The organism is Flavobacterium sp. CAN_S2 (genome assembly GCF_015752255.1).
Classification (GTDB): domain Bacteria; phylum Bacteroidota; class Bacteroidia; order Flavobacteriales; family Flavobacteriaceae; genus Flavobacterium.
In genome coordinates this window covers 1-230,686 of sequence record NZ_JADOVA010000004.1, presented here as the reverse complement: position 1 = coordinate 230,686, position 230,686 = coordinate 1, and the positions used below count along the sequence as shown (strand labels likewise).

The window sequence follows — 230,686 nt, the reverse complement described above, 5'->3', positions numbered from 1 at the left end:
TGGCAAATCAACTTTAATCAATGCGTTCTTAGGGGAACAACTCTTACCTCAAAAAGTCAAGCCGAGTTCCAATATACTTGTTGTATGCTGTTATGAAAAGATAAAAAAGGCAACTATATTTTTTGAGGAAGTATCGAAAAAGGCTCCTGAAGTCATTTTTACTAATATTTCGAAATCTATAGAAAAATATGGAGATGAACATTATAATCCTGGAAATACTTATCAAGTAAAAGAGATTCGTGTAGGAACGCCTACTTTTAAATTATCCAAATCTATTGCATTAGTTGATTCACCAGGACTTGACGCTTATGAAATGGAACTTCATGATAAAATCACCTTACAGTTAGCATTACCTACTTTAGATTTAGTATTATATCTTACGACCGTAAAAGCAAGCTCAGATAAGGAAAATCTATTTAGAATTGATGAAATTTCCACAGATGGCAAACCATTAATTGTAGTTCAAAACATGATTGATTCGATAGAGCCTAAAATAATTAAAGGAGGGATTGTTGCCAAAGACAAGGAGGAAATAAGAGAAGAGCACTATTTAAGATTGAAAAAATTATTAAATAATGGGTGTAATAGTTCAACTAATAATGCTAATATAATTCAAGTCTCAGCTTTGCAGGCATTAAATGATAAATATGAAGAATCCAATGTTGAACAATTATTTAATGTAATTACAGATGTTGAAATCAAGTTGAAAATAAGTCAAGAAAATGATAGAGCCAATCAATTGTCTAAAAAAGTAGATAGTTTAATTGGTAATCTCTCAAATGTTGTAAGCTATAATTTTTACAAAGAAGAAGAAAATGTTCAATATTTGAACAATGATTTTAAGACAGCCTTTAAATCAGATATTTTAGACGAAAAAGCTGTTATTGAAGATTTTGAAAATTACAAACGCTCTAAAATATCTGAAATAAATAGTACAAATTCCGAAACTGAAATTAAAGGATTAATAGATTTATTTTTAAAAGAGAAGGAAAAAAATGAGATTGATTTATCAAATTCAATTAAAAAAACTCAAGATGATATTATAACTTTTGGAAAAAAATTAAATTTTACCACTCAAGATTTAAGGATTGCAATTAATAATTCTCCAAGTAAATCGAAAATCGATATCAGAACAACACTTGAACATAAAACTAATAAAAAGACTGTAAGTAAAGAAGGAATATCTGGTTCTTTTGGTCGTTTTTTTGGTGATATAATTGGTAATAAAGATTGGGGATATGAAATTATTGAAGAGAGGGTGAGTTATGCAGTAATTGATAAAAAGACTTTAATTTTTCATATGAACACTATTTTTGAAAATTGGAAAAAATGGTATACTGATACATTCAATAAATATAAAGAACAAAGAATAAAAGGAATTGAAAAGATAAACGATGGTATAAATCTTAAAAGGAATTCAATAAATGATAAGAAAAGAAATATTATTTTAAGTGATGATAAAAATGAATTGATATCAAAATTAAAAGAAATTGCCTTTCAATTAAAAAGGAAAATCTCAGTTAGTAATCATAAGTTTAGCATTGATAAAAGCGAATACAATACAAGCAAAGAAGAAGACGAAGAATGTATTATTGATCAGTCTAAAATGGTAATAGATCTATTTAGGCTGAGTCATATCAACAGTTATTATCCTTTATATGCCATCAGGGACTTCTGCCTTGAAAAAGTAAATTCAAGATCAATATTTATTTGGGGTTGGGATAATAATGATTTAATTTCATTTACTAATTTATTTTTTCAATCGCCAGAGCCAATTTTGAATAGCAACTTTTCTGTCAAACTTAATACAGATGCCGGTGAAATATCCTTGATCAACGAAAATAACTTTAAGAAAGACCAGCATATGTTCTTCTTTAAGAAATTAAGTGAGATAGATTCTACAATCTTTGTTAATGTTGATCTTTCACAATTAGGTTTCTTGGAAAAGAAATACAAAGAATCAATTATTAACGCAATTCCTAAAAAGACTGTAATATGGGTAGTTCAAGGCTTAGAAATACTGTTAAAGAATGATTCATTAATTGAAGCAGTAGTTAATTTTAGTAACTACCTGGATAAGATTAATGCAATGGACAGATTATTTATAGTTTCATCAAAAGATCCATACTATTCTCTTCTTGTTCATGAATTAATTAATATAGATGATTTAAATAATTTTTTAATTAGCGATGAAAGAGCGATTATTAATAAAGTGGGGAAAAATAGGGAGGAAGAAGTAAGCAGATATATAAAACAATATTTATTTGAAAAAAGAAATTAATATGCAAGAATATGTAAAAATTAAAACAGACAGCCAAACCTCAGAATTATTGAAACAAGTTAGAGGCGCAATTGAGTCAGCAATTGAGTCAGCAATTGTTGAAAGTATGAACGATAACCAAATTAATGAAAATCTGAAAACCTTAATTAACAATCATAATGAATTTCCAAATTTTGATAAATTATTAAATGAACAATTAGTAAAAATCAATACAAAGGTCGAAAATGTAGCGGAGCACAATTTGTCTCAGATAACTTCAAAAAACGAATTAAATAGAAACATTATAATAGACAAAATTGTTACACTATTTGATAAAATTCTTACGCAAGATAAAACTTTATCTAACATTCATTTATTGCAAAAAGAAATTGAAGAAAATTCAAAACCAATAGAAGAGATTAAAAAACTTACTATTTCAAATTATGATAGTGTTTCAAAAAAATTAGATGAAATTAAAATGGTAAACAGTGGAACTTCCCAGTCATTAAATAAAGTATCAAATTTAAATGAACAGATTGCTTTTGATAATGCTGAAATAAAAAATTCTATTAATCTAATTTTAAGTAAACAAGATTCTATAATAGAAAGAATAAATACTATTGAGACGATTCAAAATAAACCTTGGTATAAAAAAATAATAAAATAAAGATTTATCATATGATAGAGTTAATTAATGATAGTAATTTCGTTAGGATAGTTAAACGCTATAATTCTACAAATACTGAAGATTTGGAATTAAAAATAGCCTCATGGGATAAAGTATTAAAAACAGATGTTTTTACCATACCAATCTTAGGAGTCCAAGGTGCAGGAAAGAGTTCTTTATTAAATGCCTTATTAATGGATGATATAGTGCTTCCTGTTGACAGTGACGAGACTACTTGTATCCCTACTGAAATTATTTATTCAAAAGAGAATAATAAAGAAGTTGAAGTTCATTTTTTAGATGGTCGTATTGAAAAAACTTCATGTGACGAGCATGGTTTAAAAAAATATGTTCATCAAGAGGACAACCCGGATAATAAAAAAGGAGTAAAATGCATTAAAGTATACAGAAACAGTCCTTTACTTAATAATGGAGTAACTTTTGTAGATTTACCTGGCGTTGGTAGTTTGTCAGAAAGTAATGTTAAAACTACTATGGATTATATTAAAAAGGCTACAGGAGCTATTTTTTTGTTAAGAACAACACCTCCAATAACAAATAGTGAATCTGTTTTTATAAAAATAGCTTGGCCATTATTAGGTAAAGTTTTCTTCGTACAGAACCAATGGAATGATGAGACACTTGAAGAGGTTAAAGATGGTAAGGATCATAGCATGTTAGTCCTTGAAAAGATTGCTAATGAATCTAAACTACATAAATCTGATATTGATATTGACGTAGTAAATATATATCAATCTTTAACATCTAAAGTAACTGAAAACACTATTGGTTTGGAAAAATCAGGTTTAATTGATTTGGAAAACAAAATTATTAAGTTTATAAAATCATGGAAAGACGATGTGTATATTTCAGTTAAGAATAATATTATAATATTAGTAGGAGATACGGAAAACGCATTGATTCAAGAGAGAGAATCGGTGACTTTAGATAAAGAAATTTTAAAAAAAGAGTACGCAGATAATAGGGCAGAATTTGAAAAAGAATTTAGTAATTCAAAAGAAAAATACTCTGAAATTAAAATTAAAATAGAAGAAAGAAAAGAGACACTCTCATTAGGAATTAAAGAAACAGTTAGAGTGTCCAAAGAAAGTTTTAGAAATTTAATTAGAACAAACTTAGATAAAGGAATTACAGATGGACCTAAACTAGATAAAGTTTATAATGATCTAAAAAGTGAACAAGTAAATATTGTATTTGAAACTATAGAGCCATTATTTGAAGATTTTATTGTAGAGATGCAAAGATATTTAGAGGAAATTCCTGGTTTTTCAAAAAAGACCAGAATAAATAATTATGAATCGATAGGAATAAAGGAAAAGACTAAATGGGAATCATTACTAAGTAAAATAAGCAGTGCTGGTGGAGGGATTGGTGGTGCCATGGGAGGTTATGCGGCTGCTGTTGCAATTGGTGTTAAGCTTGGAGCTACAGTAGGTGCTGCGGGTGGTCCCGTTGGGATTGCTATAGGAATTGTTGCAGGAGCCGTTGGAGGATTTTTAGGTTCGTATATCTCTAGTAAGATAGGAAAGGAAGGAGAAAAAGCAGTGATTAAAAGTAGATCTGAAGATGCTAGAAAAATAATTTTCCCTTTAATAGATAAATGGAGTTTAGAAATTGAAAAGAATATTCAGGCGCAATTTTCTCAAATGACGTCAGAGTTGTTTAAAAATATTGATAGTTTTTATGAAAAAGCAGCAATTGATTTTAAACTTAATGAACAAAAATTAGTTGAAAACTTAGATAAAAATAATGAACAAAAAGAACTACTCATCTATGACTTAAATAATGATTTATCTGAGATTAATAGATTTTATAAAATATTAAACTAATGGTTAAAAACAGCATAATTAATCTTTCCAAACAAGCAGGTGAAATTATAAAAGAATCAGGTTACGAGTCAATAAATGCCTCTCATAAATTATTACACGCTCGATTAGAAAATCCACAAAGTTACACAGCAATAGTCGGTGAAACCTCAAGCGGAAAGTCTACTATTATTAACGGTTTGTTTTCAAAAAAAATACTTCCATCTAGTGCAAAACCTACAACTGGGACTGTAACGCAACTAATTATAAATAATTCTAAAATCAAGCAAGAATTTATTGCTATTAATAGAGATGCTTCTATAGAAATAATTGATCAAAATGTCTTTAATCATTTAGTTGAAAAACCAGATGAAAATCTCTTAAGGTTAAAAACTATTTTACCCCATCCTTCTCAAAAATATGATGGACTAAATATATTTGACACGCCTGGTTATAATTCATTAATAGCTGAGCATGAAGAAGTATTGAGAGATTTTATTCCGGATTGTGATATAATAATCCATGTTGTTGGATATCGCGTAGGGTTCGGAGAGCAGGATCAATTACTTTTATCCTCTGTTTACGAGCATATCAAAAATTTAGAGTTAGATATCCCAGTAATTTTAGTTATTAACAGATGTCCAAGTGATATTACATTATCAAGTAAAAGAATTGTTGAAATTTATAATCATGCCAAAGACACCATTCATAAAGATTTTGAAATAATTTTAGTGTCAAGTATTATCCAAGACGATCTTGAGAATCCGAAAGATGTTTTGCCAGAGGCTAAAGAATTGTGGAATTCATTATTTGATATAGTTAATAGTAATAATAGAAAAGAGCAATTAGAAGAAATTGGCCGAGTAAAACTTTTAAGTCTTTTAAATGAACTAAGCCTTAATCTGGAAGAAAAACTTGCATTAAGTGAATTGAGTAATGCTGATCTTGAATTTCTAAAAAAGCAATTAGAAGAGTTTATTAAAACAAAAGAAAAATTATTTTCAATCTTAGATAAATATACCAATCGTTGGAAAAGAACCCTACCTGTACAATTAAACAAAAGAATATCTGAATTAATACTTTCCACAACAAAAATAATTAAAAATGATAATAAGTGGTTAGATTCAAATACTTGTATTTCCTATTTAGGAACTCATCAACTCCCTTTTAATAGTAGAAAAATAATTAAGGAAGATATTAATGACTATTTCAAAATTGAATTGGAGGGAATGAATAAAGAAATGGAAGATATTTCAAATCAAGCAATTCAAAAGTTGACTAGTAGTATAGATTATAATCCATCAAAAACCTATGCTGATGTCCTTAAAGTATTAGTTAATAAAATTGGCTTACGATTATTAGGAGATACAAGCAAAGTTTTATTAAAAGGATTAGGTGGAGTAGGAGGTGTTGCATCTGGTACAGGAAATCTTGTAAAAATGCTAGTTTCAAGATCTGGAAAACTTTTTGGTAAAACTTTTAGTAGAGAGGTGTACAATACTATTGGGCGTACTTTTACAAAAAAAATGATAGGACGATTAAATGTCGCTTTTGCAGTAATTTTAGAGGCTGGTATTTATATTCATGAATCTAAAACTTGGCAAAAAAAATTAATTAAGCAAATAGAAACATCTTTAAATGAGTTTAAAGAAGAAGTCACAGGTGAAATTACGGAAAATACAATTGAAAGTATTAAACAAAGTAATATAGATACTATAAATGATATATACTCCAATTTAGAAATAGAAACAAATAAAGAAATTTCTATATTGCTAAATGATAAGGAAAAAAATCAACTAAAAAATCAACTAAAGAAAATTAATAAAATAAAAAAAGAGTTATCAATATGAGTGATTTTAAAACAACAGAAACAAAACGAGTAATAAATGATGCCGGCGAAATTATTTATGTCCCTATTCCAAATAACGAAAGCCAAATTAATCCCAAAAAGGACATCAATGATGATGCAAAATTATCGGGTGTTAATAAAACAGAAGTATATAGCCAAGCTCTTACCGAAGGAGCTAAGGTTGTTAATAAAATTTTGGATATTGTAAAAATAAGAGAACAAACAGATGCTTCGTTAAAAACTATGGACAAACAGATTGAGTTGGTAGAAAGAACGACTGAGTCTGAAATAAAAAAAATGCTTGCGGAAACAGATAGCTGGGAAAAGCGCTTTTCAATGGTATCCAAGCTTTTACAGGATATGACTATAACAGTTACAACTAATAAAGATCTTCACCCAGATGTAGCTAAAGCGTTAGTAAATGCAGTAAAAGAAGCTATGATTAATATGTCTAAAAGAGAATAGTAATGGCTCTTTCTTCCGATGATTATTTAGATATTGTAAATGCGGTAATTGATTGTATCCATTTAAAAGAACAACAAGAATCTATAAGATTAATTAAAGAAAAATTGGATCAATTAAATAGAGCTATATTTGAAAGTCAAGTAAAAGAACAGAAAGCCCTAGCATTAATAATTGCTAGATTAAAATTTTTAGAAAAAAGATTACGAAATAAAGCAACTATAGTTGACCCAATTTTAAAAGAAACATGGGAGCTGCTTGCATCGAATGTAGGCAATCAATTATTCGAAATTATTAAGCAAAAAAGGAATCATGCCAGATTGCTATAAATGACACTATACTATAATGTGTAAGATAAAAGGATTCAACTTAATTTCAGGTTGGATCCTTTTTAATTAAAAATAATTTTCAATTGCCTTCCTCAATTCTTCTTTCATTTCTTCCGCAAGCCATTTTGGTTCTAGAACCTTAACCAAACTCCCGTATTTCAATACCTGTTGTCTGAATTCAAAATTGGGGTGTATTCGTAATTCAATGTCAAAAGTTTTTCCGTTAACTGGATTAATTTCCTTTTGAGAACGGTGTAATGGTAGCGAAACTAGATACGGTTTTTGGGAAACATGAAATGACAGTTTTATGGTTTCTATTTTGTGATCTACATAGTTTAAACCAATTACGTTGCTGAATTTTTCCTTGGCTTCCTCTGTTTTGGCTTTGAACTTTTTAGAGCCCACTTTGATATTTTCTATTCTATCTATTCCAAAAGTTCTATAGCCTTTTTCGGTTTCGCCTGTAACATACCAGCGATTTTGGTATTGTTTCAGGAAGTATGGATTTACAGTATAAATGCTTTCTTTTAAGTGATAAAAACTGTTATGGTTGAAGGTTATAGGAGCTTGTTGTTGGATGGCATTTAAAACGATTTTAAAATTAGGAATGGTTTCGATTGCCGCTTTGTTTTCAAATTCTACAAAAGACAAGGCATTGTTTTTTTCTTTTAAGTTGGTCGAAAAAAGTTCTGCCGTAGCCAATATTTCCAATAGACTAAGGAATGATTCGGGGTTCGTACTTTTTTCTTCATCAAAAAAATAACCATCATTGTTGTAGTCAAACACAATTTCAATCCCGAAATCTCTTGCTAATGTTTCTTTAAGTCTGTAAAAAGTCCGTTCATTAAACCCTTTGTCATTGTCTTCAAAATAATTTAATATATCTTGTTTGGTTTTGTTTGGATTACGCTTTAAATAAGCCAATAACAGGCTTATTCTTCGCAATTGGGTAAGATTTAAATTCTGATTTTCTGACATAATAATTTCTTTACATTACAAACGTACTGTTTTATACTGCCAAATAATGTCAGTAGCTTTATTTATGAAATAATTATAGGGCTGACATCAATTGACAGTCTGCTGACCTAGTATTGCAGTATTAATTTTATAAACAACTCAGTATGAAAAATCTATTCAAAAAACAAAAAACAGAGCTAGACTTTAGCAATTTAGGTGCGATTTTAAGCACAAGTGTCGCTACAGGAGTAGCTATTGCCAAATATTCAGGTAAAAACCCTAAAACTGCCGGTATTATTAGTGCAGGGTTATCATTATTGGTTACTGGTTTAATTACCGCTATGGATGATGACATCCCCAGTCAAAATTCCAACAAAAACTAAAAGCTGATAATAATATCCAATTTACTATTTTTTAACTAGACGAAAGTCACAACAAATTCACAATTATGTTATTTCAAGTATTACTAAATATTATCGTAGCAATTATTAAGTTTGCGATGTGGGTTTTGGTTGCATTGGTTGCAATACCTTTTGGAATCTATATGTTTTTACTTAAATATTTTCCGGTATTTACCCATGACGCTAGTTTTTGGTTTTGGTCTGTTTTTTCCATATTATCAATAATAGGTTTCGTTTTGTTGTGGAGACCTATTATGTGGGTAGTTGGTGGTATTCAACTGCTAGGAGCAGGTCAATAATTAATGCAAATGTTAAGATTCGAAGTTAATTTTTAGGTTTGCTGAGAAAGTCTTATTAGTCAAATTCAGAAATTCTTAATATTAAATACAACAGTAGGATTAATATCAGCATTGTAGATAACAATTTTATCTATGATGCTGATTACTAAAATGTGAATCATCGTCGATGGTTAACAGGACTTCACTATTCTATTTGAAAACTATTTTGGTAAATCAGCAGTGTTTCTTTTTTTCTGAATTGTAGTTTTTGATTGGAGTAGGTGGGTGGTTGCAATAGAAGTTTATCATTAAATTGCAGCAAATTGAACTGTAAATCTTCCAAATTGAAGGATTCTATATTTAGTTCGTAGCTGCCCACAAAACCTATTGCTTGCTGTTCCACATAAATGCCGGGACTATATTCTTTATTAATCTTGATTTTATTCTTGTTGTAAATGGGGAAAAGCAACAAATCGTGATCTATATCGGCGATTTGTAGTTTTTTGATTTTCTTGGCGTTGTACCAAATCTCGATTTGGTTTTTTGGCGAGTCCAACAAACCAGACCATTTTTTGCCCGGCAGATGCTCTGTCGAAGCAATAGCAGGTATTTTAAGGTAATAATAGAAGAATGGGTCCAATAAGGCTTTTTCTAACGGGAGTTTCATTCTGGCGGCCACTTTCATACACTCCTTGAGGTCATCATCATTGCATTCGAATTTTTTTAGGGTCCAACTTTCGCCGTGAAAATTGATTTTTAGTTTTTGCATTGAAACTATGGTTTGAAAAAGTTGCAAGTTTATTGGTTATTAAGTCATTAGTATTTGACATTCTTCAATAACAGAGCTCCTCAAAAAAGTATTGAGTTTGCTTTTCAAAAATAGGTACTGGAATTTGGTGTGCCAATTCATTTATTATTTGAATTGTACACTCTTTTAACTCGCTAAAATTTTGTGACAGAAAAACCAAATTGTCTTTGGCTTTAATCACATCATCCTGACCGCCCAAAACTATTCGCATCAGGGGTGATCGTTTTTTTGGTAAATCTGAAGGAATGTTTTGTACGACATTATTTCTGTAGGGTAGGGCAGGATTGTACAATAATGCACAAACACCAAAGCTATTTGCCAAATAAAAACCTGCAAAACCGCCCATACTACTACCGACAATCACATTGATTTCCTGATTCTTAAATTCATTATATAAATTTTGGATTGTATCGGGGTTGGAATTATAATCCAAATCCGGGGCGATTACAGTACCGTATTTTTCGAGAATTACTCTTTTTGCGGGACTTAATTTGCTTTCGAGTCCGTGGAGGAATAGGATGTTCATGGTTTGTTGTTTTAAATAATCGCTGTAAGGCTTATAAATTAGTTTTTTGTCAAATGACCTCCGATATAATATTTTACTTAACTGTTTTATTAATTGATCGAAAGGTTTATAAAGTCACTTTTAGTTTTTTTTAAAAAACTCTAAAATTCTACATCGTAAATATTTACTCTAATATATTCTAATAGGTCTTTTCTATAATCATCTTTTGTAATTTCCAAATCTTTCGAAAAAGTACAAGAATAAAAATATAAAAGTTCTAAAACATCATCTTTTGTGGTGGCAAGAATATCTAGATATTTTATGTATCGCCAAAAACAAAAATAGTCTTCATCATAGTGTTCGTCTGTTTCGCCCAAAATTCGTTTTTGAAAAGGGAATCCCTCCACTTCATATCCTTTGCCTTCACAATAGTCAATTATCATTGATCGCACTGCACTTTCATATATCTCGGCAGTTGTAAAATCCTCGATATTTCCCGGAACTAGTTTCCACTGCGGATATTGTTTTTCAATTTCTAATTTAATTTCGTCGATTTCCATATTTTATTCTATTTTCCAATTTACATCACCTAAATTCAATGTTCCGTTCATTTCTATTTCAAGCCAATCTCCAATTTCACAACAACATAATTTAATACTACATCCTGAAAGGCTATCTAATTTTCCATTTATTTCCGCACCTCTACTTTGGTGTGCTTTCATTTTGTCGAGTTGTTCGTCCGAGAGTTCTATTATAATTCGTTTCATTTTAGATTATTTTTACTATTATAGTCAAAAGTAAGTTTCTATAACGTCAAAGTGTGACGTATTAAAAAAAAATAGACTGGTTAAAGAAGAATTATTTGATGCATTTAAGAGTGGTTCTTATTTTTATGAATTGTTTGCTGAAATTTAGAAAGAACTTAGTGCTGCGTTACTTTTTAAATTTCAAAAGAAATCGTAGTGTTTTTGGCAGAGCGATGACAAGCTTGTCGACTTTTTATTTGTATTTAAAGGAAGCTTTAATATTAGAAAATCATCGTTATTGCCTAAATATCCCAAAGTCGTTTGGAAAACCCTGAAAAGAGCATATACTATTATTTTAAAGAGTTGATTACAGGTGCACTTTCAAATACATGAGATTTTTTGAAAACTCTACCGATTCTTAGCAAACGAATTGAAAAAACAGCATGGATGTTAAAATGGGTATTTCGCTTTGTTTTTGAGTTGATGGAAACGAAGTGAGGCCACTTCGGAAAGCCGTATGATATAAATATCGCAATTATAATAACAAAAGTGGATACCAATTATAGCGTAAAAACTTTTTGTGATCCTATTATTGACACTAAAGTTTTTTGTAATTTTATAAAAAAAAATATCAAGATGATATATGATGCCACAATGCTTTCGTTAATTATTGATGCACCGGTTGCTAGTTTGCCATGTGAAGTTCCGGAGGAACAATTATTTTCTCGCTTTCAATTTAAAATTATTGAATTGTTGCAGAACGATAGCGAAGCGATTAACTATTTTGGTTTAGTTCCAGACAATGGTGCTGACGGTATTGATGAACTGCTTTTTGATGGTGTTTTATTCCGTTTTGATGTTCCCCAAACTTTTTTGGGAATTGATTTGGATGCGGAACCGCATTTAGTGCGAAAAGCATTTTTGAATGTTGTAGAGAAACATACACCTTCTGGGAATTCTGTTCTTGAAGAGCGTGGCGAAACCAAAGTAGAAACTACAGTCGTTTTTGAATATTATCATTTATAGTTTAACAGCAATCAAATCGGCAGAGTAGGGAAATGCAAAGTGTTCTATTGGCTCATTATTCAACCATTTAGATTCCTCTTCCCGTTTTAAAACTACCGGCATTCTTTTTTTATGATTGTGTATTTCCGCCAAAAGTGGATTGGCGTCGGTTGTGAGTATGGTGTAAGTGTTTTTGATTTCTCCGGTTTCTTTATCGACCCAATGGGAATATAAACCTGCAAAAGCAAAGAGTTCTTCGTTGGGTAAACACAATTCGTACTTTTGTTTTTCTTTCCCTTTTGGATCCAACCATTGCCATTCGTAATAGCCGTTGGCAATCACCAAGCATCTTTTATCAACTGAATTTTTGAAGGACGGTTTTTGGTGAACTGTTTCTATTTTAGCGTTTAGCGTGTATTTTTTAATTTCCTCGTCCATAGCCCATGGTGGAATTAAACCCCAATTGTAATGGGTGATGACGTGTGGTTTTTCATCAATAATTACAGGAGTTTTAGGATATGCAAAACCATTGATATTAGCACTTGGCTTGAATTCCATTGGATTGTCAATAGTTGCATTGAACCTGCTTTGTACTTCTAATGCTAATTTGGTTTGTTTGGTGTGAAAAACACATACTATTTTCTATGTTTATTAATTTTCGAGCTCTTTTAAAATTGCATTCACATCCTCTTCAGTATTGGTTAATTTTAATTTGCAAAATTTAATTAGTGCTGTTGCTCTTTTTACTTTTGCGGAGAGTTCATCAACAGAGATTTCTCCTTGCTCTATTTCGGAAACAATTTCTTGTAATTCCTCAAAAGCATTCGTATAATTCAAATCTTCTTCCATTTTATTTGTTAATTTTTGTAATTGTACTGTCTATTGTACCGCTAAATAGCATTGTATTTATTGCTGCACCTTCTTCCAATTGGGAAACATCTTTGACAGCTTTTCCATTTAAATATGTGATGCTAAAACCTCTTTTTAAAACATTTATAGGATCCATAATTTGGATATTTTTTTCAATGTTTTCCAATGCAAGTTCGGAATTTTTGAGATATAGTATCGGTTGTATTTCTAATTTTTCTTTCAATTGAATTACAGCTACTTTTAATTGATTCAGATTGAATTTAGTGGCAATGCGTGTTTTGGCTTGTAATACGTTTAATTTTCCGTAGCTGTTTTTTATTATAAATTGTGATTGCTGCTGAATGGCATAGCTGGCATTTTTAATTCGATTTTCATTGTTGTTGAGAATAGAAACCGTTATAGAGCGAAACAATTTAAGTTCGGATTCTAGTTTTGTATTTTCCTCGCTTAGCAATCGCCTGGATTTGTCGGCTATTTTTTCTTTGGCTTTTTGAATAGGAACCGAAAAATTATGGAATTTTTGAATGAGGAACTCGGCAAGTTTTGTTGGTGTTATGGCATTGGTATGTGCAATCATTTCGCATACCGTTTCATTTGTGACATGGCCGATGCCCGTGATAATAGGAATAGGAAATAGGGTGATTGCTTTGGCCAATTCATAATTGTTATAACAGGACAAGCCCACATCACCGCCACCACCCCTGATAATGGCGACTGCATCAAAATGATGGATTACTTTTCTAATTCTTTCTAATTGTGCAATGATGCCGGAAACTGCTTTGTCTCCTTGTAGAACTGATGGAAATAAGAGATAAAAGAATTTATAATTCCACGAATTTTTATCAATTACATCTAAAAAATCACCAAATCCTTTGCTGGTTTCTACAGAAATGATCGCAATTCGTTGGGGTAAAGAGGAGAGCTCTAACTTTTTGTTTTTATCGTAAATACCATCAAGCTGTAGCTCTTTGATCGTTTCGCGCTTTTCATTTTCTAAATCTCCTAACGTGAATTGGGGATCAATATCTATTATTTGAAGTGAAAGGCCAAAAGCTGGATCGAAGGCTATTTTAGCAAGGAATAAAATTTTAATTCCATCTTTGAGTGGTTCTTTTAGTATTCGGAGAAAATTGCGATTAATATTCTGGTAATCGTCGCGCCATATGGTAGATTTAATTTGCGCGATTATTTTGCCATTTCTTTTTTCTACTAATTCCGGAAAGCAATGACCTGATTGACTGTAATGATTTAGTTTGTTCATTTCAGCTTTAATCCAAAACGCACTTTTATACCTTTCTTCCAGCGTTTTTTTGATACTGTTCGTTACCTCCAGCAGCGAAAAAATAGTCTTATCATTGATTTTTTCAGGCATACTATTTTTAGATTTACTTATAAGAGGGATTATTTTTATACTTGACCTCAAAGATAAAGCAGTTTTATCATTGTTTTATTGGTTGTTGAATATTAGTTAGGTCTGTAAGGTAAAAAATAGATTAGAGAAGTTAGAAATGGACTAAAAATCGTCATTATATAATTGATTACAATGGATACAGGTTTTGATTCGGAGCCAATGTTATGTGTCTTTGGTACAATTGCGGAAATTGGAACTGAGTACTCTAAGCCGGAATGAGCGAAGTCTTGAAAAAGAGCGTATTTCAAGCGAAAAAATAGCAGTTTCGGAAAACCGCTGGTAGTATCTGACGTTATTTCTGATTTAGTAGTCATACAATTAATTCATCATTGTCCACAATACTCCAAGAATGCGGATGTCTATTATTGTCAGGTTTTCTAAAACCTTTATTTTGTGTAGTTATCAATTTAGCTTTTTCATTTCCAAGTCTGTTTAGTTCATTAATCATTGCAGAACATTCCGATGCGTTCATATTTGTAAAATCAGCATTTCGTTCTTTTAACCACCAATCAAAATCAGGTTCTGTGTAAATTCTCAAAGGCATATTTGTCAACTTTTTAATAGCGTTTTGAGTAGTGTCTGAAAATGAATAAGGGGAAAGCTTGTAATATGTGGCAAGATTTGTGGTCGGATTTCCCCCTGTTTCTTTTTCAAGTCTTTCTATCATATAAATGTTCTCTGGATTGGCTTCGTTTTCTTTTGAAAGTCTAATATCTCTTTTTGCGGAATTATAAAATCTTTCAAAGTCAAGTGGTGGATCAATAGCAAAAACCGCTGTTGGTTTTATTGTTGGATTTTCAGCATATTTTATAGCACAGCTGCCACCAATTGAAAACCCGCCCACATAAAATTTTAGGTCAGTTAATTTGTGTTTAGAAGTTATATCTTTTAAAATTCTCTTTATAGTTTGTTGACTTAAACTGTCTACACCAAATGATAAAACTCCATCTTGAAAAGTTGGAATAATAGTCAATATTCCATTTTTAGCTATTTTATTTGGTAAGTCGGTCTGTTGTAAAACATTTTCTGCTGTCTCTCCGAAACCTGGAATTAAAAACAAATATCCTTTCCAAGGAAGTTTTGAAGGGTAAATTATTGTATAACAATTTTTTGTTGTGTCTGTTTTGTCAAGGAAAACTTTCTCTATTTTGATCTTAGATTGTGCATGGCTACTAATTGTAGAAAAAGCAAAAACTGAAAGTATAATTAAAAGTTTTGTCATTTGATCTTTTTCTTTAGATGTTGTTCTACGCTTGCTGTAAATTAGTTTAAAGGTGAAACAAACCTTTTTCTAAACAGCCAAAATTGTTAGCTTGAAGATCGGTTGATTCACTTTTGTATATCTCAAATATATACAACTTTATTACAGTAGCATAATTGTATGGAGATAATATCATTCCTTTTTATTGTGAAGTAAAGGGTAATTTTTCCTTTTTAGTCTGCATTTTATTATGATTGGAATTATGTTCAGGAGGGGTACTGTTTTATTGAATGGAGTTTCATTTTCTATAAGCAATCAATGAAATGAGGTTAATTCTTGTTTTGCTAATTGGAATTAACTCAAAATGTAATTTCACGCAATCAGATTTGAAATTGTCTGCACATTTCTTTATTCCGTCATTCGAGTATGTAGGATTCTATGCCAACTTTGTAAGTGATGTTGGCCGTACTATATCCTATAATTCTTTTCTAGTTAATTTGATGGTTTCCATAAAAACATACCTCGTAAAAATTACAATTAAAGATACAATATGTTGAGTAAAAATACAGTGCAAGTTTCGTTTCCGGAATGTCAACAAATTTTTTTCCAGTACCACCACTTCTCGTAAATACTTAGATGCAGTTGCGATAAACTATCATTCCTCCTGGTGCTGTTTAAAAAGAACTTTAAAGGGATATTTCTCAGCATAAGCAAGAATTAAATCCACACTGTATTGGTTGCATTTGTAGGGTGTGACGTGATCTTTTATCTCATAGGGATCTGTAAAACCAATATCCGAAGCAATATATCCCATCCCATAAAAGTGACCGTTTTCAACCCAAATACAACTGCGTTCTTCAGCAGATCTTCCTTTGTCTATAATGGCAAAGCTGGGTCTGTTTTTTACTAAAAAATCAATAGCGTTTTCGACTTGTTCGTTGTGTAGTTCCACTTCAGGTAAATCGCTCCGGTCTGGTTTAGGGATAAATTCTCCGTGGTCGTCCATGCCGTAATTGCAGAATCGATTATCAATACCAAATTGTTCGGATAAGCTGCGCAATACATTGATGCCTTTGTATAAACTATTGAAAGTTTCTATGCTCGCCTGAAATTTGCCCAGCTTTCCAATGGCCAAATATCGGTAACCGCTGCGGGCTTCATACTCATACAGTCCATATTTGGGGTCAAAACGTTTGAGTGCTCTGTTGTAGGTTGGCCATAGTTTCTTGATTTCAGTACACTCCAGTAACAGTGCCATTAATTCGGTAGCACAGACTTCAAAGGAAATGCCGTATATGTCCCGCAAGAAATTTTGTCTTTGCGAATTTACATTATGGCCGGTAAAATGAGAAGCGACCCGTTTTTTTAAGTTGATTGCCTTTCCTACGTAAATGACTTTTCTTGTCTGATCGTAAAAATAATACACACCTGTTTTATCCGGTAATTGCTCAAAGTCAGCAGGCGGTAGGTTGGGAGGCAAGCGTTGGTCTTGAGAAGTTTTTTTTATCATTTTTTCGATTACACCTTCAACGTCCCACTCCAGCAAACGGGAAAATAGTATGGCAGTGGCATCCGCATCACCACCAGCACGATGTTGGTTTATCAAAGGAATGTCTAGCGAATGGCAAAGTCTGCCTAAGCTGTATGAAGCCAGTCCCGACTTAATCTTTCTGGCTGCTCGAACGGTGCATAATTTTGGTGCAGTCCATTTGAATCCGCTAGCTTCGAGTTGGTGCCGAACAAACGAATAATCAAAGTTCACATTATGGGCAACAAAAATACGTCCGCTAAGCATCTCTAAAACTTTTTCAGAAATGGCATCAAAAATGGGGGCGTCCCGTACCATTGCATTGTTAATTCCGGTAAGCGAAAAAATGGCAAGTGGTATTTCCTTTTCTGGGTTGACAAGCGTTTCCCAACGGTCGATTATACTAGTTCCGTTATGGATAATTATGGCAATTTCTGTAATGCGGCTGCCACTGGCATTGCCGCCTGTGGTTTCTATATCTACTATTGCGTATTCCTGTTTTTTCATCTAATATTTAACGTGAATGATATTGATAATCTTGTGTAAAAGTTCAGATTGCTTAGTCTCCAACCGTCAAATGGTCAAACTGACTCTTTTTTTGCACCTACTTCCATTTTATGCCTCGGCAGGTTAATTTCATGTTCCTGAGGATATGGTGCCCGTTGGGTCATGCTGACATCTTCCCGAATTTGTTCGTGCACTTTATATTGCCTATCAGAAGTGTTTGAATATCTTGGATCTGGGATGAAGGGCATTTTTGCCATTTTGGAAATAGTAATAGTAGGAAAGTGGTAGTCCACTTCTACAGTTCCTAAGAGCAGATAACAGCCACCGCCTTGGAACGGATATTTTTCCAAACTTTTAGTAAAATGTGCTGTATCGAAATATTCCCCTTCGATGTCGACCCATGTTCCAAAATACATGGCACCCATTTTGGTGGGCACGTGCTTTCTGGAGATAAGATAGGCCAACATCTTCACCGTTTTTTTATGGTGCTTTAATAAATCTTTCGCCATTACGTCCCCCCGATATTTGGTCTGCAACAAATCGAATGGAGTACAGGAAACTGGAAAACTCAGCAGTTCGATTTCATCAAAAGCATCTTCAAAAGGAGAGCGTTCAAGTATGGGCAGTTCATAGTCTTTGATAGGTTCCTGCAGCAGCATTAGATTTCTGTTTTCGGGTTTGAAGTTGACCAGAATAAGTCTGGCAATCACCAGCAATTGATTTTTTGTTTTTCCCGTAAAGCGGAACGCTCCGATAAAAATCAAAATCTGTATGCCTTCGATACCTATTGGAATGCGGTTGATGAAATCTTCCAAAGAAATGAATTCGCCCCGTTCCTCACGTTGTTTAACTATAAAATACGCTAATCTACTTTCCAAACCTTCCAGATGCATAAAACCCAAATAGACATCGGTACCATATACCGTAGTTTCATAGTCACTCTTGTTTACACATGGATTCTGAATGGTAGCCCCCGACATTTTAGCTTCATGAACATAGACTTCGGTGCGGTAAAAACCACCTTGGTTGTTGATTACTGCTACCATGAATTCAATAGGGTAGTGGACCTTAAGATAAAGACTTTGGTAACTCTCGACAGCGTAAGAAGCGGAGTGCGCCTTACAAAAGGAATAGCCAGCAAAAGATTCAATTTGTCGGTATATTTCTTCACTTAACTTAAGCGGATGTCCTTTTTGGGCACAGCAGGCAAAGTAATTGTCTTTTACTTTTTGCAATGCTGATTTGGAGCGTCCTTTCCCGCTCATGGCCCGACGCAGAATATCGCCATCGGCTGCGGGAAGTCCTGCATAATGTAAAGCAATCTTAATTACATCTTCCTGATAGACCATAACCCCATACGTTTCTCCAAGTTGTTCCTTAAAAACGTCATGAAAATATTCGAAACGATCCGGATGGTTGTGCCTGAAAATGTATTCTTTCATCATACCCGATTGGGCGACACCCGGACGGATAATGGAGGAGGCCGCTACTAGAGTTTTGTAATTATCACATTTCAGTCGGCGCAATAAGCCACGCATGGCGGGGCTTTCGATATAAAAGCATCCAATGGTTTTTCCGTGGCTTAGAAAATGATTCGCCTTCGCCTCATTTTTTGATATGGCAGTATCTCGGATATCGACTTTAATCCCCTGATTTTTCTCGATTAATTTTACACTGTCATCGATATGACCAATCCCACGCTGGCTCAGAATATCGAACTTTTCAAAACCAATATCCTCTGCAATGTGCATGTCGAATAGCACTATTGGAAATCCTTTCGGAGGCATTTCCAGAGGCGTGTAATTGGTAATGGGTTCTTCTGAGATTAATATACCGCAGGAATGCATACTGCGTTGGTTGGGGTATTTTTCGAGTAACATGCCGTATTCCTGCACTAGCTTTACGATTTGATTTTTATCATGTAATGCCATTGGGTTTTTCGCCAAAGCATCTAATTCCTCTTTTGGCAATCCAAAAACCTTACCCACTTCCCGAAATATGGAGCGGTACTTAAATTCCACATTAGTTCCACAGAAAGCAACATGATCTGCACCATAAGTGTCAAAAATATATCGGAGAATGGTATCGCGTTCTTTCCAAGACCAGTCAATATCAAAATCGGGGGGACTCTTGCGGTTCACATTCAGGAAGCGTTCAAAATACAAATCGAGTTCAATAGGGCAGATGTCGGTGATACCAAGACAATAACTCACGATACTGTTGGCACCGCTACCCCGACCGATATGCAAAAAGCCCTGACTCATGCTGTATTGGATGATGTCCCAAGTGATGAGGAAATAGCCGCTGAATTCCAATTGGTCAATCACCTTTAATTCCTTTTCGACTCTTGCTAAAGCTTGCGGATTATCGGCACCGTATTTTTTTAATACTCCTTCATGAGCCAACTTGGTCAAAAGCTGCATATCGCTTTCCCTGCTTCCAGAATAATATTTTTTGTTTTTGGGCGTTTTGAAGTCAAATTCAAAATGACATTGATCCATCACTTTCTGCGTGTTTGTAATAATTTGCGGATACTCTTCAAATTTCGAAAGCAATTCCTCCAAAGGAATCATTACTTCAGATGTTTTGCAATAATCGGCTTCAGTCAATTTGGACAAAATCACATTGGTATCAATAGCTCGAAGAATTTTATGCAGGTTAAATTCTCTTTTAGTTCGAAAGGTAACAGATTGTAAAATCACCATTTTGCTAAGCCAAGAATTCCATTCTTGAAGAAATAATTTGGGAAGCTGATCGGGAGTAATACCTATAAATTCATGGTCTTTTAATTCCGCTGGCTTATTTTCGAAAGGATAAATAATACAGACGTTATTAAATGAAGGAGCTGCCAAAGGCAAGGAAGTACCTTCAAAATTATGTTGGGTCAGAAAGCGGTTCATTTCGGCGAGCCCATTGGCATTTTTAGCCAAACCGATATATCGCATTTGATGGTTGGAGCGAAATTCAATACCCACGAGCGGTTTTATACCAACCTCATGACAGGCTTTTGTAAAATCATAAATACCGGTAACCGTGTTAATGTCCGTTAATGCCATTGTTTTTACCCCACAAACAACAGCCTGCTGGATAAGATCCAACAGCGGAATGGTGCCGTAGCGAAGGGAATGAAAAGAATGACAGTTGAGGTACATGGGATTATAATTTACGTTTTAAAATTTCCGATTTGTTGTTGGGTTTAAAGGTGGCCCCGGCACATCGCATTACCGCATCAAATCCATAGCGTGTTTTCATTTTATCCATCGCTTGGTATAGTGACAGCATTTCTTCGGTATCTTCAAATAAGTTGATCTGATAGGTTCCACGAACCAACCCACTGAAACGAATTCCGATTAAACGAAGTCGCATGCGACGCTGGTAGACTTTATCAAATAAATCGGTAACTGTTTTGGTTAGCGTATGATCGGCTGAGGTATAGGCTACTTTGCATTGTTTGGTTTCGGTGTCGAAATTGGAGTATCTAATTTTGATCACCACAGTGGAAGTCAGCCATTCTTCGGAGCGCAATTGAAAAGCCAATTTCTCCACCATTCCGATCAGTATTGATTTTAATTTTGGAATATCAATGGTATCCTGACTAAAAGTATGTTCCGTTGAAATGGATTTTCGTTCCGTGTAGGGTTCCACCGGATTGTTATCAATACCATTGGCTTTCTTCCAAATGTCGATGCCATTCTTGCCAATCATCCGTTGTAATACTTCAGCAGGCATTTCAGAGAGGGTCTGAATGGTACGTATTCCAATTCGGGATAACAACTGAAACGTCACTTCGCCCACCATAGGAATTTTTTGAATTGAAAGCGGATTTAAGAAAGACCGCACCCTATTTTCGGGTATTTCTAAGTTACCTTTTGGTTTGGCTTCGCCAGTACCAATTTTGGAAACCGTTTTGTTAATTGATAATGCAAAACTTATTGGTAATCCTGTTTCTTTAGTAACGGATTGTGCCAGTTCGTTGGTCCATTTGTAACCCCCATAAAATTTATCCATTCCGGTAATATCGAGATAAAATTCATCGATACTGGCTTTTTCTACAATTGGTGCTTTTTCTTGAATCACTTCGGTTACGTCATGCGATAATTTGGAATACAATTCCATATCGCCCTTCATCACTTTTGCCTGAGGGCAGAGGCGGAGTGCCATTTTAATAGGCATTGCGGAACGCACTCCGAAAGTTCGGGCTTCATAGGAACAAGAAGCGACAACACCACGATCTCCACCACCAATAATCAAAGGGATTCCCTCCAGTTTTGAATTTCCCAGTCTTTCACAGGAAACAAAAAATGTATCTAAATCCATGTGTACAATTGCTCTTTCCATCTTCTTTTCTTTTTTATACGGTACAAAATTAGTACAGATACTAACAAATTTGATTATATTTGTTGTTACAAATTATAACAAAACACCTATGTCTTTATTTTCCGACAACATCAGGAACCTTAGGGTACAACATAAAATTTCGCAAGAAAAGCTGGCGGAATCCTTAGGGATAACCAGGGGCAGGTACGTCAAATATGAAGACGGAACCTCGGAAGCCCCGTATGAAATATTGAAGAAAATAGCGCATTACTATCACATCAGTATAGACCTGTTGCTATCTGTGGATGTTCGAAAAATTCCGGTAGATGATTTGTTACAATTGGAAAATAACAGATTGGTGTTACCAATTACTGTAGATAATAAGGGAGAAAATTTTATAGAAGTTGTCACACAGAAAGTAAAAGCCGGGTATTTGAATGGGTATGCCGATCCGGAATATATAGAAAATCTGCAGCAAATTTCTTTGCCTTTTTTGGGATCTGGAAAGCATAGGGGTTTTCCGGTGGAAGGTGATTCGATGCCACCACATGAAAATGGATCCATCATTGTTGGACGGTATATTGAAAAGTTAGGAGATGTCAAGGATGGCAAGACCTACATACTGATCACCAAGAATGAAGGTATGGTGTACAAGCGATTGAATAAAAACAAAATGAATGCACTCGTTGTAGCGTCAGACAACAGTTTTTATCCTCCTTATGAAGTCAAGGTTTCCGCTATACTTGAAATTTGGGAATACGTATGTAACATTGGACTCACCGACGAAAAACAGCAAGTAACGGAAACAGCAAGTGTAAAAGACATGTTTTTAGAGTTAAAAAGAGATATTAATGATTTGAAAATTAAGCTTTAAATTTAGGTTATTGTTAGAAAGGACTACCGAAGTCAGGAAGCTTAAGAGAGAGCAATTTAAAGCTGAAGAATAGTCATGGAAGTAAAATTACAGTGTTGGAGTTTTATGCAGGCTTCGTAGTTTCATTTTACAAAATTTGAGAAGGTTGAAATTGGTTGTTAGGAAATGTGAAGAAATAGTTATTAACGTGGGATTTATGAGACGTTAGTTTTTACAACATGTAATGGACACGGAATTCAATTCCGCGCGAATGTCTTTTTAAATTTTTAATTTCAATGCATTATATTTTTTATCCTCAAATCTTTGTTCTTTAATCACGAACTACACGAAAGGATTCGTGCAGCAGCGGGGTACATTTGGATTTTAAGCAGCGGGTTAATTCGCTCGAGCTATTAAAAGTTTACAACCAAAAATCCATCAATTCTTATCTATTTCCTCTTTTACTAGATGAAAAAATGACCACAAAAAAAATTAAAAACCGAAGTCATAAATTACTTGGGCAAATAAATCCATTAAATAATTCAATTTAAAATGTCAAGTTTTTTGAGCAAATAACTTGACATCAACATCAATTAATAATTTCTTTCTTTCAAAAATTGCACTCAAATAATATCAATTAGTACTTAAGTCAATTCCCTTAATAACAGATATTTAAGTTATATCAATTAATTTATAACTTGTACCTCTTCCTGCACCTTCTTGCACTAAAATACCTTTAGTTATTAAATCTTGTAAATCCCTTAGCGCAGTATCAGTAGAAATGCCAGTTATCTTTGCGTATTTAGAAACGGTTAGTTTTCCAAAAAAAGTATCTAGCAACATTTGAGTAACCTTCTGTTGGCGATTATTAAAATCAATAGAATGATTAATTTCCCAAAATTGAGCACGTTTTAAAGTCATGGCAATAGTTTGGTCTGTCTGCTTCATAGAACGCAACAAACAGTTCAAAAACCATTCTAACCAATCAGTTATATCCAGATCTCCTTTTTGCGTTTTTTCTAATATGCTGTAATATGTTTTACGTTCAATTTGAATTTGTGCTGACATGGAGTAAAATCGCTTTTTACTATGATCGGCTCGTGCTAACTGCATATCCGTAATTGCTCTAGTAATACGACCGTTTCCGTCGTCAAAAGGATGTATGGTAACAAACCATAAATGAGCAAAAGCCGCTTTCAATACAGGATCAAATGATTGTTCATCATTAAACCAATTAAAAAAGACATCCATTTCATGGGGTACTTTATCTGCTACAGGTGCTTCAAAATGAACTATTTCTCTCCCCATTGCACCCGATGTTACTTGCATCACACCATCTCGCCAGTCCGCAGTTTTAATTTTATACATTCCGCTTCTACCTGTTGGAAAAAGGGCTGCATGCCATCCAAATAAACGCTCCTCGTCGAGCGGTTCTTCATAACGTTGTGTAGCATCTAGCAACATTTCGACAACACCATCTACATTACGATCAGCAGGAACAGCAGCAGCAATCTCGATACCTAGTCGTTTTGCTATTGAAGATCGTACTTGATCATGATTTAGTTGCTCCCCTTCAATCTCGCTTGATTTAATTACATCAAGAGTCAGTGTTTGCAGGACCGTTTCTTCTTGTAGACGAAAGCCAAGCCCTTGCATAACACCCAGTATAATTCCCTGCTGATGCCTTACTTTCCCAAGTAGTGGCGTAATGATAGCTGCATCCCAGGTAAAATTTGGCCACTCTTTCTTTTGATAAATATACATAGTACCGCATTTTTGCGGTAAATATAGCGTTTAATTACCGTATGAAAGTAATTTTGCGGTGTAAATAATTTTAATACGTAGCAAAAATGCGGTGAATAAGTTGATTATTCACCGCATACAATTCAGAGGCTACAGTAAGTTTGGAACTAAATTACGCCGTTTTCGGATTTGGCCACTCTTTCAAATACAAAAACCTAGTTACAATTAAGGCAATTGCCCAAATCAGTTGTTATAGGTGCTGGTGGCTAGATTTATAGTTCTTTTAATGCGTCAATTATTTCTTGTGTAGAATGAATTGAAGTGTTTAAGGCCATTTTATCTGCCAAAGTTGGACTAAATTTCAATACTTCGTCTTTTGAAATTTTATGCCAAATAGGTAAAATAACTTTATGTCCATTCATTTCTCTGGCAACCATTCCGTTTAATTCATATTCTGTCCAATTCTATTTTACAAAAGAAGGTGAAATAATAACTATTCCAAATCTTGAATTTATAAGACCCGAATCAATCTTCTTTCTTAAACTATCTCCAATTTTTAATTCAAATTCATCGTACCAAACTTCAAATCCATTTTCTTTTAGTGAATCAGCTAAACTCCTTACAATATCATCTTTGTCTTCGGAAGCGTGTGAAATAAAAAAATCATATTTTTTATCTTCTATTATTTCTATGTTTTCTGAAATTTGCTTTGACGAAAAGTTCTGATTAATTAAAGTATCTAACTGTATTTTTTGTTCATCGATTTTTCTTTGCAAACTTTTTTGAAAATCTTCTTGTTGTTTATTTTGTTTTTTTAATTCAGTTTCATCTGATCTTCTTAACTCTTGCTTTTTCTTTCCTAGCTCGACAGATTTATCTGCAATCTTTTTTTGATGCTCTGCAATTTTCTTTTTACAGTTGTAAATATCATTCTGATAGACTTGTATTTGTCTTTGTTTACTTTGCAGAGAAGAAATAGATGTACTTTTATTAATGGACTTATTTACGGAATCAATTTGTTTATTTTTATCATTTTCCTTTTTACTTTCGTCAGCAATTTTTTTATGAAGATCTGCAATTTCTTTCTCGATTCTATTTATTTGATTCTGATAGTAACTTGAATTCATAGTTTCCGTTTTTTTATTGCTTGCCATATACGTTCTGATACTACCTTTAGATTTGCCAAATCTTTCAAATACAAAGCAATTTTTCCATTAAGCCAAATCCCTAAATTACTTGTAGCGTATGTAATAGCCACTGATTTTATTTATTATCTTTTTCTAAAGTCTTTTATTAAAATATTTCTCAATTTTAAAATTTTATTAGTTTGATTTAGAATTGATAATTATTCTTTTAATTTTTGTATTTTTTTTAAAGTCAGAAATTATTGCTTTCTGCCCAAGAGTACCAAGTTTTTCATATCCGCCAACAGCATCATCTACATCTAAAATGAATCTAATATCGGGGTACGAACTAATTTTTACTTGAACGGCATTTCTGTCTTCTTCTAGCCAACCAATTTCTATTTCTAAATTACCCAATATTTCATCTACTTTTTCTAAGGTTACACCAACTCCAATTCCTTCTTTAGTACTAAATTTGTCTGATAAAATTATTAAATAACTTATTTTGTCTCCCCAATACCAAGCACTCAGATTACTAGAAGAAATATAAAAGACATCTTTCCTATTTATGTATTTATTACGCTCATTTTCGTCATCAAATGATTCACTTCTTTTAAAAAGCAATGCGCCTATAGTTATCTCTGGGTTTTCTACAAATCCATCTTCATCAATAACTAAATTCTTCCCTAAATCAAAACCTCCGTCACAAGCAGCGTCAACGCAAGTACCGTATCCTTGAATAAATTGGAATTCATATTCATATTTTGCAATTTTCTTCCAAGGATTTCCAATTTTAAAAAAACCAACGGAGTTGTTTGTTATCAAGGATTTAGCTTCTATATTTTTATCATTAATACTTTTATCATTTAAAACGTTTGGTTCACTTATCGATGACTTAACTTCATTATTAATGTTGTCATTTGTTGTTTCTTCAATTATTCTTGTGTTCGTTGTATTATTTTTTTGGTTTAAATTATAAGCAGTGGATAGTACAGCAAATAAAATTAAAATCAAAAAAAAGATTAGAACTTTATATGTACTAGATGACTCTTTGTTTTTTATGAGATTTTCTGTTTCACTTATTTTTTCTTCTTTTTGTCTTATTATTTCCTCTCTTTTTAAGAAATCTTCTTCTTGCTTTCTAAACTCATCCTCTTTTTTTCTAAGGTTTTCGTCATATTCTCTATTATTTATAGTAGTATCGTTGATATAATCATAATGTTTTCTTTTTGAGATATCAGAAAGAATTTCATACGCTTCTTGAATTTCTTTAAATTTTTCTTCGAAGAATTTATCACCGTTATTTAAATCGGGGTGAAATTTTTTACTTAGTTTCCTATAAGCAATTTTGATATTTTCTAAAGTAGCATTTTTTGCAACCCCTAGTATTTTATAATAATCTTTAAACACCATCTTTACTTTTAATTCGTTAAAAAGCTGTTTTCATACTACAACTTTAAGTTTTTTTTGTCTTAAAAATCACGTTAGATTCTTAATTCCGCTATACCATCGGCTATAACTTACCGATTGATCTGACAATATTAGACTTATTCATTCTAAGCCATCATCCCCTTCACAAAAACCTCCACAAACTCTTTCATTTTAGCGATTATACGATCGCCAATGGTTCTGGCTTGCAGGATGCTAGGTCTGTTGTCTAAGCATTGAAAGACTTCATCTTTTATGGGTTCTCGACCACTGTAGATGTAAGCATCTATTAAGGATTTAAATTGTGCTTTATCCAAATGTTCTTCCTCGCAGAGTTTGCCTAATGCCAAGACCTTTTGATCTTGCCAGTATTTTTCAAATTCATCTTCAATAGAATCACCGTCTTTGATGTTGGGCATGTTCTCATCAATAAATTTTTGGATTAAATCTCGTTTGCTTCGTAGCTGAATGTCGCCACCCAATAAATCAATGATGGCTTTCTTTTGGGCTGCAGCAACGGTTGGTGTTTTTTCGCCTTTTAGTTGCGCTAACAATTTTAGGATGTACGCCACGTTGATTTGGTCGGTATGAATTAATTCTAATTCAAAATCAATGTCATCCAGAATTGATGTTTTTTGCTTTTCAGTATCCTGCTTCACCTTTTGGTAGATGTCTAAATACTTGGCTTTGTAGTCCTCGTATTCTTGCTCATTAATTCCTAAATCCTCCCAATCAAAATCAGTGTAGGATTGTAATACATTCATGGCTCGCATCAATTTTCTGAACGCTTGCACAAACTGCGCATCTTCTTCTTCGTTTTTTAAATCGTTTACACTTTGATATGTGGGTGTAATTTCTCTTAGAAGTTTTAAGGCTTCATCAAATTTTTCAGCAATAGCCTCATAATCTGGCATGGTCACTACTTCCACAGCCTCTTTATTCGAAAACAAAGTTATGGCATCGTCAGTCGCTTTTTTAAGGTTTCTAAAAGCCAAAATATTTCCTTGTGATTTCTGCTCTCCTAATATCCTATTGGTTCTAGAATAGGCCTGAATCAAACCGTGTTGCTTCAAGTTTTTATCTACATAAATTGTATTTACTTTTTTAGCATCAAAACCCGTAAGCATCATATTCACGACAATCACGATATCCAATCGGTCTTTCTCATGATTGAAATTTTCTTTTTCTCGATCTTTTAATCGTTGGCTAATATTTTTGAAGTAATTCTCAAACTGTTGACTGTCCTTAGTCGAAAAACTAGTATTGTACATTTTGTTGTAATCACCAATGTATTTTTCTAGCTTGTCACGGGTGTGTTTGGATTGATAGGTCGTTGGCTTTTCCGCTAAAACATCAAAGTCAACCTCATCACTTGGTAAATAATCTTGTGCTTCTTCTGAATCTTCATTGGTACCATATGTAAAAATAGTAGCAATACGTAAGTCGTGTGCTCCAGCATCTTTCTTTTGTTGAAAAAGGTCGTAATACTGAATCACATTATCAATACTACTTACTGCTAAAAGTGCCGAATAATCTTTATTGAACGTCTTTTGATCGTGATGCGCAATGATGTAATCTACAATTTTATTGATTCTCTTTTCAGAATCTAGTACTTCTTGCTTGTCAATGTCCTCTACTTCTATGTCAATAAAAGCATTGCTCTTGTTCTTGTATTTCCCAACATATTCAATCCCAAAACGCAAAACGTTTTGATCCCGAATCGCATCTGTAATGACGTATTTGTGTAAGCAATTGCCAAACAAATCTTTTGTGGTACGTTTTCCTAAATCATTCTTAGATGCATTTTCGGCAAAAATGGGTGTTCCTGTAAAACCGATTAACTGACTTTTCTCGAAGAATTTAGTAATTCGGTCGTGTGTTTCTCCAAATTGTGAACGATGACACTCATCAAATATAAAAACGATTTTCTTGTGTCGTAAAGCTTCTATTTTGCCCGAAAACCGTTCCGAAATGGCATTGTTTAATTTTTGAATGGTGGTCAAAACCAACTTTGTATTGTCAGTCAATTGTCTTACTAACGATTGGGTATTATTAGTAACATCAACACTGTCTTTTTTGAAAGCGTTGAACTCATTCATAGTTTGGTAATCCAAATCTTTTCTGTCCACTACAAAAACGACTTTGTAGACTTCGGGTAATTCCATCAAAATTTGGCTGGCCTTGAACGAAGTTAGGGTTTTACCCGATCCTGTGGTGTGCCAAATGTATGCGTTGTCATTTGAGTTTTTGACTTGGTGAATAATGGCTTCGGTAGCAAAAAATTGATACGGACGCAACACCATCATCACCTTATGGGTTTCGTTAATCACGATGTAATGTGCTATCATTTTACCCAATTGGTTTGGATTTAGTAAAGCAGCTGTAAACTCGGGTAATTCTGTGATGTTTTTATTATTGGCATCGGCCCAAAAGAAGGTTTGTTTGACCGATTGCAATTTATTGTTGGCCAAATATTTCGTATTGACACCATTGCTAATGACAAACAATTGCACGTATTGAAACAAACCGTGGTTGCTCCAAAACGAGTGCATTTGGTAGCGATTGATTTGATTAAAAGCTTCTTTGATTTCAATGCCCGAGCGCTTCAATTCTATTTGAATCAATGGCAAACCATTGATTAGAAGTGTGACATCAAAACGATTTTTGTAGCTACCTTCTAATGATATTTGATTGGTAACTTGATATAAATTCTTGCTGTTATCCTCTGCATTAAAAAACCGAACGTAAAACGAAGTGCCATCTTCTTTAGTTAATTGAAAGCGATCCCGAAGTGTTTTGGCTTTTTCAAAGACATTGCCTTTGGCCAAATGATTCAAAACGGCATCAAACTCTTTGACTGTAAAAGTGGTTTCATTAAAAACTTCCAACTGACTTTTAAGGTTGAAAACTAAGGCGTCTCCATCCTGAATTTTGACAGAGGCATAGTTCAAACCAATCAATTGCTTGATTAAGTTGTTCTCTAATGTGGCTTCGGATTGATGGCTCATGACTATTAAATTATTAATCCTTTTTTATTCGATTATATATCTGTTTATCATTGTAATCAAATATTTCTATTACTTTTTCTAAACTAGGGTGTTTTGATTTATTTTCTTCACAAAATTCCTCAACTTTTTCCCAAGAAAGAAAACTCATTTCAAAATCTATCTTATCATTAAATTTATTAATATCTTCTTGAAGTGTCGGAATAATACCAATATAGTAGGCTTCTTTACATTCAATTAAATTAAAAGCTTTCTCAACAATAGGATTGTTTCCTATTTTCCTATTTCTAAAAAAGGATTTGATTTCAAGCTTTTCACCTTTTTTATCTATTTTATCTTTTTCAATCTGTTTTTTTATTTCTGGCCAATTGTCAATTAGTTGTTTTTTAAAGTAAAGCTGATAGAATAAGTTGGATGAATAACCTTTATATTCTTTCTTTTGAAAGTACTTATCAAATTGAGTTTTTATAATCCAGTTACTACCCGATGTTTTTACTTTTCCTTCAATAAATAATACTATTTTGTCTTCTGCCTTTTCGATTTTTTCATCTTTGTAATGAATGATAATTACCAAATCTGCATCACCAAAATCTGAAAAGGATTGTTCTAAAAGTACAGTGTACCTATCCGGTTTTCCTAATTTAAAAGGTTCGTTTAATGTTATTTTATTGATAAATTCTCCCATTAACTCTTTATCCTCACCTATAGAGAATATCAAAGAATTGATTATACCACGTTCTGAATAGCCTAGAATTTTCATACTTTATCCTTTTATATACCGAAATTATTAATCCTCGTATTTAACCATCGCCTGACAATATATAAAATCAAAAGAGTCTCTTTTTGAAATTGAAACCCCACCTTGAAGTTCATATCCTTTTTCTAAATAATAGATGACACTTTTTTCAAAATCAGTGCGAAAAGTTTCAAAATCGAGATTTTGACTATTTTCTATAATTGTACTTTCTTTAATTTTGAGCCTCTGAATTTCAATTTTGGTCGAGGCAATTTTTTTAGCAATTTTGGCAATTTCATTCTCCTTATTTAGAATTTCTTTTTTAAGTTCTATTCTATAATATTCATCCTCCGTTTCATCAAAATAATCAAAATACCTTATATTTCTAATTGGATGCGAAGCATTAAATTTATTTTGATAAAATAAATCATCACTCTCAGATACTTTATAAGTTGAAAAATCTTCAACCATATTCAAAAGTTTATCAATGTATTTAATCACTTCCTGGGAAAGTATTTTTTTGTTCTCCTGAATTAATATTTCATTCTCAATATTTTTTATATTTAAGCTTATTTTAAGAGCTTCCCCTTTATTTGTTGGGGAATAATGTTGGTTATATTCATTTGGATCTTTTCTAACCTCTACAACAATATAATCTATAATTTTTCTCCTCATAATTACACAAATAGTTGTTGCAACAATCCTTTTTTAAATAATTGCGTTTTTACCAATTCCCCATTGACCTGTTCTATTTTAGCATCGATACCCGATAAAAAATTGGCGATTTTTTGTTGTTCTTGGATACATGGAAGTTTAACATTAATCTTATTTAAAGATTCTTGATTTATATTCGTATTTGCACTTGATGTAGCATATGATAGAATTTCATCTCTAAAACTTTGAGATGAAAAACAATATTTTTTAAATTCTTGAGCGAGAGATTTTCTATCGTCTCTGAAGCGAATTAAAAAACCACTGTAAACTGTATTTAATAAATCTTCTTGAACAATTACTGTTTCACCAACTCCAGAACGTTTAACAGAAGACCTTATAAAAAGCACATCCCCTTTTAAAACATTATATAATATTTTTTCTTTTTCGTTAGAATTAACAAGGTCAAATTCTTGATTATATATCTCTGATTTACCAAAAACATTCATAAGATTAACAAAAGGTGAACCAAATCCAAAATCCGTTTTATCTTTATTTAAACCATTTTTTAAAGTGCCTATATCTCCCAACTTTTTCTCCTCCCAATCTGCATAATCTTTTCCATTCTCATCTTTAAACCTTAATTTACCAAAGAACAATTGCTGCATGACGCCTTTTTTATATTGTTCTAATAATTCCTTTTTGCGGGACAATTGCTGTATTTTTTCATCGACCGCCCTTAAAAAAGAAGCTATTTTTTGTTGCTCGGGAAGTGTGGGAAAAGCAACATTGAAACCTTTTAAATCTTTTCCGTAAATAGCCGCTACACTTGTTGTTCCCGTAGCAAAACGTCGTAATTGATTTATTGAGTTTTTTGTATTGAAATAATAATTCATAAAAACATTTGATGTTTCTATTTCATTATTAAATTTCATTCTCATTAGGTTTGAATTATAAAGTGCGAAAGGCAATTCTTCTCTCCAAATCGAAACTTTTCCAACTAATTCTAAAGTATTTCTTGTATTGAATAATAAGTCTCCTTTTATTAAAACATCTTCTTTATTGTATTCAATATCCTCAGGTAAAAACTGGACTTTATTAATATTTATTTCACCTCTTCCTAAATTTCCCATTTTAATAACAGGGATTCCATTGTTAGATTCGGAATTTTCATAATTACCTCCTAGACGTCCTTCTTTTAATAAAGCAGAAAACTTTTTTACCATCCATTTATCATTAAACTCCTGAAAACGCAATTGTGGAATCAATATTTTTTTCTTTTCGCTGTGTAAAGTTGCTGTATTCATTAAAATGGGGTTTCAATTCCTAATTCAGAACAAAAACCTTCAATTGTTGTATCTGTTGTTTTAGTAAGAACAGCCAATTCTCGCAATTCATTGGTAATAGCAGTTAAATCAACAGCATCTTCTTCTTCAAACGTATCTACATAACGAGGAATATTTAAATTATAATCGTTGGTTTCTAATTCGCTTAATAAAGCAACGTGGCTGTATTTCCCTTCTGGTAAACGGTTTTCGTAGGTATTTATAATTTTATCAATATCGTTTTTGCGCAGCACGTTTTGGGTTTTTACTTTCTCGAAATGTTGGCTGGCATCTATAAACAAAATATTATCTGGGTTGTCGCGTTTTTTCTTTAAGACCAAGATACAGGTTGGGATGCTGGTTCCGTAAAAAATATTGGCGGGTAAACCAATTACGGCATCGAGGTAGTTTTTCTCTTGTATCAAATATTGGCGTATGTGTCCTTCGGCGCCACCACGAAACAAAACGCCGTGTGGCAAAACAATGGCCATGGTTCCGTTATCGTCAAGCTGGTGCACCATGTGTTGTACAAAAGCAAAATCAGCTTTAGAGCTTGGCGCGAGTTTTCCGTAAGCAGAGAAACGCTCATCGGTCATGTGCAGCGAACTCGCAGACCAATTGGCCGAGAATGGAGGATTGGCCACGATGGCTTCAAAACGCAAATCGTAATGTTGTGGGCGTTCTAGGGTATCTTCGTTTTTAATATCAAAACGTTTGTAGTGTACATCGTGCATGATCATGTTCATGCGGCACAAGTTGTAGGTGGTAGGATTCATTTCCTGTCCGTAAAAAGCACTAACATCTTTTACTTCTTTGGCTACACGCAACAGCAAGGAACCCGAACCACAAGTTGGGTCATAGACGCTCTTGAGTTTGTCTTTACCCACGGTTACTAATTGTGCCAAGATGCTACTGACTTGTTGTGGCGTGTAGAATTCGCCTGCTTTTTTGCCGGCACCACTGGCAAACTGACCAATTAAATATTCGTAGGCATCGCCTAGAACATCACTGTCGGTATTTTCTAAATCAAAGTCAATTTCGTCTAAGTGAATCAAGACTTTTACGATCAATTCGTTTTTATCGGCTTCGGACTTTCCTAGTTTGTGAGAAGTTAAATCGAGGTCAGAAAACAAGTTGCCAAAATCTTCTTCGCTTTCAGATCCCATCGTGCTTTGCTCAATGTGCGTGAGTACTTTGGCAAGGTCGCCTAGGATGAAATTGTTTTTTCCGCCTGCGTTGCCTCTGCGCGCTAGTTCTGAAAACAAATCAGCCGGCTCCAAGAAAAAGCCTAATTTGTCAATGGCCAATTGTTTTATTTCTTGCATCAAGAGTGCTTCGTCAGGATGTCCTATTACTTCTTGAAAAGTCAAACCGTCGGGTTGCAATATGGTGTTGGCGTACAAATCCATTTTAGTACTTAGGTACTTGTAGAAAATGAAACCTAATATGTAATCTCTAAAATCATCGGCATCCATTTTCCCACGTAGGGTATTTGCAATGTTCCAGAGTTGTTGTTCTAATTTTTGTTTTTGTTCAGCTGCCATTAAGCGATTATTGTTTTGAATGATTTGCAATTTCCGCTAAAGTATTGAATAATTCATTAAGGCAAAAGAGGAAACCCCTAAAGTGATTTTTAAATTACAATAATTCCATACCGTTTGTTTTATTTTAATTGTATTTGTGTAAATAAACGAAGTATTATAGAATTTTACCATACCCACTTTTAGTGATATTTAAGTTGCCTGTCTCCTTTATTTTACTTTTTAACAGGAGCAACCTAACTATTTATTGACTCTTGCAGCTTCTTTTTATTGGAGATGCTGCATGTGCCTTATTTTTTAATTTGGTGTAAAGGGTAGTCCGCTGCATTTTTTGACCGCTAGATATTTCTAGCCTTAATTTTGTTGAAATAAGAACTCGTGTGTATCGATAACGGCAGCTCTTCCCATCTGCACTAAATTACGAGTTTTTTTTAAAAATATTCCGAGTGTTTTTTCATTATAAATCAATTTCATTTCCGAAGAATAATCGGTTACCAAATACATATCACCCTCTAATTTAAAAAAAGGAATCTCAGATTTACCTTTAGCTTTTATTCCTTTATTAACTACAACGCCGTTAGCTAACGCATCCTTTAGTACTGCATCACTTTTTTCTTTTGAAGCTACTTTAGCATAGGCTACCATCATATTCATCCATTCGCTATTGTCAATCAAGTACCATTCTACCTTATTAAAGTCAATACCTTGATCGCTGATCCAACCGTAGCTGGTAAAAGCAAGTAATACCAGCTTTTTACCATCCAGTTTTGGATTGTCGGATGGACTAAATTCTTGTATTTTAAAAGAAATAACAGAGGTAGCTGACATATCTTTTGTTTTTTTTCCATTAAAATCAAGTGTTTTTAATGAAAAACTATTTAATTCCGGATGATTCGCTAAAACATATTGGGTAGCAGTCAATTCGGCTCTTTCTTTCATATCCTCTACGGCAGCAATTCCTGCTCCTATGGCTAACAGACCACCGGCCACCGCAGCTGCTGCTCCACCATTATTTTGTGCTTGTGCTTGTTTTGGTATTAATGATAGGATAATAATTAAAGCAATAGTAAATTTTTTCATTTGTTAGTGAGGTTTAGATTAAAAATATCCCGTCAAATCTATAGTATAAAATTTCGGTTATCTTACGGTTTCCCACATTTTGAGAAAATAATTATTTAATTCATCACCATTTAGACTGCTTAGAAACAATTGGAAATCGTACAATTTAATCACCCCGTCCTTGTTATCCGGTACTTGTTCCAACTGCGCAAAATTGATGTTTTGGTACAGCGATTTTTCTCCTACAATGTCTTGCATGATAATGAAAATTGCTTGTTGCAACGTCTTGGTATCACAATACAAATTGTCGTTTTTTTTAAATACTACTATGCCGAACTTATGTGATACTTCATGATACTCCAACGGTAAAAAAGTGAGTTCGTAGGCTTTTAGTCTCATCTCATGGAAGAAGCTAATAAAAGAATTGAATAGGTGTTTAACAGTGTTTTTGAAACCACTATAAAAAATATTATTTTCATTGGAAGTAGACAATCTCACTTCTTCAATACCAAATAGGCCAGACTCGGATCATTTAAAAGACGCTCAATTTCAGATTGCATAATCTCTTGAATATCCTGCTTAATTTGTAAATAATTTCGTTGCACTATAGTGTTGTCAATCTTCCTAATAATGGCAATATCTGTATAATTTTCTTCTTCCTTTTTTAGCCGTTCATGGTCGTTGACAATTTCACAATGAAACGTTTTTAGATCAATTTTGCAGTTAGGATCATCGGCAACCATGCCAACAAATTCACCGGAACTTAAAGAGGAAATTTTAGAAGGAGGGACGGCTGACTCTAATTGTTTAGAACGGCTGATGGAAGTGTCGCCGCTATTTATAGATAGCGATTCTCTGTCCTGCATAATTTTTCCAAAACGCTCTGACAATTGCTTGGCGGTGTCACCAGTAACTTGACCGCTCACAATATTTCCGGTGATGTTCATAATCACATCTGCCTGTTCGCGACCATAATCTTTACGCAACTGACTGAAGTCCTGAATCCCCAAACAAGTGGCTACTTTATTGCTTCGTGCAGTGGCAATTAGGCTATCCATATTGTTGAGATAGATGGTCGGGAATTCATCGAAGATCAGGCTACTTTTGAGTTTACCTTTTTGATTCACCAATTTTACCAAGCGTGAGACATACAAGGACAATACTGCACCATAAATTTGTATTTTCTGAGGGTTATTACCCATGCAGACAATCTTTGGTTCAGCCGGATTATTAATATCTAATGTAAAGTCATTTCCCGATAGTACATAATACAACTGGGGAGAAGAAAGTCTGGCCATTGCAATTTTGGCGGAAGCAATTTGTCCCTCCAATTGTTCCATGGCATCGTTTAGATAGGCAGTGATAAAGGGATTGATAAGTACCTCAATTTCTTTCTCCGTCCGCAATATCGTAAACAGGCTGTCATAGTCGAGCTGCATGAGCTCAATAACATGGGGCAGTGTACAGAATTGACCCTCCTTGTACTTCCTTAAATACCAGATGATCGCAGTCAGAAAATTGATCGGTGATTCGACAAAAAAATCACCCTGTCTTTTGATCCATTCCTTGTTTAAACCCAATAATATAGTTCGCGCTGATTCTGCTGCATCAGTGATGTCGGTCATAGCGGAAGGCTCCAATGGATTGCATCGGTGTGTGCGTGTCAGGTCATCAAAATTAATAACATAAAACTGTGGTGGAATAGGATAGAGGTGGTTGTATTTCAGCCAGGTATTATACGTGATTTTTGAAAGGTCGTCAAATTTAAAATCATAAATAAACATCGTGAATCCTTTGCGAATGTGCTGGGTAATCACATGCCGAATAACAAAATAGGATTTACCTGATCCTGGAGTTCCCAAAACCATCAACGCACGAAAGGGATTGATGATGTTAATCCAGCTGTTTCGGACTTTATCTTTCAAATGATACCGCGCCGGAAGATTGATGGAATATTCATTTTCCAGCAATCGTTCTTCCTGCGGAAAGGTTTCATTTTCTTTATTGAAAATATCGTTGCTATTCAACCGGTTTTTTATAATCCGTGAGAGTAAGGTACCTCCCGAAAGCATTACTAAAAATCCGATAGTCGTACTACCGATATAAACAATTGATTTTGCAGTATTATCTGTTTTTACCAATAGCGACAGGTAGCTCATAAAGTAAATTAATGCACCTGTTATGATATAGGCAATAGCTGTTTTATGATTTAGTTTTTCGTCTTTGCGGCCCTTTGCTCCAAGTAAGGAAATCAACAATAATCCCAAAGTAAAAATCTTGGATTTATGAAAATAATAAAACAATCCCGTACGCTTTATGTTACCTAAAATAGAATCACTAAAGGCACTAACAAAGCCCCACTCTTTGAAGGCGCTATAACAGTAATAATAAAAATGGAGGAGTAAAAGTACAATACTTATGAGTCGGGTCATATCGAGAATTTTTCGTAATGCCTGTTCGTTTTCGCCTGTTTGCATAGCCATAATGGTTTCGTTTATTGATTATCAGATTGTCCTTTTCGTTTCTTTTTTTTCTTCTTGCCTTTTAGTTGATTGGGCAAGTAGGAGGAATCGTGTTCCGACTGTGTAAGTGCGTTAACAAATTTTGACATCACGTTACCATCATCACCCGTTATACTTTTTTTAGAATCTTGATCAACAGAAATATGCCCAACTTCTTTAGAGTCTGATTTCAAGGAATTTTCATCGGATTTTTTAACGGTGGAAACAGTTGTATTTTGATTAACAAATTCATTCAAATTGCAACGCTCCTGAATGGCTTTTGCACTGTATAATTTCCCCAAAGCACTTCCATTAAAAACAGATTGAGTTTGGTGATCCACATACGTAATACCGTAAATTAAACCTTCTTTATTTTGCCGAATAACCATTTTGATTCCAGACGCTTCTACAATTTTTGCCAATTCCTGAATTGAAATTTTTTTGTTCTTCAATAATGCAATATCAACAGTATTTTTTATTCTTGATTTATGGGGTGCTCTCCCTTTTTCATTTTCAATAAAGCGATCTTCTAAAAATTTAAGTGTTGGTTTGCTGTAAAAGTCACTCGCTTTAATTGGGACGCCAACCTTATTACCACCTTGATCTAGTATGCGATACACTAACCCTTTGTTTTGAAAAATCCTTGAATTTTCGCTTCCCCTGTCCGCTGCAACGTTATACTGTTTCAAAACGGCATTTAATTCTGGCAGGCTGGTGTATTTATAATTCTGAATCACTTTATCCAAGACGTTGGTTATGGCCCGTTTGGATTCAGTACATCCGTATTCCACTTTGTTGGTATCAACAGGTTTTATTCCTAATTCTTTTTCTCGTTTATGCTTCTCCGCTGGAACCAATCCATACGCTGTTTCAATTTCTTTTCGTGCTTTTTCAGATTGATTCCGACCAATATTCTGCATGTCAATTCTACTACCGTCCTCCCTGACTTTTAGGGAAATGATATGAATGTGAGGGTGTCCCGCATCATGGTGCTGATACACCAGATAGGGTTGTTCTCTAAAACCAATTTTCGCCATATAAGTATCCGCTATTTCCATTAGTTTCTCTTTTGGAATTCCTTTTTCAGTCCCATCAAAATTGAGCGAAATATGTACGCTGTTCCGTTTCACATTTTCATTTAAATCCGCTTGTTTCACGAACCGGTTTAGTTTGATTGTAAAGACCATTTTTTCAATATCGACTGGATAATTTCCAGCGCCAATACATTCTGCTACACCCTGCTGAACTTTATTTTCATTGTAGTTCAAAATGCGATTTATGGAATGACCAGTTTTGATTATTGCAACCATGATTCTGCAAATTTTTGAATGTGTTTTTTGATTTCATCCACCTTATTAAAAAGAATCTTTTTTTCCAATTCGTAGCTAATGAGCCAGTGCTTAAAATCTATAATCTGATGTAACGTATGAAGTTTTTTTACAGCCTGATTAAAGTTGTTTCCTATAGCATTAAGTTCTCCTCTTAAACGAATCATTTCCGCCATAAAATCGTCTAAGGATTGATTTCGATAGGTATTGACGATAGGTTTGTGTAAAAGATTTTTTCTTGCGTAATCGCTTATTTTTCGACAGGTTGATTTATTAAACTCCTTCATTATCTTTTGATATTCATCAGGGGTTAACCGCAGATGAAGCCACTTTGTTCGGTTCTTTTGCTCTTCCATCATCTATCATTTTTGTGTTTCAAACTCTTTTAATCTTTAAGTGTCACTGCCCACGAGTCCCGAGTGAATAGGCAGCAAGATATCGGTTGTGATACAACCGGACATCTTGCCGATTGCAGGAACGTGGCAATCTTTCGGAGACTTTAATGTCTATTAGAATTTTAAATAGTTCTAAAATGCTCAAAAAGCTGATTTCTTATTTACAGCAACTTTTTAAAATCAGAGATAGTAAAAACAGTATTTCGGAGCGTGTAAAAGCCTACTGCTATAATTTTTGAAATGTTACAGTTTTTGCAAAGTCTATGTATTGTCTTTATTTATAATACTCAAGGAAAAGGCACGCTAAGCAAAATTTTGAACTTTTGGACCTCCGAAATCCAAATCGGTTTTATTCAAAATTTTTGATTTAGAAAGTGCTTTTTCAAAGCAATATTTCGACTTAAAAGAGACAAAGTCCTGACTATTTTTAGGAAGGTTTTTGGCTCTTGTCTTAAAGAAAAAACAGCATCTGGTACCATAAATTTTAAGTTGAAAATTTGAATCAGATACGAAGTTAAGTAAGCGGTAGCAATCTTACCTATCATATGTATATTTCGCCTATCAAAGTTAATACGTCCCTTTATACCTTTGTAACAGTAAATTATTAATTAAAATGTGAAAATTATGCTGACAACAAATGATGTGGCTAAAGTGTTTGATACGATATTGAGCACGCCTGGGATGAATGAGATGGTGAAAATTGACTTGAAAATTTCACGAAAAAATGTACTGTTGTTGCATCATGTTATTGAGCGGGGAATGACAGTGGAAAATGATGTTTCAGGAGTATTAGGTAGCCTGTCGAAAGAAGGGTTATCAGAGCTTAAGAATGTAGCTGAAGAGTGTCTTCAAAAAGCTGGAATTGTAGAATTGAATCAAAAGCTTACTACTTTAAGTGCAGCTTGTAAATAGCATAAGCGGCTCAAAGTAAAATGAAGTGCTTACCAAACAAAATAGTGGTAAGCACTTTTTTTTATTGTTCTTCTAAAAGGATAAAATGGCTTATTTCTGAAAACTATTGGCTTGTTTCAGACACGCTATCTTTAAAATAACGTACCTAAATTTGTTTTGGATGTAGCTAATGTAACGGATTTAATTAAAATAGCAGTATACTAAAAAACTATAGAATTATGAAACAACTAAACAAAATCAAGCGTGTTGCCGTTGAATTAATTTGTCTTTTATACGTTCTGTTATTTATATACGCAGCGGTCAGTAAATTACTTGATTTTGAAAATTTTCAAGTTCAATTGGGACAGTCTCCGTTATTAAGTGCTTTTGCTTGGTGGGTATCTGGATTAGTTCCGATAATGGAACTTGGAATAGTGGTAGTACTGGCAATTCCAAAGTGGCGTATTTTAGGTCTTTTTGCCTCGCTAAGTTTAATGACCTTGTTTACAAGCTATATTTTTATTGTGCTGAATTTTAGTGCTTTTGTTCCTTGTTCTTGCGGCGGTATATTGGAAAAAATGAGTTGGAATACCCATCTTGTCTTTAACGTTGCATTTGTTGGATTAGCTGTTGTAGCTTTGGTTTGGCAAAATCAAATAATTATTGAAAATACACGATTTAAAATAATACAGCCTCTTGTTAAAAGTATTTCTATCGCGATAGTATCGAGTGTAGGTATTATGACTATTCTTTTTTTGTCCTCAGAGGATTTAATGCAACGAAAAAATCCTTTCGTTAGGCGGTATATCCGACGCTCTATTGAGCTGGTTCATTCGGTAGATTTAAAATTTAATTCCTACTATTTTTCAGGGTACAACCAAGGCACTATGTATCTTGGTAATTATACAGACCCACTTCGCATACTATCAATAGATTCTAGTTTTAAAGCAGTAAAAGGAATTGAAATTGATTTTAAAAATAGGAATCTTCCTTTTCGCTCGGTAAAAGTTTTAGTCAGAGGTAACTACTTTTTTCTAATAGATGGAAGTGTGCCCAGAATTTTTAAGGGCAGCATTGAAGATTGGAAAATTACAGAGGAGTTAAAAGGAGTTCCTAATTTTACACTAGCAGAACCTATCGATAGTACTAGAATAGTTTTTCGAAATAATACGGGGTTAGGAGCCGCCCATATTCTTGGTATTTTTAACTCGAATCAATCTTCTAAAGTTGAGTATTTGCCTACTCTATTGCAAAAACAAATAGATGGTATTTTTGATACCGATGGGATGTTGCTTTTTAATGCTGAATTAGGTCGAATAGTTTATGTTTATTTCTATCGTAATGAAATTATTTTAGCGGATAAAAATGGAACCTTACAACAAAGGCAACATACGATTGACACCATATCAAATGCTAAGATTAAAGTAGCTTATCTGAAAGAAGGTTCGCAACGAAAAATGTCTGCCCCACCCGCTATCGTAAATGCAAACACTGCTACAAAAAGTAACCTTTTATTTGTTGAATCGAAGGTTCCCGGATTATATGAGGATGATGCCATGTGGAAACAAGCCGCTATTATTGACGTCTACAATCTAAAAAAGAACACCTATGTTTTAAGCTTTCCAATTTTTGGTGTCAAGGAGAATAAATTACAATCTCTATTTGTTACGAAAACCCATTTGTATGTGATTCTTGGTACCAATTTAAAAATTTACGAATTGAAAGACATTCTTAGAAAAGAAATGATAAATGGAATGTGAACACATTCTCATTTATAAAAAAATACCGGCCAGTATCAGGAAAAAAGATCGAAAACCTGTAGAAAAAAGTAGATCAATTTTAAGTTTAATTTTAATACTTTTTATTATGAAAACGACATTTTTTAAAACGATCGTGCCTTTTGCAGCAGTTGCAATTCTAGGCATTTCAGGAGCCTTTTTGACCACGTCGATGCAAAGTGGTTCTAATTTAGCTACTCCGAAACAAGGGTACATGGATGGGCCAGAAGGGCCTTGTAGTGTCGAGGTAAATTGTGATACCAATCCTGGTCTAATTTGCGAGGTAAACGGTGTTCAGGCTTTCGGAAAAGATAATAATTGTAGTGAGATTCTATATCGTCCTTCAAACTAATTATCAGCCGAGCAAAAAGAGCAGTGCAGTTCCGATAAGGAACTGCACTGTTTTTTTATAAAATAATTACTTTACGCCTTCTTTAATCCAGGATTTATCTTTTCTCTCCTTGAGGTAATAATCAAACCATTCCTCTATTTTGTGGCTGAGATCTTTCTGGTTATTAGGTTTTAATATGACGTGCTTTTCATCGGGGTACAGTAGCATAATATTCTTTTTCCCCAGTCTGCGCAGGGCTAAATGAAATGCCACACTTTGATGCCAGTCCACATGTTGGTCTTCTTTTCCTGTCCATAATAATAATGGAGTTTCAATAGAACTCGCATTCGCAACTGGTGAATTTCTTGTGTACATTGAAGGGTCTTCGAAAGGAGTTTTTCCTAACCGCCATTGCTCACTTTGAAAACGATACATGTCAGGTCTTCCTGTATCCCAGCCAACAGTCAAATAGAAACTAGTTAAATCCGTTGCCGTAGCTCCAGCAACTGCAGTTGCAAATATATTGGTTTGAGTAATAATAAAGGCACTTTCATAACCCCCAAAAGAGTGTCCAATTAGTCCAATTTTTTTTGGGTCCACTAAACCGAGTTTGATTATTTCTTTGGTTGCAGATACCGTACAATCTACAGCATTGAATCCTACTTTTCCTTGCTCATGTACAATATCAGGACAAAGCACAAAATAGTCTTTTGACGTAAAAACAGTTCGGTTATATCCGGCTTGCATCAATAGGCTAGGATTGTGGTAAAAGTGAATTTTATCGGATTGCTTCTCATAGACATTAACAATCATTGGATATTTTTTTTGGGGATCATAATTAGCCGGATAATATAAAACTGCTTTTAGTTCCTGTCCATTGGAATTGCGAAAGGAAATTAGCTTTGAGGTTCCCCAGTGGTATTTTGACTGTTGCGGATTACTTTCGAAAAAAGGTTTTGGTATTTCGGTTTTTTTTTGAAACATCAAGCGAGGCGAGAGGTCTGATTGCTGTTCCTGATAGACATATACCTGCTGATCCTTGATATAGTGCATTTGATCAATGTAGCTGTCTTTATAAACAATTGGCTTTTCTCCAAAATTACTGTTCCACTTGAAGTAGCCTGTTTTTTGATCAGCACCTGCCGCACTTAAAATTAGCTCATGGTCGAGATCGATAGTTTTACTTTTATTTCCGTCAAAATTAGATTTAAAAAGATCATTATCGGCGAGTGACGCAATTCTGAAGGTTATTTGCTTTTCCCTCCCATGTGTAAGCCTCTTACTAGCGGTGCCATCGGATTTTATGGACCATAAATCATATTGATCGTAAACAATTAAGTTTTCATCATTTTTACTCCATCCCACAGTTCCATACGCAGCGGTTCCGTCAAGGATATGAATTTTTCCAGAAAAGGACGTATTGCTGTTTTTAGTTACGTTTTGATGTGTTCTTTTTGCAATATCATACACCCACCAATGAGCGTCCTTAAAATAGGCAATGTATTTTCCAGAAGGTGAGGGTAAAAGATATTTACTGAAGGATTTGTGTTTTTGAAGTAGAATTTCTGTTTCTCCGGTTTTTAAGTTCATGATATAAAAATCCCTTGGGCCTTCGTATTCAAATTGAGGCTCATATTCTTTTGGGTTGGATAGAATGGCAAAATCCTGATTACCTGACAGCATCACTTTTGGTAATGCAGGAGACGAAATTGATTTTATACGTTTAAGATGTGGATACCATAACGCTAATGTAACCTTTGCGTTTGGTTGGCTTTTTATTTTCTCAAAAGGATAAATCCATTTAGCATTGCCATTCCAAACTTCGACATTATCAGCCGTTTTTTTTTGTTCTTGTTCCGATTGGGGACAGAGCCCAAAAAAGACACTTAGTCCATCAGAGGATATTGTTAAAGGGTACACCATTTTTCTATCCAAGATTTTATCCGTTGGAAAATCCTTCTGAGTTGTAGGATTCAATTCCTGTAAAGCATTATATTTTACATTATAGAAATACAGTTTAGTATCATCAGAATCTGAAAGATTAAAGGTATAAAAGGCGATTGATTTGCCGAGTTCATGCCAGGTAAAATAACGGAAATGATTCGAACTGTTTTCGACAATCCAGTTTATTGCATTGCGGTTTCCCAAGTGGAGTAAACCAATGGAGTGCTTTAAATTTTTCATTTTCGTAAAAACGAGTTCCTTTTTACTAGGATCCATCTTAAAATTTTGAACATCATTAATAGTGTCAGTTGCGTCGGTCTTCAGATTTATAATTTTCAGTACCTGTTCTTCTTTACTGAGTAGGACAATCTGGTTCGTTTCTATAGAATAATCGTAGTGGCTTACTGGAGGATAAATCCGCTGTTTTCCAGTGACTAAATTTAAAATTCGTAAAGCTCCTTTGTCATCCATACAAACAAAATGATTTGTTCCGGCGAAAAGCGAATTTTTTCCAGATGGGAAATCGAATTTTTTACTCGTTTCTGTATTGCTCACAAACAAAGTATCAGCACCTTTTTCATAGCGCATGCTATAACTGGACCATTTTCCATTTGATGCTACCTTATCAAGATTTAATTTTCCCCATAAATGATAGTCAGATTCCATGAGCTGTTTTTTTTGCACCACCTGCCCCCAAATAGGACAGGTTGAAAATGCAAAAATCAATACTAAAAGTAAAATGAGTTTTAAATTCAGCTGGAAGTGTTTTCCTATTTTGAGTTTCTCTCGAACGGAAATAGTTTGGATTATCATACTATAAATTTTAATAGCCATTATTTTGAGGACGTAGGTTAGGATTTACACTCAGTTCATTTTGAGGCAACGGAAATAAAACATCGGTTGAATTCCAACCAGCTTTGGTAGCAGACAACACGGAATCAATTTTTCCAAAGCGTTTCAAATCAAAAAATCGATGTCCATATTCGGTAAATAATTCCCATCTTCTTTCCTGCAGTACTGCATTTAAAATTTCTGGTTGTGTAACAGCAGTTGTTTCATTTAATCCTGCACGTTTTCTAATCTTGTTAAGATCTTCTTTTGCCCCAATCAAATCGCCCTGTTGTGCTCTTGCTTCCGCTCGGATCAAATATTGCTCGGATAAACGAAACACAATCGAATATTCTACGGAAGCGGCCGTTGGATTAAATGCTTTGTATTTATATGGATGATGCCATATATCGCTGCCTTTTGATACAGCTTTAGTCCAGTTACTCTTTCTTAAGTCAGAACTAGTGAACGAGTTTATCAGGTTATCAGATAACGCCACCATCGTCGGAGGACCCGAAAGGAAGATAAATGAGGCAGCTTCATCGGTATTTTTACCAGCTGTGGCAGGTTGCAGTTGCCAAATGGCTTCTTTTGAATTTTTAAGGAAAACAGTACTGATCGCATTTTCAAGAAAATAGAAATTTGTGGCATTTAAAACTGCAGACGAGGCATTGGCAGCTTCCGCCCAGGCTCCATCGTAAAGATATACCCTTGCTAAAAGTGATTTAGCTACAAATTGATTTGGACGAATCCTCTCAGGACCGTCATATTGTTGTGACAATAGATTTATTGCTGTATCTAAGTCTGAAATTACCTGTGTATAAACTTCATTTACAGTATTTTTTTTAACTGTAGTATTACTTTGATAATCTGTAGTTAGGATATAAGGAATTTCACCATAAAGATTTGTGAGATAAAAATGCAGCAGCGCCCTGATAAAGAGCGCCTCCCCCGTAAGCTGCTCTTTTTGTTTTACAGATAGTTTAGCACTCTTCTGAACACCCTCCATTACAGCATTGGCAGCGAAAATTTGATTATAAGAACTATTCCAATAGCTAGAAATTGAAGTGTTAGCCGGTAGGAGCGTATTGAAGTAAAATGGCAGAGCAGGTCCCCCCGGAGCAGAGTAGCAAGTAAATTCATCAGTATAATTTGCTAATTGATAGGAAAGACCTGCTGAAGTGCCAGTCAATAGACCTTGGTCTCTAATCTTTGAATAAACATCAGTTAAGGCACCTTCGGCCGTGGCATATTCATCGAATACTGTAACGGTCGTCAGTTGTGATTTTGGCAGTTCCACTTCCACAAATGAATCACATGACGTTATACAAAGTAATACTAACGCTTCTGGAAATACCAACCAGTTGCGATGTTTAAAAGTCGGTGTTAGTTTTATTGTTTTCATAGTTGTACAGTTAGAAAGTGAGTTGAATTCCTGCAGTTATAATTTTTAAAGGAGGTAGAAAGCCAGCAGTTATAAATTCAGGATCTCCATCTTTATAGCTACTCAAAGTCAGCAGGTTTTGACCCTGAAAAATGATTTGACATTTTGTATTTTGGATAACGAGGGGCAAATCATAAGATAATGCAATGTTTTTCAGCCGTATAAAAGAGGCATCAGTTAGTATACCAGTACTTTGATTGTATAGCGAACTCGCAGTCACTGCTGCACTATTTGCTCCAGTTGTATAGATTTGTTCAGTGGCATCGTCTCCCAGTTGTTGCCAACTGTCAGCCATTCGGGCAGGCTGATTGGTCATTTGTCCTGCAAATCCGATGGTGTAATTGCGTTTTTCCTGTTTTACAAATTGAAAAAGAAAGTCCAATTTCCAGTTTTTGTAACGCAACTGGTTTTGGATTCCTCCAAAATACTGAGGATTTAGATCTACAGCAGTTTGTTTATCGTTCGGAAAGGTGATAGCACCATCGCTATTAATGTCTTTAAATTGATAAACTCCTTTTTGTGGGTCGATACCAGTGTATTCGTAAAGTAATTCAATGTTCAAAGGTTGACCAATACGATACTTTTGACTGTTAGTGGATGTTTCTAAACCGGGGTATCGTAAGAGTTTATTCTGAGCAAATGTAAGATTCAAATTGGTTGTCCAATTAAAATTTTTAGTATTAAAATTAACCGTCCGTAAGGTAAATTCCCAGCCTGAATTTTCTACGGTAGCGTCTAGATTGGCCTGTAGGGTCTGGAATCCTGTTGTACCAGGCAAAGGTATACCTACAAGTTGATTGGAAGATCGATTTTGGTACCAGGCCGCTGTTAGAAATAGTCGATCATTGAAAAATCCCGCCTCTATAGCAGCTTCCAATTTTTTGTTAATCTCCCATCCAAAGTTGGGATTAAAGAGTCTTGAAGGTTGCAATCCTACATTGGAATCATAAAGAATACCTGTGGAAGTATAAGTGTTTAAGAACTGGTAATCCCCAATTTGATCGTTTCCTGTAGTACCGTAACTGGCCCGAAGCTTTCCAAAGCTAAGCCAGCTGTTTTCTTTTAGAAAATTTTCTTTAGAAAATAGCCAAGCCATACCAATGGCACCAAAAGTAGCAAACTGTTTGCCAGGGCCAAAACGACTGGAACCATCGCGTCTTCCTGTAAAATTGAAAAGATAACGTTCCTTCCAATTGTAATTTATTCTTCCAAAAAAAGCTTGGTATTTGTATTGTGTATCGTCACTAAAAAGAACACGAGCAGTTGTTGCTGAGGCTAAATCATAAAGGAGACTGTTCGATGTGAAACCACTACCAAATTGGTAAAGACGGGTTGTGTTTTGATTTTGGAAGGTTCCTCCTAAAAGCACTCCAATTTTACTTGTGCCTAATTCCTTTTCCCAATTTAGTTGAGGTTCTATAATCCAAGACTGTCGATTGGTAGTGTTGAAGTAGATACTTGAATTGCTGCTTGTCAAATTAAAGGATGGATTGTAAATAGTGGAGGGTGAGGTTCGGGTTTCGGTATGTCTTAAATCTGTAAACCCAAAATTGCTTTTTAAAATAATATTTGGAAAAAGTTCATACGATACTACCGCATTCGATACCAAGTCATTCGTTTTGGATTTAAATTTAGCGACCATAAAGCGCAAAGGATTTTGCCAAGTGCCATTTTCCCAATTGAGTTTGCCGTCTTCATTATAAAGTGCTGGTGCATTTGGGGCTAGAGAACGAGAGCTTGCGGTCAGGTCGAAAGCCGGCTGGTCATTATTCTGGAGATTATATCCCGTCGAAAAAGTGAATTTGAATTTATTATCCTCAGAGCTATGGTTCATATTAAATTGAGCACCACCTTTTTTATAGATAAAATCGCTCGGGAACACAGTAGTTTCTGTATGATAGGTACTGCTCAGTAAAAACTGCGTTTTATTAGAGCCTCCAGAAAGCACACCTTGCACATCGTTAAATTGTGCTGTACCTCCAATAAATTCTTTTTGCCAGTCGGTATAACGGTTTTGATCCCATGTACCGTTTACATCGTAGGCAGATTGAGGATAGGTCGTGATACGGTCGTTACTGAAAGCCTGACGGCGCATAGCTAAATACTGCTCGGTATTCATTAGTTTCATGAATTTAGTTACCGTTCCAACGCCGGTTGTCGATTTAACGTTGACGGTCGTTTTTCCCGACTTTCCTCTTTTAGTGGTAATGAGCACCACACCATTCGCACCCTTGGAACCATAAATGGCAGTAGCATCCGCATCTTTTAGCACCTCAATGCTTTCAATAGTTGCAGGATTAATACTGTTTAAAGGACTGGTAACCGATGGAAATGTGGAAGCCGTTTGATTGTAACCAATAGGGTCAGTGGCGTAAGGAACACCATCAATAATATATAAGGGCGCATTTCCATCGGTTCGAATACTGTTTTGCCCTCGTATTTTAATATCAAATCCACCACCTGGTACGCCAGTGGTTTGTATTATACTCACTCCAGCCATACGACCTTGCATGGCGGCTAGCACATTAGTGACCGGTTGGGTTTCGATGGCTGCGGCGGTTATTCGGGCAATGCTTCCCGTGCGTTCACTTTCTTTAACGGAATAGTAACCGGCATTAATTTTGACTTCCTGCAACGCAGTGGCATCCTCTTGCATCTGAATATCTAAAAGGGAGCGACCATTAATGGGTATTGTAATGGTTTTAAAGCCGATGAACGTAAAAACAACAATATCGTTGGGCGATGCTGTCAGGGTATATTTTCCATTCACGTCAGAGATAGCTCCAGATGTAGCTTTTCCTTTTATGGAAATGGTAACGCCGGGTAATGGGCTTGTGCCATCAGTAATGGTACCGCTTATTTGAATTTCTTGAAGTGGAGACTGCATTTGCCGTAGTCTTTTGTTGGCTAGAGCAGGGGTGTAGGATAGTGAGAACCCAAAAAGAATCAGGTACCAAAAAGCCGAACCGCCCTTGTAAAATGAAATATTTTTCATAATATTGGTATAGTTAAATGAAACGTTAGTTTTGTTAGCGATGGTCCTCTATACTAGTTTGCTGACGGGTTAGAGGGCCTTTTTTGTGATTTTGAGGTGAGAAGTAAACGGGGCGTTAACTAGTCTCACTTTTTGTTATTTTTTTTCTATCATAGGCATCCTTTTAATTAAATTGTTATATTTCTCAGTATGTTTTTTATTCAAAAACTATAATCTAACAGGCATTAAGTTCGCATAAAACCGTCGCAACCAGAAAGCCAAAAGAATATAAGTGTTATAAATGCAACTATTAATACAGCTATTATTAATCTGTAGTATTTCATTGTATTAATTTTTTGGATGTTAAAAAACCAATCCTATAGCAACTGCTATTGTCTGAAATTGTGTTATGGAAAATAAGGATTTATTTTCATGAACAGCTGTAAAACCTTTGTAGGAAGAAATAGTTTTTATGATAATGATTTTTAGATGAAACGTTATATTTGTGAAATTGAGTCCTCAATTCAACAAAAAGAAGAATAATAAGGCTTTTTTTTCTTGTTTTTTATTTTGTCATAAGCAACGAATTTTAAGGTTAAAAAATAACCTGCACCTTTATTATAACTAACTCAAATTAAATTATGTCCATTTATATTCAAAAGGGTTTTTCGGTGCAGGTGTTTAATAAGGAATCAATTATACAATCATAAGCATACATTGTTTAGAGTTAATGAAATAATATTAAAAAATGCGAGACTCGAAAATGAAGATATATCGCTAAGAATGAAGTTGAGTAATGCCAAAATAGTGGCAAAAAAAATGGCATGGAACTCAGCTTATCGTATCAGAGGTACTGGTATACCGGGGAACAATAAGTGAGCCCACGCCATGGGACGTGAGCATCATACTTATCTTCTCGTTCCTATAAATTACCAGTTTTCTGATACGAGATTCTAAGCGAATGCTTCAAATATTGTAAATGAAGAAACGCAAATGTATATATAATTAAAGCAAATATAATAATAAAAAAGTTATCGTGGGTATTTAAACCCACATTATTTTTTTTAAAAGTGATGAACTTGCTTCATTCAATTAATAATGATGGGCAATACACAGAGGAAAAATGATTTTCAAGTACTTTTTGGGAAACAACTTGAAAAACAACGCACAATAAGAAACCTTAGCTATCGGCAATTAGCTCAAAGATGTGATTTGGACTATAGCGATATAAGTAAAATGGAAAAAGGAGAAAGAAATATTAAGTTATCTTCTATTTTACAATTATCTAAAGGACTTAATATCCATCCTAAAGAATTATTTGAATTTGAGTTTTTATTAGAAGAAGAATAATTCGATTATATCTAAGATTAGTTTAAAAATTGAAGAATTCCAATTTGTTTTTTGGTCAAATATAAAAAACCTCAGATTTAACACTAAACATCATTTGAGTAAGTTTTAAAATGTAGTTCAGTTCTCATGTTTACCAAATTATTTAAAAATGGAAAAAAGAGTTGATAGTTTAGTTTTCAGGAGAATGTCTCATGCAGATTTTAGGCACATTAATAAAGTTGGAGGAGAAGAAGAAGGAGGAGGAGGACAATCTTACATTGATTTTCCGGTAAGAGATATTGAACTACAAGTTTGGTATGATTTTTTAGGTCCGAATTCAGGAATAGGAGCTGGGGATAGACCTCAATGGGATTTTAAAATAAATAGTTTCGGCATTAATCAAGTCAATGATTTAAGAATCTATCAAAGAAGGGAAGCTTCTGTTAGTATTGCTTCTCAAAAGATACATAGTAGATTAGCTAACAGGGTTCCTGCATGGCATCCAACGAATGGATTCCCTGAAGATTATGACCATGTTCAACAAAATCTTGTATTATATATTGCTAAGACGATACATCGAGAATATTGGGCGGGATGGTTCCTTGAAGACCAAATTCCAGCTAATTGGCTTGGAAATTCACAGTTAAAAAGAATGTTCACTGAGGAATCGGCAGGCTATATTAAATTTATAAACAAGATGTTTGTAGAAACTACTAAAAACGATTGGCCGTTTTATTTTAATGCGGAATCGATTGTTAGCGATATTCCAACAGCTGAAGATATTGAAGATGAATTAGTTTTAGAAGATACATCACCAAGACTTCAAGAATTGATATCTAGTGGACAAGAAATTCAGCTTGTCACTAGATTTATTCAAATTAGAAAAAGAAACAATGCACTTGTTAAAAATCTGAAAAGATTATATGGAGGACAATGTCAAATCACAGGGGAAGAATTTACTTTTCTTAAAACAAATGGAGAATTGTATTCGGAAGTACATCATTTAATAGCACTTGGGAATAGCGGTTCAGATTCATATGCTAATACTATCGTTGTCAGTCCGATGGTTCATCGAATGTTGCATTTTGCAAAGGTTTCAGAAATTGATTTGAGTAAAATAGTTGATAATAAGCTTAAAATACAAATAAATGATAAGGACTATGAAATAAAATGGCATCATCATCACTTAGATGTAGTTAAAGATGTATTGGATAGTTAATGCTTTTCTATATGAATTAGATACTCATGTAACGTTGGCTTTTTAGTGCTATCGTTACTCTTGAATCGTTTATATTCAATATTTTTTCTATTAACTTTTCCAAATTGAGAAAGGAAAGTTGTTAATTCACTTATAGGTATCAGTCCATCCTCACTATAACTAATTAGGATATGTCTACAGTTTACTCCTTGTATAATCTTTGTGAATGAATCTCTGATTTTTACTTTGGAACAAAAATTCGAGTACTGGTCTCTCCAAGGTCTTAACCCGCTCTCTCCAATAGCCTCAGGAAAATCTTCTCTTGCAATAGTTTCTAAAATATGGTAATTTGCGGCATATTGTCTTTTGATATAGGGTGGATCAATGTAGCAAACATCTCCAGATAAACTTGAGGCTAATTCTTCTGCATAACCCAAAGAAATAGTATGTCCTTCAATTGAACCGATTGTGGAAAACTTACTTGGTTTTAAAACTAAATGACTTTCCGCTCTTTTTACAAATTTTGAGAGGTAATGACCATAAGTTCCTGCAATATTAGCCACATCATTTGTTGCCATTATAAGATCATGAATTAATAACGAGTGTTCGTCAGCTGTAATGATATTATTGTTCTTTAAAACTTTTATTTCGTTCCTAATTGAATCGATTTTTGAAGCATTTTCAGAAGTAAAATATTTTCTTGGTTTACTCGTATTGGATGTACTGCCTTCTGGAGAAAACTCGTTAAAAAAATATCCTTTCGTTGGTTTTAATTTATTTAAATAATCTAAAACTAACTCATAATTGTTAATAGAAATATCTTTCTTAATCTCTGAGATATTGTTTACTCCATTAAATTTAGGAGCGCAATTCATTAACAAATGGAACTTTAAATGATGGTAGGAATATGTCATTACATCAAGAGCCGAAACACTAAATCCATTTTCACGTAAAGCGAGTGAAAACAATCCTGTCCCAGCCATTAAGTCAATTATATGTTTTGCATTCTTGTCAATTTCTAAAATTTCAGAAATGATGATCTCTGATAGTTTATCTTTAGAACCTATATATCTATATCCCATTTATGTTAAATATTTCTTTCACGTCGCAATTTAAAAGACGTTTGATAGGTATCAATTGTTGACAATTATTCAATGTTTCAAAAATTATATGATAGTCTGATTCGTTAAGACTAAACAAATCGGCAACTATTCTCTCAATAAACAAATCGGTCTTTTTCGATAAGTTTTTTTCAGAGGAATGATTAACTTCATTGAAAATTAAATTTGTTACTTTTTTTACTGCTTTTTGAATTTTTATATCATCAAAATCCAATATCGGAAATGGCAAATTCATCAGAGCATTTTGTGTCATATATGGATGAGTTCTCCATTCATTCTCTCCGTATTTTTTTATTAAATAATAAGTCATTGCCCTTGAATTTAAAAATGACAAAACGAATTCTAAAGTCAAAACATTTTCAAACTCTTTTTTCAATTTTAGGATATAAACAACTTGATTAGTTACAGAATCCTCATAATCAATACTTGCTGTTATTCCAATTCCCGTTTTTCTGACAAGTATTTTAGTTTTTTGATATGAACTTAAATTTTTATAATTTATACCCTTTTTGGATAAATCAATATAAGATTTTGACTTACTTGTATATCTAAATAAATCCTCACCAACTTTTAATTTAATACTATTTGGGGTTGAAAATGGGTTTATTATTTTTTCAGATTTAGTTTCATTCAAATCTAATACGTTCTTGCAATTATTACATTTTGGATTTTTAGATCTTGGAAATGGCATCCAATAAGCACAATAATTGCATTGACACACGATTCCTTTTTTTGAAAGTTCTGCTCCTCTTTTACTAACTACAAAATTGTTAAGAAGTCTACTATTACTTTTAAGTTTAGAAACTAAGTCTTGTTCTTCGAACTTTAAGTCAATGTCAAACAAATAATTTTTGTTTTCAAGAAATCTTTTCTGTAATACCTTGTGAGATATTTCGTCTTCAACTTCTTCTAGTGTAGTTTCATTTGAAATAACCATTTTCTTGTAATCAGATGTCAAACGAAAACAATCTACTAAATGATCTTTTTTAGGAGTTCTATTTTCCCCAATTAATACAACACAGGCCCTATTTATTTCTGGAAAAATTTTCTCTCCTAATCTCGCTATTAAATGGATGGTGGTTTTCTTTGAAACTAATTCTCTAAATTTTGTCTGTTCTTGACTAAATACAGAATCAGGCAAAATCAATCCATATATTCCCTGTTTACTTAAATTTCTCAAAATTGTCTCAAAGAATAAATCAAAAATATCAAATTGTCCTTTTGATAAGGTAAAGTTTGAATTTAGGTCCATTAATTTGTATCCATTTATATCAGACCCCCACGGTGGATTACTTAGTGCTATATTATAACCTGATTGGCAGTTTGTTTCTTCTTTTAATTTTTCCCAACCCTTTTCTGATCTTGTAAAATCAAATGGAAATAAAGCATCAGTATTTATAAAATGAGATTTAATTTTTAATTTTAATCGTTCTAATTTTAATTTAGAATTAGATATTGCATTAGAGTCTTTGTCAATACCAACAATTTTTGGCAAAGAAACTTCACTATTATTAAGCTCTAAAATAAAATTTCTTATCAATTCACTATCTCCACATGCAGGGTCAATTAAACTTGAAATTTTACGATTAGTTCCCCAATATTTAATAACCTTTTTTGATAGATATTCTGCAAGAAATGAGGGCGTGTAAAAAATACCCTCATTTTTTCTTTTATCTATGCTATAATTTTCAATGGTTACCATTTATTTTAGGAGGTGTTTTTTAAAAATTTGTTTTTATTAATTTACAAAAATACAGTTTTAAAATCATTTATAAAGCCGTCAAAAGTTAAGAATAATTTGTGAAATAGTCAGAATTCCGAAAACATTATGCACTACTATAGTAATCAGTAATTTAGGTAAACTCGAAACGATGGATTTAAAATGCATGACTCATATGATTATCAAGATTTAAATATCAACTACCTCTATGTTAACTATTCCCCTTGTAAAGGTATTTTCGTTTATTAAATATTCAAGAGTACGCTTAAAATTTCTAATTTCCCTTTCTTCCAAAATTAGTTCCTTTACGTTTTTTCCAATGTGCTGCTTTTTCGAATAAAGCTCTATTGCTTTATTTAGTGCATTCAAAGTAAAAGGAATATCAACTAGATGTAATTCACCATTAACTGCTTTGGAAACATCAACTGAAAAATCATAATCCCGAATGTCTTTGCGTGCAACGTTTAACTTCCCCCAACCACCATTTAACCTTTTCGCCTTGACCTTAGAAAACATATCATCGCTTAAATCATTTGGTATTAATACCGTGAATTTTAAATCCTGAATTTGGAATTTTTCATTCCCTACTAAAGTAAATTTTCTTTTTTTAGCTTTATCTTCAAGTAAACGTTCAACCGTTCTAACAACAAAATTGCTAAAGTAACCATATGCCAGTGCAGTAGAAGGCAAAAGTCCTAAATCGAAAGTTTTCTCTTTATTTTCAATATGTTTCTTAATTTCTTCTATACGATCTGTAATTACCTTATCAAGAGCATGATCTCCTATATTAGGTATAAATGGAAGAGTTATTCCAGATAAATCAGAAGGAATTTTGATATTCTCTTCCAAAATGTAAAAAACTCTCGTGTGTCCAAGTCCCCCGGTGAACAATCCGAATTCAAACAGAACATTATCACGTCCCGTTTTTTGTTTTTTGCTTCTAGATACTGTTACGTCATCAGCGGTGGCAATTAATATTGCATAATCATAAAAAGCAATTTGACCTGTTAAATTTTCAAAATTGCTTTTCCCAATTTCGAAAGCTCTAGTCCAAAGCATACAATCAGCAAACCCTTCTAATTGTTTAACTATCTCCTCTGCTATATTTTTCCCCTCACTAGAAGAGCCTACAAATATATTTGGTGTAAAATCCATCTTAAATTTTTTTATGTTCAACGTAAGGGTGAAGCCATCGCCCTTTTATCATGTACAATTCATAAAATAAAAACCATTCGTGCGTCCATGGTATTATTGTGTCATAGATATGGGACTTACTATCATAAATAAAATCTTTAGGATAATATAGGCATAGACAGCCCTCTTCATACATATGAATGTCATCATCATAATCGATTGACGGATTTATAGGAAAAACTTTAGGAGAAGATCCAGGATCCCATTCAACTCGATAATGAAATATTGGCGAGTATTCCGAAGGTTGAACATAACCGAAACACATTAATTTTCCTTTCTCAACTTGAAATTTTAAAAATGGAAAATGCTTTTTTAATAACTTTTTTTCCAGAATAATTGCCAAATGTTTTTTTATCCCACGAAGGGGTATATAGGTTCTAATCGCCATAATTTCGGTGAGGTTTATGGGGCACTCCATTGGTTGTATTTATTTTACCAGCTTCATCTAAGTAGGCGGAATTGCTTAAAATCCGGTTTGCTGAAAACAATAGTGCTTTCTCTTTTGCATCAACATCTTCATCTATTCCAAGAGGAAAGCGCTCACCTAAAAATTTTCTCCAAATCTTAGATGATTTTAATTGATTATTTTCGTCTAAAGCTTCCTTTGCATCATCAACAAATTTATCCAACTCCTTTTTAAATTTATTCTTTTGATCTTGGTTAAGCTTTGATACAAGATCATCAAATGGCTCAACAGGAGAATTACAAACCACACCCCAAAAAAGCTTAGACTGAATATTTTTTAAAGTTTCATACAAGCTCTCATCATCCCGGTCTAATTTCTCTGAAAAATTATTTGCTGCCCAGACAGCAAAAGCAATTCCGCTTGGCATTTTAAAGTTGCATTTAGAAGCCCAAACTTTTAGATATTTAATAACTCGCACTAGTTGTCCATTTGAATCTTTATGACTTACTAACCATTTAATCATATGCCATGGATCATCCTTTATCCACCCATCTCCTTTTACGGCCATATAGGCATAATCTTCTCCTTTCACCTCATAATATGCTGGAAAATCAATATTGTATGCTGCTTTATAGAAAACCCTAATACACTTTTTTCTATTTTCTGCACCGTCAGCAGTATGATCCTTTACCGCATCGTAAATGTATTTTTGGACAGTTTCTCCTGTAACATTTGGTTTTTCTGGTAAAAACACTCCACGATCTGCATCATAAGTTCCGTCCTCCTTTATGATTATGGTTTTCATATCTTTTGCACCAGACCCTTGAGTGTAATAGGATACATTTTGATTGAGTTTGTCCTTTAATTTAGCAGTAATTTTCTTCTCAAGGGCTTCTCGGGAACTCTTCATTTTCTGCATTTCTGTAGTAGAAGGTGTAATGACTTTGTTAAAATCTAAAAAAAGTTTGCTGCAATTTGCCATAGCTTTCATTATAATGAGTTAATAATGAGGCAAAGAAAAATCATTCATCGCGAAGTGGATTTTCGCGATGAATGATTTTCATTTATTTTAGCATTATTTATATAGTTTTGATACTTCCTCAATCCTTGTTTTCAAATCGTTAACAATTTCGGACGGAGAAATTACTTGGACATTTGCACCAAAACCAAGTATCTTTTCATAGAATTCATAAGAAGGTTTGACATCAACTGAAATTCTCAATTCTTCATCATTGTCCTTTAGTATCTTTTGAGTTGGATGTATAGGAAGGGCCTTTATATATTTTCCTTGAAAAGCAGTAAATGAAAGGACTGTATTTATAGGAGCATCATCAGTTACTGTAATTCCAAATGAATATTTAAAGTAATCCTCAAAATCAAAATCATCTGGAAGAAATTTATCATCCAAAATTTTTAGTTCACTAACCCTATCTAAAGCGTATGTAATAACGCGGCCTTTGCGATTTTTCCCTAAGATGTACCATAAATGCCTGTCTTCCTTTAATAAGTAGGGCTGTAATTTTACTTCTTTAACCTTTTCATCATCAAACTTTTGATACTTGAATTCTATAATAGACTTAATATTAATTGCTTCAATTATGTTTGGGATCATGTGGCCGCCAGTTACTAATGGTGTTCTCTCGGTTTGCACAATAGATCTTGCTTTTTCAGCACTAGAAGAACCTTTGCTACTGGCAAGAACAGCTAATATTTTTTCAACGGCATTAGAAAAGTCCTTAAACACTTCATAGTCTTTATACTGTTTTATTGTATTAACATAGAATTGCAACGCATTTATATCTGCATCTTTTAAACCAAATGCTTTTATAGTATAGTCCGGATTAGAATAATAATAAGCTTTTTTTGATGTGTCTTTTTCGATCGGAGCATTATATCCTAAAGCGATACTATTCCTCATGTCATTAATGTCATTGTTAATTGTTTTCGTCGACACCTTAATTTCTAACTCATATGAAATTGCTTTCTGAATTTCAGAAGTTTTCACTCGATCACCCTTGGATAAGAGTGTGTCTATGACTTGGTACCTTCCAAGTTGTTGTTTTGTAATAGCCATAGTTCTACTTAATTTGTTCTCTAAAATGTTCAAATAACATAACCATCGCAAGAGTATCTAGCTCACAGTATTTTAAAAGCGCAACACTTAATTCGTTTAATTCTGCGTCACTTATATCAACATATTGCATTTTTCCATAAGCTGTTAGTGCAGCACCACCATCAGCTAATTCATCCATTCCTGAAACCAATTCATCAAGTTCTTCTTGAGTCCATTCCTCAAATAACTTTGGTAATTTTTTATATGGGTTTTCAAAAAGAGTGCCATCGTTGGTAAGCCAAACATGAGTATCTGGCAAATTTTGACTACTTAAAGCTATATCTTTTAAGGGTTTGGAATATTTAGTTTGTAAGTATTCACATGAATTAAGTATAGCAGGTAGAACATATTTAAGTGAGTTAGAACCTTTAGTTAATGGATTGTAATAGTACTTTTTAAGGACATCCCATAAATCCACCATATCTCTTTCCCCAGCCCATTTTTCAGTACTATCAACTTTAGAATGTGATATACTTTTTATGAAGGATATTAGCTCTGGTGCATCAGGTTCACTTGAGCTGTTTAACTGATTGCAGATAACATTGACTATAGTGTTTTCATGATTAGAATATCTGAAAATAGTACCATTATCATTTCCGAGAGCTACCCTCAAAGATCGTATAAAATCAAAATTTGGAAAAGTTCCTTTTGTATTATTGAGATATTGTTGGGAGTGCTCAATACTACCATCTTCATAATAAGTATGCACCGAGAATTGAAAAGCGATTTGTTCATATGGTCTTCTACCAACTGTAAATGGTAAAGGCACAGCACTGGTTTCAAAATCAATAAAATGCAATGGGTAATTCCAACCTGCAATTTCGTCTCTAAGTCCTTCAACATCAACATAAATGGATTTGTCTGAATCTACCTCCTTCTTTATCTGAATCCATTGTCGCTCACTCATAGACAAGTTGCCGGCTTCTGATTTCAAACCTATATTATCCTTAGTTAGCTCGTCCATAAAATAGACACCTCTATCAAATAATTCAGCTCCTTTTCTGAATGACCACACATCAAATATCTTGGGCTTACTAAATTCTGGCTCATCCCATTTATGCTGCCTTTGAAAGCACTCCTTAAAACCGGATTTTAAATTTTTATCATCTCCACTTGTTACAAATTCACATGATTTACAGTTAAAGGAAGTCGGCCAATTGGCATAGGTATTATTCAAATAATTCTCTCTTAGAAGACGAACTGCATTAGTGAAATTCAATTCAGGCGAATAGACTAAATCATCATTGATTATTCGAGATACAATTGATGAAACATCTTTACTTCCCAGTACACTATCACCTGCATCTGCGAGAGAATCAATCATTTTCACTACACCGGTTCTATTACCTGCTTTTTTACTTACCCTAAAAAACTGGTTAAGGCCTTCCACTGTAGCTTTTTTAGATTTATCAGCCATCATAATTAATGAATATACACTCCACTCAGGAAAACACAATTGGATTACATATTTTTGAAACGCAATATCAAATAAGTATGGTTTCCATCCAGCTATTATTCCGCCTTGCTTGCCAACAAAAAGATAATCATCAATAGGGTCAAATGATTTCGATTTAACTTCAATAAGCTTAATCTGAGTACCTTTTTTTAAAAGTATATCGGTTCTTATAAACAATCCATTATGCAAAAATGCGGCTTCATAGATAATCACATTTTCTTGTTGCAATAATTCTTGAGTCTGTGTCCATAATGATTGATAATCTCCATCTTTTCCTTCAATCAAAATACCTCCAGGATAGTGCATCCTGGCATACTCCTCAATTTGAAATCCTCCTTCAGCCAAAGCAAGGAGAAATGGGTCTTCTTGTTTTTTATTTACATATTCTTTTTTACCTGTGTAGAACAGTTTATTTGGACATTCCAAACCCAATTTAAATCTTGACTTACTTAATACTCTCATAATTAGTTGATATAATTAATAATTGCTAGTTCCTCAACTTTGATTAAAGAGGCTAGATATTCAAATTTTAATTTTCATCAATGTCTTAAAGTGGTATTTGTGACAAGATGTAATAAAAGTAACACATTTAATAGCCACATTATTTAATAATTCGACAAACTATTAAAATAAATCGTTTAAGCGTAAATTATTTAACACATTGGCGCGAAATTGTAACGCGAAGAAATTTTGAAGAAAAGAATCCTGACCGCGCAGACTTATCACCACAATCGTTCGCGCAGTTATTTACATGTGTACTCAAATCAAAACAAGTCTAATTAAATGCTTATTAATACGAGTCATTTCGTGTTTACAATATATTATAGAATTAGAGTTTAAATAAAATTTTAATGCTTTCTACGAACTATTTTTTATTGCTTAAAATCCAATCGCTTTTTTATAGAAATAGTAATATTGTAATCTAAATCGCCTATATTTACCTTGTAATTAAACACAAAACGCATCAAACGGAGGTTTTTAGAGGAATTGACGTTGTAGGCAATGCTAACGCAGACCGTTCAAAATAAATTTTTTATACTAATCAAAAATGAAAACCAACTTTTTTTCCAACTTATATCTTTGGTTATTAGTAATAACTTTACCATTAACTGTATTTTCGCAATCGACTGATTTTAATATTCAAGATCTAAAGTTTGAAAGCCAGGGAATCATTCTTGCAGGCTCAATTTTAATGCCTAAAAATCCAATTGCTGCTGCTGTAATTGTTCATGGGTCAGATCCTGTAAAAAGAGAAATGGAGTTCGCTAAACGTCTAGCTCAGGATGGTATTGCTGTTTTAACTTATGACAAACGTGGAGTTGGAGAATCTGCTGGTGTATACGCAGGGCCATCGGTTGGTACGAATAATATTGACACTGGTAATCTTAATTTATTATCAGATGATGCAAGCGCAGCAGTACATACATTTCGAACCTATTTAACAGATAAAAAAACACCAATTGGATTAGTTGGCTTCAGTCAAGCAGGATGGATAATTCCAATTGCTGCAAGCAAAAATCCGCAAATAGAATTTATGGTTTTATTTAGTTGCCCTACCATTACTACCTTAGAACAGCTTCGATTTCAATTTTATACTAATGGGAATACTACTTTTTGGGAAAATCATTCAGAATCAGATGCTCGTGAGCATATAAAAAATGACCCGGATAGGTATCAATTTACAGCTACTGACCCTAAAATTTCCTTGAATACTCTTTTGATTCCTGGACTTTGGCTTTTTGGTGAGAAAGACATCCAAATTCCGGTAAAGTTGTGCATCGAGCAATTAAATACATTGAAAGCGCTAGGCAATCCTTTCGACTATACATTGTTTTCTAAATTAGGACACAATACATCTTCTGACAATGATAGAGAACCTGTGGACATTTCAATACAATGGATAAAACAGAAAGCTTTGAGCATTAAGAAGTTTAAAAAATAAAAATAAAGCAGTGTTTACAAAATGAGTTTTGGGGCAGTCGGGTAGAAGCACTAAATTTAACGGCAGTTTTTCAATTAAACTTTAATAGTAATATCAACTTTCTTAGTGCTCTATTGTATTGCGAAGCGCCTTAAACTTTTTGTTCAATCGGAGCGTTTTTAACTCACTTAATTACAAAAAATGGCCTTTTACATTTGGATAGCTATTGGTATAAGGTACTTGTCTAACTGTAATCGGAAGCATTCGAAAGAGTTTGAATTATAGTTCAAAGTACATACCTTTACTATGTAGTTACTAAAATAAAGTTCGTTCAAGGCTTTTATCCTGATGATTGGAGTGAAATTAAGCTAGAAGTAGAATGCCCTTCAAAAAAAAATAAAAAATGGAAAAATACATACGTCAATTAATTACAATACAATTTGAAGACAAAAAAGAAAATTTTAGTGGTTTTCTAATTGATTGGACGGAAGATTGGATTTTATTGAAAAATAATCCGGTCGATTTTATAATTGATGGCTACACGATCTTGAAAAATAAAAATGTGAAGGCCATTATTCAGGATAAAGATCATGAATTCACAGAAAGGGTAATTAAATTGAAAGGGTTAAAAACAAGTGCCGAAGAAATAATTCCGCTACAGGATTTGTCCTCCATCATCCACTTTTTAGCCAGTAAGTATACTATTTTTCAAATTGCGACTAAGTCTGACAAAGCGGTTTATTTAGGTAAACTCATAGAGCTAAATGAAGAAGAACTTGTCATCGATTTTTTAGGAACAGAAGGACAGTTTGACGGTGAAATGAGTTTCAAGCCCAAGAAAATTAGAGTGATTGAATTTGATACGGATTACATCAACTCTTTAAAACTAATTGTTGACGAGGACAAGAAAAAGTGAGTACTTGTGACTTACGTATTACTTTCATTAGACTTTAGGAAAAAAAATAGTTCAGGGGAGTTATCCAGCTGCGAAGTAAATTGGGGAGGCGACCTTTTTTTGATTATAGCAGAGACGTAAAGTACATACCTCATTTATCTAATTCTATTTTGTAGTCTCGAAAAATCTATAGTACCTCAGCAATTAAATCTGACGAGTAGGATATAGCAAAAAAAGGAGGCCTTTTAAAGGGCCTCCGATTGTAGATTTTGATTCACCATTTATCAAATCATGCCGTTAAGTATGAAATGACTATTTGAATAAGCTTCTCTTCTCAGATGGTTTTACTCAAGTGATCAATCAAAACCACACTCAAAGATACAACTAATGAAACAATAATCAATTGATAATAAGTATTTTAACTTTTATTTAGACTATTGTTTATGGATGGGTAGAGACTTTAAATTTTTGACTTTAGCTGTTGGATTGGTTATGAGTTTCCTATTTGAAAATTGATCGTAGCAAGGTGGTTAGTTAAAGTAGCGGCTAATAAAAATGCCCTCCAGAAAATCCGGAGGGCTAATCATTAAATAAGAGTTTATTTTTTTGATTCTTCTATAGAAACTTTTCTAAACTCTTTTAAAAGTTTTTCCAGCTCCAAAGTCGATTTACGAGCTCTCGCTCCAGCAGCTTTTACACCTTTTTCAGTCAGTAATTCAGATTCTGTTTTGAATGTTTCGAATTCAGAATTGATTTTTGCAACTAAATCTTTCATAATAGTATCGTATTAAATTAGGGCGTAAAAATAAAATTTTGGTTTTTATACCGGCATGTTTTCATGTTAAACTTACTGATTTATAATCGAAATTTTTCGCTAAGGGCAAAAAACACATTTTATACTTGATGCTTAATAAATTACGTATTGCCTTCCTTTAGCTGTTCAATAAAAAAGGACGTAGGCATACCTGTTTTTGTCAAGAAAGCATTTGCGAATCGTTGGGTACTACTAAATCCTGCTTCTTCAGCCAATGCTTTATTGGTATAATTTCGTGTTTTTTTGTCCTCTTGTAGCAAAGTTATCAAATAATCAATTTTAAGAGCATTGATATACTTCACAAATCCTTTTTCCTTATAATGTGCGATAATTTTGGACAGGTATTTATTGTTAGAATTGAAGGCAGCTGCTAATTTTACCAGTGTTATATCTTTTTCTAAGAACTTCTTATCGCGTTCGAATTTATCCAATTGTTTCAAAACATTGTTCACGGTATCCACATTGATATCTAGTATTTCAGATTTGTCATTTTTAAGTTTTGTTTTGTTTCTGTTTTCATCCTTAATTTGAACCATCAACTCATTAAATTTTTGCTTGTATACCGCACGATTCTTAAAATGCCGGTACGTCATGAATAGTAACCCTGCAAAAAATACTACAATGACGCTGATAAAAATAGTGTCGTTATACTTTTGACTGAGTAGTTCTGCCTTCATTTTGTCTTTTTCTGTAACTATAACTTTCGTGTCATATTCCTTATGCACTTTGCCTATTAAATACTTGTTGGTTTCTTTTAAGGTTTTAACCGCTGCGAGTAATTGGTCAATGTAAAACAATTGCGCTTTCAGATTATCCTTTGTTTTGTAATAGGCAATCAATAATTGATACACTTCCAGTAGGTCTGGTCTAATATATCCTTTATCCTGAAAAGTTCTGTGAACCTTTTGGAAATAGGATATTGCCTTATCTGATTTTTCTAGTTCCCAAAAGCTCTTTCCAATGTAAAAATTTCCTACTGCCACATTTGCATAATCTTTCTTCTGGCTTATTTCTTCAAGCGAGGTTTGAATTTTTTTGATTGCTACATCATAATTTTTCTTGCAATATTCATTTATTCCCTCTGAATGAATGAAATAGGGAGTCATTTCGGGTGTTTTTAATCTTTTGCTTTCAGAAATACCAATTTTATTGGTTTCTGTGCATAAGCCATAATTTCCTATTTTATTGTAACAAAGGCCTAAAGAATGTAGTGAATTTAAGTAAGGCCTTGGGTTTTCATTTTTATAATACGCCACACATTCTTTTAACAAAGAAATTGCTTCATCGTAAAATCCTAAGTAATATTTGACTTGACCCATATTGTACTTCACTTTGTGAATCAGGTAGTCATCATTAGTTTTAGTGATATAATTGTTGGCAATGATGTAATTATCCAGTGCATTACTTAGTTTTTTCTGGCTGTAAAATACAATACCTTTTGAAAGGTAAGCTGATCCAATAAGGGCTGGATCTTTCCTTTTTTTTGCAGCATAAATCATACTATCTGCATATTGTAGCCTAATATTATTTGGAGATTGATGCAGTGCATTCTGGAACCCATTTACCAATTCTTTCCAGTTTTCCTCGTTCTTCGCTTTCTTTATGTAAATATTTATATAAAAAAATGCTTTAGCAGTATCTTTTGTTAGCGAGTAGCTCCTATCTTCAAAGTAAACATAGCTTTTGTTTTGAAGCGAATCTGGTATTTTGAATACCTTTTTTTGACTAGTAACGCAATGTGCTGTAAGTAGCAATATCAGTAATACATAATTTTGTTTCATAGTACGTAGTAGGTTAGGGATAAATTACTGTGTTCTATAATGAATATAATAGGTGTGATGATAAATAGTACAAATCAGTACTTATTATCGGGTGTTTCAAAAATAAGATAAACAATTGTTAAATAGGTGTTTATTTGATAAAAATATGGTGTGGATTTCCATGAAATCAATACGCTAATTCGTGGAAACCCATAGAGATTGTGTTGCAGGGGAGTTGATGAGCGAATAGATTTGCTTCGAATTCAAAAGCAAAAAGTTTAGCAAAGTGCTAAATAAAAGTTCTGCTTACCCGGGTGAAATGAACTGAGAAGAAATTCTCGGTCCCATTTTAAAAACATTAATCATGAAAAATTATCTATTATGCGCTATTTTATCATTCGCTGCTATTTCCTGTTCCACTGAAGCTGAAGTTGATCCTTCTGTAACTTCCGATTCTAATCCAAGTATATTACACACCAAGTCACAGATTCCGCACAATAATGCGAATCCTTTCGAGGGAAGAGGTAAGGAGTATTTTGATTTGCTTACTATTTATTTGGACGCTAACAAAGTTCCAAATTCAGCTAGTGAAATGACAGAGCAAATAAAGTTTATGTTCCAAAATTACGATACTAGACTGTATACGAGTCGAAGTACAGCATCATTAACCTCTAAACAGGTTACGATGGTGCTTAGTGAACCCGAAAAACAATTAATAGCTATTCTTGAAAATGGCTCTTTAAGTTCGGAGGCCAAAGAGGAGTTGATCAATTTTGTACAAGCTTTACTAATGCAACAAGATAGTGAATATGTGGAGCAGTACAACTATATTGTTTCCTATGAAACTAAGATTTTAGAAAATAAAACTTTGAGTGCGGTTGAAAAAGAAAGTATTCTTTCTGTAGCATCGGTTTCTAGGTATGCACTTTATGCCAATTCTAAACATAGAGATAGAGATTGGGAGATTTCTGTAGCCAATCGTAAAGCGCAACCAGCATTCAATTCGTATCAAGCTACTATTATTTCTGTTATCCTATTATCAAAAAAGCTTTTATAAAACTGTAATTCGATTGCAAACAATCCATTTACGAGAATGAAATTAAAAATCATTTTTTACTACACATTGGTTCTTTTAAACCTTGTTAGCCTCTATTTCATCATCGCTCTTTTTAGCTATGATGAAATGGTAGGTTATCTTATAGGTGGCGTTAAACATGTTGATAGTCCAAGGAAATTGGCCTATTTATTTTTTATAACATCACTGTCCAATCTCTATTTTGTGGTTTTAGGTTTACTGGAATATTTTTTCAATAATCAAAAATAATGCACCTCGACTATACCTATCGAACATGTAAACTGTCACCAGCATGATAAATGAATTAATAAATAGTGAATTAAATGAAAGTCCTTACCATGGACTGCAATTCTGCATCATCAAAAAGTATGTGTTAAAAACGGATTCCCAGGAGTCTTTTATTGTCAATAATTTTTGCATTTTACTTATAAAATCTGGTGCTTTTAAAATTCAGTTAAAAGATACCGTTCATGATTTATCAGCCCAAGATCTAATTGTGATTCCAAAAAATACGTTTTTAACTTTATTGGATGCAGAAGACAAACTGAAGTTATATCTAATAGCATTTACCGCTGAATTTGCCACTCAGAATTGTTTCAAGAAAGAGTTAGTTAATGCGTTTTATTTTTATATCGCAAGGCCTTCCCTGAAAATTACATTGGATCAAAAAGATTTTTTAGTTCTATCACTCATATACAAACTTATTTATTTTATAAGGAAAGAGGGTAAACTTGACGGCATAGAAGCGGAATTGCAACGCATTAGTTTTAATTTACTGTTGTACGAATTGCGATCAATTCATGCTAAATATACTTCACAAGCCGCCTTGAATTTCAACAGAAAAGAAAGGATATTGATACAATTTTTTACCATATTATCCATTCACTGTAAAAAGCAGCATAGCGTTAAATTTTATGCCGGTTCGTTGTTTATTACTGCTGGATACTTGAGTAAAATTGTAAAACAGATCACCGGAAAACCGGTTAAAATTTTAATAGCAGAATCTATTATTGCAGAGGCGAAAAATTTACTGGAAGATTCCCAGTTATCAGTAGCCGATATAGCTGAAGAGCTTTCTTTTAGTAATTCTTCCACCTTTTGTGTTTTTTTTAAAAGACATACATCCATTGCACCATCTAGATATCGCACAAATGCTATCGAAAGGTTGAAGAACCAGTAGTTTTCGTTGCATTTAATTGTAAATTAAAACAATAGCATAATGATAAAAACCCACCCATTAGAATGGTTAGATTCTTTGATTTTGCAAACCTTTGACCCAAAGAATACAACTAGCAGTTCAATATCAGAAAGTACTTTGTCGTTAACGTCCGAAAATATTGCCAAAGAATCTCAAAAGATTCAGTTCCAACTCAAGAATGAAGTGTTTTCCTTAAGGAAGAAAAGGCAAATTCGACTTTTAATTCGAAAATATCATTCTACACTTATCTTTTTGCTGGATAATGTTATTGAAAATCGAAAAAATACAATTTTTAATGCTCCAAATTTATCAACTAGCATCGACACTATAATCAGTGCTTTAGAGGAACTACTATCTTTTATAGAAATCCGTTTTGCTACTTATCTGAGTTTGGACGAACGCGTACCGATCACTTATCTTATTGTTTCCAGAAATGAATTGCATTTAAAACTGGAGAAGCTTCAAAGAAAAAAATGGCAGAATGAAATTCATCAAAATATCATGGAGTCTGTCATCTCCGTTCTTTACCAACTAATCCAATCTAACAGAAGTTATAAAATTACATACAGACAGATTCTCTATCAAAAAGAACTCTTTAAAAGTATCGATGATTTCGATGAATCTGAAAAAAGTGTAGACATTTATACCTCTTTGGATGAATTGCTTATTCGTTTGAATTTTAATGCTCAAGTTTACATCACTTGTTTGATTAATAGAATTGTCAGCAATTTAGATATGCAAACTACTTTAACTGATAGGATGAGTAAGCTACTTTTTATTTTTAAGGAATTTCGTCAGTTATATTCTAACGAGAGCATTATGTTTGAGCCCAGCCAGCAAAATATTAAAAGTGTTTTACATAATTGGTTCAAGCATGAAGTAGCCTATTTAGAGAGAGAAATCGAATTAAACGCAAGTTCGAGAATTGGTGTGCAAACCAAGCACATTGATGCAACGGTAGCTTTAGATAATAAAATTGAGTGCATATTATCGACCGATCAAATGGGATTAATTCTGAGAGCTACCGATGAATCCCGGATTTTGAAAGCCAGATCGATGAGCCAAATATTTAAAACCATCGTACCATATCTTTCTACCCCTTTTAAAAAGGATTTATCCTATCAATCCGTTAGAAGCAAGTCTTATAATGCAGAAGAAAGAGACAAAGAGATTGCTATTCAGACTTTAGAAAAAATCATAAAAAAGATAAAGTCGTATTAGCTATACTACTAGTAAATCCTAGACCACACAAGACTTAATATTATTGCTAACTACTTTAATTAAAGGGTACAGAAGGGTACAGATTAAAGTTGTACTTGTAGTATTGACTTTCAAATTGTTCCTTTGAAATATAAAATAAATCATTGCCTAGGGTTAATGTTTTTATTACTATCAAGGAAGTTAAACATTTAATAAAGAACGTATGTTAACAAACATTTCATGGGTCAATTATTTACTTGTAATTGTCCTGCTTACAGCAAGCTGGTACTTATTTGTAGGCTTTCGATTTTATTTTACAGAACTGAAAGATCTAATAACGGGGAAAAAAAAGTTTTCAATTCGAAGTTTTCCTCAAGTTCAATCAAAGGTAGGTTATCTGGAATCTCCGAATGGTATTCCTTCAGCAATCAATGAAACTCAGACCGACCAAACATTTCAAGATGTAGAGGATTTGGTAGAAAAATTGAAAAATCTTGTTGCAGATGCATTGCAAAGAAAACTCCCCAAAAAGGAATTTATGTATTATCTGAGTTTGGTTCTCCATGAATTTCCGACTGTAAAGAACTCGCCCTTTCGATCTTCAATCTGCGAATTAGTAGCGTCTGAATGTGATAAACTCGAGATGATTCATGTAACGCAACAGGAAGTGCATGTGTTATGGGATGCATAAATTAAAATTCTATTGCGGAGGAATTATCCCTGTTTGCTCTTATGCGGTATGGCTTAATGTGACAGGAAAAAGAGTGTAGTAACAGCGGTATTCCTCTGCTTTTTAGTACTTAAAACAAAACTTTAAAAATGATGTATTATGAAAAATCGCGGGAGGGAATTACAGAAGTTTACAGTAACAAAAATTCGATTTGTTTTAGCTGTGCTGCTATTATTTGTTGGCTATGTCACGGCTCATGCGCAAGACGGGGTTGCTGGAATTAACGAAGCCAATCAAAAGGTAAGAAGCTATTTTGATGCAGGTACAGAGCTTATGTATGCCGTAGGTGCAATACTGGGTTTGATTGGAGCTGTAAAGGTTTATCAAAAATGGAATGCTGGTGATCCTGATACCGGAAAAGTAGCGGCGGCTTGGTTTGGCAGTTGCGTTTTTTTAGTGGTGGTCGCTACGGTGATCAAATCTTTCTTTGGGGTTTAAATGTGTTACAGGTCACAGTTTTTAATATTTAAAGTAACAATAGTATCCATGGCAAATAGTGTATATCAAATCAATAAAGGTATTAATCAGAGTATTGAATTTAAAGGTCTTAAAGCACAATATATCTGGTATTTAGGTGGTGGCGTTATAGTTCTTCTATTCCTGTTTTCAGCACTGTATATCATTGGTTTGCCATCACTGGTTTGCGTTGGAGTGGTCGGTGGATCAGGAACTATTTTAGTTGTAAAAGTATATAAGATGAGTCGTAAATATGGGGAACATGGCATGATGAAAGCTTTAGCGAAAAGACAAGTTCCTGAAGCCATAAGAATTCACAGCCGTCAGATTTTCAAAATGGAAAAATAGCAATCTCCAAAAATTATAAACAGGTAAAAGCGATGAAGATGGAAAAGATGATAGATGATATTTTACCGATTATGGATGTGGAGCATGATTGTATTCTCTCGAAACAAGGTGATGTGACTGTAGTATTCAAGGCAGAATTGCCGGAAATATTTACGTTGTCAGACCAAGAGTATGAAGCATTCCACCAAGCCTGGCTCAAGGCTATAAAATTACTACCAAAGTTTAGCGTGTTTCACAAACAAGATTGGTTTATTGACAGCAAGTTTGAAGCGGATTTCAGAAATGAGGATACCAGTTTCCTAACCCGCAGCAGTGAACGGTTTTTTAACGAGTGTCCTTTTTTGGATCATTCCTGCTACATTTTATTAACCAAAAAACCAGGCGGCAGGAAAAAATCAAGTTCCTTGTTTTCCAATTTACTTCGAAGTTCAATAGTTCCAGAAGAAACATTACAAGCACAACTGCGTCAGGAATTTATAGACAGTACGGGTCAGTTCAGACGAATTTTGGAAGATAGCGGTTTTGTAAAATTAACGCGCTTAACAAATGATGAACTGAGAAGTCAAAGCCGAAAGATAGGAATTATAGAGCGTTACTGTTCCCTTTCTGAAAAGGAAGAATCTATTGTGTATCAAGATATTGGATTCAGTGATGGATTGCAGGTGGGCGATAAACACTGTCAAATTTACACGCTGGGCGATGCAGCGGATCTTCCCGCTCTTTGCGGTTCCAGAATAAATTTTGATCGATACTCCACTGATAAGACCAAATTCAGCATCGGATTCGCCTCTACGTTAGGACAATTGCTTTCCTGTAATCACATTTACAACCAATATATTTTCATAGAGGATGCCCAAAAAACACTGCAAAAGCTGGAGAGTAAAAGATTGCGCTTGCAGTCCTTATCGGCGTACAGCAGGGAAAATTTAATTGCCCGTGATGCTACCAATGATTTTCTAAATGAAGCAATTGGTCAGCAACGCTTGCCCGTTAAGGGTCACTTTAATGTTTTGGCATGGGCATCGGATAAAGAAGAGCTGAAGACTATAAAAAATAAGGTGTCATCAGCGTTGGCTCAAATGGACGCAGCCACAAAGCAGGAAACTGTTGGAGCCGCTCAAATATATTGGGCAGGAATTCCCGGTAATGCAGCTGATTTCCCTATGAATGACACTTTTGATACGTTTGCGGAACAGGCGGTGTGCTTCCTGAATATGGAAACCGGATACCGTTCCTCTCTTAGCCCTACTGGAATACGTTTGGGCGATCGTTTGACTGGGAAGCCAGTGCATGTTGACATCAGTGATGAACCCATACAAATGGGAATCTGTACCAATCGGAACAAGTTTATATTAGGTCCTTCAGGAAGTGGAAAATCATTTTTCACCAACCATATGGTGAGAAGCTATTACGAACAAGGAACCCATATTGTGATAGTGGATGTCGGGCACAGTTATAAGGGGTTGTGTGACATGGTGGGTGGGTATTATTTTACTTATGATGAAAAGAATCCAATCCGCTTTAATCCTTTTTACATCAGTGAAGGAGATACATTGGATACAGAGAAAAAGGAAAGTATTAAAACCTTATTGCTGGCCTTGTGGAAAAAAGACAACGAAACCTTCAATCGAAGTGAGTATGTAGCATTATCCAATGCGTTACAATTATACTATGAAAAATTGGAGGCAGATAAATCGCTGTTTCCTTGTTTTGATAGTTTTTACGAATTCTTAAAAACTGATTTTGTCCAGGTGCTTGAAGGCGATAAGGTAAAGGAAAAGGATTTTGATGTAACCAATTTTCTCTACGTTTTGCGCCCGTATTACAAAGGCGGAGAATTTGATTATTTGCTCAATGCTACTGAAAATTTGGAGCTCATGAAAGAGCGTTTTATTGTGTTCGAATTAGATAACATTAAGGATCATCCGATACTTTTCCCAGTGGTTACCATAATTATCATGGAGGTATTTATCAGTAAAATGCGCAAGCTTAAGGGCATTCGAAAAATGATATTAATCGAAGAAGCTTGGAAAGCTATTGCTAAGGAAGGTATGGCTGAATATATCAAGTATTTATTTAAGACTGTTAGAAAATTTTACGGAGAAGCTATAGTGGTCACACAGGAAGTAGAGGACATTATATCATCGCCAGTGGTCAAGCAGGCAATCATCAATAATAGCGATTGTAAAATATTGCTGGACCAAAGTAAATACCAGAATAAATTCGACCAAATTCAGGAATTGCTAGGTCTAACGGAAAAGGAAAAAGCATTGGTGCTATCGGTTAATAAATCAAATGATCCAGATAAAAAATACAAAGAAGTTTTTATTTCGTTGGGAGGCATGCTCTCTAAAGTCTATCGCACAGAAGTATCCCTTGAAGAGTATTTAGCGTATACAACTGAAGAAACAGAAAAAATGAAAGTACAGGCTTACGCCAAGAAATTCGATGGTGATATTAAAAAAGGGATTGCGGCACTTGCGAATGATTTGCGTCAAAAATAATGACAGTAAAAAAGAAGTTGCAGTTTTAAATACTTGATAAACAAAAAATTACTACTTATGAACGCAAAGAAAAACATGATGGTGGGTCTACTTTGTCTATTACTGCTCAGTATCCCTGCCAGACCAGCAACAACAGTGGTAGCCGTTCCTATAATTGGGTTAATAAAAGATGCCGTTGCTGCTGTCATAAAAGCAATTGATCTTCGCATCCAGCGCTTGCAAAATAAAACGATTTGGTTGCAGAATGCCCAAAAGAAATTGGAAAATGTCTTGTCCAAAGTGAAACTGGATGAGATATCCAACTGGACGCAAAAACAAAAAGAGTTGTATAAAGGATACTATGATGAACTCGCGAAGGTCAAATCCATTATAACTTATTATCAGCGAATAAGGGATATCACCCAAAAGCAAGTTCGGCTTGTTGCTGAATATGAAAGAGCTTGGAAACTGTTTCAGCGGGACGACCATTTTAAGGCCGATGAATTGGTATACATGCAAAAAGTATATTCAGGGATATTAAATGAAAGTATGAATAATATTGATCAGATATTTTCAGTCGTAGAATCCTTTACTATGCAAATGACTGATGCTAAACGGCTTGAAATTATCAATACTGCAGCCGATCTAATTGATGCTACTTATTATGATCTTTCTCGGTTTAACAGGCAAAACATACAATTGAGCCTTCAAAGAGCAAAATCAAATAACGATGTGAATGCCATAAAGAAATTCTACGGTATTCCCAATTAAAAAACTAAAGTCATGAAAAAGATAGCAGTTTTGATACTCCTTATAGGACTTTTCAATGTAAACATGCGCGCACAGGCAAAACAAAGAGAAGAACTCTTAAAGCAAATTGCAGCCTTTAAAGTGTATATCGGATATGCTCAAAAAGGATATTCCATCGCAAAGAAAGGGCTTAACGTGATAGGTGATTTTAAACGAGGGGAATTGGATCTTCATCTTGATTATTTCAACTCTCTGAACACTATTAATCCAAAGATAAAAAACTATTCCAGAGTTGCTCAGATCATTGCACTTCAAGTAAAGATTCTGAAGAGTTATAGTCGCACCATGCGCTATGTGAATCAAAACGATTTATTTCATGGTGACGAAGTGGCTTATGTTAAAAGGGTTTTGGATCGACTGCTTAAAGATTGTGATGGAACAGTAGATGAACTTACTGCAGTACTGACAAAAGGGAAGTTGGAGCTCAAAGATGATGAACGATTAGAAAGAATTGATGCACTCTATCAAAATATGCTGGAGAGTGAAAGTTTTTGTGATGATTTCAGCAATCAAACCAGAATGATGGGTTTCTCCAGGAGCGCTGAATCCAAAGATGTAAAAACCAGCCATGCGTTGCAGGGCTTAAAAGACCGTATACCATGAAACGACTACTGATTGTACTTATCATGCTGGTGGGACTATTGTTTCCCAGTCAAGCTGCTGCTCAATCTCAAGAAATGCAACAGCTAATTCTGAATATCGAAAAGCTAGCTCAATTCAAACAGATTCTGACTGATATGAAAAAAGGCTATCAAATTCTCAACGGAGGCTACAATGTTGTTAAAGATCTGTCCAAAGGAAATTTTAGTCTGCATGAAACATTTCTTGATGCGCTGATGCAGGTCAGTCCAACTGTTAGAAAGTATAAGCGAGTGGGTGAAATCATCCACTATCAAGTACTGTTAGTAAAAGAATACAAAGCTGCATTTAATCGATTCAGGAACAGTGGCAATTTCAATCCAGAGGAAATTGCTTATCTCGAAAAGGTCTATTCGAAGCTATTTAAAGAGAGCATAAGAAATCTGGATGAGTTGACCTCGGTCATTTCTGCCAATACCCTGCGAATGTCAGATGATGAAAGACTTGCCGCCATTGACAAGGTATACGCTGACATGCAGGACAAGCTCTCTTTTCTTCGGAATTTTAACAACAATACTTCCGTATTAGGCATTCAACGAACTAAAGAACGCAATGACATCAATGCAATGCGTAGCATCTACCAAGTAAATAATTAAATACAAATTGCTATGATGAAGAGGAGTAAGGCTATAGTATCTATTACCGCAGGGATGTTGTTGCCTGTAACTAGCCATGCCCAAGGAATGGCGAATGACATGAATAGCTTACATAGCGTACTGGACCAATTGTATGACGAAATGATGCCTCTGTGCAGCAACCTTATCGGAGTTGGGCAGGGAATCGCAGGATTTGGAGCCATATGGTACATCGCCTCTCGGGTTTGGAGGCATATTGCAAGTGCTGAACCCATCGATTTTTATCCGCTGTTCCGTCCATTTGTAATCGGATTCTGCATTATGATTTTTCCTTCGGTGCTGGATTTAATTAATGGAGTGATGAAACCCACGGTTACAGCAACCGCATCAATGGTGGAAGGCTCTAATAAGGCTATTGGACTGCTGCTTAGAAAAAAAGAAGAGGCGATCAAAGAAACGGATTCCTGGAAGATGTATGTGGGAGCAGATGGCAGTGGCGATCGAGACAAATGGTATAAATACACCCATGATGATGCCAATCCTTCTGAGGAAGGAATTATGGAAGGAATCGGAAATGATGTGAAATTTGCAATGTCTAAGGCCTCATTCAATTTTCGTAATTCAGTAAAAGAATGGATGAGTGAAGTATTGATGGTACTATTTGAAGCTGCTTCACTTTGCATTGATACCCTTAGGACCTTTCAGCTTGTCGTACTCTCTATTTTGGGACCGCTAGTTTTTGGTATATCGGTTTTTGATGGTTTTCAGCACACACTGACGGTCTGGCTCGCGCGGTATATAAATATCTATTTGTGGCTTCCCGTAGCGAATATTTTTGGCAGTATCATAGGAAAAATTCAAGAAAAGATGCTTCAACTGGACATCGCACAAGCGAGCGAATACGGAGATACCTTTTTTAGTAAAACAGATATGGCCTATTTGGTGTTTATGATTATTGGCATCATCGGGTATTTCACCGTTCCCTCCGTCGCTAATTATATAGTTCATGCAGGTGGTGCAGGGGCGTTGGGTCAAAAAGTGACCAGTATGTTCAACAACTCGGCAAATTCTGCGGTTAACAGCGCATCTTCAGGTGCGGGAATGGTGGTGGATGCTATGGGCAATGCTGCTGGACGAATGTCTCAAAGTCTATCTGGATCTAGTGGCTCCTCGCCGTATTTCAAAGATAAAGACAGTTATATGGGCGATAAATTAAAAGGCAATTCCTAACCTCTAAAAAACGGATTATGTTTAGCAAAATGAAAAATATTGATACCGCCTTTCGGCATGTTCGAAGCTTTACAATTGTGGTTGTTGTCGGAAGTATTATACTGAGCTGTTTTGCTATGTACAAAAGTTTTGCTTTGGTAGCGCAGATGCAGGATAAAGTTTACATACTGGCTAATGGTAAAGCATTAGAAGCGTTTGCTTCAGACAGAAAAGACAATATCCCGGTAGAGGCAAGAGACCACGTTATGACTTTTCATAAATTATTTTTCACTCTCGATCCCGATGATAAGGTTATAAAAACCAATATTACGAAGGCATTATACCTCGCAGATGACAGTGCAAAACGTATTTACGATGATTTAAAAGAGAATGGGTATTATTCCGGTATTATTTCCGGTAATATCAGTCAGACGCTAGAAGTGGATAGTGTAGCTATTGATATTAATAAATATCCATATCATTTCCGGTGCTATGCCACTCAGAATATCATCAGAACGACCAGTATTGCGCACCGTAGCCTTGTAACAGAGGGCAATCTTCGGAATGTTTCCCGAAGTGACAACAATCCGCATGGCTTTTTAGTCGAGCGATGGAATACAATTGAAAATCGAGATTTGAGCACCGAGAACCGTAAATAAATACACTACCGATATGCTATACAAATTTAAAAATGGCACCACGCAAGACCCTGCAGGAAAAGATCGAACTAAAATCAGACTATTGCAACAATTAGATGAAGCCAACCATCGGTTGCAATACAAATTTGCAGATTGGCTGGAGAGAAAGACGGCACATTGGTCCCGCAGAAGTTGGACAATAATTTTAATCTTTTTTACAATTGCAACCAGTAGTTATAGCATTTATGTGATGGTAGATAGCTTTTCTGAACCTGATGTCAGTTCTATACCGATTACACGAATTGTAAAGACTACAAATACTATACAAACCCATGAAAAAATGGATCAGTTAAAAGTACTAATTAGTAAAGGGGAAGATGAAAAAACGATCCGCTTTCGCCGGTATATGGACAGTTTAGGGCGCAGTCCGACAGGGAAAAAATAAAGGACAGCATCAATCAAAATCGTCCAGGACTACTAGACAGCTTGGACAAAGTAGACAAGTATTACCATTTACAAAATAAAAAATAATATCATGGAAGCAAAAATGAAATCACCAAAAATGTTAAGACAGCGCAAAATACTTTTAATCATGCCATTACTAGTACTGCCTTTTCTCACTATTATATTTTGGGTTTTGGGAGGCGGCAAAATGAATGCTGCGAACTCCTCACTCACCGAGAAAAAAGGGTTTAATAGCACGCTTCCGGATGCAAATTTGAAAGAAGGGCTGGATTTAGATAAAATGCATTATTACGATCAGGCAGCACTTGATTCCTCAAAGCTAGAAGAGCTTATTAGCAAAGATCCCAATTACCTCAGTAGAAATTTTCTTGAAGATTCCACAAAAACCGGTCGCACATCTCATTATCAAATACCTTCCGGAAATAGCTCACGAGCACTAAATGCTTTAATGTACCGAGACCCAAACGAAGCAAAAGTGCATGAAAAGTTGGAGGCACTTCAAAGAGTTATTAATACGCCAGTTGCTCCGACATCAAGGCGAAACGATCTCCATTATGCAGAAAGTAGCGAAAGCGCGCTGCATTCCGAAGACGTTAACAAGTTGGAAGAAATGATGCAGTCGATGAATACTCAAAATAATGAACCGGACCCTGAATTGAAACAACTTAGTAGCATGCTGGAAAGTATACTGGATATACAACATCCTGACAGAGTTCAGCAAAAATTAAGGAAGGTTTCTGAATCCCAAAGAGGACAAGTATTTTCAATTGCCAGCTCGGAAGGGGACACTAGTATTTCTTCGCTGCAAGTTACCCCACCTGGCAGTACCACATTTAATGGGAGGAATAAACAGAACGCATTTTATTCTTTGGATGAACCAGTAGTTGTGGAGACCCTTCAAAATGCAGTAGCAGCGGTAATTCATGAAACACAAACTATAGTAAATGGTTCCACAATAAAGTTAAGGCTGAGTACTGCTGTCTTTGTTAATGGAGTAGAAATTCCAAAGAATAATTTCCTGTTCGGAATAGCCTCTTTACAAGGAGAAAGGCTCATCATAAAAATTAATAGTATTCGGTATAAGAATGCTTTGTTTCCAGTTGAACTTACTGTCTACGATTTGGATGGACTTCACGGCATTTACATGCCTGGAGCTATCAATAGAGAATTAGCTAAAGCATCAGCAGACCGCTCTGTTCAGACTCTTGGTGTTCCATCTCTTGACGATTCATGGGGAGTACAAGCAGCTGGTGTTGGTATTGAGGCGGCGAAAACCCTATTCAGTAAAAAAGCCAAGCTTGTCAAAGTAGTAGTGAAGGCAGGCTATCAGGTTTTATTACGAGACGAAAAGCAAAAACAAAACGAATCTAATTAAAAACTAAAAATTAGTAATTATGAAAAAGATCAATGTAATGCTAATGGTGTGTTCAGTACTCATTACCATCGGTGCTTTTGCCCAGCAAAGCAGTAAAAACAGTCTATCGGAGATTACGCCCAATTCTCTGTCCATTGGGTATTCCAAAACGACCAATATTGTATTCCCTTACGCCATTAAAAGTGTCGATCGTGGTAGCGCGGATATTTTGGTTCAAAAAGCCAAAGGCCTTGAAAATATAATACAGATTAAGGCTGCTAAGATGGACTTTATCCCAACCAATCTAACGGTAGTGACAGCTGATGGCAAATTGTATTCTTTCCTTCTACGATATGATGAGCAAAATGCCAATTTAAATCTCTCTATGAATACGACTGAACCGTTCCAACAGAACGTTTTATTTTCTGTAGGGATTGGCAACGAAAAGGAATTAAAGCTTTATTCCAAGCTGGCCTTGTATGACAAAAGTAAGATTGAAGGTGGTAAAGAGAGCAGATATGGTTTGAAATTACACCTCAATGGAATTTTTATCCAAAATGATATAATGTATTACAGGATAGTAGTGGCGAACCACTCCAAAATAAAGTATGATGTTGACCAGTTTCGATTTTTTATTCGAGATAGTAAAAAAATAAAACGAACCTCCTCTCAGGAAATCGAAATTTCACCACTTTATATTCTTAACAACTATGAAACAATTGACGAAGAATCTGAAAATACATTTGTATTTGCGGTGCCAAAATTCACTATTCCGGAGAAGAAATATTTAGTGCTACAGCTGATGGAAAAGAATGGTGGCAGACATTTGGTAATTCAGGTAAAAAACAAAAAATTGGTACAGGTTTCTGTACTGCCTAAACTGTAACTAATTATTAATCATTTAAATTAAAAAGTCATGAACGATAAAAATTTTGAATACCTACGCGATCAGGTAAAGTACACCGGTTTCGGTGAAGGATTAGAAAGTGAGTTAAAGGAAAAAATGCAACAGCAAAAACCAAGCTTTACGTTGACACACAATTCTCAATATGGCAACGATAGTGCGACAGCAACATTGAATTTTAAGAAGTCGGATCAGAGTGATATGTATTTCTTTAACTCCTATAAAGTGGATTTGCAAAAAGAAAATTCTAAAGAAGCATTAGAACAGACTTTTTATATCAATAAGGGCAGCAATATTACCATGAAGGAAGCCTACAACCTCATGGAAGGAAGAGCAGTTAATAAAGATTTAACCAGTAAAGAAGGTCAGGTTTATAACACATGGGTACAAATGGATTTTAAGGAATCTGACAGTGCGGGCAATTTCAAACTGAATCAATATCATCAAAATTATGGGTATGATTTAGAGGCAGCGCTGTCCAAACATCCAATCAAGGAACTGGATACTGCTAAGTTTAAAGAAGATTTAACGGATTCCCTGAAAAAAGGAAACTTACAATCGGCCACTTTCTTGAAAGACGGTAAAGAAGTCAAGCATTATATTGAAGCTAATCCACAGTTTAAAACTATCAATGCCTACGATGGAAATCTTAAACGCATTGACAACCGCCAGACGAAAGAGGAAAAGCAATCAGAAGGACAAAATACCTCACAGAAGCAGGATAATAAAAAACAGAGTCAAAATACTAATGACGATGGACCTGCTGCTCCCCAGGAAGCCAAAAAGAGAAAAAGAAAACAGTCTAATTCAATGTAGATTTTGATGGAAGTACTAAAGCCCTTATCCGATTTCTTTAAAGCAATAGAGAATGATTACCGTATTAGCATTACGCATATTGGTATTTATGTCGCACTATTGCAGTTTAGAGCGGGTAAGGGTTTTGGTAATCCAATACAAGCGTACCGATATGAAATTATGGATTTAGCGAAGATTGCTTCACCAAAAACATATTATAAATGCATGCGGGAACTCAACGAGTATGGTTATATTATTTACAAGTCTACCCGCAAGCGAAATCAAGGGAGTACTATCTTTTTCGTCGATCAGTAACTTATATATCGTATTCCTTTATACTCTAAATAGTAGTATTATGAAACAGTTTACTTTTGAGGACTTGCCAAATATTATTGGAAAATTGTTTGTTAAGCTTGACAAGATAGAAAAGCTTCTCAAAGAAAGGAAAATACATGATTCAGATAAAAATGCAGAGCTGTTAACAATTGAAGGTGCTGCTGAACTGTTGAAATTATCCGTAGCCACTATTTATACTAAGGTTTGTAAAAATGAAATCCCTGTCAATAAGCAAGGTAAAAGACTTTATTTTTATAGATCGGAACTACTGGATTGGATTAAATCAGGAAGAATTAAAACTACCGTAGAAATTCAACAAGAAGTGGAATTGAAATTCAATTCCACTAAATATAAGTAACATCTTTTTTTCTAAACGCTAAGTCTTTTTAAACTTATCTTAGCAGTTGTTTCCCTCTTTTTTGAATCAATAACTTTCGCGTAAATTTGGGTTGTTTTAACATTTTTATGTCCTAGCATTTTTGAAATAGTATAAATATCTGTTCCGAATGATAACTGAAGGGTAGCATAAGTATGTCTAAAGCAATGAAAAGTTATGTGCTTCGTTATACCAGACCTTGCAATCCAAACTGGTAATATCCTGTCTACATCCCATTTCTTCAGACCTGCAAAAACTTTATCATTTTCATTTACTTTAGGTCTTAAAAGTTCAAAAGCTTCATGAGGTATCGGAAGTGTTTCCATTCCTCCAGTTTTCTTTTGCTTAAATCGGATATAGTAACCATCTTTTTCGATATAAACTATCTCTGACCACAAAAGTTTTGCAATATCGGAATAACGGACGCCTGTTAAAATTGAAAACATGGAAATCTGATATACGAGGTCATTAGAGCAAGGAGTATCAAATAGTTTTTTTGCCTCTTCAAGAGTAAGGAAATTACGGTGAGCTTCCTGTTCTTTAATAGAATCTATACCAGCATTAATATCAGTTTTTAGTTTGCCTTCTTTGTATGCTTTTTTCAATGTGGTTCTGAGTTTGTTTTGATATGATAAGCATGTGTTGCTAGATAACTTTTTCCCTGTATCTCTTAAACTTTTTGCATTTAGCAAGTATTCTTTGTAATCTTCCATTAAAGAAATAGAAATATCCTTAAAACAAATATCTTTTCCTTCCAAGAAAGACTCAAAATGTGTAATTGCAGATTTCCAAATACTTCGATTATTGCCGATTTTCTTTTGTGCCAGTTTATTGAAATATTCGAGAAATGACTCGCGACCAATAGCCTGAATATGTAATTGGTCTTTTTCAAATGAAGTATATATGTTTTTTTTACTTATCTCATTTTGTCGTTTCATCTGAATTAATTCTGCTATATGGCGGTTTTCAATATTTGAATTTTTTTGAAGTTGATTTTTTGGCTTTTTGAAAAGATATATTTTCAAAAACTCGCGTCTAGTATACCTGTTATTGTTATTCAAGATTGGAGGATAAAAATCCAAATAAAGGGATATTCTTTCGTTTGAAATATCTTTTTGCCTCAACGTTACATTACTCTTTTCCATGGCTTTTTGTATTAAATATTATATCTATATCATTCTTGGCTACATAATTATATTTGCCTACTGCATACTTTACTATACCTTGTCTTTGGATAAGCATGTACAAAGCACCAGAAGAAATTCCATATTTTTGCTGTATTTGCGTTATTGTATAGCAATTCTCCAAACCAGGAAATTCTTGAGTTGGGCGAAGAACAGATTGATCCAGCGGAAGCGAAAAAAATGAATCAACATCGCACCTTCTAATGACTGTTCTGGTACCAAATTTTGCTACATCTAGTTCTCCTCTAGAAATAATTCTGTAGAATGTTCTTCGACTAATTCCAAATAAAATGCTCGCTTGGCTTATGCTAAGGAAATCTTTAACTCGTACTATCTCAAGTTCAGGATTTTTGGCACTCTCGGTCTGCTTATTACTTTGTTTGATCTTCGACTGCCTTACGATCGATTTGTAACCTTTGCTATTGCAGCCTAATGAGCAGTAGCGCGTTCTTGTTGTACGTGCCGTAAATTCATTTTTGCAGAATTCACAGATGCGCGTAATCTTAATGTTTGTACTCATAGTAATGTGACTTTAGGTGTCCCACTGTGACTATGTGTGTCTCTGTGTGCCATAAATTGGCCAAAAAAAAATATTTTTTGTACCTCAGATTTTGAGGTACAAATAAGGTACAAATCTAATCAAAATAAAACATAATATCAAAAAGATAATATAAATAAAAACGAGTTAAAATATTGTTTATCAATACTTTAACTCGTTTGTTTATTGTTGTTTTGTGATGCTTTGTTCTACTACTTTCCGATGCAGAAAATAACTTTCCTTACTTTAATAGAGTTTTAAACTTCAGTGGTACAATTATGGTACAATTTAAAGCAAAATATCGCAAAATAAAACAAAGATATCCTTATCAAGATAACATAACTCATGGGAGTTGTTTATACAAAAATAGTTATAAACTTTGAATATTGATTATAACACTGACATAAAAAAAAACTAAGTGATGTATGATTAGAGTACTTATAGATGGAGGTTAAAAAGTAAAAGGTCAAAAATCTAAATATTAGATTTTTGACCTTTTTTCAATATCATTTTGGATTTCTAAATAAGTTTTTACCCGACCTGACTTAATCCATTTCATTAACTCATGTCTATAAAAATAAATACGTTTACCTTGTTTATTAACTGGGATTTCCCTTTTACATACTTTACTATAGATTGTTGATACCGATAGATCTAAAAGTTTTGATGCTTCTTGAATGTTTAGAACTTCTTCTTTATTTTCTTCTACATTAGAGATTCTTATAATAAGTTTTTCCAAATGCTCTAATTTATCATGAATTTTGTTCATCATTACGGGTATTTGGTCGAAAGTAAATGGCTTCATGGCGATCTGTTATTTAAATCTCATGTAAAAGTATTTAATACCAACATTGGAGATAATACATGTCCTTTAAAGGGGGAGTTTGGCTTTTAATTTCCAATGATTACTGGTTAAAGGACTATAAGAAATCTAATCCATTAAGGAGAAATGTTGGTTCGAACTGTTCGGTCAAGTAGCCCCGTCCAAACAAATGTCGAACTATTTTATTGAAGATTTGGAAAAATTAGAAAATATTTCCAAGTAAGTATTTCGAATTTAAGTTATAGATTCAATCCTTGATTCATGTTAATAATTAATTGTAAAATAGCTATACCAAATTAAAACTTCATTCGCTGTATTCTAACTGCATTCAAAATAGCTAATAAAGCCACACCAACATCGGCAAAAACAGCTTCCCACATGGTGGCTAAACCTCAGGCACCAAGAACCATTACAATTGCTTTTACTGTGAATGCCAACCCAATGTTTTGCCAAACGATTTGTTTTGTTTTTCTACCAATATTTATTGCTGTAAAAATTTTCGTGGGCTGGTCGTTTTGAATAACAATGTCGGCAGTTTCGATAGTGGCATCGCTTCCTAAATCTCCCTTGGCAATTCCTGCATCGACCAAAGCGATTACTTGTGCATCATATAGAATTGTAGTCGCGTTTTTCATATTAAAATTTAACTAGCACAACAGCTCAATTTGGCAACATCTTTTCCGAAAGTGATGGCTGCTAGTTTTATGCCTTCGCCTAATGTTAAATAAGGATAAAAACTTTCTGCCAATTCTTTTACGGTTATATTATACTTGATAGCCATACTCAATTGCTGAATGAGTTCGCCACCTTCGGGAGCAACAATTCTAGCACCAATCAATTTATCGGTTTCGGTATTTCGTATTAATTTGATAAATCCTCTTGTGTCATTGGCTGCAATAGCTCTTGGAACGTTATTTAATTCTAATTTGCTTACTTCAAAAGGAATGTTTTGGGCTTCTGCCTGTGCTTCGTCCAATCCTGCTCCTGCTACTTGTGGATCGGTAAAAACTACCCAAGGCAAGGAAGAATAATCGGCTTCATTATTGGCTCCCGTAAAAGCATTTTCTACGGCAATTTTACCTTCAAAGGCTGCCGTGTAAACAAATGCAGGCGTGTTGGTAACATCGCCTACTGCATAGATGTTAGGTAAATTGGTTTCCATTTTTTCGTTAACCAAAATGTGCCCTGTTTTAGCAAGTTCCAAACCAATATTTTGCAATCCTAATTTTTGCATATTGGGTGTTGTGCCAGATGCCACTACAACTTTTCCTTTTTCGATAATTTGTGTAAAAGAACCGTCAGGGCATTTGCAATGGATAATGGTTTCATTTCCTTTTTTATCAAATTTTACTGCTCTAAAATTTGGCAGGATTTCTATACCTTCGTTACGCATTTGTGTTTCCAAGGCTTCACTGATGTCGGGCGTTTGTGTTCTCAACACACGATCAGTAAACTCGATGATACGCACTTTTACGCCCAAACGATTGTAAGCCATAGCAATTTCTAAACCAATATAACCAGCCCCCATAATGGTCATGCTTTCGGGTTTTTCTTCTAAATCAAAAAGCGAAACGTTGGTAAGAAAACCTACTTCGTTTAGCCCTTCAATAATTGGAATATTGGTAGTTGCTCCTGTGGCAATGATAAATTTTAGAGCCGTATATTTTACTTTACCATCGACCACAATGGTTTTAGTATCTAAAAATTCTGCCCAACCCGTTAGCATTTTCAGGTTATGAAAATCACTTACCACGTCCATATATTTTTTCTTCTGGAGCGTGGCTACCAATTGTTTTTTGTCTTTAATTACTTGAGCAAAATCTATAGCAACACCTTTGGGTTTGATGCCCGAAAAATTGGAATGTGTTGCGTGATAAGCTGTTTCCGCTGCACGAATAAGGGTTTTAGAAGGGACACAACCTACGTTTACACAAGTTCCGCCAAAGTCTAAACCACCGTTTACCATTAAGGTCGATAATCCTAAACTTTCGGCCTTTATAGCTGCCGAAAATGCCGCCGAACCACCACCGATGATAATTAAATCGAAGTGGTTTGCGTTTGTATTACAACATTTAGTTTCAGCAGTATGAGCTACTTTATAATTTTTTGTGCTGTTAATAGTATTGATAATTTCTTCTTTACTAGTTTTAGAAGGGTCGAAAGAACATTCGCAACTGCCGTTTTGATAACTCACTTTTACTTCTGTTACTCCTTCATTTTTGGTAAGCATTTTTTCAATGCCTGTGGCACAATGGTCGCAGGTCATTCCTGCGATATCGAGTTTTATATTTTCTGTTTTCATTTTCTTATTTTAATTAAATGCTTAATAATAGAGTCAAAAAAATTATTTGCAACCGTTTAGACCACAAACGTGTCCAGTTTGTCAATGTGGAGGATTTACGGATGTTGGTACTTCTCCTGATACTTTGTAACCTGTGGTATTAATAGCTTTTATGATAGCCTCTTTGTTCGTTTTACTATTGTCAAATTTTACAACTGCGATTCCTTCGTTGCTATTAGCAGAAACGGTTACAATTCCCGGTAATTTGTTTATTTCATTTTTAACGTGATCTTCGCAACTGGCACAAGTCATTCCACTCACATTAAATTTTACTTCTTGTATATTATCAGAAGAAACAACAATTAGCTGTTTGTCCGCTTTTGGATAAAAAACTTGTCCATAGTATGGGAAAGCCATCATTAAAAAAGTAAACACCGTTACAATGCCTAAAAACTTTTTAGTTTTCACAAATGGTATTTTATCCTCTTCTTCACAAGTACATTGTATTTCTTCGGTCGTTCGTGGTTTTAGTTTTTGAGTCCAAGCAAAGCCCAATACCAAAACAGTTATTCCAATTAAGTAAGGGCGAAAAGGTTCTAACCACGAGAACGTTGATGCTACGCCAGAAGCTCCAGAAATAAAAGCTAAAACGGGCGTTATGCAACAAAGTGATGCTGTCACTGCTGATAAAATACTTGCTACAGCAAGTTTTCCTGATTTTGAATTTGTGTTCATATGAGTTCTAAATTTGAATTTTGACTAATAATGTATTTAAAAAAGGGACGAAGTATTTGTAATTGTTCTGATTTTAGAGAATAAAAAATAGTTTGGCCAGACCGTCTTGCTTCAATAACATTTCCGTCTTTCATTTTGCGTAGATGTTGTGAAACGGCAGGAATACTCATTTCTAAAATATCGGCAAGGTCGCAAGGACAAAGTTCATTTTCTTCTTCAAGAAGAAACATTATTTTTAGTCGTACTTCATTGCCAGCTAATGCTAATAAACCACTCAATTGTTCAAAAGCGTTGCTGTTATTTTCTAATTTGTTTTTACAGGTATTGATTTGATTTTTATCAGCCAAAACTCTTATACACGTTTGATTATTGTCCATTGTTGTAATTGTTTAAATTGAATACTAAACAAATGTAGTTAATTGTTTTATTATTTAAGCAAATGCTTAAATAATAAAAATAAGTTTAACATTTTACTTTGAAATGAATACTTCAATTTTTAAAGTAAATGATTTAGTATTGCTTTTCATTCAAACTGTACTCAAATTACCATCGGTAAATACTTTGACTTGAGTCATTATAAGCATTGACAAAGTGTTATTAGAGAGAGGTGACGGTAATGGCAGGATGGAAAGATCCTAAAACTCGTAATCGTTTTATGAAGTTAATCATTCCTACAGCATGATATATATTATTTATTTGTGGAAATAAAAAAATAAAAAATTCCAAGTTACATACTTAAATAAATCGTAAATTTATATTAAATCACTGAAGAATAGTGTTTTACATCTAATTCAAGTGTTTTTTAGTAAAAAGTATCGAGAATTTGTATTTCGTTGATGGTTTAATTTAAAAACTAAAACAGAACTATGAAAAAATCTAAACAATATGGTGAGTTCTTCAGTCACACTCTGTGTAAACTGCTCCGAACTGCCAAAATCGAGTTTGTAATCATTACCGCATTGATGTATGCACTGCTGATGCTTACTTCTTGCCGAAATTCCGAAAAAAACCAAGAACAAATTGAACAGAACCACCCTCAACAAAAGGGAGAAGAAAATGACAACTATGGACATAGTGGGCATTCACAACAAATGAATGAAACGCGCAAATGGTTAAAACAGGAATTGGGCGAAAAATATAATCAGTCCGTATCTCTCGGCACAGAGGAACAACTTGCACAAGGTAAAGAGATATTCACAAAATATTGTCTTACTTGTCATGGAAGTGGCGGTAAAGGCGATGGTCCTGGAGCAGCAACATTACAACCAAAGCCAGCCGATTTTACTGACCCTGAACATTCATCATTTTATTCAGATCAGGGGCGAATATACCTCATAAAAAAAGGAATGAAGGGAACTGCAATGGCAGCATGGGAAAACATTTTAAGCGAAGAAGAAATCCTTTCGGTTTATGTTTATGTAAATTCTCTGAAAAATTCAGGCGAAATGATGGAACACCAAGGGCAAAATCATTAGGAAAATGAATGAAAAAAACATAAATAATTCAAATGATAATAACCGATTCAGAAAAGCAATTACATACAAATATATTTCGCAATTAAGCAAAAAGTAATGGCAAAAATTCTAAAAACAGTATGGATATGCACTATAGTATTACTACTATGGAGCTTTTCAGCTAAGGCACAGCAAAGATACCGAACCCGGGAAGGAAGTATAGAGGTTATTGGCTCGTACAGAGATTCCATAATAATAGCCTATAGCAATCGTTTGTTTGTTTTAATCAATTATGAAACTGCTGTAATGGAACTAACGTTTAATCCAGCTATTTTACGTACTAAAACAGATTCATTGAATGTGAAGCTTATCAACTCAAACATGGGGCAGGTAGTCCTGAAAGGACAACTGAACATTCCTTACGTGGAGACATTACAACATCCAGATCACAAACTAAATTTTGAAGCTGAGTTGCATTTGAATGGAAAGGCGAAAAGAATATATATAAACGGATTGCTTATACACATTGCAAGTAACGAAACCATTTCCTGTTTACTTACACTCAACTTTAAATTGCGTTTAAGTGATTTTGGGATCGATTTGCCAGAAGGATGGAACAATGAAATAACGATACAAATTTTTCAGACTGTACTTAAGAAATCAAACTAATGAAATCCATTCAAATCAAATAACAATAGCTTCACTAAGAAAGTGTTGCATAAAAAAATAGAAACATGAAAACACATAGAAAATTATTTAACTATTTAATTGGTCTTCTTTTCCTCGCTATTGCCGGATGCGGGGTTTATACGAAAATCACTTCCGATTATGATCGCAGTGTTGATTTTACAAAATACAAAACGTTTGCGTGGCTACCGAATAAAGACACAGCTCAAGGCGAATACAATAATCAGATTATTCGCAACAATACACGCAACTATTTCACTCATTGCATGGGAGAGAGAGGATACAAAATAAGCATTGATACACCGGATGTTTTTTCTTGACTTAGTTATCACTGCCGTTAAAAAGGAGAAATCAGTCAGTACTCCTGGTTACACTTATCCTTCGGGTTGGTATTATCACAACCCCTATTACTATCATTATCCCAGCAATCACTATTACCTCCATCACTATAATTACAACTATACCACTTATGTAACCCAAAAGGTCGAATATACAGAAGGCGCAATCACGCTGAATATAATTGACAGGAAACTGAATAAACTTGTATGGACAGGAACTGCTAAAGGGGATTTATATGACCCATCTTATATTGGGGATAACTTACATCCTGCTGTGTATGACATTCTTGATAATTATCCCATAAAACCTATTAATGGACACAAGCGTCCGAAAAAAAATTAGATTCTCTATTGGTAATGAATTAAACAACAGACCAAGAAAAATTAATGAATATAAATCTTTTTCACAATATATTTTCAGTAACGAACTTACATTAGGTTCTTAAATCTAACAGTAAGTTCAATAATACCGTACTACAAAATGGAAATGTGTTTGTCCATTGTTAAGTTTTTTATTTACGAACAATTTCTACCGAACATTTTGCATGTAACGCAACTGAATGCGAAACAGAGCCTAAAACAAAACGCTCGATTGCTCCATATCCGTGTGAACCAACTATAATCAAATCGGCTTTAAATTTTTCGGCTTCGTTAAGTATTACACTTTTTGGTGAACCTGCAACTATTTTTGTGGTTACTAACAGATTTGGATTTTTATTTTCAAGAATTTCGGCTGCACTTTTTGCATTTTTTTCTGCATTTTTAAATGCGTTTTCATCAAATTTCGCATTGTATTCGTGAGAAACACCCATTGGTTCTAAAGTGTTTAAAATGGAGGTAATTTCATATGCGGCAAGAATGCACACTTCGGTTTTGGGCGGAAATGGCCTGTTGGCAATTTCATTAATTGCTGTTTTACTATATTTTGAACCATCGGTTGCTAGTAGAATTTTCATTCTTTTTTCTCCATTAAATTCATTCCGCATTTGGGACATTTTCCGGGTTTATCCGAAGTAACTTCTGGGTGCATGGGGCAGGTATACGTTTTTTGAGTTTCCATTTTTTTTATATTTTAATGTTGTTTGTATTTGTATTATTTGGACATATCCATATTTTTATCCATTCCAGTCATTTTGTGTGATTGCATTTTTTTATCATTCATCATATCCATCATTTTAGGATTATCCATCATCGATTTACACATTTCAGACATCATCGTAGTATCTGTTTTAGATGCTTCCATCATTTCGGTCATCATTCCTTTCATCATAGCTGGATTATCCTTCATCATTTTCATCATATTTTCGTGATTTGTCATCATCATTTTTCCTTTACTACTGTTCATCATTGCTTGCATCATATCTTTAGACATATCGCTATTGTTAGCAATAGTATCCATAATTGCCTTTTTTGTATCTGAATTTGAAAGAATTTGATTTACATCAGTTTTGGATTGGCACGATGTAAACAAACCAATCGATACAATAATTAATGTGATTTTTTGTAATGTTTTCATAGTTTATAATTTTGATTGTTTAAAATCTCTTAAATAATTCCTCTAAACGAAACTTTATTTAAGAGATTGAAATACTCACATTTTACTCATTTTACGGTGCTTAACTTACTCATATTACTGCACTCAACAGCACATTTTCGACAGGATTCCGCACAATTTTTGCAATGCTCCATGTGTGCATGTTTTTCACATTCTTCGGCGCAAGCTGTACAAATTTCGGCGCATAATTTGCAGATTTTTTCCGTAAACTCACTTCCGCTTGCCATAGCCTGCATTGCAAATAAACAAATAGCTGCACAATCATGATCTAGTTTTATGCAACGCGCTAACATTTTTACGTCTTGCTCATTCAAGCATTCACTTTCGCAATGCGAACATTCTACTGCACATTCTGAACATGCATCGATACAATCTTTAAATTTTTGATGACTCATCTTTTTTAAATTTAAATTGCGAATTAATTTTCGCAGTTTAAAGGTAGCTTTTTAACTTGAAAAAGTATTGTGAAATTCTAATAAAAATTATATAATTCACACATTATCAGGAATGTATATTGGTTTGTAAAAAATGTAATTGCAAAAAAAGGACGCTTGTCTTTTAGAACAAGCATCCTCCATACAAATTTGAAATTTGAGTTTCTTAATAATTAAAAGTAGCACCTAATCCCATTCCCATATCACTATCATAGTGTGTAGTGATTCCAAAGTTTCTTTTGACAATGTAGCGTAAACCTGCCATATATTCTTTGTCGGTATTCCACATTAAATTCATTCGTAGTCTTTTTGAAACTGGAATGTCTTTTCGTTCAAACTGTAAACGTACATTTCCGTCGGTAAAAACTTCGGCTTGAGCGACTATAAGCATTGGTAATGTGTAATTAACCCCTGCACTAAAAACAGCTCTGTTGTCTTTGGTATTGGTTTGCCCAAAAAGATTTCTTTCTTGATTGTCTATTCCCCCTTTTCTATATCTCCAATCAAAACCTATAAAAGGCATTAACCATTGCATTTTTCCAATGTATCTTCCAATATGAGTTTCGGTTTCATAACCGTGGTGTTCTTTGTAACCCAATCGCCATTCGGTGCCGATACTCCAACGTGTACTTTGATACATCGCTTCTCCATCGTTTCCGTTTGTAGCAAAATCATTTTCTGCCATAAAATGAAATGCTCTATCATCAGCAAACAATTTGCGTTGTGCCAATTTAGGGTTTGGGATTAATGGATTTGCAGGGGAGTTTTCATAACTAAAAACCCTGCCCATTCCGCTCATCATGTGATATAAAATATGACAATGAAAAAACCAATCACCGCTTTCGGTGGCTGCAAATTCGAGCGTATCGGTTTCCATTGGCATGATGTCAATGATGTTTTTCATTGGAGCGTAATCTTCTTGTCCGTTGATTACCCTAAAATCATGTCCGTGCAAGTGCATGGGATGGCGCATCATAGAATTGTTGTGAAGTATCATGCGTACGATTTCTCCTTTTTTAATTAATATTTTATCACTTTCTGAAACTACTTTGTTATCCAGACTCCAAACATAACGATTCATATTTCCGGTAAGTTCAAACTTTAATTCTTTTACTGGTGCATCTTTAGGAAGGGTTGTCTTGATTGGAGCTTTCAACATGGCATAGTTCAAGGTAACGATATCAGAAAGGGCATTGGAATCATATTGATGGTCCATACCTTCCATTTTATGGTCACCCATATTCATAGCATCTTTTTTCTCCTTGTCTGTATCCTTATCTTTCATTCCCTTTTTGTTCATGTCCATTCCATTCATTTTATCTCCTTCCATATCCATGCCTTGCATTTTATCGTCGCCTTTTCGCTTTAGTTCACCAGTTATTTCCGGATACATAACTACGTTCATATCCATTTGGTTAAGCGACATTTGCATTCCCATATCGTCTAAATCTCCGTTCATTTTCATCATGCCGTTCATCATCTTCATCCCTTCAAAATATTTTAACTTGGGTAGCGGAGCCGTTAATTGCTTGATACCATCACCTAAATATAAGGAAGCTGATTTTGTGCGATCTTCGGATGTAACTAAAAATTCATACGCAGTTTTATCAGCAGGAATGGTAACGATAACATCGTAGGTCTCAGAAACCGCAATGATTAATCGATCTACTTCAACGGGCTCTACATCGTTACCATCGCTTGCTACAACAGTCATTTTACCTCCTGCATAAGTAAGCCAAAAATAAGTGGAGGCTCCGCCGTTTGCAATTCGTAATCGGACTTTATCGCCTGCTTTAAAATGTGAAAGTTGGCTTTCACTTTTTCCGTTTATTAAGAATTTATCGTAGTACACATCGCTCACATCCATAGCGTTCATTCGCTTCCATTCGTTATTAAGTTTGGTTTTAAAATAGCCGCTTCTTATGGCTTCTGCATAACTTTGGGTTGTTCCTTTTTTAATAGCAAACCAATCCGAAGCATTATGCAACATTCGATGTACATTATTGGGATTCAGATCCGTCCACTCACTCAAAACTATGGGCACGGTGGGAATGTCAAGCTCTTCTCTTTTATTCATAGTAAAAGAACCGTACATTCCTATTTGTTCCTGCAATCCGGTATGGCTATGATACCAATGCGTACCGTGTTGAATAATTGGAAATTTATACAAATGGGTAGTATGTGGTTTGATTGGCATTTGTGTAAGGTTTGGCACACCATCTTCTTTGTTGGGTAAAAACAAACCGTGCCAATGCAACGATGTTTCTTCGTTCAGCTCATTGTGCACATAAATTTCTGCGGTGTCGCCTTCTGTAAACGTTAGTGGTGGCATTGGTATTTGTCCGTTTACGGCAATGGCTCTTTTAGGTTTACCCGTGAAATTTACAATGGTGTCCCGCACGTATAAATCGTATCGAACTGTCCTTGGCGGTGTGTTGTTTACAATTGTCTTTATGGAGCCTAAGTTTGCTTTTGGCATATCCATTTTGCCCATCTCATGATTTTTAGGAGCCTCATTATTATCCATTTTCATATTGTCCATGTTGTCCATGTTGTCTTTCTTTTCAGAACTCTTTTTCATGGGCATTTGCATTTCATCATGCTTCTTCACTACCGATTTCTTAACTGCTTTCGGTTTTTCCTTTACCAAAGTCATTCCGCATTTAGGGCATTTCCCTGGCTTGTCAGCGTGAATCTCGGGATGCATTGGGCAGGTGTATGTTACGGATGCCACCTTATTATTATCCGTTTTCATATTGTCCATGTCGTCCTTCTTTTTAGAAGTCTTTTTCATGGGCATTTGCATTTCATCATGCTTCTTCACCACAGTTTTTTTAACCGTTTTAGCTTTTTCCTTTATCAACGTCATTCCGCATTTAGGGCATTTCCCTGGCTTGTTAGCGTGAATTTCGGGATGCATTGGGCAGGTGTATGTTGTGGGCTGCACCTTTTGCGCCTTTTCTTTTTTTGACATATCCATACCTTTCATATCCTGTGCTTGGGCAAAGGAATTAATAGACATAATGAATATTAATACTATAATTTTTTTCATTTTTTTAGTTTAAAATTAATTTACTAATTCTTATGGAATTATTTGTCTAATTCTTTGAGCTTTGCTTTCATCTGGTCAATCTCTGCCTGTTGGCTGGTAATGATATTTTTAATTAATTCCTTTATTTCAGGGTCGGTAACCGATGACTCTTTACCCATTAATATTGCTGCAGCATGGTGTGGTATCATTGATTTTAAAAATTCTTTATCTCCAACCGCTGCCTGTTGCCTAATGGCTGCAAAAAATAGAATCAAAGCAATAAATCCAGTGACAACCAGTGAAATATTTAATTTCTTATTTCCGTACATGCTACCCATCACTAGAAGTTCAATTATGAGCATCGGCATGGTCATCAGTCCAGCCATGTAAAATTGGTTTATATTGGGTATTACATTGGCAAAAACATCTACCATTGCATACATTAGTATGTACATAGCTATAAATGATAACACTATCATAATCGCTAATTTCTTGTACATAGTCAAACTTAATTCTTTTGAATGCTCTTCTGTTGTGTGTTTCATTGCCATAATTTTTTGATTTAAAATTAATTTATTTTTTTAATAGTAACTCCAACTCTAAAATTTGTTTTTTAAGTGATTCAACACTTTTCATTTTTTTTAATTCTGCTATTGATAAAGCTTTTTTACCTGCTTCAATTGCACTTGGATAGTCTTTTAGTTCCGTTGCTATTTTTTGTCTCAAATTAGGATAGTAAAAATTTTGTGGATCTAATTTTTCGGCTTCAATAAGCCAAGCTATTGCTTGTTTGGAATCTCTGTTTGTACTGTAATAATAGTTTGCTGCTTGAAATAATAAATTAGCATCTTGAGTTTTTTCTTTAATGATGTTTTTATCTATTACTGCTAAAATATTTTCATCTGCTTTGCTTTTCAATGGAATTTTCACCATCGAATTTTCCCATATTATTTTTAGAAATCCCTCCCCTTTACTGTTAACATCATTTATTTCGATTGTAAATGTTTCATATAAATTGGGTATGCTTTCTACTGGAACTGTAAAACGAAAAACATCTTTTTTGGCATCGTATCCGGTTTCTCCATGTAATGTAGTATCTGTATTTACAATTATTGTCCACTCCTTTTTAGAAGGTATTGTGAATATTGAGTAACTACCCATTTTTAAAGTAGTATTTCCAAATACAATATCTTCGTTGGTAGTTATTGAAGTACAATCACTAGCGCCAGTTCGCCAGAGTTTTTCAAAAGGTACTAATTCACCAAATATTTTTCTGCCTCTTGCTAGTGGTCTGCTGTAAGAAACTTTGATTATTGTGCTACCCAATTCTTGTTCAAATGATGCAGATGGACTTGCAGAAGTTAGTTTTATTTGAACTTTTTCTTGTGCCGAAATTATTAAAGCTTGTAAAATAAAGAAGTGTATTAGAATTATTTTTTTCATGGTTTTTGATTTTAAATTGATTTTAAATTGATTTTAAATTGATTTTACTGTTTTTTATTATTTTAAATTATTTTTTTATTTTCCTCCAAATTTTTCTAATAGTAGGCGATGAGATATACCAAAGTAAAAAACCACTTAAAACGGTTATTAACCCTAATAATGAAAATAGTCGCAAAACAATATTATTCATATTGTCTCTACCCTCATAATCCATGGTATGGGTCATCCATAAAAAATCAAACCATCTCCAATCGCGGTGTCTAATCGTTTGAAAAGCTCCATAATTTGCTGAAATATAAGCCTTTAAATTATTTGGTTCTTGGTATGAAATAACATAGGCAGGTAGTAAATGCTCTCTATATTCATGGTGTTTCCCTACTTCTTTAATAAGTTGTATTTCTTTTACTTTTAAACCTGATACAATATTTTTATCCGCAGTTGCTAATGCTTCTTCTTTAGTGATTCCTTTTTTTAAGTCTCCTGTTTTGGCATTGTAAAGCATCTTGTCATTAACCCAATAAAAAGGTTGATTATTTATTACCCTTAATTCTATAGATTGAATTGCTATCGAAGGATGAAGTAGGGAAGGACTTATTAAACCTGAAAACGACTCGGCAACAATTCCTTTTTTATGAAATTGAATTCCATGAATATCATCAATATTAGACCAACTAAAATACAGACCGCTAATGGTCCACATTAAGAATTGAAGACCTAAAAATATTCCTAAATATCGGTGAGATTTTCTAATCCATTTTACTTTTTTTCCTTTAATCATTTACCTTTTAATTTTTTTTAAATTGTTAAATAAACTGAACCAACTTTGAAAATCGCATTAAAATTGCAATTATATAAAACAGAATATATTAGAATATTCATTGCCTAATTTTCTATTCCATTCCGCCAGTTTCGGACGAATAACTTATTCCATTCGGTTTTTTGCCTACTGCAATTGTATTAATTACTTTTTGAGTTGTCACATCTATTACTGAAACAGTATTGTCACCACTATTGGTAACATAAACTGTTTTTCCGTCTTTACTAACCACTACACCGTGTGCCTTATTACCTACGGTTATAGTTTTAATAACTTTGTTACTGGTTATGTCAATTACAAAAACTTTATTTGAAACAGGTCTACCCATTGTTTCCCCTTGATCGGCTACATATAACAATTTACTGTCGGGCGTGGCATATAATTGAATTGGACCTTGCGCATCATTTGGTAATTTTATTCTTGTTATTTGAGCATTTTTAATATCATAGTTTACTACTTCTTTAGTATCATACAAACTCGCAAAAATAAATTTTTCATCTTGTGTAGTTGCAACTTGCACAGCCACTCCTCCCAGTGGAATGTCTGTTATTGTGCCATCAGAAATAGTAATAATCGACATACTTTTTGCATCCATATTTGCAACATAAAGTTTTCCGTTTTGATGTCTAAAACCATGTGGTAAATATCCTTTTCCTAACTCAAATTTTTGAGTTATTTTATATGTTTTAGCATCGACTTGAAATATCTGATTTGTTTCATTTGCAGTTGCATAAGCATATTCAGATTTATTATCTAAAACTACATGAGCCAGATGCAAATCCTTACCAAGTTCAATACGTTTTTTTATTGAATTAGTGTTTGGATCGATTACTATCAATTGATTTGTTGCTGTACTATCCATAGGTATCGCCGTCACCCAAACGGATTTCCCATCAGGTGCAACTTGTACGTTATGAGCCATAAACATCATTCCTGAAGAGTCACTAATTGATATTTCTGTATTTTTTGTGCTGTCCTGAAGGTTTATAACAGAAATGCTACCTCCATCCTCATTGGCTACATATACTTTTGCTAATTGCATTGTTTTTTTAGGATTATTGCAGCTGCCAATTATTAAGCCAGCCACTACTAATACTACCATAATCTGAAATTTTTTGAGTACTACAAGATTTTTCATTTTTTTATTATTTAAGTTGATTTTGCTATTTTTTCCATAATGGAATAATCTGAACCAAATTTGCAAATCGCATCACATTGACTTCGCAATTCTGAAAATAGTATGTATTTGATATTCATTTTTGAATTTTTAACAACAGGTCTATTCAATTGTTGTATCACATCTTTTTCGCGACTGTTTGGAATGATGATATAAAATACCTCTTCGCCATTGGAAATACTAAAATACAAGTCGGATAAACGTAAAATACCTGAATAAATACTGGTGCTTTTTTCTACTTCAAATGCTCCAATGATTTTGTTTGTTCCTTTTTTAAACCAAAGTACATCAATGAGTTTAATCGTATTTTGGGTGTCCTTATCTGTTGGTAATTCAGGAAATTTACTAATTGATATAAACGAAAAACTTTGACCATTGAATGCTTTGCTTTTATCATTACTGGCCGGAGTAACATCGTAACCTAATGAACTGCCAATTTTTAACAAATGGTATTGCATTTCGTTATGAAGGTTTTCTGCTAATTTTTCTTCCTGAATTTCTTTTTGGCGTTTTAGTATATTCTTTTCGAACTTTGTGCGTTCGTCTTCGCTTAAATATTCATCGTTACCAATTAGCATTTTTTGTGTTCCAATCTCAAAACACAATCCGGCAATCGCTCCTAAATCGTTAGATAATTCTGCTTTGTGTTTGCTGTTAGTTTCAATTAATGTTTCTCGGATTTTTAAATATTCTGTCCAACTTCCTAACTTCTTTTTGTCTTTGAATAAAAAATTAAATCCGTTGAGAATTGCCGTATTGAATGGCGGAAACCAAGTGGGGTGCAAGAAATATAAAATACTGGCTACCGCCGGACCTAAACCTTTTATTTTTAACTCATCCAATTTAACAATCTCTTTTATAATCTGTTCTTCGGTTTTGGCATTGATGCAGTTTTCGAGAAATTGGCCGAAAGCAATTTTATTGTTTGGATTTTCGTAAATATCTGGAATTCTTAATTTTGGTTTCCAATAAAAAGGATGTGCCACACCTACAAAAATTTGTTTTTGTTCTGCAATACAACTCAACACAAATTCTAAACTACTCCCTTTAAAATCATTTGGAAAAGTCTTGTCTTTGATATCGTCAATGACTTGTAAAATTCCTCTACGAATGGTTCGAAATGCTTTTAGCCTTTGGTCGTTATCGACAAACCAAGTATTATAAACACTTTCGGCATCGGTTTTGTATTGTTGGACTATTTGAGTAAGGTTATTCATTTTAATTTACCATATAAATTTCTATTCACATGTTCTAAAGTTTCAAACGTCTTAATCTTAACGCATTTACAATTACGGATACTGAACTAAAACTCATTGCCAAAGCTGCTATCATAGGAGAAAGTAAAATCCCGAAAAATGGATATAAAACTCCGGCTGCAATTGGCACACCTAAAACATTGTAGAAAAAGGCAAAAAACAAATTTTGTTTAATGTTACTCATTACTGCGTGGCTCAATTTTTTGGCTTTCACAATACCTTGTAAATCGCCTTTTACTAAAGTTATTTTAGCACTTTCTATCGCCACGTCAGTTCCGGTACCCATGGCAATTCCGATGTCTGACTGTGCTAATGCAGGGGCATCGTTGATGCCGTCTCCTGCCATCGCGACAATTTTTCCGAGGGATTGGAGGCGCTTAATTTCATTTAGTTTGTCTTCGGGGAGGGCTCCTGCGATGAATGAACTAAGATCGAGTTCGGCAGCGACGGCTTTTGCGGTGTTTTCATTGTCGCCCGTTATCATTATTACTTCAACACCCTGACGCATCAGTTCTTTTATTGCTTCTTTGCTTGTTTCTTTTATCTTGTCTGTAATGGTTACAAAACCCAAAGCAACCCCATCGATGGAAATATAAGAAACTGTTTTTCCTAGTTTTTGTTCGGCTACAATTTTATTTTCCAATTCATCAGAAACTGTGGCGTTCACTTGTTCCATTAGTTTTTTATTTCCGAGGGCCACTTTTTTATTGGTTACCGTCCCAATAACTCCTTTTCCAGCAATGGCTTCAAAATCGTTGACTTCGATTAATGAAATATTTTTTGCTTTTGCAAAATTGACTACGGCTTGCGCCAATGGGTGTTCGCTGTATTGATTTAACGAAGCGATGTTTTGTAATAAAGAATTTTCGTCATTATTCATAGCGAATACTTTTTCAACAGAAGGCTTTCCTTCGGTAATGGTACCTGTTTTATCGGTTATCAGAACATTTACCTTGTTCATATTCTCTAAAGCTTCGGCGTTTTTTATCAAAACTCCAGATTGTGCGCCTTTACCTACGCCAACCATTACCGACATTGGTGTGGCTAATCCCAAAGCACAAGGACAGGCAATTATTAATACTGCAATGGCATTGATAAAACCATAGACTAGGGCAGGTTCCGGTCCAAATTTTGCCCAAACAAAAAAGGTTAAGACAGAAACTACAACTACAATCGGTACAAAATATTTTGCAATGCTATCCGCGAGTTTTTGAATGGGTGCTTTGGATCGGCTCGCATCATTTACCATCTTAACAATTTGCGAAAGCAAGGTTTCCGAACCAACTTTCTCGGCAATCATAACAAAGGATTTATTTCCGTTTATGGTTCCCGCTATAACTGAATCATCAATCTTTTTATCAACAGGAATAGGCTCTCCTGAAATCATAGATTCATCTATAGTACTTTCTCCATCAGTAATTTTTCCATCTACTGGAATTTTATCTCCCGGTTTTACTCGTAATAAATCTCCTTTTTTGATGTCGTGAATCGAGATTACTTTGTCCCCTCCTTCGATAACCAAAGTCGCTTCGGTGGGCGCTAATTTCAATAATTCTTTTATGGCACCGCTAGTTTGACTGTGTGCTCTTGCTTCTAATAATTGGCCTAACAAAACCAAGGTTAATATGACCGTTGTTGCTTCAAAATAAAGTAACACTGTGCCGCTTTCGGTTTTAAATTCATTTGGAAAAATATCAGGAAAAAACATGCCAACCAAACTAAACAAGAAAGCTACTCCAGTACCAATTCCTATCAGCGTAAACATGTTGAGATTCCAGGTAACAATTGACTTCCAAGCGCGAACAAAGAACATCCAACACGCATAAAAAACCACGGGAAGCGTCAAAATCAATTGTACCCAATTCCAGTATGCAATGCCCATTATCTTTTCTAACGGATTATTTGACATCATTTCTATAGTAGCTATTGCGAAAACAGGAATTGTAAAGGCTGTTGCTACTTTCATTTTCTTAAGCAAATCATTGTAAACCTTTTTGTCTTCACTATCTGTAGGTTCCATTGGTACTAAATCCATTCCGCAAATAGGGCAGGAGCCAGGTTCTTTTTTGATTACCTCCGGGTGCATCGGACAGGTGTATAATTTTTTAACCGCACTTAATTCATGAACTTTTTCTAAATTCATTCCGCATACTGGACAACTCCCGGGCTTATCGTAAACCTTGTCTCCTTCACAATGCATCGGACAATAGTATTTGCCTTGAGCATTACTTAGTGAAGGTATTGTATCCATGTTATCACTAGTTTTAGTACTGCAACACGATTTTGTTATTGGCTCATTGACAGTTTTGTGAGTTGTATCGTTAGCGCTACTCATTTCTATAGTGTACTTTCCAACGGTTGTTAATGCCTCTTGAAATTGATCCAGTGGAATGTGTTTTTCCATTGTTATAGTTGCAATTGGAGGATTCAAAGTAACCGTTGCTTGAATTCCATCGATGGCATTCAATGTTTTTTCCACTTTAGAACGACAGCTATCGCAAGTCATTCCGGTAATTTTATAGGTATGTATCATATGTTTTTTAAAATAAAATTTACTCTTTCATTTGGTGTTAATAATGGAACAAAAATGACTGGAAAACTTAATAAATTGTAAACCTCGAAAATTAATCTATGAATGGTTTTTTGTGCTTCTTCGTCTTCTGTTCTTGCATAGTCTTTTGTAAAAGGTAATCGGTCTAAAATAAAAATCTTTTTATAAGACACCCTCTTAATGGCATTAAGTAATTTTTCGTCATAATCAAGATTTAAAAACTGATAATAGGCCATCGCATCAGGAATAGCCCTGTCAAGAAAAACAGTTTCAATAGGTGATAATTCCGCTTCTTGTTCAATTTGCATATCTAGCACAGCTAATTGAAATTGTCTTTTATTTTCTCTTATTTCTTCTAGACTTTTACCTTCTTCCCTCATGCTATCAATGTAATGTCTGGCGTGTTCAATAGTTGTTTTGTAGCCCCTTTTCGATAATATATCAATTACTGTTGTTTTACCTGTACTAGGTCCACCTGTAATAACATACCAATTGGTATCTACTTTTTGATTGTCCATTTTCATCACTTTTAAAATTGCAAGTAGAACATAATTCATTCATACTAGTTTCAATTCGTTTTCTATTTATTATGGTTTTCAACCTTTGGCTATGATTTTTGCAAAGCACGCAGATCGCATATAATATTATTTTTGAACACGTGCCGTCTCAATAATACTATAGGTATGTGTCATTTCTTTCTAAACACTACATTTTCATTCCCTCCATGGGGTCGCTTCCTTTTCGGAATTTATATTCGCTATTTATGGCATACGCTCCAGTAATGACTACTTTTTTTGAAGAATCTATTTCTGATTTAATTTCAATCATCCCATTGGTTTCTGCTCCTGTTTCCACCATTAGGCTTTCAAATACTCCCGGTCTTTTTTCAATCCATATATAAGAAGCATTTTCTTCCCTGATAACAGCATCAGTAGGTACAAATATTCCTTTTATATTAGACTGCGTTAATCTTGCAATTGCCTGCATTCCGGGTTTTAAAAGTAAGTTCGGATTGGGTACTTCCATTCGAATTAAAAGCAGTCTGGTATCTGGATTTATTTCAGGATTGATAAAGGAGATTTTTGCAATTATAGTTTTATCAGGATAATCCGTAAATGAAACTTTGGCATTTTGTCCAAGGTGCATGCTTTTTGCATAATTTATATTCACCTGTGTTTCGAGCCAAAGACTATTTAAAACTGCCAATTTAATTATACCAGCACCCTCCATTGCATAACTACCTTCTGTTGCTATTATCTCCGAGATAGTTCCACTGCTATTACTATAGAAAATAGTGTACGGAGAAATTTCTTTACTCGATTTTATAGTTTCAATTTGGGCATTGGATAAACCAAAGAATAATAGTTTTTGTTTGGCAGCAATGAGCATCGTACGTGCATTTTTCCCAAAATCACCTGGCATGGTAAGTTGTTTGTATGCTGTGAAGTAATCTTGTTTGGCTATGGCAATATCTTCACTATACAATTGATATACTGGTTCGTTTTTAGCAACATAATCACCAACCGTTTTGAAGTATAACTTTTCAATTCGCCCCATTGCTCTAGCAGAAATGGTGTTAATTTTTTCTTGATTAATTGTTAAAACCCCTGTATAATTTTGCTCTAAACTACTTTGAGTTGTTGCAACAGTTTGCATGGTGATGTTCCCCAATTGTAGCTGCTGTTTACTCAAGCTTATCTCATTTGCAGCTGTGTCGTCACTTTTTATTGGAGTTAACTCCATATGACAAATGGGACATTTCCCAGGCTTATCTTCTTTTACTTGAGGATCCATAGAACAAGTGTAAAAAATAGTTTCTATATTTTTATGTTTGCTATGGTCTTCTTTGTTTTTAGTATTGCAAGCTATAAATACTGTAAGTAGTATTGATAGAATACCTATTATTTTTATCGTTTTCATAATTACTCGGTTTTAATAAAGCTTTCGCTATCAATTAAATATTGTGCATTTTTAGCAAGGGTATCTTTAACGGAAATTCCACTGATAATTTGAATAAAATCATCTATTTCAATCCCTGCTTTTATTGCAGTTGCTTTAAAGCCATTATTCTTTTTTATAAAAACTATTTTCTTGTTGCCAATACTCACTAATGCTTGTTTTTGCAACCAAACCCCTTGTATTGAATTTGTTTTCACAATTCCTTGCAATCGCAGACCTATGGGTAATTTCAGTTTATTATTGTTGTTTAGGTATACCCTAATTCTATTGGATTTATCTGCTGGATTAAATTGAGTTTCAATGAAATTTATTTGTGCATCCATGAATTCATTTTTGTCTAATTCTGTAGCAATTTTGATAGATTGATTGGTTTTGATTAGACTATTGTAACCTTGACTAACATTAAAGATGCCCCATACTTTATCTGTATTTACTAATTTAAAAACGACTTCTCCCTTTTTTATGTAGTTACCTTCCTTTATGTTTAATATTTCGGTATTGTTACTTGCACTTTGCATCGACGAATTGCTTGTGTTATCCATTTTTTCTGTTCCTTGAATAATTCCTGAAGCTGGACTGTAAATTGAAACTTGAGGATTTACTTTTTTGGAAGAAGACAATGAATTTATCTGATTTTTAGTCATTCCATAAAGCAATAATTTTTTCTTTGAGGCTTTAATAATTGATGTATTATCGGAATCATTGGAAACTAAATAAATAAAATTTTGCTGTTCTGTCAATAACTCAGGGCTGTATAAATCAAATAATTTCTGTCCTTTAGCTACTTTTTGGTACTTATAATTTACATACATTTTTTCTATTCTTCCACTTATTCGAGCAGCAATATTTACTGATGAATTTGGATCGTAAGCCACGATACCGGGCAAATTTATCTCACTGCTTAATGTAGTGTCTTTGGCTGTTGTAGTTTGATAATTCCCGACGATAAAATTATCAGTAGGTTTCAAAAGATTGTCAATAGAATTATCTTCCTCAGCTTGGCTTTCTGTTATTTTTTTTACTAAAGTCATTCCGCAAATAGGACAATTGCCAGGTTTGTCGCGAATAATTTGGGGATGCATAGAACAGGTGTATACTTCTTTTTGATGTGAATTCTCCGAGTGATTATCTGATTTTATAGCAAAGAAATAGACAGCAAGTCCTATACTAGAAATTATGATTAAAACCAAACTATATTTTAAATATCTATTCATAATTATTTGATTTCTAGTTGTTTTTCAATTTCTACTTGTGTACTTAAAATATTTTGCAATTTATCCAGAGCATCAATTTGTGCCATATTTAATGCTTCCCAAGCATCCAATACTACAAATAGATCTCCCGTATTATTCTGCCAAGCCAATATTGCAGTATCATAGTTTCGTTTTAAGGCAGGAATGATAATTTTTTCAGCAATATCATATTGTTTTTTTAGGTTTATCAATTCTGTATTCATACCCGAAATCATTCCTGCTGCTTCATTCAAAATCATTTGCTTTTGCCAGTTGAGACCTTCATTCTTGATTTTAAAACTGTTGATATTGGCTTTATTCATTTTTGTTGACCAAGGCATGGGAATAGTAATCATTCCCATTAAAGAGAATTGTTTTGGCTGTTCTCCAAAGGCAAACATATGGTCATATTTGACACCAAATTCTGGTAATAATTTTGCTTTTTCGGATTCAATTTTTAATTGATTTAATACCATTGTTTTTTCAATAGCTTTAACATCACTTCGGTTTTGGGAAAGTGAGGTTGTATCTGCTTTTATGGCATCAAAATCATTCAATTTATAGGTTTCATCTATTTCAAACAAAGTGTTTTTATCTCTAGCCATCAAGGTATTTAGCATAATTCGTTTTTGAGAGATGTCATTTTGCAACATTACAATCATACTTTGTAATGCACCGTATTGCGATTTTGCTTTGTAATAGGTTGGCAATTTATCCATATTATACTGATAGCGTATTTCCATACTTTTTATCATATAGTCTAAGAGCAATAAATTATCATCCGCAATTTTTATTTTTTTATTTAATACCAGCCATTGGTAATAATTCGTTTTTGCCAGTGCCTTTAATTGATTAATCGTATAACCTTTATTTTCTTTTTCAACAGATGACATTGCATTCATGTAATTGAAATCAGACTTAAGTTTTCTAGCATTCGGTATCATTTGTGTAACACCAACCATGTAAGATCCCATACCTGGTCCCATTTCATCGGCTTTCCATAATTTACTATTGTAAGGTGTCATAAAAAAACCCGTTTCCACTTGTGGTGCCATCCAACTTTTGGCGCCTTTTGCAGCAGCATCCATACTTTGAATATCAGCATCATACATTTTTAGTTGTGGATTATTTGTTTTGATATTCGTCAAAACAGCATCCAACGAAAGTGTTTGCGCCACCATATTAGCAGTACTTAAAATCAAACAGCTTATTGCGATATAATAGTTATTCTTTAACATCTATAAGTTCTATTTTGCCTTTTGTTTTTAATTCTCGAAGTTTCACCATCTCAAAAACTATAGGGGTTACTAATAATACATAAATTGTTGAGGTAATTGTACCCCCAATGAGCGGAACCGTAATTGGCAGCATCACATCGGCACCCGTTCCTGTTGCCCAAAGAATAGGGATTAATCCAAATAACGAAACGGAAACGGTCATCAATTTTGGTCTCAACCTTTTGGCAGAACCGTCAATAATGTACTGTTTCAAAATTGCTTCTGTAATTGTTGCTGCACTGTTCCCGTGTTTTTCTACCATTTTATTCATTGCTTCATTCAAATAAATAGTCATTAACATAGCGGTTTCGATTGCCATACCAAATAGAGCTATAAAACCAACTGCAACTGCAACGGATAAATTTATTCCATAAAAATAGACCATAAAAATCCCTCCAATCAAAGCAAACGGTACGGTTATCATTGTAATCAGTGCTTCTTTCATAGAATGATAGGTGAAGTACAGAATAAGGAAAATAATGATAACAACTATAGGTAAAATCATGCTTAATGTTTTATTGGCTCTGATTTGGTTTTCCCACTGTCCGCTCCACTCCACATAATAGCCTTTTGGCATTTTAGTGATCATTGCATTCAATTTTTCCTGCGCTTCTTTTACCGTACTTCCAAGATCCCGCTCTCGTACATTAAACAGCACACTGCCTCGAAGCATTGCATTTTCACTATTTATCATTGGAGGACCATCGCTTATTTTTACATCAGCAACGGCTTCTAATGGAATAGGACCAAACTCCATTGTTTGCACTTGGAGTTTTTTCAAGGCCTCAATACTATTTCTGTATTCTTGAGCATATCTTGCATTTACAGAAAATCGTTGTCTTCCTTCTATAGTTGTGGTGAGTTTCATTCCACCAATAGAAGCTTCCACCACATTGTTTATATCATCTATTGTAAGTCCGTATCTGCCTATGGCCTCTCTTTTTGCTTCGATATCGATGTACTTTCCGCCAGTAATCGGTTCCGCATATAAATCTTTTACGCCAGAAGTACCCTCGAGGGCTTTTTTTATTTTTTGAGATAAAACATTGATAGTGTCTAAACTTGCTCCGTAAATCTTTATTCCTACATCGGTTCTAATACCAGTAGAAAGCATGTTAATCCTATTAATGATGGGCTGTGTAAAACCATTCGTAACTCCTGGAATTTGAAGTTTATTATTTATTTCATTAACAATATCGGCTTTCGTTTTGTCTTCTCTCCATTCGTTTTGGGGTTTTAGTAAAACAATCGTTTCAATCATGCTTATTGGACTATTGTCGGTTGCTGTATTAGCACGTCCGGCTTTTCCTAAAACATGAGCCACTTCGGGTATCGATTTTATCAATTTGTCTTGCACTTGTAAAATTCTTTTCACCTCAGAATTGGATACGTCTGGCAATGTTACAGGCATAAAAAGTACGGAACCTTCGTCTAAAGGGGGCATAAATTCTGTGCCTAAACGGGTAAACATTAAAACACCAATCAGGAGCGCAATTATATTAATGCCTAATACTGTTTTCCTCCATTTTAAACAAAAAATTAAAATAGGAGTATAGATGCTTTCCAGTTTTTTGTTAATTGGATTTTTGTTTTCTGGACGAAGTTTGCCTTTGAGCAGAAAACTAATTAGAACAGGAGTAAGGGTAATGGCTAAAAAAGCATCTACTATAAGTATAAACGATTTTGTCCAAGCCAATGGGCTGAATAATTTACCTTCCATACCCGTGAGAAGAAATACAGGTAAAAAGGAAGCTATCACAATGAGTGTTGAATAAAAGACACCTGGACCAACTAATTTTGAAGACTTTTCTATAAGCTGTAACTTTTCTTCAGAAGATAAGGGGTCATGTTCTTTTTTGAATATATTTTTTATTTTATCTTTCATTTTATTTCTGAATTATTTTGATTACTCTCCATCTCTTCCTGTTTCTCCGAAATTGTCCTATACGCATTTTCCACCATTACAATTCCGTCATCGACGACAACACCTATAGCTAATGCAATTCCAGTTAATGACATAATATTAGATGATATCCCAAAGGCTTCAAGCAAAATAAAGCCAATAGCCACAGATATAGGTAATTGTATTAAGATAATTAAAGCACTTCGCCAATGAAAAAGAAAAAGTAGTATAACAATTGAAACAACAATCATTTCTTCTATTAAAGTACCTTTAACAGATGCGATTGCTTTTTCTATTAATTCACTTCGGTCATATGACGTTTTAAAAGTAACGCCTTCAGGCAATCCTTTTTCAACTTCTTTCATTTTTAATTTAACTGCCTTTATAACTTTATCTGCATTTTCACCATAACGCATGACTATAATTCCTCCTACAACTTCACCTGTTCCATTTTCGTCAAAAATTCCCAAACGTAAATCTCCACCCATTTGTATCGAACCAATGTCTTTTACCTTTACTGGAACTGAATTATAATTTTTAATGGCAATGTCTTCTACATCTTTTATGTTTTTTATGTACCCTAAACCTCTTACTATGTAAGACATATTACTCATCTCAAATTTTCGACCACCAACATCATTGTTATTTGCTTTGACTGCATTCATCACTTCCATCATACTCACATTGTAGTACTGCATTTTCAAGGGATCTAACACTAATTGGTACTGTTTTTCAAAACCCCCAAATGATGCTACTTCAGCCACGCCGGGAACCGTTTGTAATGCAAATTTCACGTACCAATCTTGTAAAGCTCTTTGTTCTCCCAAGTCCATACCGTTAGCCTTTAAATGATACCAAAAAACATGGCCAACTCCAGTACCATCTGGTCCTAATGTGGGCACTACATTTTGAGGCAATAATCGTTGGGCATAATTCAACCGTTCCAACACTCGAGTTCTTGCCCAATACACATCTACATTATCTTCAAAGATGATATATACGAAACTCATCCCAAACATAGATGCACCGCGGATATTTTTAACTTTTGGTATTCCTTGCAGGTTTGAAACCAAAGGGTACGTTATTTGAGCTTCTATAACCTGTGGACTTCTTCCCATCCATTCTGTAAATACAATAACTTGATTCTCGGACAAATCCGGAATGGCATCTATGGGGTTTTGTTGTACGCTATAAATACCCCAAGCTAATAAGCAGGCCGAAACGAGAAGGACAACAAATCTATTCTTTAACGAGAATGATATTAATTTTTCTACCATGACATTTAGTTTTCTAATGAAAGACTATCTTTTATTTTATTTATCCAATTGATTACTTCCTCTTTTTGAGCAGGTGTTACTATTGCATTTTTATGAAGTAACGTGTAAGACGCTAAGGGCATTTCATCAGACTTTATTTGTTTGATGATAGCTTCTAATTTGTTTTCTTGTTTTCGCTTGGAGTACTTTCCAAACTCATTAAAGTTCAAATCCTTCTTACCATCTTTAATGTGTTCCTCCATAAAAAACCGTGCTGGCTGAATGTAAGAATATAATGGATAATTAGTATTGTTACTGTGACAATCGTAGCAAGATGTCCGTAAAATAGTTTCAACATTTTTAGGAACATCGTACATTTTTGTGAAATTTGCAGTTAATTCCTGCTCATAACTTTCATTACGAGCAGGTTGATATAACTGCATCAACAAAAAAATAACAAACCCGATTATGAGTATTTTCTTGATGATTTTTTTCATTTTATAATTGTTTTTTCATAGAACCACAAGTAAGCATTTTCGAACCGTAGTAAGGATTTTTTATTTCTTTGCTTTCACTTATCCAAATAGCCCCTTTTCCTTCATTATACATAGGACAAAAATCTTGATATAGTTTTTGTTTTGCTCCAAATATTTTTATCAAATCATTCACATCTTTACTCAACATCGCAAAATGTTCTCTTTGGTGGTCAATTTTCCCACCATTATCACCAATGTGTTCTGCGTGTTCTTTAGCATCATCAGCAATATCAATATATTCTGTTTTCAATTTTGGATCTATTGCATTGGTATTGACTTTATTGAAAGTTGCATATAATGCTTTACCCGCATTGGCTGCTCCTTTTGTATCGTCTTTTGTGAGTGCGTTTTTGAGTTTTAAATAACCAGAGATTATTTCGCTTGTTGAAAATGTTGTTTGGGTAACCGATGTAGCTTCAGTATTAACTTCAACTGTTGTTGTATCATTATGACTATGACTACCATCAGTATGATCATGAGCTGCTTCATTTTGTACAACTGGTTCGGTTAATTCCATTCCACATTTTGAACATTTTTCACCTTTTTTTCCTGTAACCTCTGGGTGCATTGGACACGCGTATAATTGCGAGGTACTCTCTGTTGTTTCCGAATTAGTTGTTGCAGCTTCTTTATTTTTTTGATTACAAGAAACTAGTACAAATGCCATCGCTATGGCTGAAAGGATTAGATTTTTCATTTTATTATTTTTTTTAATTGATATTGTTGGTATTTGCAACATTTTTTGATGAATATTTTTTTGAAAACCCATTTTTATATAGAAATTAATTTTTTCATTTTATAGGGTCATTAAAATCATTGCATCCTTATTATTGGTATTATGTGCATTGAATTAAACTAAAAGGAAATTTAAAATTTATGCGACTGGATTATTTTTTCTTACCCTCCGTTTTAGCCATTTCCATTCCACATTTAGGACATTCCCCCGGTTTGTCAGAAGTTGAGCCATCCATTGGACAAACATATTTTGTTACAATTTTAGTTTTAGGTTGACTGCCTTTTGTAGCGTGAGTATCTATCTTTTCGGTAATTTTTACCATTCCAGTTCCACATTTAGAACATTTCCCTTCGGTATCAGAAGTTGAGCCGTCCATTGGACAAACATATTTTGTTACAATTTTAGTTTTAGGTTGACTGCCTTTTGTAGCGTGAGTATCTATCTTTTCGGTAATTTTTACCATCCTAGTTCCACATTTAGAACATTTCCCTTCGGTATCAGAAGTTGAGCCGTCCATTGGACAAACATATTTTGTTACAATTTTAGTTTTAGGTTGACTGCCTTTTGTAGCGTGAGTATCTATTTTTTCAGTGGTTTTTACCATTGTCATTCCACATTTGCTACATTTTCCTTCTATTAAACTCACTTCTTCTGGATGCATTGGGCAAGTATAAGTTGTTTTTTGAGCTTCCTTTTGCGAAGATTTTGTAGCTTCTTGAGCTGATGCTACTGTGCTAACTGCTAAGAATACGCTTAGTACGATAATTAGATTTTTCATTTTTTACAGTTTTAATTAATTGTTTATAATATTAACACTGATCAATTGCAAGCCATTTAAATTGTTTATCAAATTTACATTTGATATTTTAGAAATTAATAGTTTACATTTTTATTACAACCCCATTTGGTTTTTTACCAACATTGATTGTTTTAGTAACGGTATGATTGGTAACATTTACAACAGAAACTGTATTTGCTGTTTGGTTGGTTACATAGGCAGTGTTTCCGTCCATAGTGAAAGAAATTGCGTGAGCACCAGCACCCGTATTAAAAGCGCCACCGTGCATCCACATCATCATACCAGCATCCCAAGTCCAATAATGTACTTTTCCATTCATTGGATCTGAAACCCATAATTCGCTTTTTGTTCCGTTGTGTGAGGCAATTCCGGGCATAAATCCTAAAATAATAGTTTGGTCAACGGCATTTGTAGCTACATTTATAACAGAAATAGATTGTCCGTCTTCGTTATCAACATACATTTTACCATCTGTACCAGTCCAAGCTCCAACAGGATTGTTACCAACTGTAACCGTTGCAACTACTGATTTTGATGCTACATTGATTACTGAAACGTTATCATCATCGCCATTAGCAACATAGGCTTTTGTTCCGTCCGAAGAGAAAGTTAATTCTGCAGGCATCATACCTACAGTAATTGTACTTTTCAACGCATAAGTTGTAGCGTCATACACCAATACTTTTCCGTTCATATCCATTTGAGGCACCCAAATTTCTGCACCATTTGGAGAATAAATAGTATTGTGGTTCATTACAGGTAAACCCATTTTTTTAACAATTGAACCAGTTGTTGCATCAATAACAACAAGTTTACCCGACATAGTTCCTGTCACTGCGTGTCCTGCGCTTAAATCCATTCCCGGAACTCCAATTGCAAGATGATTTAAATGTGAAGAAATATGGTGTGGCCACATTATCATATCTGTACCGGTTCCCATCAATGGAATAGTTCCTGTAACTTCATTAGTTGATAATTTGATTACTGAAATTGTTGCATCTTCACCATTGACAACATACGCTGCTGGATAATTAACGTTTAATGCTGCATTTGTCATATCCATATTATCATCTTTATTACAAGATGATAAAAGTATTGCTCCAATTATTGATGCGGTAAAAGATATATTCTTCATTTTTTAAAGTTTTAATTTTATTATTTTATTGTTTCTACTGTTTTACCACAACTCAACATTTGTGATCCGTAGTAAGGATTTTTAACTGTATTTTCTTTACTTAACCAATTGGCATCTTGCATCGGGCAATATTGATAATAAACCGGTTCAGTAAATTTTGAAACTTTTATCAACTCATACGTATTTTTAGATAATGATTTGAAAAGTTCTCTTTGCTTTTTGATATCCTGTGTTTCAGAAATATTTTTTGCATCAACAGTTAAATCTTTATAAACTTTCATCCAAGTCATATGTACATCCATTTTCAATGTTTCCATTTTTACGACAGTGATTGCGGTTAAAAAATCTTTTGACTTTGCAGAAGCCGTTTTACTATCTGTTTTTACCAAGGCATCTTTCAATGAAAAATAATTATCGAAAACTGGTTTTAGTTGGTCTGTTCCTTGGTTTTCAGTCATTGTAGAATGGTCGTTCATTTCCATTTTAGTTTCTTCGGATTTTGTTTCCGTTTTTACTGCAACTTTTGCTTCACGATCGTATTGACAACATCCCGGAAGTTTTGAATATGCAGCATCTGGAGCAAGGAATTTTTCGCTATCATAACCCGCAAGTGCAATACGTTTTAAGATTTCATCCTGATTGGTTTTTTTAGCATCATAAGTAAGCGTAGCCATTTTGGTGTCTTTATTCCAATCAACATTGGCAATTTTCTTGAGACTTCCTGCTTTTTCTATGGTGGTTTCGCACATTCCACAATTCCCGAATATTTTTACGGTTTCAGTTTTAGCGTTTTTGATTTGCGCGCTGGCGAAAGTGAATGATAGCAATAGAGTTATTGCCATCACTATTTTTTTTAGTGATTTCATTGTAAAATAATTTTAAATTGAATTAGTTAAACAAGAACAAAATGACAGCACAACAAAGCCAGCCTTTTGAAAATGAAATTAACTGAGAAAGTAAATGATTTAAAGCAATAATTGCTTTTGATTTGACACAATTATGGCTATCAAATTTAAAATTTAGCCTATTTTTGGTATAAGCCATAAAGAATTGAAACCAGAAGAAATGGAGGTTTCGTAATTGTAAAAATTTTGTTTTTCTGAAAAGAAATTAAAAATATTTTTATTAAAGTTCAATTCATTAATAGAAACAGATGTGTTGCAAGAAGAAGCACAACCACATTTAGAATGGCTGCATTTTCCTCCACAACCTTTATGATTTTTATTCTTCGAATGATTATCACTTTCGCAACAATCTTTTTTATCTGTTTTAGAAGAGATTTCTTTTTTGCAAGATTGTTTTTCTGAATTGTTTCCACACGCAAAAGTTACCATTGGCATCAAGAAGAAGCCAAGTACAACGATTAATAAAATGTGAAACTTTTTCATTTGTATAGAAAATCTAATATTGAACAAAGTTAGAGAAATAATCTTAATTTTCAATAAAGACTTGTTAAAAAAATTTCATCACTACTATTTTGTTTTGATTTATATTCTCATTAAAAGTATTATTAGGGAAGCAAATAGATGAAGACTAAACTACTTTAATCTTTGTTATGAGTGTTAATCTCATCTATGTAAAATTTTAAATCATATAAATGGATTAATTCCTCATTATTATCTGGTATTTGAGCCAGTTGATATAAATTGTAGTTTTTCAGGAAAACTATTATATCGAAATTTTGAGTTTTCTCATCATAATCTAAAGTTAGAAATTTGAATTCACTAGCTTTTAATGTAATTTAATGGAAGACATATGACTATTCAAATCCATCGATAATTTTATCAATTCTTTCCGTTTGTTGAATAAAAGCGATGAATTTCCAGTTCTTCAGTTGGGATACGTTATCAATTAACTGATTTCATAATCAACAATTATATTTCTTTTAATTTGTAAAAATTACTAATCTACATGTTACAAGTGTTCAGTAAATTAAAAACAATCTTTTAGTCCTGAAAAAAAAAACTGATTATCAAATAATTAAATATTTTTATCTCGGTGAGATGTCACTAAGCATAATTGAAGAATCAATTATAATAGAATATTTATAAAAAAATTAACAACCGAGACAGCGAATTAAATAATATCTTTGCTGACTACATGGCAAAAAAATTCTATATACTATTACTTGTTACGCTTGGCTTCCTTATAGGACCAACGCTGGTTTCTGCACATGGTATAAAAGCAGAGATGGCATGTTGTAAAAAAGAGTCTGCTGCAAAAACATGTTGTAAAGAGAAAAATTCTAAAAAGAAAGAACACAGTTGCAATAATAGCTGTGTAGGTAATTCTTGTGGTTGCCCAACTGCTTACTGCGGTTATTCCTCGATACTTTCTTTCCAAACAGAAAATAATTCTCTTTTTAGTTTTTCAGAAAGGAAACAAAATTACTATTATTCAGAAATCTTTATTTCTTCAGATTTCCGTTCTATCTGGCTTCCACCTAAAATAAGCTAGATTCATTTCCTGACAGTTACAAATCTGTCTAATCCAAAGCCTGTTTTATGGCTTAAAAAATCATTAAATATTAATCCAATCAACGCTATTCATAGCTCTAAATACTATGGTTTCTGTCATGCTCTAGGATTAATTCATTCAAAATTATAAAAACAATGAACTCAATAAAAAAATTATTGATGGCAATGACTCTATTGCTATCAGTCACTTTCGCCAGCGCGCAAATAAAAAACAAAACAACTGAAACCGTAAAAATCAATGGTAATTGTGGCATGTGCAAAAAAACTATTGAAACGGCTGCAAACATTGATAAAGTTGCCAAAGTAAATTGGGACACGAACACCAAAACCGCTACAGTTACCTACGATACTAAGAAAACCAATCTTGATGCCATACTAAAACGTGTTGCAGATGCTGGATATGACAATGAAAAATTTAGTGCCCCAAATGCTGTTTACGATGAATTGCATGGATGTTGCCAATATGATAGAGAAGCAAGTCCTAAAAAAGCGGAGTAATCATAATCAATCATTTAAATTAAATTTCATGTTCAAAATAAAAAATATAATCACATTACTCTCCCTGATAGCAACTGTTTCTATAGCAAGTGCACAAATAAAAATAGGAGATTCTTTTCCAGATGTTCAGCTTCAAAACAATAAGAACGCTACAGTTAAACTAAATACTTTTAAAGGAAAAACAGTTTTGGTAGATTTTTGGGCATCATGGTGCGCACCTTGCCGAATGGCTAACAAAAAATTGGTAAAAATGTATGACCAATACAAAGGTCAGAATTTTGAAATTGTTGGAATTTCAATTGATATCGATAAATCAAAATGGTTAAAAGCCATTGAAAAAGACAAAATGAAACACCAGCAATTAATCGACCCGAAAGGTTTTGATGCCAAAACGGCTGTGGCTTTTGGAGTTGAAGCACTGCCTGAAACCTATCTTTTTGATGCATCAGGAAAACTGATTGCCATAAACCCAACCGAAGCACAAATAATTGCTCAAATCAAAAAAAACAAAAAATAAAATGAAAACATTACATATAAAATTCGTAGCCGCTACACTTTTAGTATTATTAACTGGTGTAAAATCATATTCTCAAATCACTAAAGCCGAAATAATGGCAACAGGATTAACTTGCTCTATGTGTTCTAATGCTATAAACAAACAGTTAAAATCCTTAACTCAAGTTGATAGTATTGGTACCGATTTAAACACCAATACCTTTACTGTTTACTTTAAGAAAAACAATACATTACAACCTAAAGTGTTGAAAAATGCGGTTGAGAAAGCTGGTTTTTTTGTAGGTTCTATGGTCTTGACCGCAAAGTTTGATACTCCAAAAATTGAAGATAATGCAACAGTAAAAATCGATGATGTTACGTATACTTTTATAGATACTAAAAACGCAGTAGCTGATACAGAAGCAAAATTCAGAGTTTTGGATAAAGGTTTTGTAACCCAAAAAGAGTATAAAAAACTAATTAAATCATATTCAAAATATCCTGGTTATGCCACGGAAAATGAAAATGATTATTATTTAAAAGCCTTATAAAAATGAAATATCTATCAATTGTTTTCTTATTACTTGTTTCATTCAAAATAGATGCACAGGAATTATTTGTAGTAACCGAACCCGCTAGTAATGTTCCGGCGGGTTCTATTGGGGTTCGGGTTGGTCAATCTCTTATGAAAAATCAACTGGAAAGTGGGTCTATGTATAATTTAACGCCCGAAGTTACTTGGGGAATAAATAAAAATATCATGGTTCGTACCTCAGCTTTTCTTAGTAACCAAGAAAATGGATTGGGACTTAAAGGTGGTGGTTTTTATGCTAAATATCGTTTCTTTTCTGTAGATGATTTACAAAGTCATTTTAGGATGGCTGCCTTTGGACGATACAGTTATAATAACTCTTTTATTAATCAGGAAGCTATAGACTTAATGGGAGGAAACTCTGGTTACGAAGCTGGTCTGGTAGCTACTCAGTTAATCCATAAAGTTGCCATAAGTTCTTCTGTAAGTTACGCGCGGGCACTTAATAACAGTGATTATAGCTTTCCGGATTTTTTGGGTAACAGCGCAGTAAATTATACGTTCTCAGTAGGGAAATTAATGTATCCAAAAAATTATACAAGTTTTAAACAAACCAACATCAATGCGATGCTGGAATTTACTGGACAAACGATAACCGAAAACGGAAAATCATATCTGGATGTAGTTCCTTCGATTCAGTTTATCATTAACAGTCAGGCGAGAATTGACCTTGCATACAAAAAAGAATTGTATAGCTCGATGCAACGTGCCACATCTGATGGTGTTTTCTTAAAACTGGAATATACTTTTTTTAATGTGACCAAATAAATTACTTCGCCAAGATTTTAATTTAAATCTAAAGTTCATAAAATAAGTGTTTCGATGGCAAAAGACCATCGAAACACTTCCTATGGCTTATCGGGAAATGACACGTGTAAAATCAAATTATCACCAGAACAAATCGTTCTGATTAAACTTATAAAATGAAGAAAATCTTTTATTTATTACTCTTGGGCTTTGTTTTTGTCAAAGTCCAGGCACAGATTATAAATCCTGTGAAATGGGAACCTAGAATCGAGAAGAAATCCACCTCAGAATATGTACTTACTTTTAATGGTAATATCGAAGCAGGTTGGCACGTATATTCTCAATTTACACCTGAAGATGGTCCTCTTCCTGCCGAATTCATTTTTCATGATAACAAAAGCAATTATGAATTTATTGGAAAAGCAACCGAAAGTGAAACCAAACGAGAGTTTAATGAAATCTTTGGTGTCGATGAAATCTTCTTTTCCGATAAAGTTACTTTTACCCAATTAATCAAACAGATTAATCCAGAAAAGGAAATTATACAAGTGGAGCTTTCTTACCAAGTTTGCAAGGAAAACTGTATTAGCGAAACAAAATACTTTGAGTTTGATCTTAAAACGCTTCAAGCAAAAGAAATCCAAGCTGCGGATATTGTAAATGAGAAAACTACCAAAACTGATGCGAATTCCACAATAGAAAAACAACCAGAATCGAAAGAATCTGATTCGAGTTTATATATGATTTTCTTTATCGCTTTCTTATCTGGTTTTGCAGCCTTGCTTACTCCTTGCGTATTTCCTATGATTCCCATGACCGTAAGTTTCTTTACAAAACAAAGTAAAACCAAAGCCAAAGGAATCAAAAATGCGATTATTTATGGTATTTCGATTATCGTGATTTATGTATTTTTGGGAACAGTAATTACCTTAATTTTTGGTGCCGATGCATTAAATGCATTATCTACCAATGTATGGTTTAATGTTATTTTCTTTGTATTATTAGTTGTATTTTCGTTATCATTTTTAGGTGCTTTCGAAATCATGTTACCTAATTCTTGGGCAAATAAGGTAGACCGTCAAGCGGATAAAGGTGGAATATTCGGAATTGTATTCATGGCATTAGCTCTTGCAATAGTTTCCTTTTCTTGTACCGGACCAATTATCGGAACATTATTAGTCGAAGCAGCTTCCAAAGGTGGTATAGCACCAATTGTGGGGATGTTAGGTTTTTCTTTTGCTTTAGCATTACCCTTTATGTTATTTGCCATGTTCCCAGGTTGGTTAAATACATTACCAAAATCTGGCGGATGGTTAAATACAGTAAAAGTATTTTTAGGTTTTATAGAATTAGCTTTAGCATTTAAATTCTTGTCTAATGCCGATTTAGTATTGCAATTGCACTGGTTTGAAAGAGAAATATTTTTATCCATTTGGATTGCTATATTTGGAACTTTGGCATTCTACTTATTTGGAAAAATAACCTTACCACATGACTCTCCTTCATCATCAATTTCGGTAGGACGTTTATCTGTTGGATTATTAATATTGGTATTTACAATATATCTTATTCCAGGTTTATGGGGTGCTCCATTAAAATTAATAAGTGGCTTTCCTCCACCTATGACCTATAGCGAATCTCCATACGGTGTAGGCGGCTCCAACAGAGAATCTACATCAGCAATAGCATTACCAGACGGAGCACATAAAGGACCACATGATATTATGGCTTTTACCGATTATGAAAAAGGATTGGCTTATGCCAAAAGTGTAAACAAACCTATTCTCTTGGATTTTACAGGATTTGCTTGTGTAAATTGCCGAAAAATGGAAGATTATGTTTGGTCGGATCCTCGCATTTTATCTATTTTAAATAATGAAGTAGTTCTTATTTCACTATATGTTGATGACAAAAGAGAATTGCCTATCGAGGAACAATATGTCTCTAAAGAAACTGGCAAAAAGATAAAATCAATAGGAAACAAATGGAGTGATTTCCAAATCACTCGTTATAAGGCAAACGCTCAGCCGTATTATATCATTTTGGATACAAAAGAGAAAAGTTTAAACCAACCAGTTGGATATATGCCAGACATTACTGAATATGAACAATGGCTGAAATATGGCATTAAACAGTTTCAAAAATAGAAAAAAGCTGTCTAAAATGATTTGGACAGCTTTTTTTATAACGCAATATTTTTAGGGTTAAAAATAATAACTTTTAAAATACTTTGATTTTATTGGGTAATGGTTCTAGTCTCTAATGAGAAAAAATCTTGTAGTGTAGATGGTTCTTGTTGTGCAGGAGGAAAAACACCTCCAAAAAAATCATAAATATTTTAAAGAGCGTCCCTATTAATGGACGCTTCTTATTAATATCAGATTTAAAACTTCATTCGCTGTATTCTAACTGCATTCAAAATTGCTAATAACGCTACACCCACATCGGCAAAGACAGCTTCCCACATGGTTGCTAAACCACCCGCACCTAGCACCAAAACAATCCCCTTTACCACAAAAGCCAAAGTAATGTTTTGCCACACTATTTTCTTCGTCTGTTTTCCTATGTTTATTGCTGTGAATATTTTATGCGGTTGATCGTTTTGAATAACAATGTCAGCAGTTTCAATTGTTGCATCACTTCCTAAACCGCCCATTGCAATGCCGGCATCGGCAAGGGCAACTACTGGCGCATCGTTTACACCATCGCCAACGAATGCAATTTTTAGGTTTTTTAATTTCAATTCCTCTACTTTTTCCACCTTGTTTTCCGGTAATAAATCGCCATAAGCCTGGTCAATGTTTAATTCTTTTGCTACTGCATCTACAACGGCTTGTTTATCACCTGAAAGCATTACAGTTTTCACGTTTATTTTATGTAAACTGTGAATCGCTTCTTTGGCATCTTCTTTGATTTCATCAGCAATTAAAAAATATCCTGCATATTTTTGATTGATTGCAATAACAATAATCGTGAAAGGTGTAGTATCGATTTCTGGATCATAAATGATATTGAATTTTTTCATCAGTTTTACATTCCCTGCCAAAATTTCTTTTCCATCTACTTTTCCTTTAAGACCATGACCTGCAATTTCTTCTACGTCGGTAACTGTTGCTTCTTTTTCTGAACCTTTTGCATATTCGATAATAGCAGTTCCAACAGGATGGGTCGATTTAGTTTCTAGTGCTGCTGTATATTTTATTAAGTCGGCTTCGGAAATATCCACAGCAACTACTTTTTGTACTTTGAAAACCCCTTTGGTCAGCGTTCCTGTTTTGTCCATCACCACTACTTCGATAGATGCCATTAAATCCAGAAAATTAGATCCTTTAAACAAAATCCCATTTTTGCTTGCAGCACCAATTCCTCCAAAATAACCTAACGGAATAGAAATCACCAATGCACACGGGCAGGAAATCACCAGAAAAATTAAGGCTCTATACAACCAATCACTGAAAACGTAGTTTTCCACAAATAGCATTGGAAGCAAACAAATCCCGATTGCTAGAAACACAACCACTGGTGTATAGATTTTGGCGAATTTTCTAATAAATAATTCAGTTGGTGCTTTTTTGGCAGTTGCCTCTTGCACCATTTCTAAGATTTTAGATAATTTACTATCGGTGTAGGCCGTCGTTACTTCGACTAGAACAACCGTATTGAGATTGATCATTCCGGCAAGAACGGTTTCATCTTTTTGTTTGGTATCTGGTTTACTTTCTCCTGTTAGTGCTGCGGTGTTGAACGAAGCGGTATCCGAAAGTAGCTTTCCGTCTAATGCTAGTTTTTCTCCTGGTTTTAACTGAATAATTTCTCCAATAATTATTTCAGATGCTTTTTTTATAGTCGCATTTTCTCCATTCATTACTGTTGCTTCATCAGGTCTTTGGTCTAATAATAATTTGATGTTAGTTTTTGCTCTTTGAACAGCCAAGGTTTGAAACACTTCACCAACGGCATAAAAAAGCATTACAGCAACACCTTCGGGATATTCACGAATTGCAAATGCACCAATGGTAGCAATGCTCATCAATAAAAATTCCGAGAACACTTCTCCTTTACGAATACTTTCGAATGCTTCTTTTAAAACAGGGAAGCCAACTGGAACATAAGCAACTACATACCAAATTAACCTGATCCAACCTGTAAACCAGATTTGCGTAAAGTAATTATCAAAAGCGATTGCTATGAGTAATAATGTAAAGCTTATTAGTGCCGGAAGAAACATTTTGAGCGTACTTTCATTTCCGCCTGAGTGGTCATGGTCGTGTCCATCATCGTCTGAATGTTCGGATTTGTAATCAACTGTACAACATCCTGATTGCTTATCGGTTTTGCTGTTTATTTTTTCTTCTAGTGTACAGCAAAGCTGCTTGCCGTTTGCATCGTATTTATGTTTGTGATTTGGATCTGTTTTTATCATAATTATTTAGAATTTAAATTTTAATATTCTCGACTATTTTTTAAGTTTATAAGATTAATATGTTATTTATATTAAAAAGCACTGGCTGTTTATTTAAATATTTTTTTTGATAAAATTATTTACCAGAATACGCTTTTTGCATTTTATTACGATTAATAATTAACCGCTGAGATTAGAAATCGTATTGATTGTAAGCGCCACAATAATTGTATTAAATACAAATGAAATTAGGCTATGCATTAAAACAAATCTCCTGATTGCCTGAGAAGATATTGTAATATCGGAAACCTGAAATGTCATTCCGATAACAAAAGAGAAATAAGCGAAATCAATATAATCTGGTTGAATTTTGCCTGGAAAATCAATACCACCAACGTTACTTCCAGTATTTAATTTATTATGATCATGGTATAGGTGCGCATAACGAATTGTGAACATTGTATGCAACAAAATCCATGAAAAAAAAATAGGGGATAACGAAACAATCATATGGACTATTTTATTAGCCGAGTATTCATTTTTTTGAGCCATTAAGACTAAGGTACCAAAAAGGCTAAAGCAAACGGCAATCAATATGATGACGAATATGGCTTTAAGACCGTCATCTTGCTTTTCTACGACTGAACATAAATCTTTAGAAGTTGTCGAAAAAAAGAATAGCCAGCTTAAAATAATCATTGAAAAACTAAAAGTATCCCAGCCAATTATTATTCTGCTAAATATTTCAATTTTAAAAAATGATAAAAATACAAATACGAGAATGGACACTACTAGACAAAATAGTAGTTTTTTTAGTCCACTTACTTTCGCAATAAATGATAATTCTTTTTGCTGTTTTTTCATGATTGTAATTTTACAATTAGTATCGGTATTAGTCTTGCTTTGGGTTTTTATCGTTCTGAATCCTGTTTTGCCAATTTCTGTAAAAACTGAAATGGTTAAGCGACAACATGAAGTACAGCATGGCCGTAGTCACTGCGGATATCACGTAAAATCCCAAAGCAGCGGCTACACCAATTGCAGAAACCGCCCATATATTCGCAGCAGTGGTGAGTCCGCTGGATTCGTTGCTTTGCTGTTTATTATAAATAATACCGGCACCCAGAAAACCTACCCCTGTGATTATATTAGCAATAATCCTTGATGAATCATCAGTTTCTGAAAAATGCATTCCGACAGCTGTAAACAGAGCGGCACCGGCACTTACTGCGCCAAAAGTACGTATCCCTGCATTTTTGTTCTCGCGTTCTCGCTGGTAACCGATTATGCAACCAAGTATTGCAGCCATAAGTATTTTGGCTACCATTATCAGTTCAAATTTTATATCTGCATCTATCATTTCATAAAGTATTACATTAAGTAAAAAGAGGTTGGCTTTTCTTGTATTGGTAAATTTGTATCGTTTATCATTTCTTTGAGATTAATCTCAATGGTTATAGCAAGGTTTGTCATTGGTGTATCTGATGGGGAATTTTCAAAAGGGTCTTGCAATATTATAGCTGTACGCTCTATAGTGATGAATATTAAGGGTATCAATGTAGTTAAAAAAATTTCTTCAATTATGTACTTATCATCTAATCCAAAAGGTAGTAACGTAGCAAATACGTAAATCAATAAATGGATTAACAAGCTGTAAGATTTTGGAAACACTGTGTTTTTAATACGTTCGCATTTTCCCATAGCATCGCACAAACGGCTTAAAGTACTGTCAATGTGAACTTGCTTAAATTCACTTATTTCAAGTTGAGACAATGCGACACTATGTTTGTTCAGAATTGCGTTTGGAACATTTTTGTCTGTAATGTTTTGCTCATTAATATATTGTTGCACTTTATTTGAAAAAGGCAATCCTCGTAGAGATTCACCCAAGGCGTAGCACCAAATTATTTGCCGATGTGCAAATACTTCAATTGTTTTATTATTGGAATTATTTTTTGGAACAAACTGTATTAATTGTCTTATCAATGTTCTAGAATCATTAACTATAGCACCCCAAACTATTCTTGCTTCCCACCACCTTTCATAAGCCTGAGCTGTTCTGAAAGCTAATAATACAGATAAGGCAGTTGCTATTATTGCTGTCATACTAGTCGGGATTGATATTTTAGACAGAAAAGAGTATTGATCTACAATGCCTACTACAACTGCATAGGTTACAATGGTGATAATATCATACTTAATTTCTCTAATGAAAGTAAAAATTGATATTTTTCTATTTAACAGCATATTTTTTTGATTATGAATTAGCCTTTATAATTGTTTCGATAGCTTAGGTGTTTCCTTTTATAAACTGCCTCCCAATAGTGTCTAACTTTTTTTGGGGGCAGTCTATTTGTAAGGTTTATTTATTTTGATCGTATTATAGTTTAAAATTCACTTTTTAATGATCGTGTGATCCGCCGCCTTTCATTGCAGAAAGCAGATAAAACGCCCCTTTTACAACAATTTTAGCATTGGCAGGAATTGCTTGAACAAATTTTATTTGAGTATAACCTAAATCAGTAGTTCCTGGTACCACTTCAATCGCTTTAAAGTGCATTTCGTTGTGCTCTTCTTCTTCTCCTTCTGCGTGTTCAGCGTGTGCCTCTCCTTCTTTGTGTTCGTGAGTTTCTTTTTTTGCTACTGGTTTTTTTTCTTCGTGGTGCTCCTCTTGGATATAAACAAAGTATTTATCCCCATTTCTCACAATGGCATCTTTTGGCAATGCAGGAACAGTTTCATTATTGAGGTTGATATTGGCAGAAACATACATACCGGAAATCAATCCTTTTGCATCAGCCGGATTTATTTTGGCGTGCACCGCTACAGTTTTACTTTCGTTAGAAAACGATTTATTAATACCAAATATTTTGCCTTTTATTGCCTTATTGGATTGATTGGTCAATACAAAATCGACTTGCTGACCTACTGAAATAGCACCTAAATCTTTCTCATACACATTCAAATCCAAGTGCATTTGGCTGTTATCAACCACTTCAAAAAGCGGAATTCCTGTTTCAGCAAAAGCTCCTTTAGCAATGCTAATTTTTCCGACATATCCACTAATTGGTGAAACTATAGGTATTAAAGCACTATTACTGCTTGTACTTACATTTAATGCTCGTAATTTGTTTTTTGCAGCTTGCGCTCTCGCCTTTTCTACAGCCAGTTTTGCTTTTACTTCCTGTAATGTTTTTCGCGGATTCACATTTTCGTCGGTCAATGTTTTTTGACGGTTGAATTCCAATTGCAAATACTCAATATTGGCTGTTGCCGAATTATAGTCTTCCTGCATTTCAACAACTTCCAGGTTTTGAATGGTTGCCAAGACTTTTCCTTTGTTTACAAAAGTGCCTTCCAATACAAAAATATCCTTAACAGTACCACCAATTAGCGTAGCCACTTTAGCGGAATTTTGCGGAGGAACTGTAGTGTATCCATTCGCTTTTATTACTGTATTAAGGTTACGATTCTCAATAGCACCAAATTCAACGCCAACCGTTTTAAATTGTGCAGCGGTTAGTGCCACTTCATTTTCAGATTTTTCTTCTTCGTGAGTTTCTTCGGCTTTCTTGTCGTTGCAAGATGTAAAAATTAATAGGCAAAAAGCAATTGGTAATAGAAAATATTTACTGCTCATTTTGTTTTTTATATTTTTCATTTTAATGATTATTAGTTGTTATAGATTGATGGGAATTGCAATTGAACAGCGCTTTGATTGTATGTATTCAAAGTTTCGGCATATTGTTTTTTGATGTCGATTGCTTGGTTCAGAAAACTGATGTACGTCCAGTAACTCATATCGCCATTGGCATAACTTTTTTGTGCCGTTGCAATAATTTGTTCCGCATATTGTAAACCTTCTTTTTGATAGTAGGATAATCCTTTTTGTTGCTTTTCAAATTCGTTTTGCAATTCCTGGATTTGTAGTTTCAGCGACAGCGTATTTTTCTCTAATTCCAGCTCAGATTGCGTAACACTTATCGCCGCTGCTTTAGCACGAGCTGTATTAACACCTCCAAACAGCGGAATTTGCAGCCCAGCAGTAAATCCTTGAAACAAAGATTTTGTATCAATGGTTTGTGCAAAATAACCTAATCCCAACTTTGGTGTTCGCATTGCTTTAAACGTATTGGCTTCTTTTTGATATACCGAAATTTGTTGTTGATAATAATCGGTTACTAAACTTTCTACTTTCGTTTTATTCGCATCAGTTAGAGTTGTAAACTGTGCTGGTGTATTACTATCTGGCACAATGTTCTCTTCGGTTTGAACAAAAAATTGTAATTGCTTTTGATAAATAGCCAAATCATATTCTAATTGTACTTTTTGGGTTTCAATTTCTTTAACCTTTGCTTTGGCACTAATTACTTCGATGTTGCCACTTTCGCCGGTACTGAAACGAAGTTCCGCATTTTTTAAGAATTTGGTATAGATGTCATTCAATTCGTTATTCAGTTTTTGAATGGAAACACCGTATAAATATTGATAATACGATAAGGTTACCGCTTTTTCGATTTCATATTCAGATAATGCTTTTCGTTTTTCGGCAAGTTTTACCAACTCTTCTTGAAGCTGTCGATTGGCTTTAGTGATTTTTCCTATCGGAAAATATTGCTGTACCGAAACATTGTGGTCATAATCTACACTATTAAATTGTCCGCCTTGGTACTGTACTTGCAATGGATCCACTTGAAAAGCCGTCTTTTTGAGGACGGTTTGTTTTTCAATTTCTTTATCGGCAATTTTCAAATTGATGTTATTTGATTTTGCCTTTTCGATGGCGCCTTCTAACGTAATTGTTTGACTATTTTGAGCAAAAGAGAAACTGCTTATCAATAAAATAATTACTGTTACAATGAGTTTTGACATATTTTTTCTTCTTTTAATTCCTTTTTCAGATAATAAATATAAAATCGGTAAAACGATAAGCGTTAGTAATGTTGCCGAAAATAATCCGCCAATAACTACGGTTGCTAATGGTTTTTGTACTTCGGCACCTCCGCTGGTTGATAATGCCATAGGTAAAAATCCTAGTGAGGCAACCGCAGCAGTCATTAAAACCGGTCGAAGTCTAACTTTAGTCCCTATCAAAACTCGCTGCAAAGGGTCTGTAATTCCTTCCGTTTTGAGTTGGTTGAAATAAGAAATCAATACAATTCCGTTTAACACTGCAATTCCAAACAAAGCAATAAAACCAATTCCTGCCGAAATACTAAAAGGCATTCCTCGTAACGATAAGGCAAAAACACCTCCAATAGCAGATAGCGGAATGGCTGTAAAAATTAGTCCTGCCTGTTTAACACTTTTGAATGTAAAAAACAATAACACCAATATTAAACCCAATGCAATTGGCAATGCTACTGATAATCGTTTATTTGCTTCGACTAAATTCTCAAATTGTCCACCATACGTAATATAATATCCCGAAGGAAGCTTGAAATCTTTATTCAGTTTTTGCTGAATTTCTTCTACTACACTTTTGATATCTCTCCCTCGAACATTTAAACCCACCGTAATTCGGCGTTTACCATCTTCACGGCTTACTTGAACCGGACCTTGCTCATAATTCACAGAAGCGACTTGAGAAAGAGGTACTTGGTTACCATTTGGTAAAGGAATAAATAAATTGCTCACATCAGTTATATCGCTTCGATTGGCTGCATCCATACGAACCACTATATCAAATCGTTTGCTTTCCTCGTAAATTTTACCGGCACTTTCTCCGGCAAAAGAGGAACGAATAATTTGGTTTATATCCGTTATATTCAAGCCATACAAAGCGATTTTATTGTAATCATATTTTACGGTTATTTGAGGTAAACCCGTTACTTTGTCAGCTTTTAAGTCTCCAATACCTTCAATGTTATTGACTTTAGCAATCAATTCTTTGGCTTTAGTATCTAAAATTTCTAAATCGTCTCCAAAAATTTTGATGGCAATATCACTTCGGCTTCCCGTCATTAATTCATTAAAACGCATTTGAATGGGTTGTGAAACTTCAATATTTGCACCAGGAATGGCTTCCATTTCCTCTTTCATTGCATTCGCCAAATCTTCCCAATTTTCATAATCACCAGTCCATTCACTTTTGTCTTTAAGCACAATAATCAAATCGGCACTTTCTATTGGCATCGGGTCAGTCGGGATTTCACCACTACCAATTTTTGAAACTATGGTTTTTATTTCCGGAAATTTTGCTTTTAGGATTTTTTCATATTCGGTAGTGGTTTTAACCATTTGCGAAAGCGAACTACCTGTCATAATGGTAGCATTAATAGCTAAATCACCTTCTTCGATTGTTGGTATAAATTCGCCTCCCATATTTTGGAAAACAATAATTGCAAAGACAAACATTCCTAAAGCAATTGCTAAAACTGCTTTCTTGAAACGCAAGGCGCTATCTAAAAATGGTGCATATATTTTTTCAAACCACGCCATCATTTTGTCACTAAAATTGGGTTTGTGTTCGGTGTTTTTTGATAAAAACATTGCACTCATCATAGGTACGTAAGTAAGTGAAAGTACAAATGCTCCAATAACTGCAAAACCTACGGTCATGGCCATGGGTCTAAACATTTTCCCTTCCGTTCCTACTAATGCCAGTATAGGAAGATAAACGATTAAAATTATGATTTCACCAAAAGCAGCACTGTTCCGGATTTTGGATGCTGATTGATATACTTCGCTATCCATTTCCGTTTGTGTTAAAGCCTTTTGCCTTTTTAGTTTTTGTAAATGGTGCATTGTGGCTTCGACTATAATTACCGCACCATCGACTATAATTCCAAAATCGATCGCTCCTAAACTCATTAAGTTTCCGCTTACGCCAAAAGCATTCATTAAAATTACTGCAAAAAGCATGGACAACGGAATCACGGAAGCGACAATTAATCCGGCCCGAAGATTTCCAAGAAATAATATCAGTACAAATATTACTATTAATGCACCTTCCAATAAGTTTTTGGTAACAGTTCCTATAGCACTATCTACTAATTTTCCTCTGTCTATAAAAGCTTCGGCAACCACTCCCTCTGGAAGGGTTTTGTTGATTTGCTCCATTTTTTCTTTCACTCTATCAACAACCGCACTAGAGTTTTCTCCTTTAAGCATTAGTACTAACCCGCAAACAATTTCGCCTTTTCCATCTTTAGTTGAAGCGCCATAGCGCAATGATATTCCTTCATTTACTGAAGCCACATCCCGAACCAAAACTGGTGATCCGTTTCTGTTTTTGACCACTATATTTTCTAAATCTTTGATTCCAGACGCCATACCAACACCACGAATGAAATAAGCATATTGGTCTTTCTCGATATAGGCACCACCAGTGTTTTGATTATTTTTTTCTAAAGCTTCAAAAATTTCAGTTATTGTTACTCCTAAACTATTTAAGGTATTAGGATTAACTGCAATTTCATATTGTTTTAGTTTTCCGCCCCAAGTGCTGACTTCGGCAACACCTTCTATACCTTGTAGTTGCGGAATAATAATCCAGTCCTGAATGGTTCGTAATTTGACTGCATCGTATTTATCTTCATAGCCCTTTTTGGCATATACATCATATTGGTATATTTCTCCTAGACCGGTAGATATTGGCGCTAATTCTGGTGAACCTGCATATTTTGGTATGTTTTCTTCGGCTTGTTTTATGCGTTGAAATATTTGTTCTCTCGCCCAATAAATATCTACATCGTCTTTAAATACAACAGTAACCACCGATAATCCAAATCGAGAAATACTTCGTAACTCTATGACTTTTGGAATGGTTTTTACAGCTTGTTCAAGCGGATAGGTAATTAATTGTTCTACTTCCTGACTGGCCAACGTAGGAGCAGTAGTAATGATCTGAACCTGATTATTAGTTACATCAGGTAATGCATCAAGCGGCAAATTTTTAATGGAATAACTTCCCCATGCTATAAGTACGAGGGTAAATAAAAGTATAATGAACTTGTTCTTTATACTAAACTGTATGATTTTGTCTAACATTGAAAATATTATAATGAATTAGAAATTAGCAAATAGAATATTTGCCATTATTTGTGATAAGATCACAACTTTCTAACCCGAATCCCAATAGCTATCGGGACGGGTATCATTATGCTATTTGAGGGGGTTGCCAAATACTTCCGAAGAAATTGGATGCAAAAATAGATTTATAGAATGGCTCTTTGGTTTTAATAACCGTAAAAATTAAAGGAAAATCGAATTTAATTGGAAAATGACTTAATATTTGCACTCCACAACAATTGCAAGCGCAGAAAGGAGAACACAAATCTTTTTCTTTATTGTGGGAATGGTTTTCTTTATAGGAGGAAAGTTCCTTTGATATATGTGCCAAACTATTTACTTCCAAATCAGCACAAGGCAAAAATGAAAGTGCTGTTAGATAAATTGATAGTATGAGGTTCATCCATTTCACTGATGCAAAAGTAGCAATAAAATTTTTATGATTTAAGGATTAATTAATTTTATTATCATATTTTTATTTAATACGAAATATTTATTTAGCTTTGCCTAAAAATAATTTTTTGCAAATGAAAAACATTTCTTTACTTTATAAAATTACTGCATTACTATTATTAATGGCTTTTACATCATGTGAACCCACTTTTACAGATATTCCAGCTGATGATGAAGTTTTAGACGGACCCATTGATGGTCTTTCCCATGAAGAGTCAGCTCGTTTCTTAAAAGGTGACGTTGCATTTAGTGAAGTTTTTACTCGCGAAACAGGACTTGGATCAACATTTGTTGCAACAAGTTGTATTAGTTGTCATGCAGGTGATGGTAAAGGACACCCCTCTACCACACTTACTCGGTTTGGACAAATTGATGAAACCGGAAATTTATTTCTAAATCAAGGAGGTCCACAATTACAAAACAGAGCTTTACCCGGATATTTACCCGAACAAATTCCATTTGGAGCTACTTTTTCTAAATTTACTCCGCCCGCTAATACAGGTCTTGGATTTTTGAATTTTGTAAAAGATGATGCTATCATTGCAATGTCTGACCCAAACGACAGCAATGGTGATGGGATTTCTGGTGTTCCAAACTGGATAGTAGCTCCATCCTTTATTATACCGAATACTGATGCAATTTCACAAAACGGAAAATATATAGGCCGTTTTGGCAAAAAAGCCGCGGCTTTTGATTTATTGCACCAAACCGTAAATGCTTACAACCAAGACATCGGAATTACCTCTATATTCAATCCTATTGACGTTTATACTAATCTGGAAATTGATCCTGAAATTGCGACAAGTACCGTAAACGACGTTGTTTTTTACTTGCAAACATTAAAAGCACCAATTCAACGCAATCAAGGTGATGCAGTTGTTAAACAAGGAGCAACCATTTTTAACCAAATTAATTGCGCAAGCTGTCATAAATCTGAATTGAAAACAGGTTATTCACCTATTAAGGCCCTTTCAAATAAAACATTCGCTCCTTACACCGATTTGTTATTACACGATATGGGAAGCGGTTTAGACGATGGTTATACTGAAGGAAGCGCAAAAACTTACGAATGGAGAACACCGCCACTATGGGGAATAGGGCTTTCTGAAGACGCACAAGGAGGGAACTATTTCTTAATGCACGATGGTAGAGCAAATAGTATTGAAAGTGCCATTTTAATGCATGGTGGCGAAGCAAACAACAGTAAAACAGGCTATCAAAATCTTTCACAATCAGACAGAGAGGCATTACTAAAATTTATAAAATCATTGTAATTATGAACAGAAAAGATTTTTTAAAAACATGTGGTTTTGGTTGTTTAGCAGGAATTTCAACTCTTACTTTATTACAAAGCTGCAGCACATCTAAAATTTTGGAAAAAGAGATAAAAGGTTCAGATATTCTAGTTCCATTGACTGATTTTGAAATCAAAAATAAGGGAATCATAGAATATAAAAAATACGTAATCATACAAAACGAAAAACTGACCCATCCTATTTGTGTTTATCGTTTTGACGCGAATAATTATAGCGCACTATTTATGCAATGCACTCATCAAGGAGCAGAACTGCAGGTTTTTGGAGATAAATTACAATGTCCGGCACATGGAAGTGAATTTAGCAACAAAGGAAGTTTAGAAAACGGCCCGGCTGATAGAAATTTGAGAAATTTTCCTATTATAATAGATAACGGTACCCTTAAAATATCATTAAAATGAGATTAAAATTACTCTGTATAGTATTTTTGTTTTCCATAAATTTCTATTCACAAATCGACCCTGTTTTACTAAAAAGGACGTCTAAAGACATTACAAAACAAGCTTTAAATATGGATGCGGTTTATAATCGTCCTTTTTTAAATATTGGAAAAACACCCATAGCCGTTGGAGGTTATCTGGAAGCCAATTGGCAACGCCTTTCCACCGATGGCTTTTCCGAAGGACATCAATTTCAAGCCAGACGATTAACCATTTTTATGTCATCGACAATCAGCAAACGTGTGAAATTTTTAAGCGAGATCGAATTTGAAGAAGGTGGAAAGGAAATCGCTATAGAATTCGCCTCTGTCGATGTTGAATTTAATCCCTTGGTTAATTTTAGAGGAGGAATAATCATGAATCCTATTGGGGCTTTCAATCAGAATCATGATGGTCCAAAATGGGAATTTACCGACAGACCCATTTCAGCAACACAAATGTTACCGAGTACTTTTAGTAATGCTGGAGCTGGTTTTTTTGGGAAAAAATACTCGAAGAATTGGATGATTGGCTATGAAGCTTATTTCTCAGGAAGTTTTGATAACTCGATAATTGAAAACACAGAGAACAAAACTTTTCTGCCAGCTGCCAAAAACAATCCGGAACGTTTTGAAGAAATAAATAGCGGATTACCCTTATTTACCGGTAAAATCGCTATTCGAAACAGTAAAATGGGTGAATTAGGACTCTCCTATATGGGGGGCGTTTACAATAAATTTCAAGATGAAGGAATAATTTTAGACAAAAAACGACGTGTCGATATTTATGCATTAGACTTTAACACAACGCTTCCTAAAATTAAAACGTTTATAACTTCAGAATTGGCATGGGTTAAAGTAGATGTTCCGGAAACGTATGGTCAACAATTTGGCAATAAGCAATTTGGAGGATTTATCGATATCGTTCAACCTTTACTTACAAAAAATGTTTTAGGTTGGGAAAATGCTGTGTTAAACTTAGCTTGTCGACTGGAATATGTTGATTGGAACGTTGGAACCTTTAACTCAACTGGTGGGAATATTGCAGAAGATATTTGGAGCATTATGCCTGCCATCAGTTTTCGCCCTACATCACAAACCGTTTTTAGGTTAAATTACCGTTTTCAAAAACAAACAGATATTTTAGGAAACCCACCGGCTACTACCGATGGATTTAGTGTTGGAGTTTCAACTTATTTTTAGGGATTTTTATAGGCTAATTCTATCTATCGACAATTATAAATCATATAAACCAGAGGCTATCCGAAAAGTAATTTTCGGATAGCCTCTGGTTGCTTAATTTTAGGATTAGTGCGTCCGAAACTTTATTGAAAATTCCAAACAAAGATTAAAAGTCGATTGCGTGCTTATCTGTCCTGTGCTAACCATCAAATAGGGGTTAGTTTGGCTTCATCATCTTTTGTTAATTTTGGATATTTTGGGAATACCCAGTGACTGCATTGTACGCGAGGAACACTGCCCCTTTGTAGTATTCATAAGTTGAGTGGGATCACTCATAGCATATCCAAAAGCACTATCTACCATATTTGTAAAACAAGTGGAAAGTTAATGTCCCCTCTTGTATAGTTTTTATTACCTGTTTATTAGGAACTAGCGCAGACAGTTTCAGTTTTTTCACTTCGTGGTCTGTTCTGTGAAATGTTCTATTAAGTTGGGTAATTTTAATAATTGTCCTTTTTCTGTGTTGACATACAGAAATATAAACAGGAATATTATTTCTAATTATGAACTTTTTTTATACCATTATTGATCTAATTATTCCAAAAAAGTTTATTTTTAACGCACAGTAAAAGAGGTAGAGGAGAGAGAAAATTCCATTCACGATGAGAAATAAAATCGATTTATTCAAAATATTTTTTAACCGCTAGACTGAATTGAGCTAAGGATATTTTGCTGTTTTACCATTCTTGCTCATTTTCATAAAAATTCACTTTTCATTTATAAGCTGAAATCTAACAACTTTTGTAATTTGTAGTATATTTACCTTTTTTAGGAAGTTTTGCAAATTAATATTTTAAAGCTTACAATATGTTTAGAGAGTTACACTTTTAGCATGAAATCAATTCCTCCGTTTTTGATAAGCTTTAATCCCGAATTAATAATTATTCAGTATCGCTATAAAACAGAAAAAGATGCCGAAGCATCTTTCAATTTTTTTTTTTTTTTGTTTACTCATCAACTCGGTATTTTTTAATATCAAATTCAAAATCAAACAACTCTTTAGGATGAACTTGTAAAGCTCTAGCAAACTTCATTAAAGTTTTTAGCGTTAAATTTCGTTTACCACTTTCATATTTACTAACCTCAGCGGAATCAATACCCGTTAAAAATTCAATGTCCTGTTGAGTTTGGTTATTCTTTAATCTTATGTCAGAAATTCTTCTTCCTATATATTTTTGTAAATCTGCATTTAATTCCATTTCAATATGTTTTCAAGCAATTTCCATTTTATTAGCAAAAATATTATTGGGATATATGCCAGTATTTAAAAAATATTTCTATATTTGTTTCCTATTCAGAAATGAATTGTATTTTTGCGATCCTTCAAATAAAATATTGAAGCATTCGCTTAGAATCTCGCGTTAGAAAACTGGTAATTTGATAGAAACGAGATAATAAGTAAGATGCTCACGTCCCATGGCGTGGGCTCACTTATTGTTTCCGGGTATACCAGTACCTCTAACGCAGTAAGATGAGTTCCATGCCATTTTTTATGCGCAAAAGTCACTCCCTTTTATTCTTAGCAAATCTTCTTTTTTATAGTATCGTAAATCAATCAATTAATTGAATTAGTTAGTTTGGAAACGCACTGCCTGAGTTGGGCTGCAACTGGCAACGGCAGTGTACTTTCCTAAAAAAAATAAATTCAAAAGCTTTTGCACCAAAAAAAAGAGTGCTCTCAAGATCTGTGGTAACAGCAATAGCGCAAATCGAAATAATAAATTGAAAAACAGCAAACAACAACGAAAAGATGAAATACTATAAAACTATAAAAGTTACTTTAATTCTAGCTTTCATTGCACTGATAATTTGTTGGCTTTATGGTTGCGATGCTTTTATATAAACAGCAATAACTAAAAAAAATAACTATTTATTTTAAGATGACACAGCTTGCTTAGATTTGACAACGCCTAATTAAATACAGATAACGCCTATGACTTAAAAAATAAAAATCTATGCCTTAGCACTTTCTTGGCTAATCACAAAAAAAAGGCCCTCTAACTCTTCTTGCCGGACGAATAGAGGACCAAAGCAAACTAAACCGAAGTCTCATTTAACCAATTCAAAAGTATGAAAAAAAAATCATTTTTGAAGTTTTGGACAACAACACAACTGTCCAAACTGTACTGCATCCTTTTCCTGTGCTTCATAACAGGATTAAATGCTCAAACACGATCTATAAAAGGTAAAATTACCGATGATACCGGCACAGTTCCCGGCGTAACCATTAAGGTTAACAATAAGCCAACAACAACATTTTCTGATGAAAATGGAAATTACACCATACTAGCTGCTGAGAATGATGTTTTGGTTTTTTCCTATCTAGGCTATAAAACGATGCAAATTGTAGTTGCAAATCAAGCAACTATCAATGTAATATTGACTGAAGATGCAACTACTTTAGAGGAAATCGTAATAAATGCCGGATATTATTCTATTAAAGAAAAAGAGCAAACCGGTAGCATTGCAAGAATGACTGCAAAAGATATCGACAAGCAACCTGTCACAAATGTACTAGCCGCAATGCAAGGAAGATTGGTAGGTGTCAATATCATTCAAGATGGAGGAACTCCCGGAGGTGGTTTCCAAATTAAAATTAGAGGTCGCAACAGCATTCGTCTTGATGGAAATGAACCATTATACATTATTGATGGAGTTCCCTATTCAAACGAGTCCATAGGAAGCACGAACACTTCAACGGCATTACCAAGCCAAGCCAGTCCGCTCAACAGTATTAACCCCAATGATATAGAAAGCATCGAAGTATTAAAAGATGCCGATGCAACGGCAATTTATGGCTCGAGAGGAGCAAACGGCGTAGTCTTAATTACTCGAAAAAAAGGAAAATCAGGCAAAACAAACATTTCAGTAACTGCCTCAACAGCCGTTGGTACAGCAACTAAATTTGTTGATCTGATGAATACGCAGCAGTATCTGTCGATGCGTAAACAAGCATTTATCAATGATGGAATTCCAATATCAGATACCGATTATGATGTAAATGGAACTTGGGATCAAACTCGATATACCAATTGGCAAAAGGAATTATTAGGCGGTTCAGCAACAATCAATGACTTTAGAACCAGTATCTCTGGAGGTAGTGAGACAACACAATTCTTGATTAGTGGGAACTACAGAACCGAGGGAACAGTCCTTCCGGGAGATTTCAGGTACATTAAAGGAGGGATTCTTAGTTCAATAAACCACACTTCTTTAGATAAGAAATTCAAAATCTCTTTTTCAGGAAATTACACGGCACAAGATAATCTACAAGCAGCGACAGATTTGACGTTAGCAGCGCGTTATTTGGCACCAAACGCTCCCGCGCTCTACGATTCAAATGGAAATCTGAACTGGGAAAATGATACCTTCGAAAATCCTTTGGCACCTCTAAAAAGCACCTACCGTGCGAACACCAATGACTTAGTAGCCAACAGCGTGTTGTCTTATGAACTACTTCCAGGTTTAGAAATAAAATCAAACTTTGGTTTTACCGATTTAAAAACCAAGGAAGTCCGAACGATACCATCCACCATTTACAATCCCGTTTACGAAGTTGGGAGTGACAATTCCTTAATGTACTTAAACCTTACCAGCAGACAATCATGGATTATAGAGCCACAACTAAGAGGTTTCAAAAAATTTGGAAACCACAAATTTGATGTACTACTGGGGATGACAAGCCAACAGCAACGTACAGAACGCCTATTTCAATCGGGTATTGGTTTTGCAAACAACAATCTGATTAACAACTTAGCTTCTGCAATTACAAAAAACACAACCAATAGCGATACCTTTTTATACCGTTACCAAGCTTTTTTTGGTCGCATCAATTACAGTTACAACGATAAATACTTTTTAAACTTTACAGGTCGTCGGGATGGCTCCAGCCGATTTGGACCAGGCAAACAATATGCTAATTTTGGTGCTATTGGTGCTGCATGGATTTTTAGCAAAGAAAAATTCAATCCAGAAAATAGTAAAATGAGTTTTGGAAAACTCCGTTTTAGCTATGGAACTACGGGTAATGATCAAATTGGAGATTATCAGTTTTATGATACCTACGGTACAACAGGTGCAAATTATCAAGGCATAATTGGGTTACAACCTACACGACTTTATAATGCCAACTTTGGATGGGAAACCAATCGTAAACTAGAATTAGCTTTAGAAACTGGTTTTTTTAAAGACAGAATTTTTAGCACGCTAGCGTTGTATAGGAATCGCTCGTCGGATCAATTGGTGGGTATTCCTATGCCAGCTACAACAGGTTTCTTGTCATTGAATGCGAATCTTGATGCTACCGTTGAAAATTCAGGCTTTGAATTTTCCGTAAGAACCCTAAATATTGATTCAAACTCTTTTAAATGGTCAACGAACTTCAATGTGGCCGTTGCAAAAAATAAACTACTTTCTTTCCCGAATCTTTCAGGTTCCACTTTTGCAAATCGGTATGTGATTGGACAATCAATTGATATTGTAAAATTATACCAAAGCAAAGGTGTTAATCCACAAACAGGATTATACGATTTTGAAGATTTAAATGGGGATGGAAGCATAACAGCAGGAGACAAGCAAATTATCAAGGACTTATCTCCTAAATATTTTGGAGGCATCCAAAACCAATTGGACTATAAAAATTGGCAATTGGATTTTTTATTGCAGTTCGTAAAAAGAGACAATTACGATTACATATCAAATGTTCCGGGAGGTGGTCAAGTAAACCAAAGTAACAATAGTGGTGATGCTTGGCAGCAAATTGGAGATCAAAGCAGTTCGCAACTGCACACTACAGGACTAAATGGTGCAGCGGTAAGCACCTATTATAGGTACATAGAAAGCGATGCTGTAATTACAGACGGCTCTTTTATCAGACTAAAAAATATTTCACTTTCCTATGATATTCCGTTACAAGCGACCACTAATGTAAAATGCAAACTTTTTATTCAAGGTCAAAACCTACTGACATTTACATCTTACAAAGCAGGTGATCCCGAGTTTAAGTTCTCAGGATTCCTCCCTCCGCTAAAAGTGATCAGTGGCGGAATGACATTAAACTTTTAATCCTCAAAAAAATAGTAATATGAAAAATTTACAATTTATAACGGTACAAACAAAGCCATTTCAGGTGTATCGCATTCTTTTGGTTTTGGCACTGATACTGTCTTCAAGTTCTTGTAGCGATTTTGTCGAGGTTCCATTACCTAATTCTCAGCTTACAGGAACTACAGTTTTTGAAAGTGAATTGACAGCAAATGCAGCAATGGCACAAATCTATGCACAACTTCGTGACGGCGGCATCCTATCTGGATTACCTACTGGTGCATCTGTTAGAATGGGATTGTACGCTGATGAATTACAAGATTATACCAACTCTACAATTGCCCTACCTATTTACAACAATGCGCTTACGGCTGACAATGCTACAGTGGCATCACTTTGGACTTCAAGCTATAGTCAAATATATAACGCAAATTCGGTTATTCACGGTGTTGAAAATTCGACTGGGTTACCTATTGCGGTTAAAAACAGAGTGTCGGGCGAAGCACTATTCGTTCGTGCTCTAGTGCATTTTTATCTGTTGCAAATTTATGGTAGCATCCCCTATATTACAGGAACCAATTATGAAATTAATAGAAAAGTTACTCGCAGTTCTGCTGATGAAGTATATACAGAAATCGCGAAGGATTTGGAAAGTGCCAGTACTAGATTGCCTGAAAACTATAGTTCTTCGGATCGTGCCAAACCCAATAAAATGGTGGCCAAAGCTATGTTGGCCAGAGTATATTTATACATGAATAAAAATACAGAAGCAGCAAATGAAGCAACTACTGTTATTAATAGTCCGCTTTATGCTTGGGAAACGGATTTAAACAAAATTTTTCTAAGAAATAGTAAAACTACTATTTGGCAATTAGCATCAGCAACAGCGGTACGAAATAGTAATGAAGGTACAACTTTTATTTTCGTATCTGGACCTCCACCAGTTTGTGCGCTTCGTGCCGATTTTATGAATGCATTTGAAACAGGCGACCAACGCAAAGTGAATTGGACAAAGTCAGTTACCACCGGACTAAATACTTGGAATCATCCCAATAAATACAAACTACGTACCGCAACAACAAGTTCGCAGGAATATTCTATTGTGTTGCGTTTAGCAGAACAATATTTAATTAGAGCCGAGGCAAGAGCAAAACTAGGCGATTTAGCGGGTGCAAAAGAAGATTTAAATAAGATAAGAACAACCGCAGGCTTACCAATAATTACCTCAACTATTGCAACTGAAATTTTAACTGAAATTCAAAAACAACGAAGATTTGAGTTTTTTACTGAACACGGCCATCGCTTTTTTGATTTAAAGCGCAGTGGAACAGCCGATGGAATACTATCTGTTTCAAAACCAGGCTGGAACAGTTCAGATGTTTTGTGGCCTATTCCAGAGCTAGAATTGAATGCAAATCCAAATTTACAACCACAAAATACAGGTTATTAAAGTTATGAAGCTATTAAAAAACCATAGTAATCACAATTTAGGTTATTCTTGTAAAAAAACAATTTTGAAATTTTGGATAGTAATATCCTGCTCTATTTACGGGCAGGATAATTCCAAAAGGAATATTGCTGAATCAGAGTATGAAAGGTGGGGCAAATTAGAAAACAGAGCTATTTCCCAAAAGGGAAACTGGATATCATTTGATATGCAGTACAGCAATGGTTCAGATACATTATTTGTAAAACATACGCAGAAAAATATTGGATTTAGTTTTCCACTAGGAACACAGGGCAAATTTGGCGGTGAAATTGCATTTGGTGCCTTTCAAGGAGATAAAGTAATAGTAACCAATTTAGAAAATAGTGAAAGTACTGTTATATCGAATAGTGCTGCTTTTGAATTTGCCAACAGCGGAAAAATTATTGTGAGCTATTCCAATGATGGGGAATTAATACTAAGGAATATCAAAAATGAAGAAATCATTCAACTTCCAAATGTAACGGAATACCAATTGGACCAGCCTAATAATATCCTGTTTTATCTCACTAGCCATGAAGGGAAAAGTAGTTTCGGAACAATAAATCTTGGGACAAACCAAAAAACAGAATATTACACAACGCAAAACAAATTATCTGGTCTAACATTAGCAGAATATGGCAAAGGTGTTTTTTGGCTGGAAGAGGGCATCAACGGGAAATACACAAAACTGAATTTCTACAAAACCCAAGATAAAAGTATTCAAACCTTTGAACCAAAATCATTCTTAAATTTTCCAGAAAAGCATGAAATTGTTACCACAAAATCTTTCAAAATTTCAAGTGATGGTAAAAGAGTGTTTTTTGGAATCGCGAAAGTCAAAGAAGAGGCAACACCAAAAAAAGACGATGTCGAGGTTTGGGATACAGAAGATTTATGGATTTATCCAAAAGCAAGCAGAGAAAATCTTGAGGGGTACGCCACTTTATCGGTTTGGTTTATTGAAGAAAAGCGGTGGAATACGATTACAAATAAAGAACTTCCTTTTGTACAGCTTAACGGCAGTAAATCAGTTGCATTAATTTACAATCCAACTGCATATGCACCTCATTTTAAGCGCTATGGAGAGGTTGACTATTTCTTGTACAATCTGGCTGATGGCACCAAAAAGTTATTTTTAGAAAAGCAACCTGGTGAAAATTACTTATTGTCTTTTTCTCCAAATGGAGCATACATATGCTATTTTAAAGATAAAAATTGGTGGCTGTACAATATAAAAACACAATCTACGGTGTCAATTGTTCCACCTGCAGGTTCCGAATGGGTTTCAAATGATTTAAAGTACATAACAAGACCACATGTTTTTGGAATGAAAGGATGGAGTGATAATGGAGAATACCTTTTGCTACAAGACGAATTCGACGTCTATCAATTTAACATCAAAACAAATAAACTAAAACGCATTACTAATGGACGAGAAAGCGGTACCTACTTCACTGTAGATGGTTCAAATATCAAGCAAATAGGAAATGACAATTACAATGGTTGGGCTCTTACTGAAATTAATTCAGCTAATAATTTAATCGTTTCATCAAGAAATGCGGCCACCAAGTCACAACAATTTAAATTAGTTTCTACATCCAACACTTTAATTCCAGTAGCAAATAATGCTACAAAATCAGATGAACTGCGTAGAGCCAATAATGAAGTCTATGTCTATCGAGAACAATCACATAATGAGTCTCCCAGAATTGTATCTTTTAAAAACGGTGTAAATAAGGTTCTGTTTGAAAGCAATAATCATGATAAAAACTTTAATCAAGGAAAGGTAGAACTAATTTCATTTTCGAATTCAAAAGGAGACAAACTGCAAGGATTATTATATTATCCGGTAAATTATGAAGTAGGCAAAAAATATCCGATGATAACCAATGTGTATTCGCAAATTACAAACTCATTGCACGAATATAGCATTCCGACTTTATACAACGATACCGGTTTTAATGTAAAGCATTTTGTGCAACAAAATTATTTTGTATTATTACCAGATGTGAAATATTATGAAGGAGAAACCGGAAATAGTGCACTGGATTGTGTTGTTGCTGCAAACAATGCCGTTGTAAAAACAGGAATGATTGACTTAAAGCATATTGGCTTAATAGGGCATTCTTTCGGAGGTTATGAAACAAATTACATTATTACAAAATCGAATATTTTTGCAGCGGCAGTATCGGGTGCAGCAATTTCTGATATGGTAAGTTGGTATTTTAGTAACTCAAAAAGTCTCAATATCCCAGAATTATGGCGAAGTGAATCGCAACAATGGAGAATAGGAAAATCTATTTTTGAAGACAAAGAGTTGTACCTAAAAAATTCACCAATACTTTATGCAGATAATGTTACTACACCATTACTGTCTTGGGTGGGTAAAATGGAGACTAATTTACCCTACGAACAGAGTTTACTTTTTTATAATGCATTGAGGAGAGCCAAGAAAAAGAATGTTTTATTGGTATACCCAAAAGATCAGCATGTAATTGTGATCAAGGAGAATAAAATGGACCTTACAAAACGAATTACCGATTGGTTTGACCGATATTTAAAGGAATAAAAAAATAAGTGCAGTCTGTAAAAACTGCACTTATTCGTTAATCTACGGATTAACAGTTCTAAAAAGCGGCGTAGAACAGGTCGTTTCACTATCTTTATCGAATACTTGTGAAGAACCACTCATACAAAAAGCATTTCCTGTAACATCGCAATCTACGTTTACCAGTTTACAACTGGAAGGGAGTGGTGAATGGATATAACCATTAATAATTGCCGTAGCCGTTTGGCTCTCTTTTGCCGTACTAGTGGTTACAGCAGCAGCACTAGCCAATGAGAATGCTACCATTGGAAGCACCATCAATTTTAAAAAATCTGTTTTCATAATAAAAAAATTAATAATTATTATTTCGATCTACTCTTTTCTACAGGTTTTCGATCTTACCCCTGATACTGGCCAGTATATCTTTAATTTTATTTTTTTAGATGAGTTAACATTGAGGCTCCAAAAGTATATTTGACAATTTGATGTCCTACTATTGCATACAAAGCCTTTTCAGTTATCAATAAATCACTCATTTTCATTTTATTTTCGTGGTAGATGTAGAAACTGAATAAATAGATTTTATTGGTAATATCATAAACATCTATTATGGCGGCATAATCCCAATTTTTTTTACTTTCATAACGACCACGAAGCCCAGATTGATTAAACAAAAGTTCATTAAAGGCAGCACTTCTTAAATTAACCGTATAAGGCGGAGCAGCAAGTTTACTATCCCTTGATTTTTTGACTCTGACTACTTTTAATTTAGCTTTGGTAGTGGTATCAATGGTCGTAACGCGATGGACAAGTTTCAAAGCTGTATCGGCTACAATAAATTGATTTCGATAGAAATACGTGTATACGATTTTTTTTAAACCGGCACTGTAAGTCAGGGTTCCGTCCGTGTCAAAAATACCGTCTATTTGTTTTTGTAATAAGTGCTTTTGCTTTCTAATTTTTAAAGAATCATCTAAAGCTATGGTACCCAATATATTTTCGTAAGTACCTAATTGCTGTCCTCTAAATACACAAAGAGTAGAATCAATTGGCTGTAATGTAGTAAAGTAAGGTTTTTTTGTAACCCAAATGGTAGCTTTCCAATCAGAAACTAAACCCCGATAAATGATAGGAATAGAACCATCATAAAGAAAAAAATGAGCACCCACAATTTTTGTTTTAACGGCTCTAAAAGGTAAAGTATCCGGAATAAGTTGAATAGAATATTGTTTTTTATGTTGCAATGTGCTGTTAAACTCAATGATAGTTAATGGAGAAATGGTGTTTCCTAAATAGATCTTTCCTTTAGAGTGGCCGGCAAAGTAAAATCCATAATTATTTAAATTTTTTGTTAGAGTTCTTGATACAACGTTAGGAGTAAATCGACGAATAAATGGATTTTGCTTCTGCATAGTATCCTCTGATGATAGAAATAAAAAAACAACGAAAAGCACACTTGATACTACTATTAATAACAGTGAGATAATCCCTTTTTTATCATATTGATGAAGCAACAGACTGCAACTACCTATGAAAATGAAAAAAAGGTTGAAAATCAAGTGTTCGGTCCATCCTAACTTTTCTAAAATTCCACCACAAGAGCATGGAATAAACGAACTAAAATTCAAAATCAAAATAATATATGTAGTAAAAACAGTCATTAAGCCCACTGATAAATAAAGTGCCTTTATTCGACTTACTCGCAGAGATAAAGCAAGTACTAGTCCCAATTCCGTAAAAATTACAAGAAACGAGATAGAAGCAGCATAAGCACTTAAAAGTGGAGACTGGCCTAATTGTGTTTGAAAGTTTTCAAAATCAATTAGTTTACTGATTGCAGCATACGTAAATAAAATGATATACAGGAAGCAGACCATCTCTAAAAATCCATTTTGTAATTTAATATTCAGTTTCATAGTACTTTTTATTTAAAGCAAAATTCTGAATTATAAAATGACTATAGTTGTCTTTTTGGGAGTAAGAGATGACTGAAACGGATAACTTTAATCCTCAACTGACGAAATAAAACCAACTTCATTTCGCTTTAATTCGTTGGGAGAAAAACCAAATTGTTTTTTAAATGATTTTGAAAAATTTGGATAATTATTAAAACCATTCATGACAGAAATATTTTTTAACGGTATTCCAGTATGTTCAATCATAAAGAAAGCTCTTTTGAGACGCTCTTGATTATAAAACTGATAAATACTAGTCTTAAAAAAATGGCGAAAACCATCTTTTAATTTATGTTCATTAGTACCAAATTTAGAAGAAAGCACCTTTAAGGAGGGAAGGGGTTCTTCAAGGTGTGCTAAAATATAATCATAAAGTTTTTGAATCAATAACGCATCTGCCTGCCGAGTTTTATTATGTTTCTCGTTTTCATTCGCATAAAGTAAAGGGCTATAAGGATCTTGACGCGCAGGAGTAACCAGATTTATTATAATTTCCGAACGATTAACTAACCGTACAATGCTACTGGCAACCGAAATAGGTAAATGTTCTTTAGGTGTAAAATCTAATGTAATTGTTGTAGGTAAAGTACTATTTGCCTCAAGTACTTCTTGAAATTGTTCAAAAGAGGCTGTAGTAATAATATCCGCCAAAGATAGGTTTATCAACTCAGATTCAGAATGACCCAAAAAGGAAGTAACTTCAGATGTAAAGCTCTTGATTATAAAAGAGAAATCTAAAACAAATGTGCTTAGAGCTGTAAATTGAAAGGTCTTATGTGTATTAATGTAACCAATTTGAAAAACTGATTCCTTCATTTCCTCCGCTACCATATTAATTAAAACAACTAACGTTTCCAATTCTTCATCATTGGAACTTAAAGGAATGCGAGTGTTGAAATTGCCACGTGCCATCTCAAATAACATTTGATGAATTGTAACAATACGCTCTTCGTTGTATGTTTTATTCATAAGATTCAACTTTTAATTCTTTTTTATTAAACTAAACGCTAAACAAACCCTTTTAGATAAATTAAAGCGTCATCTTCTTTCGTGAAAATTTGAGTAGGTACAGAGGGCTTACTAATCTCTACATAAAAAGTACTAATAATTAAGGAAAGTTTTTCATGTACAATAAGTGCTACTGCTTGCGTCAAAATAGAGCCCGACTGTGCTAAATGGTCTCTTCCAGCTTTCTCAGTAGCAACAACACCTCTAATATCACATAAAATAGGATAAGTACATTCGTTTTGAAAATGAATTCTATCGGTTACAACGGACTGGGCTACCCTTAAATCAATAGTAGTATTAGGTTTGTATTCAAAAAAGAGAATGCCCCCAGAGATCCAAAATCTGGCAAAATCATTCTCATAAAAATCATGTGCTGCAATCATGTTTTATGGATTTAATTTTTCTAATTTAACAAAAATATAAACATCTATTAATAAGTCACTTGCCAATTTGGGATTATTTGTTGCAATTTGGATGTTTTAGTTGTCAATTCGGGACTTTGACTTGTTATATTGGGAGTATTGAGGTATTAGATGAAATAACTTTCAATTTTTATGATGAATTTTAGATATCTAATTTTTAAAACAACCTAAACAATTTAAAAATGGCAAAAATTAAGCACAATAATTTCATAGACACAGTCGATGAGGTTTTATCAGGAGCAAAAAAAGAAGGAGTACTACATCTCTATGCTGAAGACAAAATATTGACAGGTAGAACAATCAAAATTAAAGGAAAAGAAATGTTTCATTTTGGTACAACTGGCTACTTGGGACTCGAACAAGACATTCGGTTGAAACAGGCTGCAATAGCAGCCATAAACAATTATGGTACACAATTCCCACTTTCTAAGTCATATATTTCACATCCGCTTTACAGTGAACTAGAGCAAAAAATAGAATTAATGTATGGCATACCACCAATTATAACAAAGAACAGTACATTAGGACATTTAGCTGTTATTCCGACATTGTTAAGAGATGAAGATGCCGTAATAATGGATCATCAAGTACATTGGAGTGTACAAAATGCGTGTCAGCTTTTAAAGCTACGGGGAATTCCAGTAGAAATGATCAGACATAGCAATTTGGATATGTTAGAAGATAAAATCAAACAATTAATTACCAAATGCAATAAAATCTGGTATATGGCTGATGGAGTATATTCCATGTTTGGTGATTATGCACCTATCCCAGAATTATTGGCTTTAACTCAAAAATATCCTCAGCTTAATCTCTATTTTGACGATGTTCATGGTATGAGTTGGCGAGGTAAAAATGGAACTGGTTTTATTTTTGATGCAATAAAAGAACTTCCCGAAAATTGTATTGTGGTGAGTACACTAAGCAAAACTTTTGGAGCCAGTGGTGCGACGGTATTTTGCAGGAATCAGAAACTAAGAGATAAAATCAAAAATTTTGGCGGACCATTAACCTTTTCCGCTCAGTTAGAACCTGCATCTGTAGCAGCAGCAATCGCTTCGGCAGACATTCATTTATCTCCTGAAATAGAATTGAAACAAAAAGGCCTAGCTGATAAAATCGATTATTTTAACCAGTTATTATCAAACGGAAACCTCCCCATAATTTCAAAAAATGATTCGCCAGTGTTCTTTTTGGGTATGGGTACGCCTGCAACAGCTTATAAGTTTGTGCATAGCCTATTTAAAGAAGGATTTTTTCTGAACTTGGGAATTTATCCTGCAGTTCCAATAAAGAACACAGGAATCAGAATAACATTATCGAGCCACAACCAGCTAGAGGATATTACAGCCTTAGCTGAAGCGATGGAATATCATTTTCCTAAAACTTTGGAAGATACAAATAATAGTGAAATCAAAATCAGACAGGCTTTTGGAATGGACAATAAAAAAGTAGAAAACATTTCAGAATTAAAAGAGCAGGAGCTTTTTATCGAAGAAAAAAATACCATTCAAGATATCATAAAAGAAGAATGGAACCACTACATGGGAAAACAAAATATTTTCGATTGGGATGGACTGGTTTATTTAGAAAAAACATTTAGTCAGAATCCAGACCCAACCAACCAATGGGATTTTTACTATTATACCATTAAAGACAACAAAGGTATCATAGTATTAATGACCTTTGTTACCTATGGTCTTTGGAAAGACGACATGCTGGCTACTGAGTCGGTTTCCATCCATTTGGAAGAAATAAGAAAGACTAATCCTTTATACCTGACCTCAAGAGTATTGGGTATTGGCTCTCTATTTACCGAAGGAGAACACTGCTATATCAATCAGGAACATCCTTTTGCAGAAAAAGCATTGAAACTATTATTGGATAAGCTGGAAGAAAAATACAATGACTTAAATGCAGACATGCTAGTTTTAAGAGATTTCGAAAAAGACAACAATTACAACAAAACAATAGTAGACCAAGGTTATTTCAAAATAGACATGCCGGAATCCTGTGTAATTGAAAACCAAGTTTGGCATTCATACGAAGAGTTTACAAAAACATTATCGTTGCGTTCACGTAAACATTTCAATAAAGAGATAGAACCTTATGAGAAGTACTATGATGTTGCAATAAAAGATAAATTGAGCAAATCAGAAATATCAAGAGCATATCAACTTTACAACAATGTAAAAGACAATAATTGCGCTATCAATACATTCCGATACACCCAAGAAATTTTCGAAAACATGAATGAAAGTCCCAACTGGGAATTTATAGTATTAGCCCTGAAAGTAGAGCCTGAAAATCCATTTGTAGGAGTTATGTTTTGCTACAAAAATGACAATCATACCTATGTACCGGAATTAATAGGTATGGATTATAAATGGGCGAAAGAATACCAACTGTACAGGCAATTGTTATTTCAAACCATAAAAAGAGCTAATGATTTGCAACTTCAAAAGATAGATTTTGGAGTGTCAGCCTCATTTGAAAAAAGAAAATTAGGAGCTAGGATAATTCCAAAAGTAGCCTATGTTCAGACAAGAGATAATTACGCAATGGAACTTATGAATACTTTGCAAAATGATTACAAATCAATTGCAAAATGACGATAGATATTGACAACTAATATTTAAAAAGATGTTTGAAAAAGCGATCGAATCATTTAATGCTGTCTGCAATGAAATTTTAGAGGCAAACGATACAATGCAAAATAAGGCATGTAATGGAATTGTATTGTGTAATAAAACATTAACGAACTTAAAAGAGATAGTTGATAAAAATGATTTCAACACCGTTCCGGAGGAGATCGATTTTTTCAAAAATATCAAACCCGTTCCTATGAGTTTATTGATCTATTTTACAGAAGTGCGTTCCTGCGAGCTAAGAATGCCAAAAGCGGGTAACACTTATAAAGTCGAATTCCTCCAAAAAGAATTGCGGAAAATTAATAAGTTCTTTTACAGAAATGCCGATTTTGTGCATTATATGGAACAAGGATACAGTTATCTGGATCATCAATTCTTTACTCGAAACCATCGGGATAATTTCCCATTTACACCTATGACTGATTATTACCAATTTCCAGAATTTTCAACATCCCAAGACATGCTATGGGCAAAAGTAAAAGCGATGTATCGATTTATTCATTACATCCGACAAGCACTAAAAAGACTAAAAGTGGATGATTCTGATATTTTTGAAGAAAAAAAGCATAAAGTATTGGTATGGACAGGGCCAAAAACAGCTTTGACAGAATTAATCTACGCCTTGTTTTCTAATGGAACAATCAATCATGGTGCGGCAGACATTAATACTATAACGGCATCCTTTGAAGATTTTTTCAATATCAAACTTGATAACATCTATAAAACTTATACTGAAATTAAAGCACGTAAAAGCAGTAAGACAAAATTTCTGGAGGAATTAACGCTAAACCTACAGCAAAAAATGTACAGAGAAGACCAAGAATAAAGCCTTAACGACTATGCCCACAAGCAGTAAATCCTGATTTTAAAAGGATATACTGCTTTTTTTTATGCCAGAATCAATCAAAGAACAATTACCAGAAAAATTAAGGTTTTTACTTTTTTCGTACTACGAAAGCCATGGGGATAAAATCCAATAAAAGCTGCTGAATTTTATAAAAACATACTAAACAGTACTAATCTAAAACAGAAATCATGGTTGCACTCATTTTTTATGACAAGATCACTCAAATAATTGGAGCCTAAAAAGAGAATATTTTAAATCGAATAAGAAATCATCATTTTATGGAGAATTATTTTCCAGTAAAACCAAGGCTTTAAGAATTTTAAATGTTAAAGTTTTTCAGTACTACGAAAGCCATTGGGATAAAATCTAACAAAAGCAACTGAATTTTGTACAAGCATTTTAAACAGTACCTCTATCTGGAAGAATTGCTACATACTGCATATTGAACCTAAATTTTTGATTATGAATATCGACAGAATAGAATTTATGGCTTGGATGGAGCGAATAATGGAGCGATTTGACATCCTTATGGAATTGGCAAGTGGGACTAAAAATCAACATGCGATTATTGATGGAGAAGAGCTGTTGGACAATCAGGATATTTTACAAATACTGAAGATAAGCCCACGATCTTTGCAGCGTTACCGCTCTTCCGGTAAGTTACCCTATTATACTATTAGTGGAAAAATTTATTATAAGCTCTCAGATGTGCACCAGTTCATCAGAGAAAGCTTTACCGCTCCCATGTCCAAAGTAAAAGTCAACGGCTGACAAATGATGTCAATTAAAGCCAATCAAAGAGAAACAGTGGCAGCTTCTTTACTTTCAATATTGAAATAGAAAATATTCAGATTATGAGCAAACAAACGTTAGATATACATGAGTCTCCTGAACAATTATCAGAGATATTATTGGTACTGGACAAAGAGAAAAAGAAAATTCAGGCTGTAAAGGGCATTGATAATAATGGCAAACTCGAAACCGTAGATGCTAATAAAAAAAATCAGAATCAGTTTATGCGTGTGGATAAGCAGGGTGATTTCTTTTCCAATTTCTTTTCCAACTTCGTCAGCCAGTTAAAGAACCCAACTAATTTTTCCTTTTTCAAAGTTCCTGAACCTGTCGCTATTGATATGACAAATGAAATGCAAAAACAGATGGATAGACCAACTCCCGAAGGGGAACTGCTGATGAAGCAACACGAAGTGAAAGCAGAACCTGATAAAAGCAATAATAAACAAGAAAATAAAAATAGTATGACAACAACACAGACAACATCAGAAACAAGCGAATACCGCTACAAACCAGAACAGATCGATTGGCAAACAATGAACAATCTTGGGCTGAACAAAGAAAAACTTGAAAAGATGAACCTCCTTGACCCATTATTGAGAGGGTTTAAAACAAATGAGCTTGTGCCTGTAAGCCTTAATATAGGCACTGCCGTTACCCGAATGGATGCAAGGCTGTCTCTGCAACAAAATGATGAAGGAGTGGTTGTGGTTGCCATTCACGGTATCCGTAAAGAACCTAACCTGAATTTTGCTTTTTTCGGTCATGAGTTCTCTAAAGAAGATAAAGAAAATCTACTTAAAACAGGCAATATGGGGCGTGTGGTCAATCTGACCAATCCTAAAACGAATGAGACCATACCCTCTATTGTCAGCGTGGATAGGCTGACTAATGAGCTTGTTGCTCTGCGAACAGACAAAATCAAAATCCCTGATGAGATCAAAGGCGTGAAACTTGATGATGTACAAAAGCAAACCTTAATGGAGGGTAAGCCGCTTCATATAGAGGGTATGACTTCCAAAAAAGGGACTTCGTTTGATGCAGAAGTACAATTCAATGCCGACAAACGTTTTGTAGAGTTCTTGTTTGACAGAAATAATACCAATAAGCAATTGCAAAACAATGAGCAAAGCCAGTCGAAGGAAACTCCGAAAACTTTTAGAGGAAAAGAACTGGATAATGAGCAATATCAAAAGTTCAAAGACGGTCAGACTGTCTATGTGAGTGGATTGGTGGATAAGAAAGGTAAAGAATACAAAGGTTACATCACTTTCAACAAAGAGACAAACAAAACAGATTTTTCTTTTCAAAACCCGAACAAAATCAAAGAAGAGGCAAAACCTACTGAAGCTCATAAAACACAAACGGCAGTCAATTCTGAAGGCAAAACCAATGATGCTACCAAGAATATCAAAGAGCCTTTAAAATCAGGACAAAAAAGTCCCGATAGCAAGGAACAGATGGAGGAACAGGAAGCAGACAAAGCGCCGGCCAAATCTAAAGGACGTAAAATGTAATGTGTCATGAAATGCCTTTTGCATTCCATGTGACAAATAAAAAACTGTAAAAATAAACACATGAAAGTAGTGATTGCAGAAAAACCAAGCGTAGCCCGTGAAATAGCAGCCCTGTTAGGAGCCACCGAAAAGAAAGATGGCTACCTACTGGGCAACGGCTATTATGTTACGTGGGCTTTTGGACATTTGGTAGGATTGGGTATGCCGGAAGATTACGGCATTTCCGGGTTTCAGAAATCGTCCCTGCCGATACTTCCCGATCCTTTTTTATTGACCGTCCGAAAAGTCAAAAAAGAGAAAATTTATACAGCAGATGCAGGAGCGTTAAAGCAGTTAAATGTAATTGAACATCTCATTGATCGTAGTGAAAAGATAATTGTCGCAACCGATGCCGGGCGTGAGGGTGAACTGATATTCCGCTATATCTATGAATACCTCAAAAGCAACAAACCCTTTGATCGTCTTTGGATTAATTCGCTGACCGAAAAGGCAATCAGGCAGGGTTTAGACAACTTAAAACCTGGTAGCGATTTTGACGGATTATATCAGGCAGCGCAGGGCAGGAGCCGAGCTGATTGGCTTTTGGGCATCAACGCTTCTCAGGCATTAAGTATTGCTGTAGGAAATGGTATCTATTCACTTGGTAGAGTGCAGACACCTACACTTGCTTTAATATGCAGACGTTATCTGGAAAATAGAAATTTTTCGGTGCAGCAATACTGGCAAATACAGGTGTCCCATACAAAAGAGTTCATAGATTTTAAAAGCCTTTCCAAAAACAAATGGCAAGATAAAAAGCTTGTGGAAAATATATTAAAGTCCATCGAAAGAAATGGCAATACAGTTACGGTTACCACTGTAGAAACCAAAAGCGTGACGGAACAACCGCCTTTGCTGTTTGATCTGACTGGCTTGCAAAAAGAAGCCAATAAAAAGTTGAATCTGACGGCTGAAGAAACCTTGAACATTGCCCAAAGCCTGTATGAAAAGAAATTTATTACTTACCCACGTACTGGGAGTAAATATATTCCTGAAGATATGTGGGCAGAGATTCCAAATCTGATAAGGGCTTTACAGGATATGGGAGCCTTCAAGCAAGCAGTAACCAAAGTGAAATGGGGGCATTTCAATAAACGTATCGTAAATGACCTTCGTGTTACCGATCATCATGGTCTGCTGATTACGGACAAAATCCCATCAGCATTACAGGCCAAGGAAAATGCCGTTTACAATATGATTGCCTTTCGACTACTGGAAGCAATTTCACAAGCCTGTACAAAAGAGATAACCGATATTACTTTACAGGCGCTGCATTATGATTTTGCCTTAAGAGGCTGCAAGATATTGGAACCAGGTTGGCGTTCCATCAAAGGCAGTTTTTCCGATAATGATACTGGACCTGTGCAGGAATTACCCGAACTGAAAAAAGGTGATGAACTCAAAATTAAAGATGCTTCGGTTTTGGAAAAAAAAACCAGACCACCTGTGCTTTATACTGAGGCCGGACTTTTATCAGCTATGGAAACGGCAGGAAAGGAGATTGAAAATGAAGAGGGACGCAAAGCAATGCAAAACGTAGGTATTGGTACACCAGCCACAAGAGCCTCCATTATTGAAACCCTGTTTAGCCGTAACTATATCCAAAGGGGAAATAAATCCCTGTTACCTACCGATAAAGGATTGCAAGTCTATGAACTGGTCAAAGACAAGAAAATTACCGATGTAGCAATGACCGCAGAGTGGGAGCTAGCTTTGCAGAAAATTGAAAACAACGAAAGTAATGCGGAAGTTTTTCAAAAAGAAATGGAAATCTATGCCACATCTATTACCAATGAATTGCTGCAAACGGCTATTGTACAAGAAAACCTACCTAGCCTTGTTTGTCCTAAATGCAAAAAGCAGCAACTGATTATTAGAGATAAAATTGTTAAATGTTCTGATGAGGTCTGCAACTGGGTACAGTTCCGAAATGTATGTGGTGTGCATGTAAGCATAACTGATATAGAAAGTCTTGTCAATACTGGCAAAACTTCTCTTATAAGAGGAATGAAAAGTAAAGCTGGAAAGAAATTCGAGGCCTATATTGTATTGAATGAGAAAGGGGAAAGCTCCTTTGAATTTGAAAAATCTAATTTATCAGGTAGAAACTAAAGTCTTTAATCAGGCTGTAAAGCGGAATATAGACCGCTTTCCTGAAAACTTCCGTTTCCAGTTGACCCAAGATGAATTTGATACTATAAACTTGAGGTCACAATTTGTGAACTCAAGTTTGAATTATGCGGGAAGGCGTTATCTGCCTTATGCTTTTACCGAGCAAGGTATCGCTATGCTCTTATCTGTGCTCCGCAGCTATACTGCCGTAAAAGGATGACCACGACCGTTTTCTCATAATTGATAATACCGAACTCTATCATATTGGAGTATCATTGAAAGATCTGGGTAAAAAATGGTTTGCCTTTTCACGAATGGATATTGAGATTGGCAGAATGCTTCAAATTTTATCCGTTTAGCAAAATTATAAACAAAATATAGTATGGAAACACATCAAAAAGACCTGTCTTATTTCAGGTTACGACTACAAGAATTATTGACTACAAGCTTTCCCGAAAAAACGTATGATGTTAAATTTATTGACCAGCGTTCAAGTTGGGCTTCCAATGCTTATGAAGGAGCATTTCGGGCAGGAAACCCCGTCAGTCAATGCGATCATATTGCTGACTATGTTTTATTTGAAGGATTGTACTTCTCCAGATTTGATACCGTTTTTCAGGTGGTTTGCAATGAGTTTGATACTACAATGGCAGACGAAGAACTACGACCGTTTGCCTTCAAGATGTTGCCTGTTTGCGACCCTGTTTTTACAAACTACAAATTGGAGGATGACTTTGCCTATTCTTCGGAGTTTGAACTGCTCTATACCGAACTGACTGGAACTATAGCCATTTGGATAGAAGAAAATGGGCTTCAGTAAACGTCAACATCTCCAAAGGAATATTGATGCCTTACGAATTGCTTTTGAACTGGAAAGGGAGAAACGGAAAGCCACGATAGGAGAAAGACTGCTAATGATGCAATACAGCGGATTTGGCGGTCTTAAATTCGTGTTGAACCCTGCCCAAAACCCGATAGACATTAACCATTGGAAGAAGACTGAACACGAACTCTTTCCACTTACACAAGAACTCCATCAACTTCTAAAAGAAAATGCAACTGACGAGAAGCAATACCAAAGGTATGTGGAGAGTATGCGGAGTTCTGTACTGACTGCATTTTATACTCCGCCTTTGGTTATTGATGCTATTTCTGCTCCCTTAAAAGAAAACGGTATAAACATCCGAAAATTTCTAGAACCTTCTGCCGGTATCGGCTCTTTTATAAAATCTTTTGCCGATAGAGACTCTCCTCAGGTTACCGCTTATGAAAAGGATCTGCTTACAGGAAAAATTTTAAAGCAGCTCTATCCCGACAGTTCTGTCCGAATAAACGGTTTTGAAGAAATACCAGAAAGAGAACAAAATAGCTATGATGTGGTTGCTAGTAATATCCCTTTCGGTGATACTTCCGTTTTTGATCTTTCCTATTCTAGAAGCAGGGACACTGCAAAAGTACAGGCTGCTCGAAGCATACACAATTACTTTTTCCTGAAGGGAGCCGATATGCTCCGTGAGGGCGGTATACTGGCTTTTATAACTTCACAGGGTGTACTGAATAGCCCTAAAAATGAAACCATTCGTAGGGCATTAATGAAGGATAATAATCTGGTTTCAGCAGTTCGATTGCCAAACAACCTGTTTACTGACTATGCCGGTACGGAAGTCGGTAGCGATTTGATAATCCTGCAAAAAAATTCTACAAAGAAAAGTTTGACCCAAGCGGAAGAACTGTTTTGTCAAAGCAAAATAGCGGAATACAATAAACCAAACAATGCCTTGTTTCAGGATAACGTAAGGATTGTCCATACTACACGTGTGCTTGGCACTGATCCGTACGGACAACCTGCATTTATCTATACGCACACGAATGGTGTGGAGGGAATTGCTAAAGACCTGAAACAAATGGTAACGGAGGATTTTAGAAAACATCTTGATATTGGCTTGTATAAAGGTGAACGGAACGATTCGTCTGTCGTACAAATTCCGATAAAACCAACGGTTACACCTCCCGTTTCCGGACCTGTATCAATTACATTGGAAACACAGATTTTATCTGCTTCAACAACAAATAAGGACATTGTAAAAGAGGAAAGGCAACTGAGCATTTTTGATCTCTTTGAAAATTCAGAAGAACTGGCTGCTGTTGCCACTCCTGTTAAAGCAATTGCAACAACAAAACAACCAGCCAAAAGAAAAAGAACTGTGAGCGGATATCAGGGAAACCTGTTCAGCGGTTTGATGCAGCAACCTCCTGTTCCTATTTCTCCAGTAAATAATACTCAAAGTGAAAGAAATGCGCAGGAAGTCATTGGCGATTTGTTATCAGTAGTGAACAGAAATGGTGTGATCGAAAAGATTACCTCAGAGAACACTATTCCCGAACCTGCAATTTATACCAAGGGAATACAGTCTTTTCATCGTAACGATAGCCTTGCAGTGGATAACGGCTGGGTAGGTTATCTCAAAGATTTTGAAAGTGATAAGAAGCAGGCAATGTTTCATCCTCTGCAATTATCATCCTTGCAGAAAGTAAGGGCTGAAGCCTATATTTCTGTACGGGATAGCTATCTCGATTTATATCAGAAGGAAGCCGAACTGCAAATTGAACATAAAGAAGAGAGAGAAAAATTTAATAAGGCTTACGATGCCTTTGTAAAAAGGTACGGGAACCTAAACAGTGCTGATAATATCAAGCTTATCAAAACAGACAGTTCAGGTAAGGAAATTCCTTATCTGGAACGTGTGGTGGGTGGTGTGGTGCATAAGGCAGATATCTTCCACCGTCCGGTAAGCTTCTCCATTATCACATTGACTGCTGATAATCCTGATGAGGCGTTGGCCGCATCGCTGAACAAATACGGCAGGGTTGATTTGGGGTATATGTCCAAAATCAGTGGTATGCCATCCGACAATTTGAAAGAGGCATTACAAGGACGTATTTTTTACAATCCTTTGGAAAAGGAATATGAAATAGCTGAAAGATGGATAGCAGGCAATGTGGTGGAGAAAGCCACAGCTGTAAAAACATATCTCGAAAATAATCCCTATGATAGGCAGGCCAAACAAAGCCTTACCTCTTTAGAAGAAGCTCGTCCAAGACGAATTGAATTTGAAGAGCTGGATTTCAATCTTGGTGAACGCTGGATACCGACAGGGATCTATGCTCGCTTCGCTTCTCATCTTTTCGACACAGAGGTGCGTATTCAATATTCTGAAACTTCCGATGACTTTTCTATAAAATGCGACCAGAAAAATGTACATATATGGGATAAATATGCTGTCAAGTCTGAAAGTCGAACATTTGACGGGATTGCTCTGCTGAAAAATGCATTAGTTAACACCACTCCTGATATTACCAAAAAGGTCATGATTGATGATAAGGAGATCAAGGTACGGGATATGGAAGCCATACAAATGGCAAATACCAAGATTGATGAAATACGTACAGCATTTAGTGAATGGCTTCACGCCCAAAATGATGAGTTTAAAAAAAGACTAACCAACCAATATAATGATACCTTTAACTGTTTTGTACGACCGCAATACGACGGAAGTCATCAGGAATTTCCTGGACTAGACAGAAAAGGCTTAGGTATTAATGACCTGTATTCGAGCCAAAAGGACACAGTATGGATGATCAAACTGAACAACGGTGCGATTTGCGATCACGAAGTTGGAGCAGGAAAGACATTGGTGATGTGTACCGCAGCACAAGAGATGAAACGCTTGGGAATGGTACACAAACCTATGATAATAGGATTGAAAGCCAATGTTCATGAGATTGCAGAAACGTACCGTGAAGCCTACCCACACGCTAAAATTATGTATCCTGGTAAAGAAGATTTTACCCCACAGAAAAGGCAACGGATTTTCGGAGATATTAAAAACAACGATTGGGACTGTGTTATATTGACCCATGACCAGTTTGGCATGATACCTCAGTCGCCAGAACTGCAAAAGGAGATCCTGCAAGTTGAACTCAACAGCGTGGAGGATAATCTTGCCGCCTTAGAAGCTCAGGGCAAAGAGATTTCAAGGGGAATGCTCAAAGGTGTAATCATCAGGAAACAAAACCTTGAAGTTAGACTGAAAACCTTGGAATACGACATAGAAAACCGAAAAGATGATGTAGTGGACTTTAAGATGATGGGCATCGACCATATATTTATTGATGAAAGCCACCAATTCAAAAATCTTATGTTCAATACCCGCCATGACCGGGTTGCAGGCTTGGGCAATATGATAGGAAGTCAAAAGGCTATGAACCTGCTTTTTGCCATCCGCACCATTCAGGATCGCATACAAGGAGATATGGGAGCTACCTTTCTTTCGGGAACAACTATCAGCAATTCCTTAACCGAGCTATATCTATTATTCAAATATCTGCGTCCAAGAGCATTGGAAAAACAGGGTATCAATTGTTTTGATGCGTGGGCAGCTATATATGCAAGGAAAACAACCGATTATGAGTTTTCAGTCGCCAATAATATTGTGTCAAAAGAGCGCTTTCGTTACTTTATCAAAGTGCCCGAACTGGCACAGTTTTATTCGGAAATCACAGATTACAGAACCGCTAAGGATATTGGTATAGATCGTCCGGAAAAGAACGAGGTGCTTTATAATATACCGCCTACACCGGATCAGGTAGTATTCATCCAGAAATTGATGGAGTTTGCAAAATCAGGTAATGCGATCTTATTAGGTAGACCTCCGCTGACAGATCGGGAAGAAAAAGCAAAGATGTTGATTGCTACAGATTATGCCCGTAAGATGTCGCTCGATATGCGGATGGTAAGCGGAAAATACGATGACCATCCCGATAGCAAAGCTTCCCATTGTGCTGCCAACATAGCTAAATACTACCAAAAATTCCATGCGCAGAAAGGAACGCAGTTTGTCTTTTCAGACTTAGGTACTTACAAACCTGGAGAATGGAATGTCTATGGGGAAATAAAACGTAAACTTGTAGAAAATCACGGCATACCACCACATGAAGTCCGTTTTATACAGGAAGCTAAAAATGATAAGCAACGTAAAGAGCTAATCAGCGGAATGAATGATGGAAAAATCCGTGTTCTGTTTGGTTCTACAGGTATGTTGGGAACTGGTGTAAATGCGCAGAAAAGAGCAGTTGCTGTCCATCATTTAGATACGCCGTGGCGACCAAGCGATCTTGCCCAACGTGACGGAAGGGCCGTTCGTAAAGGCAATGAAATTGCCAAATTCTTTGCCAATAACAAGGTAGATGTAATTATCTATGCTGTAGAAAAATCACTAGACAGCTACAAGTTTAACCTACTGTACAATAAACAGCTTTTTATTGACCAGCTCAAAACTAACAATCTCGGAAAGCGAACCATTGACGAGGGAAGCATGGATGAAAAATCGGGAATGAATTTCTCGGAATATGTAGCTATCCTTTCGGGGAATACAGATTTATTGGAAAAAGCAAAACTGGAAAAACAGGTCGCTGGATTGGAAAGTGAGAAGCAGGCATTCAATCGTTCTAAGTTCAGTTCCAAGTACAAACTGGAAGACAGTATCACTACACTGGAGTCTGCTAGGTCACGATTGGAAAGAATGAGCCTCGATTGGGAAAACCTGCATCAGCGTTTACAAAAACGACAGGATGGTACGATACTTAATCCTGTACAGCTTGATGGATTATCACCCAATGCAGATATGAAAGAGATTGGAGCCAAGCTTAATCAGATTGCTGATAAAGCCCGTACCGGAGGTCAATACGAAGAAATAGGCAGCCTGTATGGGTTTACGTTATTGGTTAAAACTGAAATGTCCGAAAAAGAGGGTGTTGGTATTAGGGTCAATCGTTTCTTGGTACAGGGTGAAGGCAACATAAAATACACCTATAACAATGGTTTGATTGCTAATGACGCAAAGCTTGGTTCAATGAATTTCCTTAGTGCTTTGGAAAAAATACCCGGCTATATAGAGCAGGAGCAAAAGAAAATTGCCGAATTGCAAAAAGACCTACCTGTACTTCAGGAAGTTGTCAACGGTACGTGGACAAAGGAAAGCAGGTTGAGCGAACTAAAAACCGAACTCGCGGCCATTGACAGGAAAATCCAATTATCTATTGCTCCTGACTCTAATGAACAGATAGTTGAAGAGCAGAAAGAAACAATTAAAATAGATGATGTTCAGGAAAGATCTTCAGTACGTTTAAAGGCAATCTAAATCTGGAACAAAATAAAAAGCTACATTTATTTGTTGCTTTTTTTTGTATTATCCTTTTGTACCAAATGTTGTAAATCAGGATCATTTTTAATACGCTCCAATTCAGTTTTAATAACCTGAATAATATCCAATTTTATCTGTCTGTAATTAGCTTCGATTTCCTGCTTCATCATATCTTCTCCTGCCTCGTTTATGAAAGATAGTATTTCCGGTATTTTTTGATAGTCTTTGGTTTCAGCAGTTACTTTATCATTGTCCACAACAATTTCAGCATGGAAGATTTTCTGTTCGATACGTTCATCAAAATTGTCTGATACAGCCCCTACAAAAACACCTTGGGTCAATGTAGAAATTTTAGATGCAGGAATGAGGCTGTCCAATTGTGTGGAAATGGATGTCGACGTATCATTACGGTTGATTGACAAACTCTGCCTTTTCTGCAACACCTTACCAAAACGTTCCGAAAGGTTTTTGGCAGTTTCTCCTACCACCTGACCACTGAATATATTACCTACGGTATTTTGTATAACCTTACTTTCTTTGTCTCCATAATCACGGGTTAATTGCGAATAATCCTGAAAACCCAAACATACTGCCACTTTATTACTTCTAGCAGTTGCTATAAGATTGTCTAATCCACGAAAGTAAATGGTAGGCAATTCATCAATGATGACTGAACTTTTAAGCTGTCCCTTTTTATTAATAAGTTTCACAATTCTTGAATTGTATAAACCCAACGCTGCGGAATAGATATTTTGACGGTCAGGATTATTGCCTACACATAGTATCTTCGGCTCTTTCGGGTTGTTGATGTCCAGTGAAAAATCATCTCCTGTCATAACCCAATACAATTGCGGTGAGATCATTCTTGACAAAGGAATTTTCGCAGATGCTATTTGTCCCTGCAACTGGTCTTGCGCGCCACCTTGCCAGGCATCCATAAAGGGTGATAGATAATTTTCCAATTCCGAATAGGTGGTTAGGATTGTAAAGACGTCAGCGTATTTTTTGTTGAGCAGTTCAATGGCGTGTGGAAATGTGCAGTATTTGCCGTTTTCATAGATTTTAAGAAACCATATAATAGCCGCTAAAAGAATAATCGGGCTTTCTACAAAGAAATCCCCTTGCTTTTGTATCCAACTCCTGTTAAGATTTAGCATGATGGTGTAGGCCGATTCGTAAGCATCGGATATATCGGTCATAAAATCTGGATTTATGGGATTGCAACGATGGCTTTTTCTAGGGTCATCAAAATTAATGACGTAGAATTTCGGTTTTACCTTGTACTTATCAGTGTGTTTTAGTAAATGATTATAGGCAATTGTAGATAGGTCGTCAAACTTAAAATCATAGATATACATTGAAAAACCTTTTTCAATATGCTGCTTGATATAGTTGTTTACTACAGCATACGATTTACCCGAACCGGGTGTACCCAATACAATGGTCGCTCTAAAAGGGTTTACAATATTGATCCAACCATTGTGCTGTTTTTTGTTGTACCAGAATTTGGTGGGTAAGTTCACGGAATATTCATTTTGCATTAGCTTAGTTTCCTGCTGAAAACTTTCGTTCTCATTATTGAAAACATCATCCATCAAATTGGTACGGAGCAGACGGCTTATCCAAATTCCTGCTACCATAAGGAAGATATAGCCCAAACCTGTGGTAAGGATATAGAGAAATGTAGCGATGTTTAATGATAGTTTTAACAATGATGTGTTAAGAAAGAATAGTACAAAACCAATTCCCAAAACCACATAAATTTTTGTCCAAGTTATCTTTTCATTCTTTACGCCTTTTGTTCCCAAACAGCTTAATGCTAATAATATCAAAACAAAGACTTTGGTATATAAGATGTGTGAAAACAAGCCCGACGTTCTGTCGAAATTACCTAAGATTTTGTTGATGATTTCTAATGTCCAGCCACGTTCCATAAAGAAACCGTAACAGAACCAATAAAGGTGCATTAGTACTAAAAGGATACTCACTGCCCGCATAAAAGCCATTATCTTGGCTAATCCTCTTAAATCGTCTTCTCCCTGCATTTTATAATTATTAAATGTTCGGTTGTTAATTTAAAGGCAGTGCAGCATGGTTACAAAAAAGTGGCAGACATTAGCGATGCATGACAGTGTTTGGCATTAAGGAGCTCCAACTAGGTTCGGATTTTATTATGATTTTTTAGTAAATTTATACTCTTGAAAAATTTTTAGGTTACATCATCAATTTGATAATCAATATTAAAGAAGAAAAATATGAATTGGAATAATCCTGATGCTGATCCAGGAGAAAGTGAAGATGAATATATAGCTAAGAAAAGAGAAGAAAGTGATTCTGCTACTGGACTAATGTTTGTAATCGTTGGGGGTTTTATTCTAGCCTTAAAAATAGCTGCTATTTTCGGTATGTTTTTTTATGCAGGATTTTTACTGTCTCAAAAGTTCTGGGGAGAAGAAACCGACAAATTTAAAATTTGGGGTCTCTCTCTATTATTTACCTACTTTATTTTCTGCATTATTTATTTTTTTAAAGGAACTATCATTGGCTTGCAAGCAAAGAACAGGAAGTTATGGATATTACCTTGGGTAACATGTGTGTTAATATGCTGTATTATTCCAGCACTCATAATAAAATCATTCGTTGCAGGTATGTTCAATCTGACAGAACGACAAAGTATATTGTGTATTGGGTTGAGTTGGGGAGCATTTATACTTTTTTCATTATATGTCTATGGTATTTATCAGTTCAAGACACCAACTGCTCCGAAGATTTTGTACTGGAGCTATGCATTGGGATTGAAAGTGTTTTTATAATAAGGAATTCATAATAAACGTAAAACCTACTTACCTCTCTTACGTCTTCTTTTCTTCTTCATTTTATTGGTAAAGTCCTGTTCTTCGTAATCTTCTCCTTGTGCCTCAGGCAACAGTCCTCCAAAACTTTCCATCATACTAGTTTCATTTGTGCTGGAAGCGGTGATTTCTTTGTTTAGGAAATCGAATAATTCATGGGGCTTTTCGGCTGGTAGATCTTTCATTGCGTTGTGCTGAGATATTTTTGGATGAGGTTCGTTAAGCCTTTTTATTTCCGGTTTGATATTATGGTTCCAATAATCATTAAAGGAATTGGCCGAAAGTTCTTTCCCCAATCTGGAGCCATTCCAGACTGTTTTGGAATTGTGGTCGATAAAAGTAATGCCATAAATACGTCCTGTACCATTTTTGCGAACAATTACATTAACTCCCTGTTCCCCTAATTGCTTCTTAAAGTTCTTTTCATCATTTGTCGATCGGAAGGCAATTTCAATCGAAGCTTTGATGGCGAGTTTTGCTGTATGGTTTTTTAATGCTTCCTTGGATTCTTCAAAATGTAATTCCAAAGCCGAAAGCCCAGCATTTTTACCGAATAGGGAAGCCTTGAGTGGATGCCCAGCTTTTTCTCCATTTTCATTTAAAGGAAAGTATAATAAGCCTTGCTTGATTTTTCCTTGCAGTTCGCCTTCTATTTTTTCAGTGGTAATATTGAACAGGGAAAGCAAAGCATTATATTCCCCCAACGTTTGGAATTTATAATACTTAGGCAGATACCGGACAACCGAAGCAATCTGGCTTTTTATATCTCCTGTTTGGTAATTAACAGGACGAAAAATCTTGTCATTCTGCCGATGTCCTTTCTCCGTAGCCGATAGTAATCCATATTTGTTTTCGAGTTCACGGCATACCTTCATAGACCTTCTTTTTTCAAACTTATCCGAAATCTTTTTGCCTTCTTCATCCACACAAACCGATACAATATGAATATGGGTACGGTCAATATCCGTGTGCTTGAATACTACAAAAGGCTGTTCCCCATAACCCAGCTCCTGCATATAATCCTGAGCCATCAGTTTGAACTTTTTATCACTTACATTATCCTTCGGGTCAGGATTGAGTGAAATATGTAAAATTGGTTTTTCAGTATTGCGGTTGGCTATCAGATAAGGTTCGAAAGATTGGGTCAATTGAGCAATGGAATACTGCGCATTAGGTGTTTCAATTATTCTATTGGCAAACAGAATTTGCCCGTTTTCTTTCTCCACTTTGAGCTGATTGTATGCCAAAGCTCCGTATAAATTGCTCCCTCTTCCGATTTTTGCTATCATTTCAACACTATTTTTTCAAATGATTTGCTTCAAACTCTTCTGTGAGCTGAATAATTTTTTGACATAATACTGCCATTTCAGCCGTTTGTTTTTCTAATTTGTAGAGATAAGCTGCTGCTTTTTTCTCCGAAAAATTGCGGTACAACAGCTTTACGAACTGATTATAATTAACGCCAATGGAACGGAACTGACTGTGAAAAGAGGTTAACCTCATATAAAAATCTAACACAGCTTTGTCTATTTTGACCATTTTAATCTCTCTTCCAAACAGTACGAAAATGATAAATTTTGCTTTATTGACCATTCCCGATGCTTCAAAAAGCGATAATAATTTCGCATTTTCTTCGTCCGTAAGGCGAAAAACGTGGCGGTGAATACTCGGATTGCTCTTGGGCGTCCGTCCGCCTTTATTCTGTTTTCTGTTACTGTTTTCGTTCATCATTAATCCATTTTTAACTTTAGTAAAAAGCCTGACTTCGGAAGGCTTTTCAGCCCCCAGCAGGGCAAGTTGTTTTGAGGCACGAACTCAGTTTCGAGTGCCTCAAAACACAACTTGCCGTGTTCTGGTGAACACAAAAATCCGCCCTTCGGGACGGATTAAATAAAGCAGGGATAAACGGCTTCGGGACGTTCACTTTCTTACTTGATATTTCATAATATTTTTGCATAAGTCCGTTAATAAAAATCACTTTACAAAGTAAAGTCCTCTTCAGTAGAGCATTGAGCTGTGTTGCAGTGCCAAACAGTGCCAATGAACGCCAATTCGTTCCACCTTTGAATAAGACGTATATATCTGCATTTCTTTGTACCTGCAAGCGGATGTAAACAGATAACTATGTTGGTATGTAGTTACTTAATTATGTATGTAGTCACTTGTGTATGTAAAAGCGTCCGGATGTGTATAGATGCAGTTGAGGATATGAAATCATATAGTTGTATATGTGCATATTTACAGACTTGGGTTTACATATAACTAGGTTTGATGATACAAACCTATATGTATAGGTGCCTAAAAATAGAGGTACATATGTTAGTATTTAAGCAGAGCAATACCTGTTTAAATGACCACATAGCTTTCTACAAAACTGCATACGTATAGGCAATAGCAGATAAGTATCTACCAACGCAACGATATAAGTAAATAATTAAATACAGTTAAAAATGAAAACAGAACACAAAACAGTATTCATTGCTTTTTCCTCCCAAAAGGGAGGAGTAGGCAAAACCACCTTTACGGCACTTGCGGCCAGTACGCTACATTATCGGTTGGGCTACAATGTAGCCGTATTCGATGCCGATTTTCCACAACATAGTTTAATGAAAATGAAGACTCGAGATCTGGCTATGGTGATGGAAAATGAGTTTTTAAAAAGAGCGGCATTCAAACAATTTACAACCATTAACAAAAAAGCTTATCCGATCATCCAACATAAAGCTGAAGGCGTATTGGAAGCCGCACATGATTTTTTGGAATTCGCTTCCGTTCCGGTTGATTTCATCTTTTTTGATCTTCCGGGAACAGTAAATACTCCCGGTATTTTGAAAGCTCTGGCAGGGATGCATCATATTTTTACGCCAATCATAGCAGACCGTGTAGTTATGGAAAGTACACTCATTTTTACTCAGCTGATGAAGGATGTTATTATGAAAAAAGGAGAAACCTCGATTGAAACCATTAACCTGTTTTGGAATCAGGTAGATGGTCGTGAACGCTCGCCCCTATACGATGTTTATAATAACCTTATTGATGAGTTGGGATTAAGTCTGATGCAATGCCTTATCATGAACAGCACACGTTTCCGCAAGGAGAGCGAAGCCGGTGCCAAGACCGTTTTTCGTTCAACTTTAATGCCTCCCGATGAACGTTTGATGAAAGCTTGCCGCTTAGACCAGTTTATGACGGAATTTTTAAGAATCGTTCAATTATAATAGTATGGAAAAAGACAATAAGAAAAAAGCTATTCCTGAAATCAACGAAGAGCTAATGATGAATTTAATGGTAGATGGAGTAAAAAAGGAAGGGTTGCAACTTCCGCCGGAAGAACCCGAAGCTCCTATGAAACCGTTACAGGAAAAACCTTTACTGAAGGAACGTAATAGAACCAAAAAAGTAAATGAACAGGATTACGAAAGTATATTTTTCAAAAGACCTGGTACCAATGCCCGTGATGGCAAAACGGTATATATCCGACCGGATTTCCATGAGAAACTGTCTCGGATCGTACAGGTAATAGGCGAAGATAAGATAACCATTTACGCCTACTTAGACAATCTTCTCGAATATCATTTTCAGGAGTTCGGTGAGCAGATTACCACAAGCTTCAACGATAAGTATAAACCTATTTTATAATTATGGAAACAGTAATCGTTATATGCTTACTAATTGTTATTGCGCTGTTGTTGGAGGATAAGATTATCATCAGGAAAGGGGAGGAGCATAAACCAACGCAGGAAAAACCCAATCCAAAACTACCCGATATCATGGGGCAGCCCAAATCGATGAGAAGCCTTTCGGTGTCAATGAGTGCCACTGAAAGTCAAATTAAAAAGCAAGAACAGGAAATTGATAATTTTGATGTTGAAATCGACGAAGAAGATGTCGATATGCAAATTCCGCAGGAAGAACAGGACGAAGTTTTTGGGAATATGCCTGACTTGGAGGAAGAGGAAGAAGAATGGAACAGGTATGGAATATCCGGTGGTAATGACGGTTTTGCCCAAGGGGTTACCTTTGAAGAACTAAGCTCCGTGGGGATGCTGCTGCAAAAAGAAAAATTGGAGCCATCTCAAAAGGAAACAGCAGTTGCTATAGTTCAGAAAATACAAGGAACCGAATTATTCACCTTACTGGAGAATTCTATGGAAAGTGCTTCTCGTAAAATAGCTGAGCTATTAGACGGGAGCCTTTTTCCTGAAACAGATGCTGGTTCTTCCTTTTTGCGGAAAAATGATTTGGAAGATTTTGATATTGGGGAGTTTGTGTAAGCAAACTCCCTTTTATTTTCTAGATGATGTTGTTTAAATCTCTTTTAAACCCAATTCCTCTAAAAAAGAATTATGTTTATCAGTAGCGATTCTAATACTTTTATTTATCTCATCTAAATTTTTATTCACAACTTTTAGATCGATTTGTATCTCATCTTCGGAAGTGGAAACATATCTAGAAATATTAAGATTAAAATTATTTTTTTCAATTTCTCCTAATGAAACTTTACGAGAATATCGCTCTTCATCTTTACGATATTTATAAGTTTCTACAATTTTCTCAATATGTTCTGGTAATAAGTTATTTTGACGTTTCCCTTTCTCAAAATAGTCACTTGCATTAATAACTAATACATCATCATGCTTTTTGCATTTTTTCAAAACAATAATAGATACTGGAATACCAGTAGAATAAAACAAATTGCTAGGTAATCCTATAATTGCATCAATATTATTATCTTTTAAAAGTTTGGTTCTAATACGTTCTTCCGCACCACCTCTAAAAAGAACCCCATGTGGCAAAATAATTGCCATTGTACCTTCTTTACCTAAGTAATGAAAACCGTGCAAAAGAAAAGCAAAATCAGCAGCAGATTTAGGCGCTAGACCATAATTCTTAAAACGAAAATCATCAGCCATCGTTTCTGATGCATCCCATTTTAAACTAAATGGGGGATTAGCAACAATTGCATCAAATTGCATTTTTTTAGCTGGATTCATTTCATTTAGAATATCCCAATCATTAGTTAAGGTGTCGCCATGATAAATTTCGAATTCAGTATCTTTTACTCCATGCAAAAGCATGTTCATACGTGCTAAGTTGTACGTAGTAATATTCTTTTCCTGACCGTATATTTTACTAATTGTCCCTCCTTCATCGTTCAATTTTTTACGGACATTTAATAGTAATGACCCTGATCCAGAAGCAAAATCAAGTACCTTATCTAGTTTTTTCTTTTTGCCTAAAGTTGGATCTTGTGCATCCAAAGTTACAATTTCAGAAAGGATATCAGACAATCGCTGTGGCGTATAAAATTCTCCTGCTTTTTTTCCAGAACCTGCGGCAAACTGACCTATAAGATACTCATAGGCATCTCCTAATATGTCTGAATCTGTAGAAAATTTGGAAATTCCTTCAGCAATTTTGGTAATGATAGTCGAAAGTTTCTTATTACGCTCTGTATAATTTTTACCAAGTTTTTCTGAATTTAGATTGATCTCTGAAAATAATCCTGAAAAATTACCTTCAAAAGATTCGTTTTCGATGTAGTCAAAACCATTATGTAAGGTTTCTAAAAGGTCTTTATCTTGTGTTCTTGCTAATTCATAGATGCTTTCCCATAAAAAATTAGGTTCAATTACATAATGTACTTTGCGGCGCATTTGTTTCTCAAAAGCCTTGACGTCTTCAGCGTTTTCATTATACCAAATTTCCAAAGGCGTAGAAGCACCATTTTTCTTCAATTCATCGTCTGGCACTTCTGGATAATCAGAGCCTAATTCTTTTTGAGCTGCCTTCTCGTAGTTATCTGAGATATAACGTAAAAATAGAAACGAAAGCATATAATCACGGAAATCATCCGCATTCATCGCTCCTCTTAAATCATCTGCTATATTCCAAAGGGTTTTCCCTAGTTCTGTTTGTTCTTTTTGAGTCATAACCTATTCAGGAATTATATATGTAAAACAAAATTATATTTTGTTTGTATACCGTTAAAAATTCTAATTATATCTTGTTTATTGTCTTCCACGGGCTCTTTAAACTCGTATCTGAATACCGTTTTATGCGACATTATATTGATAATCTGAGCTAACTTATCCGCATCAGTAATTCCAATCTCTTTCAATACATGCGAAAAGTTTCTTACTCCTAAAAAAGACGCAATATTTTCTAATATTTGACGTAAAATAGCAAAATGATACACCATAACACTATCTGAATCTATTGCTTCTTTTACCGTTTTTAAAAGTTCTAAATGGTATAGAAAAACTTCTCGACGTGGTCCTACTAATTCTATATTTCCGTCTTTTTTCTTTAGTTTAAAGAAGTCTACTTGATTATCATATTTATTTGCCTTTTCTCCTCTAGTTAGCCAATCTGCAAAAATGGAAAAGAAGCCTATATGATGAGTGGTAATAATTATTTTTCTAGTTTTGTAATATTTATCAACTAAATCCATTAGACTAGAAATGGTTACAAAAATATTATGATCATCTAAACTTGATACGGGATCATCTATAAAAAAATGACCTTCCTGTTTACCATCTCCCGTTAAATCTTCAACATCAAATAGTGCCAGAAAAAAACTCCAGATGAATGCTTGCTGTTCTCCTCTGGAAATTTTAATAGAATCAGCAAAACTTATTTCTTTTTCTTCTTCGTCGTTATTTCCCTCTTTTTCAGTAACTATATTATTATTAGCTTTAAGGTGAAATCTTATTACATTTATTCCTTCCTCACGATTGGGAAAATACTCAAATCTAAAATCGAATTGTGGTTTAAATGGCGCAAGTTTTTCGTGCACTTTTAACTCATCAATCCCGGAATGAAAATCATTTAAACTACACTTTTTTAATATGAGTTTTATATCAACTTCTCCATTTTCAATATCATTATCCCAAACGAATAAATCTTCACTGTAAGCGTTATAATATACACCAACATGAGTGTCATTATTACTAGCCTTTGTCACATTTTTATGCGCAATAGATAATCTCGTTTTTCCAGTACCATTGAATGCGTAAACAAGATTTATATTTTTTGTATTCTTAATAAGGGTGTTTGCTATATTTTCCATAAATTATTCTTCTGTTTTAGGAAATAACCCCTGCATTAATCCTTTTTTATGTAATTTTAATTGCGCTATTTTATTGATTTGTTCGGTAATTAATTCATCAACTGTTGACAAAAAGTCTGCGATTTTTTGCTGTTCTGAAAGTGAAGGAAATCCAATTTTAAAATCTTTTATTTGCTGAGAACTTATATGCGGTATACCAGAACTTGTATTGACATTATCCACGTAGTTTCTAAATTTATCTGATATGAAATGTTGATATATGTATTTAATATCAGATTTTTTATTAGATCTTATTCTTGCTACTCTTTGTATTAATATCGAATTTTCATCTTCTTTTTTAATAAGTGCAACATTTTTCCCAACTTTAGATCCATCCATACCTATTACTATATCATTTTCTTTAATCAAATATTTTTCAAGATTTTCAACATTACCTAAAAAATATTTGTCGATATCTTTTGAGTGTCTTATGTAGCCTTCAGTAATATTAATTCCTCTAAGTATTGGAACTCCAGAGCTATCGTCACTTAATTCTTCACTTTTAAGCGCAATCCCTGAAAACAACTCAATATAATTCTCCAATGCCTTCTCAACCCAATCTCCATAATTCTTAAATTCAGGAAAACGATAGTTTGGTATAGTCTTACCCTCTTGTGGAAAAAGGTTTTGCATCAAACCCTTTTTATGGTTTTGTAATGCTTTTAGTTTTTCTTCGTGACCTATAATTACTTGATCTAAGGAAGACAAGCAATCTGCTATTTTTTGTTGTTCTTGTAATGAAGGAGGAACCAAAACTAAAGTTGTTCTAAGTTCATTCATATTTATTTTACAAGGAGCGGCACTCAATAATGATTTGCTTTTTATTTCTTTTTGATAATAATTAGATTGAAAGAAAGAATGCAAATAATAAGAGTTAAATTCTTTTGATTGTTTAATGACTGCAAGTGTTACATAAATACTAAATTCGTAATCCCAATCTATTATTTTAGAAAACCCAATGTTTCCAATTCTGGTAATTAATATATCACCTTTTTCGGGTTTGTTTTTATTTGTAGCAATCCTATGATCTTCTAAAGAGATAAATTTATTTTTATTTCCACTAATAAGGTTTTCAACACTAAAAAATGGAATTCCTTCTGTTGTGTATGCAGGAGTTTGATGAGTACCATCAAATATTATAGGAGAAATTTGCTCTAAACTTTTTTCATTCCAAGATTTCTCATTCACAAACTCAGGAAAACGTATTTGAGGTATGTTATTCATAATGTAATCCAGATATTTCACGCCCTTGGGCTAATTTGTTTAGATAAGGCACTAAATCTTCCATTAATGCTAATTCTTTTTGGGCTCTTACTTTCCAATTCAAACCTAATGGCGCAAGAAAATCAGTTAGTTTTTCTCCATCAAAAACCATTCGGTCCATAATTTCAGCTACAAACGCTTGTAACGATTCGTAAGTTACTCCGTGCTTTTCTGCTATTATTGCTAAGTCCTTGTTGTTCTTTTCTCTTTTAAATAATTCGTAACCTTCACGTATATTGCTTTCTTCTAGCGGTTTGTCCATATCCAAACTATTGATATAGGCAATAATATCCTCCCGCTCATCCATTAGGTTTGCATTGGATGTTAGAAGGTTTATTAATTGTTGTTTGGTTACTTTTTGCTTAGATGGTTTCTTTTGCGTCATCTCGGCAATTAATCCCATAATATAATCGTAATCAATAATAGTAGAAGCAAAAAGGACTAGTTCAAAATCCAATTGTTCTACATTTGGTTCAATGTCTTCATCGCCTTTTTTAGCCGCTTTATCTTGCTTGTTTTTTAATCGTTGTGCGGTTTCTATATACATACTACGGAAAGAACGCAAATCGTCCTCGGGTAACAATTGATTGATTTTACCAGCCTGTTCTTCCGTTAAATCTGTGTATTGGTCTAATTGTGTTTTTAGTCTTTGTACTTCTTTAAACTTATTAATGAATTCGGCTCTTGCCGCATCACCTTTCAGGTTATTTACTTCTTCTGGCACACATTCCAAACCGAAAGAATGCATCATTTTATTCAAATTTTCTAATGCATCTTCATATCGCTCAATTACCTTCGGTGCCGGATCTACTAACCATATTTCCCTTGAACGTCCTGTATCTTCACCAGAAAATAAGGCAATCGCTTCATTCACAGATTCTCTTTGTTGTCTAAAGTCTAAAATACTTCCATGAGGTTTGGTGTCATTCAAAACTCTGTTGGTTCTAGAAAATGCTTGAATTAAACCGTGGTGTTTCAGATTTTTATCGACATATAAAGTATTCAGATACTTAGAATCAAAGCCTGTTAAAAGCATATCTACCACGATCACAATATCTATTTTATTTTCATGCGGATAATCAGTATTGCTGTATTTTTGGTTCTTTATTCTCGATTGTATGTCTTGATAATACAAATCAAATTCACTTATGCTATGGTTGGTTCCATATTGCTTATTGTAGTTGGTAATAATCTCGATTAAAGCTTTCTTTTTACCTTCAGGATCTACTTTGTTATCTTCTCGTTCTTGTAGCAAATCATTTTGCAATTGCTTAATGTCGGCCACATTTTTATTATTGTTACCTTCTCCATCTTTAGCCACTGCTTGGGCAGGTGGTGAAAATACACAAGCAATATTTAGTTTCCGATAATCGGCATCAGCTTCCAAGTTCTGGTTTTGTAGCTCATTAAATAAACGGTAGTAGGCAATAGCGTGATTGATAGATCCAGTTGCAAAAATAGCATTGAAACGTTTCTGATCGGTCACTGCATCGTGTTTCTGAAGAATAGCTTCTACAATCGCTTTTTGTTTTTGACTTTCTGATAAATTAGCAGCATCTGCACCATCTGTCTTAAAATAATCCACATGAAATTTTAAAACATTTTTATCTTCGATGGCGTGAGTAATGGTATAAGAATGTAGTTGTTTTTCAAAAATATCATTGGTTGTCTTATAACTGCCAGATTCGTTTTCTCTAGTAGTATAGGACGCATTTTCATCAAAAATAGGTGTACCTGTAAACCCAAAAAGTTGTGCATTTGGGAAAAAGTCTTTAATTGCTTGGTGGTTTTCACCAAATTGCGACCTGTGGCACTCATCAAAAATAAAGACTACACGTTTATCTCTTAACGGATGTAAACGCTCTTTGTAATTATTCTTATTTTCTGCATCTAATGCTAATCCCAATTTTTGAATGGTAGTGACAATGACCTTGTCCGAGTAATCGGTAGACAACAAACGTCTTACTAATGACTCAGTATTAGTATTTTCTTCAACGCTACCTTCCTGAAATTTATTAAATTCCTCACGAGTTTGTCTATCCAGATCTTTTCTATCCACTACAAAAAGACACTTCTCAATGTTTGGATTATCTTTTAATAAAGTAGAGGCTTTAAAAGAAGTTAGTGTTTTTCCAGAACCTGTTGTATGCCATATATAGCCATTACCACGATTCTGTTCAATACAATCTACTATCGCTTGTACTGCATAAATTTGATAAGGACGCATCACCAACATTTTCTGTTCGCTTTCTACCAATACCATATAACGACTAATCATTTCGCCTAATGTACATTTAGAAAGGAACTTGTCTGAGAAATCAAAAAGGTTGTCTATTTTTTTGTTATCTATATCAGCTAATTTATAAATAGGCAAAAATTGTTCATCTGCATTGAAACTAAAGTGCTGATTTTTATTGTTAGCAAAGTAATACGTATTGCTACGGTTACTTACGATAAACAACTGCATAAAACAAAGCAATGAATTATTGTAACCGTTTCCTGCATCATTTTTATAATCTACGATTTGCTGCATGGCACGTCTTGGGCTAATATGTAAAGACTTTAGCTCTAGTTGTACAACTGGAATTCCATTAATCAATATGATAACATCGTAACGTTGGTTACTATTTTCAGTATTAATCTTCAATTGATTAATTATTTCAAACTCATTTCTACACCAGTCTTTAATATTTACTAAAGTATATTGCAAAGGCGTACCATCCTCACGGATGAAAGTGTTTTTTTCTCTTAATAATTTTGAAGCGGCAAATACGTCAGGTGTGATAATTTCATCACGTAAACGATTAAATTCAGGTTCAGATAAATTCACCCGATTTAGTTCGTTAAATTTTTGTCTGAAATTTTGTTCCAAACTTTTACGATCACTAATATCAGGACGATAGGTATATTTTAAATCTTGGAGTTTAGCTATTAAGCTGTCTTCTATATTGTTTTCTTTGGTCATTAGTCTCTGTTATACATGCGATTCTAGACCTCAAAGATACTCAAAAAAGATTTCTTACCTCTAAGGTTACAAACCTACAAGTAATTTTTTTCTGCTTTTCTCTGACTTAAACAAATCAATCAATTCATTTAATATCTAAACCGCCACCCACAGCCAAACAATTCCTTTGACTGCCAATTTGCTATAACGCCTTTATTTCTTAAACACCTTTGTCAAGAAGCCCGCAAGAAGCGGGAAGACATTAACAATTTAATTTATTAAAATCATGGAAAAACAAAGGGAAAAAGTTTTGTTGTCAGCAATGGTAATGCTGACAGGTTTGGGTGCGATGGCACAGGGAGACGGTTCAGCTGGTATCACCGAAGCTACTGAAATGGTTACGTCCTATTTCGATCCTGCCACACAACTCATCTATGCTATTGGAGCCGTGGTAGGTCTCATTGGAGGGGTTAAAGTGTACGGTAAGTTCAGTAGCGGAGATCCCGACACAAGCAAGACTGCAGCAAGCTGGTTTGGAGCCTGTATCTTCTTGATTGTTGCGGCTACCATTTTGCGTTCATTCTTTCTTTAATCCCTTGCCTTATGAATTACAATATCAACAAAGGCATCGGAAGAACGGTAGAATTTAAGGGACTGAAAGCACAATACCTTTTCATATTCGCAGGCGGACTTCTAGGAACGCTTATTCTGGTCATGATACTTTACATGGCCGGGATCAATTCCTACATCTGCCTGCTACTTGGAGCAGGCGGTGCTTCGCTGATAGTATGGCAGACCTTTTCACTGAACAAAAAGTATGGAGAACATGGGCTGATGAAAATCGGTGCAAGAAAAAGGCATCCTCGTTACATCATCTGTCGCAAGCCTGTACATCGCTATTTAAAGTTCACCCCTAAATCGAATGCCTTATGAGGAATGTAGCCAAGACCACAACGTTGGAAAATAAGTTTCCTTTACTAGCGGTGGAAAACAACTGTATCCTGTCAAAGGATGCAGACATTACTGCCTGTTTTGAAGTGCGTTTGCCGGAATTATTTACGGTGGCTTCTGCGGAATATGAAGCCATTCATTCCGCCTGGCACAAAGCCATCAAGACGTTGCCCGATTATACGGTTATCCATAAACAAGACTGGTACATTAAGGAAAACTATACTCCCGACATTACGGGTGAAGGTTTGAGTTTTTTGGGCAAATCCTACCAACTGCATTTTAACGAACGTCCTTTTCTTAACCATTATTGCTACCTGTTCCTGACCAAAACCACTAAGGAAAGAATGCGTACGCAGAGTAATTTTTCATCGCTTTGTAAAGGTGCTCTCATACCAAAAGAAATCAGGGATAAGGAAGCGATTCATCGTTTTATGGAAGCGGTTGCACAGTTTGAGCGTATTACAAATGACAGCGGATTTATCGGGTTACGACGCCTAACGGAAGAAGACATCATCGGTACGGATGAAAAACAAGGATTATTGGAACAGTATCTAACGCTGTCAAGGGAAGCCGGAACACAAATGCAGGATATAGCAATCGGAGCTGAAGAAGTGCGCGTTGGTAACAAAAGATTGTGCCTGCACACTTTATCCGATACGGACGACCTGCCTTCAACTGTATCAGCAGATACCCGTTATGAAAAACTATCTACCGACCGGAGTGACTGCCGTTTGTCGTTCGCTGCTCCAGTGGGGTTGCTGCTAAACTGCAATCATATCTACAACCAATACCTGTTTTTGGATAACAGTGAAGACAACCTGCAAAAGTTTGAGAAGTCAGCAAGGAATATGCACTCACTGGCTCGTTACAGCCGTGCCAACCAAATCAATAAAGAATGGATAGAGCGGTACCTGAACGAAGCACACAGTTTTGGACTGTCGTCCATCAGGGCACACTTTAATGTTATGGCTTGGTCGGATGACCCTAGCGAATTCAAACAGCTAAAGAATGATAGTGGTAGTGCTATGGCACTGATGGAATGCAAACCTCGTCATAATACTACCGATGTAGCTACACTCTACTGGGCAGGTATGCCGGGAAATGCTGGAGATTTCCCAAGTGAAGAAAGCTTTTACACGTTCATTGAACCGGCTTTGTGCTTCTTTACCGAAGAAACCAACTATCACAATTCACCATCACCATTTGGTATTAAGATGGCGGACCGTCTGACCGGAAAACCTATCCATCTGGACATTTCCGACCTGCCAATGAAGCGAGGTATTATCACGAACCGAAACAAGTTTATATTGGGTCCATCGGGAAGTGGTAAATCTTTCTTTACCAATCATATGGTGAGGCAATACTATGAACAAGGTGCACACGTCCTGCTTGTGGATACGGGTAACTCGTATCAGGGATTGTGCGAACTTATCAAAGGAAAAACCAAAGGCGAAGACGGGGTTTACTTCACTTACACAGAAGACAATCCCATTGCCTTCAATCCTTTCTATACGGATGATGGTGTGTTTGACATAGAGAAAAGAGAAAGTGTCAAAACCCTGATACTTACACTTTGGAAACGTGACGATGAACCACCGACACGTTCCGAAGAAGTGGCATTATCCAATGCGGTAAGTGGCTATATCGAGCGTATCAAACAGAATGATGTATATCCTTCTTTCAATGGTTTCTATGAGTATGTGCAGGGCGATTATCGTAAGGTACTGCAAGAAAAACAGGTCAGGGAAAAAGACTTTGATATTGCCAACTTCCTGAACGTACTGGAACCTTACTACAAAGGAGGTGAATACGATTACCTGCTCAATTCTGATAAACAGCTAGACCTGCTTTCCAAACGCTTCATTGTGTTTGAGATTGATGCGATCAAAGACCATAAGATCCTATTCCCAATAGTGACCATCATCATCATGGAGGTGTTCATCAATAAGATGAGAAGATTAAAAGGTATCCGCAAGCTTATCCTAATTGAAGAGGCTTGGAAAGCGATTGCTAAAGAGGGAATGGCAGAATATATAAAGTACCTCTTCAAAACGGTGAGGAAGTTTTTCGGCGAGGCTATCGTAGTAACACAGGAAGTCGATGACATCATTCAATCGCCCATTGTCAAGGAAAGCATCATCAACAACTCCGATTGTAAAATCCTGCTCGACCAGCGCAAGTACATGAACAAGTTTGATGACATACAGGCAATGCTTGGCTTGACTGAAAAAGAAAAGGCACAGGTACTTTCCATCAATATGAATAATGACCCGTCACGGCTCTACAAGGAAGTTTGGATTGGTTTGGGTGGAACCCATTCTGCGGTATACGCCACAGAAGTGTCGGTTGAAGAGTATCTCGCCTATACCACCGAGGAAACGGAGAAAATGGAAGTGATGAAGCTTGCCGGTGAACTGGGCGGAAATGTAGAACAGGCCATCAAGCGGATAGCCCTGCAAAGAAGAGAAAAGTAAATACAATTATTAATCATTTAAAAATCGAAGAACAATGAAAAAAATACTATTCATGGTGTTGACAGCTCTAATGTTGGCTGTAGCACCGTCCGCAAAAGCCCAATGGGTGGTTACAGACCCCACAAATCTGGCTCAGGGAATTGTTAACAGTGCCAATGAAATGGTACAGACTTCATCCACGGTATCCAATGTTATTAAAAATTTCAAGGAAGTGGAAAAGGTATATAAACAGGGTAAAGAATACTATGATAAGTTGCAAGCTGTCAATAATTTGGTGAAAGATGCCCGCAAGGTGCAGCAGACAGTACTATTGGTTGGCGATGTGTCGGAAATGTATGTTCAGAATTTTGGCAAAATGATGAACGATCCCAATTTTTCTCCCCAGGAATTGATGGCTATCGCCAATGGTTATGCATCACTGCTCAACGAAAGTACAGCACTGCTGAAAGAGCTCAAACAGATCGTAAGCTCTTCCAGTTTGTCATTGAATGACAAAGAACGTATGGATATTATTGACCGTGTGTACAAAGAAGTGAAGGAATACCACAGCCTTGTACGCTATTACACGAACAAAAATATCTCAGTAAGTTTTCTAAGGGCAAAAAAGCAGAACAATACTAAAAGAGTATTCGAACTCTATGGAACAGCTAACCAAAAATACTGGTAAGTTATGGAATTTAATAATCTTCACGAGGTTCTGCGCTCCTTGTACGATGAGATGATGCCACTGTCCGCAGATATGGCGGCAGTGGCTAAAGGAGTTGCTGGTCTGGGAGCCTTATTCTATGTAGCTATTAAAGTATGGCAGGCACTAAGCCGTGCAGAGCCTATTGATATGTATCCTTTGCTCCGTCCTTTTGCATTGGGACTTTGTATTATGTTCTTCCCAACAATGGTTTTAGGTACCCTCAATGCTGTGTTAAGCCCGGTGGTACAGGGGACACATGCCATTCTAGAAAATCAGGTGCTTGACCTGAACGACCTACAGACAAAAAAAGACCTGTTGGAACGGGAAGCCATGCTTCGAAATCCTGAAAACGCTTATTTGGTATCGGACGAAGAGTTCGATAAAAAACTGGAAGAACTGGGTTGGTCGCCATCCGATCTGGTCACGATGTCGGGCATGTATATGGAAAGAGGGATGTACAACATTGAGCAGTCTGTAAAAAACTGGTTTAGGGAATTGCTGGAAATTCTATTTCAGGCAGCTGCTCTAGTAATTGACACCATACGTACTTTCTTTTTAATTGTGTTGTCCATTTTGGGTCCGATAGCTTTTGCTATATCGGTTTGGGATGGTTTTCAATCCACACTTTCGCAATGGCTTACTCGATACGTTAGTGTATATCTATGGCTACCCGTTGCCGACCTGTTCAGCTGCATGCTTGCCAAGATACAATCCCTGATTATAGAAAGGGATATCGAAATGCTTGCTGACCCGACTTTCATTCCCGATACGTCAAATACCGTGTATGTGATTTTTATGATCATTGGCATTGTGGGATATTTTACTATCCCAACCGTGACAGGCTGGATTATTCAGGCTGGTGGGGCAGGGAATTTTACTCGCAATGTAAACCAAACCGCAATGAAAGCCGGAAATATTGCTGGAGCCGGAGCTGGCTCGGCAGCAGGAAATATTGGCGGGCAATTACTCAAATAATGTAGAACGATTAATCAGTAAAAAATGGAATTTAAAACGCTAAGAAATATCGAAAACAGTTTTCGCCAAATCAGGTTGTACGCTCTTGTATTTGCCGTTCTCTGCATCAGTGTTGCAGGATATGCAGTATGGCAATCTTACCGCTTTGCAGAAGAACAGCGCCAGAAGATCTATGTACTGGACAATGGCAAATCACTAATGCTGGCACTTGCACAGGATGCGTCCATCAACCGACCGGTCGAAGCAAGGGAACATGTAAGACGTTTTCACGAACTGTTCTTTACGCTGGCTCCCGATAAAAATGCTATCGAAAGTAATATGAGCCGGGCGTTTAACCTTGCCGATAAAAGTGCTTTTGATTATTACAAAGACCTTTCGGAAAAGGGATATTACAACCGTATTATATCGGGCAACGTACAGCAACGTATCGAAGTAGATAGTGTGGTCTGCAATTTCGACACCTATCCCTATGCGGTACGTACCTATGCCAGACAGTTCATCATCCGTTCCAGTAATGTGACCAAACGTAATCTGGTTACTTCCTGTTTTCTTGTGAACTCTGTCCGTTCGGACAATAACCCGCAGGGCTTCAATATCGAAAAGTTTACTGTTGTGGAAAACAAAGATGTAGAGGTCATTGAACGCTAAAAACGTAGGATATGAAAAAATTACGAACTGATATGGACAATTGGTTTGAGAAACTGGATGAACGTTGGCGAACACTGCCTTTAAGAAAACAGCACAAGTACACGCTTTACTTTTTTGCGGGGTATCTGTTGCTTAGCGCAGGGGTTATTTTCAAAGTATGGTATGATACCAGCAAGTCCAATAACGATATGGTCATTGAGCATATCGAAAATCCTGTTTTCAAAAAGAAATGAAGTCCTGCACTCTTGCAGGATACAGTATCAACAATTTTAAAAAATGACATTCATGAAAGAAAATGAAAATAAAAAAACGGTTGTTCGGGTAACGGAAGGTAACCCAGCAGCAACCGAAGATGTTTTGCAAGAAAGTACACAGAACAAAGCCCAAAAGCTTAAAAAACCACTTATATTCGGTTTGATGGGTGTTGTGTTCATCGGCTGTATGTACTTGATATTTAAACCGTCTTCCGAGAAAAAGGAAATCGATAAAATCGGACTGAACGAGGTTGTACCTCAGGCTACTGGCGCAGGAATGCCTGCCGATAAGGGTAAGGCATACGAGGAGGAAATGCTAGAACGTAAGAATCAGGAAAAGAGGAACGCTCTCACATCTCTTTCTGATTACTGGAATACTGACGAAAATGTAGAAGCGGAGGAGGAGCTACCTAAAGAAGAAGAAAGCTACAGCAGTGCCAACGGATCTGGAAAACAAAGTAATCCCGCTTTAAACAGTTACCGCAACGTGCAAAGCACATTAGGCTCTTTCTATAAGGACGATAATTCTGAGACGCAGGAACTCCGCAAGCAATTGGAAGAATTAAAGGAAAAACTGGCTGAGAAAGACGTTCTAGCCAAAGTAACGGTTGATGATCAATTAGCATTGATGGAGAAATCCTATCAGATGGCTGCAAAATATCTTCCTTCAGGTACAAATATGGGGGAAGTTGTACCTGCCAATGATGCTGTTTCTAAGTCGTCTTCATCTACACAAAAAGAGCAGTTCGTGGCATTCACCTCTGCAAGAAAGAACACCGTATCTGCCTTGTACCGTGAGCCTAACGATAGTGCCTTTTTAGCAGATTGGAGTCAAAACAAGAACAGCGGTTTTTATACTGCCAGTGCTTTAGAACAAGTGGTACAACCCAAAAACAGTATTAAAGCCTGTGTACAGGAAACGCAGACCATTATTGGTGAAACTGGAGTACGATTACGGTTACTGGAACCCGCCCAAACGCCTAATCGCAGCATTCCCAAAGGAACAATTTTAACGGCTACTGCAAAACTTGAAGTAGGACGTTTACAGCTCAAAGTTACTTCCATAGAACTAAACGGAAACATCCTCCCGGTTGATATTACGGTTTATGATCTGGACGGTCAGCAGGGTTTGTATGTGCCGTATTCGCCCGAAATGAATGCCCTTGGCGAAATGGCTGGCAATATGAGCCAGCAATCCGGGACGAGCCTGATGCTTACCCAATCGGCAGGACAACAGGTTGCCGCTGATTTGAGCCGTGGTGTAGTACAGGGCATTTCGGGCTATTTCTCCAAAAAAGTGAAGACACCGAAAGTTACCTTAAAGGCAGGGCATCAACTGTTCCTTGTTTCCAAAAAATAATGTTAAACATAAATAGAATTAAACAATGAAAAATTACTTAAAAACCTTTTGGGCATTTGCCATGATTATTGGCTTTGCAGTATCCTCTTTTGCACAGGACAGCGCAATAACTCCTCTTGCTTTGGGTAAGATAGAACCGTACCTTATGGAAGTTACTTATGACAAGACTTCGCATCTGATTTTCCCGACCGCTATCCGCTACGTGGATCTGGGCAGTGAATATCTGATTGCGGGAAAAGCAGAAGATGCCGAAAATGTACTACGTGTAAAAGCATCGGTAAAAGAATTTGAACCGGAAACCAATTTTTCGGTAATTACAAATGACGGCCATTTTTACAGCTTCAATGTGCATTACAGCTCATCCCCGGAGGTGTTGAGTTATGACTTGCTAACAATGCAAAAGACAGTGGACAAGGCTCATGGAAGTGATGTGCTTTTTGAAGAGTTGGGCAACAATTCACCATCTCTGGCAGGCTTGTTACTGGAAACAATTTACAAAAACGACAACCGAATTGTAAAGCATATCGGGGCGAAAAGTTTCGGCATACAGTTTATGCTGAAAGGAATTTACATCCATAATGGTAAATACTATTTCCATACGGAACTCGGAAACCGTACCAATGTTCCTTTTCAGATTGATTTTATAAATTTCAAAGTGATAGATAAAAAGATTGCCAAGCGAACCGTGGTACAGGAAAGACCAATGACACCACTACGTACTTACAAGCCACTCAGTGAGATTGGAGGAAAAACAACAGAACAAAATGTGTTCCTGTTGGACCAGTTTACCATTGCTGATGACAAAGTATTATTGATTGAGATTTTCGAGAAGAACGGGGGCAGACATCAAACACTTCAGGTAGAAAATTCCGATTTGATCCAGGCTCGCTTAATTAACGATATGCATCTGAAATTTTAGTAATCCATTAAACATAATAACAGAAAAATGAAAAAGTATATTTATACGATGATGTTTGCCTTTATGAGTATTGCTATCGCACAGGCACAGCGAATGTTGCCTAAACAGAAAGGATTGGAAGTAAACGCAGGAACTCTATCTGATAATGATCCTAGCAGGCACTACTACTTTAATATAGGTATGACCGTAAACGGTAACAACGGCAATTATCAGCTTTGGGCATTGGAATATACGCACCAGTATGATGAGTATAAAAACCTCCGCATACCACAGGAAACCTACACAGCAGAAGGTGGTTACAGTTTCTTCATGTTGGGTGATACACGTAAGAATATTACCCTGAATGCAGCAATAACTGGTGTACTGGGTTATGAAAGCATTAACCGTGGCGAAACTCTGCTGTATGACGGGGCAAAAATACTGACTGAAGACAACTTCATTTACGGTGCAGGCGGACGGTTGTCTTTTGAAACATACCTGTCCGACCGTTTTGTACTGATCCTGCAGGGGCTTACAAAAGTTTTGTGGGGTACGGATCTGGAACAGTTCCGACCTTCTATCGGTGTGGGATTAAGGCTTAACTTTTAACTTTTAAAATATAAAACAATGATAGCATTTTTCAATAAATTCAGAATTGGCTTACTGCCAATGTATGTATTGTTGGCAGTCCTGATAAATTCCGTTACATCCTGTGGCAAAGACGAATTGGAAATACAAAATGATTTCCCTTTTGAGGTAAAGGTGATGCCCGTACCCAAAGAGATTGCTAATGGCAATTCCGTGGAGATTAGGCTGACGGTACAGCCAACCGGCAATTACAGTAACACACAATACTTTATTCGTTACTTCCAATTTGACGGACAAGGAACTTTGCAGTATTACGATGAACCGCCGTATCTGCCCAACGATTTGTATCCGTTGCAGGAGAAGCAATTCAAGTTGTATTATACTTCGAACTCCACCGTCTCCCAAACCTTTGATTTATGGATTTCGGATAATTTCGGGAACGAAAGGCAGTTGAGCTTTGAGTTTAACAGTAGTAATTAGCCGTCAGATATAGGTTTTTATGTTCTCACTATAAAATTCGTATTTAATCACAACCTGAAGATCATCTTCGGGTTGTTTTATTTGCTATTACCCTATGGATCTCTATTAAGCTTATTGTATAACTGAATAAACATTATTATCTTGGTTCTAATTTGTGGCATCCAAATACTATTTTTAATAATGAGATTTTAAAAACATTCTTATGAAAAATGTTATAGAACGTACCAATAGATTTTATATCGAAATGTCCCGAAAAGTACTCTCTGAAAAGGAATATGATGTATTGCAAAAGCTCCTGATAGAAAAAATGACGCTTCAGGAAGTGGCGGCCATTTATGAGGTCACGGGTGAAAGTGTTCGCCAAATTTACGAAAGAACATATAAAAAAGTAAAGAGCGTAACGGAGTTACTTGCTGAAATTGATGACTATAAGCTTAAATTGGAACAGTTAAAATACGACTTTAAATGTGAGACACAACAAATCAAAAAACGGAAAAATATAACTGAAATTGACCAGCATAAGTTACTAATTGCAAGCCATTTCCCTTTCAGTAAAAGAATGTATAGCATGTTCGAGGTTTTGGATATTCATACCATAGGGCAACTAGCTGAAATACCTCTGAAAAGTTTTGGGTGTTTCAGGGGATTTAAAGGACAGTGTAAAAAAGAACTAATTGCATTTATAGAGTTTGAAAACATTGAACATCTTTTTGAAGGCTTTTCTGTTTGGAAAACACAGCCAATAGAGTAATTAGCAATGGTAGAAAATCCAATTTTAATATTGCGGTCTTCTTTTGCTTCTTTTCTTTGACCGCTGCTGTGGAAAGAAAAGAAGTCCCCTAAAACGACGAAAGGGATAATGAATATTCCTTAGAAATAAGATTGTAACCTGTTTGGTAAAATATGAGAGAGAAATTTATGGATTGACTTATATTTTAGCAAAGTGGTTTCACCGATTAGGCGCAAAAAGACTGTCCCGACCATAGGAGGGAGTGTCTTTTTGCTGCCCGATTTTGGCTTTCAGACGACTTTTATGGGGTGGGTACGAAAGTCCTTCAGATTATGAAAAAATCCCCTGTAAGGTGTCATACCATATCTAAACAAGCTCCACAAAAGCGAACAACCCATCTGGGTTAAAGAGGAATTGATAAACAAATCCTGCTTCTCCAATGCTTCCGCTAAACTGCAACTTGGCGTGTCGTCCTCTTGTTCGGACTGCTTCAATAATTCTCCAAATTCTTCCGTAATCATTGGCAGGCTTGCCACCGTTTCGTATTTCTCCGAATTGGGTTGATGAATGTTTCCTATGGTAGATAGTAATACTTGCCCTGTATATTGGCTGTTGCCAAAATCCAACCAATATTTCGGTTCGTCTCTCTGATGTCTGCGGTTGCTTATTTCTTTCAGTATTTCAGCAACCCCGAACCTTGCCAGTACATTATCCACGCAGGTAATGTAAATAGTTGCCTGTGCTTCTTCGGGTATTCTTCCCAAACTGTCCTTTTCAAACTTTGCGGTTTCGGCTTTCCAATTTGTACCTGAAAAGCGGTTTGCACGGTTGATGAGTGCAACGGATTTGTATAACCCTGTTTCACTTTCTGCAAAACGCTGTCTCCCTAAATTAGCATTAGTCACAATATCATCATCCCACAAACGAACACGTAACCCTGCGTGTCCCAATTCGATTAAGCTATGGTTCATTTCCATTAAGGCGGTCAAAACCTTTGAGCCTGTACCACCTGCACCGATTAGGTTTAGGGTAATGGGATTGGTTGGACTTATCAGATAATTGTCTGTAAAATGTACTTTTAGTTTCTCGGTATTCATCACAAAAGATTTTTAAGGGTTTTGTTGTTCTTTTTTAATACATCTTTTGGAAAACCTTCACCTGTTTCAATCAGCTTTTTCCAAAGGATTACACAATTCCCTTTTATGGGATTTTGTTTTCCTAATAAATGGCTGAAATAGCTATTGAAAAAGTAGTCTTCCCAAGCAGTTGTAAATTCCTCTAAAGAAGCAGAATTTTTAATGTCTATACTTACAGTTCCCATACATACTTTACCATCTTCATAAATGTTGAAGAAAGGAGCAAAATACAATGGTGTATTTTCTGTAGGTCTTCTGTCAGTAGTAAGAGCAAATACGGCAAGGCTGTTTTTACTGGCATACCAAAGCATTGACGGTACAGACGCTTTGCCGTTGGGTATGCCCAAGCCGTTTACAAAATACAATTGCTGTTCCTGTGCCTTGGTGTACCAAAGTACAGTGCCTTTTTCGCTCGGATTAATATGCAGTATATTGGTAGGCAAAATTCCTTTTGGTTTTAAAAAGGCTTTGTCCTTTTCTTTATCGGTGTGCAAAGCCTTTGCCAATATTTTGGCTTCATTTACGGTCAATGGATGGGCATTGATAGGATTTCCGTTTTTGTCCATATCAAAATGCTCCACGTACATATCGGTATTTGTCCCTTTGGTTTGGTAAAAAACCAATGCAGATTTTGGATGGTAAAGCGTTCCAAAATTCTCGGTTATGTCGTTTACGTTGCTCATTTTCTTGTTGTTTTATAATCATACAATAGCGTACATAGTTCGTTCAAAAGGGCAAACAGGCGGTTCTCAAAATCAAGATTGGTTTGCGTTATGTTGCTTCCGTCAAAGTATTTACAAATCGTTGGTTCTTCCATTGCTCCATACTCGTTAAACTCATTGTTGATACTATCCGCAAGGCTCTCATACAACCAACCTGTAGTATCTGCTATAAAGGAGATGTATTTTTCCATTCCAACAGTTTCGGAGTCGTTTTCATCATTATAGGGGTCTTCTTGGGGTCTTGGTGCGTTTCGGAAAATGCTCTCGTGTGGATATTGCGTATAAAGGGCAAAGGCATCGCAAGCGACTTTTTGGCACTCCAAGTCGAATGTGTCACGGGTTTTTAAGTTATTTAAACGCTGTTCAAATACCTGAAAATTAATACGGTTGAACAGCTTCTGTTCTATGCGTTCGCCTATCCATTCGGCTTTTACAATCTCAGCAATACAGTTGTCCGTTTCTTCGGTATAATCATCTTGTTCCACCCAATCATTCATCATTTCGTACATCCAATACAGATAGCAGTTTTCCTGTCGGTAATACGGTATATCAACAATATGGTACAGATAACTGCAAACCGAAACAAGCAATTGAGCCGTCTTTTTACGCTTTGGGTCATGGAGCATTTGAAAGAGTGGCACAATTGGAATATAGTACAGGGTTGTACTGGTGCTGTATCGTTCTTCGCTTGTGAAAAATGTTTTCTTGCTGTCCTGTACCAAACGTAAATTATCCCAATTGACATTGTTTTGTTTTAACTTGGTTTCAGCATCCCACATAGCCAAAGCCATATTGTAGGGATAACCGTATTCCTGCGTCTGTAAAGGCTCAATACCATAATGTTCTGCAAGCTGGGAAAGGGACCTATAAAAATCCCTTTCCGTTTTTGCTGTTTTCTTACAAGCCTGTACGGATTGCAATGTTTTCAGTTTAGGCAGAAACGCACACTTTAGAAAACCATTGGTAGCATGGCTATCGGTACAGATTTCTGTTTGTCTTTCCGTACTTCGTTTGCGTCTTTGGCTCTCTGCATCCAATTTGCGAACTCGCCCAATTGTTGGTGCAGTTGGCGTTGTGTTTTCTGTTGAGGTATGCTGATAGTTCCCGATAGGATATTGTGTTGCATAGTTCATCATTTTTGATTTTTGGTTTAACCTTTCGTTCCCATTACGCTTTCCAATTTGTATTCTATCCTATCATCACGGATAATTGGGGCAGATACTTTTGCCGTGGTTAGTATAGGATAAGTGTTGGCGTAAAAATTCAATACCGCTTCCACACTCCAACGTGGTTCGGGGTCGGTCAGTCTGATGTCCTGTCCTTTATCTTTAAGTATAAATACTCTTTCTAACTGTGTTGCTAATAACATAACTCTTGGATTTTGTATTAAACATTAGGTTGCTCTGTTGCAAACAGACCTGTTGAAGAAAACTTGTCTGATAGTTCCGATTTGCGTTTTCGTATCTCGTCTGCCTTTTCGGGGTAGTCGATAATTTCGGGTACTTTCATCCACGCTTCACGGAACTTATCCTCTTTCTCCAATTCATCCGCTTTTGCCATTCCCTCTTTAAACTTCTTGTCTTTGGTTTCCTGTTCTTTCTTTTGTATGTCGGATTTTTCCTTTTCCATTGCCGATTGCTTTTTGGCTACTTCCAATTGCTTCATAAAGGCTTCCATATTTACCATTAAACCCGAAGCGGTTTGCAAAGGCGTTGTTATCTGCTGAAAAAATCCCTCGTCCAATTCTTCTGCCGTTCCCCGTAGATTAAGCGGTGGTATCAGTTGTTTCGCATTATCTCCACATTGCTCATTTTGAAGCATTATGGAAACAATAAGGGTGTTTTCCATACCCTTTGATATAGTGAGTTGTAAATCTCCTGTAATGCCCATTTGCGCTATCTGATTGAAAAAATTTGCATTCATCGTTTTAAAAATTTAATTGTTGTTTAATCCTTGTTTTATTGTTGTCAGCTTCTCATACATATCTGTCCAATAGGCGTTCTGCCTTTTGTCATAATCGGAGTAGCTCTCATTCTCATGCCTGTATTTTTTATACCGTTTGGTTATACGGATTGCTTCGTTAAGGTTTGTTACTTCAATAGGGCAACCGTTTAAATCTGTTACTTTCATTTTCTGCTATTTAAAGGCAACCACCCGTAGGCAGTCACCTGTGTTTATACATTCAGATTAATTGAAATTGAATACATCTGAACCGATTTTATCGAAAGAAGTACACAATTCAAATGCTTTCTGTGATTTGATTTGAGCGGTTCCACCCATTACAATACTTTGCAACTTGGCTTCATCATCTTTGTAATTGCGTACATTCTGATAGTACCCTGTCACAGCATTGTACGCCCCGAACAATGTACCTTTGGTGGTATCCATTTGTTGAGTGTCGCTTGTCATAGCATATGCAAAGGCATCTTGCACCACATTTTTGAACACGGTGGAAACTTCATCTTCTGCACCCTTTTTAAGCAAATCCAATGTTTCCTTGTTCGGGCAAAGAGCCAATTGGATTAGTTTTTTTACTTCTTGGTCAGTCACCTTTACTTTAGCCCACTGGTTGAATATTCCTTCTAACTGGTTGCTTAAGGTATCCGCTAATCCCATAACCTTGTGGGCATTTTCCAAGTGCTGTTTTGCTCCCGAAGTATGTTTGATGCGTACCACATTACTCATCGAACGAAGCGAGGCGTTAAGGGTATTTTGGCAAACAATACGGATAGGGGTGAAGGCTGCTGTTATGCTTCCACTGCCATCGTGTGAAGTGGTTAGGAAAATGTACTTTTCCGTTACATCATCGCCATTTCCTACTCGGATATAGTCGGGTAGTTTGGCAGTGATAAAGATGCGTTCCCCTTGTCCCAATGCTCCTGCGGTTTCGTACAATATTCCTTGTGAACCACCTACAATAGCATCAAAGAAATTGAATGCTTCACGGTTTTGTACGATGTGATAGTCTTTACCCACCACGCCCAAAACGGCATTGTTATCGGTACGAATATTGGCAAAGTAGTTGGGAACGTGCAGTTCGTTGTTGCCTATTTCTATACCGTTTGCCGTTTCAATAATGCCCGAACATTTTGTATATAGCGGTGTTTTGATGACTTCATAGTCTAATCCTGCATGTTTTATAGCTTCTTCGCTTGTTGGGTATTGCTCTACAATTTGCCCCAAACCGTGCCATGCTTTTTCTTTTACGCTAAAGAATGAATAACGACCTGTTGTGCTGTTGAAATTGATATTATGTGCCATGATAAAATGATTTAAAAAGTTTAAATATTATTTAGATACTCGTTTTTAAAATGGGAGGTCGTCCTTTGTGTCGTCATTGTTGTTTACTGTAGGAGCTTGTACCGCATCTACTTTTTTACCTCCCCCGTGCAGTTTGATTTGCGCGATGTTGAAATTCAGTCCTGCGTGCGTTTGTCCGTCACTGCCTGTCCACGCTCTTGCGCTCACTTTGCCTGTAAGTTCTACCACCGTACCTTTTGTGAGTATCTGCGCTACTTTTGGACTAAGCCAGTATGCGCAGTCGAAATACGTTGTCTGCTCAATGCGTTCGCCCGCTTTGTTTTTGTAGCTGTCGTTGATGGCTACAGAAAAGTTTACTACTGTTTTGCTGTTCGACACGTTGCGTACCTGCGCATCCGCTGTTACTCTTCCTGTGATGTTCATAATTTCTACGATTTTTAGGGATTAATTTTTTTTGAAATTTTATTCGGCAATGGGAGGAGGTGCTGTTTTGTTTCATCAAATCCATTTTTAATATTTTACTTTTCATTGCTGACATTTTTTTTATTCGTCTAAAGAGCCGGAGTATGCTATGTTTCGTTTCGGGAGCATAAAAAGGTTAGTGTTTAGCAATAGCAAGGTTTTGACAAAAAATACAACCCGGATGGGTGGAGATTTTTTGTCAAACCTGAATGGCCTGGCCTTGCTATTGCGTTAAGAACACGGAGTTACCTTTGCTCCTGAAATAAGACAAAAGCATACAGGTTCTTTGAATAAACTATTATATGGAAGAATGAGATGTGTTTAAAGATGGTATAGTTGTTTCAGAAGCTTACATTCATACTTAATATTTTGAAGTGAACCTGCCAATATATAATTTACCAAGAAGCTACTGTAACACAAAGTGGGTCATTTCAGCAGGAATATTAACTTATTCGTCTAGCTAAATAAATGTTTAACCAATTTTCCAGTTTTTTAAAAGCGTAGTTGACTTATAAATAAGAGATTAAATGACTAAACTACTTTGGTATTTCGGCGCGAATACTTAGAAATTAAAGTCTTGCTAGAGTTATGCGCTAAGACTAGTTTAAAACTCGGAAATTTCGCTTTAAAAGAATATCTTTGTTACAAAAAAAACGCGTGGATAACCTGAAAGAAATCAAAATTTTAAAGCAACAATTGGCTGATGAAGTTCAGAAAGAACAATCGGACAATTCCCTGATTCTATCACTTTCCAATGAAATTGCTAAACTGGATAATGCTGAAGTAAGATTTTCTGTGGATGCAGGTATTATAAACAGACTTGGAAAAGAATTAGTCGGACGACACGAAACGGCTGTATCTGAACTAGTTAAAAATGCATACGATGCAGATGCTAAAACTGTTAATTTAATTTTTAAGAATGCGTGGGATCCAATGGGGACTCTAGTTATAGAGGATGACGGTGTTGGAATGAATAGAGAAGAATTAATTAATGGGTTTATGAGGTTGTCTTCATCGGATAAGATACACAATCCCAAATCTCCGAAATATTTAAGAACAAGAGCAGGACGAAAAGGTATTGGTCGTTTTGCTACTCAGCGATTAGGTGACAAACTTACAATCATAACACAAAAAGCAAATCTTGACAGCGCTTTAAAGATTACAATTGATTGGAATAGATTTGAAACCGATAAAGATTTAACTTCCATCTCAAATTCAATTGAAATTGTTCCTAAAGAAAAGGAAGAAGGCACAACTTTAATTATTGACGGGCTAAGGGAAGGATGGTCAGATCCCACGGTAAAAAGAGTATATAGATACACTTCAGACCTATTACAACCTTTTCCCTTATCGAAAGAAGGAAAGGAGAAAGTAAAAAACAAACTTGACCCAGGTTTTAAAAGTTCATATTACAGAGATTTTGAAAGCGATGAAAATTTAATTATTGACGAAGAAGAAGCTTTCTTAAAACATGCGCTTGCAGAAATTGAAGGATATGTTTTGGCAGATGGTCAAGGGTGCTGGTCATTAGAAAGCGAAAAACTAGACTTTCCCCAAGAGGTTTTTTTGATAGGTAAAAATAAAGATCTGCCAGAATCAAAATTTCAATTTATAAAAGGTGTACATTTTAAGTGTTACTATTTTTTATACGATAGTTCTCTTATTCCTTCTCAAACAATGACATTTATTAGAGAGGTAGCGAATGAACGTGGCGGAATTAGAATATATAGAAATGGCTTTCGAGTATTACCTTACGGTGAAAAACTCAATGACTGGCTAGGGTTAGATGATTCCACTGCTAGAAGAGTTATTCTATCTTCGCATCGTAATATTAATTTTTTTGGATTTGTAGAGATTACAGACGAATCTGGTTTATTGTTTGATGAAACTTCAAGTAGAGAGGGATTATTTGACAATGAGGCTTTTCAAGAACTGGTAGATTTTGTACAAAGATCAATCCTTAATGCTGTAATTAAGATAGCTGATTTGCGAGGAAGAAAAGCTAAAACCGGTCAAAAAAATTGGGTCAAGGTTGAAAAGATCTCCGAAAAAGTCGATAACGCAATCGAAAAAATTAAACAGATTTTCGAAGAAGACAAAAAAACTGATGATAGCTCTGAATCTAACAATTCTTCCGAAAGGAAACAAAAATTCGAAGAAGCTTTTGAGGAATTTAAACAAGCCAGACAAGAAGAAGTTGTAGAAAAGCAGAAGTTGATAGAAGAATTGAACATGCTTCGTGTGCTTGCTGGTCTGGGACTTGTAATCGGTGAATTTGTTCACGAAGTAAAAAGATTTCTACCTGGTTTTGATACAGACACAAAATATTTGAAAAAAGCAGTTAAAAATTACCCCGAGGCACTCAATCGTGTTGAACGGCTTGAAACGAATATTAAATCATTTACATCCTATACTTCATATTTCGACAGAGCAATTTCTAGAAATGTTTTCCGCGAGCTAGAACCCATAGAACTAAGAAATGCAGTAAATGATTTTTGGGATATCGTAAAAAAAGATATTGAGCGTTCAGGCATAATTTTTCACCAGCCAAATTTTGACGGATTTGATTTGTTTACAGTTCCAATGCATCCGTCAGAATGGGCATCTATTTTGTTCAACTTCTATACTAACTCAAAAAAAGCAATAAGACGGAAAGGTGTTAAAGGTGAGATACTAATCAATGCTGGTCGTTATGGAAAGAATGTTTATCTGGAATTCTCAGATAATGGTGATGGAATTAGCAAAGACAACGAAGAGCAAGTATTTAATGCCTTCTTTACCACATCTGGTGTATCAGGAAATAGAGACACAGACGCTGAGTCTTTGACAGGCACGGGACTGGGACTAAAAATATTAAAGGATATTATTGAAAGTTACAATGGATCAATTTACGTTAGTGCACCTGAAAAAAATTTTAGTACAACAATAAGAATTGAATTACCTGAAAATAAAAAAAATGAGTAAGCCAAAGTATTTATATATAGATGACGAGAATGATGACTCGGTCTCCGCAGTTCGTGATGGATTCAATGATGAAAATTTAATTGAAGTTTCAGTCGAACAGCCACAGGATTTTAAGTCGCAGATAAAAGATTTGATCGTCAAGCTTAATGATTATGACGGCTTGATATTGGATTTTAGGCTTAATCAAAATATGCAATTGGATGTAGCCTACAATGCTCCGGCTATAGCCCAAGAATTAAGAATGAGTGTGGCAGAACCTGAAATTAATGTTAAGTCGATTCCGATTATCTTATGTTCAACAGATGAGCGAATGCGGGCTACTTATGATGCAGATATGACAAGTCATGATCTATTCGACTATAAATTTCTCAAAGGTGATGAGCCAGATTGGGAACGTTTTTCCAGAAAATTAAATTCTCTTGCTATCGGTTATAAGTATCTAAATGAAGCTGAACGTTCATTTGAAGATGTGATTAAGAGGTCCGATACCACTGGTCTTGATCCTCGTATTATAGAACGTTTCAAAGATCCTGCTAGAAAATATCTTAGTTATGATTTTGCTAATTTTATAGTGAAAAGCCTATTTAACCACCCCGGAGCGTTGATAAAGGAAAGAGTTCTTGCTGCAAGACTAGGGGTCGATATTGAAGCATCTGGACAGGACTGGTCTGAACTGCTTGATAAACTTAATGATTATAAGTATAAAGGTCTATTTTCTGATGGATGGAACCGTTGGTGGATGGATAAAATAAATATAGTATTTAAAGAAATTTCTAAGGGCAAACGTCTATCAAATACAAATGCTCAACAACGCGTTGCAATACTATCTGAATTTTACGCATTGAAGAATTTAAAAGCGGCTGAGCCGATCAGATATTGTACAAGCACTTCATATTGGACCATTTGTGAAGAGACTAAACGACCGTTAGATCCATTGGATGGATTTAAAGTTTTTGAGACAGTAGAATTGAAATCTTGGCAAGAACCGAAATATTTATCATTTTACGCGATAGCTGATGCTGGTATTAAGCGCAAGGGGCTTCGTGAACAATTTATTGAAAAGGAGAGAATTCAATATATGAAAGAAAGTCTGAAAAATGAAAATTGAACAGTTTCGCCAAACAAGAGCTAGTGAGCTAATTTCTGCTGCTGATAGATTAGACAGTGTATTTTCCGCCAGCGTTAATACCACTCCTATCAGATTAGCCGCTGAGGCGCTAAAAACTGGTCACCCTCCTTTGAAGGATAAATCAGTGCATGCGAATTATTGGGGCTATGAGATTGAAGATTTCAAGATTCCTGTCGAAACAGTGAGACATCTTCGACCTAAGTCTATAGACAGCAAGAAAGTTGAGTTAATTCTTAACATGAAACTAGTTGCAGATATGAGCAATTGGGATAATCTAAATGACCCGTTAATTGAATTGAATTTCAATGTAACAGTAAAAGGTGCAGGTGCAACTCCCCATTTTTTCTGTTTTCATATAGATAAGCATGATCATGCAAAAATGCCGGCTACAGAAGAACCGCACCCAGTTTACCACTTGCAGTTTTCAAGTAATCCTGAGGATACTGAAGAATTTAATTATGGTGAAACGATGGTTCTCGATACTCCGCGCATAATACATCACCCGATTGATTTTATTTTAGGGATTGGCTTTTTGACTTCGAATTTTTTTCCGATGGCATTCGAGGAAATGATGAGTGATGGTTATTTTGCTGGTTTGTACAAGAGATATCAGGAGAAAATCTTACAGCCATATTTCCACACTTTAGCAAGTACTTGGACATACGATAAAAACAATATTATTTGGGATAAAGAACATCTTTGCCCTAGCTTTTTGTAATGAATAAGGAAATAAATAAATACTTAAAAGATCGAAATTCTACGGACCCACAATTAGTGGACAAATTGATCGTGTCTTCATATTTGAGAATTAATCACATTCAGGTAATTGAGAATGCGTTTATTAGAAGTTTAATAATTTCTGACGAGCACGAAGAAGTAGATTCTCTACAACAATTTATCAAAATAATTAATACAGAAGGCTTTATATTTGATTTTGAGGTTTTAATTGAACTATTTGAATTTGTAATTTCGCCAGACGACAAAGTAATAACTGGTGCCATTTATACACCAAAGAACATTCGAAGCTTTATTATAGAAGAAGTCTTCCAAAACATAAATTTTACCGACCAAAGCAGAGTTGCAGATATAGCTTGTGGATGCGGAAGCTTTATATATGACTTGGCGATATATATACAAGGTATTACAGGGAGATCTTACTCTCAAATATTTAGCGCCAATTTATTCGGTCTGGATATTCAGCAATATTCAATTTCAAGAACTAAAATTCTTTTGTCGTTGCTTGCAATTCAGCACGGAGAAGATTTGATAGATTTTCAATTTAACCTATTCGTAGGCGATGCATTAAATTTTAAATGGTCTGATGTCATAACAAACTTTGAGGGATTCCAGAGCATTGTCGGAAATCCACCCTACGTCTGTTCCCGAAATATACCACCAGTAACAAAACAATACTTAAAGAATTGGGAAGTGTGTTCAACAGGCCATCCAGACCTGTATATACCCTTTTTTCAGATTGCATTAGAAAATCTTGCGGAAAATGGTATCGTAGGCTATATAACAATGAATTCCTTTTTTAAGAGTCTTAATGGAAGGGCACTTAGATCCTATTTCCAGCAAAAAAAATATGGCTTTAAAATAATTGATTTCGGGAACAAGCAGATATTTAAAAGTAAAGCCACCTATACATGTTTGTGTTTTATTGAAAAACATTCCAAAGAATATTTACAATATTTCAAATGCCAGGATAAAACATTAACTAATAACATTAAGTACAGTAAACTCTATTATAATACTTTTGACTCAGTGAAGGGCTGGAATCTAGAAATTGCAGAAGTCATCAACAAGATTGAAAAAACAGGGACATCATTTGGGGATCTTTACAAGACAAGAAATGGTATTGCTACACTAAAAAATAATATTTATATTTTCGAACCCATTCGAGAAGATGAAAAATTTTACTACTTGCAAAATGGAAGTGTTTATCCCATTGAAAAGGAAATCTGCGTAGATATTATTAATCCAAATAAATTTACTAAAATTGACAAAATTGACGATATTACAGAAAAAGTAATATTCCCGTATCAATATAAAGAAGATAAAGTAAATTTAATTGAAGAGGACTTTTTTAAGAACAATTATCCGCAGGCATATCACTACCTATCATTGAAACGACATATCTTGGCAGGTCGGGATAAAGGTAAAGCAACATACGAAAATTGGTTTGCTTTTGGCCGCAATCAGTCACTGGAAAAAATGCGTAACAAGTTATTTTTCCCCCACATCACTCCACATACACCAAATTTCGTAATTAATACTGATGAAAATTTACTTTTCAGAAATGGTTTAGCAGTCGTTGTAGAACAGGAAGAAGAACTGCTTTTTTTGCAAAAACTAATGGCTTCAGATATCTTTTGGCTTTACATTAAAAATTCAAGCAGACCGTATGGGTCGGGCTACTATTCCTTAAGTAAAAATTATATTAAGAATTTCGGTGTTTATAACTTCAGCGAAGATCAGAAAGAATATATTGTAAGGGAAAAGAACAGTAAAAAAGTAAATAAATATATAAGTCAATTATATGATATCGAACTTTAATATTTAAATTCAACAAATATGAGCTTAAATTTAATAGTGGAAGGATTGAACTTCTTATTATACTCAGCATTCTATTCAAACAATTAGTAAATAAACGTCAGCATAATTGAGTAACAAAATTTTAAATACTAAATTATCCCGTAGATTAAAACCAAATTCAAAAACAATTGGTAATCTACTACTGCGTTCAGGTAATGAATGCGCATTTCCAGGATGTAGTTCAGTGATTTTTAATGACAAAAATTTGCTAATAGCCGAATGCTGTCACATAGAGGCAGCAATGCCTGGGGGAGAACGTTTCAACGTTGCGATGACTGATGAGCAGCGAAGATCATATCCCAACTTAATATTTTTATGTCACGAGCACCATACTGAAACAAATGACACTACTTTATTTACGGTTGAAAAGCTTCAAAAAATAAAAAATGACCATGAAGAACGGTTTAAGGAAAAAAACTTTTCATTTAAACCAGACTACGTACAACAAGTATTGAACAGTTTTGAAGACCTGCAGAAAATTGTAAAAAAAACTGTGGAAATTGTGGCCCGCATAGAAGAAGGGCAAGATAAAATTTTTAAAATTTTACAGTCCTCAGAATCTCCGAAGGAATCAGCAAATTTTGAGAATGTTGATTTTTTTGGCCCTCCACCAACATTCCAATTTAAAGGTAGAAATGAAGAAAAGGCTGAACTTGATTATAATCTAAAAAATTATAACACCTTTATCGTTGGAGGTATTTCCGGCATCGGCAAAACAACTTTTTTATCAAATTATGTTGCTAATCAAAGTGATTATAAGGTTTTTTGGATAGATTGTGAATTGGTAACAACGTTAGAAATTTTAGCACTTCGTTTATATAATTTTGCTAAGCATGAACTTGGTGAAAATTATGAAAAATTAGTCTCTGCGATAGATCATGATTTACTTAAAATAACCACAATTGCAATATTAAACAAGCATAAGATTTGTATCGTTTTTGATGCATTGAACGCTTCAGCGGGAGAATTATTTTCGTTTATACAATTCCTAAATAAACACTTAAGCACTTCGAAAATATTAATATCTACGAATATTGCATTTGAAGGAAGTAGTTGGGATAATCCAATTTTCAAGCTGCCTATAAAAGGAGTTGATGAAACCGCATTTAAAGAAATTTTAGAAGTTTATAACGTTTTAAATTTATCTACAGAGCAGGCACAAGTATTATATAATTTAATAGATGGCCATCCTTATTTAATAAAGTTGATAAGTACTATTTTAGAGTATGAACCACTTGACGCTCTCATAAAAACTCTCCAAAATAAAAGCTCTCAAGAAATTTCACATTTCATAAAAACCAAAGTGTTTAAATTTTTGACCGATGATGACTTGCTATTTGTCAGACACATCATGATGCTTGGTATACCTTTCAGATTTTCTATTGGTACACATATCTTAAATGAAACATTTAAAACGATTTTCAAAAGTTTAAAACAGAAATTTATCATTGAAGACTTTCAAGAACAATTTTATATTATTCCTGATTTTATTAAAAACAATAATTTATTTGAAGAGCAGGAACTCGATGAAATTGGTGTTTATAAGAGTTTTACTGAATATTTAAAATGCATTCCGGATCCAAGATTATTTGAGCGCAATGCTACTATTTACCATGCGTTAAATGCTGGCCTTCATGAAATTGGATATCAAGAAGCAGCGAACACTTTGTCTCAATTAATGGCATACGGAAAATTTAATATTGCTTGCAATGTTGCTAATAGCTTAGAATCTCATCCTATAGCAAAAAAATGGGATATCATTTATTATTTTCAAGGCCGTGTTTATAGATTTCAGGAAAACTACAAAAAAGCCTTAGAAAAATATGAGCAAGGCATCTATTTGAATCAACAGAGCGAAATTTTAAATGTTCTAAATTTTGAAAAAGCCACAATGCTTATCTATCTTTCAGATGATACGCCAAATGATAAGTTTAGAAATGAAGCAATGACTATTTATGAACGTCTATCAAAATCTACAAATTTAGAAGTTTCTATACAGAGCCAGACTAGCATGGTGACGAATTTAGTAAGAATGAAAAAATATAACGAGGCTATCTTTAGCTTAGAGAGCCAAATTAATTCATTTGAAAGCCAAACATTTAAAAGCAATGTTAAAGCACAGGTGTGGCAATTATTAGGTGAAGTTTATATCAAAATACAGAAATATGATAAGGCATTGGAGTGTTTTGATATTAGTTGTGACTTATATAAGGAAGCGGAATCACATGGAATGAATATTATTGATGGGCTTTTCCACTTATATCATAATTATGCTGTTGCTTACCGTTCCAGTAAACACTACAATAAGGCAGCGCAAATGTATGCCCTATGTGTAAAATTAAGTACTGAATTTGATCTTCCATCTAGACTTGAAAAGTCACTTTTTGATCTAGGGTATAATTTGATATTAGCAGAAGATTTTGAAACAGCAGCAGAGGTACTAGACAATTATTATGCAGTCCTCGTAGGCAATAATTTCATTACGGATGTTCCTATAAGGGTAATATACGGTGCACTATTTTTTGCTAACTGGTACAACGGCGATTTTGAAAAGGCAATCGAATTAATGGGCTTGATGATTATGAGCTGTTTTAATGAAGGCATATTCCCCCCAATAGCAATAATGGAACGAGATGGTATGCATGGTGAAATAAATTTTCTAGAATTTTTTCAACAACATGCCTACACATTGATCATCCCAACAGGAAAAACTCATAGAGATTTAAAAATTTGGATAGATAACGTTTGTAAAAGAAGACCAGACCTCAGTCAAGCATTAAGTTCATTTGGTTACGCTAAAAAAGAATGACAGATTTAAATAATTGATTTTTATTTTATTAATCATTTTGTATCAAGGAAGGTTTATTCTATGATCTTTGGAATTAATTCATAATCATGGCTACACTATTCACTAATCTTTTCTCAACAATATAATTATATGGAAGGTTCATATTCACAGGCTGGATTTTATTATCAGAATAATATTGCTGCACTCAAAATTATTGAATGCTTATTTTTTGACTCTGGTATAAGAGAAATCAGGCTTGAAAATTACGAGAAAGGAAATCACATAGATGATATAATAATCTACAGAAAAGACAAGATAGATTATTTTCAGGTAAAATGGTCGGAGGACGAAGATAAATCGTATACACTATACAGTCTGATTAGTAGTCAAGAGAGCACTGATCCCGCCAAAAAACAAAAGAAGTCTATTTTTAAACAGTTAGCTGAAGGCTACTTGGGGGCTAAAAAAAATAGCAAGAATTTTTCGATCACCCTATTTACAAATAAAAAAGAAAGCAGTCAAAAACGCCCTAGTGAAGGTGTGCATCATAATCTTTCGGAAATCCGAACTAATATCTTCGATCCTTTAAAAAATAGTGAAATCAGGTACGATTCCTTGGCAAATTTTGAAGAATATAAAATAACTATTGAAAAAATCAGGTTGGAATGCGGATTGGACGAAAATTCTTTTAATAAATTTATAAAGAGTTTAGAGTTTAAATTTAATCAGGAATCTATCGAGCAGGTTCAAAATGCAATTAAGTTTAAACTAGATAACCTAGGTATAGAACTACATTTGTTTGAAAAAGTTCTTAATGCTGCAGTAAAGTGGAGTATTTCAGGAGAAAGCATTACCAAAGATTTAATTTTAAAGGAACTTGGAATAACAGACCGCTTTGAGGATAAATTATCTCACTACTTCAAAGTGATAGATGACGAATACTATGTACCAAATCAATCTTTATTTTTAAAACTCGAAAAAGCACTTACTGGATTAGCAGGTGGATATATTTTCATTGAAGGCCTTCCCGGTATCGGCAAATCAACGGCCCTAACAAAATTTAAGGAACAAAGCGAAGATATTACACTGGCTTACTACTGCTTTATACCGGATACAAAAAATGATTTCGGAGAACTAAGACATCAATCCTATTATTTCCTGAAATCCTTGTGTATAGCTATCGAGAAGAATTTTGGAGAAGTTGATTTTCCAAATATGTATTCTGAGAGATATGAAGAAAAACTTATATCTCATATAGATAAATTAAGCAAGTTAAAAAGGAAGATAATATTTATCATCGATGGTCTTGACCATGTACATCGAGATACTACAATTGGTGAAAGATCTTTACTTAATTATATCAAAGGCAATTTGCCAGATAACATTTACTTTATATTAAGCTCTCAATATGACGAAGTTTTGTCTGATTCCGTTAAACTTCAAATAGACGCTGACGAAAGAAGACATATTAAAGTCCCTCCTTTCGTTCAGTCTGAAATCAAGCAGTATCTGGACAACAGAGCGATAATCGTCACTGATCTGCTTGATAAGGTTCAAAGAGTATCAGGTGGGATTCCAGTATATCTCCATTATATTTCAGAACTTCTTAGCAAAGTTGAGCAACGAAATTATGAGAGTACCTTAGATGAATTACCAGCACTGGTTAATGGCGCAATCAATTCTTACCACGAATACCTATTCCAGAAAATCGAAGGAAATATTTTCGCAAAATGGGTTCTTGCGGTACTTGCATATAGGAAGGAGAATACAAGTATTGATACAATAAAGGAAATCTTAAGATTAGCCGGCGAAAATAGAAGTATTATTGAAATTGAGGATGCCATTAATGGATATTCCCATCTTTTACGGCAAATCGACGGCAGGTCCTATTCTATTTTTCATAATAGTTTTCGTGAGTTTATCATAACAAAAACTGCCGATTTAAAGGAAACTTTTAATAAAGCACTGGTCTCGTTTTATGAGCAGAATCTTTTTGCTGATGAAGCTTATAGAAATTACTTTTCCCATCTTTATGAAATTGGAGAGTATAAAAAAATCATTTCTATTACAACTCTGGAATGGATAAAATCAGCATGGAGTAATTATAGATCACTCGAAGAAATTAAAAACAATCTTGACTTTGCTATCAGGGCAGCAATTGCAGAGACTTCTCTAAATGAATTCATTAGAATAGCATTTCTAAAAGATCAAGTTGATACATTGGAATGGAATCTTAGTGGCACAGAAATCAATTTTTCACGACTTTTTCTGAATGTCGGTGAAACTGCCAACAGTCTTCGACTTATTTGGGACGGTGATTTTGTACTGACAAACAAGGAGTATTTCTGTTTTTACCTGGGAGAGTATTACAAAAAAACAAATACTTTACTGCCGCATAATATAATCAGTCAAGGCCTTTCAAAGCCGCTGACTGAGCGTTATGTTAAAAACACGACCATTGAATTAAAAGCAAAAGTCCTGATCCTGGAAAACACAGTAGAACTCTTTGAAGATATTGATGGCATCACATGGGAGCAGACGGACAGACACAATAGAAATTATCTTAAAAAAGAACATTCAGACAAAAGGAACAAACAAATTAATTTGAAAATTAAATCTGATATTATCAGCTACCTTTCAGACTGCAAGCACTATAGTAAATTGTTTCAATTATTGCAAGCATATAAAAAAGACTTAAAATTACTGCCGAGAATTCAAATAGCATTAGTAAAGTTATTTCTTCCAGTACCCGCAGAAAAAAAATCAGCAGTCAAAATAATTAGAGAAATTGATTTTGCAAATATTCCTGACAAGTTCTACTTTAGATTCATATCCTACTGCTCCGATTTTTTAACTAATGAGGAAATCTTAGAATTTTTTTCGAGCAGAACAATAAGTGAACCTGAATTATTTGAAGAAGTTGTAGATAAAGACGGCATGAAATTTTCTTTACGCAAAGAGATAATAAGCCTTTATGACGATTTAAAACCGATTGTGATTTTCCAACCAGAACTAATTGAAAAACTGGCACTTAAAAACTCGTTCTTATTGAGCCCGGCTGAGGAGATTTATGATTCAATTTTTAATCTCTCTGAGGTGTGGAATTTGAGCAGGACTTCTGACATAGGAGAAGATGAAATTCTGGATAAGCTTAAAATGAGCATTGATTCTCTTTACATAAAACGGGTTAAGGAATTTAGCACCAGAGCTCACGGTTTATTTGATATGGATACTGACAGTTCATTCATTGCCGACAGCATGAAAAACATTTATAGTAAAATATTTAAGCTGTCACTGAAATTACTATCACAGGAAAAGCTTGAAGACCTGGTAAGTTATTGGATCACATGTGATAAAAGCGGAAATGGTTTCCCCCATTACTCTGCCGGATTGGTCATTGCTGATGAAATAAACAACAACAGTTCCAAAAAATTTCCAGACCTTACCTACAAGGTTATTAAACATGCTGAAGAGTCTGCAAGACAGGAGCATGATACCGGCTCCCTTACATCTTATCTGGGAGAAGTTGCTGAAGCATACGGTAAATGTGGATATAAAGATGATTTTAAAAGAATCTATAACCAGCTTGTGGAGATATCATTTGGTGTCGGACACAGAAAAGATTACAAGGCTTCAAATATTATTGAACCAATGGAATTACTCCATGCAAGCGACCCAAGTAATACATTAAAAAGACTTTCAGAAGTTCTTCATATACAAGACAGAATAAACGACGCAGGAAACGGACGCATGAGACATATTGTCCTGTCTAATTTGATACGTTTCACAGCCGGTAGTTATCCTGAGCTTGCTTTCAAATTACTTGAATTAGAGGAAACTAATATTGGAAGGGACGAAGCATTAGACATAGTACTAAGCCCCTTGATAAATAACAGCTCAAACGAAGATCTTGAGTTTCACCTTGCAATTATTAAAACCTTATCCCGATGGAGGAACGGAGGAGCCAGTGAAGGCCATTTCATTGATCTGGCAAAGAAATTGTTTTTAAGAGCTATTCATTACAATAATAATGACGTCGTTGAGAAAATCCTTAAGATTGTCAAATTTAATACCACAGTAGAGATAGAAGATGAAAAGGAACTTAGCAAATTTTCTGAAATACTGAAGAAAAATGGAATTGATTACCATATTTACGGTCTGCCTGATCCCTTAATAACCACTAGTGACATACCAGACGATCAGGTTAATAGAAGAAAGAACTCTCAAAAAGTAAAATTCAAAATCAGTGAAATTGAATTACCATTTGAAGAGATAATTGAATTGTTTGAAGATAATTACGACGAATTTGAAAAGTATGTGCAAAACCAGTTTATGGTTCAAACACAAAATGATCGTAACCAATCTCTTAAAACAGAGTATGGTTCTGCAAAAAAGATATTTGAAAATTTTCACAAGATTACATCTTTAGAAAATAAAGATGCTTTAAAAGCAAATCAATTTAAAATCAGACGGCAGTATGCAATTTTAAAAAATGAAATAGCCTCATCTGATTCTGAGAGCTTAAACTTTAAAGAGCTAAAAAAGCAATTTGATAAGCTTATACTATTTATTGATTCTATTATTTCCGAGAATGAATTCGCCTCTTTTGTAAATGAAAAAATGGACTTTGTAAAATGGCTGGATAATATGCTGTCCAATTTCAACCGTCAAAGAGATTTTTTATCGTATTTTATATTTTCGGATGAGGAATTGAACGCTCTGGTAGACCAATGTTCAATAATGAGCATTGAAAACTTAATTCAGTTTATAGAAAGATGGACAAGAAGGACCAGTAGATCCAAAGCCCTGCTGAAAATTGCAAACAGGCTTATTGGCATAAACCCAAATCGAGCAAAGGAAATCGCATTATTGGCATCAGAATTAGAATTTGATAGTCAGTTGTTTCAGCGAAATGATGATCCTGAAAAATTGGACTTTGACATTATTGAAATGATACTCAAAGTTGATGAAGACTTTGGAAAGAAGTTTCTTTTGAACAGTTACTATAATCAAAAAGGAAAGTACAGGGGTGATCTTACCGGTTCGATTGACAGGCTTTTAAATTACCAGACTTATTTTAAAGATGAATCAGTTAAGTCTTATTTTGCAGCGAATCTACAATTCAATAGAGAGCTTGCACAGGGACTTCCTGAAAAGGAAAATAATTATACTTTCATAGCAGAGCATTCTGAAAACCTGATGTTCTCCAAAATTGTGTTAAAACATCTCATTTGGCTTTTTAATTACCCTGCGATAAAAATAAGAGAAACTGCTATACAGTCTGTTTTTGACCTGATTGAAGATAAACCGGACTATCTAAAAACATTTATACATTTTACTATCGAGAATGGAAGTGAGAATGAAATTGAATATGCTATTGTAGTTCTGCAGGCTGTAGCCTTGAAAAATCCAGAAATGCTAATCCAATTTAAAAATGAACTGATTACTGTATTTCTTAAGGAGCATTTCAATATCTTGGAAACCGCACGCGAGCTGTTTTTAACATTAAATCAATCCGACACTTCATTTCTGACACCAGATGAATTAATAGCACTCAAAGCTGTAAATACAGCTGATTCTTCAATCGTAGCTGACAATGAATCATCTTATAAGGCTAAAATTAAAACTTTTAAATATTCTCTATTTCAGCAAAACTTAATCAATGAAATAAATGAGAACGACACAGACAAGTCAATATTGAAAGCATTACATTCAGATTTAGCTACTAAAGGCTGGGTGGATCACGATGCCGAAAAAGAAAGTGATGTCCATCATAAATACAATATTAATACTAACTACGATGCAATAGAAATTCAATCATCTTACTATGATGAAGTTAAAGCTAGTCTTAATAAAATTTTCTACTTGAAAATTAAAAAAAATAAATTTGATATAGGCTTTGCAAAAAAAGTCAAAAATAAATTTCGAGTTTATGATCCATCGAAATTATTATTTTCTATCATAACAAGACCTGACTATATTAGTTGGGTGCCTGAGAAAATATCGAAAAAAGATTTTGTGCTTTTTAATGATTTTGATTCAATGATTCAAAACTTTATAACCCGTGAAGATGATTTTATTACTTTAGCAGAATACGGAAGCCAGCGCGTCGACAGGCACTCTGAGCTTCATGGTACTTGTTATTTTGAGGTTAGGGCATTCCTTAAGGCAAAAGATTGTATTTTAACTAAATCAGAAAATACGTACTTTACAGAAACGGAGAATGAATATGGCTACTCATTGCCTATAACTGATAGTGATCACTCTTCATTTAATAAAAAAGAGTTCAGACCATTAGTCCAAATTTCTTATAATAATTTCAGAGGAGAAAATGATTTGGTAAATGCAAGTTTAAATCCAGATGCATTTTCTAATCTTGGCATTGAGGAAAAAAAACTATTAGATGTATTTACTGGCGTAGAAGGGTTTCCTTTGAAGGCATTCCGATGGAGTAACTCAAAGAAGTCAACAACTGACAGAAGAAGATACAAACCTAAATCAGAAGGATTCACACTTAGGATCAGCAAAGATTTATTAACCGATTATCTGAAAAAGAATAATTTGACTTTATGCTATAACATAGAATTAAGACGATCAGCAGATGAATTTATACCTGAAGATTATATGCATTGGTGCTATTTAGACAGAAATGTAGAAATTTAACTACGATAAGCTTTACTATCTTACACAGTCGACACTCCATAAATTTATTTATTAAAACTTGCCGTAAACAGCCGCCGCTTCAGGACTAAGCAACTGCGGTAAAAATTCTAAAAACCGAAAGTCACTAGAAACAACGACAATAATATTCATAATCACATTGCTAAAGAATTGGTGGAGATGGCGCTGTATGACCTTCAGGTAAGGGAAGAACTTCTAAAAGAGGGGAGGCTTTCTCCGGATTATTATCCTGAGATGAAACATGTGCATAAAAAGAATGCGGAGCGGCTTGATGAAATTATCAATTCTATCGGATACCCTACAAAATCAATTGCCGGCGAAGAAGCCAGCCAGGGGCATTGCTTATGGTACAGCACGCAATCAGCATGCCTGTTTTTATGAAAAAATGCTTTGCTCTAATATCGGAAGCCGGCGATGAAATAAGCTCTCAAAATTTAGCCTATCTGCATGATAGAATCTGCTATTTTGAAGGCAAGCCACAGAGGTATGGAACGCAGTTTGACAGTAGAGGCATGTATCCTGTGGAAGACGAGGAATTAATGATCCGTCTGCGCAGATAGCTACCGGCTTAGTGAACACGACGAAGATTACATTGCTGAAATCAAATCAATTGGCGCTAACATGGATTTACATCCGTCTGACAAAGAATTCATTCAATGGAGGAAGCAGGCTGAATGGATTTAAGTTCAGCATAATCCGCCCATGACTTTTTTATTACATTGGTGCAGACTGCTCTGATTAGTGCAGACGGATATCTCCATTACCTATTGCTGATCTCTAATCATTTAAACAATTGCAGTTTCCGAATAAACACGTTCCACAATTTTAATTTTATGCAGTTCATTGCCCGGCGATGAATTCATATGCTTTTGCACGTCCTCGTAAGCTTCTGAGTACGTTTGTCTCCATGTTCCGTTCCAATGTGAATTTTTAGAGTAGCATACAGCTCTGTAATCTCTTTTTAATTCAGTAATTTTTTCTTTAAATTCTTCAAATTTCATGACTTATAAAGTTTTAAATGTTATTGGGAAATTTAATTTTAAACCTAAAGAAGATCTATCGCTGAATTGATCATCTTCATTTTCGGATTTTTTGAAAATATCTTTCATGTTGTAATATAATTCAACGTTAATCACATTCTGGTCTTTTTCACTGTTCTTAAACCCTAAAAGAAATCCCACGATATTATCAAACTTTAATTTTTCTTCGAAGTTTGTCTTAACGCTGGGCTCAATATGGAATGCAAAGGCCTGATTTAGGGTTGGAAACCAGTATAGATTTGCATTTGCCTTCAGCTGAGAAAGATTTCTTTTGTATTCTCCAAGATAAACCGTTTTTGTCTCGCTTAGGCTTCGGGAGTTAGGGGATGCAGAGATATCCTGCTTATCGTTCAGTGTTTTCTTGGTCAAGTCATCAAAATTATCATTTAACAGATAAGAAGCCCCCACTGCAAAATAATATGTACTGCGCGAGTTATCTTTTAAGTTGTATATATTATAGGAAAGGCCAAATTCAAGCTGATTAAAAATAATTTTATTGATTTGATCTGGATAAGCTGCAGCCTCATTAAATGAATTAAATGCCTGGTTATTTAATCTGCCGTAAAAAGATAGCCAGTTTATATTGTACGACAGCAGGCCGAGCTTTTCGAGTCTGGCTGTATTAAATTTTTCCAGGTGGTCATCGAGATTTTTGCTCTGTCTGCCTATTTCAGCACTATCAAGTCCTTTTGCTTTGTTTTTTAAAATGTCGATATCAATATTTAATAATTTGGTCTGTATGTCAATACTATCTTTTTTAATATCCCTGCGCATAGGGTTATCAATCAGCTTTACGTCTATTTTTCCAAGCTTACTCAGCTTTTCTTCTTTCTGCTTAATTTCCAATTCGATTTTTTGCTTTGCGAAAAATATTTCGTCCTTCGTTTTTTTTATTACAATTTTAAGACTGTCTACAGAATACTCGTAATTCATTCTCTTAGTTGCATCACTTTGAATTTCCTTTTCAAGATTTTTATACAATCCGAGATTAAATTGAACATTAAGGGTGATATTTGAATTCACATCCTCACCGTTAACAAGTGGCACAAGTCCTTCGGTCACGCCTCCTTTTAAATTAATATTTAAGCTGGACTCATCCTTGATCTTAATATTTCCAGCCAGACTTGCAATTTCATCCTTGGTGCTGAATGTTGCGTAGGTTCCAAAGTTGGTATTTTGCCCAGTGAGGATTTTAGTAAATTCCCGATCTAACAATCTTTTGTAAAAATCAGGATCAACAGGTTTATCCTGTGCCTGGCAAATGTTTGACAACAGTATAAAGAGCGTAAACAGAGTAATTTTTTTCATGATCAGTTATTAAGAATTACTTTGTAAAAGTAGCATAAATAAAATAATGCATAATAAGTATAAATACTTGTTTTTTAGTATTTTACAATTTTTAATTTCTTTTTCATCCAAATTATTATTGACAGGAAAAAAATTAAATTGTATCGTAGTAGCAAGTGAAGTTTATTTGGGGCTTCTGTTGTATTTTAATATCAAGTTTAATATATTTATAATAATAAAAGTACATTGACTGACTGCTATTAAATTGATCAAGGATACAAAGGGCTACAAGGTAATTTATTTTAGATGAGACCTATTCGGTTACCCCTTTTGGAAAGAGTACTTGGAAACACCAGTAAAATCAACGAATTAAGGAATAGGCGGTTAATCCTGCCACACCGACAAAAAGCCGAACAGCAATGTCCTGCTTTTTTGTCTTATCCTGAAATCACCTTTTTTCAGTTTACCTGAAGTACTATATTCATCAAGTGTTTCTGCACCAATGTGTTTCAATTAATCCTTTTTGTCCTCTTGTTGGCTGGTGACCATTTCGTTGTGGCTGGACAGATGGTAAAACTTTTCATATGATACAATTGACAAAAACTTGCTTTTGAAAAAAAACAGCTTCACTTGTATTCACTTCGATCAATTCTATATTGGGATCTACATTTTGTCCGTTTTTGAGAAAATCTGCAATAAAATGATGTGCCTTCAACTTTAAAGCACCAAAAAAGCCACCTCAAAGCAAAAGTAGAGAATTCATTTTTCTTTTTTAACTAGTATTAAAAAATGTTATTTAAATGAAATTTTATTAATTGTTTCTCTTTTTTTCTCGTCGATGATTTTTGTATATATCTGCGTTGTCTTTATGTTTTTGTGACCTAACATTTTCGATACCGTAAAAATGTCGGTACCTGCCGCCATTTGCAATGTTGCATATGTATGACGAAAGCAGTGAAACGTAATATGTTTTTCAATTGATGCGTCTTTAACCCAAATAGGCAGTAAACGGTCTACATCCCATTTTTTTAAATTATAAAAAACTCTCTTACTTTGTGCCTCTTTTTCACCTAGGAGCTCGAACGCTTCTTGAGAAATAGGAAGGGTTACCGGTCTATCAGTTTTTTGTTGCTTAAATCTTATGTAATATCCTTCACTTTTACTATACTGCACTTCTTCCCATGTAAGTTTTGATATATCGGAATAGCGCATGCCTGTGAGCAGAGAAAAAAGACTGACACGTTTGACAATTTCCTTTTTACAAGGGGTTTTAAATAGCCTTACAGCTTCTTCCATGGTTAGAAAATTCCTTTGAGACTCTTGTTCCTTTATGCTTTCAATTGCAGAATTGACATCGGTCTGCAGCAATCCTTTTTTGTATGCTTTTCGAAGAGTAGCTTTGATCTTATTGAAATAAGTTAAAGCTGTATTCTGAGCTAAAAACTTACCCTTTTTCCTGATACATTTTGCCTTTAAGAGATACTCCCTAAAATCTTCTATAACAGTCACATCGATATCCTGTATCAGTATATCCTCATTCTTAAGAAAATTTTCAAAGTGGATAATGGCATAAGTCCAAATATCACCGTTATTACCCGTTTTTTGCTCAGCAACAAGCTTGATATACTGCAGAAATGATTTTTCGCCAATCTCTTTAAGACGAAGTTGCTCCATCTCAAAAGGATTGTAGATCTGCGGCTTATTTACTTCATTAAACCTATTTGCACAGATAATTTCAGCTTTATATAGATTCTCGGAATTCAAAGCTTTTTCAATAGCACTTTTTGGTTTTGGAACCAAAAATAAACTTAAATACTCCCTGCGGGAAAATTTACGGGCTTTAGTGTTATATATCGGTGGAAAAAAATCAAGATATAATGTTATCCTACCACTTGGAAGGGTTCTTTTTCTTAGCGTAACGTTTATATTTTTCATCTCTCCCAAGCATTAAAAATTATATCAATATCCTGTTTGGCTACACAGGTGAATTTTCCAACGGAATATTTTACTATACCCTGCCGTTGAATCAATAGATAGAGCGCTCCTGAAGAAATATTATACTTCTGTTGAATTTCCGTTATAGTATAGCAATTGTCAAAACCAGGAAATTGCTGTCCAGTTTTCAAGGTTACATCCTGTATCGGAATTGCAAAAAAAGCTTCAAGATCGCATCTGCGGATAACAGTTCGTTTGCCAAACTTTGCAATGTCCAGCTGTCCATTGTTAACTAACCTGTAAAGCGTACTTCTGCTGATTCCAAAAAGAAGGGTTGCCTGAGTAATTTTTAAAAACTCAAGTGGCTTTATTTTTTCTAAATCTGTGTTTAAAAGCTGAACGATCTCGTTATTGCTTTTTTCTACTTTTCCTTTGCGCACCATTGATTTATAACCACGGCTGTTGCAAATGTGCGAACAATACCGTGTACGCGTTGTTCTGGCTGTGAACTGTTTTTTGCAGTGCTCACAAATTCTGATAACCTCAATGTTAGAACTCATAATGTGACTAATTTTGTGTCCCATTGTGTCTATGTGTCTCTCTGTGTGTCATAATTTCGCCAAAGAAAAATCCAATAAGGAAAATTATTTTCGTGGTACAATAATGGTACAAAAAGGAACAAACTATCTGCAAATAAAGCTAAATAAACAGAAAGAAGAATCCCAGTTAAAATGCCTTTTTATGACATTTTAACTGGGATTCTTTGTTTTATTTTGTGATGTTTTGTGAAACCTATTTTCCGATACAGAAATTAGCAAATATATTTCCTAACAATTCGTCATTAGTAACCTGTCCCGTAATCATTCCAAATTGATACAAAGCTTCCTTAATATCTAATGACATCAAATCGGAGGACAAGTTCGTTTCAAGGCCAAATTTTACTTTTTGTATTTCATCCAAAGCTTTTAGTAAAGAATCGTAATGTCTTGTATTGGTTACGATTGTTTCATTATTCCGTAATGCTCCAGTATTGACAAACGAAAGTAATTGATGCTTTAACTCCTCAACGCCTAGTTTTTCTTTGGCTGAAATTAATAAGATTTCTGGAATTTCAGCTTTGAGATTTACAGTTTCATTTTCTTTCAGTTTGTCGGCTTTGTTACCAATGATTACAAGCGGTTTCAACGGAAACTGGTTTTTGATTTTTTCCAGTTCTACTTTTAACTTTAAACCTGAAACTTTAAACTCGGAACTGTCAAATAGAAAAACGACAACCTGCGCTTGTTCAATTTTTTCAAAAGTTTTTCGAATCCCGATGCTTTCCACCACATCTTCCGTTTCGCGGATTCCAGCTGTATCTATGAACCTAAAACCGATTCCTCCAATCACTAATTCATCTTCAATGGTATCGCGCGTAGTTCCCGCAATTTCCGAAACGATGGCACGCTCTTCATTCAATAAAGCATTCAAAAGTGTCGATTTCCCTACATTGGGTTCACCCACAATAGCTACAGGAATTCCGTTTTTAATCACATTTCCTACTGCAAACGAATCGATTAATCGTTTTAGGACAAATTCAATTCGGTTTAATAATTCGTGAAATTGGCTTCGGTCAGCAAATTCTACATCTTCTTCGGCAAAGTCTAATTCTAGTTCGATTAGTGAAGCAAAATTCAATAATTCTTCTCTTAATTTTGCTATTTCATTAGAGAAACCACCACGCATTTGTTGCATTGCAATTTGGTGTGAAGCTTCATTATCGGATGAAATTAAATCGGCAACCGCTTCTGCTTGGGACAAATCCAGTTTTCCATTTAAAAATGCTCTTAACGTAAATTCACCAGCATCAGCCATTCGACAGCCTTTTCGAAGCAATAATTGAATAATTTGCTGTTGTATATAAGTAGAACCGTGACACGAAATTTCAATCGTGTTTTCGCCTGTATAGGAATTTGGTCCTTTGAAAATGGACACCAGAACTTCATCCAAAGTTTTGGAATCATCCATAATATGTCCCAAATGTAAGGTATGCGTTTTTTGGGTTGTTAATTCTTTGTTTTTGATGGATTTAAAAACAGAATTTCCAATAGTAATGGCATCTTGGCCGGAAATCCGAATTACGGCTATAGCTCCAGCTCCCGAAGGAGTTGCCAATGCCACTATGGAATCTTGAGGTATCATATTTAAATTCAATTTAATGCAAAAGTAAGCAAAATAGACATGGCTTTAAGACTCGATTATTAAACCATTAACTTTATTTTTTGTTAAAAATTAGCCAAACTGATAATTATCATTCTATTTTGTTTTTTGTTTTGTAAATTTATATAAATAATTGATTTGCAATAATTTAACTGTATTATGAAAAAAATTCTATTTCCTACAGACTTTTCAGAAGTTTCCAAAAACGCGTTTATTTACGCATTGAAATTGGCAGAATCGATTAATGCTGAAATAGTTACAATGCATGTTTACCAATTGCCTCAAGCCAATTATGTTAATGTTTCTGAGTATTTACATGAAATTTATGATGTAACGGAACTTAGTAATTTTGAGAATTATAAAGATGAAGTTCCTGTTTTAAGAAAAATTGCGGAAGCAAACAATTTAACTCATATCAAAATAAGTCATGTTTTGATTTTGGGAAATTTGGTTCCAGAAATAAAAAAAATAACTGACAATGAAAATTTCGATTTCGTAGTTATGGGAACTAAAGGCGCCACTGGTCTTAAAGAAACTTTTTTCGGCACGATAGCCACAAAAGTTATGAATGATGTCAAAGCATTAGTTTTGGCAATACCGGAGCACTGTAAATACCATCCTATTGAAAAAATACTGTTCATTACACAATACAAACCGGAGGATACAGGGTCTTTTGTAAGAGTTCTGTCTTTGTCCAAAATATTTAAAGCACATATTGATTGCCTTCGTGTAGCGTCTCCGCATCATGAAGTTAAAGACGACACTAGAGAAGATTGGAAGGTATTAGTAGAAAATAATGAAGTTACATTTCACTCTATCAAAGGAGAAGATGTGGAAGGAATTATTTTAAATTTTATCGATTTGCATAAAATTAATTTGATAGCAATGCATGTGTATCACAGAAATTTCTTTGAGAAACTTTTCGAAATTAGTCTTTCAAAAAAATTAGCATTTCACATCAATGTACCGATTCTTGCCATTCATGAATAAAATTAATTTCGATTTGAATACTCGAAAAATTCTCAACATTTAGTAGTAAATGAATCCTTTAAAAGCATAATACAAATGAAAAAAATTCTATTTCCAACCGACTTTTCTACAGTAGCGACAAATGCTTTTGTACATGCTTTAGAATTTGCAAAAATAGTTCATGGAGAACTTGTTTTATTGCACACTTTTGAACTGCCAATTTATGACAATCAGTTTTTTCCTGAAAATTACGCGGTCATTTATGATTCATTAGAGTTAGCACAATTTGATATGTTTAAAGAGGAAATCCCAAAATTGCGTGCTATAGCCGAAGAGCGTCATTTGGATAAAATAAAGATGTCTCATAGACTCATGGATGGGGATTTGCTCCATAATATTAAAAAATGTATCAAAGAAGATAAAATAGATTTTGTAATCATGGGAACTTCCGGAGCCACGGGATGGGATGCTTTTTTTATGGGTACCAATACAGGTTCTGTAATTTCTGGAATAGATGTTCCTATGTTGTGTGTTCCAATAGAAGCCAAATTCAAGAAAATTGAAGTTATTGGATTCACGACTCGTTTTAGAACTAAAGATAAAAAAGCCTTGAAATTGGTGTTGGATATCGCCAAAAAAACGAAAGCAAAAGTAAAATGCTTGTATGTAAAAACCAGTGATTCTGATGTCTCTAAAGATACAGTTGCTAAATGGGAAGAAGAATTTATTAATGAACCCATTGAATTTTTTGTCATCAACAGCGACGAAGTCAAAGAAACTATTCTGGATTTTATAATGTATAAAGAAGTTGATGTCCTGACAATGCTTACGTATAAAAGAGGTTTTTTTGAAGGGATTTTCAAACCTAGTTTAACAAAAAAAATAGCTACAAATTTTGATATTCCAATTCTAGCCATTCACATTGATTGATTCCGTGTTAATTCAATTGAAATCTTGAATTCTATGTAGTTTGGCATCGCCATTGCCTTTTAATTTAGACCTCAAAGTAATCTATTTCGTTATATTTGCAATTCATCAAATTGAATTATGGAAATATACAAAGCAAAAAAGATTCGCTTTTCAACTGCATTAACTGCAATCAATAAAAAGTACAATAGTATAAGTATTTTAAGACTTTTTACTATTGTACTTTTTTTGGTTTCTATTTATTATTATATCAAAAATAGCGAAGTTATTCTTATAGCTGCCGCCATTTTTCTTTTTGGAATATTCGTTGTATTGATGCGCATTCATTCTAAATTAGTTTTCGAAAAGCAAGTTAATCAAGCCTTATTGGACATTAATGAAAATGAAATTTCCTATTTGGAAAGAAATAAAATTCCTTTCGAAAATGGACAGGAATTTAATGATTTTCATCATCCGTATGCATATGATTTAGATATTTTTGGCGAACATTCCTTGTTCCAAAACTTGAATAGAACCGCTACTTTTATTGGAAAAAAAACATTCGCAAACCAATTGTTAACACTTCTGCCAAATGATGAAATTACCAGAAATCATCAAGCGGTAAAAGAATTATCTGAAAAATTAGATTGGCGTCAGGAATTTTTGGCTTTCGCCAAAGTAAGCAACGACAATCAATCAAATTATGAGACGCTACTTAAGTGGAGTACATTCAATAGTAAGCCTTTATCTAAAATAAGTATTTTTATTTCTTATTTTTCACCGCTTCTTTTTCTGGGAGTTCTGATTGCTTATTTAGTGACTTCTAATACCTTTTTTGCTTCTGTTTTGTCGTATTTTTTTGTTATTAATTTAATGATTTTAGGACGTTTTATTAAGCGAATCCAGGCTGAAGTAGCAAATTCTACCAATATTGATAAAACCATTCATCAATATAGTTTGCTGTTGCAAAAAATTGAAAACGAATCTTTTCAATCACAAAAATTAATCGATTTGCAACAAAAACTAATGTTCAAAAAAGAAAATGCCAGCGTTCATTTTAAACAATTAGCAGGCTTGTTTTCGAATATGGACAGCATCAGTAATTTCGTAACGGCTACCGTTTTCAATGGGACTTTTCTGTTTAATTTACACGTTTTAAAATCATTAATTCAATGGAAAAATGATCACGCTGAAGCGTTAGAAAATTGGCTGGAAGTTATTGGTGAATTCGAAATGTTGAACAGCTTGGCTAATTTTTCGTATAACAATCCCGAGTTTGTATATCCAACGTTGAACACCAATTTTGAAATTGATTTCACGGATCTAAGTCATCCTTTATTGAATGAAAAAACCAGAATAGGAAATGATGTGCGTTTTCATCCCGAATCATTTATGATTTTAACGGGTTCTAATATGTCCGGTAAAAGTACTTTTCTAAGAAGTTTAGGAATCAACATGGTTTTATCAGGATTGGGTTCGGCGGTTTGTGCTAGTCACGCTAATGTGCATCCGTTACCTGTTTTAGTTTCCATGCGATTGTCGGATTCGTTGTCTGATAGCGAATCGTATTTTTTTGCCGAAATAAAGCGCTTAAAGCAAATCATGGACGAACTGGAAAATAGACCCGCATTTGTTTTATTGGACGAAATATTGCGCGGAACAAATTCAGATGACAAACGCAATGGAACAATAGAAGTGGTCAAAAAAGTTATTGGAAAAAAAGCTGTTGGAGCTATTGCAACGCACGATATTGAAGTTTGCTTAACCACAAATGAGTATCCAAATATATTAACCAATAAATGTTTTGAAGTAGAAATTATCAATAATGAACTTCATTTTGATTATAAACTTCGAAATGGAATTTGTAAAAATAGAAGCGCTACATTCTTAATGAAAAAAATGGGAGTGATTTAATTAGCATTCAGTGTTCAGTTTGTCTTTGCGAGGAACGAAGCAAACCCACTAACATGAGCAATCATAGCTAATCATTGAAGATGTAAATAAGATATGAGATTCCTCATTCGTCGGAATGAGAAACAGAGAGGTGAATAAAAGAAAAAAACCGTCTCATAATTAAACGAGACGGTTTTTTAAATATAAAAATGGTTTGGTTAATAGCGTATTATAAACTGAACTAGCTGTTTAGCATTACTGGCATTACAAGCATTGTAACCGTTTCACCTTCTTCTAATCCATCAACAGGAGTAAGGATTCCGGCTCTGTTTGGTAAAGACATTTCAAGCATAATCATATCGGATTGTAAGTTCGTCAACATTTCAGTCAAGAAACGAGAATTATACCCTATTTGCATATCATCACCTTGATAATCACAGGTCAATCTTTCTTCTGCTTTGTTTGAGTAGTCAATATCTTCAGCGGAAACATTTAATTCAGCACCAGCAATTTTCAAACGAATCTGGTGCGTAGTTTTATTCGAAAAGATAGCAACACGACGTACAGAACTCAAAAATTGAGAACGGTCAATCATTAACTTATTTGGATTTTCTTTAGGAATTACCGCTTCGTAATTTGGATATTTTCCATCAATCAAACGACACATTAAAACATAATTGTCGAAAGAAAAAGTAGCATTAGAATCATTGTATTCAATTTTAACTTCTGCGTCAGAACTACCAAGAATATTTTTTAAGATGTTCAAAGGCTTCTTTGGCATAATAAAATCAGCGACTTGAGAAGCTGTTACATCTGTACGCGCATATTTTACTAATTTGTGCGCATCAGTTGCTACAAATGTTAATCCTTGTGGCGAAAACTGGAAAAATACACCCGACATTACTGGACGCAAATCATCATTTCCTGCAGCAAATATTGTTTTACTTATGGCTGTTGCCAAAACATCAGCAGGAACAAGTGTTACAGATGGATCGTCTAAGTTTACCGATTTTGGAAATTCATCTCCAGGAGCATAAGCCAAAGCATATTTTCCAGAATTAGAACTGATTTCTATCGTACTATTTTCTTCAACGGTAAAAGTTAAAGGCTGTTCTGGGAATGTTTTAAGAATTTCCAAAAGTAATTTTGCAGGGACAGCAACGCTTCCTTTACTTTCTGAATCAATTCCTAATGTAGAAGACATTGTTGTCTCTAAATCAGAAGCGGAAACCGTTAGCACATTATGGTCTAAGTCAAATAAAAAGTTATCTAAAATAGGCAAAGTATTACTGCTGTTGATAACGTTACCTAAAACTTGTAATTGCTTCAATAAGTACGAACTCGATACTATAAATTTCATCTGTTATGTTTTATTTTTTAAGGTATTTCTCTAAATCCGAAATACGATACATTTTACAAATATATCGTAAACTATTCTAGTTTGGAAACTTTTTTATTAACATCTATTTGCTGTATTTTCTTTTTCGAAGGAAAGTAAATCCAACACCAAAAAGTCCTAAAATAAGAATTGGAAGCCCGATAGTTAGGATTTGTGTTCGGGTATAGTTTTCATAAACTTTTTCTTTATCCAATAGAGGTAAATCAAGATCTTTACTTCGAATGTTAATAAGTCCCGTGTCATCTAATAGATAATTGACACAGTTTATCAGGAAATCTTTATTATCATACAAATTTCCAGACCTTTGGTCATAACCCAATTCTACCGGTTGAAAGTTTTTATCTAATTGGTTTTTTATCAAATCTCCATCCGAAATTACAATCATTTTGTTCTTTTGTCCTGTGGCTTGAAATGTTTTTTGTTCAAATGGCAAAACTCTATTTTCAAACATAGAATGAAATGAACCTTCTAATAAAACCGAAAGTGGAATTTTCCCTTTGTTCAAGTAATCGTTTGGCGACGTTTCTTCGGCAACGATGTTCAGGTTTATCTCTGATGGAGTTCCTATTTTTTTCGAATATTGTGAAGATTCTAACAGAATGGTTTTCTTGATTCCGTTTTTCAAAGTGTCGATAGGATTCGCAAAATCAAATTTGATTCCCCCTAAATTTTTCACAATCGGATGCAAACTGTTTGGGTACACTTGTGGCGCAAATTTCCAGTTGAATTCCTGAAATTGTGTCGCGCTTCCTTGTTCACCTGTTGCCAATTTTATAGGGCTTCCTTGTTCGTCTTTTACTAAATCAGGATTGATTCGGATTCCGTATTTAAAGAACATATCGTTCAAATTTAAATCTCGTGGATAGGCCAAAGTTGCTCCTGAAGCATCATACAAACTATCCATTTCAGCTGAAACTTGGTCAATCAGCCACAATGTTTTTCCGCCATTGATGATAAATTGATCCAAAACTTGTTTCTCCGCATCGGTAAATGTCTCGGTAGGTTTCGCAATTACTGCCAGATCGTATTTTTCTAAAGCGTCTAAGCTTCCAGTAGGATTTTTGGCAACCGAATCTAAAGTAAAAGGGCCAATAAAATAACTTTCACGCACTTGCAAAAGAAATTTAGCCATCAAAATATCTTGCAATTCACCGTTTCCTTTGATGACAGCGATTTTCTTTTGTTTGGCTTTAGTAATTTTATTCAAACCTTCGGCAATCGAATATTCTAAATGCTGCACAGATCCAATTACTTTTTGCGTTGTAGAAGCACCCATAATGTTTTTCAACAAGGGAATATTCACTTCCTTATTGTCGTAAACGGCAATCGCCCAAGGAAAAACCATCGCTTGTGATTGCTTTCCTTTGTCGTCAACAGTTATGTTTATTGGCGTAAGCCCTTTTCGATACAACTCTTTGATATTGTCCATGCTTGCGTCTTCGTTTTCCAAAGGATCAACGAATTCAAAGACGATATTTTTGTTGTACGCCTGAAATTCTTCGAGTAATTGTTTAGTTTCTTGCTGTAAACGTTTGAATTCAGCAGGTAAATCGCCTTGCATGTACACTTTTATAGACAACGGATTTTGAACTTGCTTAATAATATTCAAAGAAGTAGTGGAAAGTGTGTATCTTTTATCTTTTGTTAAATCAAAACGATGAAAAAACGAATTTCCTATTACATTCGCAAGCACCACAATTGCGAGGATAATCAATACTGATCTTAGGTTATTTTTCTTAGAAGTTATCATTACGATTTGAAAGATTTTAGATTATAAACAGTAAATGAAAGAAAGACAACGGTTATGCTTGTAAAATAAAGAATATCTCTTGTGTCTAATACGCCTCGGCTCATGCTTTTGAAATGATCTTGCATTCCTAATGAAGCGATTATGGAAGATACATTTGGAATCACAGAAGCTAATCCTTCAAACCCAAAATAGAAGAAGAAACATAAAAATACGGCAACAATAAAAGCTACTATTTGATTGTCAGATAGCGTTGAAGTAAATATTCCAATAGCAGAGTAGGCAGCAATCAGGAACAATAGTCCAAAATAAGAACCAATAGTGCTTCCCATATCGAGATTGCCTTCCGGCATTCCTAAACTAGAAATAACGGCTACATAAATGAATGTTGGAATAATTGCCATTACAATTAAAAGCAAAGCTCCAAGAAATTTTCCGTTTACGATTTGCCAAATACTCAATGGTTTGGTCAGCAATAATTCTAATGTTCCTTGTTTTTTTTCATCCGAAAAACTACGCATTGTTACCGCGGGAATCAAGAATATTAAAATCCATGGAGCCAAGGTGAAAAATGGAGTCAAATCAGAAAAACCGGTATTCAGAATATTATAATCTCCTTCGAAAACCCATAGAAACAATCCGTTAATAATGAGAAAGATGGCAATAACTAAATAACCTATGGGCGAACCGAAAAAGGATTTTATCTCTCGTAATACTATTGATTTCATCTATTTTTTTTTAAAAGTTTAAAATTTAAAGTTCCCAATACAACAACTTTAAACCTTAAATGTTAAACTATTTTTTATTCTAAAGTAACTAATTTATCAACGCTCCACGCTTCTGGTTTGCCGTTAAATAATTTCTTTGTGAATGTCCAAACGTCGTAAAAAAGTTCGGAATTCCTGTAATTTTCCAAATCAGCTTCGGTTTCCCAATAACTGTAGGTAAAGAAAATGCTTTTATTGTCTCTGTCCTGATATAATTCTAAGAAACGATTTCCGGGCGCATTTCGTATTTTATCTTTCATTAACTCAAAGTTTTCTAAAAATGCAGGAATATGTTCCTCGTGAAAACTCAATTTTACTATTCGTACAAACATTGTTTTTTTGTTTAAACTTTAAACGAATTTTATAATAATAATATCTCTATAATTCAATCCTAATAAACTATTCGCAGAACCTACTGTGGATGGATTGCTTCTAAAAATAGCAATTTCCAGAAAACCAGCTTCGTTGAAAATAGCTAATTTTTCGCCCTCATATGATTTGATAGGATATTTATCAGAACTTGCAATGGCAGAATAGTTGGGCAAAATGGTTTTGATATTTTTAGTTTTCAAAACAATTTCATATGGTCTTCCTTTGGCAACTTCGATAAAATATTTTTTAGAAATATTGGTTATTACATTTCCAAAATGGTCAATATAAATCACGTGTCCTTTCAGCGAATTTCCATCAGCGGAAAGAACAGCTTGTAAGTCGGTGACTTGTTTAATCGTGTTTATTTCTTTACCAATGACGTTCATCAAGCCGCCTTTAGCGAGATGACAGGCCACCGTTACAAACACATCTAAATCTGCGGCATCACTGGGTAAACGATCGTGAATATTTATCGCCACAATTTTTTGAGGGACAATTTTTTGCGAAAGCATGCTTAAAATACCATTATCGGCAGCAATAAAATAATGATCGTTCCATTGCATCACAATATGTTGGTTTTCTTTATTGTGTTCCATATCCACACCAATAAGGTGAACAGTTCCTTTTGGGAAGCTTGAATACGAAGCGCTAATAATGTAACTTGCTTCTACCGTGTTGAATGGGTCAATTTCGTGTGAAATGTCAATGATTTTTGCTTCGGAATACTCAGATAAAATCTTCCCTTTTAGCGCACCTACAAAGTGGTCTTTCAAGCCATAATCGGAAGTAAGGGTAATTATTGACATAAATTTGTTTATAACTATTGGTGTTTTGTAAACCTAATTTTCATTAAATTTGAGAAACGCAAAGCTAAAGTATTTTCGGCTTTAATTAATTAGAATTTTAATTTCAATTTAAAACTGACATATGATCAAACCTCTATTTTTTCTTCTTCTTTTTTTTTGTAGCTTACAATCGCATTCACAAAAATTAGTTTACAAGTCCAACGGAACTATTTTAGATTCTGAAAACCAAAAAATTTCGCCCAATCAAGTAAGGGAATTGTTAAAAGACAATCAACAATTATTGGCCGATTATAATGCTGGAAGATCTAAAAAAACACTTGGAAATATTTTGCTTTACGGCGGTATTGGAATTGTTTTAGGTAAATTAATGTATAATAATTTATCAGATTCTTCAGAAACAACCCAAAACCCAAATTACGGTAATGGTAGCTTTCAATATACAACTACTTATAATGAAAGAAGTAGTACCTTATATTATATCGGATTAGCAGCAATAACTGTCGCAATTCCCGTTAAAATTGGTTTTTCTAAAAAGATTAAAAATGTAGTTACTGACTATAACAATCAAAATGCTACAGGATACAAACAATTCAATGAATCAAGACTGGATTTAATTACCAATTCAAACGGAATTGGACTGCGAATGACCTTAAACTAATAACCTAAAAACAACAGCATTTGAACGAAAGAATAATCGAGCTCATAGACATCGCTCCAAAAGACTTTTGGGGCGCTCAAGACACTCATCTTGAAACAATTAAAAAATATTATCCAAAATTGAAAATTGTCGCTCGGGGAACAACTTTAAAAGCTTTTGGAGAAAAAGAAGTTTTAGACGAGTTCGAAAAACGTTTTCAGCGATTAATGGTGCACTTTTCGAGGTACAATAACATTGATAACAATGTAATTGAGCGCGTTATTCTTGGCGATGTTCAGGAAGACAGAAAATTTCAAGGTCAGGATAAAATATTAGTGCATGGAGTAGGAGGAAAAATTATAAAGGCTATGACTCCCAATCAGCAACTGCTGGTGGATACCATGGAAAAAAATGATATGGTTTTTGCTGTTGGACCGGCCGGAACCGGAAAAACATACACTGGTGTTGCCATGGCTATAAAAGCGCTGAAAGAAAAGCAAGTTAAACGTATCATACTTACACGTCCCGCAGTTGAAGCAGGGGAGAACCTTGGTTTTCTTCCAGGTGATATGAAGGAAAAACTGGATCCGTACATGCAACCTTTATATGATGCTTTGCGCGATATGCTACCAAATGAAAAGCTTGAAGATTATATTCTAAAGGGAATTATCCAAATTGCGCCTTTGGCATTTATGCGAGGTAGAACACTGGATAATGCTTTTGTAATTTTGGATGAAGCCCAAAATACTACGCATTCCCAAATGAAAATGTTTCTTACCCGTATGGGGAAAAGTGCTAAATTTATGATTACTGGTGATCCTGGTCAAGTTGATTTGCCACGAAGAACCATTTCCGGATTAAAAGAAGCCTTATTGGTTTTGAAAGATATTGATGGAATTGGAATCATTTATCTGGATGACAAAGACATTGTACGTCATAGATTAGTCAAAAAAGTAATTGATGCCTATAAAATGATTGAAAATAACGATTAACAAATTCCCGAAATTTTGAAGCGGAAAGAAACTTCATTTTCAGTAGAGAATGGATTTACTTTCCGCTTTGTTATTAAAAAAAAAACAGTTAATCCGTAAAGCTTTTAATAAAATCCAATTGATTCCTTTTGTATGTCTTATAAATGCAATAAATTTGGAATTAATAAAATTTCAGTTAAAAGAAATGATTTTAAAAGAAAAAATTAAAGTAGTTATCAGTGATTTAGACGGAACTCTACTCAATTCAGATCACAAAATTTCCCAATATACCAAAACTGTTTTTCAAGAACTCCATAATCAAAATTATTTAATTATTGTAGCAACTGGTCGCCACCACTTGGATGCGATGCCAATTGTAGCAGGACTGGATATTCCTCTGTATTTAGTTACTTCAAATGGAGCGCGCATACATTCTCCTGAAAAAGAGGTTCTTTTTTCTATTAATATGGAAAGCGACGCCATAAAATCTATTTTGTCTTTAGATATTGATCCTGAAATAACAACTGTATTATTTAGAGAAAATATTTGGCAAACCAACAAGCATAATGAAAAACTAAACGAATTTCAACCCGAAGTAAATTATCATCCTGAACTGGTAGATTTTTCTAGTTTAGAGGATTTGAGTGCTATAAAAGTTTTTTTTACACATCCTAAACATTCAAAATTAATTGAATTACGCGATAAAATTTTAGAAAATCATACTGGACTTTTTAGCCATGCGTTTAGTTTGCCTTTTTGTTTAGAATTTATGGAAAAGTCAGTGGACAAAAGTGTTGCGATTGCTAAAATTCTCGAAAAAGAGAATTTTGTTTTCGAGCAAACAATTTCCTTTGGTGATGGATATAACGATGAAAATATGCTCAAATCCTCCGGTAAAGGTTTAGTTATGGGAAATGCACCCGACAGTTTGAAGGCGAAGCTGTCCCATTTAGATGTAATTGCAACTAATGATAAAGAAGGAGTTGCGAAATATATCGCCCAGGAACTACTGAATAATTAATTTTTTTAACTAACCACACTTACCAATTTACACATAAAATTAAAATCAAATGAACAAAAAAATAATCCTTGTCATCTCTGTTTTGTTTTCCATAACAATGCAAAGTCAAACTCTAAAACTAGAAGAAATTATGAAAGGCAACGCTTTCATTGGTGCGCAACCAGAAAATGAAAGATGGTCTTTAGATGGACAGAAAATTTATTTTGATTGGAATCCAAATAATGAATTGGGTACAAGTACTTATTTTTGGAAAAACGGATTGTCAAAACCAGAATTAGCGTCTCCAAATGAAGCTGTTTTTTCAAAATTAGATTTCAAAAAAACAGCCAATCCGGATTTGTATTATTACATCGATAAAGGAAGATTGTTTTCATATTCCTTAAAAAGTAAAACCTCAAAAAAATTGTACCAACAAAGCAGTCCAATTGCTAATTTACAAATGGGCGCTGTTGCAGGAATATTGTATTTCAGACAAAATGAAAATCTTTTTCAGTTTAATACGAATGAAGGTTCTATTATTCAAATTACGAACTTTCGTAAAGGAAAATCAGATGAGAAAGTCGCTGATAAAGAATCTTTTTTGAAAGGCCAACAAGAGGAATTATTTCAATTCGTCAGAGATCAAGAAGCGTTGAAGAAATGGAATTTGGCAAAATCAAAAACAGCAAAATCTGATTTTCCAAAGCCGTATTATTATGGAAAAAACACTTTTGGAAGCTTGAAAGTGGATCCAAAAGGAAATTTCGCCACCTTCAGGTTAATAGAAGATTCGGAACGAAAAAGTGAAAAAATGGAACTTTTTATAACTGCTGATGGTTATAACCAAATTGAAAATACGAAGGAAAAAGTTTCTGTAGATAATTTGTTGGCAACCAAATTCGGGATTTACAACATCGCCAAGGATTCTGTTTATTTAATGAATTTTTCATCGTTGAGTCATATTCAGGATGTTCCTAAATATTTTGAGTCCTATGAAAAATCAAAAACTGCAGTAAAGAAGGATAAACTAATTGTTGTTCAAGAACCTGTTTACAATGAAAATGGTTCTTACGCCATTGCTGAAATAAGAAGTCAGGATAACAAAGACCGATGGATTATCAGTTTAAATCTTGAGAAAGGAACCTTTCAGGAATTAGACCATCAACATGATGAAGCTTGGATTGGCGGACCTGGAATTCCTTCCAATTCGTACGGAAGAGGAACGCTTGGATTTTTAGGTGACAATGAAACCGTTTATTTTCAGTCCGAAGAAACGGGATATTCTCACTTATATAGTTATAATTTAAAGTCGAAAAAGAAAATACAGCTGACTAAAGGAAATTGGGAAGTGCGCAACGTGAATTTGGCAAAAGACAAAAAGTCGTTTTATTTGACGACAACAACGACACATCCGGGAAACAGAAATTTTTATAAATTGGAAGTTTCAAATCCTGTTTTGCAGCCTGTTTTAACTAAAGATGGCGCTCATGAAGTGAGTTTGTCACCAGATGAAAGTACATTATTGGTCCGTTATTCGTACAAAAATAAACCTTGGGAATTGTATGTAGCGCCTAATAAAAAGAATACGAACTTAAATCAGATAACGTCTTCAACATCGGAAAGTTTCAAAGCATATTCTTGGCGTGAACCGGAAGTAATTACTTTTAAGGCGCAGGATGGAACTCCTGTAAATGCTAGATTGTACAAGCCACAAGATGCCAATGCGAATAAAGCAGCAATCTTGTTTGTTCATGGTGCAGGTTACTTGCAAAATGCACACAACTACTGGAGTACGTACCATAGAGAATACATGTTTCATAATTTATTGGTCGATTTAGGTTATACCGTTTTGGATATTGATTATAGGGGAAGTGATGGATATGGGCGTGATTTTAGAACAGGAATTTACCGTTTTATGGGCGGAAAAGATTTAACGGATCAAATTGACGGAAAGAAATACTTAGTTGAAAATTACGGAATTGATGCTTCAAAAGTTGGGATTTATGGTGGTTCTTACGGAGGTTTCATCACGTTGATGGGAATGTTAACAACTCCAAAAGAGTTTGCTTCGGGAGCGGCTTTACGTTCTGTTACGGATTGGGCACATTACAATCATGGCTACACCGGAAATATTCTTAATTTCCCGGAAACAGATCCGGATGCTTACAAAAAAAGTTCTCCAATCTATTTTGCGGATAATTTACAAGGGGATTTATTGATGCTTCACGGAATGGTAGATGACAATGTAGAATACAAAGATATTGTTCGTTTGTCTCAGCGTTTTATCGAATTAGGGAAGAAAAAATGGAGCTTGTCAAGTTTTCCAGTGGAAGCTCACGGTTTTAAGGAAACCTATTCTTGGGTTGACGAATACAGCCGAATCTTAAATTTATTCAATGAAACGTTGCTTAAAAAATAACTTTAAATATAAAAATGAAATTTAAGAGTTCTGTTCTTTGCGAAACTCTATGAAATAGTTTTAAATTTGCAGGAACTAAAAATAAACACACACAACTAGTATAATGAGCAACACCATCACAACTACTGATTTTAATTTTCCAAACCAGAAATCTGTTTACCGAGGTAAAGTAAGAGAAGTGTATAATATCAATGATGAACTTTTGGTTATGATAGCTACAGACAGGCTTTCGGCTTTTGATGTAGTTTTGCCAAAAGGAATTCCATATAAAGGTCAAATTCTTAACCAGATTGCTACTAAATTCATGGAATTGACGGAGGATATTGTTCCTAATTGGTTAATTGCAAGTCCTGATCCTAATGTAGCTGTTGGTCATTTATGTGAGCCTTTCAAAGTGGAAATGGTGATTCGTGGCTATCTTTCGGGGCATGCTGCGCGTGAATACGTTCTTGGCAAAAGAGAAATTTGCGGAGTTTCAATGCCTGACTATTTGAAAGAAAATGATAAATTTCCGGAACCTATTATTACGCCGACAACAAAAGCGGATAACGGAGAACATGATGCGGATATTTCTCGTGAAGATATTTTATCGAAAGGAATTGTTACGGAAGAAGATTATATCGTTTTAGAAAAATTCACGAGAGATTTATTTCAAAGAGGAACTGAAATTGCTGCTAGTCGTGGTTTGATTTTGGTGGACACCAAATATGAATTTGGTAAAACCAAAGAAGGTGTAATTGTCTTGATTGACGAAATTCATACTCCAGATTCTTCTCGTTATTTTTACGCGGAAGGTTACCAAGAACGTCAAAATAGCGGAGAAGAACAAAAACAATTATCGAAAGAGTTTGTTCGTCGTTGGTTAATCGAAAATGGTTTTCAAGGTTTGGAAGGACAACAAATTCCTGATATGACTGACGAATATATTGAAACAGTTTCTGAAAGATATATTGAATTATACGAAAATATCTTAGGAGAGAAATTTGTAAAAGCAGATATCACTAATATTCATGAAAGAATAGAAAAAAATGTTTTGGAATATCTAGCGAACAGATAGAACCATTTCCATAAAAAATAAAAAAACCGCAGTTCATAATTTGAACTGCGGTTTTTTTATTTTTTAAATGATGATTCATAACAAGTAATCCATTCTTGCACTGTTATTTTTTGCACGAGTTCAGCAATTAAATTAAAAGGGATTTGGTCCATCTTTTTAAATCGGATGCAACTTTTTCCCATGTCTAATTTTTGGGCGCTGTGTTTTGGATATTCGGTCACAAACCAATTCAGTAATTCGGGTTTAGCATAAATTCCCATGTGGTAAAGCGCAATGAAATTTTTTTGCGAAGCAATAGCTATAAAGGGTAACGGAAGTTTTGGTTCACAATGGTAGCCGTTAGGATAAATAGAATGTGGCACTACGTAACCAATCATGCCGTAGGACATTTGTTCAACAAATCCTTTTGGAATATTTTCAAGAATAGTTTCTCGGAGTTTTGTAAAAGCTATTTTTCTTTCCAGTGGAATTTCTTCTAAATACGCTTCTATTGATGTGGCAGCTGATTGCATTTTTATGAATTGTTTGAGTAAATTTAATAAAAAAACCGCAATTCATAATTTGAACTGCGGTTTTTTAGCCCCGATAGAAGAGGAAATCCTTTCTAGTCCTGAAATTGTTTCAGGATCCTGAAACAAGTTTAGGACTAGAAAGATTGCAATCTCGTTTTTAGAACGAGACGGGATTAGCTCCTAAAAACTATTTGAAATAAGAGAATGTTTCTTCGTTTTCTAATTTCAACAAGGTTTCATAAATTAATTTAATCACGTTTTCAACGTCATCACGATGCACCATTTCAACCGTAGTGTGCATATAACGCAACGGCAAGGATATCAAAGCCGAAGCTACGCCGCCATTGCTATACGCAAAAGCATCGGTATCAGTTCCGGTAACACGAGAGGAAGCCAATCTTTGGAACGGGATTTCTTTTGCCATAGCAGTTTCTAAAATCAATTCTCTCAAATTATTCTGAACCGCAGGCGCATAAGTAACTACAGGACCTTTACCAATTTTAGTATCTCCTTCAATTTTCTTTTCGATCATTGGAGTAGTGGAGTCATGACAAACATCGGTAACAATGGCTACATTTGGTTTGATGGTTTTGGTTATCATTTCTGCACCACGAAGACCTACTTCTTCTTGAACCGAATTAGTGACATACAGTCCAAAAGGAAGTTTTATTTTGTTTTCGTGTAATAAACGAGCCACTTCGGCAATCATAAACCCACCCATTCGATTGTCAATCGCGCGACAAACAAATTTGTTTTCGTTCAAAATCATGAATTCATCAGGATACGTAATCACGCAACCTACATGAACGCCCATTTTATCTACCTGTTCTTTAGTTTCACAACCAATGTCAATAAACAAATTATCCACTTTTGCCACTTCTTCTTTTCCTCTATTGCGGGTATGAATAGCCGGCCAGCCAAAAACACCTTTTACAATTCCTGCTTTGGTATGAATGTTAACACGTTTTGAAGGTGCAATTTGGTGATCTGAACCACCATTTCTAATCACATAGATTAATCCATCATCAGTAATATAATTGACATACCATGAAATTTCGTCAGCATGACCTTCAATCACAACCTTATAAGGTGCATCCGGATTTATGATTCCAACAGCAGAGCCGTAAGTGTCCGTTATAAAAGTATCTACATAAGGTTTCAGGTATTCCATCCATAATTTCTGGCCGCCACTTTCATATCCTGTGGGTGATGCATTATTAAGATAGTTTTCTAAAAACTCAAGTGATGACTTATTTAATATTGATTTAGTGCTCATAAAATTATTTTTTTGCTAAATTATAAATTTGGCATTACAGTTGTGTATATAATGTATAATTTTGGCAATTAAATTTCCCTGTATGAAGCTAATTAAATTTTTGTTGTTTTGTTTATTTACTACTCTGTCTGTTAATGCACAGGTAATACCTCAGGATACCACAAAGATGGGCTATGAATTAGGAGAAGATGAATATATTCTTAATGATACCATTCAATTACCCGAAGTTCTGATATATAAGGGAAAAACAGATCCTGAAGCAAGAAAGCAGTTTTTATTACTTCAAAGTCGGGTATATAAAACTTATCCTTATGCAAAACTAGCTTCGGAGCGATTAACTATTCTTAATAAAGGAATGGAAAAACTTAAAACAAATAAAGAGAAAAAAAGATACTTTAAAATAGTTGAAAGTTATTTGAGTGACGAGTTTGAAGCTAAACTTAAAAAGCTTTCCCGCAAACAAGGTCAAATATTGGTAAAGCTAATACACCGTCAAACTGGCACCACAACTTATGAATTGGTTAAAAACCTTAAAAGTGGATGGAAGGCATTTTGGTCGAATACAGCGGCAAGCATGTTTGATATCAATTTGAAAACAAAGTATGCTCCTTTCGATGTCAATGAAGACTATCTTATAGAAACGATATTAGTGAGGGCATTTGATTCCGGAAGATTACAAAATCAAAATCCGGCCAAACCAGTTGATTATGATAGTCTAACTGATTCCTGGGAATCCAGAGCAGAAAATCTCAATAAATAAAATTCATTTGGGCGTTCCTCCTTATATAAAGAAAGGCGATTAGCTAAAAAAGCTAATCGCCTTTCTTTATATAAGGAGTCGGGCTATTCGCTACAAGTCCTCGTCCCGCCAAAAAAAGGCGGGGCTGTGGGCTTTCCGCTGCTATCACTAACGCGGTCCTCGAATAATTAGGATATTCAGTTCAATCAAGAGGATAAGAACTAACGCCAACACAAAATCCGGTTACACTATATACAGGAAAGATTAGAAAAGCTATGTCCTATATAAGGTCAAGGATAAAGTGATTTTATTGATCTAGAGTAGTTTTTTTGTTCGAATACTGTAAAGGCAGACTGTTTTGAAGGAGTAAGGCGCATTGAAGAGTTGCTAAAACATGAGCAAAGATTAAATTTCGAAAGCTTTAGTAGATAAAAGAGGGAAGTTGAAAGCATTCGATCTTACTGAAATAGGCGATTTTGGATTGATATGGCGTGTATCGGCTATTAGATTGCTGTTTTGTTTAAAAAACTTTGACATTCAAAAAGCATGTTTTCAGCGAGTTAAAGTAAAAGTTAAGAAAAGGGTAAAAAAAAGGTTTAAAAAAGCTTGAATAACTCAATAAACGGTGTACTTTTGCACCCGCAACAACGCAGACGTTCTTTTAAATACTGGCAAGCAAAAGGAATCAAGACAGAAAATTTATTTTCTAAAAAAGATTTCAAAAAGCTTGTGAGAATAGAAAACAGATGTTACATTTGCACCCCGCAAAACGCGCAAAGTTCCTTGACAGATTGATGAGAAAAGAGAAGCAAACGAGATAAAATTTATCTTAAAAAAAACTTCAAAATTTTCTTGTTAGTTAAAAAGAAAGTTGTACTTTTGCACCTGCTTCCAGAGAGACACCATGTGACTCGAACGAAGAGAGAACAAGATAAGAACACGTTCCTAGACATATTGAATTGACAGCCGTTTTAAGAGAGATCTTAGAACAAAAGAATAAGAGTAATAGAATCGAGAGATTTGAAAAAACCACTAGAATTTAGTCGAATAACAATAGCTTGAAGCAATTTAAGCACACAATA

General features: G+C 34.8%; 197 protein-coding genes and 2 pseudogenes (1 of these 199 cut by a window edge). 91 read left to right on the top strand and 108 right to left on the bottom strand.

Annotation, left to right across the window (positions count from 1 at the left end):
• The 6 genes in view from IWX80_RS12830 to IWX80_RS12805 are tightly spaced (at most 11 nt apart) and all read left to right on the top strand, a layout consistent with a single transcriptional unit that may run on beyond the window.
• Nucleotides 1–2,281 carry the 3' portion of a dynamin family protein gene (locus tag IWX80_RS12830; RefSeq protein ID WP_196853768.1) on the top strand. Its footprint begins 239 nt before the window's first position, so 2,281 of the gene's 2,520 nt are visible here — the last part of the coding sequence; its start codon lies beyond the left edge, outside the window; its stop codon occupies nt 2,279–2,281.
• On the top strand, nt 2,265–2,927 hold the full coding sequence (locus IWX80_RS12825) for a hypothetical protein (RefSeq protein WP_196853767.1): 663 nt from the start codon (nt 2,265–2,267) through the stop codon (nt 2,925–2,927). Before IWX80_RS12830 ends, IWX80_RS12825 begins: the two co-directional genes overlap by 17 nt.
• An 11-nt stretch (nt 2,928–2,938) precedes the next feature.
• Nucleotides 2,939–4,777: a dynamin family protein gene (locus tag IWX80_RS12820; RefSeq protein WP_196853766.1), complete on the top strand. Its 1,839-nt coding sequence runs from the start codon at nt 2,939–2,941 to the stop codon at nt 4,775–4,777.
• The gene (locus tag IWX80_RS12815; RefSeq protein WP_196853765.1) at nt 4,777–6,603 is read left to right on the top strand and encodes a dynamin family protein; all 1,827 of its coding nucleotides are present in this window, start codon (nt 4,777–4,779) and stop codon (nt 6,601–6,603) included. Before IWX80_RS12820 ends, IWX80_RS12815 begins: the two co-directional genes overlap by 1 nt.
• Nucleotides 6,600–7,067, top strand: coding sequence for a hypothetical protein (locus tag IWX80_RS12810; protein ID WP_196853764.1), 468 nt, complete (start codon nt 6,600–6,602; stop codon nt 7,065–7,067). Before IWX80_RS12815 ends, IWX80_RS12810 begins: the two co-directional genes overlap by 4 nt.
• 2 nt (nt 7,068–7,069) lie before the next feature.
• The gene (locus IWX80_RS12805; protein ID WP_196853763.1) at nt 7,070–7,393 is read left to right on the top strand and encodes a hypothetical protein; all 324 of its coding nucleotides are present in this window, start codon (nt 7,070–7,072) and stop codon (nt 7,391–7,393) included.
• 66 nt (nt 7,394–7,459) lie between these two features.
• On the opposite strand, the gene IWX80_RS12800 is transcribed toward IWX80_RS12805, so the two are convergent.
• Nucleotides 7,460–8,371, bottom strand: coding sequence for a helix-turn-helix transcriptional regulator (locus tag IWX80_RS12800; protein ID WP_196853762.1), 912 nt, complete (start codon nt 8,369–8,371; stop codon nt 7,460–7,462).
• Between the two features lie 143 nt (nt 8,372–8,514).
• On the opposite strand from IWX80_RS12800, the gene IWX80_RS12795 reads away from it, so the two are divergent.
• Nucleotides 8,515–8,733: a hypothetical protein gene (locus tag IWX80_RS12795; protein ID WP_196853761.1), complete on the top strand. Its 219-nt coding sequence runs from the start codon at nt 8,515–8,517 to the stop codon at nt 8,731–8,733.
• A 65-nt stretch (nt 8,734–8,798) separates the two neighbouring features.
• Entirely contained in the window at nt 8,799–9,050 is a 252-nt protein-coding gene (locus tag IWX80_RS12790) for a hypothetical protein (RefSeq protein WP_196853760.1), read from the top strand.
• Between the two features lie 184 nt (nt 9,051–9,234).
• Here IWX80_RS12790 and IWX80_RS12785 read toward each other — a convergent pair whose 3' ends face one another.
• The 4 genes from IWX80_RS12785 to IWX80_RS12770 form a co-directional block, all read right to left on the bottom strand.
• The gene (locus tag IWX80_RS12785) at nt 9,235–9,798 is read right to left on the bottom strand and encodes a hypothetical protein (RefSeq protein WP_196853759.1); all 564 of its coding nucleotides are present in this window, start codon (nt 9,796–9,798) and stop codon (nt 9,235–9,237) included.
• 64 nt (nt 9,799–9,862) lie between these two features.
• Entirely contained in the window at nt 9,863–10,363 is a 501-nt protein-coding gene (locus IWX80_RS12780) for a YqiA/YcfP family alpha/beta fold hydrolase (RefSeq protein ID WP_196853758.1), read from the bottom strand.
• A 140-nt stretch (nt 10,364–10,503) separates the two neighbouring features.
• Nucleotides 10,504–10,902 carry a hypothetical protein gene (locus IWX80_RS12775; protein ID WP_196853757.1) on the bottom strand — a complete coding sequence of 133 codons (399 nt, stop codon included), beginning with the start codon at nt 10,900–10,902 and terminating at the stop codon, nt 10,504–10,506.
• Nucleotides 10,903–10,905: 3 nt separating this feature from the next.
• Nucleotides 10,906–11,109, bottom strand: coding sequence for a hypothetical protein (locus IWX80_RS12770; protein WP_196853756.1), 204 nt, complete (start codon nt 11,107–11,109; stop codon nt 10,906–10,908).
• Between the two features lie 615 nt (nt 11,110–11,724).
• On the opposite strand from IWX80_RS12770, the gene IWX80_RS12765 reads away from it, so the two are divergent.
• Nucleotides 11,725–12,114, top strand: a complete 390-nt coding sequence (locus IWX80_RS12765; RefSeq protein WP_196853755.1) for a hypothetical protein — start codon at nt 11,725–11,727, stop codon at nt 12,112–12,114.
• Here IWX80_RS12765 and IWX80_RS12760 read toward each other — a convergent pair.
• The 7 genes from IWX80_RS12760 to dinB all read right to left on the bottom strand — a co-directional run bounded on the left by IWX80_RS12760 (nt 12,109) and on the right by dinB (nt 21,948).
• Entirely contained in the window at nt 12,109–12,732 is a 624-nt protein-coding gene (locus tag IWX80_RS12760; protein ID WP_334682361.1) for an SOS response-associated peptidase, read from the bottom strand. The two genes, IWX80_RS12765 and IWX80_RS12760, sit on opposite strands and share 6 nt — an antisense overlap.
• A gap of 12 nt (nt 12,733–12,744) precedes the next feature.
• The gene (gene xseB, locus IWX80_RS12755) at nt 12,745–12,942 is read right to left on the bottom strand and encodes an exodeoxyribonuclease VII small subunit (RefSeq protein ID WP_196853753.1); all 198 of its coding nucleotides are present in this window, start codon (nt 12,940–12,942) and stop codon (nt 12,745–12,747) included.
• 1 nt (nt 12,943) lies between these two features.
• The gene (xseA, locus tag IWX80_RS12750; protein WP_196853752.1) at nt 12,944–14,335 is read right to left on the bottom strand and encodes an exodeoxyribonuclease VII large subunit; all 1,392 of its coding nucleotides are present in this window, start codon (nt 14,333–14,335) and stop codon (nt 12,944–12,946) included.
• 349 nt (nt 14,336–14,684) lie between these two features.
• Nucleotides 14,685–15,596 (bottom strand): alpha/beta hydrolase, encoded by a 912-nt coding sequence (locus IWX80_RS12745; RefSeq protein WP_196853751.1) that lies wholly within the window; start codon nt 15,594–15,596, stop codon nt 14,685–14,687.
• Between the two features lie 634 nt (nt 15,597–16,230).
• Nucleotides 16,231–17,610 carry an exonuclease domain-containing protein gene (locus IWX80_RS12740; protein WP_196853750.1) on the bottom strand — a complete coding sequence of 460 codons (1,380 nt, stop codon included), beginning with the start codon at nt 17,608–17,610 and terminating at the stop codon, nt 16,231–16,233.
• A gap of 74 nt (nt 17,611–17,684) precedes the next feature.
• On the bottom strand, nt 17,685–20,762 hold the full coding sequence (locus tag IWX80_RS12735; RefSeq protein ID WP_196853749.1) for a DNA polymerase III subunit alpha: 3,078 nt from the start codon (nt 20,760–20,762) through the stop codon (nt 17,685–17,687).
• A gap of 4 nt (nt 20,763–20,766) precedes the next feature.
• On the bottom strand, nt 20,767–21,948 hold the full coding sequence (dinB, locus tag IWX80_RS12730; RefSeq protein ID WP_196853748.1) for a DNA polymerase IV: 1,182 nt from the start codon (nt 21,946–21,948) through the stop codon (nt 20,767–20,769).
• A gap of 88 nt (nt 21,949–22,036) precedes the next feature.
• Here dinB and IWX80_RS12725 point away from each other — a divergent pair, with 88 nt between their 5' ends.
• The gene (locus IWX80_RS12725) at nt 22,037–22,801 is read left to right on the top strand and encodes an XRE family transcriptional regulator (RefSeq protein ID WP_196853941.1); all 765 of its coding nucleotides are present in this window, start codon (nt 22,037–22,039) and stop codon (nt 22,799–22,801) included.
• A 651-nt stretch (nt 22,802–23,452) separates the two neighbouring features.
• On the opposite strand, the gene IWX80_RS12720 is transcribed toward IWX80_RS12725, so the two are convergent.
• The 14 genes from IWX80_RS12720 to IWX80_RS12655 form a co-directional block, all read right to left on the bottom strand.
• Nucleotides 23,453–24,544 carry a Fic family protein gene (locus IWX80_RS12720; RefSeq protein WP_196853747.1) on the bottom strand — a complete coding sequence of 364 codons (1,092 nt, stop codon included), beginning with the start codon at nt 24,542–24,544 and terminating at the stop codon, nt 23,453–23,455.
• A gap of 251 nt (nt 24,545–24,795) precedes the next feature.
• On the bottom strand, nt 24,796–24,960 hold the full coding sequence (locus IWX80_RS12715) for a hypothetical protein (RefSeq protein WP_196853746.1): 165 nt from the start codon (nt 24,958–24,960) through the stop codon (nt 24,796–24,798).
• Nucleotides 24,961–24,987: 27 nt separating this feature from the next.
• Nucleotides 24,988–25,650, bottom strand: a complete 663-nt coding sequence (locus tag IWX80_RS12710; protein WP_196853745.1) for a TIR domain-containing protein — start codon at nt 25,648–25,650, stop codon at nt 24,988–24,990.
• Nucleotides 25,651–25,845: 195 nt separating this feature from the next.
• The gene (locus tag IWX80_RS12705; protein WP_196853744.1) at nt 25,846–27,060 is read right to left on the bottom strand and encodes a J domain-containing protein; all 1,215 of its coding nucleotides are present in this window, start codon (nt 27,058–27,060) and stop codon (nt 25,846–25,848) included.
• A 143-nt stretch (nt 27,061–27,203) separates the two neighbouring features.
• Nucleotides 27,204–30,083: a type I restriction endonuclease subunit R gene (locus IWX80_RS12700; protein ID WP_196853743.1), complete on the bottom strand. Its 2,880-nt coding sequence runs from the start codon at nt 30,081–30,083 to the stop codon at nt 27,204–27,206.
• 13 nt (nt 30,084–30,096) lie between these two features.
• Nucleotides 30,097–30,840 (bottom strand): hypothetical protein, encoded by a 744-nt coding sequence (locus tag IWX80_RS12695; protein ID WP_196853742.1) that lies wholly within the window; start codon nt 30,838–30,840, stop codon nt 30,097–30,099.
• Nucleotides 30,841–30,867: 27 nt separating this feature from the next.
• A complete protein-coding gene (locus IWX80_RS12690; RefSeq protein WP_196853741.1) occupies nt 30,868–31,491 on the bottom strand; it encodes a hypothetical protein in 624 nt (207 codons plus the stop codon).
• A gap of 2 nt (nt 31,492–31,493) precedes the next feature.
• The gene (locus IWX80_RS12685; RefSeq protein WP_196853740.1) at nt 31,494–32,774 is read right to left on the bottom strand and encodes a restriction endonuclease subunit S; all 1,281 of its coding nucleotides are present in this window, start codon (nt 32,772–32,774) and stop codon (nt 31,494–31,496) included.
• On the bottom strand, nt 32,774–34,336 hold the full coding sequence (locus IWX80_RS12680; RefSeq protein ID WP_196853739.1) for a type I restriction-modification system subunit M: 1,563 nt from the start codon (nt 34,334–34,336) through the stop codon (nt 32,774–32,776). Before IWX80_RS12680 ends, IWX80_RS12685 begins: the two co-directional genes overlap by 1 nt.
• 351 nt (nt 34,337–34,687) lie before the next feature.
• On the bottom strand, nt 34,688–35,413 hold the full coding sequence (locus tag IWX80_RS12675) for a hypothetical protein (protein WP_196853738.1): 726 nt from the start codon (nt 35,411–35,413) through the stop codon (nt 34,688–34,690).
• A gap of 57 nt (nt 35,414–35,470) precedes the next feature.
• Entirely contained in the window at nt 35,471–35,695 is a 225-nt protein-coding gene (locus IWX80_RS12670; RefSeq protein ID WP_196853737.1) for a hypothetical protein, read from the bottom strand.
• Nucleotides 35,696–35,886: 191 nt separating this feature from the next.
• Nucleotides 35,887–37,869 carry a conjugal transfer protein MobC gene (gene mobC, locus IWX80_RS12665; protein ID WP_196853736.1) on the bottom strand — a complete coding sequence of 661 codons (1,983 nt, stop codon included), beginning with the start codon at nt 37,867–37,869 and terminating at the stop codon, nt 35,887–35,889.
• Nucleotides 37,870–37,886: 17 nt separating this feature from the next.
• Nucleotides 37,887–39,203 carry a relaxase/mobilization nuclease domain-containing protein gene (locus IWX80_RS12660; RefSeq protein ID WP_113637222.1) on the bottom strand — a complete coding sequence of 439 codons (1,317 nt, stop codon included), beginning with the start codon at nt 39,201–39,203 and terminating at the stop codon, nt 37,887–37,889.
• Nucleotides 39,191–39,580 carry a plasmid mobilization protein gene (locus IWX80_RS12655; protein ID WP_113637225.1) on the bottom strand — a complete coding sequence of 130 codons (390 nt, stop codon included), beginning with the start codon at nt 39,578–39,580 and terminating at the stop codon, nt 39,191–39,193. The genes IWX80_RS12660 and IWX80_RS12655 overlap by 13 nt, the downstream gene beginning before the upstream one ends.
• A gap of 660 nt (nt 39,581–40,240) precedes the next feature.
• Here IWX80_RS12655 and IWX80_RS12650 point away from each other — a divergent pair.
• The 3 genes from IWX80_RS12650 (at nt 40,241) to IWX80_RS12640 (ending at nt 42,637) form a co-directional block, all read left to right on the top strand.
• Nucleotides 40,241–40,528, top strand: a complete 288-nt coding sequence (locus tag IWX80_RS12650) for a hypothetical protein (RefSeq protein ID WP_113637231.1) — start codon at nt 40,241–40,243, stop codon at nt 40,526–40,528.
• Between the two features lie 218 nt (nt 40,529–40,746).
• A complete protein-coding gene (locus IWX80_RS12645; RefSeq protein WP_196853735.1) occupies nt 40,747–42,267 on the top strand; it encodes a MauE/DoxX family redox-associated membrane protein in 1,521 nt (506 codons plus the stop codon).
• A 106-nt stretch (nt 42,268–42,373) separates the two neighbouring features.
• Nucleotides 42,374–42,637, top strand: a complete 264-nt coding sequence (locus tag IWX80_RS12640) for a DUF6520 family protein (protein WP_146779248.1) — start codon at nt 42,374–42,376, stop codon at nt 42,635–42,637.
• Between the two features lie 66 nt (nt 42,638–42,703).
• On the opposite strand, the gene IWX80_RS12635 is transcribed toward IWX80_RS12640, so the two are convergent.
• From IWX80_RS12635 to IWX80_RS12625, 3 genes are all read right to left on the bottom strand, one after another.
• The gene (locus tag IWX80_RS12635) at nt 42,704–45,226 is read right to left on the bottom strand and encodes a S9 family peptidase (protein WP_196853734.1); all 2,523 of its coding nucleotides are present in this window, start codon (nt 45,224–45,226) and stop codon (nt 42,704–42,706) included.
• A 157-nt stretch (nt 45,227–45,383) separates the two neighbouring features.
• Entirely contained in the window at nt 45,384–46,793 is a 1,410-nt protein-coding gene (locus IWX80_RS12630; protein ID WP_196853733.1) for a RagB/SusD family nutrient uptake outer membrane protein, read from the bottom strand.
• Between the two features lie 10 nt (nt 46,794–46,803).
• Nucleotides 46,804–49,827 (bottom strand): SusC/RagA family TonB-linked outer membrane protein, encoded by a 3,024-nt coding sequence (locus tag IWX80_RS12625; protein ID WP_196853732.1) that lies wholly within the window; start codon nt 49,825–49,827, stop codon nt 46,804–46,806.
• Nucleotides 49,828–50,904: 1,077 nt separating this feature from the next.
• On the opposite strand from IWX80_RS12625, the gene IWX80_RS12620 reads away from it, so the two are divergent.
• Both IWX80_RS12620 and IWX80_RS12615 read left to right on the top strand, forming a co-directional pair.
• Nucleotides 50,905–51,156 (top strand): helix-turn-helix domain-containing protein, encoded by a 252-nt coding sequence (locus IWX80_RS12620; protein ID WP_334682355.1) that lies wholly within the window; start codon nt 50,905–50,907, stop codon nt 51,154–51,156.
• 148 nt (nt 51,157–51,304) lie between these two features.
• Entirely contained in the window at nt 51,305–52,354 is a 1,050-nt protein-coding gene (locus IWX80_RS12615; protein ID WP_196853731.1) for an HNH endonuclease, read from the top strand.
• On the opposite strand, the gene IWX80_RS12610 is transcribed toward IWX80_RS12615, so the two are convergent.
• The 7 genes from IWX80_RS12610 to IWX80_RS12580 form a co-directional block, all read right to left on the bottom strand.
• The gene (locus IWX80_RS12610) at nt 52,351–53,415 is read right to left on the bottom strand and encodes a DNA adenine methylase (protein ID WP_196853730.1); all 1,065 of its coding nucleotides are present in this window, start codon (nt 53,413–53,415) and stop codon (nt 52,351–52,353) included. The two genes, IWX80_RS12615 and IWX80_RS12610, sit on opposite strands and share 4 nt — an antisense overlap.
• Nucleotides 53,405–55,156: an Eco57I restriction-modification methylase domain-containing protein gene (locus IWX80_RS12605; protein ID WP_196853729.1), complete on the bottom strand. Its 1,752-nt coding sequence runs from the start codon at nt 55,154–55,156 to the stop codon at nt 53,405–53,407. The genes IWX80_RS12610 and IWX80_RS12605 overlap by 11 nt, the downstream gene beginning before the upstream one ends.
• A 207-nt stretch (nt 55,157–55,363) precedes the next feature.
• Nucleotides 55,364–56,329, bottom strand: a complete 966-nt coding sequence (locus IWX80_RS12600) for an STING domain-containing protein (protein ID WP_196853728.1) — start codon at nt 56,327–56,329, stop codon at nt 55,364–55,366.
• A 1-nt stretch (nt 56,330) separates the two neighbouring features.
• Nucleotides 56,331–56,756 carry a hypothetical protein gene (locus tag IWX80_RS12595; protein WP_196853727.1) on the bottom strand — a complete coding sequence of 142 codons (426 nt, stop codon included), beginning with the start codon at nt 56,754–56,756 and terminating at the stop codon, nt 56,331–56,333.
• Nucleotides 56,746–57,765 carry a CBASS cGAMP synthase gene (locus IWX80_RS12590; protein WP_196853726.1) on the bottom strand — a complete coding sequence of 340 codons (1,020 nt, stop codon included), beginning with the start codon at nt 57,763–57,765 and terminating at the stop codon, nt 56,746–56,748. Before IWX80_RS12590 ends, IWX80_RS12595 begins: the two co-directional genes overlap by 11 nt.
• A gap of 84 nt (nt 57,766–57,849) precedes the next feature.
• Nucleotides 57,850–58,848, bottom strand: a complete 999-nt coding sequence (locus IWX80_RS12585) for a helix-turn-helix transcriptional regulator (RefSeq protein WP_196853725.1) — start codon at nt 58,846–58,848, stop codon at nt 57,850–57,852.
• A gap of 4 nt (nt 58,849–58,852) precedes the next feature.
• Entirely contained in the window at nt 58,853–60,805 is a 1,953-nt protein-coding gene (locus tag IWX80_RS12580) for a DUF2779 domain-containing protein (protein WP_196853724.1), read from the bottom strand.
• 586 nt (nt 60,806–61,391) lie between these two features.
• On the opposite strand from IWX80_RS12580, the gene IWX80_RS12575 reads away from it, so the two are divergent.
• Together IWX80_RS12575 and IWX80_RS12570 are read left to right on the top strand one after the other, a co-directional pair.
• Entirely contained in the window at nt 61,392–62,285 is an 894-nt protein-coding gene (locus tag IWX80_RS12575; protein ID WP_196853723.1) for an alpha/beta hydrolase family protein, read from the top strand.
• 382 nt (nt 62,286–62,667) lie between these two features.
• Nucleotides 62,668–63,180, top strand: a complete 513-nt coding sequence (locus tag IWX80_RS12570; protein WP_196853722.1) for a hypothetical protein — start codon at nt 62,668–62,670, stop codon at nt 63,178–63,180.
• Nucleotides 63,181–63,757: 577 nt separating this feature from the next.
• Here the strand turns inward: IWX80_RS12570 and IWX80_RS12565 are convergent.
• Both IWX80_RS12565 and IWX80_RS12560 read right to left on the bottom strand, forming a co-directional pair.
• Nucleotides 63,758–63,934 (bottom strand): histone H1, encoded by a 177-nt coding sequence (locus IWX80_RS12565; RefSeq protein ID WP_196853721.1) that lies wholly within the window; start codon nt 63,932–63,934, stop codon nt 63,758–63,760.
• A 140-nt stretch (nt 63,935–64,074) separates the two neighbouring features.
• Nucleotides 64,075–65,754, bottom strand: a complete 1,680-nt coding sequence (locus tag IWX80_RS12560) for an AraC family transcriptional regulator (RefSeq protein ID WP_196853720.1) — start codon at nt 65,752–65,754, stop codon at nt 64,075–64,077.
• Between the two features lie 343 nt (nt 65,755–66,097).
• On the opposite strand from IWX80_RS12560, the gene IWX80_RS12555 reads away from it, so the two are divergent.
• From IWX80_RS12555 to IWX80_RS12470, 18 genes are all read left to right on the top strand, one after another.
• Nucleotides 66,098–66,790, top strand: coding sequence for a hypothetical protein (locus IWX80_RS12555; protein ID WP_196853719.1), 693 nt, complete (start codon nt 66,098–66,100; stop codon nt 66,788–66,790).
• 310 nt (nt 66,791–67,100) lie between these two features.
• Nucleotides 67,101–67,988, top strand: coding sequence for a helix-turn-helix domain-containing protein (locus tag IWX80_RS12550; protein ID WP_196853718.1), 888 nt, complete (start codon nt 67,101–67,103; stop codon nt 67,986–67,988).
• Between the two features lie 39 nt (nt 67,989–68,027).
• On the top strand, nt 68,028–69,227 hold the full coding sequence (locus IWX80_RS12545; RefSeq protein ID WP_196853717.1) for a hypothetical protein: 1,200 nt from the start codon (nt 68,028–68,030) through the stop codon (nt 69,225–69,227).
• Nucleotides 69,228–69,429: 202 nt separating this feature from the next.
• On the top strand, nt 69,430–69,897 hold the full coding sequence (locus IWX80_RS12540) for a hypothetical protein (protein WP_113637013.1): 468 nt from the start codon (nt 69,430–69,432) through the stop codon (nt 69,895–69,897).
• 138 nt (nt 69,898–70,035) lie between these two features.
• Nucleotides 70,036–70,374, top strand: a complete 339-nt coding sequence (locus tag IWX80_RS12535) for a DUF4134 domain-containing protein (RefSeq protein WP_113637010.1) — start codon at nt 70,036–70,038, stop codon at nt 70,372–70,374.
• Nucleotides 70,375–70,422: 48 nt separating this feature from the next.
• Nucleotides 70,423–70,740 carry a DUF4133 domain-containing protein gene (locus IWX80_RS12530; protein WP_196853716.1) on the top strand — a complete coding sequence of 106 codons (318 nt, stop codon included), beginning with the start codon at nt 70,423–70,425 and terminating at the stop codon, nt 70,738–70,740.
• Between the two features lie 38 nt (nt 70,741–70,778).
• On the top strand, nt 70,779–73,244 hold the full coding sequence (locus IWX80_RS12525) for a TraG family conjugative transposon ATPase (RefSeq protein ID WP_196853715.1): 2,466 nt from the start codon (nt 70,779–70,781) through the stop codon (nt 73,242–73,244).
• A 57-nt stretch (nt 73,245–73,301) separates the two neighbouring features.
• A complete protein-coding gene (locus IWX80_RS12520; RefSeq protein WP_196853714.1) occupies nt 73,302–73,994 on the top strand; it encodes a conjugal transfer protein TraI in 693 nt (230 codons plus the stop codon).
• A 30-nt stretch (nt 73,995–74,024) separates the two neighbouring features.
• On the top strand, nt 74,025–74,636 hold the full coding sequence (locus IWX80_RS12515) for a hypothetical protein (protein WP_334682354.1): 612 nt from the start codon (nt 74,025–74,027) through the stop codon (nt 74,634–74,636).
• A complete protein-coding gene (locus IWX80_RS12510) occupies nt 74,633–75,268 on the top strand; it encodes a TerB family tellurite resistance protein (RefSeq protein ID WP_113637000.1) in 636 nt (211 codons plus the stop codon). The genes IWX80_RS12515 and IWX80_RS12510 overlap by 4 nt, the downstream gene beginning before the upstream one ends.
• A 12-nt stretch (nt 75,269–75,280) precedes the next feature.
• Nucleotides 75,281–76,477, top strand: coding sequence for a conjugative transposon protein TraJ (gene traJ, locus IWX80_RS12505; protein WP_196853712.1), 1,197 nt, complete (start codon nt 75,281–75,283; stop codon nt 76,475–76,477).
• 17 nt (nt 76,478–76,494) lie between these two features.
• On the top strand, nt 76,495–77,115 hold the full coding sequence (gene traK, locus IWX80_RS12500; protein WP_196853711.1) for a conjugative transposon protein TraK: 621 nt from the start codon (nt 76,495–76,497) through the stop codon (nt 77,113–77,115).
• 13 nt (nt 77,116–77,128) lie between these two features.
• Nucleotides 77,129–77,539 (top strand): hypothetical protein, encoded by a 411-nt coding sequence (locus IWX80_RS12495; RefSeq protein ID WP_196853710.1) that lies wholly within the window; start codon nt 77,129–77,131, stop codon nt 77,537–77,539.
• Nucleotides 77,540–77,629: 90 nt separating this feature from the next.
• Entirely contained in the window at nt 77,630–78,934 is a 1,305-nt protein-coding gene (traM, locus tag IWX80_RS12490; RefSeq protein ID WP_196853709.1) for a conjugative transposon protein TraM, read from the top strand.
• A 19-nt stretch (nt 78,935–78,953) separates the two neighbouring features.
• Nucleotides 78,954–79,799 (top strand): conjugative transposon protein TraN, encoded by an 846-nt coding sequence (gene traN, locus IWX80_RS12485; protein ID WP_196853708.1) that lies wholly within the window; start codon nt 78,954–78,956, stop codon nt 79,797–79,799.
• A 30-nt stretch (nt 79,800–79,829) separates the two neighbouring features.
• On the top strand, nt 79,830–80,633 hold the full coding sequence (locus IWX80_RS12480) for a hypothetical protein (protein ID WP_196853707.1): 804 nt from the start codon (nt 79,830–79,832) through the stop codon (nt 80,631–80,633).
• A gap of 6 nt (nt 80,634–80,639) precedes the next feature.
• Entirely contained in the window at nt 80,640–80,927 is a 288-nt protein-coding gene (locus IWX80_RS12475; RefSeq protein WP_113636981.1) for a hypothetical protein, read from the top strand.
• Nucleotides 80,928–80,967: 40 nt separating this feature from the next.
• Nucleotides 80,968–81,306, top strand: a complete 339-nt coding sequence (locus IWX80_RS12470; RefSeq protein ID WP_196853706.1) for a helix-turn-helix domain-containing protein — start codon at nt 80,968–80,970, stop codon at nt 81,304–81,306.
• 11 nt (nt 81,307–81,317) lie between these two features.
• On the opposite strand, the gene IWX80_RS12465 is transcribed toward IWX80_RS12470, so the two are convergent.
• The 7 genes and pseudogenes from IWX80_RS12465 to IWX80_RS12435 all read right to left on the bottom strand — a co-directional run bounded on the left by IWX80_RS12465 (nt 81,318) and on the right by IWX80_RS12435 (nt 87,262).
• Nucleotides 81,318–82,469 (bottom strand): tyrosine-type recombinase/integrase, encoded by a 1,152-nt coding sequence (locus tag IWX80_RS12465; protein WP_196853705.1) that lies wholly within the window; start codon nt 82,467–82,469, stop codon nt 81,318–81,320.
• Nucleotides 82,456–83,028: a helix-turn-helix domain-containing protein gene (locus tag IWX80_RS12460; RefSeq protein ID WP_196853704.1), complete on the bottom strand. Its 573-nt coding sequence runs from the start codon at nt 83,026–83,028 to the stop codon at nt 82,456–82,458. The genes IWX80_RS12465 and IWX80_RS12460 overlap by 14 nt, the downstream gene beginning before the upstream one ends.
• A 499-nt stretch (nt 83,029–83,527) precedes the next feature.
• Nucleotides 83,528–83,851, bottom strand: coding sequence for a helix-turn-helix domain-containing protein (locus IWX80_RS12455; protein WP_099715361.1), 324 nt, complete (start codon nt 83,849–83,851; stop codon nt 83,528–83,530).
• 314 nt (nt 83,852–84,165) lie between these two features.
• A pseudogene (locus tag IWX80_RS12450) lies at nt 84,166–84,477 on the bottom strand (heavy metal translocating P-type ATPase); the annotation flags it as partial.
• Nucleotides 84,478–84,512: 35 nt separating this feature from the next.
• Complete coding sequence (gene merA, locus IWX80_RS12445; protein ID WP_099715362.1) at nt 84,513–86,171, bottom strand: mercury(II) reductase; 1,659 nt, start codon at nt 86,169–86,171, stop codon at nt 84,513–84,515.
• A gap of 81 nt (nt 86,172–86,252) precedes the next feature.
• Nucleotides 86,253–86,885: a mercuric transport protein MerTP gene (merTP, locus tag IWX80_RS12440; protein WP_196853703.1), complete on the bottom strand. Its 633-nt coding sequence runs from the start codon at nt 86,883–86,885 to the stop codon at nt 86,253–86,255.
• Entirely contained in the window at nt 86,882–87,262 is a 381-nt protein-coding gene (locus tag IWX80_RS12435; protein ID WP_099715364.1) for an ArsR/SmtB family transcription factor, read from the bottom strand. The genes merTP and IWX80_RS12435 overlap by 4 nt, the downstream gene beginning before the upstream one ends.
• A 489-nt stretch (nt 87,263–87,751) precedes the next feature.
• Between IWX80_RS12435 and IWX80_RS12430 the strand changes: the two genes are divergently transcribed.
• From IWX80_RS12430 to IWX80_RS12415, 4 genes are all read left to right on the top strand, one after another.
• Nucleotides 87,752–88,360: a c-type cytochrome gene (locus tag IWX80_RS12430; RefSeq protein ID WP_196853702.1), complete on the top strand. Its 609-nt coding sequence runs from the start codon at nt 87,752–87,754 to the stop codon at nt 88,358–88,360.
• A gap of 96 nt (nt 88,361–88,456) precedes the next feature.
• Nucleotides 88,457–89,008: a hypothetical protein gene (locus tag IWX80_RS12425; protein ID WP_086452969.1), complete on the top strand. Its 552-nt coding sequence runs from the start codon at nt 88,457–88,459 to the stop codon at nt 89,006–89,008.
• Between the two features lie 65 nt (nt 89,009–89,073).
• Complete coding sequence (locus IWX80_RS12420; protein ID WP_086452970.1) at nt 89,074–89,346, top strand: DUF4136 domain-containing protein; 273 nt, start codon at nt 89,074–89,076, stop codon at nt 89,344–89,346.
• Nucleotides 89,333–89,707, top strand: coding sequence for a DUF4136 domain-containing protein (locus IWX80_RS12415; protein WP_086452971.1), 375 nt, complete (start codon nt 89,333–89,335; stop codon nt 89,705–89,707). The genes IWX80_RS12420 and IWX80_RS12415 overlap by 14 nt, the downstream gene beginning before the upstream one ends.
• Before the next feature lie 169 nt (nt 89,708–89,876).
• On the opposite strand, the gene IWX80_RS12410 is transcribed toward IWX80_RS12415, so the two are convergent.
• From IWX80_RS12410 to IWX80_RS12305, 23 genes and pseudogenes are all read right to left on the bottom strand, one after another.
• On the bottom strand, nt 89,877–90,320 hold the full coding sequence (locus IWX80_RS12410; protein ID WP_158234602.1) for a universal stress protein: 444 nt from the start codon (nt 90,318–90,320) through the stop codon (nt 89,877–89,879).
• A pseudogene (locus tag IWX80_RS17045) lies at nt 90,320–90,412 on the bottom strand (heavy metal-binding domain-containing protein); the annotation flags it as partial. The pseudogene IWX80_RS17045 and the gene IWX80_RS12410, both read right to left, overlap by 1 nt.
• Before the next feature lie 45 nt (nt 90,413–90,457).
• Nucleotides 90,458–90,880: a membrane or secreted protein gene (locus IWX80_RS12405; RefSeq protein WP_099715366.1), complete on the bottom strand. Its 423-nt coding sequence runs from the start codon at nt 90,878–90,880 to the stop codon at nt 90,458–90,460.
• An 86-nt stretch (nt 90,881–90,966) separates the two neighbouring features.
• Nucleotides 90,967–91,314: a four-helix bundle copper-binding protein gene (locus IWX80_RS12400; RefSeq protein WP_099715367.1), complete on the bottom strand. Its 348-nt coding sequence runs from the start codon at nt 91,312–91,314 to the stop codon at nt 90,967–90,969.
• Between the two features lie 205 nt (nt 91,315–91,519).
• On the bottom strand, nt 91,520–94,405 hold the full coding sequence (locus IWX80_RS12395; protein ID WP_302136986.1) for a multicopper oxidase domain-containing protein: 2,886 nt from the start codon (nt 94,403–94,405) through the stop codon (nt 91,520–91,522).
• Between the two features lie 38 nt (nt 94,406–94,443).
• A complete protein-coding gene (locus tag IWX80_RS12390; protein WP_334682353.1) occupies nt 94,444–94,929 on the bottom strand; it encodes a DUF305 domain-containing protein in 486 nt (161 codons plus the stop codon).
• A gap of 28 nt (nt 94,930–94,957) precedes the next feature.
• Nucleotides 94,958–95,827: a DUF2911 domain-containing protein gene (locus IWX80_RS12385; RefSeq protein WP_099715369.1), complete on the bottom strand. Its 870-nt coding sequence runs from the start codon at nt 95,825–95,827 to the stop codon at nt 94,958–94,960.
• A 67-nt stretch (nt 95,828–95,894) separates the two neighbouring features.
• Nucleotides 95,895–96,605: a PepSY domain-containing protein gene (locus tag IWX80_RS12380; RefSeq protein WP_196853700.1), complete on the bottom strand. Its 711-nt coding sequence runs from the start codon at nt 96,603–96,605 to the stop codon at nt 95,895–95,897.
• 112 nt (nt 96,606–96,717) lie between these two features.
• Entirely contained in the window at nt 96,718–97,782 is a 1,065-nt protein-coding gene (locus IWX80_RS12375; protein WP_143394893.1) for a Vgb family protein, read from the bottom strand.
• A gap of 11 nt (nt 97,783–97,793) precedes the next feature.
• Nucleotides 97,794–99,038 (bottom strand): hypothetical protein, encoded by a 1,245-nt coding sequence (locus IWX80_RS12370; protein ID WP_099715372.1) that lies wholly within the window; start codon nt 99,036–99,038, stop codon nt 97,794–97,796.
• 34 nt (nt 99,039–99,072) lie between these two features.
• Entirely contained in the window at nt 99,073–101,610 is a 2,538-nt protein-coding gene (locus tag IWX80_RS12365; protein WP_196853699.1) for a heavy metal translocating P-type ATPase, read from the bottom strand.
• Entirely contained in the window at nt 101,607–102,146 is a 540-nt protein-coding gene (locus tag IWX80_RS12360) for an AAA family ATPase (protein WP_196853698.1), read from the bottom strand. Before IWX80_RS12360 ends, IWX80_RS12365 begins: the two co-directional genes overlap by 4 nt.
• 187 nt (nt 102,147–102,333) lie before the next feature.
• Complete coding sequence (locus IWX80_RS12355) at nt 102,334–103,548, bottom strand: efflux RND transporter periplasmic adaptor subunit (protein WP_196853697.1); 1,215 nt, start codon at nt 103,546–103,548, stop codon at nt 102,334–102,336.
• Nucleotides 103,549–103,550: 2 nt separating this feature from the next.
• Nucleotides 103,551–104,801 (bottom strand): efflux RND transporter periplasmic adaptor subunit, encoded by a 1,251-nt coding sequence (locus tag IWX80_RS12350; protein ID WP_196853696.1) that lies wholly within the window; start codon nt 104,799–104,801, stop codon nt 103,551–103,553.
• A gap of 2 nt (nt 104,802–104,803) precedes the next feature.
• Complete coding sequence (locus tag IWX80_RS12345) at nt 104,804–106,057, bottom strand: TolC family protein (RefSeq protein ID WP_196853695.1); 1,254 nt, start codon at nt 106,055–106,057, stop codon at nt 104,804–104,806.
• Nucleotides 106,044–107,981: an efflux RND transporter permease subunit gene (locus tag IWX80_RS12340; protein ID WP_196853694.1), complete on the bottom strand. Its 1,938-nt coding sequence runs from the start codon at nt 107,979–107,981 to the stop codon at nt 106,044–106,046. Before IWX80_RS12340 ends, IWX80_RS12345 begins: the two co-directional genes overlap by 14 nt.
• The gene (locus tag IWX80_RS12335; protein ID WP_131910595.1) at nt 107,978–109,276 is read right to left on the bottom strand and encodes an efflux RND transporter permease subunit; all 1,299 of its coding nucleotides are present in this window, start codon (nt 109,274–109,276) and stop codon (nt 107,978–107,980) included. Before IWX80_RS12335 ends, IWX80_RS12340 begins: the two co-directional genes overlap by 4 nt.
• Nucleotides 109,277–109,281: 5 nt before the next feature.
• The gene (locus IWX80_RS12330; RefSeq protein ID WP_131910596.1) at nt 109,282–109,752 is read right to left on the bottom strand and encodes a heme-binding domain-containing protein; all 471 of its coding nucleotides are present in this window, start codon (nt 109,750–109,752) and stop codon (nt 109,282–109,284) included.
• A 1-nt stretch (nt 109,753) separates the two neighbouring features.
• Nucleotides 109,754–110,488 carry a DUF3347 domain-containing protein gene (locus tag IWX80_RS12325; protein WP_099716324.1) on the bottom strand — a complete coding sequence of 245 codons (735 nt, stop codon included), beginning with the start codon at nt 110,486–110,488 and terminating at the stop codon, nt 109,754–109,756.
• A 190-nt stretch (nt 110,489–110,678) separates the two neighbouring features.
• Nucleotides 110,679–111,305 carry a heavy metal-binding domain-containing protein gene (locus IWX80_RS12320; RefSeq protein WP_099715379.1) on the bottom strand — a complete coding sequence of 209 codons (627 nt, stop codon included), beginning with the start codon at nt 111,303–111,305 and terminating at the stop codon, nt 110,679–110,681.
• Between the two features lie 103 nt (nt 111,306–111,408).
• Nucleotides 111,409–112,461 (bottom strand): YncE family protein, encoded by a 1,053-nt coding sequence (locus IWX80_RS12315; RefSeq protein WP_196853693.1) that lies wholly within the window; start codon nt 112,459–112,461, stop codon nt 111,409–111,411.
• 20 nt (nt 112,462–112,481) lie between these two features.
• Nucleotides 112,482–113,327, bottom strand: a complete 846-nt coding sequence (locus IWX80_RS12310; protein WP_196853692.1) for a DUF3347 domain-containing protein — start codon at nt 113,325–113,327, stop codon at nt 112,482–112,484.
• Between the two features lie 153 nt (nt 113,328–113,480).
• Complete coding sequence (locus IWX80_RS12305) at nt 113,481–113,849, bottom strand: hypothetical protein (RefSeq protein WP_196853691.1); 369 nt, start codon at nt 113,847–113,849, stop codon at nt 113,481–113,483.
• A 712-nt stretch (nt 113,850–114,561) separates the two neighbouring features.
• On the opposite strand from IWX80_RS12305, the gene IWX80_RS12300 reads away from it, so the two are divergent.
• From IWX80_RS12300 to IWX80_RS12275, 6 genes are all read left to right on the top strand, one after another.
• Nucleotides 114,562–114,918 (top strand): hypothetical protein, encoded by a 357-nt coding sequence (locus tag IWX80_RS12300; RefSeq protein WP_196853690.1) that lies wholly within the window; start codon nt 114,562–114,564, stop codon nt 114,916–114,918.
• Nucleotides 114,919–115,073: 155 nt separating this feature from the next.
• Nucleotides 115,074–115,436: a heavy-metal-associated domain-containing protein gene (locus IWX80_RS12295; protein ID WP_086452991.1), complete on the top strand. Its 363-nt coding sequence runs from the start codon at nt 115,074–115,076 to the stop codon at nt 115,434–115,436.
• Between the two features lie 28 nt (nt 115,437–115,464).
• Complete coding sequence (locus IWX80_RS12290; protein WP_113634453.1) at nt 115,465–115,953, top strand: TlpA family protein disulfide reductase; 489 nt, start codon at nt 115,465–115,467, stop codon at nt 115,951–115,953.
• 1 nt (nt 115,954) lies between these two features.
• Entirely contained in the window at nt 115,955–116,482 is a 528-nt protein-coding gene (locus IWX80_RS12285; protein ID WP_225876014.1) for a heavy-metal-associated domain-containing protein, read from the top strand.
• Nucleotides 116,483–116,484: 2 nt separating this feature from the next.
• Nucleotides 116,485–117,291 (top strand): hypothetical protein, encoded by an 807-nt coding sequence (locus IWX80_RS12280; protein WP_113634451.1) that lies wholly within the window; start codon nt 116,485–116,487, stop codon nt 117,289–117,291.
• A gap of 155 nt (nt 117,292–117,446) precedes the next feature.
• Nucleotides 117,447–119,417: a protein-disulfide reductase DsbD family protein gene (locus tag IWX80_RS12275; RefSeq protein WP_196853689.1), complete on the top strand. Its 1,971-nt coding sequence runs from the start codon at nt 117,447–117,449 to the stop codon at nt 119,415–119,417.
• A 236-nt stretch (nt 119,418–119,653) separates the two neighbouring features.
• On the opposite strand, the gene IWX80_RS12270 is transcribed toward IWX80_RS12275, so the two are convergent.
• The 7 genes from IWX80_RS12270 to IWX80_RS17040 form a co-directional block, all read right to left on the bottom strand.
• A complete protein-coding gene (locus IWX80_RS12270; RefSeq protein ID WP_113634449.1) occupies nt 119,654–121,693 on the bottom strand; it encodes a heavy metal translocating P-type ATPase in 2,040 nt (679 codons plus the stop codon).
• Nucleotides 121,694–121,852: 159 nt separating this feature from the next.
• Nucleotides 121,853–122,536 (bottom strand): DUF1345 domain-containing protein, encoded by a 684-nt coding sequence (locus IWX80_RS12265; protein ID WP_196853688.1) that lies wholly within the window; start codon nt 122,534–122,536, stop codon nt 121,853–121,855.
• Between the two features lie 28 nt (nt 122,537–122,564).
• The gene (locus IWX80_RS12260; RefSeq protein WP_196853687.1) at nt 122,565–123,032 is read right to left on the bottom strand and encodes an MgtC/SapB family protein; all 468 of its coding nucleotides are present in this window, start codon (nt 123,030–123,032) and stop codon (nt 122,565–122,567) included.
• A gap of 11 nt (nt 123,033–123,043) precedes the next feature.
• Entirely contained in the window at nt 123,044–123,919 is an 876-nt protein-coding gene (locus tag IWX80_RS12255; protein WP_196853686.1) for a bestrophin family protein, read from the bottom strand.
• A gap of 154 nt (nt 123,920–124,073) precedes the next feature.
• Nucleotides 124,074–125,333, bottom strand: coding sequence for an efflux RND transporter periplasmic adaptor subunit (locus IWX80_RS12250; protein ID WP_196853685.1), 1,260 nt, complete (start codon nt 125,331–125,333; stop codon nt 124,074–124,076).
• A gap of 11 nt (nt 125,334–125,344) precedes the next feature.
• Nucleotides 125,345–129,664: a CusA/CzcA family heavy metal efflux RND transporter gene (locus IWX80_RS12245; RefSeq protein ID WP_196853684.1), complete on the bottom strand. Its 4,320-nt coding sequence runs from the start codon at nt 129,662–129,664 to the stop codon at nt 125,345–125,347.
• Between the two features lie 109 nt (nt 129,665–129,773).
• On the bottom strand, nt 129,774–130,088 hold the full coding sequence (locus tag IWX80_RS17040; protein ID WP_334682352.1) for a DUF6660 family protein: 315 nt from the start codon (nt 130,086–130,088) through the stop codon (nt 129,774–129,776).
• Between the two features lie 124 nt (nt 130,089–130,212).
• Between IWX80_RS17040 and IWX80_RS12240 the strand changes: the two genes are divergently transcribed.
• From IWX80_RS12240 to IWX80_RS12230, 3 genes are read left to right on the top strand one after another with little or no spacing between them, the layout of a single operon-like run.
• Nucleotides 130,213–131,412 (top strand): di-heme oxidoredictase family protein, encoded by a 1,200-nt coding sequence (locus tag IWX80_RS12240; RefSeq protein ID WP_196853683.1) that lies wholly within the window; start codon nt 130,213–130,215, stop codon nt 131,410–131,412.
• A gap of 2 nt (nt 131,413–131,414) precedes the next feature.
• Nucleotides 131,415–131,855, top strand: a complete 441-nt coding sequence (locus IWX80_RS12235) for a QcrA and Rieske domain-containing protein (protein ID WP_086455349.1) — start codon at nt 131,415–131,417, stop codon at nt 131,853–131,855.
• The gene (locus tag IWX80_RS12230) at nt 131,852–133,075 is read left to right on the top strand and encodes a hypothetical protein (protein WP_196853682.1); all 1,224 of its coding nucleotides are present in this window, start codon (nt 131,852–131,854) and stop codon (nt 133,073–133,075) included. Before IWX80_RS12235 ends, IWX80_RS12230 begins: the two co-directional genes overlap by 4 nt.
• Nucleotides 133,076–134,061: 986 nt before the next feature.
• Here IWX80_RS12230 and IWX80_RS12225 read toward each other — a convergent pair.
• Nucleotides 134,062–134,313 carry a helix-turn-helix domain-containing protein gene (locus IWX80_RS12225; RefSeq protein WP_196853681.1) on the bottom strand — a complete coding sequence of 84 codons (252 nt, stop codon included), beginning with the start codon at nt 134,311–134,313 and terminating at the stop codon, nt 134,062–134,064.
• Between the two features lie 871 nt (nt 134,314–135,184).
• Here IWX80_RS12225 and IWX80_RS12220 point away from each other — a divergent pair.
• From IWX80_RS12220 to IWX80_RS12210, 3 genes are all read left to right on the top strand, one after another.
• A complete protein-coding gene (locus IWX80_RS12220) occupies nt 135,185–138,178 on the top strand; it encodes a SusC/RagA family TonB-linked outer membrane protein (protein WP_196853680.1) in 2,994 nt (997 codons plus the stop codon).
• Nucleotides 138,179–138,197: 19 nt separating this feature from the next.
• Nucleotides 138,198–139,607: a RagB/SusD family nutrient uptake outer membrane protein gene (locus IWX80_RS12215; RefSeq protein ID WP_196853679.1), complete on the top strand. Its 1,410-nt coding sequence runs from the start codon at nt 138,198–138,200 to the stop codon at nt 139,605–139,607.
• 64 nt (nt 139,608–139,671) lie between these two features.
• On the top strand, nt 139,672–142,194 hold the full coding sequence (locus tag IWX80_RS12210; protein WP_196853678.1) for a S9 family peptidase: 2,523 nt from the start codon (nt 139,672–139,674) through the stop codon (nt 142,192–142,194).
• Between the two features lie 42 nt (nt 142,195–142,236).
• Here the strand turns inward: IWX80_RS12210 and IWX80_RS12205 are convergent, their stop codons facing one another.
• The 4 genes from IWX80_RS12205 to IWX80_RS12190 all read right to left on the bottom strand — a co-directional run bounded on the left by IWX80_RS12205 (nt 142,237) and on the right by IWX80_RS12190 (nt 145,519).
• On the bottom strand, nt 142,237–142,515 hold the full coding sequence (locus IWX80_RS12205) for a DUF6520 family protein (RefSeq protein WP_086452579.1): 279 nt from the start codon (nt 142,513–142,515) through the stop codon (nt 142,237–142,239).
• An 89-nt stretch (nt 142,516–142,604) separates the two neighbouring features.
• The gene (locus tag IWX80_RS12200; RefSeq protein ID WP_196853677.1) at nt 142,605–144,089 is read right to left on the bottom strand and encodes a MauE/DoxX family redox-associated membrane protein; all 1,485 of its coding nucleotides are present in this window, start codon (nt 144,087–144,089) and stop codon (nt 142,605–142,607) included.
• Between the two features lie 87 nt (nt 144,090–144,176).
• Nucleotides 144,177–145,097, bottom strand: a complete 921-nt coding sequence (locus IWX80_RS12195) for a helix-turn-helix domain-containing protein (protein ID WP_196853676.1) — start codon at nt 145,095–145,097, stop codon at nt 144,177–144,179.
• A gap of 38 nt (nt 145,098–145,135) precedes the next feature.
• Nucleotides 145,136–145,519 (bottom strand): DUF7793 family protein, encoded by a 384-nt coding sequence (locus tag IWX80_RS12190; RefSeq protein ID WP_196853675.1) that lies wholly within the window; start codon nt 145,517–145,519, stop codon nt 145,136–145,138.
• 221 nt (nt 145,520–145,740) lie between these two features.
• Between IWX80_RS12190 and IWX80_RS12185 the strand changes: the two genes are divergently transcribed.
• The 8 genes from IWX80_RS12185 to IWX80_RS12150 all read left to right on the top strand — a co-directional run bounded on the left by IWX80_RS12185 (nt 145,741) and on the right by IWX80_RS12150 (nt 159,716).
• Nucleotides 145,741–148,170 (top strand): aminotransferase class I/II-fold pyridoxal phosphate-dependent enzyme, encoded by a 2,430-nt coding sequence (locus IWX80_RS12185; protein WP_196853674.1) that lies wholly within the window; start codon nt 145,741–145,743, stop codon nt 148,168–148,170.
• Between the two features lie 31 nt (nt 148,171–148,201).
• Nucleotides 148,202–149,035: an RteC domain-containing protein gene (locus IWX80_RS12180; RefSeq protein WP_196853673.1), complete on the top strand. Its 834-nt coding sequence runs from the start codon at nt 148,202–148,204 to the stop codon at nt 149,033–149,035.
• 483 nt (nt 149,036–149,518) lie between these two features.
• Nucleotides 149,519–149,827: a helix-turn-helix domain-containing protein gene (locus IWX80_RS12175; protein ID WP_072944053.1), complete on the top strand. Its 309-nt coding sequence runs from the start codon at nt 149,519–149,521 to the stop codon at nt 149,825–149,827.
• 83 nt (nt 149,828–149,910) lie between these two features.
• The gene (locus tag IWX80_RS12170) at nt 149,911–151,365 is read left to right on the top strand and encodes a DUF3945 domain-containing protein (RefSeq protein ID WP_196853672.1); all 1,455 of its coding nucleotides are present in this window, start codon (nt 149,911–149,913) and stop codon (nt 151,363–151,365) included.
• Nucleotides 151,366–151,425: 60 nt separating this feature from the next.
• Nucleotides 151,426–153,516 (top strand): type IA DNA topoisomerase, encoded by a 2,091-nt coding sequence (locus tag IWX80_RS12165; RefSeq protein WP_196853671.1) that lies wholly within the window; start codon nt 151,426–151,428, stop codon nt 153,514–153,516.
• Complete coding sequence (locus IWX80_RS12160) at nt 153,458–153,736, top strand: ORF6N domain-containing protein (RefSeq protein WP_317164745.1); 279 nt, start codon at nt 153,458–153,460, stop codon at nt 153,734–153,736. Before IWX80_RS12165 ends, IWX80_RS12160 begins: the two co-directional genes overlap by 59 nt.
• 162 nt (nt 153,737–153,898) lie before the next feature.
• Nucleotides 153,899–154,336 carry a DUF1896 domain-containing protein gene (locus tag IWX80_RS12155; RefSeq protein ID WP_166137750.1) on the top strand — a complete coding sequence of 146 codons (438 nt, stop codon included), beginning with the start codon at nt 153,899–153,901 and terminating at the stop codon, nt 154,334–154,336.
• Nucleotides 154,323–159,716 carry an N-6 DNA methylase gene (locus IWX80_RS12150; RefSeq protein WP_196853670.1) on the top strand — a complete coding sequence of 1,798 codons (5,394 nt, stop codon included), beginning with the start codon at nt 154,323–154,325 and terminating at the stop codon, nt 159,714–159,716. The genes IWX80_RS12155 and IWX80_RS12150 overlap by 14 nt, the downstream gene beginning before the upstream one ends.
• 26 nt (nt 159,717–159,742) lie before the next feature.
• Here the strand turns inward: IWX80_RS12150 and mobC (IWX80_RS12145) are convergent, their stop codons facing one another.
• Nucleotides 159,743–161,764, bottom strand: coding sequence for a conjugal transfer protein MobC (mobC, locus tag IWX80_RS12145; RefSeq protein ID WP_196853669.1), 2,022 nt, complete (start codon nt 161,762–161,764; stop codon nt 159,743–159,745).
• 210 nt (nt 161,765–161,974) lie between these two features.
• Here mobC (IWX80_RS12145) and IWX80_RS12140 point away from each other — a divergent pair, with 210 nt between their 5' ends.
• On the top strand, nt 161,975–162,532 hold the full coding sequence (locus IWX80_RS12140; RefSeq protein WP_131910616.1) for a hypothetical protein: 558 nt from the start codon (nt 161,975–161,977) through the stop codon (nt 162,530–162,532).
• Between the two features lie 26 nt (nt 162,533–162,558).
• Here IWX80_RS12140 and mobB read toward each other — a convergent pair whose 3' ends face one another.
• Both mobB and mobA read right to left on the bottom strand, forming a co-directional pair.
• On the bottom strand, nt 162,559–163,860 hold the full coding sequence (gene mobB, locus IWX80_RS12135) for a conjugal transfer protein MobB (RefSeq protein ID WP_196853668.1): 1,302 nt from the start codon (nt 163,858–163,860) through the stop codon (nt 162,559–162,561).
• 7 nt (nt 163,861–163,867) lie between these two features.
• Nucleotides 163,868–164,299, bottom strand: a complete 432-nt coding sequence (gene mobA, locus IWX80_RS12130; RefSeq protein WP_196853937.1) for a conjugal transfer protein MobA — start codon at nt 164,297–164,299, stop codon at nt 163,868–163,870.
• A gap of 722 nt (nt 164,300–165,021) precedes the next feature.
• Between mobA and IWX80_RS12125 the strand changes: the two genes are divergently transcribed.
• From IWX80_RS12125 to IWX80_RS12115, 3 genes are read left to right on the top strand one after another with little or no spacing between them, the layout of a single operon-like run.
• Nucleotides 165,022–165,789, top strand: coding sequence for a ParA family protein (locus tag IWX80_RS12125; protein WP_196853667.1), 768 nt, complete (start codon nt 165,022–165,024; stop codon nt 165,787–165,789).
• Nucleotides 165,790–165,793: 4 nt separating this feature from the next.
• Nucleotides 165,794–166,210 carry a DUF3408 domain-containing protein gene (locus tag IWX80_RS12120; protein ID WP_131910619.1) on the top strand — a complete coding sequence of 139 codons (417 nt, stop codon included), beginning with the start codon at nt 165,794–165,796 and terminating at the stop codon, nt 166,208–166,210.
• Between the two features lie 2 nt (nt 166,211–166,212).
• Nucleotides 166,213–166,845, top strand: a complete 633-nt coding sequence (locus IWX80_RS12115; protein WP_196853666.1) for a conjugal transfer protein TraD — start codon at nt 166,213–166,215, stop codon at nt 166,843–166,845.
• A gap of 33 nt (nt 166,846–166,878) precedes the next feature.
• Here IWX80_RS12115 and IWX80_RS12110 read toward each other — a convergent pair whose 3' ends face one another.
• The 4 genes from IWX80_RS12110 to IWX80_RS12095 are packed head-to-tail and all read right to left on the bottom strand — an operon-like array spanning nt 166,879 to nt 173,910.
• Nucleotides 166,879–168,504, bottom strand: a complete 1,626-nt coding sequence (locus tag IWX80_RS12110) for a type I restriction-modification system subunit M (RefSeq protein ID WP_196853665.1) — start codon at nt 168,502–168,504, stop codon at nt 166,879–166,881.
• A gap of 14 nt (nt 168,505–168,518) precedes the next feature.
• Nucleotides 168,519–169,643 carry an AAA family ATPase gene (locus IWX80_RS12105; protein WP_196853664.1) on the bottom strand — a complete coding sequence of 375 codons (1,125 nt, stop codon included), beginning with the start codon at nt 169,641–169,643 and terminating at the stop codon, nt 168,519–168,521.
• A gap of 3 nt (nt 169,644–169,646) precedes the next feature.
• Nucleotides 169,647–170,906, bottom strand: a complete 1,260-nt coding sequence (locus tag IWX80_RS12100) for a restriction endonuclease subunit S (protein ID WP_196853663.1) — start codon at nt 170,904–170,906, stop codon at nt 169,647–169,649.
• Nucleotides 170,899–173,910: a type I restriction endonuclease subunit R gene (locus IWX80_RS12095; protein ID WP_196853662.1), complete on the bottom strand. Its 3,012-nt coding sequence runs from the start codon at nt 173,908–173,910 to the stop codon at nt 170,899–170,901. The genes IWX80_RS12100 and IWX80_RS12095 overlap by 8 nt, the downstream gene beginning before the upstream one ends.
• Before the next feature lie 265 nt (nt 173,911–174,175).
• Between IWX80_RS12095 and IWX80_RS12090 the strand changes: the two genes are divergently transcribed.
• From IWX80_RS12090 to IWX80_RS12035, 12 genes are all read left to right on the top strand, one after another.
• Nucleotides 174,176–174,481, top strand: coding sequence for a DUF4134 domain-containing protein (locus IWX80_RS12090; protein WP_196853661.1), 306 nt, complete (start codon nt 174,176–174,178; stop codon nt 174,479–174,481).
• A gap of 11 nt (nt 174,482–174,492) precedes the next feature.
• Nucleotides 174,493–174,822, top strand: coding sequence for a DUF4133 domain-containing protein (locus tag IWX80_RS12085; protein ID WP_196853660.1), 330 nt, complete (start codon nt 174,493–174,495; stop codon nt 174,820–174,822).
• Nucleotides 174,819–177,314, top strand: a complete 2,496-nt coding sequence (locus IWX80_RS12080; RefSeq protein ID WP_196853659.1) for a TraG family conjugative transposon ATPase — start codon at nt 174,819–174,821, stop codon at nt 177,312–177,314. Before IWX80_RS12085 ends, IWX80_RS12080 begins: the two co-directional genes overlap by 4 nt.
• Nucleotides 177,315–177,348: 34 nt before the next feature.
• The gene (locus IWX80_RS12075; RefSeq protein WP_196853658.1) at nt 177,349–177,981 is read left to right on the top strand and encodes a DUF4141 domain-containing protein; all 633 of its coding nucleotides are present in this window, start codon (nt 177,349–177,351) and stop codon (nt 177,979–177,981) included.
• A 3-nt stretch (nt 177,982–177,984) separates the two neighbouring features.
• Nucleotides 177,985–178,977: a conjugative transposon protein TraJ gene (traJ, locus tag IWX80_RS12070; RefSeq protein ID WP_196853657.1), complete on the top strand. Its 993-nt coding sequence runs from the start codon at nt 177,985–177,987 to the stop codon at nt 178,975–178,977.
• 24 nt (nt 178,978–179,001) lie between these two features.
• Nucleotides 179,002–179,625 carry a conjugative transposon protein TraK gene (traK, locus tag IWX80_RS12065; RefSeq protein WP_196853656.1) on the top strand — a complete coding sequence of 208 codons (624 nt, stop codon included), beginning with the start codon at nt 179,002–179,004 and terminating at the stop codon, nt 179,623–179,625.
• An 11-nt stretch (nt 179,626–179,636) separates the two neighbouring features.
• Nucleotides 179,637–179,858: a nitrogen regulatory IIA protein gene (locus tag IWX80_RS12060; protein WP_442899841.1), complete on the top strand. Its 222-nt coding sequence runs from the start codon at nt 179,637–179,639 to the stop codon at nt 179,856–179,858.
• Between the two features lie 52 nt (nt 179,859–179,910).
• Entirely contained in the window at nt 179,911–181,239 is a 1,329-nt protein-coding gene (traM, locus tag IWX80_RS12055) for a conjugative transposon protein TraM (RefSeq protein WP_196853655.1), read from the top strand.
• Nucleotides 181,240–181,264: 25 nt separating this feature from the next.
• Entirely contained in the window at nt 181,265–182,158 is an 894-nt protein-coding gene (gene traN / locus IWX80_RS12050) for a conjugative transposon protein TraN (RefSeq protein WP_196853654.1), read from the top strand.
• A 27-nt stretch (nt 182,159–182,185) separates the two neighbouring features.
• Nucleotides 182,186–182,746 carry a conjugal transfer protein TraO gene (locus IWX80_RS12045; protein WP_196853653.1) on the top strand — a complete coding sequence of 187 codons (561 nt, stop codon included), beginning with the start codon at nt 182,186–182,188 and terminating at the stop codon, nt 182,744–182,746.
• 18 nt (nt 182,747–182,764) lie between these two features.
• Nucleotides 182,765–183,205 carry a DUF3872 domain-containing protein gene (locus tag IWX80_RS12040; protein WP_196853652.1) on the top strand — a complete coding sequence of 147 codons (441 nt, stop codon included), beginning with the start codon at nt 182,765–182,767 and terminating at the stop codon, nt 183,203–183,205.
• A 202-nt stretch (nt 183,206–183,407) separates the two neighbouring features.
• A complete protein-coding gene (locus tag IWX80_RS12035) occupies nt 183,408–183,956 on the top strand; it encodes a sigma factor-like helix-turn-helix DNA-binding protein (RefSeq protein WP_196853651.1) in 549 nt (182 codons plus the stop codon).
• 269 nt (nt 183,957–184,225) lie between these two features.
• Here IWX80_RS12035 and IWX80_RS12030 read toward each other — a convergent pair whose 3' ends face one another.
• Genes IWX80_RS12030 through IWX80_RS11995 form a run of 8 tightly spaced genes read right to left on the bottom strand, consistent with a single transcriptional unit; the run spans nt 184,226 to nt 189,477 of the window.
• The gene (locus IWX80_RS12030) at nt 184,226–185,032 is read right to left on the bottom strand and encodes a PRTRC system ThiF family protein (RefSeq protein WP_196853650.1); all 807 of its coding nucleotides are present in this window, start codon (nt 185,030–185,032) and stop codon (nt 184,226–184,228) included.
• On the bottom strand, nt 185,032–185,754 hold the full coding sequence (locus IWX80_RS12025; RefSeq protein ID WP_196853649.1) for a PRTRC system protein B: 723 nt from the start codon (nt 185,752–185,754) through the stop codon (nt 185,032–185,034). The genes IWX80_RS12030 and IWX80_RS12025 overlap by 1 nt, the downstream gene beginning before the upstream one ends.
• On the bottom strand, nt 185,751–186,929 hold the full coding sequence (locus IWX80_RS12020) for a hypothetical protein (RefSeq protein ID WP_334682351.1): 1,179 nt from the start codon (nt 186,927–186,929) through the stop codon (nt 185,751–185,753). The genes IWX80_RS12025 and IWX80_RS12020 overlap by 4 nt, the downstream gene beginning before the upstream one ends.
• A gap of 14 nt (nt 186,930–186,943) precedes the next feature.
• Nucleotides 186,944–187,162, bottom strand: a complete 219-nt coding sequence (locus IWX80_RS12015) for a PRTRC system protein C (RefSeq protein WP_099715392.1) — start codon at nt 187,160–187,162, stop codon at nt 186,944–186,946.
• Nucleotides 187,163–187,179: 17 nt separating this feature from the next.
• A complete protein-coding gene (locus tag IWX80_RS12010; RefSeq protein WP_196853648.1) occupies nt 187,180–187,716 on the bottom strand; it encodes a PRTRC system protein E in 537 nt (178 codons plus the stop codon).
• A 12-nt stretch (nt 187,717–187,728) separates the two neighbouring features.
• Nucleotides 187,729–187,923: a hypothetical protein gene (locus tag IWX80_RS12005; RefSeq protein WP_196853647.1), complete on the bottom strand. Its 195-nt coding sequence runs from the start codon at nt 187,921–187,923 to the stop codon at nt 187,729–187,731.
• Between the two features lie 57 nt (nt 187,924–187,980).
• On the bottom strand, nt 187,981–189,054 hold the full coding sequence (locus IWX80_RS12000) for a DUF932 domain-containing protein (protein ID WP_196853646.1): 1,074 nt from the start codon (nt 189,052–189,054) through the stop codon (nt 187,981–187,983).
• 45 nt (nt 189,055–189,099) lie between these two features.
• Complete coding sequence (locus tag IWX80_RS11995; RefSeq protein WP_196853645.1) at nt 189,100–189,477, bottom strand: single-stranded DNA-binding protein; 378 nt, start codon at nt 189,475–189,477, stop codon at nt 189,100–189,102.
• 678 nt (nt 189,478–190,155) lie between these two features.
• Between IWX80_RS11995 and IWX80_RS11990 the strand changes: the two genes are divergently transcribed.
• The 7 genes from IWX80_RS11990 (at nt 190,156) to IWX80_RS11960 (ending at nt 206,054) form a co-directional block, all read left to right on the top strand.
• Complete coding sequence (locus IWX80_RS11990) at nt 190,156–192,480, top strand: sensor histidine kinase (RefSeq protein WP_334682350.1); 2,325 nt, start codon at nt 190,156–190,158, stop codon at nt 192,478–192,480.
• The gene (locus tag IWX80_RS11985) at nt 192,473–193,588 is read left to right on the top strand and encodes a hypothetical protein (RefSeq protein ID WP_196853644.1); all 1,116 of its coding nucleotides are present in this window, start codon (nt 192,473–192,475) and stop codon (nt 193,586–193,588) included. The genes IWX80_RS11990 and IWX80_RS11985 overlap by 8 nt, the downstream gene beginning before the upstream one ends.
• Nucleotides 193,578–194,327 (top strand): hypothetical protein, encoded by a 750-nt coding sequence (locus IWX80_RS11980; RefSeq protein ID WP_196853643.1) that lies wholly within the window; start codon nt 193,578–193,580, stop codon nt 194,325–194,327. Before IWX80_RS11985 ends, IWX80_RS11980 begins: the two co-directional genes overlap by 11 nt.
• The gene (locus IWX80_RS11975; protein WP_196853642.1) at nt 194,327–196,165 is read left to right on the top strand and encodes an Eco57I restriction-modification methylase domain-containing protein; all 1,839 of its coding nucleotides are present in this window, start codon (nt 194,327–194,329) and stop codon (nt 196,163–196,165) included. Before IWX80_RS11980 ends, IWX80_RS11975 begins: the two co-directional genes overlap by 1 nt.
• Before the next feature lie 106 nt (nt 196,166–196,271).
• The gene (locus tag IWX80_RS11970) at nt 196,272–199,013 is read left to right on the top strand and encodes a tetratricopeptide repeat protein (RefSeq protein WP_196853641.1); all 2,742 of its coding nucleotides are present in this window, start codon (nt 196,272–196,274) and stop codon (nt 199,011–199,013) included.
• Nucleotides 199,014–199,142: 129 nt separating this feature from the next.
• Nucleotides 199,143–205,655, top strand: coding sequence for an NACHT domain-containing protein (locus IWX80_RS11965; RefSeq protein ID WP_196853640.1), 6,513 nt, complete (start codon nt 199,143–199,145; stop codon nt 205,653–205,655).
• A gap of 177 nt (nt 205,656–205,832) precedes the next feature.
• Nucleotides 205,833–206,054: a hypothetical protein gene (locus IWX80_RS11960; protein ID WP_196853639.1), complete on the top strand. Its 222-nt coding sequence runs from the start codon at nt 205,833–205,835 to the stop codon at nt 206,052–206,054.
• A 404-nt stretch (nt 206,055–206,458) separates the two neighbouring features.
• Here IWX80_RS11960 and IWX80_RS11955 read toward each other — a convergent pair whose 3' ends face one another.
• The 5 genes from IWX80_RS11955 to mnmE form a co-directional block, all read right to left on the bottom strand.
• A complete protein-coding gene (locus tag IWX80_RS11955; protein ID WP_196853638.1) occupies nt 206,459–206,674 on the bottom strand; it encodes a hypothetical protein in 216 nt (71 codons plus the stop codon).
• Between the two features lie 3 nt (nt 206,675–206,677).
• Nucleotides 206,678–208,021: a hypothetical protein gene (locus IWX80_RS11950; protein ID WP_196853637.1), complete on the bottom strand. Its 1,344-nt coding sequence runs from the start codon at nt 208,019–208,021 to the stop codon at nt 206,678–206,680.
• Nucleotides 208,022–208,792: 771 nt separating this feature from the next.
• A complete protein-coding gene (locus IWX80_RS11945) occupies nt 208,793–209,935 on the bottom strand; it encodes a tyrosine-type recombinase/integrase (protein ID WP_196853636.1) in 1,143 nt (380 codons plus the stop codon).
• Nucleotides 209,932–210,495 (bottom strand): helix-turn-helix domain-containing protein, encoded by a 564-nt coding sequence (locus IWX80_RS11940; protein WP_334682349.1) that lies wholly within the window; start codon nt 210,493–210,495, stop codon nt 209,932–209,934. The genes IWX80_RS11945 and IWX80_RS11940 overlap by 4 nt, the downstream gene beginning before the upstream one ends.
• Nucleotides 210,496–210,727: 232 nt before the next feature.
• Nucleotides 210,728–212,116 carry a tRNA uridine-5-carboxymethylaminomethyl(34) synthesis GTPase MnmE gene (mnmE, locus tag IWX80_RS11935; RefSeq protein WP_196853634.1) on the bottom strand — a complete coding sequence of 463 codons (1,389 nt, stop codon included), beginning with the start codon at nt 212,114–212,116 and terminating at the stop codon, nt 210,728–210,730.
• Between the two features lie 177 nt (nt 212,117–212,293).
• On the opposite strand from mnmE, the gene IWX80_RS11930 reads away from it, so the two are divergent.
• From IWX80_RS11930 to IWX80_RS11920, 3 genes are all read left to right on the top strand, one after another.
• Nucleotides 212,294–213,124, top strand: coding sequence for a universal stress protein (locus IWX80_RS11930; protein WP_196853633.1), 831 nt, complete (start codon nt 212,294–212,296; stop codon nt 213,122–213,124).
• 75 nt (nt 213,125–213,199) lie between these two features.
• Nucleotides 213,200–214,033: a universal stress protein gene (locus IWX80_RS11925; RefSeq protein ID WP_196853632.1), complete on the top strand. Its 834-nt coding sequence runs from the start codon at nt 213,200–213,202 to the stop codon at nt 214,031–214,033.
• A 117-nt stretch (nt 214,034–214,150) separates the two neighbouring features.
• The gene (locus IWX80_RS11920; RefSeq protein ID WP_196853631.1) at nt 214,151–215,923 is read left to right on the top strand and encodes a MutS-related protein; all 1,773 of its coding nucleotides are present in this window, start codon (nt 214,151–214,153) and stop codon (nt 215,921–215,923) included.
• Nucleotides 215,924–216,143: 220 nt separating this feature from the next.
• Here the strand turns inward: IWX80_RS11920 and dnaN are convergent, their stop codons facing one another.
• From dnaN to IWX80_RS11895, 5 genes are all read right to left on the bottom strand, one after another.
• Nucleotides 216,144–217,262, bottom strand: a complete 1,119-nt coding sequence (dnaN, locus tag IWX80_RS11915; RefSeq protein ID WP_196853630.1) for a DNA polymerase III subunit beta — start codon at nt 217,260–217,262, stop codon at nt 216,144–216,146.
• Between the two features lie 103 nt (nt 217,263–217,365).
• Nucleotides 217,366–219,051: a gliding motility-associated ABC transporter substrate-binding protein GldG gene (gene gldG, locus IWX80_RS11910; protein WP_196853629.1), complete on the bottom strand. Its 1,686-nt coding sequence runs from the start codon at nt 219,049–219,051 to the stop codon at nt 217,366–217,368.
• Nucleotides 219,051–219,776 carry a gliding motility-associated ABC transporter permease subunit GldF gene (gldF, locus tag IWX80_RS11905; protein WP_196853628.1) on the bottom strand — a complete coding sequence of 242 codons (726 nt, stop codon included), beginning with the start codon at nt 219,774–219,776 and terminating at the stop codon, nt 219,051–219,053. The genes gldG and gldF overlap by 1 nt, the downstream gene beginning before the upstream one ends.
• Before the next feature lie 74 nt (nt 219,777–219,850).
• Complete coding sequence (locus IWX80_RS11900; protein ID WP_196853627.1) at nt 219,851–220,147, bottom strand: putative quinol monooxygenase; 297 nt, start codon at nt 220,145–220,147, stop codon at nt 219,851–219,853.
• An 18-nt stretch (nt 220,148–220,165) separates the two neighbouring features.
• Nucleotides 220,166–220,993 carry an SAM hydrolase/SAM-dependent halogenase family protein gene (locus IWX80_RS11895; protein ID WP_196853626.1) on the bottom strand — a complete coding sequence of 276 codons (828 nt, stop codon included), beginning with the start codon at nt 220,991–220,993 and terminating at the stop codon, nt 220,166–220,168.
• A 121-nt stretch (nt 220,994–221,114) separates the two neighbouring features.
• Between IWX80_RS11895 and IWX80_RS11890 the strand changes: the two genes are divergently transcribed.
• The 5 genes from IWX80_RS11890 (at nt 221,115) to IWX80_RS11870 (ending at nt 227,077) form a co-directional block, all read left to right on the top strand.
• The gene (locus IWX80_RS11890) at nt 221,115–221,651 is read left to right on the top strand and encodes a hypothetical protein (RefSeq protein ID WP_196853625.1); all 537 of its coding nucleotides are present in this window, start codon (nt 221,115–221,117) and stop codon (nt 221,649–221,651) included.
• A 20-nt stretch (nt 221,652–221,671) separates the two neighbouring features.
• Nucleotides 221,672–222,622 carry a PhoH family protein gene (locus tag IWX80_RS11885; RefSeq protein WP_121365984.1) on the top strand — a complete coding sequence of 317 codons (951 nt, stop codon included), beginning with the start codon at nt 221,672–221,674 and terminating at the stop codon, nt 222,620–222,622.
• A 184-nt stretch (nt 222,623–222,806) separates the two neighbouring features.
• Nucleotides 222,807–223,622: an HAD family hydrolase gene (locus tag IWX80_RS11880; protein WP_196853624.1), complete on the top strand. Its 816-nt coding sequence runs from the start codon at nt 222,807–222,809 to the stop codon at nt 223,620–223,622.
• A 49-nt stretch (nt 223,623–223,671) separates the two neighbouring features.
• Nucleotides 223,672–226,020 carry a S9 family peptidase gene (locus IWX80_RS11875; protein ID WP_196853623.1) on the top strand — a complete coding sequence of 783 codons (2,349 nt, stop codon included), beginning with the start codon at nt 223,672–223,674 and terminating at the stop codon, nt 226,018–226,020.
• 103 nt (nt 226,021–226,123) lie between these two features.
• Nucleotides 226,124–227,077: a phosphoribosylaminoimidazolesuccinocarboxamide synthase gene (locus IWX80_RS11870; RefSeq protein WP_196853622.1), complete on the top strand. Its 954-nt coding sequence runs from the start codon at nt 226,124–226,126 to the stop codon at nt 227,075–227,077.
• A 56-nt stretch (nt 227,078–227,133) separates the two neighbouring features.
• Here the strand turns inward: IWX80_RS11870 and IWX80_RS11865 are convergent, their stop codons facing one another.
• Both IWX80_RS11865 and IWX80_RS11860 read right to left on the bottom strand, forming a co-directional pair.
• Entirely contained in the window at nt 227,134–227,589 is a 456-nt protein-coding gene (locus IWX80_RS11865; RefSeq protein WP_196853621.1) for a DUF1801 domain-containing protein, read from the bottom strand.
• Nucleotides 227,590–227,776: 187 nt separating this feature from the next.
• Nucleotides 227,777–228,865 (bottom strand): M42 family metallopeptidase, encoded by a 1,089-nt coding sequence (locus tag IWX80_RS11860; RefSeq protein ID WP_196853620.1) that lies wholly within the window; start codon nt 228,863–228,865, stop codon nt 227,777–227,779.
• Nucleotides 228,866–228,947: 82 nt separating this feature from the next.
• Here IWX80_RS11860 and IWX80_RS11855 point away from each other — a divergent pair, with 82 nt between their 5' ends.
• Nucleotides 228,948–229,625, top strand: a complete 678-nt coding sequence (locus IWX80_RS11855) for a DUF4294 domain-containing protein (protein WP_196853619.1) — start codon at nt 228,948–228,950, stop codon at nt 229,623–229,625.
• 384 nt (nt 229,626–230,009) lie between these two features.
• On the opposite strand, the gene IWX80_RS17035 is transcribed toward IWX80_RS11855, so the two are convergent.
• Entirely contained in the window at nt 230,010–230,141 is a 132-nt protein-coding gene (locus IWX80_RS17035) for a hypothetical protein (protein WP_334682348.1), read from the bottom strand.
• Nucleotides 230,142–230,686: the final 545 nt, after the last annotated feature.

Excerpts from the sequence above, each read along its gene's own strand:
- IWX80_RS12820 (WP_196853766.1), top strand. The coding sequence starts at position 2,939 with ATGATAGAGTTAATTAATGATAGTAATTTCGTTAGGATAGTTAAACGC.
- IWX80_RS12815 (WP_196853765.1), top strand. The coding sequence starts at position 4,777 with ATGGTTAAAAACAGCATAATTAATCTTTCCAAACAAGCAGGTGAAATT.
- IWX80_RS12810 (WP_196853764.1), top strand. The coding sequence starts at position 6,600 with ATGAGTGATTTTAAAACAACAGAAACAAAACGAGTAATAAATGATGCC.
- IWX80_RS12805 (WP_196853763.1), top strand. The coding sequence starts at position 7,070 with ATGGCTCTTTCTTCCGATGATTATTTAGATATTGTAAATGCGGTAATT.
- IWX80_RS12800 (WP_196853762.1), bottom strand. The coding sequence starts at position 8,371 with ATGTCAGAAAATCAGAATTTAAATCTTACCCAATTGCGAAGAATAAGC.
- IWX80_RS12795 (WP_196853761.1), top strand. The coding sequence starts at position 8,515 with ATGAAAAATCTATTCAAAAAACAAAAAACAGAGCTAGACTTTAGCAAT.
- IWX80_RS12790 (WP_196853760.1), top strand. The coding sequence starts at position 8,799 with ATGTTATTTCAAGTATTACTAAATATTATCGTAGCAATTATTAAGTTT.
- IWX80_RS12785 (WP_196853759.1), bottom strand. The coding sequence starts at position 9,798 with ATGCAAAAACTAAAAATCAATTTTCACGGCGAAAGTTGGACCCTAAAA.
- IWX80_RS12780 (WP_196853758.1), bottom strand. The coding sequence starts at position 10,363 with ATGAACATCCTATTCCTCCACGGACTCGAAAGCAAATTAAGTCCCGCA.
- IWX80_RS12775 (WP_196853757.1), bottom strand. The coding sequence starts at position 10,902 with ATGGAAATCGACGAAATTAAATTAGAAATTGAAAAACAATATCCGCAG.
- IWX80_RS12770 (WP_196853756.1), bottom strand. The coding sequence starts at position 11,109 with ATGAAACGAATTATAATAGAACTCTCGGACGAACAACTCGACAAAATG.
- IWX80_RS12765 (WP_196853755.1), top strand. The coding sequence starts at position 11,725 with ATGATATATGATGCCACAATGCTTTCGTTAATTATTGATGCACCGGTT.
- xseB (WP_196853753.1), bottom strand. The coding sequence starts at position 12,942 with ATGGAAGAAGATTTGAATTATACGAATGCTTTTGAGGAATTACAAGAA.
- xseA (WP_196853752.1), bottom strand. The coding sequence starts at position 14,335 with ATGCCTGAAAAAATCAATGATAAGACTATTTTTTCGCTGCTGGAGGTA.
- IWX80_RS12745 (WP_196853751.1), bottom strand. The coding sequence starts at position 15,596 with ATGACAAAACTTTTAATTATACTTTCAGTTTTTGCTTTTTCTACAATT.
- IWX80_RS12740 (WP_196853750.1), bottom strand. The coding sequence starts at position 17,610 with ATGAAAAAACAGGAATACGCAATAGTAGATATAGAAACCACAGGCGGC.
- IWX80_RS12735 (WP_196853749.1), bottom strand. The coding sequence starts at position 20,762 with ATGTACCTCAACTGTCATTCTTTTCATTCCCTTCGCTACGGCACCATT.
- dinB (WP_196853748.1), bottom strand. The coding sequence starts at position 21,948 with ATGGAAAGAGCAATTGTACACATGGATTTAGATACATTTTTTGTTTCC.
- IWX80_RS12725 (WP_196853941.1), top strand. The coding sequence starts at position 22,037 with ATGTCTTTATTTTCCGACAACATCAGGAACCTTAGGGTACAACATAAA.
- IWX80_RS12720 (WP_196853747.1), bottom strand. The coding sequence starts at position 24,544 with ATGTATATTTATCAAAAGAAAGAGTGGCCAAATTTTACCTGGGATGCA.
- IWX80_RS12715 (WP_196853746.1), bottom strand. The coding sequence starts at position 24,960 with ATGGTTGCCAGAGAAATGAATGGACATAAAGTTATTTTACCTATTTGG.
- IWX80_RS12710 (WP_196853745.1), bottom strand. The coding sequence starts at position 25,650 with ATGAATTCAAGTTACTATCAGAATCAAATAAATAGAATCGAGAAAGAA.
- IWX80_RS12705 (WP_196853744.1), bottom strand. The coding sequence starts at position 27,060 with ATGGTGTTTAAAGATTATTATAAAATACTAGGGGTTGCAAAAAATGCT.
- IWX80_RS12700 (WP_196853743.1), bottom strand. The coding sequence starts at position 30,083 with ATGAGCCATCAATCCGAAGCCACATTAGAGAACAACTTAATCAAGCAA.
- IWX80_RS12695 (WP_196853742.1), bottom strand. The coding sequence starts at position 30,840 with ATGAAAATTCTAGGCTATTCAGAACGTGGTATAATCAATTCTTTGATA.
- IWX80_RS12690 (WP_196853741.1), bottom strand. The coding sequence starts at position 31,491 with ATGAGGAGAAAAATTATAGATTATATTGTTGTAGAGGTTAGAAAAGAT.
- IWX80_RS12685 (WP_196853740.1), bottom strand. The coding sequence starts at position 32,774 with ATGAATACAGCAACTTTACACAGCGAAAAGAAAAAAATATTGATTCCA.
- IWX80_RS12680 (WP_196853739.1), bottom strand. The coding sequence starts at position 34,336 with ATGGCAGCTGAACAAAAACAAAAATTAGAACAACAACTCTGGAACATT.
- IWX80_RS12675 (WP_196853738.1), bottom strand. The coding sequence starts at position 35,413 with ATGAAAAAATTTACTATTGCTTTAATTATTATCCTATCATTAATACCA.
- mobC (WP_196853736.1), bottom strand. The coding sequence starts at position 37,869 with ATGCAAACAGGCGAAAACGAACAGGCATTACGAAAAATTCTCGATATG.
- IWX80_RS12660 (WP_113637222.1), bottom strand. The coding sequence starts at position 39,203 with ATGGTTGCAATAATCAAAACTGGTCATTCCATAAATCGCATTTTGAAC.
- IWX80_RS12655 (WP_113637225.1), bottom strand. The coding sequence starts at position 39,580 with ATGATGGAAGAGCAAAAGAACCGAACAAAGTGGCTTCATCTGCGGTTA.
- IWX80_RS12650 (WP_113637231.1), top strand. The coding sequence starts at position 40,241 with ATGCTGACAACAAATGATGTGGCTAAAGTGTTTGATACGATATTGAGC.
- IWX80_RS12645 (WP_196853735.1), top strand. The coding sequence starts at position 40,747 with ATGAAACAACTAAACAAAATCAAGCGTGTTGCCGTTGAATTAATTTGT.
- IWX80_RS12640 (WP_146779248.1), top strand. The coding sequence starts at position 42,374 with ATGAAAACGACATTTTTTAAAACGATCGTGCCTTTTGCAGCAGTTGCA.
- IWX80_RS12635 (WP_196853734.1), bottom strand. The coding sequence starts at position 45,226 with ATGGAATCTGACTATCATTTATGGGGAAAATTAAATCTTGATAAGGTA.
- IWX80_RS12630 (WP_196853733.1), bottom strand. The coding sequence starts at position 46,793 with ATGAAAACAATAAAACTAACACCGACTTTTAAACATCGCAACTGGTTG.
- IWX80_RS12625 (WP_196853732.1), bottom strand. The coding sequence starts at position 49,827 with ATGAAAAATATTTCATTTTACAAGGGCGGTTCGGCTTTTTGGTACCTG.
- IWX80_RS12620 (WP_334682355.1), top strand. The coding sequence starts at position 50,905 with ATGATGGGCAATACACAGAGGAAAAATGATTTTCAAGTACTTTTTGGG.
- IWX80_RS12615 (WP_196853731.1), top strand. The coding sequence starts at position 51,305 with ATGGAAAAAAGAGTTGATAGTTTAGTTTTCAGGAGAATGTCTCATGCA.
- IWX80_RS12610 (WP_196853730.1), bottom strand. The coding sequence starts at position 53,415 with ATGGGATATAGATATATAGGTTCTAAAGATAAACTATCAGAGATCATC.
- IWX80_RS12605 (WP_196853729.1), bottom strand. The coding sequence starts at position 55,156 with ATGGTAACCATTGAAAATTATAGCATAGATAAAAGAAAAAATGAGGGT.
- IWX80_RS12600 (WP_196853728.1), bottom strand. The coding sequence starts at position 56,329 with ATGGATTTTACACCAAATATATTTGTAGGCTCTTCTAGTGAGGGGAAA.
- IWX80_RS12595 (WP_196853727.1), bottom strand. The coding sequence starts at position 56,756 with ATGGCGATTAGAACCTATATACCCCTTCGTGGGATAAAAAAACATTTG.
- IWX80_RS12590 (WP_196853726.1), bottom strand. The coding sequence starts at position 57,765 with ATGAAAGCTATGGCAAATTGCAGCAAACTTTTTTTAGATTTTAACAAA.
- IWX80_RS12585 (WP_196853725.1), bottom strand. The coding sequence starts at position 58,848 with ATGGCTATTACAAAACAACAACTTGGAAGGTACCAAGTCATAGACACA.
- IWX80_RS12580 (WP_196853724.1), bottom strand. The coding sequence starts at position 60,805 with ATGAGAGTATTAAGTAAGTCAAGATTTAAATTGGGTTTGGAATGTCCA.
- IWX80_RS12575 (WP_196853723.1), top strand. The coding sequence starts at position 61,392 with ATGAAAACCAACTTTTTTTCCAACTTATATCTTTGGTTATTAGTAATA.
- IWX80_RS12570 (WP_196853722.1), top strand. The coding sequence starts at position 62,668 with ATGGAAAAATACATACGTCAATTAATTACAATACAATTTGAAGACAAA.
- IWX80_RS12565 (WP_196853721.1), bottom strand. The coding sequence starts at position 63,934 with ATGAAAGATTTAGTTGCAAAAATCAATTCTGAATTCGAAACATTCAAA.
- IWX80_RS12560 (WP_196853720.1), bottom strand. The coding sequence starts at position 65,754 with ATGAAACAAAATTATGTATTACTGATATTGCTACTTACAGCACATTGC.
- IWX80_RS12555 (WP_196853719.1), top strand. The coding sequence starts at position 66,098 with ATGAAAAATTATCTATTATGCGCTATTTTATCATTCGCTGCTATTTCC.
- IWX80_RS12550 (WP_196853718.1), top strand. The coding sequence starts at position 67,101 with ATGATAAATGAATTAATAAATAGTGAATTAAATGAAAGTCCTTACCAT.
- IWX80_RS12545 (WP_196853717.1), top strand. The coding sequence starts at position 68,028 with ATGATAAAAACCCACCCATTAGAATGGTTAGATTCTTTGATTTTGCAA.
- IWX80_RS12540 (WP_113637013.1), top strand. The coding sequence starts at position 69,430 with ATGTTAACAAACATTTCATGGGTCAATTATTTACTTGTAATTGTCCTG.
- IWX80_RS12535 (WP_113637010.1), top strand. The coding sequence starts at position 70,036 with ATGAAAAATCGCGGGAGGGAATTACAGAAGTTTACAGTAACAAAAATT.
- IWX80_RS12530 (WP_196853716.1), top strand. The coding sequence starts at position 70,423 with ATGGCAAATAGTGTATATCAAATCAATAAAGGTATTAATCAGAGTATT.
- IWX80_RS12525 (WP_196853715.1), top strand. The coding sequence starts at position 70,779 with ATGGAAAAGATGATAGATGATATTTTACCGATTATGGATGTGGAGCAT.
- IWX80_RS12520 (WP_196853714.1), top strand. The coding sequence starts at position 73,302 with ATGAACGCAAAGAAAAACATGATGGTGGGTCTACTTTGTCTATTACTG.
- IWX80_RS12510 (WP_113637000.1), top strand. The coding sequence starts at position 74,633 with ATGAAACGACTACTGATTGTACTTATCATGCTGGTGGGACTATTGTTT.
- traJ (WP_196853712.1), top strand. The coding sequence starts at position 75,281 with ATGATGAAGAGGAGTAAGGCTATAGTATCTATTACCGCAGGGATGTTG.
- traK (WP_196853711.1), top strand. The coding sequence starts at position 76,495 with ATGTTTAGCAAAATGAAAAATATTGATACCGCCTTTCGGCATGTTCGA.
- IWX80_RS12495 (WP_196853710.1), top strand. The coding sequence starts at position 77,129 with ATGCTATACAAATTTAAAAATGGCACCACGCAAGACCCTGCAGGAAAA.
- traM (WP_196853709.1), top strand. The coding sequence starts at position 77,630 with ATGGAAGCAAAAATGAAATCACCAAAAATGTTAAGACAGCGCAAAATA.
- traN (WP_196853708.1), top strand. The coding sequence starts at position 78,954 with ATGAAAAAGATCAATGTAATGCTAATGGTGTGTTCAGTACTCATTACC.
- IWX80_RS12480 (WP_196853707.1), top strand. The coding sequence starts at position 79,830 with ATGAACGATAAAAATTTTGAATACCTACGCGATCAGGTAAAGTACACC.
- IWX80_RS12475 (WP_113636981.1), top strand. The coding sequence starts at position 80,640 with ATGGAAGTACTAAAGCCCTTATCCGATTTCTTTAAAGCAATAGAGAAT.
- IWX80_RS12470 (WP_196853706.1), top strand. The coding sequence starts at position 80,968 with ATGAAACAGTTTACTTTTGAGGACTTGCCAAATATTATTGGAAAATTG.
- IWX80_RS12465 (WP_196853705.1), bottom strand. The coding sequence starts at position 82,469 with ATGGAAAAGAGTAATGTAACGTTGAGGCAAAAAGATATTTCAAACGAA.
- IWX80_RS12460 (WP_196853704.1), bottom strand. The coding sequence starts at position 83,028 with ATGAGTACAAACATTAAGATTACGCGCATCTGTGAATTCTGCAAAAAT.
- IWX80_RS12455 (WP_099715361.1), bottom strand. The coding sequence starts at position 83,851 with ATGAAGCCATTTACTTTCGACCAAATACCCGTAATGATGAACAAAATT.
- merA (WP_099715362.1), bottom strand. The coding sequence starts at position 86,171 with ATGAAAACAGAAAATATAAAACTCGATATCGCAGGAATGACCTGCGAC.
- merTP (WP_196853703.1), bottom strand. The coding sequence starts at position 86,885 with ATGAACACAAATTCAAAATCAGGAAAACTTGCTGTAGCAAGTATTTTA.
- IWX80_RS12435 (WP_099715364.1), bottom strand. The coding sequence starts at position 87,262 with ATGGACAATAATCAAACGTGTATAAGAGTTTTGGCTGATAAAAATCAA.
- IWX80_RS12430 (WP_196853702.1), top strand. The coding sequence starts at position 87,752 with ATGAAAAAATCTAAACAATATGGTGAGTTCTTCAGTCACACTCTGTGT.
- IWX80_RS12425 (WP_086452969.1), top strand. The coding sequence starts at position 88,457 with ATGGCAAAAATTCTAAAAACAGTATGGATATGCACTATAGTATTACTA.
- IWX80_RS12420 (WP_086452970.1), top strand. The coding sequence starts at position 89,074 with ATGAAAACACATAGAAAATTATTTAACTATTTAATTGGTCTTCTTTTC.
- IWX80_RS12415 (WP_086452971.1), top strand. The coding sequence starts at position 89,333 with ATGTTTTTTCTTGACTTAGTTATCACTGCCGTTAAAAAGGAGAAATCA.
- IWX80_RS12410 (WP_158234602.1), bottom strand. The coding sequence starts at position 90,320 with ATGAAAATTCTACTAGCAACCGATGGTTCAAAATATAGTAAAACAGCA.
- IWX80_RS12405 (WP_099715366.1), bottom strand. The coding sequence starts at position 90,880 with ATGAAAACATTACAAAAAATCACATTAATTATTGTATCGATTGGTTTG.
- IWX80_RS12400 (WP_099715367.1), bottom strand. The coding sequence starts at position 91,314 with ATGAGTCATCAAAAATTTAAAGATTGTATCGATGCATGTTCAGAATGT.
- IWX80_RS12395 (WP_302136986.1), bottom strand. The coding sequence starts at position 94,405 with ATGAAAAAAATTATAGTATTAATATTCATTATGTCTATTAATTCCTTT.
- IWX80_RS12390 (WP_334682353.1), bottom strand. The coding sequence starts at position 94,929 with ATGAAACACACAACAGAAGAGCATTCAAAAGAATTAAGTTTGACTATG.
- IWX80_RS12385 (WP_099715369.1), bottom strand. The coding sequence starts at position 95,827 with ATGAAAAAAATAATTCTAATACACTTCTTTATTTTACAAGCTTTAATA.
- IWX80_RS12380 (WP_196853700.1), bottom strand. The coding sequence starts at position 96,605 with ATGATTAAAGGAAAAAAAGTAAAATGGATTAGAAAATCTCACCGATAT.
- IWX80_RS12375 (WP_143394893.1), bottom strand. The coding sequence starts at position 97,782 with ATGAAAAATCTTGTAGTACTCAAAAAATTTCAGATTATGGTAGTATTA.
- IWX80_RS12370 (WP_099715372.1), bottom strand. The coding sequence starts at position 99,038 with ATGAATAACCTTACTCAAATAGTCCAACAATACAAAACCGATGCCGAA.
- IWX80_RS12365 (WP_196853699.1), bottom strand. The coding sequence starts at position 101,610 with ATGATACATACCTATAAAATTACCGGAATGACTTGCGATAGCTGTCGT.
- IWX80_RS12360 (WP_196853698.1), bottom strand. The coding sequence starts at position 102,146 with ATGGACAATCAAAAAGTAGATACCAATTGGTATGTTATTACAGGTGGA.
- IWX80_RS12355 (WP_196853697.1), bottom strand. The coding sequence starts at position 103,548 with ATGAAAACGATAAAAATAATAGGTATTCTATCAATACTACTTACAGTA.
- IWX80_RS12350 (WP_196853696.1), bottom strand. The coding sequence starts at position 104,801 with ATGAATAGATATTTAAAATATAGTTTGGTTTTAATCATAATTTCTAGT.
- IWX80_RS12345 (WP_196853695.1), bottom strand. The coding sequence starts at position 106,057 with ATGTTAAAGAATAACTATTATATCGCAATAAGCTGTTTGATTTTAAGT.
- IWX80_RS12340 (WP_196853694.1), bottom strand. The coding sequence starts at position 107,981 with ATGAAAGATAAAATAAAAAATATATTCAAAAAAGAACATGACCCCTTA.
- IWX80_RS12335 (WP_131910595.1), bottom strand. The coding sequence starts at position 109,276 with ATGGTAGAAAAATTAATATCATTCTCGTTAAAGAATAGATTTGTTGTC.
- IWX80_RS12330 (WP_131910596.1), bottom strand. The coding sequence starts at position 109,752 with ATGAAAAAAATCATCAAGAAAATACTCATAATCGGGTTTGTTATTTTT.
- IWX80_RS12325 (WP_099716324.1), bottom strand. The coding sequence starts at position 110,488 with ATGAAAAATCTAATCCTTTCAGCCATAGCGATGGCATTTGTACTAGTT.
- IWX80_RS12320 (WP_099715379.1), bottom strand. The coding sequence starts at position 111,305 with ATGAAAAATCTAATTATCGTACTAAGCGTATTCTTAGCAGTTAGCACA.
- IWX80_RS12315 (WP_196853693.1), bottom strand. The coding sequence starts at position 112,461 with ATGAAGAATATATCTTTTACCGCATCAATAATTGGAGCAATACTTTTA.
- IWX80_RS12310 (WP_196853692.1), bottom strand. The coding sequence starts at position 113,327 with ATGAAATCACTAAAAAAAATAGTGATGGCAATAACTCTATTGCTATCA.
- IWX80_RS12305 (WP_196853691.1), bottom strand. The coding sequence starts at position 113,849 with ATGAAAAAGTTTCACATTTTATTAATCGTTGTACTTGGCTTCTTCTTG.
- IWX80_RS12300 (WP_196853690.1), top strand. The coding sequence starts at position 114,562 with ATGGCAAAAAAATTCTATATACTATTACTTGTTACGCTTGGCTTCCTT.
- IWX80_RS12295 (WP_086452991.1), top strand. The coding sequence starts at position 115,074 with ATGAACTCAATAAAAAAATTATTGATGGCAATGACTCTATTGCTATCA.
- IWX80_RS12290 (WP_113634453.1), top strand. The coding sequence starts at position 115,465 with ATGTTCAAAATAAAAAATATAATCACATTACTCTCCCTGATAGCAACT.
- IWX80_RS12285 (WP_225876014.1), top strand. The coding sequence starts at position 115,955 with ATGAAAACATTACATATAAAATTCGTAGCCGCTACACTTTTAGTATTA.
- IWX80_RS12280 (WP_113634451.1), top strand. The coding sequence starts at position 116,485 with ATGAAATATCTATCAATTGTTTTCTTATTACTTGTTTCATTCAAAATA.
- IWX80_RS12275 (WP_196853689.1), top strand. The coding sequence starts at position 117,447 with ATGAAGAAAATCTTTTATTTATTACTCTTGGGCTTTGTTTTTGTCAAA.
- IWX80_RS12270 (WP_113634449.1), bottom strand. The coding sequence starts at position 121,693 with ATGATAAAAACAGATCCAAATCACAAACATAAATACGATGCAAACGGC.
- IWX80_RS12265 (WP_196853688.1), bottom strand. The coding sequence starts at position 122,536 with ATGAAAAAACAGCAAAAAGAATTATCATTTATTGCGAAAGTAAGTGGA.
- IWX80_RS12260 (WP_196853687.1), bottom strand. The coding sequence starts at position 123,032 with ATGATAGATGCAGATATAAAATTTGAACTGATAATGGTAGCCAAAATA.
- IWX80_RS12255 (WP_196853686.1), bottom strand. The coding sequence starts at position 123,919 with ATGCTGTTAAATAGAAAAATATCAATTTTTACTTTCATTAGAGAAATT.
- IWX80_RS12250 (WP_196853685.1), bottom strand. The coding sequence starts at position 125,333 with ATGAAAAATATAAAAAACAAAATGAGCAGTAAATATTTTCTATTACCA.
- IWX80_RS12245 (WP_196853684.1), bottom strand. The coding sequence starts at position 129,664 with ATGTTAGACAAAATCATACAGTTTAGTATAAAGAACAAGTTCATTATA.
- IWX80_RS17040 (WP_334682352.1), bottom strand. The coding sequence starts at position 130,088 with ATGAACCTCATACTATCAATTTATCTAACAGCACTTTCATTTTTGCCT.
- IWX80_RS12240 (WP_196853683.1), top strand. The coding sequence starts at position 130,213 with ATGAAAAACATTTCTTTACTTTATAAAATTACTGCATTACTATTATTA.
- IWX80_RS12235 (WP_086455349.1), top strand. The coding sequence starts at position 131,415 with ATGAACAGAAAAGATTTTTTAAAAACATGTGGTTTTGGTTGTTTAGCA.
- IWX80_RS12230 (WP_196853682.1), top strand. The coding sequence starts at position 131,852 with ATGAGATTAAAATTACTCTGTATAGTATTTTTGTTTTCCATAAATTTC.
- IWX80_RS12225 (WP_196853681.1), bottom strand. The coding sequence starts at position 134,313 with ATGGAATTAAATGCAGATTTACAAAAATATATAGGAAGAAGAATTTCT.
- IWX80_RS12220 (WP_196853680.1), top strand. The coding sequence starts at position 135,185 with ATGAAAAAAAAATCATTTTTGAAGTTTTGGACAACAACACAACTGTCC.
- IWX80_RS12215 (WP_196853679.1), top strand. The coding sequence starts at position 138,198 with ATGAAAAATTTACAATTTATAACGGTACAAACAAAGCCATTTCAGGTG.
- IWX80_RS12205 (WP_086452579.1), bottom strand. The coding sequence starts at position 142,515 with ATGAAAACAGATTTTTTAAAATTGATGGTGCTTCCAATGGTAGCATTC.
- IWX80_RS12200 (WP_196853677.1), bottom strand. The coding sequence starts at position 144,089 with ATGAAACTGAATATTAAATTACAAAATGGATTTTTAGAGATGGTCTGC.
- IWX80_RS12195 (WP_196853676.1), bottom strand. The coding sequence starts at position 145,097 with ATGAATAAAACATACAACGAAGAGCGTATTGTTACAATTCATCAAATG.
- IWX80_RS12190 (WP_196853675.1), bottom strand. The coding sequence starts at position 145,519 with ATGATTGCAGCACATGATTTTTATGAGAATGATTTTGCCAGATTTTGG.
- IWX80_RS12185 (WP_196853674.1), top strand. The coding sequence starts at position 145,741 with ATGGCAAAAATTAAGCACAATAATTTCATAGACACAGTCGATGAGGTT.
- IWX80_RS12180 (WP_196853673.1), top strand. The coding sequence starts at position 148,202 with ATGTTTGAAAAAGCGATCGAATCATTTAATGCTGTCTGCAATGAAATT.
- IWX80_RS12175 (WP_072944053.1), top strand. The coding sequence starts at position 149,519 with ATGAATATCGACAGAATAGAATTTATGGCTTGGATGGAGCGAATAATG.
- IWX80_RS12170 (WP_196853672.1), top strand. The coding sequence starts at position 149,911 with ATGAGCAAACAAACGTTAGATATACATGAGTCTCCTGAACAATTATCA.
- IWX80_RS12165 (WP_196853671.1), top strand. The coding sequence starts at position 151,426 with ATGAAAGTAGTGATTGCAGAAAAACCAAGCGTAGCCCGTGAAATAGCA.
- IWX80_RS12160 (WP_317164745.1), top strand. The coding sequence starts at position 153,458 with ATGAGAAAGGGGAAAGCTCCTTTGAATTTGAAAAATCTAATTTATCAG.
- IWX80_RS12155 (WP_166137750.1), top strand. The coding sequence starts at position 153,899 with ATGGAAACACATCAAAAAGACCTGTCTTATTTCAGGTTACGACTACAA.
- IWX80_RS12150 (WP_196853670.1), top strand. The coding sequence starts at position 154,323 with ATGGGCTTCAGTAAACGTCAACATCTCCAAAGGAATATTGATGCCTTA.
- mobC (WP_196853669.1), bottom strand. The coding sequence starts at position 161,764 with ATGCAGGGAGAAGACGATTTAAGAGGATTAGCCAAGATAATGGCTTTT.
- IWX80_RS12140 (WP_131910616.1), top strand. The coding sequence starts at position 161,975 with ATGAATTGGAATAATCCTGATGCTGATCCAGGAGAAAGTGAAGATGAA.
- mobB (WP_196853668.1), bottom strand. The coding sequence starts at position 163,860 with ATGATAGCAAAAATCGGAAGAGGGAGCAATTTATACGGAGCTTTGGCA.
- mobA (WP_196853937.1), bottom strand. The coding sequence starts at position 164,299 with ATGAACGAAAACAGTAACAGAAAACAGAATAAAGGCGGACGGACGCCC.
- IWX80_RS12125 (WP_196853667.1), top strand. The coding sequence starts at position 165,022 with ATGAAAACAGAACACAAAACAGTATTCATTGCTTTTTCCTCCCAAAAG.
- IWX80_RS12120 (WP_131910619.1), top strand. The coding sequence starts at position 165,794 with ATGGAAAAAGACAATAAGAAAAAAGCTATTCCTGAAATCAACGAAGAG.
- IWX80_RS12115 (WP_196853666.1), top strand. The coding sequence starts at position 166,213 with ATGGAAACAGTAATCGTTATATGCTTACTAATTGTTATTGCGCTGTTG.
- IWX80_RS12110 (WP_196853665.1), bottom strand. The coding sequence starts at position 168,504 with ATGACTCAAAAAGAACAAACAGAACTAGGGAAAACCCTTTGGAATATA.
- IWX80_RS12105 (WP_196853664.1), bottom strand. The coding sequence starts at position 169,643 with ATGGAAAATATAGCAAACACCCTTATTAAGAATACAAAAAATATAAAT.
- IWX80_RS12100 (WP_196853663.1), bottom strand. The coding sequence starts at position 170,906 with ATGAATAACATACCTCAAATACGTTTTCCTGAGTTTGTGAATGAGAAA.
- IWX80_RS12095 (WP_196853662.1), bottom strand. The coding sequence starts at position 173,910 with ATGACCAAAGAAAACAATATAGAAGACAGCTTAATAGCTAAACTCCAA.
- IWX80_RS12090 (WP_196853661.1), top strand. The coding sequence starts at position 174,176 with ATGGAAAAACAAAGGGAAAAAGTTTTGTTGTCAGCAATGGTAATGCTG.
- IWX80_RS12085 (WP_196853660.1), top strand. The coding sequence starts at position 174,493 with ATGAATTACAATATCAACAAAGGCATCGGAAGAACGGTAGAATTTAAG.
- IWX80_RS12080 (WP_196853659.1), top strand. The coding sequence starts at position 174,819 with ATGAGGAATGTAGCCAAGACCACAACGTTGGAAAATAAGTTTCCTTTA.
- IWX80_RS12075 (WP_196853658.1), top strand. The coding sequence starts at position 177,349 with ATGAAAAAAATACTATTCATGGTGTTGACAGCTCTAATGTTGGCTGTA.
- traJ (WP_196853657.1), top strand. The coding sequence starts at position 177,985 with ATGGAATTTAATAATCTTCACGAGGTTCTGCGCTCCTTGTACGATGAG.
- traK (WP_196853656.1), top strand. The coding sequence starts at position 179,002 with ATGGAATTTAAAACGCTAAGAAATATCGAAAACAGTTTTCGCCAAATC.
- IWX80_RS12060 (WP_442899841.1), top strand. The coding sequence starts at position 179,637 with ATGAAAAAATTACGAACTGATATGGACAATTGGTTTGAGAAACTGGAT.
- traM (WP_196853655.1), top strand. The coding sequence starts at position 179,911 with ATGAAAGAAAATGAAAATAAAAAAACGGTTGTTCGGGTAACGGAAGGT.
- traN (WP_196853654.1), top strand. The coding sequence starts at position 181,265 with ATGAAAAATTACTTAAAAACCTTTTGGGCATTTGCCATGATTATTGGC.
- IWX80_RS12045 (WP_196853653.1), top strand. The coding sequence starts at position 182,186 with ATGAAAAAGTATATTTATACGATGATGTTTGCCTTTATGAGTATTGCT.
- IWX80_RS12040 (WP_196853652.1), top strand. The coding sequence starts at position 182,765 with ATGATAGCATTTTTCAATAAATTCAGAATTGGCTTACTGCCAATGTAT.
- IWX80_RS12035 (WP_196853651.1), top strand. The coding sequence starts at position 183,408 with ATGAAAAATGTTATAGAACGTACCAATAGATTTTATATCGAAATGTCC.
- IWX80_RS12030 (WP_196853650.1), bottom strand. The coding sequence starts at position 185,032 with ATGAATACCGAGAAACTAAAAGTACATTTTACAGACAATTATCTGATA.
- IWX80_RS12025 (WP_196853649.1), bottom strand. The coding sequence starts at position 185,754 with ATGAGCAACGTAAACGACATAACCGAGAATTTTGGAACGCTTTACCAT.
- IWX80_RS12020 (WP_334682351.1), bottom strand. The coding sequence starts at position 186,929 with ATGATGAACTATGCAACACAATATCCTATCGGGAACTATCAGCATACC.
- IWX80_RS12015 (WP_099715392.1), bottom strand. The coding sequence starts at position 187,162 with ATGTTATTAGCAACACAGTTAGAAAGAGTATTTATACTTAAAGATAAA.
- IWX80_RS12010 (WP_196853648.1), bottom strand. The coding sequence starts at position 187,716 with ATGAATGCAAATTTTTTCAATCAGATAGCGCAAATGGGCATTACAGGA.
- IWX80_RS12005 (WP_196853647.1), bottom strand. The coding sequence starts at position 187,923 with ATGAAAGTAACAGATTTAAACGGTTGCCCTATTGAAGTAACAAACCTT.
- IWX80_RS12000 (WP_196853646.1), bottom strand. The coding sequence starts at position 189,054 with ATGGCACATAATATCAATTTCAACAGCACAACAGGTCGTTATTCATTC.
- IWX80_RS11995 (WP_196853645.1), bottom strand. The coding sequence starts at position 189,477 with ATGAACATCACAGGAAGAGTAACAGCGGATGCGCAGGTACGCAACGTG.
- IWX80_RS11985 (WP_196853644.1), top strand. The coding sequence starts at position 192,473 with ATGAGTAAGCCAAAGTATTTATATATAGATGACGAGAATGATGACTCG.
- IWX80_RS11980 (WP_196853643.1), top strand. The coding sequence starts at position 193,578 with ATGAAAATTGAACAGTTTCGCCAAACAAGAGCTAGTGAGCTAATTTCT.
- IWX80_RS11975 (WP_196853642.1), top strand. The coding sequence starts at position 194,327 with ATGAATAAGGAAATAAATAAATACTTAAAAGATCGAAATTCTACGGAC.
- IWX80_RS11965 (WP_196853640.1), top strand. The coding sequence starts at position 199,143 with ATGGAAGGTTCATATTCACAGGCTGGATTTTATTATCAGAATAATATT.
- IWX80_RS11960 (WP_196853639.1), top strand. The coding sequence starts at position 205,833 with ATGGCGCTGTATGACCTTCAGGTAAGGGAAGAACTTCTAAAAGAGGGG.
- IWX80_RS11955 (WP_196853638.1), bottom strand. The coding sequence starts at position 206,674 with ATGAAATTTGAAGAATTTAAAGAAAAAATTACTGAATTAAAAAGAGAT.
- IWX80_RS11950 (WP_196853637.1), bottom strand. The coding sequence starts at position 208,021 with ATGAAAAAAATTACTCTGTTTACGCTCTTTATACTGTTGTCAAACATT.
- IWX80_RS11945 (WP_196853636.1), bottom strand. The coding sequence starts at position 209,935 with ATGAAAAATATAAACGTTACGCTAAGAAAAAGAACCCTTCCAAGTGGT.
- IWX80_RS11940 (WP_334682349.1), bottom strand. The coding sequence starts at position 210,495 with ATGAGTTCTAACATTGAGGTTATCAGAATTTGTGAGCACTGCAAAAAA.
- mnmE (WP_196853634.1), bottom strand. The coding sequence starts at position 212,116 with ATGATACCTCAAGATTCCATAGTGGCATTGGCAACTCCTTCGGGAGCT.
- IWX80_RS11930 (WP_196853633.1), top strand. The coding sequence starts at position 212,294 with ATGAAAAAAATTCTATTTCCTACAGACTTTTCAGAAGTTTCCAAAAAC.
- IWX80_RS11925 (WP_196853632.1), top strand. The coding sequence starts at position 213,200 with ATGAAAAAAATTCTATTTCCAACCGACTTTTCTACAGTAGCGACAAAT.
- IWX80_RS11920 (WP_196853631.1), top strand. The coding sequence starts at position 214,151 with ATGGAAATATACAAAGCAAAAAAGATTCGCTTTTCAACTGCATTAACT.
- dnaN (WP_196853630.1), bottom strand. The coding sequence starts at position 217,262 with ATGAAATTTATAGTATCGAGTTCGTACTTATTGAAGCAATTACAAGTT.
- gldG (WP_196853629.1), bottom strand. The coding sequence starts at position 219,051 with ATGATAACTTCTAAGAAAAATAACCTAAGATCAGTATTGATTATCCTC.
- gldF (WP_196853628.1), bottom strand. The coding sequence starts at position 219,776 with ATGAAATCAATAGTATTACGAGAGATAAAATCCTTTTTCGGTTCGCCC.
- IWX80_RS11900 (WP_196853627.1), bottom strand. The coding sequence starts at position 220,147 with ATGTTTGTACGAATAGTAAAATTGAGTTTTCACGAGGAACATATTCCT.
- IWX80_RS11895 (WP_196853626.1), bottom strand. The coding sequence starts at position 220,993 with ATGTCAATAATTACCCTTACTTCCGATTATGGCTTGAAAGACCACTTT.
- IWX80_RS11890 (WP_196853625.1), top strand. The coding sequence starts at position 221,115 with ATGATCAAACCTCTATTTTTTCTTCTTCTTTTTTTTTGTAGCTTACAA.
- IWX80_RS11880 (WP_196853624.1), top strand. The coding sequence starts at position 222,807 with ATGATTTTAAAAGAAAAAATTAAAGTAGTTATCAGTGATTTAGACGGA.
- IWX80_RS11875 (WP_196853623.1), top strand. The coding sequence starts at position 223,672 with ATGAACAAAAAAATAATCCTTGTCATCTCTGTTTTGTTTTCCATAACA.
- IWX80_RS11870 (WP_196853622.1), top strand. The coding sequence starts at position 226,124 with ATGAGCAACACCATCACAACTACTGATTTTAATTTTCCAAACCAGAAA.
- IWX80_RS11865 (WP_196853621.1), bottom strand. The coding sequence starts at position 227,589 with ATGCAATCAGCTGCCACATCAATAGAAGCGTATTTAGAAGAAATTCCA.
- IWX80_RS11860 (WP_196853620.1), bottom strand. The coding sequence starts at position 228,865 with ATGAGCACTAAATCAATATTAAATAAGTCATCACTTGAGTTTTTAGAA.
- IWX80_RS11855 (WP_196853619.1), top strand. The coding sequence starts at position 228,948 with ATGAAGCTAATTAAATTTTTGTTGTTTTGTTTATTTACTACTCTGTCT.
- IWX80_RS17035 (WP_334682348.1), bottom strand. The coding sequence starts at position 230,141 with ATGTCAAAGTTTTTTAAACAAAACAGCAATCTAATAGCCGATACACGC.